This window comes from Methylobacterium sp. D54C (assembly GCF_053345595.1).
Map to the genome: position 1 here is coordinate 222711 of NZ_JBKFAK010000004.1, position 227019 is coordinate 449729.

Below are 227019 nucleotides of genomic sequence, written 5' to 3' on the forward strand. Positions count from 1 at the left end.
CTGGTCTACTACCCGACCGTGACCCGCGAGCCGTTCCGCAACCGCGGCCGGATCACCGACCTGATGGTCTCGGGCAAGCTGTTCGAGGATATCGGCCTGCCGCCGATGGCGATCGAGAACGACCGCTTCATGCTCTGCGGCAGCCCCGACATGATCCGCGACACCCGCGAGCTCCTGTCCTCGCGCGGCTACGAGGAGGGCAACCACGGCGAGGCCGCCCACTACGTCATCGAGAAGGCCTTCGTCGAGAAATAGCGCACCCGCGCAGGCCGTTCGGCCTCAGCCCGGTGCGGTCCGGAATTCAGGCTGCGCGAACCCAGACCGCGGTGTCGTGGAAGGCGGCGCCGTCGTTGGGCGCGGCCGGTGCGGACCCGATCAGCGCGTTGATCCCGCTGCCCCCGCCGATGAAGGCCGCGCTCGGCCACAGGCTCTCGACCACGACGACGCCCGGCTGCTGCCCCTCGGCCAGCCGCGCGTGCAGCCGGACCCGGCCGCGGGCGTTGCCGACCTCGACGGCGTCGCCCGTGCCGATCCCGAGCCGGTCGCCGTCCGCGGGGTGGATCAGGCAGGTCGGCCGCCCCTCGCGGCGGAGCGACTCGGGCACGTTGGTGAAGGTCGCGTTGAGGAACTGGCGGGCCGGCGGGGCGATCATGCGGAACGGGTGCTCCGCGTCGGCGGGCTCGGCCTCCGGCCAGTGATCCGGCAGGGACGGCATCCCGGCCGCGCGCGGGCCCAGTGACGCCCAGTCGGGCGCGAAGCGGAAGCGCCCGTCGGGATGGCCGAACCCGTTCAGGAAGTGGCTCTCGGCAAAGTCCGGCTGCGCGTCGATCCAGCCCTCCGCCTCCAGCCTGTCGAGGCCGCCCCAGCCGGAGCGTGACAGGGTCGCGTCGGCGAGGTCCCGGGCGCTCAGGCGGAAGCCCGCGTGGTCCGCGCCGAGCCGGGCGGCGAGCGCCGAGAGGAGCGCGTGGTTCGACCGGCACGCGCCCGGCGCCTCCAGGATCGCCGGGCCGGCCTGGATGTGGCTGTGGCCGCCGGCCCCGTAGATGTCGTCGTGCTCCAGGAAGGTGGTGGCCGGCAGCACGAGGTCGGCGAGCGCGGCCGTCTCGGTCAGGAATTGCTCGTGCACGGCCACGAACACGTCCGGCCGCGCGAGCCCGGCGCGCACCCGGGCGCTGTCGGGCGCGGAGACCGCGGGATTGGCCGACTGGATCAGCATGGCGCGGACCGGGGGCCCGCCCTGCAGGGCGTCGGGATCGTCGGCGAGCACGGCGCCGATCCGGCTCATGTCGAGCTCGCGCACGCCCGGCGCCCGGGCGTCGAGACCCTCCGTCAGGGTCTTGTCCCAGTTGAAGATCGCGGCGTGCTGCCAGAGGGCGCCGCCGCCCGGGTGCTGCCACGCGCCGGTGACGGTCGGCAGGCAGGTCACCGCGTGCAGGTTCACCGCGCCGTTGCGGCTCCGGGTGAAGCCGAAACCGCAGCGGATGTAGCTGCGCGGCGTGTTGCCGTAGAGGGCCGCGAAGGCCTCGATCGCGGCGGGCTCCAGGCCGGTGATCGCCGCCGCCCATTCGGGCGTGCGCGACGCCAGATGCGCCTCCAGCGCGGCCGTGTCCTGTGCGTGCGCGGCGAGATAGGCCCGGTCCGCGTGGCCGTCGCGGAACAGGACGTGGAGCACCGCGCAGGCCAGCGCCCCGTCGGTCCCGGGCCGGGGCGCGAGGTGGAGGTCGGCCGCCGCCGCGGTCCCGGTGCGGTACGGATCGATCACCACCAGCTTGGCGCCGCGCGTCTTGCGGGCGCGGCTGATGTGGGTCATCGCGTTGACCTGCGTGCTGACCGGGTTGCCGCCCCAGACCACGATCAGGTCGGACAGCGCCATCTCGCGCGGATCCGGCCCGGCGATCCGGCCGACCCCGGCGCTCCAGCCCGCGATCGCCACCGCCGTGCAGATGGTGCGCTTGCGCCGCGAGTAGCCCATCACGTGGGTCAGCCGGTGGATGCCGTCGCGCTGGACGAGGCCCATGGTGCCGCCCGAGTTGTACGGCCAGACCGCCTCCGGCCCCCAACGGTCCGCCGTCTCGGAGAAGGCCGCGGCCAGCCGGTCGAGCGCCGCGTCCCAGGAGATCCGGCGCCACGCCCCGCCGCCCTTCGGCCCGACGCGCTCCATGGGGTGGAGGATCCGGTCCGGGTGGTGGACGCGCTCGCCGTAGCGGCTGACCTTCGCGCAGATCACCCCGGCCGTGTAGGGGTTGTCGCCGCCCCGGACCGAGACGACGCGCCCGTCCGCGACTTCAACGTCGAGGCTGCAGGCGGAGGGGCAATCGTGCGGGCAGACGGTCCGGACCAAGCGACGAACTCCCGTGGCGCCAGCATGGGGAAGCAAGGACCGTGCGGTTCTGGGCCTTCCGCCGGGGGATCGCAAGGCGTGTCGCCGCCGGTCGCTCGGCGCAGGGCGCGCGACATCACCGACACGGCATCGATCATCTGGACCGCCTCGGCCACGGGCGTCGCCGCGGAGGCGACCTCGCCGCCCTCCCCCGCGCAGGGTCTGCGCGCCCGCGGACCGCGCGCTCAGCTCACCGCGTCGAGGGACGTCTGCGCGATGCGGAACGCGAGCTGCTTGAGGGCGACCGCGCACGCGTTGGTGACGTGGAGGCGGGCCAGCTGCTCGGCCTTCGCGGCGTCCCGGGCCCGGAAGGCCGCGACGAGGGCGTCGATCTCGGCGAGGCTGTGCGGCAGCCGCTCGGGATGCATCAGCGATGTCGCGCGCAGCAGGTTGATCCGCGAGTAGAAGCCGCGAAGGGTCTCGCGGACCAGATCGTTCCCGCAATGGCTGAGCATCACGTCGTACAGGACGCCCTTGGCGCGCAGGACGCGGTCCGTGTCGCCGCTGCCGGCAGCCTCGCGCAGATCGCCGGCTGCGCGTCCGAACTCGGCGATCGCCGCGTCCGTGGCCTGGGTGGCGAATTCGTGCGCCGCGTAGCCCTCCAGCACGGCCCGCAGCGCGTAGAGCTGACGCGCCTCCTCCACCGAGATCGAGGCCACGACCGGGCCGCGATGCGGCACCGTGTGGACGAGCTTCTCGGCCTCGAGCCGGCGCAGGGCCTCGCGCACGGAGGCGCGGCTGACGCCGAGCCCCTCGCACAGCTCGCGCTCGATCAGCCGCTCGCCGGGGGCGTAGACGCCCGACGTGATCGCCTCGCGGACGGCGTCCTCGACCTTTTGCCGGAGCGTGTCCGGCTGGATGGCCCTGATCTTGTTCATCGCTGGGGATTCGGGGATCATTGGCGAGCCGAAGCGGTGGCATGGCGCAGCCTCGGGTGGCAAGGCGTGCCCCGGCGCGCGTCGGTCAGCCCCGGCCCCGCGCGGCCAGTTCGTCGCGCAGGATCGGCGCGGCCAGTTCCGCGCCGTGCATTCCGATCAGGCTGACAATCTCGAGGACTTCCATCAGCTCCTCCTTGGTCGCCCCGTAACCGAGGGCGTTCTTCATGTGCATCTTCAGGCCCGGCACGTAGAGGTGCGTCGCCGCCGCGTCGAAGGCGCAGTAGACAAACTCCTTCATCTTCGGCGTGAGCACGCCGTGGCGCCAGGGCCAGGCCGAGAAGTCGAGGTAGCCCTCGAACAGGTCGGGATCGAGTTCGAGGAGACCGTCCCAGAACGCGTGCCAGTAGCCCCGGTCGCGGGTGAAGTCGGATTTCAGCTGCTCCTGCCGCGGCGTCAGCGGCGCGGGGCCGCTCCGCTGCCCGGCCTCCTCCAGCACCTCCAGCAGCAGCGGCACGCCGATGTTGCAGGCGTGGATGCCGAGGGTCGCCGTGAGCGCGAGCACCTCCGTGATCTCCTCGGCCGTCGCGCCCGCATCGAGGGCGTTGCGGATCTGGCGGCGCGTCCCGGGCGCGTAGAGGTGGGTCGCGGCCGTCGCGGCCGAGAGCGCGATCAGGGCGCGGTCCTTGGCGCCGAGATGGTTCTTGCGCACGGGGACCATCGCCAGTCGGGCCCAGGCGTCGAGGAAGCCCGGGGCCAGCTCGGCGAGGGCCGCCTGCTCCGCGTCCCAGTAACCGAGCTCGCCCTGCACGGTGTGCCGGAGGCTCTCCGGGCTCGGCGCGGGCCCGGTCATGCCGTGGCTCCGGCGTAATCGGCCTCGACCACCTCGTCCTGCCAGTCGGTCTTGCCGAGCGAAATCGCCGTGTGGAGCAGGTAGCTGTCGGCGGCCGCGCCGTGCCAGTGCCGCTCGTCCGCGGGGATCCAGACGGTGTCGCCCGCGCGGATCGGCTGCGCCTGCTGGCCCGCGACGCAGATCCAGCCCTTGCCGGCGGTGACCTGCAGGATCTGGCCCTGCGCGTGCGCGTGCCAGAAGGTCCGCGCGCCGGGCGTGAAGAAGACGTTGTTGATCATCACGCCGCCCGTCGACGGCATCACCGGATCGGCCCAGACCTGCCCGGTGAAGGTCGGCCCGCGGCTCTCGGACTTCGCGCTGTTCTCGCGGCCGTGGAAGATCTGCATCGTATCCTCTCAGTTCTCGTGTCGGTTGCCGTGGAGCCGGACACCGCCGGAGACGTCGCCGATGGCGTCGACGACGCGGTTGGAGATGACGTCGCCGTAGCCGAGCGCCGTGGCGAGGCCGAAGCTCGCCATCGGGCCGGACGCGTTGAGGGAGGCGACGCCGAGTTCGTGCAGGAGATCGGTGTAGAGCACGACGTCCTTGGTCATCAGCTTGCCGGTCAGGCCGCCTTCCAGGTAGTCGCCGTCGACGATCTTCGGGAAACGGTTCAGCGTCGCGAAGTTGACGCCGCTGGAGGCGTTCAGCACCTCCAGGAGCCGGTGCAGGTCGAGCCCGGCCTTCCGGCCCGCGACCATGACCTCCGCGGTGGCGGCGAGGCTGACCGCGTTCAGGAAGTTGTTGAGCAGCTTGGTCGTGTGGCCGGCCCCCGATCCGCCCATCACGACGACCTTCTGGGCGATCGGCGCGAACACCCAGTCCAGCCGGTCGATGACGGCGGGATTACCGCCGACCATCAAGGTCAGCGTGCCTTTCTCGGCCGCGGCGGCGCCCCCGGAGATGCCCGCGTCGACGTAGGCGACGCCGCGCTCGGCCAGCGCCGCGGCGATGCGGCGCGTCGAGCTGGCCGAGGCCGTGCTGAGGTCGACGACGATCTGCCCGTCCCGGCAGCCCGCGAGGACCCCGCCCGCGCCGAGCACGACACGCTCGACCACCTTGCTGTCGGGCAGGGACATCAGGACCACGTCCGTCTCACCGACGACCGCGGCGATCGAGCCCGCATCCGTCGCGCCCCAGCGCGCGGCGGCCTCCCGGTCGGTGTCGAAGCCGACCACATCGATCCCCGCGCCGGTCAGGCGGCGCGTCATGCGGCCGCCCATGTTGCCGAGCCCGATGAAGCCGATCCGGTTCCCGTTCATGCTGCGTCCTCCGCGCGGCGTCCGGCTCAGTGGCCGGTGCCGAAATCGACGTCCTTGGTCTCCGGCCCGATGAGCGCGCCCACGGTGCCGATCAGGCCGCCGACGATGAGCAGGGCCACGGGCGTCAGCGCGAGCGGCATCAGCGCGCTCAGCCAGTCCATGTAGAAGGCGTAGAAGGACGGGATCACCACCGAGAGGCTGAAGCCGATGCCGAAGCCGGTGGCGCGGACATCCGTGGCGAAGCGCTCGTTGATGTAGGTGACGATGACGCCCCAGGGCGAGGTCACGATCACCGCCAGGAGGCTGACCAGCAGCACGCGGGTGCCGAACGCCATCTCGGGCGTGACGGTCAGCGTGTAGAGGATGTACGCGCCCACCGTCGCGATCAGCGGGCCGACGATCACGAAGAACCGCCGGCGGCCGATGAGCTGCCCGAGGAGGCCGGAGCCGATGTAGCTGAAGAACAGGATCGTGTAGCAGATCATCAGCGTCGCGGTCAGCGCGAAGCCGTTGAGGTGCAGGGTCTTCACCAGCAAACCGGTCGGCATGTAGATCGTGATGATGTTCTGCGTCGTCCAGAAGCCGGTCATCAGCAGCAGGACCTGCAGGAGGTCGCGCCCGCCCTTCCCGGAGAACAGGCCCGCCATGGGCGATGCCTCGGCCTGTTCTGCCCCGGCGGCGGCCTCCTTCTTCCAGACCTCCGATTCCGAGACCTTGTGGACGTAGTAGAGCGCGAGCAGGCCGGCGAGCGCCGCGCCGACGATGAAGGGGATGCGCCAGCCCCAGATTGTGTAGGGCGACCCGGGCCCGTCGAGCGGGAACAGGTAGAACATCAGCATCGTGATGAGGTTGATGCTGACATAGGCGGCCGGGAAGCCCGCGATGATCAGGCCGCCGACGAAGCCGCGCTTGTCCTTCTTGGAATACTCGATGGCGAGCGGCATCGCCCCGGTGTAGCCGCCGCCGAGGAAGATGCCGTCGAGGAAGCGCAGCAGCACCAGCAGGATGTACGAGGCGAGGCCGAGCGTCTCGTAGCCGGGCAGCAGGCCGATCAGCAGCGTGATCACGCCGAAGCCCGCCACCGAGTAGATCGAGGCGGCCCGGCGGCCGACCTTGTCGGCGATCAGGCCGAAGATGAGCGCGCCGATCGGGCGGCCGAGCAGGGTTGTGATGAACACCAGCGAGGCCAGCACCGTCTCCACCTGGGGAGACAGGTTCTTCGGCTGGAACATGAACATTACTGGCGCCAGCGCGACCACCGGCAGGTAGATGTCGAACATGTCGATGTATTCGGAGAAGAACGCGCCGCGGATGGCGCTCTTCCGCTTCTCCTCGATCGACTGGGACGCGGCCGGGCGCGCGCCCGCCGTCTCCGTTGTCAAGGCTGCCGACGTGACCGACATGGCGTCTCCCTCCCTGTTCGTCTGCCGCGCGAGTTTTCTGACTGCGTCGGACCTGGGCGCGGGTGCGGGCTCAGCGCCCGCTGGCGTGCTCTCTGTCCCAATCGGCGATCGCCGCGGAGGCGGTCCGGAAGGCGGCCAGGGCCGCCGGGGCGCCGCAATAGACGAGCGCCTGCATCAGCACCGCCTGGATCTCGTCCCGGCTCACGCCGTTGTTGAGCGCGCCTTTGACGTGGACGCCGAGCTCGTGGTGCTGGTTCATCGCGGTCAGCATCGCGATGTTGAGCATGCTGCGGGTCTTGAACGGCAGCGTCTCGTCGCCCCAGACCGCGCCCCAGCAGTACTCGGTCACGAGCCGCTGGACCGGACGGTTGAACGCGTCGGCATTGGCCCAGGACTTCTCGACATGGGCGGCGCCGAGGACGGTCTTGCGGTTCTCGAAACCCTGGCCGAACAGCTCGCTCTCGTCGGACATCTGGTTCTCCTGGTCGGGGCCGACGCGCGCGGGCGCCGGCCGCATCGCGCGGGACGGTTCAGTCGAGGCCGAAGCCGATCATCGCCTTGGTCTCAAGGTATTCCTGGAGACCGGCCTCGCCCCATTCCCGGCCGTTGCCGGACTGGCGGTAGCCGCCGAACGGCGCGTGGACGTCCGGGGGCGGGTAGTTGATGTGGACCTGCCCGCCGATGAGCCGCCGCGCCACGGCGCGCGCCCGGTCGCGGTCCCGTCCCTGCACGTAGGCGGCGAGCCCGTAGCGCGAGCCGTTGGCGATCACGATCGCCTCGTCCTCGCTGTCGTAGGCGAGGATCGACAGGACCGGGCCGAAGATCTCCTCCCGCGCGATGGTCATGTCGGGGGTCACGTCGGCGAAGATTGTCGGGCGGACGTAGAAGCCGCGGTCGAGGTGGTCCGGCCGCTCCGGGCCGCCGGCGACGAGCCGCGCGCCCTCCGCGATGCCGGTGCGGATCAGCCCGACGACGCGCTCGTACTGGGTGCGGTTGACCACCGGGCCGAGATCCGTCTCGGGGTCGGCGGTCGGGCCGAGCCGGAAGCCCGCCGCCGCCTCGGCCGCGATGGCGGCCGCCTCGTCCATCCGGGCCCGGGGCACGAGCATCCGCGTCGGGATCGAGCAGGACTGTCCCGAATTCGTGCAGCAGGCCGCGACGCCGCGCCGGACCGCCTGATCGAAGTCGACGTCCTCCAGCAGGATGTTGGCGGACTTGCCGCCGAGTTCCTGCGCGACGCGCTTGATGGTCGGGGCCGCCGCCCGGGCGATCTCGATCCCGGCGCGGGTCGACCCGGTGAACGAGACCATGTCGATCCCCGGATGCGCGGCGATCGCGGCGCCGACGCCGGGGCCGTCCCCGTTCACGAGGTTGAACACGCCCGGCGGCACGCCCGCGTCGTGCAGGACCTGCGCGAACAGCATCGCGCTGACGGCCGAGTACTCGCTGGGCTTCAGCACCATCGTGCAGCCGGCCGCGAGCGCCGGGGCGATCTTCACGACGATCTGGTTGATCGGCCAGTTCCAGGGGGTGATCAGGCCGCAGACGCCGATCGGCTCGCGCCGGATCCGGGTGGTGCCGCGATCCTCCTCGAACGCGAAGCGCTCCATCACCGCGATGAGCGCGTTGAGGTGCGCCGGGCCCCGCGCCGCCTGCCCCTTGCGCGCGAAGCCGATGGGCGAGCCCATCTCCTGCCGGATCGTCTCCGCGAAGATCTCGAACCGCTCCTCGAAGAGCGCGAGGATCCGGCGGAGGAGCGCGACGCGTTCGGCGGGCGCCTTCTCCGAGAAGGCCGGGAAGGCGGCGCGGGCCGCGCGCACGGCCCGGTCGACATCCGCGGCATCGCCGAGCGCGAGGGTGCCGAACGCCGTCTCGGTGGCGGGGTCGATCAGCGGGAACGGCCGGGCCGAAACCGGCTCGACCCAGGCGCCGTCGATGTAGAAGCGGCTGAGATCCGGGAGCGCCATCGTCTCAGGCTCCTTCGGCCAGCAGGCGGTACATCTCGGTGTGGTCGGCCGCGGGCCCGACCTCGCCGGCGATCGCGTGCCAGGTCTCGATGCAGTGCCGGCCGAACCCGAGCGGGTAGTCGACCGAGTCAGCCAAAGCCCCGGCGATGCCGAGATCCTTGTCCATCAGCTTCAGCGAGAAGCCCGAGGCGAAGCTGCCGCTGAGCATGAACTGCTTGACCTTGTTCTCGGAGGTGTTGCTGCGCCCGGACGAGGCGTTGAGCACGTCGGTCATGGCCTCCGGCGCGATGCCGAAGCGCTGCGCCACGTGGAGCGCCTCGACGGTGGCGAGCAGGCCAGCGGCGGAGACGAAGTTGTTCAGCGCCTTGGCTGCGTGGCCCGATCCCGCCGGGCCGATATGCAGGACGGATGAGCCCATCGCCTCCAGCACGGGCCGCCAGCGGGCGAGGAGATCCGCCGCGCCACCGACGAGGATCGCGAGCGTTCCGTCTACCGCCCGCCGCACGCCGCCCGAGACCGGCGCGTCGAGATAGCCGAGCCCCTTCCCGGCGAGCGTCTCGCCGAGCGCGCGGGAGCGCACCGGCTCCGACGAGCTCATGTCGATCACGGTGGCGCCGGCCGGGAGCGCGTCGGCCCAGCCCTCGTCGAGCAGCACCGCCTCGACGATGGCCGAGTTCGGCAGCATCGTGATCAGCAGGTCGAGTTCGGACGCGTTCTCCCGCGTGAGCGTCGCCGCGCCGAGATCCCGGGCGAGCGCGTCGGTCCGGCCTGCATCCGCGTCCAGCAGGCGGAGCGCGTGCCCCGCTCGGGCCAGGCACCGGCTCATGGGATCGCCCATCATGCCGAGGCCGATGACGCCGATGGTTCTCTGTTCCATGCCGTGAATATCCCTCTGAGCGACGGCCGGAGAGGCCCGGCGCCGCGTGTCCCCGTCAGCGCAGGGCGGAGAAGTCCGTGGGGGCGAGGAAGGTGTTCTCGATCCGGGCGACGATCGGCCGGTCCTTCTCGGTCTCGGCGCGGGCGGCGATCCAGTCCGGATCGGCCTGGAAGGCGTTCCAGCGCGCCTCGCGCTGGGCCATGTCCTCCCACTTGAGCAGGTAGGTGAGCGCGTGGTTGTCGGGACCGACGAGCGTGGTCCAGAAGCCGACCTGCTCGATGCCGTATTTCTGGAAGAAGCCGAGCGTGGTGGAGCGGAACCGCTCCAGCAGGGCCGGCAATCGGGTCGGGGCGCAGTAGTAAACGCGCATCTCGACGATCATGGAATCCTCCGGTCAGTAGGTCGGTGAAGCGGTCGGAGGCAGGTCGACGCGCGCGATCCAGCCGGCGACATCCGCGGACGCCGGCGGGTAGATCGCGAGAACCTGCGGATCGTGGCCCGGGACGATGTGATCCTCGGACTCGGCCAGATGCCGGACCGTCCGGTAACCCTCGAACATGTCGCCAACATTGTAGACGATGGGATAGGCGAGCCGGCGACCGATATTGGCGTAGAAGTGCGCGGCGTCGGAGGCCAGCACGACCCAGCCGCGCGCGGTCCGGACCCGGACGATCTGCAGGCCGTCCGAATGCCCGCCGACCCGGTGGAGGGTGATCCCCGGACATAGCGTGTCGGTCGTCTCGCGGAAGCGGACACGGTCCTCGAACAGGCGGTCCACCATCGCCTTCACGTCCTCGGCGGCGAAGGGGTGGCGGACCTCCGGGTGGCACATGCACCGGCCGGTGCAGAACGCCATCTCGCGTTCCTGGACGTGGAAGCGGGCGTTCGGGAACAGGTCGTGGTTGCCAGCATGGTCGTAGTGCAGATGGGTCAGGACGACGTCCTCGACCCGCAGCGGGTCGACGCCGATCCGCGCCAGGCCCTCCTCGACCGGCCGCACGATGCTGCGGCCCCGCTTCGTCGCCATCGCGCGGTCGAAGCCGGTATCGACGACGATCGTTCGGCCGCCGCCGACGACGACCCAGACGAAGTAGTCGATCGGCATCGGGCTGTCGTGGATGTCCCCGCCGATGAAGTTCTCGCGGGCCATACGGTGATGATGCGCGTACTTGATCGCGTAGATCTCGTAGATCTCTGCGTCCATGCGGGCGTTTCCTCTGGGCGGCCGGTTGACCCGGCTCATCCTCGCGGATGCCTCTCATCCGCGGGCCGAATGGAGCACATCGTCCGACAATCTGTCAATCTGGCAAAATCTGGTCCGCAACCGCCGGTCAGGCCGGCGCCCTCGGGCGACGCATCGCGAAGCCGAACACCCACAGGGACAGGCCGAGATTGATCGCCGCCACGGCCAGCATCACCTCCAGCAGGGGCAGCAGGCCGAGCCGTTCGGCGACGTAGCCGCAGGCCAGGGGCGTGATCGCCTGGCCGAGGAGCGGGAGGCGGGCGAGCCGGCCCATCGCCGCCGCGTACTGGCCCTGTCCGTAGAGCGCCAGCGGCAGCGTGCCCCGCACGACGGTGCGCATGCCGTTGCCAGCGCCGTAGAGCACCATCGCGAGCCACGCCAGGGACGGGATCGTCGCCAGCAGCAGGAGCCCCAGCCCGACGCTGGCGCTCGACAGGAGCAGGGACCAGGCCGGGTGGGCGCGGCGGCCGAGGGCCAGTTCGACGACGCGCACGCCGACCTGGGCGGGACCGATCAGGCCGGTCAGGGCCACCGCGGCGGTCGCGCCGACGCCCAGCGTCTGCAGCAGGTTGAGCAGTTGCACCGAAGTGGCGGTCATGATCATCGCCGCCATCGTGAAGGTCACGGCGAGCAGGCGCTCCGCCGGCAGGCGCGCCGCTTCGGTCGAGCCGGTCGGCTCGTAGGGCCGGGGCGCCGCGGCGGGCTCGACCGCGCCCCGGCTCCGGGCCGGCAGCGCCCAGGCGAAGAGTGGGACCACGAGGGCGACGGACAGGATCGCGTAGGTGAGGCAGGCGCCGCGCCAGCCGACATGATCGACCAAGAACCGCGTGGCGGGCCAGCAGAGCGAGACCGCGAAGCCCGACGAGATCGCGATCTGGGTCATCGCCCCGCGCGCGGCGGCGCCGTAGGCTTGGCCGATCGCCGCGAAGAGCGGGTCGTAGAGCGCGGCCGACATGCCGAGGCCGGCGACCATCCAGGCGAGCAGGAAGACCGGGAGGGACTGCGCGACCGCCATCAGCACGAGGCCCGCCGCGATGATCGTGGCGCCGGCTACGAGGACCGGCCGCCCGCCGTGACGCCGGATCATGCGGCCGACGAACGGCGCGGGCAGGCCCGACACGAAGATCGCGAGCGAGAGCGCGCCCACCACCATCGCCTGCGGCCAGCCGGTCTCGGCGACGATCGGGTCCGAGACGACGGCGGTGAGGAAGAACGTGCCGCCCCACAGGACGATCTGCGTGACGCCGAGGGCGACGTTGCCGGCGATGGTCGGACGCGGCAGCGTATCGGGCGGCTCTGAGCCGCGCGCGGTTGGGGCGCCGGGCACGATGATGATGTCTCCACGTGGTCGTCTTCGAGGCTGCAGGGCCTCGAGCCTCACTAGCGCGCTACCGGGCCGATCAGCCCCGCAATCCTCGATCTGCAGCCGTGCGCGGGGTTCGGAGGTGACGGCGGGGTCGACGGCGACCGGCCTCAGGGCCGCGACGGATCCTCCGGCAGGAACCGCGCCACCGCGTCGTGGATCGTCGCGGCGATCTCCATTTCCCGACGCTCGAACTCGTCGAGCAGGCCGGACACGGCGACCGCCAGCGGGCGGCCCTTGCCGTCGATGCGCCTGGGCAGCGGGACCGCGATCGAGCCTGCGCCCGTCGTGACGAGCCCGCGGGAGAAGAAGTGCCCGTCCCGACGCAGCCGCGCCAGATTGGCCAGGACGGCCGCGAGCGCGATGGGCGGCTGCTCGGCCGGCGCCTCCGCGTTCGTGCGGCGGACCAGCGGACCGATCTCGGCCTCCGGGCTGTCGGCGAGGAGCGCGGTCCCGGTCGCCGACCAGACGACGAGGCGGCGCGTCCCGGGCGGGACGTGGAAGCGCATGGCGGTGCGGGCCTGCAGGACGTGGAGGTACTGCGAGAAGATCGCGTTGCGCGCGGCGAGGATCACGGTCCCACCCGTGCGCTCCGAGAGGTGCTCGAGCATGCGCACGAGGCTGCCGTCTCGCACCGGTCCCTTGTCGAGCCACGCGCCGAGGAGCGCCACCCGGGGCGACGGCAGGAAGCTGCGGCTCGCCGGGTCGTAGTCGAGATAGCCGAGCCGGACGAGGCTCTTCAGGAGCACCGAAGTCGAGGATTGCGGGACGCTCAGCCGCTCGGCGATCTCGGAGACCCTGGCTTCCCGCTGGATCTCGTCGAACAGCTCCAGGATCTGAAGCACCCGTCCGGCGGACTTCACCAGGGCCACATCCGAACCGGCGGGATCGGCCCCCACCGTCAGGTCGGTGGACGCAGTGCCCCGCGGAGCGATGCGCTCAACCATGACGCGACGCGCGAAACGACAGTCCCGGAGGCCGCACAGCTCGAAACGGCCCTGGTCGCCCACGCCCGGATCCGTGGTGATCGCAGCGCATCGCAGGCACGTTCCCTCCTCCGCCGCGCCAACAGCCCGCGCCGCTCGCCGGCACTATAGATCCGGCATGCCCGGCGACTCCCATCATATACGTGATATTCTTCAGCATATGGGCGATGGCGGTTGATGCCGGGTTCGGGCTCTGCCCTACTCGTGCGCGGTGTCGGACCCGCCTGACTGACCGGCACCGGGAGACCGCGCGGCAAGCGCGGCCCTGCTCGGGAGGAATGCCGATGTCGCTCCGCCACGCGGCCGTCGCCGCGCGCCTCCTCGCCGCCGCGCTGATGCTCCCGGCCCTCGGCGGGGCGGCGCGGGCCGAGACGGCCTCTGTCCGCATCGGCCTGCAATACGGCCTCGTCTACCTGCCGGTGATGATCGCGCAGAGCGAGGGGCTGTTCGACAAACGCGCCAAGGCCGCGGGGCTCGACGGCTTGTCGGTCACGCTGACGCGTTTCAGCGGCTCGACCGCGATGAACGACGCGCTGCTCTCCGACAGCGTCGAGCTCGGCACCCTCGGCTCGGCCGGTGCCCTGATCGCCTGGGACAAGACCCGCGGGAGCCAGCAGATCAAGAGCCTCACCGCCCTGAGCTCGGTCGTCTACACGCTGTTCACCGGCAAGCCCGGCGTCGCCGCGCTGAAGGACTTCACCTTCGGCGACAAGATCGCGGTCCCGGCCTTCAACTCACCCCAGGCGATCCTGCTGCGGGTCGCGGCGGCCCAGCAGCTCGGCGGATCGGCCAAGGCCGACGCGCTGATGGTGAGCCTGCCCCATCCGGACGCCACCGCGGCGATGCGCGCCGGACAGGGGATCGCCGGCTACTTCGCGACGCCACCCTTCACGCAGGTCCTGCAGGCGGATCCCAAGATCCGGACGGTCATGACCTCGACCGGCCTGATCGGCAGCGGCGACATCACCGCCGCGACCCTGAACGCCAAGCAGGGCTTCGTCGACGCGAATCCGAAGGTGGCGCAGGCGATCCGCGCCGGGATGGAGGACGCAGTCGCGCTGATCCGCAGCGACCCCAAGCGCGCGGCGTCGATCTACCTCGCCTCCGAGCAGGTGCAGATCGATCGCGCGCAGGTCGAGACGATCCTGACCGACGGCTCCATCGTCTACGACGTGGCCCCGAAGGGCATGGTCGCCCTCGCCAAGGCCATGGCGACGCAGGGCTTCCTGCGGAAGGTGCCGGGCGACTGGCAGGAGATCTTCTTCCCCGGCCTCGAGGGCCGCGACGGCAGCTGAGCGCCGCGGATTCGGCGCCGCCAGCCCGTCCCGCCGCTCAGGGAGCCCCGATGCACAGTTTCCGCTTCAGCGCCGAGCCGCTCCCGCCCGAGGCCGAGGCCGCCCGCGCGTCCGTCCGCGCCTTCCTCGACGCGGAACGGGCGGCCGGGCATTTCGTCCCGCACCGGACCTCGTGGACGACCTTCGACGCCGCCTTCAGCCGGCGCGCGGGGGCCGCGGGCCTCATCGGCCTGACGATGCCGGAGGCCTATGGCGGCCACGGCCGCTCCGACCTCGTCCGCTTCGTCGTCACCGAGGAGATGCTGGCGGCCGGCGCCCCCTGCGGCGCGCACTGGATCGCCGACCGCCAGTCGGGCCCGCAGATCCTGCGGCACGGCACCGAGGCGGCCAAGCGGGCGATCCTGCCGCGGATCTGCCGGGGCGACTGCGCCTTCGGCATCGGCATGAGCGAGCCGAATTCCGGCTCGGACCTCGCCGCCGTCCGGACCCGCGCGGTCCGCGACGGCGACGATTGGGTGATCAACGGCTCCAAGATCTGGACGACGAACGCCCATCAGGTCGACTACCTGCTGGCCCTGGTCCGGACCGGCGAGCCGGGGCCGGACCGGCACGGCGGGCTGACCCAGTTCATCGTCGACATGGCGGCCCCCGGGGTGACGGTGCGGCCGATCCTCGACCTATCGGGCCATCACGAGTTCAACGAGGTGTTCTTCACCGATTACCGCGTCCCCGACGCGATGCGGGTCGGCGCCGAGGGCGCGGGCTGGGGTCTCGTCACCGAGGAGCTCGCCTTCGAGCGCTCGGGGCCCGACCGCTTCCTGTCGGATTACCGGCTGCTCGTCGAACTCGTCGACCGGATCGGGCCGGAGCCGGACCGGTTCCAGGCGGTCGAGACCGGGCGGATGGTGGCGCAGCTCACCGCGCTGCTGGGCATGTCGGCCTCGGTGGCCCGCCTCCTCGACCAGGGCGTCGTGCCGGGCGTCGAGGCGGCGCTCGTCAAGGATGTCGGCAACGGCTTCGAGCGCGCGGTGCCGGAGATCGCCCGGCGGCTGGTGCCGGTCGAGCCGAGCCTCACCGCGCAGGGCGACGCCTTCCGCGAGGCTCTGGGCGGCGTGACACTGCGGGCACCGTCCTTCACGCTGCGCGGCGGCACCCGCGAGGTCCTGCGCGGCGTCATCGCCCGGGGGCTGGGGCTGCGATGAGCCGGATGGAGCACGCCGAGGCCGGCGACGCGGTCGACGGGATCGTCCTCGATCAGGTCGAGCGGCTGCTCGCCCAGCACCTCACGCCGGCGCTGCTGGCCGCCTGCGACGGGGCCGCGGGCGCGGCCGCAAGGGCGGCGGATCTCTGGCCGGCGCATCTCTGGACGGCGCTCGCCGAGAGCGGCCTGCCGCTGGTGCTGGTGCCCGAGGCGGAGGGCGGGATCGGCCTCGCCGCCGCCACCGCCGCCCGGCTGATCCGGCGCTGCGGCCGGGCCGCCCTCCCCCTGCCCCTGCCGGAGACCGTCGCGGGCGCGGCGCTCTGGGTCGCCGCGGGGGGACAGGCGGGCGACGGCGCCCTGTCGCTGGCCCCGGGCGGTGGCCCCGTGCGGATCGCGCCGCACGCGGAGGGCTTCGTCCTGGACGGACGGGTCGCGCAGGTGCCCTGGGGCGGTTCGGCCGCGGCCCTCCTCCTCGACGCCGTCGACGCGGCCGGCATCCCGCACCTCGTGCGGATCGCCGCGCCCGGGACGCTCCGCGACACGCACCACAACCTCGCCGGCGAGCCGCGTGACACCCTCGATCTGACCGGCTGCACCGTCGCGGCCGCCGACGTCCGGGCCGCGCCGGGCTGGGCCGCCGGAGCGGACGCGCCGTCCGTCGAATCCGTCGGCGCCTGGGTCCGGGCGCAGCAGATGGTGGGCGCCCTGGAGACCTGCCTCGGCTTGGCCCTCGCTCACGCCCAGGAGCGGCAGCAATTCGGCCGGCCGCTCGCCAAGTTCCAGGCGATCCAGCACATGCTGGCCGAGGCCGCGGGCCATGTCGCCGCCGCGACCGCAGCCGCCGACCTTGCCGCCGCCTGCTGGGGCGACCCCCGCTTCGTCCTCGCCACCGCCATCGCCAAGGCGCGCTGCGGCGAGGCGGCGGGCCACGTCGCGGCGATCGGCCACCAGATTCATGGGGCCATGGGCTTCACCCAGGAGCACCCGCTTCACCGCGCGACGCGACGGCTGTGGTCCTGGCGCGACGAGTTCGGATCCGACGCCCTCTGGCAGGAGCGGATCGGGCGCGCGGTCTGCGCGGGCGGCGGCGCGGCCCTCTGGCCGATGCTGGTCCGCCTGCGCGGCGGCGCCGGCTGAGATGGGAGACCTGTTCGTGCCGGATCACTCCGCCGAGACTCATCCCGCAGAGACGAACACGGCCGGGCCGCTCGCGGGCGTGCGGGTGGTCGACCTGACCAGCGTGATCATGGGGCCCTCGGCGACGCATATCCTCGCCGATCTCGGCGCCGACGTGATCAAGATCGAGACGCCGGAGGGCGATTCCTTCCGGCATTACCGGCCGGCCCGGGGCGCCGGGATGGGCGGCAACTTCCTGCACCTCAACCGCAACAAGCGCAGCGTCCGCCTCGACCTGAAGCGGGCCGCGGCGCGGGCCGCCCTCGACCGGCTGATCGCCACGGCCGACGTCTTCGTCCACTCCATGCGGCCCGACGCGATCCTGCGCCTGGGCTACGGCTACGCGCGGGTGCGCACGCTTAACGCCGACATCGTCTACTGCGGCGCCTACGGGTTCGGGGCCGACGGTCCCTACGCCCACAAGGCGGCCTACGACGACCTGATCCAGGCGGGCTCGGGCCTCGCGGCGCTCCAGACCGCCGCCTATGGCCAGCCCGGGTACCTGCCCACGGTGCTGTGCGACAAGATCGCCGGGCAGGCCATCGCCTGCGCGATCCTCGCCGCCCTCTACGAGCGCCGGGCCGGCGGCGGCGGGCAGGCGGTCGAGGTGCCGATGTTCGAGACCATGGTGGAGTTCAACTTCGTCGAGCACATGGTCGGCTACGCCTTCGAGCCGCCGCTCGGTCCGCCGGGCTTCAACCGGGTCTTGAGCCCGCGGCGCAAGCCCTACCGGACCCGGGACGGCCACGCCTGCATCCTGCCCTATTCCGACCGGAACTGGCGCGACTTCTTCATCCACACCGGCCGGCTCGAGTTCGTGGACGATCCCCGCTTCGCGCCGCTCGCCGTGCGGGTGGAGAACATCGAGATCCTCTACGCCCTGGTCGAGGAGGAGGCGGCGCGCCGGACCACCGCCGAATGGGTGGCGTTCTGCGACTCGGTGAGCATCCCGTGCATGCCGGTCCTCGGCCTGGAGGACCTGCCGGAGGACGCGCACCTGAAGGCGGTCGGCTTCTTCGGCAGTGCCGAGCACCCGAGCGAGGGGCGCTACCGCACCATGCGCCGGCCGGTCTCGTTCAGCGGCAGCCGCTTCGCGATCCGCCACCACGCCCCGCGGCTCGGCGAGCACACCGCCGAGGTCCTGGCCGAGGCCGGGCTCGAACCGGCCGAGATCGCCGCCCTGATGGACGCGCCGGACAAGCCCGACACCGCGCCCCTGGAGGCCGCCCGATGAGTGCTGAAGCCGAGACCGAACCCCACGGCGCGGGCGAGGACCTGCTGTTCTCCGTCGCCGAGGGCGTAGCCACCATCACGCTGAACCGGCCCGAGCGGAAGAACGCCTTCACCTTCCCGATGATCGAAGCCTGGACGGCTGCCCTGCAGCGCTGCCGCGCCGACGCGGCGATCCGCGTCGTGGTGGTGACCGGCGCGGGCTCGGCCTTCTGCAGCGGCGGCGACATCGTCGAGATGGGCGAGCGCCTCGACCAGCCGCCGGCCCGGCGCAAGGAGGAGCTCTACGGGCGAATTCAGCGCATCCCGCTGACGCTGGAGGATCTCGACAAGCCGGTGATCGCCGCCCTGAACGGCGTGGCCACCGGCGCCGGCCTCGACCTCGCCCTGATGTGCGACCTGCGCTTCGCCGCCAGGAGCGCCCGCTTCGCCGAGACCTACGTGCGGGTCGGCCTCGTCCCCGGCGCGGGCGGCGCCCATTTCCTGCCCCGCCTCGTCGGGACCGCGAAGGCGCTGGAGCTGTTCTTCACCGGCGATTTCGTCGATGCCGACGAGGCCCTGCGGATAGGCCTCGTCAACGGCGTCCACGCCGACGCGGACCTGATGCCGGCCGTGGCGGCGCTGGCGCGGAAAATCGCCAAGGCGCCGCCGCTGACGCTGAGCCTGATCAAGCGCGCGGTCTACCAGGGCATGCGCAACGACCTGCGCACCAACCTAGACCTGATCTCCTCGCACTACGCCGTCGTCACCGCGACGCCCGAGCATCGGGAGGCCGTGCAGGCTTTCATCGGGGGGCGCGACAGGACCTGACGCGTCGGGCCCCGGTCCCATTGCCGCCCGCATCAAGACCAAAACGTTTGTGCGGGCGACATCTTCCCCCCGGCGTCGCACTTTCGCGCTTGTCGCCACCGCGCCCACCTGCAAGTCTATCCAAAATTCAATCCGCGCAACGACGCGGAGCTAACGTCTGGGAGGACGCGATGACGGCTCGGATACTCGGTGCGCTCGTGTGTGCGCTCGCCTTCGTCACGCCGGCCGCGGCGCAGAGCCCCATCGTCATCAAGTTCAGCCACGTCACCACCACCGACACGCCCAAGGGCCAGGGCGCCGAGCGGTTCAGGCAGCTCGCCGAGGAGCGCACCAAGGGCGCGGTCAAGGTCGAGATCTACCCCAACAGCACGCTCTACAAGGACAAGGAGGAGGTGGAGATGCTCCAGCTCGGCGCCGTGCAGATGCTGGCGCCGTCCACGAGCAAATTCGGACCCCTCGGCGTGAAGGAGTTCGAGGCCTTCGACCTGCCCTACATCTTCCCCAACGAGCAGGTGCTGCGGCGCGTCCAGGACGGACCGATCGGCCAGGGCCTGTTCAAGAAGCTCGAGACCAAGGGGATCAAGGGGCTCGGCTACTGGGACAACGGCTTCAAGATCCTCACCGCCAACAAGCCGATGCACGCCCCCGAGGACGTGAAGGGCCTGAAGTTCCGGATCCAGTCCTCGAAGGTTCTGGAGGCGCAGTTCAAGCAGCTCGGGGCGCTGCCGCAGGTGCTCGCCTTCTCCGAACTCTACCAGGCGCTGCAGACCGGCGTGGTCGACGGCCAGGAGAACCCGCCGTCGAACGTGACGACCCAGAAGCTCAACGAGGTGCAGAAGCACGCCACGCTGACCTATCACGGCTACATCGGCTACGCGGTCATCGTGAACAAGGGCTTCTGGGACGGGCTGCCGGCCGACATCCGCACCACGCTCGAGGGCGCCATCAAGGATGCGACCGCCTACGAGCACGAGATCGCCGACAAGCAGAATGAGAAGGCGCTCGCCGACATCCGCGCCACCGGCAAGACCGAGGTCTACACGCCGACTGATGCCGAGAACGCCGCGTGGCGCAAGGCCCTGGCGCCGGTCCAGCGCGAGATGGCCTCCCGCGTCGGCAAGGATCTGGTCGCGGCGCTGAACAAGGAAGCAGAGGCGGCGCCGAACAACTGATCCCGCCGCCGCGCCCGGACCGACCATGTTGCTGAAACTGCTCGATCGGCTCGAAGAGGTGCTGATCGGAACCCTGATGGCGGCCGCGACCGTCATCACCTTCGCCACGGTGGTGCACCGGTTCCTCTCCGGCATCCCGGCGCTGCAGGACTACACCGACCGGATCGACTTCGGCTGGTCGCAGGAACTGTGCATCTACATGTTCATCTGGGTCGCGAAGTTCGGCGCGGCCTACGGCGTGCGCACCGGCATCCACGTCGGCGTCGACGTGCTGGTCAACCGCCTGCCGCCGGGCGCGCGCCGGGTGATGGTCCTGATCAGCCTCGCGGCGGGCGCGCTGTTCACCGGGATCGTCGGCACGCTCGGCACGAACTTCGTCTGGCGCATCGGCCACACCGACCAGACGACGCCCGACATGGAGATCCCGGTCTGGATCGTCTACCTCGCGATCCCACTCGGCTCCTACCTGATGTGCTTCCGCTTCCTGCAGGTCGCGTGGAGCTACTGGAAGACCGGACACTTGCCCGCCCGCGACCACGCCCATGTCGACGGCGTCCCGACCGTCGAGGGTGTCGACCCGATCCAGCTCGGCCGCGAGGGAGGCCCCGCATGAGCGGCCTGATCATCTTCGGGCTACTCATCGCCCTCATGCTCACCGGCATGCCGATCTCGATCGCGCTCGGCCTGACGGTGCTGACCTTCCTGTTCACCCTCACGCAGGTGCCGATCGAGAGCGTCGCGCTCAAGCTGTTCACCGGGATCGAGAACTTCTCGATCATGGCGATCCCGTTCTTCATCCTCGCCGGCAACTTCCTGGCCCATGGCGGCGTGGCGCGGCGGATGATCGCCTTCACGACCTCCCTCGTCGGGCACTGGCCGGGCGGCCTCGGGCTCGCGGGCGTGGTCGCCTGCGCGCTGTTCGCCGCCGTGTCGGGATCGAGCGTGGCGACGGTCGTGGCGATCGGCTCGATCATCCTGCCCGCCATGGTCGCGGAGGGGTATCCGCGCCGCTTCGGCGCCGGGGTGATCACCACCTCGGGAGCGCTCGGCATCCTCGTGCCGCCCTCGATCATCCTCGTGCTCTACGGGGTGTCGACGAATTCCTCGATCGGCAACCTGTTCCTCGCCGGTGTGATGCCCGGCATCGTCCTGTCGGCCATGCTGGCGAGCGTCACCTTCGTCATCGCCAAGCGCCGCGGCTATCCGCGCATGCCGAAGGCGTCCTGGGCCGAGCGCCTGCGCGCCTTCCGCGAGAGCGCCTGGGGCCTGTTCCTCGTGGTGATGGTGATCGGCGGCATCTACGCCGGCATCTTCACCCCGACCGAGGCGGCCGCGACGGCGGCCGTCTACGCCTTCGTCATCGCGGTGTTCGTCTACCGGGACCTGAAGCTGTCGGACGTGCCCCGCGTGCTCCTCGCGTCCGCCAACATGAGCGCGATGCTGCTCTACATCATCACCAACGCGGTGCTGTTCTCGTTCCTGATGACGTCGGAGAACATCCCGCAGACGATGGCGGCGTGGCTGATCGCCATGAACTTCAGCCCGCTGGTCTTCCTGCTCGTCGTCAACATCATCCTGCTGATCGCCGGCAACGTGATGGAGCCGTCCTCGATTCTGCTGATCATGGCGCCGATCCTGTTCCCGATCGCGGTCAAGCTCGGGATCGACCCGATCCATTTCGGGATCATCATGGCGGTCAACATGGAGGTCGGCCTGTGCCACCCGCCGGTCGGGCTCAACCTCTACGTGGCGAGCGGGATCGCCCATATGGGCATCTCCGAGCTGACCGTCGCCGTACTGCCCTGGCTGCTGACGATGCTGGCCTTCCTGGTCCTAGTGACCTACTGGCCCGCCCTGTCCCTGTGGCTCCCGCGGGCGCTCGGGGCGATGTGACGGCCTGACGACCGGCGGAAGGACCTGACCGTCACGCTCGGCGCCGGGACGGCCGCTCCGGGCGCCCGTCCCGATCGCACCGGCACGGGCCGGCAGGAAGCCTGAGCATCCCTGCCGTGTCCGGAAACCGCCGCTCAGGCAGGCTGCGCGACCGCGGTGCTGCTGTGCCGCAGGGTCAGCGACAGGCAGACGATGGCGAGGACGCAGGCCGCCAGCAGGAGAATGAAGCAGCCGTTCCAGCCGTAATGGTCGGTCGTGTAGCCGACCAGCGCGCTCGCCGCGACGGAGCCGCCGAGATACCCGAACAGGCCCGTGAAGCCCGCCGCCGTCCCGGCCGCCTTCTTCGGCACGAGCTCGAGGGCCTGGAGGCCGATCAGCATCACCGGCCCGTAGATCAGGAAGCCGATGCAGATCAGGGCCGCGAGGTCGACGCCCGGATTACCCTCGGGATTGAGCCAGTAGACCAGCGTCGCCGCCATGACGCCGAACATGAACACCACGCCCGTCGCGCCCCGGTTGCCGCGGAACAGCTTGTCGGACAGCCAGCCGCAGAGAAGGGTACCGGGAATGCCGGCCCACTCGTAGAGGAAGTATGCCCAGGAGGTCTTGTCGACCGAGAAGTGCTTGGCCTCCTTCAGGTAGGTCGGCGCCCAGTCCAGCACGCCGTAGCGGAGCAGGTAGACGAAGACGTTGGCGAAGGCGATGTACCAGAGCATCCGGTTCTTCAGCACGTGCTCGACGAAGATCTCGCGCGTGGAGAACTCGCGCTCGTGGTTCGCGTCGTAGCCGTCCGGATAATCGTCCTTCCAGGCCTCCACGGAGGGCAGCCCGCAGGATTGCGGCGTGTCGCGCATGGTGATGAAGGCGAAGACCGCGACGCCGAGCGCCACGGCGGCGGGCACGTAGAACGCCGCGTGCCAGTCGTTGAACCAGGCCAGGCCGAGCAGGAAGAGCGGGCCGATCAGGCCACCGCCGACATTGTGCGCCACGTTCCAGACCGAGACGACGCCGCCGCGCTCCTTCTGGGACCACCAGTGCACCATCGTGCGGCCGCTCGGCGGCCAACCCATGCCCTGGAACCAGCCGTTGAGGAACAGCAGGACGAACATGATGCCGACGCTGGAGGTCGCCCAGGGCACGAAGCCGAACAGGAACATCACCAGCGCCGAGAGCACGAGGCCGATCGGCAGGAAGTAGCGCGGGTTGGAGCGGTCCGAGACCATGCCCATCAGGAACTTGGACAGGCCGTACGCGATCGCGACGGCGGAGAGCGCGGTGCCGAGCTCACCGCGGCTGTAGCCCTGCTCGACGAGGTAGGGCATCGCCAGCGAGAAGTTCTTGCGCAGCAGGTAATAGCCCGCATAGCCGAGAAAGATGCCCGCGAAGATCTGCCAGCGCAGCTTGCGGTAGGTCGGATCGACGCGATCCGTCTGGATGGGTGGCCTGTGGGCCGCGGGAGCGAGAAAGCCGATCATGGCGCGCCTTGGTGCTTGAGACCGCGGATGGACCCGGGCTCATCCCGGGCGCATCTCGGATTGGACGGGGTGCTGAGGTGCAGCGCTCAGCGTCGCGCCGTATCGGCGCGCCGACGCGCGATCCGCGCGTCCGGTCTCGACCTGTGGCGATGGTGGACGGCATGGTCCGGTCGCGGCATCGTTTCCTCCTGTGATGCGGCGCCTCTCCGGCTCGGCCGGGTCGCCGTCTCTCGGTCTCGCTGCGTCCTTGCCGGTCTCAGACGGCGGCGGCCATCGCGCCGTCGGTGCGGCCGGTCATGGACGCGATCCGCGCTCGGAGCGCCGCGACCTCGTCGGGCGAGAAGGCGAGACCGAGCTTCGACCGGCGCCAGAGAACGTCCTCGGCGGTGCGGGCCCATTCCCGGTCCATCATCCAGCGCAGCTCGCCCTCGTGGAGGCCGTGTCCCAGATCGGGTCCCAGATTCGAGGCGATGCGCAGCGCGTCCGTCCCGTAGGCGGCCACCATGCGCTGGACCGTGGCGGCGCCGAGCCGGGGCGCGGCGCGGGCGAGGCGCGCCTCGAGCTCGGCCACCCCGTCCACCGGGAAATCGCCACCCGGCAGTGCGGCGCCTCCGGTCCACGAGCGGCCGCGCGCCCCGAGGCGCTGACCGATCTCCTTCAGGGCATCCTCGGCCAGCTTGCGGTAGGTGGTGATCTTGCCGCCGAAGATGTTCAGCACCGCCGCCTCGCCGGCCGCGCCGTCCGTCTTCAGCACGTAGTCGCGCGTCGCCTCCTGCGCCGCGGAGGCGTGATCGTCGTAGAGGGGGCGCACCCCCGAGAAGGTCCAGACGATGTCGTCCCGGCGAAGCGGCGTCGCGAAGTACTCGCTGGCGGCGCTCAGGAGATACTCGATTTCCTCCTCGGTGATCGCCGCGTCGGCGGGATCGCCGGAGAAGTCACGGTCCGTCGTGCCGACGAGCGTCGTGTCGTTCGCGTAGGGGATCGCGAAGATGATGCGCCCGTCCGCGTTCTGGAAGATGAAGGCCCGGTCGTGGTCGTAGAGCTTGCGCAACACGATGTGCGAGCCCTGCACGAGGCGCACGTGCTTGGCCTCGCTCCGGCCAAGCGGGCCCTGGATCACCCGGTCGACCCAGGGGCCGGCCGCGTTGACAAGGAAGCGCGCGGCGATCTCCTCCTCGCGGCCGGTCCGAAGCTCGCGCCGGACGATGCGCCAGAGATCGCCCTCGCGCCGGACCGAGACGACGCGGGTCCCCACCGCGATCTCGGCGCCCCGCGCCTCGGCGTCGCGCGCGTTGAGCACCACAAGGCGCGTGTCGTCGACGCGCGCGTCCGAGTACTCGAAGCCGCGCCGGAACTCGGATTTGAGCGGGGCGCCGACCGGGCCGGAGAGGTCCACGGGGCGCGTGCCGGGCAGGCGCTTGCGGCCGCCGAGATGGTCGTAGAGGAACAGGCCGATCCGCAGCAGCCAGGCCGGACGCAGGCCCGCGTGGAGCGGCAGGACGAAGCGCAGCGGGCGCACGATGTGGGGCGCGATCCCCCAGAGCACCTCGCGCTCGGCCAGCGCCTCCCGCACGAGGCGGAACTCGTAGTGCTCCAGGTAGCGCAGGCCGCCGTGGATCAGCTTGGTCGACCATGACGAGGTGCCGCTGCCCAGGTCATTCTGCTCGGTCAGCGACACCGAGTATCCTCGGCCGGCCGCGTCCCGCGCGATGCCGCAGCCGTTGATCCCCCCGCCGATGACGGCAACGTCGAACGTCCGCATGATCCTCCCCCTCTCGTGCCGCGGCGTCGGACGCGCGGCTGCGAAAGCAGAGGAATTGAATACGAAACCAAAGGAAAGTCAATCGAAACCAATACGCTCAGCGACCGGTTTCGACGAGCCGCACTCCGGACGCGCGGCACAGGTCGCGCAGCGTGTCGCTCGGGCAGCGATCGGTCACGAAGGTGCCGACCTGGCTGAGTTGGGCGAGCCGGACCGGCGCGCTGCGCTCGAACTTGGTGGAATCGGCGACCAGCACGACGTGGCGCGCGTTGGCGATGATCGCCTGCGCGACCCGGACCTCGCGATAGTCGAAGTCGAGGAGGGCCCCGTCCTCGTCGATAGCCGAGGCCCCGATCACCGCGAAATCGACCTTGAACTGGCGGATGAAATCCACCGCCGCCTCCCCGACGATCCCCCCGTCCGAGCGGCGGATCAGGCCACCCGCCACGATGCACTCGATCTCCGGGCTGGGCCGCAGGGCGAGCGCGACGTTGAGGTTGTTGGTGATGACCATGAGGCCGGAATGGCTCAGCAGCGCCCGGGCGACGGCCTCGGTGGTGGTGCCGATATTGATGAACAGCGAGGAGCGGTCCGGGATCAGGTCGGCGGCCGCGCGCGCGATCGCCGCCTTCTCGGGCGCCGCGATCGCGTTGCGTGCCTCGTAGTCGAGGTTCTCGGCGCCCGCGCCGAGCACCGCCCCGCCGTGGATGCGCGAGAGGAGGCGCGCGTCGCACAGGTCATTCAGGTCCTTCCGGATGGTCTGCACGCTGACCGCGAACCGGCCGGACAGGGCATCGACCGAGACGCGCCCCTCGGTCCGGGCGACGTCCATGATCGCGTTCTGACGCTCCGAGAGCATGCCTTCAGACCTCCGCGCGGCGAAAACGAAACCGGTTTCGGTGCGAACGCGCGAACGATGCCGGAAAGCGAAGGCGCGCTCTGAACCGGCCTTCACGCCTAGCGGATTCACCTCCGGGAGGAAACGTCCGGACCCCGCGGCCCGGCCCGGCGGATGTTGACGATGCGCACCCGCGCGTCGACAAGCGCCGCGATGGAACGGTTTCGGTATTCGCATCGATGACGCGCGCGGCCGTCCCGCAGAACTGGTCTCCGGTCGGAGGCGGAGATCTCGGCGACCTGATCCGCGATCATGACTGGGCGGCGACGCCGCTCGGGGCCATCGCCTCCTGGCCCGCGCCCGTCCGGACCATCGTCCAGACCCTGCTGCTCTCGCCGGTCCCGACGGTGGCGATCTGGGGAAGCGACGGGATCCTGGTCTACAACCGGGGCTACGCGGAGGTCTGCGGCCCGCGCCATCCGGAGGCCCTCGGCGGGCGTCTCCTGGAACTCTGGCCGGAAGCCCGCACCTTCAACGCGCACGTGATCGCCAGCGGCCTGTCCGGTCGCCCGCTCAACTTCCGCGCCCAGGAACTGGAGCTCTGGCGACACGGGCATCCGGAGACGGTCTGGATGGACCTCGACTACACGCCCATCCTGGACGACGACGGGACGCCGATCGGCACGCTCGCCACGGTGCGCGACATCACCGAGCGCGTCCTCAGCGAGCGTCGGATCGCCGAGAACGAGAGCCGCCTCGGCTTCCTCGACCAGCTGGGCCAGGCAACCGCGAACGCCCACGACGCCGGCACGATCCTGGAGATCACCACGCGCTGCGTCGGCGCACACCTGAACCTGTCGAATTGCGCCTACGCCGACATGGATCCGGACGGCGACGGCTTCACCATCCGCGGCAACTGGCACGTGCCGACGGCGCCCTCGATCCTCGGGCACTACAGCCTCGCCGATTTCGGCGCCCTGGCCGTCCAGGAACTCAATGCCGGCCGGCCGCTCATCATCAACGACAACGCCGCCGAGCTCGCCCCGCACGAGGCCGAGGCCTTCCGGGCGATCGGGATCGCGGCCACCATCTGCATGCCGCTGGTGAAGGACGGACGGCTCGCCGCCCTGATGGCCGTCCACCACGCGCGGCCCCACCGCTGGTCGCGCGCCGAGCTCGCGCTCATCCGCGAAGCGACCGAGCGCTGCTGGGCGCATATCGAGCGTGTCGGCGCGGAGGCGAGCCTGCGGCTCAGCGAGGCGCGGCTCCGCGCCCTGGTCCACGCGACCTCCGACGTGGTCTACCGCATGAGCCCGGACTGGCAGGAGATGCGCCAGCTCCACGGCCGCGGCTTCCTGTCCGACATGGCGGAGCCGAGCGTGCGCTGGCTCGACCGCTACGTCGATCCGGCCGACAGGCCCGAGGTCATGGCCGCCGTCAACGACGCGGTCAGCCGCAAGGGCCTGTTCGAACTCGAGCACCGGGTTCGGCGCGCCGACGGCGGCGTCGGCTGGACGCTGTCGCGCGCGGTGCCGCTGATCGATTGGCACGGGACCGTCACCGAGTGGTTCGGGATGGCCAGCGACGTCACGTTCCGCCACGAGGCCGACGCGCGGCTCAGGGAGAGCGAGGCCCGCTTCCGCGCCATGGCGGACGACGCGCCGGTGATGACCTGGATCACCGACGAGACCGGGGCGTGCATCTACCTCAACCGGCGCTGGTACGAGTTTACCAGGCAGGCGGAGGCCGAGGCGCTCGGCCTCGGCTGGCTGGACGCGATCCATCCCGACGACCGCGCCCACTCCGAGCAGGTGTTCCTGGCGGCAAACGCCGACCGGGCGTCGTTCCGCCTCGAATACCGCCTCCGGGACGGGGACGGCCGGTACCGCTGGGCGCTCGACGCCGCGTCGCCGCGGTTCGCCTCCGACGGCGCGTTCCTCGGCTATTTCGGCTCGGTCATCGACATCGACGAGCGCCGCGAGGCCGAGGCGCGGCTGCGCACGCTGACCGACGTCGTGCCGGCCTTCGTCTGGTTCGCCTCGCCGGACGGCCGCCTGCATTACCTGAACGACCGCTGGTGCGCGTATACCGGCCTCGACACGCAGGCGTCGCTGCCCGATGGCTGGATCGAGGCGGTGCATCCGGACGATCGCGCGCGGACGGCGGCGGTCTGGGCGGACGCGCGCGAGCGGGGCGTCACCTACGAGATCGAGGTGCGCTATCGGCGGCACGACGGCGCGTATCGCTGGTACATGGCCCGGGCCGAACCGCTGCGCGATCCCGGGGGGACCATCACCGCCTGGTTCGGGACATCGACCGACATCCACGACCGCAAGCTGGCAGAAGACGGCCTGCGCGAGCTGAACGAGACCCTGGAGAGCCGTGTCGCCGAGCGCACCGGAGAGCTGCTCAAGACCGAGGAGGCGCTGCGCCAGTCGCAGAAGATGGAGGCCGTGGGCCAGCTCACCGGCGGCGTGGCGCACGACTTCAACAACCTGCTCACCATCATCCGCTCGTCCGTCGACTTCCTGCGCCGGCCCGAGCTGCCCGAGGCGCGCAAGGCCCGCTACCTCGACGCGGTGTCCGACACGGTCGATCGCGCCGCCAAGCTGACCGGCCAGCTTCTCGCCTTCGCCCGCCGCCAGACCCTGGACCCGCAGGTCTTCGACCTCGGCGACCGGTTGCGGGCCGTGGCCGAACTGCTCGACACGGTGACGGGCGCGCGGATCCGGGTCGTCACCGCGATCCCGGAAGTCTCCTGCGCCGTGCGCGCCGACCTGAGCCAGTTCGAGACGGCGCTGGTGAACATCGCCGTCAACGCGCGCGACGCGATGGACGGCGAGGGCACCCTCACGCTGCGATTGACCTGCACCTGCCCTCTGCCGGCGATCCGCGGGCACGCGGCGAGCGCGCGGCCGTTCGCGGCGATCGCGCTCACCGATACCGGCTCCGGCATCGCCCCGAACGTGCTGGACCGGATCTTCGAGCCGTTCTTCACCACCAAGGAGGTCGGCAAGGGGACGGGCCTGGGCCTGAGCCAGGTATTTGGCTTCGCGAAGCAGTCCGGCGGCGATGTCGCGGTCGAGAGCGTGCTCGACGCGGGGACGACCTTCACGCTCTACCTGCCCGAAGTCGCGGCCGAGTCCGCGCCGTACGCCGCCGTCGCCCCCGCGGAGCCGGCCTCCCCCATCGGTTCCGGCCAGCGCGTTCTGGTGGTGGAGGACAACGTCGAGGTCGGCACCTTCGCCACGCAGATTCTGGAAGATCTCGGTTACGAGACCACCTGGGCGGCGAATGCCGAGGAAGCCTTGGACCGGCTCGGACCCGAGGGAACGGAGTTCGACGTCGTGTTCTCGGACGTGGTGATGCCGGGGATGGGCGGGCTGGCCCTCGCGCAGGAACTCAGGCGCCGGATGCCGCGGCTTCCGGTGCTCCTGGCCTCAGGCTACAGCCACGTCCTCGCGCAGGACGGCGCGCACGGATTCTCGGTCCTGCACAAACCCTACTCGGCCGAGCAGCTCGGACGCCTGCTTCGGCAAGTCACCGCGCGGAAGCAGGGCGCGACGGCGACGCCGTGAGCTGCTGCGGCGCGCACGCGCGCCCTCCGGCTGTTTGCTGATGCAACCGGCGGTGTAAGACGGGCGCCGACGACCCGGAATGATGACGGTGCCGTCCCCCCGCGCGCGACTGACATGACGACGCCTGAACACCCATACGCGCCCGCCACCGGCGACGGCGGCCCGTTCGACGCCGAAGGCCTGCGGCTGACGCTCGACGAGGCCGGCATCTGCGGCTGGGCCCTCGACATCTCGACCGGGCGCGTCACGATCCTCCCGTCCTGCATCCGCCTGTTCGGCGTGCCGCCGGACCGTCTCACCACCCTGGACGAGATCCAGGCGCGCGTTCACCCGGACGACCGCGCCGCCCGGGCGGCGGCGATCGGGCGCGCGCTGACGGACGGCGAAAGCTACGAGATCGACTTCCGCGCCGTGCATCCCGATGGACGCGTTCACTGGTTACGCTCGCGCGGGCGCGTGCAGGTCGATGCCGGCGGCCGGCCGTGCCGGCACCGGGGCGTGGTCTTCAGCATCCACGCGCAGAAGCAGGCCGACGAGGAGTTGCGGGCGCGCGAGGCGCACCTGCGCTCGATCCTCGACACGGTGCCCGATGCGATGATCGTCATCGACGAGCAGGCGCAGATCAAGTCGTTCAGCGCGGCCGCCGTGCGCCAGTTCGGCTACGGCTCGGACGAGATGGTCGGGCGGAACGTCAGCGTGCTGATGCCGGAGCCGTACCGCAGCCAGCACGACGCCTACATGGCCCGCTACCTCCGGACGGGCGAGCGCCGGATCATCGGCATCGGCCGCGTCGTGGTCGGCCAGCGCAAGGACGGCTCGACCTTCCCCATGGAGCTGTCGGTCGGCGAGATGCGCTCGGGCGGCGAGCGCTACTTCACCGGCTTCATCCGCGACCTCACCGAGCGGAACGAGACCGAGACGCGCCTGCAGGAGCTGCAGTCCGAGCTGGTGCACATGTCGCGCTTCACCGCCCTCGGCGAGATGGCCTCGACCCTGGCCCACGAGATCAACCAGCCGCTGACGGCGATCGCGAGCTACCTGAAGGGCTGCCGCCGCCTCCTCGGGCGCATGGAAGGCCCCGAAGTGCCCCTGCTCGCCGACGCGGTGAATCAAGCGGCCGACCAGGCCCTGAGAGCCGGGCAGGTGATCCGGCACCTGCGGGATTTTGTGTCGCGCGGCGAGAGCGAGCGCCACATCGAGGGATTGCCGAAGCTGATCGAGGAAGCGAGCGCCCTGGCCCTCGTCGGCGCCAAGGAGAAGGGCGTGCGCGTCCGCTTCGATCTCGACCCGGACGCGCCCCTCGTGATGGCGGTCCGGATCCAGGTGCAGCAGGTCCTGCTCAACCTCATCCGCAACGCGATCGAGGCCATGCAGGACGTCGCCCGGCGCGACCTGACCGTCGCCACGCGGGCGCTGCCCGCCGAGGGCCTGGTCGAGGTGCGCGTGTCGGATACCGGGACCGGCATCGCGCCCGAGATCGCCGAGCAGCTCTTCCAGCCCTTCGTGACGACGAAGGCGAACGGCATGGGCGTCGGCCTGTCGATCTGCCGGACCATCGTCGAGGCCCACGGCGGCAAGATCCAGGCCGGACCCGGTCCGGACGGCGGGACGACCTTCCGCTTCACCCTGCGCACCTTCGACCGCGAGGAGATGGCTCATGTCGAGTGACGCGCCCGTGCACATCGTGGACGACGATCTCGCGGTGCGTCAGGCGCTGGCCTTCCTGCTAGCGACCGACGGGCTGACCGTCCGCGTCCATGATTCCGCGACCGCCTTCCTGGCGGCGGAGCCCGAGCGCGTCGGCTGCGTCGTCACCGACGTGCGCATGCCCGGCATCGACGGCGTCGAGCTCCTGCACCGCCTCCGTCAGCGGGGCAGCCTGCCGCCGGTCATCGTCATGACGGGCCACGCGGACGTCGCCCTCGCGGTCGCGGCCATGAAGGCCGGCGCGGTCGACTTCATCGAGAAGCCGTTCGACGACGAGGTGCTCCTCGCCAGCATCCGCTCGGCCCTGGCGCGCTCGGACCGGACGGCCAAGCGCGCGTCCGAGCGCGACGCGGTGCGGGCGCGCCTGGCCGAATTGACCGAGCGCGAGCGGCAGGTGCTGGAGGGACTGATCGCCGGCAAGGCCAACAAGGTGATCGGCCTCGATCTCGGCATCAGCCCGCGGACGGTGGAGATCTACCGGGCGAACGTCATGTCCAAGCTCCAGGCCGGCAGCCTTTCCGAACTCGTCCGCATGGCCCTGATCGCGGGGCAGACGGACGGCGACTGAGCGCGGGAGCGGTCCCGCGGGCGGCCGGTCTCTCGGGCACCCCGGGCGCAGCATCCGGGGGCGGTGGTCCGAGCCGGGATCCGCGTCGACGCCGTCTAGGTCGTGGCCAGCATGCCTTCCCCGAGGAAGGAGCCGGGCCCCGGCACGCCGGGCAGAGCGAAGAAATAGCCGCCGCCGATCGGGCGGATGTACTCTTCGAGCCCCTCGCCGGACAGACGGTTCTGCACGGTGATGAATCCGGCGGCGAGGTCGGCCTGGTAGCAGACGAACAGCAGGCCCATGTCGAGCTGGCCGGCGGCGGTCAGCCCGCGGGAATAGTTGTAGCTGCGGCGCAGGATCAGGCTGCCCTCGGTGCCCGGCAGGCGCGGATTGGCGAGACGGATATGGGCCGCGAGCGAGATCGCCTCGCCGTCCGGGTCGGCGGCGTAGTCGGGGACGTCGCGCTCGTGTCCCTGCCGGAGCGGCGCGCCGCTGCCCTTGTGCCGCCCGATGATGGCCTCCTGCTCGCCGAGCGGCGTGCGGTCCCAGCGCTCGACGAGGGTGCGGATGATCCGCACGACCTGGTAGCTTCCGCCCGTCGTCCAGGCCGGCTCGTCCTGCCCCGCTCCGACCCAGACGTAACGGTCCATCATCCGGAGGTCCCGCACGTCGAGGTTGGCGGTGCCGTCCTTGAAGCCGAGCATGTTGCGCACGGTGTCGGCCCCCATGGTCTTCACCACGTGGGGCGGGAGGAAGCCCTCCATCTTCCAGCGCGGCGTGAGGAGGCCGGGCGTCGCCTTGATGACGTCGCGCAGGGCGTGGATGTTGGTCTCGGCGGTGTTCGAGCAGAACTGGATCAGCAGGTCGCCGTGGCACTGCGCCGGGTCGAGGGCGTCGTTGGGGAAGCGCTCCATCGGCCCGAGATGGCGCGGGCGAGCGCGACCCAGGCCGAACCGGTAATCGAACAGGCTCGCGCCGACCGAGACGGTGGCGGTGAGATTGTCCGGGAGGATGGTCGGCCCGAGGATGCCGGAATTGCGCGGCGGGAGCTGCGGGTGAAGATCGGGCACGGCACCGCCGCGCGTCAGGAAAGCGAGGCGCTCGGTGAGCGTCCGGAACAGGTGGGGCAGCTCGCCGCGCCGCTCGGCCAGCACGTCGAAGGCGACGTACAGGGCGGCGGCCGGCTGCGGGGTGACGATCCCGGCCTGGTGGGGGCCGTAGAAGGGCTGAGCGAGGAGCGTCCCTTCCGTGGCGATGGTCGGCGTGGCGTCCTCGGCCCGGGCCGGGCCGAGGAGCGCGGCGGCTCCGAGTCCGCCGAGAAGCTGGCGGCGGGTGGTGACCGGTGACGGAAAACGCATCATCGCTCGGCAAGGTCTGTGTGTGTTGCCCCCTGTAGCCTCGAACAAAGGCCACAGGGCGGCACCTCGACAATGATATCAGTCTAGACCCAACCGGCCACGCAGCGTCGACAGATCTTCAGCCAGAAGGGTGATGGGCCCCTTCAGGGCGTTGCGGTCCCGGGCGGTGAGGTTGTCGTAGCTCTGGAAGCCGCCGTCCGGACTGCGGTAGCGCGCGAGCAGGTCCTCGACTCGCTTGTAGCTGCGCTCGACCCGGGCCACGAAGTCCCGGTCCGTCAGCAGCGGCCGCAGGAGCGTGAACACCACCTTCGAGCCCTCGATATTGGCCTGGAAGTCCCACAGGTCGGTGCGGCTGTAGCGCTCCTCCTCGCCGCTGATCTTGGTGGCGGCGATCCCCTCGATCAGGGCCGAGGCCGCCCCGACCGCCCGGGCGGGCGGGATGGCGAGCGCCGCGAGTCGGTCGCGCAGCGTCACGGTCTCGGCGGTGAGCCGCTCCGCGACCTCGCCGAGCCCCTCCGTGGTGCCGAGGGTGAACAGCGCCATCTCCAGCCGATGGAAGCCGACGAAGGCGGGATCGCGCTCGCGCAGCTCGAACTCGTCGCTGCGCACGTCGAGACGCTTGATCAGCTCGGGAAACAGGGCCGCCACCGGCTCGATGCGCTCGTAGGGCGCGCGCGCCGGGGCGTAGAGCCGGCGCGCCTCCGCGAGCTGCCCGGCCTGGATCGCCGCGACGAAGCGCGCGGTCTCGCGCACGAAGGCGTCGGCCTGGGCCACGACGTAGGTCCTGTACGCCGCGAGGGCCGCGGCCAGCTCTGGCGGCACCGGGCGGGACGGCCGGGCGGGACGCGGGCTGTCGGGCATGTCGAGGGACCAGCCCGGGCGGGGATCGCCGACGCCGATCAGCGTCGCCAGAGCGAGGGCCGCGATGCGGGATCGGTCCCGGGCGAGGCTTGGAGACGCGGGCATGGGCGGCGGCGCATCGTGACACGGGGCGCGGCCCGAGCCGGCCGCATCGACCGGCTAATCGAGGCCTCACCGGCGGGCAACTGCCGACCGCGGCGGCGGTTCGCGGCGGGCCCTGGTCGACCGGCCTTCCGGCGGCCTCGCGGAGCATGATCGCGGCGCGCTCAGACGAGGAGCGGGATCACGATCGCGAGCAGGACATTCCCGCCGACGAGCAGGATCAGAGGAAGCGTCTCCATGCCGGTCAGCCCAGGCAGGACCGGGCTCGGATCCCGGCCATCGCGGGCTTCGCCGGGCAGGCGGGCGCGTCGGCGGCGGAGATCCGGGTGCCGGCCGGCTGCCCGGTGACGGCCTGCGAGAGCGTCGGCAGGTAGGTCGTGCCGACCATGATGCCGGCCGAGAGCAGGAGGCGGGCGATGACGTCGAGCATGGTGTTTCCCCTCATTCGGCCTTCGAGGACCGTTGTGCGGAGCGGTATCTACGCAAGCGGTGCTGCGGGAATATTGCGTCCCGTGTTGCTTCAGCGCTCTCGGGAAGTCATCGCGCCGATGGCACAATAACGGACTGTGTCGTCGCGGAATCAGCGACGGATCGGGGAGCGGGACGGGTGACGGGGCGCGGGACACGGTGCGCGGCGCGATGATCCGCGGGTTGGGGAGGTCCGGGATCGCGCGCCGCGTCCTCGTGGTCGGCGCGATCCCGATTCTCGTCGCGGCCGCCATCGCGCTGGGCGCCTGGATCCTGCTCTACGAGGCCGAGCGGGCCCGAACCGGCGCCGTGGTGGCGACGGAGACCGCACAGACGCTGACGTCGATGAACCGGGCGCGGGCGGATGCCGTCAGCGGCGGCACCGCGCGGCGGGACGAGGCCGAGCGACGCTTCGACGAGCGGGCCGCCACGGCAGCCGGGCAGCTCGAACGTCTGGAGGGACTCGCGCGCACGCGCGGCCAGTCGGCTCTCGTGGCGACCGTCACGGGCGATCTGAACTCGCAGGTGACGCGCATGCGCTCGCTCCTGCTCTCCGAGCGGACGGCGAACGCGACGATCGCCGATATGGCCCGGCGGGCGGACGCCCTGGTGGCGCTGACCGACGTCGCGCGCCGGCGCCAGCAGCAGGACAACGCCCAGTTGATCGCCGTCCTGGCCGTCAAGGATGCCGAGCTGGAGCGGAACCAGGGCGTCGTCACGGCCCTCCGGGAGCTCCGGGAGGCGATCAGCACCGCGGAGCTGAACCGGGCGCGCATCGGCCGCCCGGTCTTCCCGATCGAGTTCGATGAGCTCGCCGCCGACCTGCGGCAGCTCGATGCGGTGGGCGACCGGCTGCGCCGCGTCCTGCGGGTCGACGGCGAGGCGGGGGCGGCGGACCGGGCGACGGAGCTCCTGAAAGCGTACCGCGACCGGAGCCGGACCGAGGACGGCCTCAACAGGGTGCTCTCCGAGGGCTTCGAGCTGACCCGCGCGACCCAGGCCGGCCGCGTCCTGGTCGAGTGGTGCGACCAGCTCGTCCACGTGAACGTCACCCGGCAGAACCGGCTGTACGAGGAGGTCGCGCTCCTGATCCGTCACTCGGTCCTCTCGAACGAGGCCGAGCTCTCCGCCCAGGACATCGCCCTCACGGCCCTGCGCCTCGCCCGAAGGACGGATGCGGCCCTGGCGCGCCGGGATACTGCGGAAGCGTCGCGGGTGCTGGAGGCGGGCGCGGAGCTGTCGGGCACGTCCCGGACGCTGCTCATCCCGGTGAGCATCCGGGACGAGATGGCGGAGGCGATCGACGGGTGGCGCACGCAGCTCGCCGCGACGATCGAGAAGATCGGCGAGCAGAACGAGACCATCGCCGACATGGACAGCCGCGCCGCCACGATGAGCGCCAACGCGCAGACCTTGAGCCGGGCCTTCATCGACGATGCCGACCAGTTCGGCAGCGTGATCCGGCAGTTGCTGGTCATGGGGGCGGTCGGCGCCCTGTGCCTGGGGATCGGCGCCGCCGCCGCGGTGGCGCGCTCGATCACCCGGCCGCTGCACGCGCTCCAGCACAGCATCGTCACCGCCGCCGCCGCGCCCGCCCCCGAGGATATCGGCCGCGACAGCCACTTGCTCACCCGACGCGACGAACTCGGCGACATCGCCAGGGCGACCAACGCGTTCCTGGAGCAGATCCGCCGCCGCGAGGCGGACCGGCGCAACGCCTCCCAGCGCGCCGACGACGCGCTCACGACCCTGCGGCAGGCCCAGGAGGACCTGATCCGCGCCGAGCGGCTCGCCTCGCTCGGGCAGCTCGTGGCGGGCGTCTCGCACGAGATCAGCACCCCGCTCGGCATCGCCCTGACCACGGCGACACAGGTCCAGTCCGACTCGGCCGCGTTCGCGCGCATGGTCGGGGACAACCAGCTCTCCCGGTCGCGGCTGACCCAGTATGCCGGGCGGATGCGGGAGGGCGCGCAGCTCCTGACCAGCAACCTGATGCGCGCGGCCGATCTCCTCTACAGCTTCAAGCAGGTGGCGGCCGATCAGGCCATCGAGGACCGCCGCCCGCTGAACCTCGCGGACTGGATCGACGAACTCCTGAAGAGCCTGCGCGCCCTGGCGCGGCCGGGCCGCCACGTCTTCGAGGTCGACTGCCCGCCCGATCTCGTCGTCGACACCCTGCCGGGGATCCTGGCGCAGGTCGTCTCGAACGCCGTCAAGAACGCGATCGAGCACGGCTTCCAGGATCGGGAGGGCGGCCGCATCACCATCACGGGGATCCGGTCCGGGGACGGCATCGGCCTCTCCATCGCCGATGACGGGCGCGGCATCGACGGGGCCGACCTCGGCCGCGTGTTCGACCCGTTCTTCACCACGGCCCGCGCCCGCGGCGGCACGGGCCTGGGCCTGCACATCGTCCACAACCTCGTGGTGAACCGCCTCCAGGGGCGGGTCGAACTGCAGAGCAGCGCGGGTGCCGGCACGGTGCTGCGGCTGTGGCTACCGGAGCGGCTGGCATGAGCGGCGCGACGCAACTCACCCGGCGCGGCGTCGGCCTCCCGAGGCTGCCGAGCGCCGGCCTGCTCATGACGCTGCTCGTCGGGCTACTCGTCGGGCTGCCCGCCGCGCTGCGCCCGCTGCCCGCCGCGGCCCTCACCGAGATCCAGTTCTGGCACGCCCTGGACGGGCCGAACGGCGAGTTGGTGACCCGCCTCGCCGAGACCTTCAACGCATCGCAGCCGGACTACCGGGTCGTGCCGGTCTACAAGGGCTCCTACGCCGAGACGATCAGCAGCGGCATCACGGCCTACCGCACCGGCGCGGCGCCGCACCTGCTGCAGGTCTTCGAGGTCGGCAACGGCACCATGGCGGCCGCCGTCGGCGCCGTCAGATCCGTCGCCACCGTGATGCGGGAGGCCGGGCTCTCGGTGACGCCCGAGGACTTCCTGCCGGTCGTCGCCACCAATTATCGGGATGCCGAGGGCGGGATGCTGTCGCTCCCCTTCAACGTCTCCTCGACGGTGATGTGGATCAACCGCGACCGGTTCCGTCTGGCGGGACTCGACGCCAAGCAGCCCCCGGCGACCTGGCCCGAGGTCTTCGAGGCCGCGCGGCGGCTCAAGGCGGCGGACGGCAAGCGGTGCGCCCTGTCCTCCGCCTGGCCGACCTGGGTGCATCTCGAGCAGCTGTCCGTCTGGCACGACCGGCCGCTCGCGACCCGCTCCAACGGCCTGGACGGCTACGATGCCGAACTCGTCTTCAACGGCCCGCTCCAGGTCCGCCACCTGCAGAACCTCGTCGACCTGAAGCGCGCGGGCGTGTTCGAGTACAACGACCGCGTCAATCGCGGCGAGAGCCGGTTCGTCTCGGGCGACTGCGCGATCTTCCTCACCTCGTCCAGCCTGTACGGCAAGGTCGCCACCGCCGCCCGGTTCGACTGGACGGTCGTGCCCATGCCCTTCTATCCCGACGTCGTGCCGGAGCCGCAGAACGCGATCCTGGGCGGCGGCTCGCTCTACGTGATGCAGGGCAAGACGCCGGACGAGTACCGCGGCGTCGCCCGGTTCCTGGCCTTCCTGATGGACGGGCGGCAGCAGGCCGCGATGTACCGGAACACCGGCTACATCCCCACCACGCGCGCCGCCTACGACGACGCGGTGGCGGAGGGCTTCTTCGAGCGGCACCCGCAGCTCCACGTCGCCGTGCAGGAACTCACCCGGCGGCCGCCGACACGCAACACCGCCGGTCTGCGCCTGGGCAACATGCTGCAGATCCGGGACATCTGGGCCGAGGAACTGGAGGCGGCGCTCGACGGCGCGAAGGCGCCGCAGCGGGCCCTCGACGACGCCGTGGCGCGGGGCAATCAGGTGCTGCGGGTCTTCCAGCAGCGGACCAAGAAGTGAGCGTGGCCGGTCGGTCGGCCCACGCCATCATCGCGAGCGCCGCGAAGCGACCCAGGGATGCGCGCCGTTAGTAGACGTGGCGCTGCTGGATTGCTTCGCTCCGCTCGCACGGACGGCGCTGTCGTTGCCGTCAGCGCGGGTCGCGGAACCGTACCGTCTCGAACAGGTGGCGGCCGAGGGGATCCATCGTCAGGCCGAGCACGTCGTCGCGGAGCGCCAGATGCACCTTGGTGTGGGCCAGGGGCACCCAGGGCATCGCGCGCCGGGCGATGGCCTGAGCCTGCCGGTACAGAGCCTGGCGCGCTTCCCGGTCGCCGGTTCGGCGGGCGGCCTCGACCAGCCGGTCGTAGGCCGGGTCGCACCAGCGGGCGAGGTTGGCGCCGCCGGTCTGGGCGGCCTTGCAGCCGAGCAGGACGTTCAGGAAGTTGTCCGGGTCGCCGTTGTCGCTCGTCCAGCCGTAGAGCATCAGCGTGGGCTCTCCGCCGTATAGGGCGGCGCGGTAAGCGTTCCAGGGATGCGTGACCGGGCGCGCGCGGATGCCAACTTGCGCGAGGTCGGCCTGGATCATGTCGGCGACGCGCCGGCCGTTCGGGTTGTAGGGTCGGCTGACTGGCGGATACCACAGGTCCACGTCGAAGCCATCGGCGAGCCCGGCCTCGGCCAGCAGGCGCAGCGCCTCGCCGCGGTCGAAGGGGGTGTCCGGCAGGTCCGCGTCGTGGGCCCAGATCCCGGGCGGCAGCGGCCCCTGCGCCAGGATCCCGGCATCGCCGTAGACGCCCGCCACGATCGCCCGCCGGTCGATGGCGAGGTTGACCGCGCGCCGCACCCGGACGTCGCCGAAGGGCGCACGGGTCGTGTTGAGGGCGAGATAGGCGACGTTCAGCTCGGCCAGCGCGAGCAGCGTCAGGCCCGGCTCCGCCCGGATCGCGTCGAGGTCGCCGGTCGCCGGGAAAGCCATGGCGTGGCACTCGCCGGCCCGCAGCTTGTTCAGCCGGACCGCCGCGTTCGGCGTGATCGCGAAGACGAGACCGTCGGGGCGCTCGCCCGGCTCGTTCCCGTCCGCGGCGCGGCGCCAGTAATCCGGGAAGGCGCGGTAGCGGAGGACCTGATCCGGCCGGTACCCCTCGAAGACGAACGGGCCCGTCCCGACGGGCGCCCGGGCGAGGTCGTCCGACGCGTTGCCGGCCGCGAGGGCGGCCGCGTACTCGGCGGACAGGATGGCGCCGAAGGCCTGCGCGATGTTGGCGAGGAAGGTGGTGTCGGCCTCGCGCAGCCGGAAGCGGACGTGGCGCGGATCCGGAGCGTCGACGGTCTCGATCAGGTCGGCGAGGCCGAGATCGTGGAAGTAGGTGAAGCCCTGCGCGGCGCCGTCGGGCCCGGAGCGCCGCTGCCGGGTGAACGAGAACACCACGTCGTCGGCGTTCAGGGCGCGCGTGGGGGTGAAGCGCGCGTTGGCGTGGAAGCGGACGCCGTCCCGCAGAGCGAAGACGTAGGTCCGGCCGTCCTCCGAGACCGTCCAGGATTCGGCGAGGGCCGGGCGGATCGTCGTGGTGCCGGGCACGAACTCCACGAGCGTATTGTAGACCTGCCACGCGGCGTTCATCGTGGTGGTGGTCGTGGCGCGGGCGGGATCGAAGGTTTCCGGGCTGCCTTCCGAGCAGAACACGAAGGTGCGCGCCGATGCCGGGCCGTGCCCCAGGAGCAGCGCCGAGATGAAGCCGGCCGCCAGGGCGCGCTGCCCGGCGCGGTATGCCGCGGCCGGCCTCACGGCGTCCGGATCGCGCCGGTCCGCGGCCGCGCGGCCGCTCCGGCACCCTGGGCGGGAAAGTCGACCTGCACGACGGTCCCCTGGCCGGGCTCGCTGCTGACCGCGATGCGGCCGCCGAGCTTGGCGGTCACGAGATTGTGGACGATGTGCATGCCGAGCCCCGTGCTGCCGGCGCTGCGGGCCGTCGTGAAGAACGGGTCGAAGATCCGGTCGAGGTGCTCCGGCGGGATGCCCTGACCGGTGTCGCGGACCTCCATCCGCACGAGGCCGCCCTCCCGTTCCGACACGTGCACGGTGATCCGTCCCGGCTCGCCCGCCCGGAACCCGTGCACGACCGCGTTGGCGATCAGGTTGGTCACGATCTGCGCGAGCACGCCGGGATTGGTGTCGATGACGAGATCCTCCGGGCAGGCGCGCTCCACCGTATGGCCGCCCTTGCGCAGCATCGGCCGCAGGCTCGTCAGCAGGTCGTCGAGCCAGGTCGCCAGCACGACGCTGCGGCTCTCGTCGCTGACGCGGTCCACCGCGACCTGCTTGAAGCCCTGGACGAGGTCGGCGGCCCGGGTGAGATTCGTGCAGAGCAGGGTGGCGCCCTCCTCGACCCGGTCGACGAAGTGGTTCAGCCGGGACCGCGACAGCGTGCCGGCGGACAGGCCGGTGCGGAAGGTCCGCGCCTCGTCGCTCATGAGCGTCCCGGTGGTGAGCGCGATGCCCAGCGGCGTGTTGATCTCGTGGGCGACCCCGGCCACGAGCTGCCCGAGGGAGGCGAGCTTCTCGGCGCGGACGAGGTTGTCCTGGGTCCGGCGCAGCTCGACCAGGGCGACGTCCGCCTGATCCTTGGCCCGGCGCAGCGCGCCTTCCCGGCGGGTGATCTCGGAGACGAACACCGCGGTGGCGCGGGCGATGTCGCCGAGCTCGTCCCGGCGTGCCGTGCCCCGCACGGCCGCCCCCGCCGGGTTACCGGTCAGCATGACCATGTCGCCCTGGAGGGCGCGCAGCGGCACCAGGATCGAGCGGGCGACGAGGATCACGACCAGCGCGCCGAACAGCAGGAGCCCGGCCGCGCCGGCGAGCAGGATCCGCTGGATGACGATGCCGGACCGGTCGGCGTCCTCCACGAAGGCGTCGTTGAGCGCCTTGGCGCTGTCGATCATCGTCGCGGCGAGCCCGTCCATCGCGACGATCATGGCGTTCTGCTGCCGCAGGCCCCCGATGGTGGTGGTGAGGCGCCCGCGCCACCCGTCGAGGGCCTGGACCATCTCGGCCTGGATCAGCGGCGAGATCGGCAGCGAGGCGGCGCTCCGGGCGAGGCGCTCGCCCTCGTCGCGCATCCGCTCGGCGAGGGCCGCGTCCCGGTGCAGGAGGGCGCCCGCGGTGCGCGGCCCCAGCTTGAGGGTGCCGATCGCGACGTTCTGGGTGGCGCGCTCGATCTCGTTGGCCTCCACGGAATAGGCCAGCAGCTGCGCCACCTCGTCGTGCAGGCTCTCCTGGCCGGACGTCTCGATCTTCAAGGTGCGCTCGATCCAGGCGTCGAGCTTCGCGCGGAGGTCCGGCTTCCACCCCGCCGCCTCGGCGGTGAGCGCGTCGAGGGCCTCCGCGTCGGCGTCCCGGCCGTCGGCCCGCAGCGCCGCCGCGAGGTCGCGGCTGGCGGCGCGGAAGAGGCCCTGCGCGTGCGGGCCGTCGCCCTCCGAGACCGCCGCTCCGGCGGGACCGGCCGCGGGCGCATCGCTCCGGGCCGCGGCCTGGGCGGCGAGCACGGCGCTCTCCGCGCTGCGGGCTCTCAGGGCGTTGAGGCGGGCGACGAGGCCCCGGGCGACCCGCAGCGCCTCGACCTTCTCGGCCGTCGAGCGCGCGAGGTCGGCGTTCGAGGCCTGCTGCCGCAGGCGCGCCCGGTCGGTGAGGTCGATCAGGGTGTCGGCCCGCTGCGTCATCTCGCGGATCAGGCCGTCATTCTCCCGGGTCTGGCGGACGAAGGCGTCCATCTCGCCCCGGTAGCGGGCCAGCGCCCGCTCCACCGAGGCGGTCCGCGCGCGCTGCTCGTCGATGCGGGCGTAGCCGGCGAGCCGGCCGAGTCCGGCCTCGGCCCGTGCCGTCAGGCTGGCGAAGCGCTCGGCGTAGGCGGGCCGGTCCTGCGCGTCCGCGGCGGCGTACTGGTCGCGGACCAAGCGGGCGGTGGCGATGTCGTGGTACACGTCGGCGGCCAGGACCGCGCCGCGCCGGGCGCGCTCCTCCTGCGCCAGGAGGAGCCAGCCGGCCATGGCGATCGCGCCGGCGGCGAGGATCGGCACGCCACCGACCAGGGCGATCTTGGGTCCAACCCGCATCCGCGTCCCGACATAGGGGTCCGGCAGCAACTTAAGGCCGTGCCGGAGAGCGGTGCAATCGGGCGGCGCTCCGGCGACCGGTTCATCCGGCTTCCGCGCGCAATCTTCGGTCGATGCCGCCCGTACCGTCATCGCGCGCGCAGCGAAGCGACCCAGGGCTGCGCGCGTCCGGCCGATGTAACACCGCCGGGTCGCTTCGCTGCGCGCGCAGAGACGGCGTCGAAGCCATCCGCCACGGGCGGTCTCAGCGATGTCGGGATCGGGGCGGCCGCGGGTCCGGGCCGGCCAGCACGGCATCCTGCGCGTCACGCGCGCGATCGCGCGGCGCCGGCACGCCGAACCGCTCGGCGCAGGTCGGCAGGCGCCGCGGAGCGCGTTCTCCGGCGCGCAGCATGCGGCGCAGCGCACCGAGCAGGTCGGGATCTTCGTCGGCACCGGGGTCGTCGCGGAAGTGCGGCATGGCGGTTCGCGCCCCTCACCGACGGCCGGGCGCGGCGTCGACCGCGATGAGCCGGACGCGACGGCCCGCCGGGTCGCCGACCGGGCCGGCACCCGCGCAGGCGCCGGGCGGGTACGGCCAGGCCGCCCCGCCACAGGCGGCGCCGTCACGGGCCGCCGCGGAGGCTTTTGCGCCCCCGCTGGCCTGCATCGGCACCGTGCTGGCCGCTTGGGTCCAGCCGACGAGCGCCAGGACGCAGAGCGTGCCGAAAGCCGCGGCCGACAAGGTACCGATCACGTGTCGCATGGCCCGTCCTCCGGGCACCTCCGGCCCTCGGTCCTGCCACGCTGATAGGGACGCTCCGTACCGCGGATATTGCTTCCAGCCAGATCTGGAGCGTGAATTGTTGCGTCACCCCACCACGACGCAACATTGATCCGGGTCGCATCAGTCTCCCTCGGGGCGGAATATGTATCCGAGGCCCCGCACGGTGCGGATGTAGCGCGGATTGCCGGGGTCCGGCTCGACCTTCTTGCGGATGCGGTTGATCCGCACGTCGATGGCGCGGTCGAACGCGTCCGGGTCGCGGGCGTCCGCGAGGTCGAGCAGGCGCTCGCGCGAGAGCGCCCGCCGCGGATTGTCGGCGAACGCCTTCAGCAGGTCGAATTCCGAGCGGGTGAGCGCCTGCTCCAGACCGGCATCGTCGCTGAGGCGCAGGGCGTCGAGCTCCAGCCATTTCGTGCCGAACCGGATGCGGCGGCCGCTCACGGGAACCGGGGACGGCGCGGCGGTCGGCGTCTGCACGCGGCGCAGGACCGAGCGCACGCGGGCGACCAGCTCGCGCAACTCGCAGGGCTTGGGCAAGTAATCGTCGGCCCCGAGCTCCAGCCCGACCACGCGGTCGATCGCGCTCGCCGTGGCGGTGAGCATGATGATCGGGATCGCGGTCCGGGCCTTGAGGTCGCGCACGATGGAGAGCCCGTCCTCCTCGGGCATGTTCAGGTCGAGCACGATCAGGTCCGGGCTGTGGCCGGCGAGGTGCTCCCGCAAGGAGCGCCCGCCATCGCACAGGACCACCGAGAACCCGTGGAGCTTCAGGTAATCCCCGACCATCTCGCGGGTCGCCGCCTCGTCGTCCACCACGGCGATCGACGGGATCGCCGCACCGCCGCGGGCGGCGCCGGGGGCGGGGCTGTCTGGTATGGTCATCGCAGCGGTGCGCACTTTCCGGGTTCGCTCTGGAACGAATGCAGGAATCGTATCGGCTCACGGTAGCGTGACAAGTTTTCAACACGATTTCTAGCGTAGTCGTCCGATTGCGAGCAGCATTTCAGGTCATAGCCATGGACGATGACACCCTCACGCTGATCCCTGACGACCTCGACGAGGCGCAGCCGACCGCGGGAGCCTGGGTGATCGCCGTGATCGACGACGATCCGGCCGTGCATGACGGCACGCGCTACGCGCTGGCGAGCTACACCCTCGACGGGCGCGGCCTGGAGATTCTCACCGCCCGTTCGGCCGCGGAGGCGCGGGTGCTGCTCGCCGAGCGCCGCGACGTGGCGGTGGTGCTGCTCGACGTGGTGATGGAGACCGACAATGCCGGGCTGGAGCTGGTGGACTACATCCGGCGCGAGCTCCGGCAGGAGACCGTGCGCATCATCCTGAGGACGGGCCAGCCCGGGCAGGCGCCGGAGCGGCGGATCATCGTCGACTACGACATCAACGACTACAAGGCGAAGACCGAGCTGACCGCCGACAAGCTGTTCACCAGCCTCACCGCGGCCCTGCGCGCCCATCAGCAGCTCAAGCGCCTCGACGAGACCCGGCGCGGGCTCGAGATCATCATCGACGCCGCGCCGATGCTCCTCGATCACAAGTCGATGCAGCGCTTGGCGGAGGGTGTCCTCACCCAGGTCGCCTCGCTCCTGAACGTCGCCTGCGCCGGCATCCTGGTCCTGCGCGAGACCGCCGCCCCGCAGGAGCGCTTCTGCGTCCTGGCCGGCTCCGGCTGTTACGGCCACTACGCCGGCCGCGAGCCGTGCTGGCCGCTGGAGGAGCGGGTGCAACCCCTCGTCGAACGCGCCTTCGCCGAGCGCCGGCACAGCTTCGGCGAGCACTGGTCGACCCTGTATCTGCACACGGCGAGCGGCAGCGAGATCGTCGCGCTGATCGAGGCCGACCGCCAGTTGTCCGAGACCGACCGGTCGCTCATCGCCCTGTTCACGAGCCGGCTGTCGATCGCCTTCGACAACGTCATCCTCTACGAGCGGCTGCAGCTGACCAACGCCGACCTCGAGCGGCGGGTCGTCGAGCGGACCGCCGAGCTGATCCGGGCGAATCGCCGGCTGGACCTGCAGCGCTCGGACCTGCGGCGTGCCAACAGCCTGAAGACCGAGATCCTCGGCACGATCGCGCACGATCTGAAGAACCCGCTGGCGGTCATTCTCGGCCGCGCCGAGATGCTGTCCGACCTGATCGACATGCAGGGCGACCGGGAGCAGATGCGGGCGCAGGTGCAGCACGTGCGCACCAGCGCCAAGGGGCTGACGACCATGATCGACAGCCTCATGGCCGACGCGATGAACGACGCCCTCGACATCAGCCTGCGCCGGGAACCGGTCGACCTCGCGGGCCTCGCCCGGGAGGTCTGCGAGGCCGACCGGCCGCTCGCCGACGCGAAGGACCAGACCCTGGTCTGCGAAGGCCCGGACGAGCTGTTCCTCTGCGGCGACGCCGAGCGCCTGCGCGAGGCCCTCGACAACCTCGTCTCGAACGCCATCAAGTACAGCCCGGTGGGCGGGGCGATCACGGTCCGGGTCAGCCGCGAGCCGGGCCCGCACGGCGCGGAACTGATCTGCGCCGTCGCCGACCACGGGCCCGGCCTCTCGCCGGAGGATTCGGCCCGCGTGTTCGGGCGGTTCCAGCGCCTGTCGGCCAAGCCCACCGGCGGCGAGAACTCGACCGGTCTCGGGCTCTCGATCGTCCGTCGGATCGCCGAGCTTCACGGCGGCCGCGCCACGGCGGAGAGCGCCGGTCCGGGGCTGGGGGCAGTCTTCGCGATCCGCTTCCCGGAAGAATCCGTCGGGCTGATCTGAGGGATCGCCGGGTCAGTCCGTGCCGCCACGCGAGACGTCGCGCAATCCGGCGGCAGAGGAGCTTGACCAGAACGCCGCTCCGAGGCAGCCGATCACCGGCCGCGACCGCGAGGGGACGGCCGATGGCGACGCGCAGGATGACGAAACCGCGTCCGGATCCGACCGGCTCGTCGCTTGGTCGATGATCGCGGGTCTCGCACCGGCTCTGATCGCGTCGCGAAGGACGCGCGATGCCGCCGGGGAGCCGCTCAAGGCCGCGACGGGCGCGCCTCTGCGTCACCGTCCCCCGGTGACCGGGTCCGGAGATAGGCGATGAGATCCCCCCGATCGAGGGGATCGGGAAGGCCGCGGAAGGTCATGCGCGTGCCGGGCGCCAGCTTCGCCGGGGCGGCGAGCCAGAGGTCCATCCGCTCCGGTGTCCAGACGCCGCCCAGCGCCCGGAGCGCCCCGGTATAGCCGTAGCGCCGGCTGTTGCTGGCGACCGGCTTGCCGAGCACGCCGTAGAGTTCGGGTCCGTTCCGATCGCCCGCCCCCGGGCTGATCGTGTGGCAGGCGGCGCACTGACCGAACAGCCGCCCGCCGCGCTCCGCGTCGGCCACCCGCATGACGTCGTCGAACGTCGGGGTCTCGCCCAGGGCGCGGCGGCGCTCCCGTCCGTCGTCCGAGCAGGCTGAGGCGAGCAGTGCCAGCGCCAGTGCCGAGACGCGCGAGGGACGACGCGGGATCCGCGGGCGCGTCCGCCTGAGACACCGGATCATCGCGTTCCCTTCGCGGTCAGAGGGTTCGGACCGGCATGGGCCGGTCGGCCGTTGGGGAGCGCGGCGCGCCGGGCACGATCCGGCCGACGACCGGGGCGGCGCGCGACCGGGCGGCGCAGCTTGGCCGAGCGCGCGAGGCTCGCGCCGCCTCGGCCGGCTCAGACAACGGTGGAGATCGCACCGGGCGGGTGCGCCAGCAGCGTCGCGAGCAGGCTGAGGCCGTACCGGAGCGTCTCGGCGTCCGGCGCCGCACCCAGGGAGACGCGGATCGCTTCCGGGGCGGCCCCGACCGCGAAGGCGTCGCTCGGGACGACCGACACGCCGAGCTGGCGCGCGTGGGCGCCGAACTCGCCGCGACGCCAGGGATCGGGCAGCCGGAGCCACAGATGGTGCCCGCACGGATGCGCCCAGACGTCCAGGTCCCGGAGCGTCTCGCGCGCGACCGCCTGCCTGAGCTCGTTCTCCTGCCGGATCGCCGCGACGATGCCGTCGAGCTCGCCTTCGGCGATCCAGTGCGAGGCGAGCGCGGCCGTGAGGGGCGAGGCCATCATGTTGATGGCGCGCAGTTCGGCCGCCAGCCGCACCGCCTCGTTCGTTCCCGGGACCGCGACGTAGGCGATGCGCAGGCCGGGACTCGCGCATTTGGACAGCGTCGCGATGTGCCACGTGATGTCGCTCGCCTGGGACGCGATGGGAGCCGGGGCGTCGTGGGGCAAGGCGCCGTACGCGTCGTCCTCGATGATGGCGACGCCGTGCGTGCGGGCGGTCTCGGCGATCCGCCGACGCCGGATTGCCGGCAGGGTCGCGGTGGTCGGGTTGTCGAGGGTCGGCACGAGGTACAGGGCCCGCGGCCGATCGGATCGGCACCGCTCGAGCAGGGCGTCCGGGTCGAGCCCCTCCGCGTCGCCGGCCACAGGCAGGAGGCGGACGCCGCGGCGCTCCGCGGCCATGCGCAGCCCGGGATAGGTGAGCGCCGGGACGCAGAGGGCGTCGCCCGGCTTCAGGACGGCGGCGAGCACGGCGGCGAGCACGACCTGGGCACCGCCGGCCACGAGGACGCGCTGCATCGGGAGCGCCCCGAGCCGTTGACCGAGCCAGTGCGCCGCCGCCGCCCGGTCGGCGAGGTTCCCGGCACTGTCCTGGTACTGCATCCGGGCCAGGAAGGCGGACGAACCGGCCAACCGCGACAGACCCGCGTCCAGGCGCTCCGCCAGCCGCGCCGCCTCCGGCTGGGGCGGCATGTTCATGCTGAAATCGACGCTGCCGGACGGATCGGGCCTGCGCATCTCCCCGGCCGGCGAACGGGACGCCCGGACGAAGCTGCCCCGGCCCGCGGTCGCGTCGATCAGGCCCGTTCGGCGCGCCTCGTTGAAGGCGCGCGTGACCGTCGTGAGATCGACGTTGAGGTGCTTCGCCAAGGCGCGCTGCGGCGGAAGGCGCGCTCCCGGCGAGAGCCGGCCGGCCCGGATGTCCTCGGCCAACGCCCGGACGATGGCGAGGTACTTGGGCCCCGTGTCGCCGGCGATTGTCGGGCTCCAGGATTCCATCATTGACCCCTGTAATCCCACCACTGTATGCATACATTGAGCGTGCGGCCAGATCGCTCAGTGTTCGTTACCGGCCGCGATCCGCCGGAAACCTGTCGGATGGCTCAGTCTCAACCGCGATTGTATGGCTTGATATGCCATACAATCGGCAGGCGCAAGGCCGGTCGATCAGGGATCGGCGCCGGCCTGTTGCTCAGGACCGTCGATGATGCAGAGGACCACCGACCAATCGCTCATGTCCGTCGGCCTGCGCTGCCGCTGCCCGCGCTGCGGGACAGGACGCCTGTTCGACGGCTTCATCACCCTGCGGCCGCGCTGCGAGGCGTGCGGGCTGGACTACGGCTTCGCCGATCCGGCGGACGGGCCCGCCTTCTTCATCATGATGACGATGGCGTTCCCCGTCACCGCTTTCGGGATCTGGCTGGAACTCACCTACGATCCGCCGCTCTGGGTCCACGCCGTGGTGACGCTGCCGCTGCTCCTCCTGGCCTGCGTGCCGATCATCCGGCCGCTGAAGGGGCTCTTCATCGCCAGCCAGTACATCAACAAGGCCGAGGAGGGACGCCTCGCGGTCCCGAAGGCGCCGGTCTCCGGTCCGACGTCGCGGGACTGACCGCGTCGCCGGTGCGTGCGCGTCGCCGCGATGATCAGGCGGCGGTCGCGGCACGTTGACCGGAAGTCGACCGCCGGGCTAGCCTCGAGGAATCAGAGTATTCCGGGAGATCTCGTGGGCAGAATGTTTCGCCTGATCGTCCCGGCGCCGGGGCTGCGCGACGATAGTGGGACGCGTACACGGGCAGATTTGGCGTCGCGGCGGATGCCGGTGATCGGCACGCGCGGCCGCGCTGGAAAGTCTTCGGTCCAGCCGCGCCTCACGTCACGGGACGGGCTCCGTAAGGCGCCCGCCGCCGGCTCGACGGCGCGGCGCGGGACGGCACCGCGACCGATCGCCCTGTCGCGGCGAGCGGGCCGAACCTGACGGGAGGGGGGTATCGATACCGCCATCGCACGCCTGGAGCGCGCCATCGGCCGCGCGGCCCGCGGCCTGGTCGGGCGTCGCCACGTGGTGGAGCTGGTGCACCTCGCGCTGGTGGCGCGCGAGCATCTCCTGCTGATCGGACCGCCCGGCACCGGCAAGTCGGCCGCGGTGCGGGCCTGCGCCGCCGGGACCGGGGCGCGCTGCTTCGAGTACCTGATCGGGCGCTTCACGGAACCGGCCGAACTGTTCGGCCCGCTGGACCTCGAAGCCCTGCGCGCGGGCAAGCTGCGGCCGGACATCTCCGGCATGCTGCCGGAGGCCGAGTTCGCCTTCCTCGATGAGGTCTTCCTCGGCTCCACCGCGATCCTGAACGCGCTTCTCGGCGTGCTGAACGAGCGCCGCTACCGCCGGGGGCATTTCGACACCGCCGTCCCGCTGCGCTGCTGCGTCGGCGCCAGCAACGCCCTGCCGGAGGATCCCGGTCTCGCGGCCTTCGCCGACCGCTTCCTCGTCACGGCCTTCGTCGATCCCCTGGCCGACACCGACCTGGAGGCCCTGCTCGCCGGCGACCCGGTCGCGTCCCTCGAACCCGGCGACGGGGAGGCGCCGCTGACGCTCGCGGAGATCGACGCCCTCGCCGAGGCCGCCGCGCGGATCGACCTCGCGCCGGTCCGGCCCGCCTACGCGCAGGTGGTGCGCAAGCTGCGCGCCCGCGGCGTGCGGCTGAGCGACCGGCGCGTGGTGCGGGGCCAGTCGCTCGTCGCGGCGGCGGCGCTCATCGCGGGCCGGACGGCCGCGGAGGAGGCCGACCTGTGGCCGGTGATCCACCTCGTCCAGGACCGGATCGCGCAGGACGAGGCCCGCGACCTGCTGCGCGTCGAGCTCGGCGCCGCGGCGAGCCCCGTCCTGCCCGCGGCCGCCAAGGCGGCGGGCTACGGTCCGGCCGCACGGGCCGCGGACCTCGCCAGGGAGGGGGAGGCTCTGGCCGCCTCCGCCCCGGACGACCGCACCGCCCCCGCCTTCGAGGCCTGGCTGGTCCGCGCCGAATCCTTCCTCGTGCAGATCGACGCCGCCTTCGGGGCGGAGGAGCGCCCGCCGGCCCTCGCCGCGGCGCGGGACGCGCTGCTGACGCGCTGCCGGGCACCGGTCGCGGGCGTGACTCCGGCGTGATCCAGGATCCGGCGCGTCTTCCCCTGCGATTGATGCCGGCGGACGGCGGCTCGCCGGTGGGTCTGCGCCTCACCCGCAGCGACGCGGCCGGTCTCTTGGCGCGGATCGCCCCGCGGATCGGCCGCTACGCCACCCTGCGCCTCGCGCTGGCGGGCGGCGAGGCCGTCCTGTTCGCCCCCGACACGGGCTCGGGCCGGCCGGCGCTGCCCTGGTGCGCGACGCCGCTCGGGTGGCTGGCGGCCGACGGGCCGCTGCTCCTGCCCTTCGGGTGCCGCCTCGCCGTGCCAGCGCCCTGGCGCGCCGAGGTCGCGCGCCGCCTGCTCGACCGGCACGGGATGGGCGGTCCGGCACTGCTCGTTCCCGACGGCGAAACCCTGCGCCTGCTCGACCTCGCCGGTTCGCGCGCCGTGCCGGACATCGATACCGGCCGCCTGGGAGAGGCGGCGTGAGCGCCGCGTCGACCGGTCCGCGGACGACCCTTCCGCCGGCGCTCGCACCGTGGACGGCGCTCTTCTCCGACATGGCGGAACCGGATCTGCGGATCCTCGCGGCGCTGGTCGAGGCGCTGCGGCCCCTCGTCGAGCGGGCCGACGGCGCGGGCGGGCAACCGCAGGGCGAGATCGACGGGCTGGGGGACCTCGGAACCCGCGGTGGGATCGAGCGCCTTGTCGCCTCGGAGTGGCTCTGGCGCGACCTCGATCCGGACGCCTTCCTGCAGCGCGCGGCCGAGCGCGACCTGCTGACCCTGGAGCCGGTCTACCGTCAGGCGGCGGATGCGGGCGCCGTGCTGGTCGTGGTCGATGCCGGGCCGGAACTCCTCGGCGCCCCCCGCCTCGTGGCCTTCGCGGCGCTGCTCTGCCTGGCCGGCCTCGCCCGGCGGCGCGGCGCGCGCCTGCTCTGGGCCTCGACCGCCACGCCGGAGCGGCGCTGGCTCGGCGCGTTGAAGCGGTCCGACGCCGCGATCCTTCTCCGCGAGAGCGCCGCCACATCCCTCGACGCGGTCGAACTCGAACGGGTCGTGGCCGAGCCGGTCGCGACCCGCGCGGCCGGGCGGCCCGGCGCCAGCCTCTGGCTCATCGGCGGGTCCGACCTGCCCGAAGCGGCGCGGCCGTGCCGGCGGATCACCATCGTGGAGCGGCCGCGTCTCGGGCCGGACGGCCTCGCCGTGGCCGCCGACGTCACCGTGCTGGACGCCACCGGCCAAGTCGCCGCCGCGCGCCTCGACCTCCCGCCGGAGCGCGAGGCGGTGGCGCTGTTGCGCGACCCGTTCCGGCCCCGTCCGGCTCCCGGACGCCCGCCGTCCCGGCGGTCCGCGACCGACCGGAGCGCGGCGCCTCCGGACTGGGCGCCCCGCGGGCTGGCCTTCGCGCCCTGCGGCGAGCACCTCCTGGTGGCGCGGCCCGACGGCATCCTCATCGTCCCCGTCACCGGCACTTCCGGCGCGCTGCGCCTGCCGGTCGCACCCCACGAGCGCCTCGTGGGGCTCGCCGTCGGCCGGTCGCGGATCCGGGCCGCGTGCCTCAACGTCTACGCCGACGACGCGCGCCTGACGCTCCGCAGCTGGACCTTCGACCGCTCGGGCGCCGCTGCGACGTTCGACCGGCGGATCCCGCGGGACCATCCCCTGGTGAGCCGGCGCCTGCCGAAGGCGGTTCTGCCGCCCCTCGGGACGCTGAAACGCCGCAACCGGTCCTGGCTCCTGGCGGCCGACGGCACGGCCTTCCTGGTCTAGGAGACGCGGCTGATCGAGTACGCGCCGCTCGCGGGCGAGCTTCCCCTCGCGGTTACGCCCGCCGGTCTGCTGATGCGCGATCGCGCGGACGGGGTGATCGCGCGGCGGCCTTCCGACGGGAAGGTCGTGGCGCGGTTCCCCGGCCGGGCCGGATCGCTGCGGCCGGGCGGCGGCCTCGCCCTCTGCGCGGTGCGCGGGCAGCCCACCCTGGGGATCGAGCAGGCGAGCGGGCACTGGCACGTGGTGAACGCCGCGGACGGAGCGGTCGCGCACCTCGGGCCGCAGGGCCGGATCATCGGCATCGTGCCCCCGTACGACGGCGTGCGCGCCCAGGCCGTCGGAAGCCTCCTCGCCCTCCATCTCGACCACGACGAGGCGGGATCGGCGCGCCTGACGTTCCGGACCCCGGACGGCGCGGCGGCGGGCGATCCCCTGACGCTTCCGGACGCGACCCTCGAGGCGGTGCGCGTCGCCGTCGATGCCGATGCCGTCCCGTGCATCGCGGCCGCGCGGTGCGACGCCGCGGGCTTCGTCGCCGCGCTCGCCTTCGGCCAGCTCGACCGCGGATGGTCCCACCTGAGAGATCTCGGCGCGTTCGCGGAAACCGTCCCGTGCCTGGGCGCCTGAGGCCGCCGCCGGTCCCCGATGCCCGGGAGCCGCTCGCGGCCCTGCGCCCGCGCGGCTGGGTGCATGCCGGCACGATCCCCCTCGACGGGATCCTGATGGCGCGCGGCCCCGCGGGGCCGGACTGGCGCGCCCGGCTCCTTCCCTGGCTCGAGCACGCCGCGGAGGTGCGGGCACGCGGCGATCGCGTGCTCGTGCTGTTCGCCGCGCCCGTCACGCGGGACTGCGCGGCCCTCGGACCGGTCCTGCCGGTCGTGCGCAGTGCCGGGATCCTGACCGCCGTGCCCCTCGCCGAGCCGGAGCCGCCCGTCGCCGCGGCCCTGCGGGACCATGTCGTCCACATGACGGGGGGACGCCTCGCCGCCGAGCCGCTGGCGGCCTTCGCCAGTCTCGACATCGCCGGTTGGTGGGATCTCGACGCGATCGCGGTGCATCCGGCCGAACGCCTGCCGGTCCTGCGACCGGCGCCGCCGGCGCGCCGCCTCGTCAGCGCCCCCGCCCTCGTCGCCGACGCGGACCCCCTCGCGCCGGTCCGCGACGCCGTGACCCGGCGGCCGCGGCGCCGGACGAAGCACGTCCTCGGCGATCTCGTCACCCGCGGCCGGCGCGTGATCGGCGGCGCGTTGGAGCTCCTCTGGACCGCCTACGTCGTCCTGCTGGCCTCCATCATGGTCGGCGCCATGGTGCTCGGCTTCGCCGAGAACGTCCGGACGACGGCGGAGCACGGGGCCGCCGCGGCCCACTGGGGCAGCCTCGCGCTGCCGGTGCTGGTCCTTCTCGTCCTCGCGTGGTTCGCGTTCTGGCGTCGCGGAGCGCGGGCCGGGCGTGAGGCGGCTGCGCCCTCGGCCAGCCCGCCCGCCGCGACCGGCACCGGGCGCACGCCCATCTGGCGCCGGGCGGCGGCGTGGCTCGCGTGGCGCTCGCCCTACGCGGCCCATCTTCGCCGCCTCTATGCCCGGCGGCTCACCGAGGTCGAGCGGCTGTTCGCGGCGGGGCGCGTCGACGAGGCCCTGTACCGGGCGATCGGTCTCGGCGGCGCGGCGCGGCGCGGGAGCGCCTTCGCCGACCTGCCCCTGACCGGGCCCGGGCTGCGCAGGAGCCTCGACCTCGATCTCGGGCCGCAGCGGGCGAGCGGACTGAGCCTCGCGCCCGCGGACGAGATCCGGCTCGCGGCGCTCTACCGCGCGCAGGCCGCGGCGATGGCCGGACGCGGCGACACGGAACGCGCGGCCTTCGTGCTCGACAGCCTGGTCGGGAACCCGCACGAGGCGGTGCGCCTCCTCGCGGAATCCGGGCGCCTCGAGACCGCAGCCCGTCTGGCCGAGGCGCGCCGCCTCCCGCCCGCGACGACCGTCCCGCTCTGGTTCCGGGCGGGGCAGACCGAGCGGGCCCTGGCACTCGCCGCCCGCCACGAGGCCCACGCGGAGCTCTGGAAGGAACTCGAGGCCGACGATCCGTTCCGACCGGTCCTGGCCGAGGCCTGGGTCGCGCGCCTCGTCGGGATCGGCGCCCTGGATCGCGCCGCCGCGGTCACCTTCGGCCTGCCGGCTCTGGCCGAGCGACGACTGGACTGGATCCGGCAAGCCCTCGACGCCGAGACGCCGGTGCCGGCCGCGCCGCTCGCCCGGGCCCTGCGCGCTCTGTCCTGGGAGGGACGGGACGGCGACCGGCTGCACGCCGCCTTCACGGACCTGGTGAGCGGGACCGGGGCCGAGGCGGCGGCGCGCCGGAGTGCGGTGGCCGCGCTCCTGCTCGACGCGCAGTTCGAGGGCGGTCCGGTGCGGCCGCCGACGCCCGCCTTCGCGCTCCTCTGCCGCGGCCTCGCGCGCCGCCTCGCCGCGGATGACGGCATCCTCGGCCACGATGCGGAGCGCGCCCGGCTCGCCGGGCGCCTCGCGGAAGCCGGCGGACAGGTCGCCCTGCGCCAGCATCTCCGGCAGCTCAGGACGCGCACCGCACCGTCCGCCTCCCGCCTGGCGGGCCCGCTCGTCGTCCCTGACGGCCCGGCGCTGGCCGAGATCGCCGATGCCGCGCTCCTGTCGGGCGGGCGGCTGCTCCTGGGCTACCGCTCCGGGCTCGTGCGCCTCCTCGGCCGCGCCGGCCGCGAGCGCTGGCGGGGACAGGTGGATGGCCTGACGGGCTTCGCGTGTCTCGGCGCGGGCGACCGGGCCCTCGTTCTGCGCGAGACGCTCGACGGCCCCGACGTCCAGCTCTTCGACGCCGGCACCGGACGGCTCCTGCCGCTCGGTCCCCTGCCGATCACGCACTGGCATGGTCAGGCGGACGAGACCGGCTGGCTCGTCTTCGACGGGGAGGCGCTCGTCCGGCTGGACACCGCCTCGCTCCTCGGTCGCGCGGGCGGCGCGCCCGGCTCCGACGGCGCCCTGGCGCACCATTGGCGCCTGCCCATGACCGAACCGGGCCGGCCGCTGCTGCTCGCTGCCTTCGCGGACGCGAGCGCCCTGATCTACGCCCGGCACGACGGCCTGATCGAGTGGTGGAGCCTGTCCTCCCGCACCCTTGCGGTGACGTGCCGGTTCTGGACGCCGCCCGATCGCGGCGTCGGCGTGCTCGGCCTGACCGAGGCCGTCGCCTGGTCCCTCGAGGGGACCGGCGTGCATCCGCACCTGCGGGCGCATCCCCACGCTTTCACGACGGCCTCCCGGGAGCAGGAGCGCGCGTTGATCGAGGCCGCCGCGCGCGCGGAGCCCGCGGATCCGCCGCGCCTAGTCGCGGCGGAGAACGGCCGCCTCTGGGCCGCGACCGCCACCGAGGAGGGGACGCTCTGGGCCGGCGTGCCCGGCGCGAACCGGATCCGCGGACCGGCCGTCCTGTGGCAGGGCAGCGGGAGCCTGCGCGCGCGCTTCGCTCTCGAGGGCGACGCCGCGGCCGTCTTCGACGAGCGCGGTCGCCTGATCGTGTTCGAGACCGTCACCGGACAGGTGACCCTGCGCCTGATCTGACCGGCCGGGCTCGCGCACAGCCTTGGGCACGCGACACCATCCGGGCTAGCTTCCCCGTCGGACGACGACGTCGCTGCCCCGGCGACCGGCAGGCTCACCCCGACGATCCCATGCGGCCCCGCACGCCTCCCCTCTCCACGCTCAGGCTCTTCGAAGCGGCCGGCCGCCATCTCAGCTTCGCCCGCGCGGCGTCCGAACTGAACCTGACGCCGAGCGCCGTGAGCCACGGGATCGTCGGCCTCGAGAAGGCGCTGGGCGTCAAGCTGTTCGTCCGGGAGCCGGGCCGGCTGGCGCTGACGCGCGAGGGGGCCGAGTACCTGACCTACGTGTCCGAGGCGCTGTCCCTCATCCTGATCGGCACGCGCCGCCTGCCCACGCCGCGATCGGGCATGACCCTGGCCATCAGCTGCGCACCGACCCTGGCGACGCGGTGGCTGCTGCCCCGGCTCCCGGCCTTTCGCAGCCGCCACCCGCAGATCGCGATCCGGATCGACACCTCCCACCGGCAGGTCGGCTTCCCGATCGACGGCTTCGACTTCGCCCTCCGTCTCGGCCGGATCCCAACTCCGCGCCACCGCAGCGTCCGCCTGTTCGAGGATTGGCTGCTCCCCGTCTGCAGCCCGGCCCAGCACGGGGCCGTCACCGGTCCGGACGGCGCCCTCGACCTCCGGCGCGCGACGACGATCCACGTCACTTCCGCGACCGAGGACTGGCAGGCCTGGAGCGACGCGTCGGGGGCGGCGGAGCTGGCCTCGGCCGACACCCTGCACGTCGACACGTTCGCGATGGCGCTCCAGGCCGCGGCCGCGGGCCTCGGCGTCGCCCTCGGCCGGGGGGCGCTCATGGACCGGGAGCTGCGCGAGGGTACGCTCGTCGGGGTCGGCCCCGCCGTCCCGGCGGCGACCTCCCACTGGCTCGTGAGCGCCGAGGGCGACGACCGGCAGGAGCCCGACCTGTTCCGGACCTGGCTGCTGGCAGAGGCGCGCCGGTTCGCGGCCGAGCAGAAGCGGCGCTTCCCGACCGGCGCCGCCTGAGAGCCCGACGGGACCGGGACGGCGCGCCCCGCCCGTGAGCGCCGTTCACTGCCCGTGGAAATCTTCTCGTTTGTCGCGCCGGCCACCGGCTGCGACCGTCTCCGAAGGCGACAGCCAACGGAGGCCGCGATGGCAACGATCGGGCGCGCGCGCGCAGGGCGACGGGGCGGGTTGCCGGTGGTGCCGGTGGCGGTCGCGGCCGGCCTGGTTCTGAGCGGCGCGATGGGCATCCGGCAGACCTTCGGGCTGTTTATCGGGCCCTTCTCCCTCGAGACCGGCATCCCGGTGGCGACGACCGCCCTCGCCATCGCCCTGCACAACCTCGTCTGGGGCTTCGCGCAGCCCTTCGCGGGCGCGGCGGCGGACCGCTACGGGGCCGCGCCGGTCGTCGCCCTCGGCGCACTGGTCTACGCGGGCGGCCTCGTCCTGACGGCGCTCGCGCCGACGGCGCCGACGCTGCTGCTCGGCCTGGGGCTGCTGGTCGGGATCGGGATCAGCTGCACCAGCTTCGGCGTCGTTCTGACCGCGGTCGGTCGCGCCTCCGCACCGGAGCGTCGCAGCGCGGCTCTGGGCCTCGCGAGCGCCGGCGGCTCGCTCGGCCAGGTGCTGCTCGTCCCGTTCGCGCAGTCCGTCACCGCGGTCGCGGGCGTGAGCGCGGGGCTCCTCGCGCTCGCGGCGATCATCGTCGCGCTCGCGCCGCTCGGTGTCGCGCTCGACCGCGCGCCCCGCGCCGGCGTGCCCGACGGCTCTTCGGCGGCCGTCAGCCTGTCCGAGGCGCTCCTGCGGGCGTGGCGGCACCCGGGCTACCGGCTGCTGACGCTCGGCTTCTTCACCTGCGGCTTCCAGCTCGCCTTCATCGCGACGCACCTTCCGGGGTACCTCGACCTCTGCCACATGCCGGCGGGCCTGGGCGCGACCGCGCTGGCGCTGATCGGCCTGTTCAACATGGCCGGGAGCTGGGGGTGCGGCTGGCTCGGAGGCCGGTACCGGCCGCAGCACGTCCTGGTCTGGCTCTACCTCATCCGCGCCGCCGCGATCGGCACCTTCCTCGTCGCGCCGAAATCCGAGGCTGTCGTCCTCGCATTCGCGGCCGTGATGGGCCTGACCTGGCTGGGCACGGTCCCGCTGACGAGCGGCTTGGTGGCGCGGGTCTTCGGGATCCGTCACCTCGGGACGCTGTTCGGGATCGTCTTCCTCAGCCACCAGATCGGCTCGTTCCTCGGGGCGTGGCTGGGGGGCGTAATTCTGGAGGTCTCCGGATCCTACGATGCGGTCTGGTTCGCCACGGCCCTCGCGGGCCTGATCGCCGCGCTCCTCCACCTCCCGATCGACGATCGTCCGGTCCCGGCGGCCACCGCCGAGGGGGTCCGATGACGCCCGTCCGCCACGCGCCGGCCGCGACCGCGGGTGTCGACGCGCGACCCGTGACGATCGCCTGCCGCGACGGCTACCGGCTCCGCGGCCACCTCTGGCGGCCCGAGGCGAGCCGACCGCCGGGCCGGGGCACGATCGTCGTCAATCCCGCGACCGGCGTCCGCGCGCGCTACTACCACGCCTACGCGCGGTTCCTGGCCGAGCGGGGCTTCGTCGTGCTCACCTACGATTACCGCGGGATCGGCGATTCGCGGCCCGCGCGCCTGAGGGGATCCGCCATCCGCTGGCGGGACTGGGGCGAGCTCGACTTCGACGCCGCCGTCCGATGGATTCGGCAGCGCGAGGCGGGGCCGCTCACGGTCGTCGGTCACAGCATCGGCGGCTTCCTCCCCGGCTTCGCCGAGGCCGCGGGCGCGGTGGACCGCATCCTCACCGTCGGCGCGCAATTCGCCTATCGCCGCGATTATCGCGCCCGCGAGAGGCTCAGCATGATCGCGAAGTGGCACCTGCTGATGCCGTGCGTGACCGCCGTCGTCGGCTACTTTCCCGGCCGTCGGCTCGGATGGCTCGAGGATCTGCCGGCCGGCGTGGCCTACGAGTGGGCATTCCGCGGGCGGCGCATGGAGGCGAGCTACCCGGCCGCCGAGCGCCCGGCCCTCCTCGCCCGCTTCGCCGTCGTCCGCGCCCCGATCCTGGCGGTCGGTACGCCGGACGACCCGTTCGGCACGCCGGCGGCGATCCGCCGGGGCCTCGGCTACTACGTGTCGAGCCCGCGCATCCAGGTACAGGTGACCGCGTCCGCGATCGGCGCGGAGGCGCCCGGCCATGTCAGCCTGTTCCACGCGCGCAGGAGCGGCGGATTCTGGGCCGACACGCTGCGCTGGCTGAGCGACGGACAGAATCCCTGGCCGGACTCCGTGATCGATCCGGGTCGCCCGATCCCCGCCTGACCGCGCGTATCGCGACGAACCGCTTCGGACGCGATTGAGAGGGCCTATCCCGCCCTGTGTCGCAGCTGCAGCGATCGCGCGATCTCCGAGCGCTTGGCGGCGTAACCCGGAGCCACCATCGGATAGTCGCGCGGCAGCCCGTACTTGGCGCGATATTCCTCCGGTGTCAGCCCGTAAGCCGTCAGGTGACGCTTGAGCGTCTTGTAGGACCTGCCGTCGATGAAGCTGATCAGGCCTTCGACCTGGATGGACGCGCGGATCTCCCGCGCGGTGGCGGCCTCGGGCGTCGCGACCGCGCGCGCCGGTCCCGCGCTGATCTGGCTCAGCATTTCGTACGTACTGGCTAAAATCTCACAGAGTTGAACAGGGGACACCGGATTCCGGATCACGTAGGCGCAGACGATCTTGATGGAATTTCTCAAGGACGAGTCAGAAATTTCTCCCGCACCGGCACCAACCTCAGGTAGCATACCTGCCATTCCCCCTCTAAATGCACCTTATGAGAGTTGTATATCAATTTTCGCATGTCAATCCGTCATCTTGATTGAGCTTCAAAAAAGAACATCGTGACCACTATTCTACTTATAGAAACAATGGCTACAAAATTTCTCAACCAGAAAGGGGCTTCATCCTCCCCGCGGATCTGGGTATCGGACAGGCTGCTGGACTGGATCTGCGACACGTCCGTGGCGGCGAGCCTGTCGGAAGCGGTCGCGCCGGTCCCGTACGGGACACCCACGGACGCGGATGGAGGCGCGATCGGCGGAATTCGCGCACGGCGGACGGTCGCCGACGACGCTGGCGCGACCGTTGCACCTCGGGTCCCAGGTCTGCGAAGAGCCCAGCCGGCACGGGACCGGATGCGGGGCGCCGGATCGCGTCGAGAGAGGATCATGACGGATCAATCCGCACGGACACGGGCGACAGAGTCCGGACGCCGTCCATGAAGGCGGGAGACGAGGGCGATCGCGTCGGGGCGATCTGCCAGGCCCTGAGGCGGGCCATCGTGGAACGGGCGCTCGCCCCCGGCGACCGGCTGCCGGAGGACGCCCTCGGCGAGCGGTTCGGGGTGAGCCGCACCATCGCCCGGCAGGCCCTGCTGCGGCTGGCCGGCGAGGGCTTGGTCGATCTGCGCCGCAACCGCATCGCCGTCGTGGCGACGCCCAGCTGGGAGGAGGCGCGCGACACCTTCGACGTGCGCCTCGGCCTGGAGCGGCTGGTGGTGCGCCGCCTCGCCGGGCGGCTCAGCGCGGAGCAGCGTCAGATCCTGCTGGACCAGATCGCGCGCGAGGAAGCCGCACGGGGCGGCCCCGAGGCGCTGTCGATCCGGCTCGCCACGGAGTTCCACCTGATGCTCGCCGAGATGACCGGCAGCGCCGTGCTGACCCGCTACGTCGCGGAACTCGGCTATCGCTGCGCCCTGATCCTGTCCCTCTACAGCCGCCCGCATTCCTCGGACTGCGCCGTGAGCGAGCACCGCGACATCGTCGCCGCCCTGGTCTCGGGCGACGCCGAGCGCGCCGCCGCGCTCATGGACCACCACCTCGACGCGGTCGCCGACCGGGCGCGGATCGTGCCCCCGGCCCCGCGCGAGCGCGATCTGGCACGCCTGCTGGCGCCCTACGTCGCGGGCGGCGGGGCCTGAGCCCGCCGCGTCAGGCCGTGAGGCCGTGCTTGGTCAGCAGGCGCTCGGCGCTGTCGTTCCAGACCTCCATGCCGACGATCAGCCCGTCGCGCACGGTGAAGCGGTCGACGTAGCGGTTGCCCTCGAACGGGGTGCCGTCCGGCCACGCGCCGTACAGGGTACCGAGGCTGTAGACCGTGGTGACGCCGTCGCCCGGCACCACGTCCAGCCGCTCCATCCGCTTCTTCACCCAGGCGTAGCGGCCGGCATTGAAGGCCGTGACCTCGGACGGATGGTTGAACACCCGGGCGCCGGTGAACACGATCCGCGTGCCCGGCGCCATGTAGCGCGCAGCCGTCTCGGGATCCGGCACCATCGAGGCCTCCAGATAGGCGGTCACGTTGGCGGCGTCGCGCGCGGTCGCCGCGCTTTGGGTCACGTCAGTCATGCAGGCCTCCTGTCGGCCCAACGTGCCGCAAAAGGCCGGCCCGTGCATGCAGGAAGTGTATGCACTTTGACGCCAGATTGAGCACAGATTGCCTCCGACGATACAGGCACCGGTCTGTGCAGCGGCCGAAGCGGCCAATTCCTGGTGGCATGGAGGTTGCGCAAAGCAGGCTGCGCCCCGCTCCCGGAGACACGCCATGGCCTCCTTCCTGCCCCCGACCCTGCGCCGCTTCGCGGTGACGACGAGCGCCCTGCTCGGCCTCGCCGTCTCGGCCGCGCAGGCGGCCGACACCGTCAAGATCGGCCTCGTGACCGCCCTGAGCGGCCAGTCCGCGAAATCCGGCGAGGCGATCTCCCGCGGGATCGGTCTCGCCATCGACGAGATCAACGCCAAGGGCGGCGTCCTCGGAAGTCCCCTCGAACTCGTGGCCCGCGACGACGAGGCCAACCCGTCCAAGGGCGTGCTGGCGACCCGCGAGCTGATCCAGCGGGTCGGCGTCGTCGCGGTGGTCGGCGGCCTCGACACGCCGGTCTCGATGGCGATCGTGCCGATCGCCAACCAGATGAAGGTGCCGTTCATCGGCCCCTGGGCGGCCGGCACCGGCATCACCCGCAACGGCGCCGCCGACAACTACGCCTTCCGCGTCTCCGCGGTCGACGCCCTCGTCGACGAGGCGCTCGTCGCCTACGCGGTGAAGACCTACGGGGCGAAGAAGCCCGGCATGATCCTCGTCAACAACGCCTGGGGCGAGTCGAACCAGAAGGGCCTCAAGGACGCCCTGCAGGCGGCCAACCTCCCGGCGGCGGGCATCGAGAAGTACGAGGCCAACGACGTCGACATGGTGCCCCAGCTGTCCCGGCTGAAGGAGGCCGGGGCCGACGCGCTGTTCCTCGTCGGCAATGTCGGCCCCTCGGCCCAGGTGGTGAAGTCGCTGGACCGGATGGGCTGGTCGGTGCCGGTCGTCTCGCACTGGGGCCCGGCGGGCGGCCGCTTCGACGAGCTCGCCGGCCCGAGCGCCGGCAAGGTCCATTTCATCCAGACCTTCACCTTCGCGGGCAACGCGTCGCCGAAGGCGAGCGCGGTGCTCGACGCGCTCAAGGCCAAGTACCCGGCGATCAAGTCGATGGCCGACGTCACCCCCGCCGTCGGCATCGCCAACGCCTACGACGCGACGCACCTGCTGGCGCTCGCCATCCAGGCCGCCGGCTCCACCGAGGGCCCGAAGGTCCGCGACGGCTTCTACAAGATCGGCACCTATCCGGGCCTGATCAAAACCTACGCCACGCCCTTCGCCCCCGGCCAGCACGACGCGCTCGGCCCGAACGACTACGTGTTCACCCGCTTCAAGGACGGTGAGATCGTCGCGGTGACCAACTGAGCCCGGCGATGCTGACCTCCATCCTCGTCAGCGGCCTCGGCCTCGGCAGCATGTACGGGCTCGTGGCCCTGGGCTTCCACGTGACCTACGCGGTGTCGGGGACCGTGAACTTCGCGCAGGGGAGCGTCGTCACCCTGGGCGCGGTCCTGGCCTACGCGCTCGGCGTCACCCTCGGCTGGCCGATGCCGGCCGCGATCGTCCTGGCGCTCGCCGGCTGCGCCCTGTTCGGCCTCTTGGTCGAGCGGGCGCTGGTCCGCCCATTCGTGGCGCGCGGCTCGGACGCGTGGCTGCTCGCGACAGTGGCGGGCGGCATCGTCCTCGACAACACCGTGCTGTTCACCTTCGGCAAGGAGCCGCGCAGCTTGCCGTCCCCGCTGGCGACGAAGCCGGTGGAGATCCTCGGGACCGGCATCTACCCGCTGCAGCTCGTGATCCCGGTGGTCGGGATCGCGCTGGCCTTCGCGATCCGCACGGTGTTCCGGAAGACCGATCTCGGCCGTGTCCTGCTCGCCGTGGCGCAGAACGCCGACGCCGCCCGGCTGATGGGGATCGACGTGCGCCGCACCGTGGCCTGCGCCTTCGCGCTCTCGGCGGTGCTCGCCGGCATCGCGGGCCTGCTGATCGCGCCGCTCTTCTCGGTCTCGGCCGAGCTCGGCACGCTGTTCGGCATCAAGGCCTTCGCGGTCGCGATCCTCGGCGGCATCGGCTCCGCCACCGGGGTGATCCTGGCGGGGCTGCTCTACGGCCTGGTCGAGGCCGGCGTCACCGCGACCCTCGGCTCGACCTACACGCAGCTCGTGGTGTTCTCGGTGATCATCCTGGCCCTCACCCTGCGCCCCGACGGCCTGCTCGGCCGCGCCGCGGTCAACAAGGTCTGACGCGATGCCGTACCTGCGCTCAGGCCCGGCGATGCGGCTCGGCATCGCCGGCCTCACCGCCGCCGCGCTCGGCCTCGTGGCGCTGACCGCCGGCTACAGCCACTTCGTCATCGCCCTCGTGGCGCTGACCACGGTGGCCGGCGTCGGCCTCAACGTGCTCCTCGGCCTGACGGGGCTGATCTCCTTCGGCCAGGCCGGCTTCTACGCGATCGGCGCCTACGCGAGCGCGATCCTGACGCTCCACGGCGTCAGCTTCTGGCTGGCGCTCCCGGCGGCGGCCCTGATCGCGGCGCTCGTCGGCGGCCTCGTGGCAGTGCCGGCGATGCGGGTGAAGGGCCCCTACCTCGCCATGCTGACGATCGCCTTCGGCTTCATCGTCGAGCACGGCCTGATCGAGGGCGGCGAGCTGACCGGCGGCCAGAACGGCCTCGTCGTGACCGACGCGCCGAGCCTCCTCGGCGAGCCGGTGAGTGCGGCCGGCCTCGCGGTGCTGGCGGTGCTCGCGGCCGGGGCGAGCCTCGCCGGGTTCGATCTCCTCGCCCGCAGCCGCCTCGGCCGGGCGATGCGCGCCGTGCGCGACGCCGACGTCGCCGCGGCGGCTCTGGGCTTCGACCCGGTCCGGGTGAAGACCCTGGCCTTCGCGATCTCCGCCGCCCTGACCGGCCTCGCGGGGGCTGTCCTGCCGCCGCTGATGCTGTTCATCGCGCCGAGCTCGTTCCCGTTCTCGCAGTCGATCCTGTTCGTCCTCTCGGTGATCGTCGGCGGCGCCGGCACGGTGCTCGGCCCACTCCTCGGGGCCCTCGTCACCGTGCTGCTGCCGGAGGCGCTGTCCGGCCTCGCCGAGTACCGCCTGCTGTTCTTCGGCATCGCGACCCTGGCGGTGCTGTGGCTGGTGCCCTCGGGGCTGGTCGGCAGCCTCGCCCGGCTGCTGCCCCGGGGCCGCGACGAGGCGGCCCCCCCGGAGAGCGGGGAGTTACCGCTGCCCGGCACGGCGGCGCGCGAGGCCCTCGTCCTGGAGGGCGTCGGCATCCGCTTCGGCGGCATCACGGCGGCGGACGGCGTCGACCTCACGGCGCGGCCGGCGGCGGTCACCAGCGTGATCGGCCCGAACGGGGCCGGCAAGACCACCGTGCTCAACATGGTCTCGGGCTTCTACCGCCCGAGCGCCGGGGCGATCCGGCGGGGCGGGCGCGACCTCGCCGGGCGGCCGGCCCACGTCGTCGCCCGCGCCGGCATCGCGCGCACCTACCAGACCACGCGCCTGTTCGGCTCGCTGCCGGTGGCCGACAACGTCGCCCTCGGTCTCGCGCCGGGCCGGCTCTGGCGCCGCGCGCGGGCGCGGGACCGCGCGACGGCCGCCGCGCTCCTCGCCTTCGTCGGCTACCGGGGTGCCCTCGACCGCCCGGCCGCCGAGCTGCCCCACGTCGACCGGCGGCTCGTGGAGATCGCCCGGGCGCTCGCCGGCAGCCCCGCGGTGCTACTCCTCGACGAGCCCGCCGCCGGCCTGTCGCGGGCCGACACCGACCGGCTGGCCCGGCTGATCCGCCGGATCGCCGACAGCGGCGTCGCGGTGGTGCTGGTCGAGCATGACATGCCGCTGGTGATGGGCATCTCCGACCACATCCTCGTCATGGATGCCGGCCGCCCGATCGCGCGCGGCACGCCCGCCGAGATCCGGCGCGACCCGGCGGTGCTGCGCGCCTATCTGGGCGGCGCCGACACCCCGGCCCGGCCGCGGAGCGCGCCGTGGCAGGGACCGGCGGACGCCGTCCTCTCGGTCCTCGACCTGACCGCCGGCTACGGCGCCGCGCCCGTCCTCGACGGCGTCCATCTCGACGTGCGTCCCGGCGAGACCGTCGCCCTGCTGGGCGCGAACGGCGCCGGCAAGTCCACGGCCATGCGGGCGCTGGCGGGGCTTCTGCGCCCGGTCGCGGGATCGGTCGTGTTCGACGACCGGCGCGTCGAGGCGCTGCCCGCGCACCGGATCGCCAGAAGCGGGCTCGTCCTGGTGCCGGAGGGCCGGCAGGTCTTCCCGGAGCTCACCGTCGTCGAGAACATCCGCCTCGGCGCCTTCGGGCGCGGGTCGCCGATCGACCCGGCCGAGGTCGAGCGCCTGCTCGACCGGTTCCCGCGGCTGCGCGACCGGGCGGCAAGCCGGGCGGGCCTGCTCTCCGGCGGCGAGCAGCAGATGCTGGCGATCGCCCGCGGGTTGATGGCGCACCCGCGCATCCTGCTCCTCGACGAGCCATCGCTGGGCCTCGCCCCGGCGATGATCAACGCCCTCTACGCCACCGTGGCCGAACTGCGCGACGAGGGCGTCACCATCCTGATCGTCGACCAGATGGCGGCGCTGGCCCTCACGGTCGCCGACCGCGGTTACGTGCTGGAGCAGGGCCGGGTCGTCGCGCGCGGAACCGCCGCGGAACTGTCGGCGGACAAGGGGCTGGAAGCGGCCTATCTCGGTGCGGCGTAAGGGGGGCCCTGATGGACACGAATGCCGGACACGGTCGCTACGGCTACAGCGCCCTCCCCGACCGGCCGGTCTACGACTGGCCGGAGGGCAAGCGGCTGGCCGTCTATGTCGGGCTCAACCTCGAGACCTTCGCGTTCGGCGAGGGCCTCGGCGCCGAGCTGGCGCCGGGCGGCCCGCAGCCGGACGTGCTCAACTACGCGTGGCGCGACTGGGGCAACCGGGTCGGCGCGTGGCGGATCGCCGAGATGCTGGACGCTCTGGCGATGCCGGCGAGCGTGCTCGTCAACAGCAACCTCTACCGGGACTGCCCCGGGCTGATCGAGGCGTTCCGGGCGCGGGGCGACGAGATCGTCGGCCACGGGCGAACCAACGCCGAGCGGCAGGGTACCCTCGACGAGGACGCGGAGCGGGCCCTGATCGCCGAGACGACCCGCGAGATCGCCGCGCGGGAGGGCCGCCCGCCGGCCGGCTGGCTCGGGCCCTGGATCTCGCAGTCGCGGGTGACGCCCGACCTGCTCGCCGAGGCCGGATACCGCTACCTGCTCGACTGGGACCACGACGACCAGCCGACCTGGTTCGCGACCCGCGGCGGCGGCCGGATCCTGACGGTGCCCTACCCGCAGGAACTCAACGACATCCCCGCCATCGTCGCCCGCAAGGAGACGGGCCGCCAGTTCGCCGAAGCCATCGTCGACGCCTTCGAAGAAATGTTGGAGCAGTCTCGGGGCGCGCCGCTGGTGATGGGCATCGCGCTCCATCCCTACATCGTCGGGCGCCCGCACCGGCTGCGGCCCCTGCGGCAGGCGCTCCGGCACATCGCAGACCGCCGCGACGCCATCTGGCTCACCACCGCCGGGGCGATCGCCGACCACATCGTGGCGCGGGAGGCCGCGCCGCGCTGACGCGGCCCTGACCCCGGCGGGCTCAGAGCACCTGCGACAGGAACCGGCGCGTGCGCTCGTCCTGGGCGGAGGCGAAGAAGGTCGCGGGCGGCCCGTGCTCGACGATCACGCCGCGGTCGGTGAAGTAGATGTGGTCGGCGACGTCGCGGGCGAAGTTCATCTCGTGCGTGACGAGCATGCAGGTCATGCCCTCCTCGGCGAGTTCCCGGATCGTCACCAGCACCTCCTTGACCGTCTCCGGATCGAGGGCGGCGGTGACCTCGTCGAACAGCATCACGTCCGGCCGCATCGCCAGCGAGCGGGCGATGGCCACGCGCTGCTGCTGGCCGCCGGACAGCTCGCCCGGATAGGCGTTCTCCTTGCCGGCCAGCCGGACCTTGGCGAGGAGCGCCCTTGCCCGGGCCTCGACCTCGCGCTTCTCCTGCCCGAGGACGTGGATGGGGGCCATCATCACGTTCTGCAGCGCCGTCTTGTGCGGGAACAGGTTGTACTGCTGGAACACCATGCCGACCTTGCGGCGCAGCGCCAGCTTGTCGAGCCGCGGATCGGTCACCTCGATCCCCTCGACCTGGATCGAGCCCGCGCTCACCGGCACCAGGGCGTTGACGCAGCGGATCAGCGTCGACTTGCCCGAGCCCGAGGGGCCGATGATGCAGACGACCTCGCCCTTGCGGACGTCGAAGCTGATCCCCTTCAGCACCTCGAACGTCCCGAAGGACTTGTGCACGTCGACGACGCGGACGATCGGCTGATCGGGGGTCCAGCTCGGGGACGGGGTGGCGGCCGGGGTCGCGCGCGTCATGGTCTCAGCGGGTCTCGAAGCGGCGTTCCAGGGCGGCGGTGAACCGGTCGATCGGGTAGCAGTAGAGGAAGAAGCAGAGCAGCGCGAAGCCGTAGAGCGGCGCGAACAGCTCGGGGCGGCCGCCCTCGGCGGCGTGCACCTGCGCGGTCAGCGTCAGCATCTCGGTGACACCGACGATGGAGGCCTGCACGGTCGCCATCGCGATGAGCGAGTAGACGTTCATCCAGGGCGGCAGCATGCGCTTCGCGCACTGGGGCAGGATGATGCGCCACATCGTCTGCCGCCGGGTGAAGGCCAGGGATTCGGCGGCCTCCCACTGGGTGTTGGGCACCGAGCGCACCGCGCCGCGGACGATCTCGGCGACGTTGGCCATGACCGGCAGGCTGAAGCCGAAGGTCGCCTTCACCCAGTCGGGCAGCGGCACGCGGACGCCGAACACCGTGACCTGGAACGGGACGAGGAACATCACGAAGAACAGCAGCACCAGCCAGGGCACGTTGCGGAAGACCTGCGTGGCGCACCACGCGAGTCGGGGCAGGATCCGCCCCTCGGCCAGCATGGCCAGCCCGAGCCCGATGCCCGCCACCGTGCCGATCGCCATCGCCATCAGCGAGATCGCCACGTTGAACGCGAAGCCCGTGAGCAGGAGGGGCGCCCACTTGATCACGACCTCCAGCGGCGACAGCGCGGGGGCCGCGCCCTGCGCCCAAGCCGGCAGGGCGACGAGGGCGAGCGCTGTCAGCAGCCAGAAATGGGCCGGGCGCAGGCGCGCCGCCGCGCGGTCCTTCGGGAGCGCGAAGGGCAGCAGCACCGGCAGGTCGCCCGGTCGCCCGCCCCGCGGATCGGCAGCTTTCATCGGCCGTATCCCGGGATCCGCAGGGCGCGTTCCCAGCGGTGCATGATCCAGACGAGCACGCCGACGAGGACCGCGTAGGTCGCGAGCAGCACCAGCATCATCTCCAGCACGTTCTGCGACTCGGACCAGATCTGCTTCACCGCGTACAGCGTCTCCGGGACCGCGATGGCGTAGGCCAGTGTGGTGGTCTTCAGGAGGTTGATCAGGTTGTTGTTGAGCGCCGGCAGGCAGACCCGCAGGGCCAGCGGCAGGACGACGTACCGGTAGGCCTTGAAGCGGGTGTAGCCCAGGGCCTCGGCGGCCTCGACCGTGGTCCGCGGCACCGCCTCGATGCCGGAGCGGAAGATCTCGACGTTGAACGCGCCCGCGAACAGCGACAGCGAGATGATCGCCCACTGGACATTGTTGAGGATCGGCGCGCGCAGGCCGTCGGCCGAGCGGATGTCCGGGAGCAGCGTCCCGAGGCCGAAATAGAAGAAGAAGATCTGCACGAGCGGCGGCGTGTTGCGAAAGACCACCACGAAGCCGTTGATCAGCGCCCGCAGGACGCGCGACGGCCCGCTCTGCAGGAGCGCGCCGACGGCGCCGATGACGAGGCTCGCCAGGATCGTGCTGATCCCGAGGAGCAGCGTCATCCGCAGGCCGGCCACGTACCGGTCCCAGTCGTAGGGATCGTAGAAGACCGTGAAGTTGAAGCCCGTGGTCTCGTAGAGCTGCTGGAACCACGCCTGGATCGTGGCGATCATCGCGGGCTAACGCTCGGTGTTGTCGCGCAGAACCGCATCAGTTGGTCGCGTTCTTGTACTTCTCGTGCATCGCCTTCGAGTAAGCGGTCGGCTCGATGCCCCACTTCTTCTCCTCGTTGACGATGAAGCCGGTCTTCATCCAGTCCTTGGTGGCGTCCTCGACCGCGGCCTGGAGCGTGGTGTTGCCCTGCGCCACCGCCATCATCCACGGGGCGTCGAGGATGCCCTTGAGCGGCAGCGCGTAGTTGGCCTTCCAGTCGTCGTCGAGCAGCTTACCCTGCAGCATGCTCTGGTCGTAGACGTAGCCGATGCAGTTGCCCTGCTTGAGCGCGAAGAGCGGCTTCTCGGATCCGTCGAAGGCGACGATCTCCGCACCGTAGGTCCGCGCGACGTCCTTGTTGTACCAGGCGCCCGAGGTGGCGCAGAGCGGCTTGCCCTTGAGCTGCGCCCAGTCGGTGATGCCGGACGACTTGGGCAGCAGGACGTTCACGAAGTCGGAATAGTAGTTCGGGTCGATCGCCTGCACCACGCGGCGTCGCTCCGGCTTGTCCGACAGGGTGGCGATCAGCAGATCGACCTTGCCCTGCTGCAGGAACTCGATCCGGTTGGCCGAGACGACCGGCACGAGCTCGAGCTTCACGCCGAGCCGCTTGGCGAGGTCGGCGGCGAGGTCGGGCTCCAGGCCGATGATGGTCCCGCTCGGGTCGCGGAAGCCGAACGGCTTGTAATCCGCCTTCACGCCGACGATCAGCGTTCCGCGCTTCTTGATCGCGTCGACGCCGTCGGCGGCCGTGGCCCGGCCGGGCAGCGCGACGGTCGAGAACGCCGCGAGCGCGGCCAGCGCACCGGTGGTCAGAAGGGTGCGGACGGTGAGACGCATCGGATCTTTCCTGCTCGGGTCGACGGATCTTGGCATGGTTTCAAGCAATCCACGAGCCATTGGCCGGCGCATCAACTGAAACGTGCCAGAGCGAAGGGCTTGAGATCGACGGTGCTACCGGTCCCGGCCAGCTCCGCGGCGACGGCCTCGCCGATGCCGGCCGAGTGCTTGAAGCCGTGCCCCGAACAGGCGGAGACGACCAGGACCCGCTCCATCGCGGGATGCCGGTCGATGATGAAGCCGCGGTCGGGGGTCACCGTGTAGACGCAGGCGGCGGCCTGGACGACCTCCGGGGTCGCGCCGGCCAGCCGGTTCGCGACGCGCAGCCGGTACATGTCGTCGGATTCCGACGGGTCGACGCGGCGCTCCACCCCGTCGGCGCTAGTGGTGGTGCTGTACTGCTCCGTGGCAACCTTGATGGACCCGTCCAGCGGCGGGAAGCCGTAGAGGTATTCCGTGTCGCTCGTCCCGTACATCCAGATGAAGACCGGCGCGTGTGGCCCGTAGGCGGTCTCGTCCGCGAGCGCGTACCAGTGCAGCAGTTGGCGACGGACGGTCAGGAGCCGGTCGAACGGGCTCCCGAGCAGGGGGGCCGTCCAGGCGCCCGCGGCCACGACGGCGCGGTCGGCCAAGATGGTCTCCTCCGCCGTCTCGATGCGGACGCCGCTCCCGTCCTGCTGCAGCCCGACCACCGTGCAGTTGGTGCGGATCTCGGCGCCCGCGGCGCCCGCGCGGCCGAGCTGCGCCGCGAGGCAGCGCTCCGGGAACACGTAGCCGCCGCCCGGCTCGTAATAGGCCTTCTCGTCGCCCGCGAGGTTCAGGAATTGCGGGAAGCGGCGGGCCACCTCCGCCCCTGTCAGCACCTCGTGGACGATGCCGGCGCCCTCCGCGGCGCTGATGGACCGGCCCACGAAGTCCGGTTTGCCGTGGTGCGAGGAGACGCCGTGGCCCGGGGCCATGACGAGCGCCCCGCAGGCGTTCAGCAGGGTCTCGCCCGTCTCGGCCTCCAGCTCGCGCCAGATGCGGTGCGAGGCGGTGACGAAGGGGACGTAGTCGGCGCCCTCACCGACCGCCTGACGGGTGATCCGCGTCTCGCCGTGGCTCGACCCGAGCGCGTGGGGCGGCGCGAAGCGGTCGAGCCCGATGACCGCGGCGCCCCGCTTCGCCAGCTGGTAGAGCGCGGCGCTGCCCATCGCGCCGAGACCCAGCACGGCGACGTCGTAGCGGCGGCTCACGGCCGACACTCCCGCTCGCTTCCGGGACGGGCCGCCGCGGCGGCGCGGAACGGAGGAAGATCGGCAGGTCGAGGCATCCGGAAGCGATCTCGCGCGGGACGGGGTAACGGCACACAGCATGATGGATGCCGACGCGGGCGTTTGACTGAAACGGACAGTTTCCTGCACGTTTGAGCCATCGAGGAGCGGAGGGGGCGTGCGAGATGGAGGCGGAGACCGGGGACCGCCCGCAGGAGATCGGCTTCATCCTCGTGCCCGGCTTCGCGCTGCTGTCCTTCGCTTCGGGGTGCGAGCCGTTCCGGGCGGCCAACGAACTCGCCGGGCGGCCGCTCTACCGCCTGCGCTACTTCGGCGAGTCGGAGGGCTCAGTGGCCGCTTCGTCGGGCGCCGAGGTCCCCACCGAGGCGCTGCCGCGCCAGCGCGGCTACCTCCACACCCTCTTCGTCTGCGCGGGCGGCGAGCCGACCGGGTGGTACAGGCCCGAGATCCACGCGACCCTGCGGCGGATGGCCCGACTCGGCGTCCGCATCGGCGGCATCTCGGGCGGTCCCTACCTGATGGCCGAAGCGGGCCTGCTGGCCGATCGCGCATTCACGCTCCACTGGGAATACGCCGGTGCCACGGTCGAGACCTTCCCGGAGGCGCGCCTGAGCCGGGCGCGCTACGTTGCCGACGGCGATCGCCTGACCTGCGGCGGCGGCGTCGCGCCCCTGGAGATGGCCCACGCCCTGATCGCCGAACGCATGGGCGAGGCCTTCGCCCGGCGCGTCTCCGACTGGTTCCTCCACACCGCGATCGGCGCCGCCGACGACCCGCAGCGGGCCTCCGCGGTCGAGCGCTACGGAATTCACCATCCGGCTCTGCTGGCGGTACTGGAGACGATGGAGAAGACCGTGGAGGCGCCGCTCGGCCGCCTCGCCATGGCGCGCCTCGCGGCGATAAGCCCGCGCCACCTCGACCGGCTGTTCCTCGACAAGCTCGGGCTCGGCTTCTCGGCCCAGTACAGGGCGATTCGCCTCGCCCACGGACGCCGCCTTCTGCGCCAGAGCCCGCTCAGGATCGGGGAGATCGCGACGGCCTGCGGCTTCACGAGCGCGGCCCATTTCGCCCGCTGCTACCGGTCCCAGTTCGGCTGCAGCCCGTCCGCGGAGCGCGCGTGACGTCCGCCCGGGTCGTCCGAGCGGTCAGTCCCGCGCGTCCGGCAGCGCCTTCGGGTCTGCGGGATCGTCCCGGCGCAGCGCGACGCCGCTGGTGCCCTGGGCCAGCATCGCCCGCAGCAGCGCCTCCATCTGCGCGGCGGCCGCCTCGACCGCCAGGCCGCCCTCCCGGATGTTCGAGATGCAGTTCCGCCGGGAATCGGGCAGCCCCGGCGCCGGGCCGAACGTGACATAGCAGCCCAGGCTGTCGGAGGCCGACAGGCCCGGCCGCTCCCCGATCAGAACCACGACGCAGCGCGCCCCGAGTCGCGCCCCGATCGGATCGCCGATCGCTACACGTCCCTGGCTCGCGACGACCACCGGCGCGAGGCGCCAGCCGGCCCGCCGCACCCGCGCTGCCAGCGCCGCCGCCGCCGGGACCGCGTTCAGCGCGACCGCCGTCGCCGACAGCCCGTCCGCGATCACGATCGCCACGTCGAAGCCCGGCCCGTGCCCGTCGAGCACCGACCCGGATTCCGGATCGAGGGTGCGGCCCCTGTCCGGCCGGCGCAGGTACTCCGCCCGGTCGGCCACGGCGGAGCGGACCTCCAACGCGTCGAGGCCCTGCGCCCGCAGCCCTTCGCGGATCGCGACCGCGTCGAGGGGCGTCCACACCGCCTCGCGGGCGCGGGCATGGTCGAGCCCGAAGGCGAGCGCCGCGGCGGTCGGCAGGCCAGCGCCGTGCGCGCCGAGCGCGATGCGCGCCTGGGTCAGCGCGCGCAGGTCGCGCAGCGTCGGGGGGCCCGGTCGGGCCGGCTCGCCGCTCACGCGGCCCGCCCGGGCAGGAGCCGGGACGCCTCCGCCAGGGCCGGGGGCAGCGCGCCCGTCGCGCTGGCCAGCCGACCCTGCCCGTCCGTGATGCCCACGGCCCGCAGCCACGCCTCGAATTCCGGGGCCGGACGGCGACCCAGGGTCTCGCGGGCGTAGACAGCGTCGTGGTGCGACAATGACTGGTAGTTCAGCATCACGTCGTCCGCCCCCGGCACCGTGATGACGAAGTTCACCCCGGCCGCGCACAGCAGGGTCAGGAGCGCGTCCATGTCTTCGCCGTCGGCATCGGCGTGGTTGGTGTAGCAGACGTCCACGCCCATCGGCAGGCCGAGCAGCTTGCCGCAGAAGTGGTCCTCCAGCCCGGCGCGGATGATCTGCTTGCCGTCGTAGAGGTACTCGGGACCGATGAAGCCCACGACCGTGTTGACCAGCAGCGGGTCGAACTCCCGCGCCACCGCGTAGGCGCGCGCCTCCATGGTCTGCTGGTCGACGCCCCAGTGGGCGTCGGCCGAGAGGGCCGAGCCCTGGCCGGTCTCGAAGTACATGAGCTGACCGCCCTCCGGGCAGCGGCCGAGCGCGCGGGCAGCGTCCGAGGCCTCGCGCAGGACGGCGAGGTCGACGCCGAAGCCGGCATTGGCCTTCTGCGAGCCCGCCACCGACTGGAACACGAGGTCGACGGGCGCGCCGCGGTCCATGGCCTCGATCGCCACGGTGACGTGGCCGAGGCAGCAGTGCTGGGTCGGCACGTCGAGGCGCAGGCGCAGGGTCTCGAGCAGCTCGACGATGCGGATGTAGTCCGGCAGGGAATCGGTGGCCGGGTTGACGCCGATGACCGCGTCGCCCGAGCCCATCAGCAGTCCGTCGAGGGCCGAGAGCAGGATGCCCTCGGACGAGTCGGTCGGGTGGTTGGGCTGGTTGCGGGTGGCGAGGCGCCCGGGCAGGCCGATGGTGGAGCGGAAGCGCGTCACCACCGGCCGCTTGGCGGCCACCGCGACGAGGTCCTGCAGCCGGCAGATCTTGGAGACCGCCGCGACCATCTCGGGCGTGAGGCCGGGCGCGAGGGCGGCAAGGGCGTCCGCGTCGGCGGCGGGCGCGAGCAGCCACTCGCGGAAGGCGCCGACCGTCAGGGATGAGACCGGCGCGAAGGCTTCCGGGTCGTGCTGGCGGGCGATGAGGTCGGAGACCTCGTCCTGGTCCGAGGGGATCAGTTCCTCGGCCAGGAAGGTCTTGAGCGGCAGGTCGGCGAGGGCGATCTGCGCGGCCAGGCGCTCGACCGGCCCGTCGGCGCAGAGCCCGGCGAGCTGGTCGCCCGAGCGCTCCGGCGTGGCCTTGGCGAGCAAGCTGCGCAGGTCGGGGAAGGTGAAGCGTGTGCCTTCGATCGTCGTCGCGTAGGCCATGCGGGCGCTCCCGGCGCGCTGTCGGAAGTCAGGGACGCCGATCCTGCAGGATGTCGGGGCCGCCGGGAAGCGGGGACGGCGCGGGCGCTGCCCGCCCTCAGGCCGGCAGCACGACCACCTTCGTCTTCACCGGCGTGCGCGCGTAGAGGTGGATCATGTCCTGGCTGAGCAGGCCGACGCAGCCGCTGGTGATGCCCGTGCCGATCGATTCGGCATCGCTGCTCGCGTAGATCGTGTAGAGCGTGTAGGCGCCGTTCTGGTAGAGGTGGAGCGTGCGGGCGCCGAGCGGGTTATCGAGGCCGCCGGGCATGCCGCGGGCGTATTTCGCGGACTCGGGCTGGCGCCGGATCATCTCCTTGGGTGGGGTCCAGGTCGCCCACTCGGACTTGCGGCCGACATAGGCGTTCCCGTTCCACAGGAAGCCCTGGCGGCCGACATTGGCGCCGTAGCGGGTGGCGGTGCCGTCACCCTCGATGCGGTAGACGTAGTAGTTGGCGGGATCGACCACGATCGTGCCGGGCGCTTCCGACGAGGCGTACTGGACGGTCCGCCGGTAGTATTTCGGGTTGACCTTGCTGACGTCGACCGCCGGGATCGGGAACTTCTCGTTCGGCATCGGCCCGTAGGTCTTCGTCGCCTCGGCCATGAGCAGGGTGTCGGTCGTCCCGCACCCGCCGAGCGAGAGCGCGCCGATCCCGAGGGCCGAGCCGGCCAGGAACGACCGGCGGCTGAGAACTCCCGCCTCGCATCCGAGGCGCCCGCGCCCGTCGAGCCCGCCGGCCTCGCGATCGTCCGTCATCATCGCCCTGGACTTCCCTGTCCTGCAGCCCGGCGCGACTGCGCGGCGTGCCACCGCCGCGCGAACGGCCAAGCTTGAGAGTGCCGCGTGCCAGCGCGCGTGGCAAGCTTGTCTTTACAGAGTCGAGAGCGGCCGAAATGCGTCGCAAGTGTGGTGAGTCCTCGCGATCTCCGGACTTCGTCGCTGAACGACCGTACTGAACGCGCCGGGTGTGCTTCGGACGTCGCAGGTGTCCCGGTGCGGGGCGAGGCCGGTCGGCGTCAAAACTGCACGCCGCGGGTCAGGCTGCCGTCGACCACGAGGTTGGTGCCGGTGATGAAGCTCGCGGCCGGGCTGGCCAGGAAGACGGCCGCGCGGGCCACTTCCTCCGGCCGCGCCATCCGGCCGGTCGGGTTCAGCCGGAGCGCCTCGGCGAACAGCGCCGGGTTGCCGGTCTCGATCTGGTGCCAGACGCCGCCCGCGAAGTAGGTGTTGCCGGGCGAGACCGAGTTCGCGCGGATGTTCCGCGGCGCGAGCTGGAAGGCCAGCCCCTGCGCGTAGTGGATCAGCGCCGCCTTGAAGGCGCCGTAGGGACCGGCCGCGAAGTCGATCTCCCGCCCGGAGACGCTGGAGATGACGACGATCGCGCCGGCCTCGGAGCGCTCGAGGTAAGGCATCGCCGCCTCGACCGCCGAGACGGTGCCCATCATGTCGACGGCGAAGCCGCTGCGCCACGCCGCCTCGTCGCTGCCGACCGCGAGGGCACTCACGTTGGGCACCACGATGTCGAGGCCGCCGAGTTCCTCCGCTGCCTCGGAGACCCAGCCGCGCAGCGCGGCGGAATCGGCGACGTCGACGGCGCGCCCGGTCGCCGCCACGCCCCGGGCGCGGAGGGCCGCCACCTTGCCGGCGACCTCCGCGGCGTTGCGGGCGCAGAGGGCGACCGCCGCCCCCTCGTCGGCCAGCAGGTCGACGATCGCCGCGCCGATGCCCTTGGTGCCGCCGGTCACCAGCGCGCGGCGGCCTCTGAGCCCGAGATCCATGCCGTCCTCCTCCGTCGCCGGTCAGGCGTGGGCGATCGCCTTCGTGATCGAGGCGCCGAGCGTGTATTTCGGATCGACCATGTTGCCGAGCCGCACGCGCCCGCACTGCGTGAGCAGCATGTAGGCGTCGATCTCGTCGAAGCCGAAATCGGCCGCGAGCCAGCGGATCAGCTCCCGGTAGGCGATGCGCGCCGCGTCCTCCATCGGCCGGGACGAGCCGATCGTCATGTAGAAGTCTTCGGTCTCGAGCCGCGGCCAGCGGAAGGTCCAGCCCTTGATCAGGTCGATCTGCACCGTCGTGTGGGTCGGGTGCTCCACCGCGACGCCGCAGAGTTCGCCGTCGCCCTGCGCGGCGTGGCAGTCGCCGAGGTAGAGGAGCGCGCCCTTCGCATTCACCGGCAGGTAGATCACCGCGCCGACGCCCACGTCCGGCAGGTCCATGTTGCCGCCGTAATAGTCCGGCTGCAGCGAGGAGATCGCCTCGATCTCCGGAGAGGTGCCGATCGTGCCGATGAACGGCTGGTAGGGCAGCGTGATCCGGTCGTTCCAGCGCACGCCGGTCTCGGCCGTGACCTCGAGCTTGCGCACCCGCTCGGGGAGCGGCGGATTGAGGAGCGCGGTGTCGCCGGTGGCGACGAGGCCGCCGAATTCCGGCATGATCAGCGTCGTGCCGCAGGGCTGCGGGCCGCGCGGCCGGATCGAGCGGATCGCCACCGCGAGGCAGTCGCCCTTCTCGGCGCCGTTGACGTAGATCGGCCCGTTCTGCGGGTTGAGGTAGGGGAAGTTCAGGATCTGCGTCGGGCTGTCGGTCTCGTGGCGGATCTTGCCCTCGAAGGCGTCGTGGGTCTCGACGGTGACGACCGCGCCGGGATCGACGGTCAGCACCGGCTCGGCGAAGGGCCCGTAGACGTAGTGGTAGCGGCCCTGCTCGGCCTCGGTGATCGTGTGCTCCCGGCCGGGCTTGCCGCCGGCGACGCCCTTGCGGGCCATGATGGACTGGTCGAGCCACTGCATGGTCGTCTCTCCCTTGGTTGTCTGCCGTGTCGTCAGACGGCGAGGTGGCGCCGCACGAGGTCGCGGTCGTCGAGGTCACCGGCCGTCAGCTCCGCGACGATCCGGCCCTTGTCCATGACGTAGCTGCGCTGGGCCATGGCGCGGATCAGGTCGAGGTTCTGCTCCACGAACACGATCGTCACCCCGGTGCGGCGGTTGAGATCGACGAGGGTGCGGCCGATCTGCTGCACCACCGAGGGTTGGATGCCCTCGGAGGGCTCGTCGAGGAGGATCAGCGCCGGCCCGCCGACGAGGACGCGGCCGATGGCGAGCTGCTGCTGCTGGCCGCCCGAGAGCGTCCCCGCCCGCTGCCCGCGCCGCTCCCGCAGGATCGGGAAAGGCCCGAAGGCGCGCTCGTAATCCGGCCGCTCCCCCTTCGGCAGCAGCGACGCGCCGACCGTCAGGTTGTCGACGACGCTCATGCGCGGGAAGACATCGCGGCCCTGCGGCACGTAGCCGATGCCGAGGCGGGCGCGCCGGTGGGCGGCGAGCCCCTCGACCGCCGCACCCCGGAACGCGATGCCGCCCGCGGAGGCGGGCAGGAGTCCGACGAGGCTGCGCATCAGCGTCGACTTGCCGACGCCGTTGCGGCCGATCACCGCCACGATCTCGCCGGGCCGGACCGCGAGGTCGACGCCCTGCAGCACGGGCTTGCCGCCGTAGCCGGCGCGGAGGCCGGTCGTCGCGAGGAGCGGCTCAGGCATCGGCGACGCTCCGCAGCGGCGGCGCGTCCGCCTCCCCGAGGTAGATCGCGGCGACCCGCTCGTCCGCGATGATCGCGTCGGTGGTGCCCTGGGCGAAGATGCGCCCGACGTGGAGCACGGTCACCCGCTGGGCGATCTGCCGGACGAAGGCCATGTCGTGCTCGATGGCCAGCACCGCGACGCCGTCGCGGTTGAGCGCCTGCACCATCGCGCCGGTGGCGAAGGTCTCGTCCGGCGACATCCCGGCGGTGGGCTCGTCGAGGAGGAGCAGGCGCGGCTTGAGGCTGATCGCCATGCCGATCTCCAGCCACTGCTTCTGCCCGTGGCTGAGGTTGCCGGCGCGGTCGGAGGCCGCCGCGGTGAGATTGAGGAAGGCGAGCAGTCGGCGGATCTCGGCACCGAGCGAGGCGCCCTCGAGATGGTGCTGCAGGGCTATCTCCAGGTTGTGCGCCACCGACAGGCTCGGGAAGATGCCCGGCACCTGGAACTTGACGCTCATGCCCCGCCGGATCCGCGCGAAGGGCTTGAGCGCGGTGATGTCCTCGCCGGCGTAGAGGATCTGCCCCCGCTCCGGCGTGTACTCGCCGAGCAGCAGGCGGAAGAAGGTGCTCTTGCCGGCGCCGTTCGGCCCGATCAGGCAGTGGATCTCCCCCGCCGCGAGGGCGAAGTTCACGTCGTTGGTGACGTGGAGCCCGCCGAAATGCTTGCTCAGATCGCGGGTCTCGAGCAGCGGGCTCATCGGCCCACCTCCCGGCGGCGGAGGCGCCCGAGCCCGCGCATGGCCGCCACCACGAGGCCGTCGGGCGCCGCCAGCACCACCACGACGAGGAGCAGGCCCATCACCACCAGGGCGTACTGGCTGCCGTAGATCGTCAGCGCCTGGAAGCCGCCGAGGACCACGAGCGTGCCGATGAGCGTGGCCGTCAGGTCGCCGCGGCCGCCGACCGCGACCCAGATCACCGGCAGCGCGGCGGCGGTGAGCCCCATGCTGGAGGGCGTGATGTACTGGCCCCAGGCGGTGTAGAGGGTGCCGCTCAGCCCCGCGAGGGCCGAGCCGATCACGAAGGCGGCGAGCTGGTAGCGCCGCACGTCGTAGCCGAGCATCTCGGCCCGTTCCGGGTTCTCGCGGATCGCCACCAGCACGTTGCCGAACCGGGCGTTCACCAGGATGCGCAGCGCGAGGTAGACGACGATCAGGAGGCCCAGGAGGCCGTAGTAGAGGGCGACGTCGGGAAACAGCACGACGTCGCCGTCGAGCCACGGCACGGTCAGGGGCGGCATGCCGCTCATGCCGTTGTAGCCGTTGAGGCGCGCCGCCCCGATCTTCCATTCCGGACCGGCGGTCTGCGCCATGAAGCGCTCCAGGGCGAGCGTCACCGACAGGGTGATGATGCCGAGGAACACCCCGCCGATCCGGCCGAAGAACAGGAAGTAGCCGAGGAGCGCCGCCATCACGGCCGAGAGCGCGACCGCCAGCACCAGGGCCGCCAGGGTGAAGCCGTAGGCCGCGCCGACATTGAGCGTGAGCACGCCGTAGGCGTAGCCGGAGAGGCCGAAGAAGGCGGTCTGGCCGAAGCTGAGCGCGCCGCCGTAGCCCCAGATCAGGCACAGGCCGAGCGCCATGAACACCCAGCAGAAGAAGTAGGCCGTGTTGCCGACCGTGTAGCCGTCCGCGAACCACGGGTAGGCCACGGCAGCCGCCACCGCGAGGGCGAAGGCGGTCCAGAAGGCCGGGCCGCGCCCCAGGGTCTGCGGGCCCTCGAGGCGCCGGAGCAGGGTCATCGCCGGAATCATCGCCACGGCTTCAGGCCCGCTCGCGCAGGATCAGGCCCGAGATGCCCCGCGGCAGCACCCGGATCACCAGGATCACCGCGACGAGGAGGCCGATCTGGCCGAAGAGCTGGCCCTGCCACGTCGTGAGCAGCGCCCGCACCATGCCCAGCACGAGCGCCGCCGGCGCCGTGCCGAGGAAGATGTCGGCGCCGCCGACCACCACGGTGACGAAGGCCTCCATGATGAAGGTCGTCCCCATGGTCGGCACGATGGTCATGGTCGGCGCGTAAAGCCCGCCCGCGAGGCCCGCCAGCGCCGCGCCGAGGCCGAAGGTCAGGGCGTAGACCGTGCGGGTGTCGACGCCGAGGGCCTCGGCCATGTGCGGCACCTGGATGGTGGCGCGGGCGAGCGTCCCGAAGCGGGTGGCGTTGAAGGCGAGGTAGAGCCCGGCCAGCACCGCCACGGCGGCGACCATCAGCACGACGCGGTAGGTCGAGTAGGAGTAGCCGCCGACCGTGAAGCTGCCGAGCGGCGTGCCGATCCCCGGCATGCTGGAGCCCAGCAGGATCAGCGTGCCCTGCGTCGCCGCGAGGCTGATGCCCCAGGTCGCCACGATCGTGTCGAGGGGCCGCCCGTAGAGATGGCGGATGACGAGGCGCTCCATCACCATGCCGACGGCCCCGGCGACGAGTGCGCCGGCCAGGATGCCCAGCGGAAGCGGCAGCCCCGCCCGCGTGGTCGCCGCCGTGACGTAGGCGCCGCACATGATCAGTTCGCCGTGCGCGAGGTTGATCACGCCCATCATGCCGAACACCACCGCGAGACCGCAGGCGGAGAGGACCAGGAACGAGAATGCGTCGCCGATCTGGTAGAGGAACGTGAAGGCGTGAGTCAGCAGATCCATCCGGAGGCCCGATCGTGATGGCTGTGGGCCGGGGCCTCGGCCCCGGCGATGTCGCGTCGTCTCCGGCCCGGGGCCGCGGCGCGCGGGAACCCGTCCCGGCGGCTCAGGGCTTCGGCGGGTTGCTCGGCGTGTACTGCGCCATCGGATCCTTCTTCGTCAGGTCGCAGCCGGCCTTCCCGAGCCAGTAGGGCTGGATGTTGTCCCAGGTCTTCGGGAAGGAGATCGCGTGCTTCTCGTCGACCTTCGCGAGGTAGATCGTGTGGGAGGCGTGCTGGCTCTTCGGGTCGATGCAGACCTTGCCCTCCGGCGCGTCCACGCAGACGTCGCCCGCCGCGATGACCTTGCGGAGGTCGGCGCGCTTGGTCGATCCGTTCGCCCGCTCGACCATCTGCTTGTAGAGGTAGACCGCGAGGTAGGAGTTCTCGGCCTCCTGGTTCACGTAGGGCTCGTTCGGGAACTTCGCCTTCCACTTGGCGAGGAACGCCTTGCTCGACGGGCTGTCGACCTCCTCGATGTAGTTCGTGGTCACGTACATGTTGGCGAGGCTGGGGGGCTGGAAGCGCTTGTGCTCGTAGCCCTGGCCGATATTGACCGAGGAGCCCATCGGCACCTTCAGGTTCGCGGCCGCCGCCTGCTCGTAGTAGGAGGCCTGCGCCGTCCCGACGAGCAGCGTCATCAGGATGTCGGGCTTGGCCTTCTGGATGTTCTGGATCGTCTGCGAGAACTGCGACACGCCGAGGGGGATGAACTCCTCCCCGACCATCTCGCCGCCGTTCTCCTTGACGATGTTGCGCACCCACTCCGCCGAAATCTGACCGAAATTGTAGTCGGCCGCGATCGTGTAGACCCGCTTGCCGAACTTCTCCATCATCCACGGGATCAGCGTCGAGAATTGCTGCTCCGGCACCGCGCCGGTGACGATCATGTGGCCGTCGCAGACGCCGCCCTCGTACTGGTTGTTGTAGAACGCGAAACCGTCGAGCTGGTCGACGATCGGCCGGTAGGCCTCGCGGGACGCGCTGGAGAAGCCCGCGAAGACGGCGTTGACCTTGTCGCGCTGGAGCACCCGGCGCATGAATTCCTGGTAGCGCGTGTTGTCGGACTGCGTGTCGTAGATCACGAGTTCGAGCTTGCGCCCGGCGATGCCGCCCGCGGCGTTGATCTCGTCCGCGGCGAGCTGGATGCCGTGGACCTTGCCGATGGTGGCGACCGCGAAGTCGCCGGACTGGTCCTCGAGGACGCCGAGCTTGATCGGGTCGGCGGCGCGCGCCGCCGGGGCGGCCAGGGATGCGCTCGCGAGCAGGGCGGCCGCGAGGGCGGACAGGCGGGATCCGCGGGGCGTTCTCGTCATCGGGGCGTCCTCGTCTACGGGGTGGAGTGCGTGCTTCAGGATCGGGCCAGCCGCGGCGAGAGAGCCGGCGCGGCGACGGACGGTCGGGCGCGGACCAGCGCCTCGCAGTAGGCCTCTAGGGGCTGCCGGGCGCGCATGGCGTCGCGGCGCAGAGTCTCGTAGGCCGCGTCGTCGTCGACGCCGTGCTCCTGCATCAGCCGCAGGATCGCCTTGACGACGTGGCGCCGGCCGCGCCTCCGCTCCTCGTGGCGGGCCAGGCGTTCTTCGAGGAGACGGCGCCGGTTGTGCTCGTTCACCGCCAGGAACAGGGCGGCGTAGACCGAGGCGCCGTGGATCGGCTTGCGCAGCAGGCCGGTCGCGCCGAGCTGGAGCAGCCCCTTGAGACGGCTCGGCGCCTCGACGCCCACGAGCCCGACCACCGGGACCGGCGGCAGGTCGGGCACGGCGCTCGCCGCGAGGCCCGGCAGCGGCAGGTCGCCGTCCACGATGACGATGTGGTGCTCGGGGTCGAGGATCTCGAAATCGAGCCACGGCGCCTCGCCGGCCGGGACGACCGAGGCCACGGTGAGTCCGAGCTTCATCAGGGTGCTCGCCAGGACGTCCGTGGCGGTGCTCGGCGGCGCGATCAGCAGGGCCTGCGCACCGCTGAAATTCTGGATCAGCCGGGGCGTCGTCATGGCACCACCTTCAGCCGCGGGCGCCGGCTCACCGGCACGACGCGCGGATCGCTGCGCACCAGGTAGGGGTCCGGCGCGACCGGCGCCTCGGCCTGCGCCACGATGGTGAAGCGGGCCGCCGCCGTCGAGAGACCGATCCGAGGGGTCAGGCAGGCGTGGAGGGTCGTCTCGTCGAGGCGCACCGGTCCCTGGGGCGCCTCGAACTCGTCGGCGCAGGCTGCCCGGCGCACCGTCGCGGCATCTTCGGTCCCGGCCCGCGCCAGCGCCCGCGCCAGGAGATGCACCGCGATGTACGAGGATTCCGCATCCGCCGAGGGGGTCGGGCCTTCGGGGAAACGCGCCGCGTAGGCCGCCATGAAGGCGCGGTTGCGGGGCGTGTCGATCGACGTGAAGTAGACGCTGGAGGACAGGTGGCCGTCGACCGCCGCCGGCCCGATCGCCTCCAGTTCCGGCTCGGCGAGGCTGCAGCTCGCCACCGGCATGGTCCGCGCCTGGTCGATGCCGCGCGCCGCGCAGGCGCTCCGGAAGTCGCGGAAGAACCGGTACGCCGAGATCCCGATCAGCGTGTTGAAGACGAAGTCCGGCTTCGCGGCCAGGATCGCCGCGATCACCTGATCGAAGGCAGTCTCGCCCACCGCGAGGTAGCGCTCGCCCGCGACGTCGCCGCCGGCGATCGCCAGCGTCTCCCGCAGGATCCGGTTGTTCTCCCAGGCCCAGATGTAGTTGGAGCCGACGCAGAAGGCCGTGCGGCCGCCCCGGGCGAGGAGGTGCCGCACCAGCGGGACGATGTGCTGATTCGGCGCCGCCCCGGTGTAGACCACGTTCGCCGAGGTCTCGAAGCCCTCGTAGTGCGACGGGTACCAGAGCAGGGCGTCCCGCTTCTCGAAGATCGGGATGATCTCCTTGCGGCTCGACGAGGTGTAGCAGCCGACGACGTGGCGGATCCCCGCGTCGAGGAGCCGCTCGGCGCCGGCGACGTAGCCCGCGAGGGCGCCCTGCGGATCGCGGATCACCGGCTCCAGGACGCAGTCGCCCCGCGCGTTCACCTCGTCGACCGCCAGGAGCGCGCCGTTCAGCATCGCCCTCCCGACGAGACCGTAGGGTCCGTCCGCGGAGAACAGGATTCCGATGCGGTGATGGCTGAGGCCCATGCAATCCTTCAGAACGCAAAAAGCCCGCCAGTGCGGAAGCACTGCGGGCGGCATCGCCGTGAAAGATGGTGACGTATTGGCGCGAAACTGGGCAGCTTTGCCCCGCGCCTGAAAACTAGGCTCCTCGGTAATGGCCTCGGTGTCAAGTCCCGCGCAGTCTTTTCGGAGCCGGCGTCTTGATGATTGCTTCCCGGGTCGCTGATCAGCGCCCGCGCCAGGCCCCTCCGCGGCGCCTGTACCCGCGGAGGCGAGGCGGATGACGGCCGCGCCAGCCCGGCGCAGGATCGCTCGGCACCGTTGGCCCGCGCAATTATTCCGATTTACGGAATGATGAACTGCGAAGAACGCCCATTCTGCTCGCCCGAACGCGGCGGCATTCTCCTCACACGGCCCGGGGCGATCCCGGCCCCCGACGGAGATCCACGGTCATGAAGCTCTACCACCATCCCCTCTCCGGCCACGCGCATCGGGCCCGCCTGTTCCTCTCCCTGGTCGAGGCCCCGCACGAGCTGATCGAGGTCGACCTGAAGGCGGGCGGACACAAGACGCCGGCCTTCCTGGCCATGAACCCGTTCGGTCAGGTGCCGGTGCTCGACGACGACGGCGTGATCGTCTCAGATTCCAACGCCATCCTCGTCTACGTGGCGAAGCGGCTCGGCCGATCCGACTGGCTGCCCGAGGATCCGCGCGCCGCGGCGGCGGTCCAGCGCTGGCTCTCGGTCGCGGCGGGCGAACTCGCCTACGGGCCGGCGGCGGCGCGGCTGATCACGGTGTTCGGCGCCCAGTTCCATCCGGAGGAGGTGATCGCCCGGGCGCACACGCTCCTGGGGCGGCTCGAGGCGCATCTCGACGGCCGGGACTGGCTCGCGGCCGAGCGGCCGACCGTCGCGGACGTGGCTGTCTACAGCTACCTCGCCCGCGCCCCGGAGGGGAACGTGGACCTGTCGGGCTACCCGCGGGTCGGGGCCTTCCTGCGCCGGATCGAGGGCCTGCCGGGCTTCGTCCCCTTCGCCCAGACCCCCGCAGGCCTCACGGCCGCGGCGTGACCGGAAGGCCCCGGGCGCACCCGCGCCCGGGGGCGGATGCAGATGGAGGGCGCGAAGATGGCTGACGGTCAGACCCTTGCGACGCTGCCGACATGGCATGCCGGCGAGACGTCCATCCAGGAAACCGTCGGCGCCGCCGACCGGATGGCGGTGATCGGCCAGCGGGTGGTGCGGGACTTCATGCCCGATCAGCACCGCGCCTTCTTCGCGGAGATCCCCTTCATCGTGCTGGGCAGCGTCGACCGGCAGGGCGACGCCTGGGCCACGCTCCTGGCCGGCCGTCCCGGCTTCATCACCTCGCCGACCGCCACGACCCTCGACATCGCCGCGCGGCCGGACCCGGCCGACCCCGCGTTCGACGGCACGGGCGACGGCGACGCAATCGGCCTCCTCGGGATCGCGCTGGACAGCCGCCGCCGCAACCGCGTCAACGGCCTCGTCCGCTCCACGGCCGGCGGAATCCTGCACTTCGCCGTCGACCAGAGCTTCGGGAACTGCCCGCAATATATCCAGCTGCGCGACATGACCTTCCTCGGCGAGCCGGGCGCCCCCGCTCCGGCCCCCGCCGAGGAGAGCGCGGAGCTCGACCCGGCAGCCCGCGGCCTGATCGCGGCGGCGGACACGTTCTTCGTGGCCTCCTACGCCGACCGGGAGGGCCGGCGCCAGGTCGACGTCTCGCATCGCGGCGGCAAGGCGGGGTTCGTCCGCGTCGCCGCGGACGGCACGCTGACCATCCCCGACTTCGCCGGCAACCTGTTCTTCGCCACGCTCGGGAACATCTTCCTGAACAGCAGGGCCGGCCTGGTCTTCACCGATTTCGAGACGGGCGATCTCCTGCAGCTGACCGGCGACGCCGCGGTGATCCTGGACTCGCCCGAGATCGCGGCCTTCCAGGGCGCCGAGCGGCTCTGGAGCTTCCGGCCGCGCCGGGTAATCCGCCGACGCGGTGCCCTGCCGCTGCGCTGGTCGTTCCGGCCGGACGGCTGGTCGCCGAACGCGCTGATGACCGGCGACTGGGCGGAGGCCGCCGATCGCGTCCGGGCGGCCGAGCGCGCGACGCAGTGGCGGCCGTTCCGGGTAGCCGAGATCGTCGACGAGAGCCGCACGATCCGGTCCTTCCACCTGACCCCGGACGACGGGGCCGGGCGGCTCCCGCACCGCGCGGGCCAGCACCTGCCGATCCGCGTCACGCTGCCGGGGGCAGACGCGCCGGTCATCCGGACCTACACGCTCTCGGTCGCGCCCTCGGACCCGACCTACCGGATCAGCGTCAAGCGCGACGGCACCGTCTCGCAGCACCTTTACGACCGAGTTCGGGTCGGCGACATCGTCGAGGCGCGCGCGCCCGGCGGCGGCTTCACCCTCGACGCGAGCGCGGTGCGCCCGGCCGTGCTGCTCGCAGCCGGCGTCGGGATCACGCCGCTCCTCGCGATGCTCCGGCACGTGGTCTACGAGGGCCTGCGCACCCGCAAGATCCGGCCGACCACGCTCGTCTACGCCGCCCGCACCCGCGCCGAGCGCGCCTTCGACCGGGAGCTGTCCGAACTCGCAGCGGCGGCGCAGGGAGCCGTGCGGGTCGCACGCGTCCTGAGCGATGTCTCCGATGCGACGGCCGGCGTCGATTACGATGCCGCGGGCCGGATCGACATGGCCCTGCTCACGCGGTTCCTGGCCTTCGCGGATTACGATTTCTACCTGTGCGGCCCGTCGGCCTTCACCCAGGCGCTCTATGACGGCCTGCGCGGCTACAACGTGGCGGACGACCGGATCCACGCGGAGGCGTTCGGTCCCTCGAGGCTCATCCGCGACACCGGAACGGCGGCGGCCATGCCCCCGCGGCCACCGGCCTCCACGGAGACTGTGCCGGTCGCCTTCCTCGACACAGGCAAGGAAGCGCGCTGGACGCCGGACTCGGGCAGCCTCCTCGACCTGGCCGAGGCGCGGGGTCTCGCACCGGAGTTCAGCTGCCGCGAAGGCAGCTGCGGGACCTGCCGCACCAAGCTGCTTGCCGGCGCGGTGACCTATCCGAGGGAACCGAGCGCACCGGTAGCTGAGGACGAGGTGCTGATCTGCTCCGCGGTGCCCGCGGAGGGCACGGACCGGGTGCAGCTCGCGCTGTGACGCGCGCGACGGCGCGGCCCGCGCCGTGTTCCGCCTTGCGGGACCGGCGCCGGCGGATCATCCTGCGCCGCTACCGGAGCCGGGCTGAACCTTCCCCGAGGACAAGGAGCCCATCCTGTCCCGTCCGCCGCTGCCGCCCTTCGACGCGCAGAGCGCGATCACGAAGGTCCGCCTCGCCGAGGGTGGGCTGATGCGCTATCGGCACAGCAGCATCAACGCGTTGCCGATCGCGGAATCGGACCGCGAGTTTCACTGGCCCCTCGGGCGCCGGCCGGACGACCATCCGGGCCTGAGCCATTTCGGCTTCTGACCGATCGGCCGGGACGCCGACGCGGCGGGCCGGATCGGGCGTGAGCGTCGCGACCCGGCGGCGAGAACCCGGAGCGAGGCTATGGATCGGTGGCAGGCCATGCGCATCTTCGCGAAGGTCGCCGAGACGGCGAGCTTCGCGCAGACCGCCCGCCTCCTGCACATGAGCCCGCCGGCCGTGACGCGCGCCGTGGCGGCGCTCGAGGAGACCATCGGCGCCCGCCTCCTGATCCGGACGACCCGCTCCGTGAAGCTCACGGAAGCGGGCAGCCGGTACTACGAGGATTGCCGGCGGATCCTGGCCGACATCGCCGAGGCGGAATCGGCGGCGGCCGGCTCCAACGCGACGCCGTCGGGCACGCTCGCGGTGACGGCCTCGGTCCTGTTCGGACGGATGCACGTGCTCCCGATCGTCACCGACTACCTCGACACCTACCCGACCATGGTGGCGCGGACCCTCTTCGTCGACCGGCCGGTCAGCATGGTGGAGGAGGGGATCGACGTGGCGATCCGCATCGGCCACCTGACCGATTCCGGGTTCACGGCCGCTCGAGTCGGGTCGGTGCGCCACGTCATCTGCGGCGCCCCGGACTACTTCGCGCGGCACGGTGTGCCGGCGACCCCGGCGGATCTCAAGCGCCACCGGATCGCCGTCTCCACCGGGGCCTTCGCGTCGCCGGAGTGGCGGTTCGGCCGGAACGAGCGGGTGGTCGTCCGCCCCACTCTGGAGGGCAACACCAACGAGGTCTCGATCGGCGCCGCACGGTCGGGCTGGGGGCTGGCGCGTGTCCTGAACTACCAGATCGGCCCGGACCTGCGGGACGGCCGGCTGCAGATCGTGCTCGCCGATTACGAGGAAGCGCCGCTGCCCGTCCACGTCCTGTACCCGGAAGGCCGGCACGCGCCCGCGAAGGTGCGGACGTTCGTCGACCTGGCCGTGGCGCGGCTGCGCGCCAACCGGACGCTGAACTGAGAGCAGCCCGGATCGACGACGGTCGCATTGGTCGCAGCCGCGGCCGGGGAAAGGATGGCTCAGTCTTAGGTTAGTTTTTTTAGGATCTTCCGCATCTTCTGCGGGCAATGGGGGCCCATACGTGACGAGACCCGAGCGCGCGACCGTGGGCAACCGCCCCTCAGCGGCCATTCGCCCGGATGTCGACGCGGTGGCGCTCTGAGAGGAGTCAGGCGCATGGATCAGTGGACCCGCCTGGATCCCGTCTACGATTCCGAGGCGGCCGCGCGCGCGATCGCCGCGTCGGCGCCCGCGCGCGCCGACGCCCAGGATCACGACGACGGCTTCCCACTGGATGACATCGCCGATCTCGCCCGCCTGGGGCTGCTCGCCGCGCCCGTGCCGGTGGATCACGGCGGCGCGGGCCTCGGGACGGAGCCGGGCGCCGGTGCCCTGGCGGAGGTTCTGCGGCTGGTCGGCTACGGAAGCCTCGCTCTCGGCCGGCTCTACGAGGGTCACGTCAACGCCCTCCAGCTCGTCGCCCGGTACGGCTCACCCGCCCAGCGCGTCCGCCTGTTCGCCGACGCGCGCGCCGGCCACCTGTTCGGTGTCTGGAACACCGAGCCGGGGGAAGGCGGCCTCACGATCGAGGCCTCGGACGTCGACGGCCATCTCCGCGGCGTGAAGACCTTCGCGTCGGGCGCCGGCTTCGTCACCCGCGCCCTCGTCACCGCCCGGCATCCGGGACAGGGCGGCACGGCGATGATGGTGGTGCCGCTCGACGCCGGCACGCGGTCCGATCTCTCGGCGTGGCGGGCGCAGGGCATGCGCGCCTCGGCGACCGGCACGATCGACTTCACTGGCCTCGCCTTCGCGGCCGACGATATCCTCGGTCAGCCCGACGATTACTTCCGGCAGCCGGCCTTCTCGGGCGGCGCGTGGCGCTTCGCGGCGGTGCAGCTCGGCGGCATCGAGGCCGTGTTCGATGCCTGGCGCGGCCATCTGCGCCGCCTCGGCCGGGGGAGCGATCCGCACCAGCTGGCGCGCCTCGGCGAGGGTGCCATCGCGGTCGAGGGCGCGCGTCTCTGGGTCGAGCGCGGGGCGCAGGTCGCGTCGGACGCGGCGATGCCGCCGGAGCGCGTCGTCGCCTACATCAACCTGGTCCGCCTCGCGGTCGAGCGCGCCGGCCTCGACATCCTCCAGCTGGCCCAGCGCTCGGTCGGCCTCCAGGGCTTCCTGCGCGGCCATCCGCTGGAGCGGCTGTCGCGCGATCTCGCCACCTACCTGCGCCAGCCCGGACCGGATCACGCGCTCACCAGCGCGGCCTCCGAGATCCTGCGCGGGGACGGCCTGGCCGGTGACCTCTGGACCGAGAACGCCGCGTGACGGGGCAGAGCGGCCACGCCACCGCATCGCGGACCGTCTGGCTGGACACGCCGGAGCGGTACGGCCGCGTCAGCCGCGGCTTCCACTGGGTGATGGCGGCCCTGTTCGCCTGGCAATTCACCGGGGCGCTGCTCTACGTCACGATCGGCGATGCGGCGCTCACCCGCCTCATCGGCGGCAGCCACTTCACCCTCGGCTTCACCCTGTTCGTGCTCGTGCTCCTGCGCGGAGTGTGGGGCCTCGCGAACCTTCACCGGCGCCCCGCCCATCCGGGCGCGCCGGGGCGCGCGGTCGCGGCCGGTCACGGCCTGATCTATCTCCTGATGGTCCTGGTCCCGAGCCTCGCGCTGCTGCGCCAGTACGGATCGGGCAAGCCCTTCGCGCCCTACGGCATCCCGGTGATGCCGGCCCGCGAGACGAAGATCGAGTGGATGATGCTGCCCGCCGACCTGTTCCACTACTGGCTGGGCTTCACGCTTCTCGTCGTCGTGCTCGGCCACGCCGCGATGGCGTTCCTGCACCGCAGGCTCTGGAACGAGACCGTCCTGACCCGCATGACCTGACCGGCGGCGGGCCCGCGGGACGCGATCCTCAGCCCGTCGCCTCCGCCGCGGCGGGCGCGCGGTCGGGCAGCGGCGCGTCCAGCGTGAAGACCACGCCGCGGGGTCGGTACTCGATCTCGGCCGAGCCGCCCATCTCGGCGGCCAGCGCCCGCTCGATGAGGCGCGTGCCGAACCCGCCGCGGGCCGGTGCCGTCACCGCGGGTCCGCCGACCTCCTCCCAGCGGAACCAGAGACGGGCCGGCGTCGCCCCGTCGACCACGTCCCAGTTCAGGACCACTCGCCCCCGGTCGTTCGACAGGGCGCCGTACTTCACGGCGTTGGTCGCCAGTTCGTGCAGCGCCATCGTGAAGGCGAGCGTCAGGCGCGGCGTCAGCCACACCTCCGGTCCGTTGATCAGGAAGCGCTGTCCCGCCCCGGAACGCCTGGAGGGTGCCCTCCACGATGACGTCGAGCGTGGCCCCGATCCAGCTCTGGCGGGTCAGGACGTCGTGGGCCGCCGAGAGCGAGTGCAGACGCGCGTCGAGGGTCCTATGCGCCTCCTCCAGGGAGGCGGCGTTGCGCAGGGTCTGGTGCGCGATCGACTGCATGGTCGCCATCGAGTTCTTCACCCGGTGATTCAACTCGTCAGCCAGGAGGGCGCGGTGCTCCTCCGCGCGCTTGCGCTCGGTCACGTCGATGGAGACGCCGGCCATGCTCAGCGGCTGCCCGACCGAGTCGTAGAAGGTCTGACCCCGGATCTGCAGCCAGCGCAGTTCGCCGCCGGGCGTGCGCGCCCGGTACTCGATGTCGTAGTCGCTGTGCTCGCGGATCGATGTCTGCACCGCCGCCTGCATGCGCGGCCGGTCCTCGGGCTCGATCGCGGCGATCAGGTCCTCGTAGCTGAACGCCTCGCCCGGCGCCCGCCCGAAATTCTCCTTGCAGGTCTCGGAGGCCACGAGCCGCATGTCGGCGAGATCGAGGGTCCACGAGCCGAAACGTCCGGCCTTCAGGATGAATCGCAGCCGCTCCTCGCTGCGGGTCAGGTCGCTGGTGCGGCGCTCGATCTCCTGCTCGAGCGCCTCCCGGTCGCGCTGCATCCGCGCGAGCTTCTCCCGCTCCAGCGTCACGTCGAACTGCGACGCGAAGAAGTAGGTGAGCTCCCCGTCGCGATCGAAGACCGGCGAGATCAGCAGCCGGTTCCAGAAGAGCTCGCCGTTCTTCTTGTGGTTCAGGAGCTCGATCTCGATCGGCACGCGGCGGGCGATCGCCGCCCTGATCTTCGCGATGTCGGCCTTGCTGGTCTCGGGCCCCTGAAGGAACCGGCAGTTCCGGCCGATGATCTCGTCGTGGCCGTACCCGGTCAACTTGGAGAAGGCGGCGTTGACGAAGACGATGGGGTTGTCCGGCTGATGGGGATCGGTGATCAGCATCGGCATCCGCGTCGCCCGGACGGCGGAGACGAAGGGGTCGGTGCTCGCGTCGGTGCGGGCGAATTCCGCCTCGAAACGCGTGCGTTCCTGCTGATCCGTCAATGCCCGGTCGCCCCTGTCACGACTCGCCGATGGCGGCCTTCGGCCCTCGTGGCGTGGCTGTACCACAGCGGGGATCGCTTGTGCGCAATCATGATGCGGTCCGAGACGCCGCAGGGGGTCGCGACGCCTTGCCCGATCGGACACGGGAAGAGGCCCGCCGCTACACCGCGGCCCGACCGGGGCCGAACCCGGCCGGCGGGCGCGAGCCGAGATGGTCCCGCAGCGTCCGGCCTTCGTACTCGGTGCGGAACAGGCCGCGCCGCCGCAGCTCCGGCAGGACCAGCGCGATGAAGTCGTCGAGGCCGCCGGGCAGCGTCGGCGGCATGATGTTGAAGCCGTCCGCCCCGCCGGCCCGGAACCGCGCCTCCATCTCGTCCACGATCTGGGCCGGCGTACCGACGATCTGCGAGTGGCCGCGCGCGCCGGCGATGCGCAGGTAGAGCTGGCGCAGGGTCAGGCCCTCGCGGCGGGCGAGGTCGAACATGAGCTGCTGGCGGGACTTGATGCCTTCGGTCTCGGGCAACTCCGGCACCGGCCCCTCGGGATCGTAGCCCGACAGATCGTGGCCGCCGATCATGCGACCGAGCAGCGCCAGCCCGACCACCGGGTCGATCAGGTCCTGCAGCGCCTCGAACTTCGCCCGCGCCTCGGCCTCGCTGCGCCCGACGACGGGGAACAGGCCGGGCATGATCTTGAGGTCATCCGGCGCACGACCGAAGCTGGGCATGCGCCCCTTGAGATCGCCGTAGAACTCGACCGCCTCCTCCAGCGTCTGGTTCGCGGTGAAGACGATCTCGGCGGTCCGCGCCGCGAGGTCCTTGCCGGGCCCGGAAGCGCCGGCCTGCACCAGCACGGGCTGGCCCTGCGGCGTCCGCGAGATGTTGAGCGGACCGCGGACCTCGAAATGCTTGCCCCGGTGATCCAGCGGGCGGAAGCCGTCCGGCTTCGAGAACTGGCCGCTCGCGCGGTCGATGATCACGGCGCCGTCGTCCCAGGTGTTCCAGAGGCCGAGGACCACGTCCGCGAATTCCTCGGCGCGCTCGTAGCGGTCGGCGTGACGGCCGATCCGGTCGCCGCCGAAATTCGCCGCCTCCGCGTCGGTCGCGGAGGTCACGAGGTTCCAGCCGGCGCGCCCGCCGCTGAGATGGTCGAGGGAGGCGAACCGGCGCGCGACGTTGAAGGGCTCGTTGAAGCTGGTGGAGGTGGTGGCGACGAGACCGATCCGGCGCGTCACCGCCGCGAGGGCCGACAGCAGCGTCAGCGGCTCGAAATGGGTCGAGCGCGCGGTGCGCTCGCTCGACCGCAGGTCGAGGTCGCGGATCCCGCTCCCGTCCTCCAGGAAGATGAGGTCGAACTTCGCGGCCTCGGCGCGCTGCGCCCAGCCGACATAGCGCTCCAGGACGAGCCCGCCGTCGGCCTCGCTGGAGGGATGGCGCCAGCCCGCGACGTGGTGGCCGGTCGCGTAGAAGAACGCGCCGAGGCGCAGGGTACCCTGTCTCATCGAACCGACCGTCATCGTGCCTGCTCCGCTCCGTGCCTTCCGCGCGGGCCGGTGTCCAGCCGAACCGTGCGCACGGGCGGACCCCGCGTCGCGCACGGCTCATCCGCCGCACCGGAACTCCGGCCGGGCGGCCGGAGCCTCAGCGCGGGACTGCGGCGTCCGGCGCGTTGTCGGCGGGGAGGTCGCGCAGGTCGGACGAGGCGTAACGCCCGTGCCGGGCCGCCAGCGAGCCCCTTGCCTCCTGCATCGGCATGAAGGCCGAGAATCCGACCGGCTCGGCCACGTCGTGGTAGATCGCCTCCATGCCGCCGCGCATGTGGTAGGTCTCGTGCCAGATGCCGACGCCGCGGGTGTCGCGCAGGAAATCCCGCCACCAGATCCGGTGCGGCTCGGACTTGGACCACGCGACCATGCTGTCCATGTCCCGCCAGTACCAGCGCATGCCGACATGGAGCGGGCGCAGGCTGAAGATGATGTTGTTCTCGTAGTGCAGGAGGCCCTCCGGCCGCGCCGCGCCGACCCTGTCGATCCGCGGCCCGAAGCCGAGCAGGGTCTTCACGCCGGCCAGGGTGCGGACCTTCATTCCGAGATAGATCACGACGAGGTCCGGGTAGCCCGAGAAGTCCGGGACCGCGTGTCGCCGGTTCGCGCCCATGATCGCGCCCTCATTCGCCGGTCGGTCCTGGCGGGCCTTCAGCGTCGAGAATAGGCGACGACGCGGTCGGCGAGCAATATTCGTGGACCGCGTTGCTTACGACCCGCGACGTCCGGCAGTATCGGACGAACTCGGTCGCCCTCCGTCACGGCCGCCGCGCGGCAGGCGCGATCCGGGCGGACGCTCCCGCGCGCGCCGCCGCGGAGATCCTCGAGGTTCGCGCCGACCGCCTCGGAGATCTCCGCGCCGTCGCCGGATCGTTCGGGGTAGCGCGCGGCTCAGCGCGTGCGCTCCCCACAATCCGGGCCATTCTGCCGGGAGCGCGGCCAGGCGCGGGTGCGGATGTACTGCTCGACCACGAGAGCCCCTCCTCCAAGAACAACCACAGCGAGAATGGCTTCGCGGAAAGTGCCAGGATCGATCATCGTCTCGACTCCCTGAAGTGAATCGCCCCTGCCGGGGCCTGAGAGCTCTTCAAGTCTGCTCCCCCTCGTCAATACCTGACCGCTTCTCGGGTTGCGCTGCCCAGCTGACAATTGCCCTTCGACGACGTGAACATTCTGTAAGACTGAGGATCGAGAGAGCGGCGCGTCGGCGCCGAGCGCGCGGCCGGACAATGGGCCCGTCCACCGCGTGCGCCGGCCGACTGGCATCGTGTCGACGGCGCAAGGCCTTCGACATTTCGCGCGACGCGCCCGTGTCGGATGCTAGGATCCGACGATGCAGCAGCAGATCTCGGTCATCACGCTCGGCGTCTCATCGCTCGGCCGGTCGCGCGCCTTCTACGGCGACGGCTTCGGCTGGGCTGCCGTGTTCGAGAACGACGAGATCGTCTTCTACCAGATGAACGGGTTCATGCTCGGAACTTGGCAGAACCCCAACCTCGACCAGGACATGCGGCGCGCGAGCGAACCGAGCCCGAGCGCGTTCTGCCTCGCCCACAACGTCCCGAACCGCGGCGACGTCGCGCCCACCATCGCGCGGCTCGTCGCGGCGGGCGGGACGCTCCTGCGCGCGGCCGACGAACCGCCCCACGGCGGATTCCGCGGATATCTGAGCGATCCGGACGGACATGCCTGGGAGATCGCCTGGAACCCGGCCTGGCGGATCGATGAAAGCGGTCGGGTGACGTTCGGACTCTGAGCGGGCGCGGAGGCCGCCGAGGAGATCGGCCGTGCCGGGAAGGCCGCGTCTCAGAGGCGGGTGAGCCGCAGGCGCCACCCGGACGAGTCCGCGACGATGGCCGGATCGCGGGCCGGATCGGGCGGCCGCGCCGCGGCCGGCGCGGCCGTCGGAGGCTCCGCCACGGCGATGTCGGCGGGCGGGGCGCGGCCGGAGACGCAGCCGCAGAGGGGCAGCGCCAGGGCGAGTGCCGCGACGGCGACAGACCGGATCGGTACGGCCCACCCGCGGATCGGCGAGCCGGCCTCGACCGGGCGGGAGACCGCGGCGCTCCGGCCTCGGCGCGGAGCGCGTCCGGAAACGGGTCCCGGCGGACGGCCTGAAGCGGCGCCGCGGACCGGGTGCCCGGCGCGGACATGGCCCGGCCCCGGCACTCGGCCTCAGGCGCCCGCAGGCCCGCGGCTCACATGGCCGCCCAGGAGGAGCGCCTTGGCGGCCGCGTCGATCCGGCCGAGCCACTTCTCCGCGGTCTCCGCGCGCAGGTCGGCGACGCGGACCTGCTCCTCGGCAGCCCGGACCCAGGCTTCGGCCTCTGCGCGGATCGTCCGGACGCGCGCCTCGGCCTCCGCGCGGATGTCCTGCACCTGGGCGTCCGCCTCGGCCTGGACGCGCTGCAGCCGGATATCGGCGCGGGCCTCGACCTCGCGGACGCGCATCTCGGACAGTTGCAGGCGGTGCCGGGTCTCCGCCAGCGCGCGCTGCGCGGCGGCCAGGGCAGCCTCGTGCGACATGCTCTGCTCCTGCAGGCGCTGCTTCTGCGCTTCGGCGCGGCCGGCCATGCCGGTGATGATGTCGAGCGTGCTCATCCAGTCCGACACCGCCTCGGACTCGCAGAGGACCGGCGCGGGACCCGCGTCGTTGACCGCGGGTTCCGGCAGGATCGGCGGGTGCGCGACGGGCTCGATGCGCGGCGCGGACAGCGCGGCCGGCCCCTCGACCGTGTCGAAGGACGGCTTGAGCTTCAGGATCTCGGCGGACGGTCCCTCGACGAAGCGGTCCAGGCTGTCGGCGACCTGCGAGAGGATGTGGGACCACGTGGCTGTGGGGGCCGCGACCATGATGGCTCTACCCTGGCGGGATTTTGGCAATAGCTAATACAATCTCCGGTATGGTTAATGGGTGGTTAATCCGCGGCGCGGCGGCGCGAATCCCGGACAGTTCGTGGCGGCCCGATCTGTCTCGGCAGGCCCGGACGGGAAGGCTCGACAATCTTCCGCCGGTTCGGTTCCAGTTTCCGAGGCGCTTCGAGCGGTTTCGGCAGGATATCGACCGCCGATGACCGGAATCCCGGACCGGCCGCGCTCGGGCCGGCGTCATCGCGCGGCCTGCGTCGCGGGCGCGGCCTGGATGATCGGCGCGGCCGCGGCCAGGATGGACGCGGCGTCGCGGTCGAGGGGCGGATAGATGCGCGTGCCGTTGATGATCCGCTTCGTCGCCTTCGCGGCGACGCCCGACGAGACCAGCGTGCCGCGATCCCAGCCGGCGGTGTAGACCGCCCCCCAGGCGCCCAGATCCAGCACGGTGACGTAGTCGGGCGCGGCGAAGCGCAGCCGCCGTTCCGGCCGGCCGGCGAGATCGCAGACGGCGTTGAAACCCGCGAACCGACCCATGGGCCGGGCGTGCTGGCACGACATCACCGTGCGATGACCGGCATCGTCCGCCGCAGCCGAGGCGATGTCGCCGGCCGCGTAGACGCCAGCGAGCCCTTGGACGGCCAGGAAGGCGTCGACGGGCAGGCGCCCGAGCGGGTCGAGGGGGAGGCCGAGCGTGCCGCCCAGCGGGCTCGCCCGCATGCCGGTGGCGCAGACACTCGTCCACGCCGGCAGGCGCGTCCCGTCCGCCAGCGTCACCCCGGCGCGATCGACGGCACCGACCCGCGCACCGCCGATGCAGGTCACGCCGGCATCGCGCAAGGCCTCGCGGATCCCCGGCAGGGCCGCCGCGCCCATGGCGCTCCCGACCTCGCGCGCGTGGTCGATCAGGATGGTCCGCACCGGACCCGTGGCCCAGGCCCGGTCCCTGGCAGCGGCGAGCCGGGCGGGCAGCTCGCAGGCGAGTTCCAGTCCCACCAGGCCGCCGCCGATGACGACGGCGGTCCAGCGGCCGGCCTCATCCGGCCCGCCCGCGTCACCGAGACGATCGAGATGCGCCGCGAGGGCCTGGGCCCCCGCGAAGGTGTCGACATCGAAGGCGCCCGCGATTCCCGGGATCTCGGGGCGCCACAGCAGGCTTCCGGCGGCGAGGATGAGGCGGTCGTACGCCAGCGTCTCGACGACGCCCGACGACGCGGCGGACGACGCCGCGGACGACACCGCGGACGACGCCGGGGACTCGACCGTGACCGTGCGCGCCGCGGGGTCGATGTCGATCGCGCGCGCCTCGCGGCGTTCCACGCCGATCGGCCCGAGCACGTCGTCGAGGGGTACGCGCAGGGCGCCGAGATCGGTCTCGTAGCAGCGGACCCGGATGACGTGGAACGGGTCCGGCGCGATCACCGTGACCGCGACGCGGTCGCCGAGGCCGAACTCGGTCCGGGCGCGCGCCGCGGCGGCGGCGGCCCACAGACCGGCGAAGCCGCCGCCGATCACGACGATTCTCGAGACCATGGCAGAGTTCCTCCCGTGCCGGAGACATCGAACTCTGCACGTCGCTCGGCGATGCGGCAACGGTTACAGTCCTGGCGCGGGCGCGGATCGCTTCCGACAGTCGAGCGCCGGCGGTTCAACCGTCGTGGCAGCCGCCACCCTGGCGCGCCTTCGGGCGCCGGAAGGACCCGTCAGCCCGCAGCCGCGGTCTCACGTGAGTGCGGGCCGCGGGGCTCCAGCGTGGCCGCGGCGCGGCTGGGGAGGACAGACGCCGCTCCCCGCGCGCGCGGACGCGTAATTTCTTCTCGTCCTGGGTCGGCCGACCGAAAATTCTTGCTTCGACGCCGCGAAGTAGAGAAAGCCCTTTTGTTGACTCCGCGACCGGCCGACAGGATCTTGTATTCACAGTCACGCCGAGGGCCGCGCAGGTACGATGAAGACGCAGGGGCGGACCGGGCGTGATCCCGCAGCCGGGGGATGTGTCGGCGCGGATCGCGCGATCGGGGCGTTCCCGGGTCTCGGACGCGCCGGATGCGCCCGGCCGATCGTCTCGCCGACGGCGCCGCGCCCCTGAACCCAGCCGCCCGGACGAGACCGCTCGGGACCGCGCCGCGGCGCGGATCCCCTGCCCCGCGCCGGCCCCGCACCCCGCCCTCCGTTTCGCCACGACATCAGGCCCGACCATGCGCTCCACCCGCCGATCCCTCCTGGCCGCCGGCCTCGCCCTGGCCTGCCTCGGCGCGCTCGCGCCGCGCGAGGCCCGCGCCGACGACCCGAAGGAGATCCGCCTGGACTGGGCGACCTACAACCCGGTCGGCCTGCTCCTGAAGGAGAAGGGCTTCCTGGAGGAGGCGCTGGCGCCGCGGGGCATCAAGGTCCGCTGGGTCCAGTCGCTCGGCTCCAACAAGGCCCTGGAGTTCCTGAACGCCGGCGCCATCGATTTCGGGTCGGCGGCCGGCGCGGCGGCCCTCGTGGCGCGCATCAACGGCAACCCGATCAAGGCGATCTACGCCTACTCGCGCCCCGAATGGACGGCGCTCGTGACCCGCAAGGACAGCGGCATCACCAAGCCCGCCGACCTGAAGGGCAAGCGCGTCGCCGTCACCCGGGGCACCGATCCGCACATCTTCCTGATCCGCGCGCTCCAGGGCGCCGGCCTCACCGAGCGCGACGCCAAGCTCGTGCTGCTGCAGCACGCGGACGGGCGGACCGCCCTCGACCGCGGCGACGTCGATGCCTGGGCCGGCCTCGACCCGATGATGGCGGCGGCCGAGATCGAGAACGGCGACGTGCTGGTCTACCGCGACGCCGCGGCGAACACCTGGGGCCTGCTCGACGTCCGGGAGGACTTCGCCACCGCCCATCCCGACCTCGTCCGGACGGTGATCGCGGCCTACGAGCGGGCGCGCGCCTACGCGCTGGCCAACCCGCAGGCGCTCGCGGCGGCCCTCGTGGCGGCCACCAAGCTGCCCGAGCCGGTGATCGCCCGGCAGCTCGAGCGGACCGACCTCTCCCAGCCGGCGATCGGCCCGGCACAGGCGCAGTCGATCAAGGCGGCCGGCACCGCCCTGCAGCAGGCCGGGATCATCCCGGCGGGCACCGACGTGTCCGCCGCCGTCGACGGGCTGCTCGACACGCGCTTCAATCCCGTCGCCGGGCAGTGAGCGGCCGCGTGCCGCTTCTGCGGCGGGGCGGTCGCGCCGGCCTGGGTCTGCTGCTGCCGCTCGTCCTGGCGATCAGCTGGGAGATCGCGGTCGCGAGCAGCGCGGCGTCGGGGCGGCTGCTCCCGCCGCCGAGCCGGATCGCCGCGACCCTCTGGGCCCTGGCCGTCTCGGGCGATCTCTGGATGCATGTCGAGGCGACCCTCGTGCGGGTCGGCCTCGGCTTCCTCTGCGGCGCGGCGGCCGGGATCCTGGCCGGCGCCCTCGTCGCCACGGTCCCGCCGCTGCGCTGGCTCCTCGACCCGAGCCTGCAGGCGCTGCGGGCCGTCCCGTCGCTCGCCTGGGTGCCGCTCTTCATCCTGTGGTTCGGCATCCTGGAGACGCCGAAGGTCCTCTTGATCGCGGTCGGGGTGTTCTTTCCGGTCTATGTCGGCGTCTCGGGCGCGATCGCCTCGGTCGACCGCAAGCTGGTCGAGGTCGGCCGGATCTTCCGCCTGTCCCGCCTCGCCCTCGCCCGCCGGATCCTGCTGCCGGCCGTGCTGCCGGCGACCCTGGTGGGCCTGCGCACGGGGCTCGGCCTCGGCTTCCTGTTCGTCGTGGCGGCGGAGCTGATAGGCGCCTCGGAGGGGCTCGGCTACCTGCTGGTGGACGGCCAGCAGTTCAGCAAGCCCGATCAGATCGTGGCGGCGATCATCGCCTTCGCCCTCGTCGGCAAGGCGGCCGACATGGCCCTGGTCACGCTGACAGCCCCCCTGACCCGGTGGCAGGATACCGTGCGGGACAGCCTGTGACCGCGGCGCCGGCCCGGACGCGCGCCGCGGACCGGGACGCCGCCCCGCGCCGCGATCCCCACGCCACGCCCGCCGAGAGACGCCCGTGCTGACCGTCGACGACCTCTCCAAGACCTACGCGGACGGCACGCAGGCGCTCGCGGGCATCGACCTGTCGGTCGAGCAGGGCGAGATCGTCGCGCTGATCGGCGGCTCGGGCTGCGGGAAGACGACCCTGCTCCGGCTGATCGCGGGGCTCGACCACGCGAGCGCGGGCGCCGTCGCGGTCGACGGCGAGACGATCCGCGCGCCCCATCCGAGCGTGGGCGTCGTCTTCCAGGAGCCGCGCTTGCTGCCCTGGCTCGACGTGGCCGGCAATGTCGGCTTCGGCCTCGCCGACCTGTCCCGGTCCGAGCGCCGCGCCCGCGTCGCCCACGCCCTGGAGCGCGTCGGGCTCGCCGAGCACGGCGGTCGCTGGCCGCGGGAGCTGTCCGGTGGCCAGCAGCAGCGCGTGGCGATCGCCCGCGCCTTCGTGGCGCGGCCGCGGGTGCTGCTCCTCGACGAGCCGTTCTCGGCCCTCGACGCCTTCACCCGCAAGGGGTTGCACGACCAGCTCCTCGGTCTCTGGGCCGAGTCGAAGCCGACGATCCTGATCGTCACGCACGATGTCGGGGAGGCCGTCACCCTGGCCGACCGGGTGGTGGTGATGCGCCCGCGGCCCGGGCGCCTCGACGAGACCGTCCCGGTCGCGCTCGCCCGGCCGCGCGAACCGGTGGCGGCGACCTACGAGGAGGCCGTGCGCCGCGTGCTCGCCGCCCTCGACCACTCCCTGCGCCCGGCGACGAGCAGCCGGCCGCCCGCCCCCGAGACCCGCGCGAGCTGGTGGTAGGGCCGCCGGCGATCCGCGACCTCAGGACCCGACCGCGGTCAGTTCGAGATCCGCGGGGTCCGCGCGCCGGAACCGGGCGTAGCGCAGCGCCATCACCGGCAGGACCAGCAGGTTCAGCACCGTCGAGGTGATCAGGCCGCCGAGGATCACGAGGGCCATCGGGCCCTCGATCTCGCGGCCGGGTTCCCCGGCCCCGAGCGCCAGCGGCAGCAGGCCGAGGCCCGTCACCAGGGACGTCATCAGGATCGGCACCATCCGGTCCGCGGCGCCCGCCGCCGCCGTGGCGGCGTCCCAGGCGCGCCCGTCCCGGGTGACCATCTGCTCGTAATGGGCGATCAGCATCACGCTGTTGCGCAGCGAGATGCCCGACAGGGTCACGAAGCCGACGATCGAGCCCAGCGACAGCACCCCGCCGGTGAGCGCCACGGCCGCGACGCCGCCCACGAACGCGAAGGGCAGGTTGACGAGGACGAGGAGCAGGTTCGCCGCGGAGCCGGTGACGATCGCCAGCAGGACCACGATGCCGAAGCCGGCCATCCCGGCATGGACCAGCAGGTCGCGGCGGGCGGCCGCCTGCGCCTCGGCGGCCCCCGAGAAGGTCACGTAGACCCCCTCCGGCAGCCGCACCTCGCGGGCGATCTTGCGCTTGGCCGCCGCCACGAAGCCCGCCACGTCGCGGTCGGCGACGTTGGCGGTCACCGCCTGCACCCGCTGCGCGCCGAGATGCTGGACTTGGTAGCGGCCGGCGCTCTCGTAGACGTCGGCCACCTGCGACAGCCGGACGTAGCGCCCGCCCGGCGTTCGCAGGGGCAGGTCGCCCACCGCGCTGAGGCGGTCCCGCACGCGGGCGTCGAGGATCACCAGCACGTTGAACACGGCGTTGCCGCGATAGGTCTGGCCGACCGTGTCGCCCTGGTAGGCGGTGCGCACGGCCTCCAGCACCTCCACGGGGTCGAGCCCCCAGTGCCGCAGATCCACCGGACGCAGCGCCACCGTGACCTGCGGCAGCCCGGCCGGCGAGGCCTGCTGGACGTCCCGGGCGCCCTTCACCTCCGAGAGTTCCTGCGCCACCGAGCGGGCGGCCGCCTCGATCCGGTCGAGGTCGCTGCCGACCACGTTGACCACGACCGGCGCGGTGAAGCCCGAGACCGTCTCCTCGATGCGCTCGGTGAGGAAGGTCTTGAGCGAGAAGGCGGCCCCCGGGAAGCCGGCGATCAGCTGCCGGATGGCGCCCTCGACCCGGCGCTGGGCGGCGCCGTCGAGCCCGGGCTCGAGGTCGATGTGGATCTCGCTGTAGTGCGGCCCGGCGGTGTCCTCGGCGGCCTCGGCCCGGCCGATCTGCGCCGCCACGGCGCGCACCCCGGGGATCCCCTTCAGGTCGCCGGTGATCAGCGTCCCGAGCCGCTCCGATTCCTGCAGCGCGGTGCCGGGGATGGCGACCATGTGCAGGATCATGTGCCCCTCCTTCAGGTCGGGGAGGAACACCGCGCCGAGGGTCGGCAGGACGGCGGCGCCCGCGAGGGTGACCAGCAGGGCGCCCGCCATGGCGACCCGCGGCACCCGCCCGATCCCGGCGAGCAGCCGCAGGTAGGCGGCGCGGCTCCAGCGCACCACGGGCGGATCGCGCGGCGCGGCGCCGGCGTCGCGCCCGATCCGGCCCCCGAGGAGCAGGAGCGCCAGGGCCGGCGTGACCGTGAGCGCCACGAGGAGCGAGGCGACGACGGCCGCGATGTAGGCGAGCGCCAGCGGCCCGAACAGGCGGCCGGCGACGCCGGTCAGCGCCAGGACCGGCAGGAACATCAGGATCACCGCGAGGGTCGCGTAGGCGACCGAGGTCCGCACCTCCAGCATCGCGGCGAGCACGACGCGCGGCAGGCCGCGGCGTCCGCCCCGCGACTCCCGCAGCCGGCGCGCGACGTTCTCGACGCCGATCACCGCGTCGTCGACGACCTCGCCGATGGCGAGGGCGAGGCCGCCGAGGGTCATCGTGTTGAGGCTCTCGCCCCAGGCCTGGAGGGCGAGGGCGGCGGCGATCAGCGACAGCGGGATCGCCGTGGCGCTGATCAGGGCCGCCCGCCAGTCCGCGAGGAAGACGAGGAGCACGACCACCACCAGCACACCGCCGAGCGCCAGCGCCTCGATCACGTTGCCGGTGGCCACGTCCACGAAGTTCGCCGGCCGGAACAGGTCGGCCCGCAGGCTCACGCCGTCGCGCTTCAGGACCGGGCGCAGCTCGTCGAGGGCCGCCTCCAGGCGGGCGGTCACGGCGCGGGTGTCGACGCCCACCTGCGCGCCGATCATCAGCAGCACGCCGGGCCTGCCGTCCACGAGGGCCGCGCTGATCGCCGGCTCGGGCGCGGCCGTGACGGTCGCCACGTCGGAGAGCACCACGCTCGCCCCGCCGTCGTTGTGGAGCACGATCTGCCCGAGCGCCTCCGGGGTGAGCGACTGCCCCTCGGTCCGGAGCAGGACGCGCTGGTTCGGCGTGTCGACGAAGCCCGCCCCGCGCACGCCGGTCCCCTTCCGGGCGGCCGTCAGGACGTCGTTGAGGCCGATCTGGAAGCGAATCAGGTCGTCGGGGCGGACCTGGATCTGCAGGGCGCGCACGCCGCCGCCGTAGATCGAGACCTGGGCGATGCCGGGCACCGCCTGGAGCCGCCGCCGCACGGTCCACTCCGCGACCTGGCGCAGGTCCATGGCGTCGCGGGTCTCGGAGGTGAGACCCACGAGGAGCACGGTCAGCGTCGAGGAGGTCAACGGGGTCATGGCGGGCGCCGCCACGCCGGCCGGCATGCGGCCGGCGAGCGCCGCCAGGCGCTCGTTGACCCGCTGGCGGATGCGGTCGACGTCGCTGCCGGACCGGAACGCGGCGGTGATCACCGACAGGCCCTGGATCGAGGTGGAGCGCAGGGTCTCCAGGCCCGGCAGGCCGCCGACCGACACCTCCACGGGCTGCGTGACCAGCACCTCGACCTGCTCCGAATCGAGGCCCGGCGCCTCGGTCTGGATGGTCACGGTCGGCGGCGCGAATTCCGGGAACACGTCGTAGCGCGCCCCCGAGAGGGCGTAGAGCCCGAAGACGAGGACGGCGCAGGCGAGGGCCAGGACCACCCTGGGCAGCCGGACGGCGAAGCCGACGAGGGCTGCCTGCGGACCGCCGCGACCGGCGGCAGCGGGCGGCTCAATCATCGTCGTCGCCCACGACGCGGATGCGGCTCTTCATCTCCTCGGACAGGAGCGCCTGCGCGCCCCGCAGCACGATCTCGCTGCCGTCCGGCAGATCCTCGACCACGAAGGCGTCGGCCGACATCGGCGCGTCCGGCCGGACCGGGTGGCGCACGAAGGCGCCGTCGCCGGTCCCGCGATACACCCAGGTGCCGCCCTCGCCGTGGACGACGGCGTCCTCCGGCACGAGGACGCCCTTCACCGCGCGCGGCGCCGGCAGGAACGCCATCGTGCTGGTCCCGGGCAGGAGACCGCTGTCGCCGGAGACGAGATAGAAGAAGCTCTGCCCCTGGATCCGCGGATCGGTCCGCGTCGCCGGCGAGACCAGCCGGAGAGCGACCCGCTCGCTCTGCGGCGGCACCTCGGCGAAAGCGGCCTTGGGCGCCTCCGGCAGGGTCTCCCCCGGCGGCAAGGTCACCTGCATGAGGAAATCGGCCCGCTCGATCAGGCGCGTCACCAGCGGCGACCGCTCGATGATCGCCTTTCCGAGCACCGGCCCCCATTCCTGGCGCGCCGTCGCCGCGAAGGTGCGCAACTGCGATTCCGCCACCGTGACCGACGCCTGATCGGTCAGGAGCGTGCCCTCGGCGGTCTCGATCTGCGCCACCGCCACCACGCCGGCGCCGAGGGTCCGCGCCCGGCGGGCGGCGCTGGCCGAGACCTCGACCCGGGCGCGGGCCGTCTGGAGCGCCGCCACGGCGCCGGCGTAGCTGTTGGTCAGCTCGGTGATGCGGGCGAGGTCGAGGACGCTGCCGTAGGCGGTCAATTCCTGGCGGTGCAGGACGGCGGGACGCGCCTCGGCGACGAGACCGATCCGGGCGCGCTCGGCCGGCGTCAGCCGGACCAGGGTCCGGCCGTCCTCGATGGCGGTGCGCGGCGCGGGAAGCTGCGCCGCCGCCGACAGGTTCTCTCGCCGCTCAGGAATCAGCGCCGCGACGCGCGCCCGTACCTCGGCGACGATCGGGCCGGCATCGGCCCGGAGGCGCTCGCCCGTCGGCGTGACCGCGAGACCGGCCGCCGCGAGCAGGACCCCTCCGATGAGCAGCAGCGCCCGGCGACCACGCACGTCGCTCTCCTCCCCTGGACCGATTGCCGAATCTACCCGGTTTCGGTGCCAAATACACCCGAACTCGGCCAGCTCAAACTGCCACGCTCGGTTCCGGTCGTGGGTCGGGCCTCGCGGGTGGTCGGGAACGCGAAAGCCCGCCTCGACGGTGCGAGGCGGGCTTCCGGTCTGCTGGGATTATGTCGGTCCGGATCAGCAATCGTTGCCGGAGACCGGGGCGGTCTGCCGATCGGCGGCGGCCTTGTTCATGGCGCCGACCGTGCCGGGCGACGCGGGCTGGTTGCCGCCGGCCAGGTTCGCGGCGGCCGGATCGGTCGAGTTCGACTTGGAGCCGGCATCCGTCTGGGCCTGACGGTCGGCGGTCTGGTTGGCGCCCACGTTGTTCATGGCACCGACCGTGCCGGGCGACGCGGGCTGGTTGCCGCCAGCGAGATTCTTGCTCGACTTGTCGACGTCGGAGCTCTTGGGATTCGATGCCTGCTGATCGGGGCTGTTCGACTTCGTGGTTCCGGTGTTGCACGGGGCCGCGAGGGCGGGCCCGGCAGCGAGGGCCAGAAGCGCAACCGCGCCGGCCAGGTGAGAGACCTTCATCAAACGCTCCTCCAGGATTTATCGATCTCCCAAGTGCCTAATCGTCCCGTGAGTTCCGTCGCGACTGCCCAGATCTTCGATGGAGAGCGGGCCGCACACCGGATTTCGGTGCCTTCGACGTGGATCAATGTATGAATTCAGACATTGGCACCGAAGATACCGGGCCGCTCACGTCGCGGCGGCCGATCTTCGGTGCGGCATCTTATCCCACGGGGCCCGGTCGAGCTGTTTCATCCGGCCCGGCGGGACCGCGCATCGATCCGGTCGTCCCCGAGCGCCGCGCCGCCGCTACCTCGTTTGGTCGAGTTCTTGAGCCGGGATGCCCGGGATAGCGTCGACTCGCGAGGGGGCGTGTCCGCGGCAGCCTCGAGCGGTGTCAGGCCGCGGGGCGGATGGGACACCGCCTCACCCGGGGCGTCTGAGATCGAGCGATGGCGTTTCCACGACACTTGACGGGCCTCGGACACGGTCCTGCCGGCGATCTCGCTTGGTCGCCGGGCGGGCCGTACGGAACGGATCACCGCTGGGCCCATTCGGGCGCACCGGGCGATGGCGCGGCCGAGGCCATGCCGCGGCTCGGCGTGGCCGCCGCCGCGTGGATCGTGCTGTTCCTCTTCGCCCCGGTGGTCGGCGAGCAGATCAAGCTGCCGGGCGTCGACAAGGCGATCTGGATCGGCAGCGACCTGATCGCCTTCGCGTTCCTGGTCATGCGCCGCGACCTCGCCGCCACCCTGTTCGGCAGCCGTCTGCTGCTGCTCAGCTGGCCGCTCCTGGCGATCGCGTCCGCCCTGTGGTCCCTCACGCCCGGCCTCTCGGCCTATCACGGGCTCCAGCTGCTCGCGACGATCGTGGCCGGCATCACCCTGCGGACGACGATGGGCCTGTCCCGCCTGGTCAGGATCGTCTTCCTGGGCCTCCTGGCGGGACAGCTCCTGTCGGCCTTTCTCACGGTGGCGGCGCCCGCCCTGACGCGCGGGACGGACGGCAACTGGGCCGGGATCTACTCGCACAAGAACGTCCTCGGATCCCTGTCGAGCCTCCAGATCCTCTGCGCGGCCTGCCTGTTCCTGCAGGGCTGGAACCGTCTCCTGACCGCGTTCGGATTCTGCCTGGCCCTGGCGCTCCTCGTGTCGACGCACTCGGCCACCGCCCTGGTGGCGGCCGCCGCGGGGCTGTTGCCGCTCGCCGCGATCTTCGCGTGGCGCCAGGGCAAGCACGTGACGGGCTTCTGCCTCGGCATCGCCATCGCCCTGGCGGGCGTCGGCATCCTCGTCGTCGCCGCGCGGGGCGCCGACATCTCGGCGAGCGTGCTGTCGGATCTCGGCAAGGACACCACGCTGACCGGCCGCACCATCCTCTGGCAGTTCGGCCTCGACCAGTTCTGGCGGGAGCCGCTCATCGGCATCGGCTACAAGGCCTACTGGGAGAGCCCGCTCACCACGGCCGCCTACCTGCACTTCGTCACGAAGCAGAAGCTGTGGTTCTTCCACAACAACTTCATCGACACGGCCGTGGCGTTCGGGATCGTCGGCCTGGTCCTCTTCACGGCTGCGCTGCTCGACACCGCGCGCCGGGTGATCGCCCATTTCGCGCGCTCCTCCGGCTACGTCGAGGCGTGGCCGATCCTGTTCATGAGCCAGCTCTTCGTCCTGGTCTGTTTCGAGTGCCCGCTCTTCGTCAATCACGGTCTCCACCAGCTCCTGCTGGCGGCGATCCTGCCGGTGGTGCGGTCGCCGACCGTCGACGGGAGCGACCCGGCCGCCCGCGATTGAGCTCGCAGGCCCGAGCGCCGTCCGGACCCCGGCGCAGATCCGGACGGCCGGAGCCGTGGACGCGGTCGGGAAGGATCACGGCCGCCGAACGCGGCCGGCCCGACGGGCCCCATCAGAGGTGACTACGATGTACTGCTTCGGCATCTCCCTGCCCCGGTTCCGCGAACGGCACGCCTACCTATCCCGGCACCTCGCCGAGGTGTGGGGGCCGCGCTGCGAGATCACCGGCTATGAAGGCCCGGTCCCGGATCCGAACGCCCCGTTCCAACCCGACCTGACGGCCGGTCAGATCGGGTGCGCGCTGTCCCACATGAGCGCTTACGAGCGGATGATCGCGCTCGACCTGCCCCACGCGCTCATCGTCGAGGATGACGTCGTTCTGCCGCCGCAGATCCATCAGATCGTGGCCGGCATCGAGGCCGCCTTGCGGCCCGGCGACGTCGTCCTGCTCTTCAATTGGGCCGAGACGGTCGGGCCGTTCAGCTCGGTCGACACCGTCACCATCGGCGAATACCGGTTGTGCCTGCCCATGGACATGAGCAGCCTCGGCACGGCCGCAGCCTACGTGATCACCCGGTCGGCGGCCGAGGGGATCCTGCGGGCCAACCGCCCGGTCGCGGTGACGTCGGACAACTGGGCCTACTTCTTCGAGCGCGGCGCCCTGACATGCGGTCGCGCGCTCGTCCCGAACGCCGTCTCGCGGAAACCTTTCGAGTCGACCATCTTCACGTCCCGCTCCAGGATCGCGGCCTTCCTGAAAAGCAACCCGATCCTCAAGCCCCTCTTCGCCGCGCGCCGCCGGGTCCTGGCGGAGCGGGTCGCCGCCAAGCTGACGTTCGTCGACGAGACCTCACCGCTGGCGGGACAGGCGCCGCGCTGACGCCCGTCCCACCGCGCGCAGCGGCGGGTAGAGCCCGGGGGCCGGGACGGTCGGGGTAACCGAAAGGCGTAGGGGCGATCGCCCTCTTTGCAGCCTCTCACACCCCCGTGAAGTGCCAAGCTCTCCGGCGAGGCAGGAACCCGGGGCGGCAGGACAGGTCCGCGGCGGGTCCTCCTCGAGACGCCCGCATGACGGCGGACCCCGTTCGGCCGCTGGCCGCCCCGTCGTCGCGGGCCCTTGAGGATGAGAGGTCGTCGCTGCGCGCAGCGGCGGTCGCACCAGCGCGGCGGAAGACAGACGATGAGCAGCACGCTCCCGATCACCGGCCCGGACAAGGCCCTCGACACCGCCCTGCGACGCCTCGTCCGACCGGTGGCGGAGCGGGCGCGCTACTACCTGATCCTGCTCGCGCAGATCGGCGCCCTGCTGGTCCTGCTGAAGATCTCGCACGGCGTCACGGCGATCAACAACTACTACGGCGTGGTGCTGCCCGTGGCGCCGGCCCTCGCGATGACGCGGGTGCGCTTCGCCGCCGCCGATCTCGCGTCGGTCCGGCTGCTGCAGATGATCGGCGTGATCGCGGGCGGCTACGCGCTGATCCACTACCCGCTCTTCCCCGTCATTCTGCCCGGGGCGAAGGCGACCGTCGCCGTCACGGCCATCGCGGTGCTGTGGGTCGCGGCCGTGGCCGGCGGCGTGCTCTGCCTGCGCTGGCCCTCGCTCGCCCTGATCAGCGCCACCTACCTCGTCTGGAGCAAGCAGGCGGTCATCCGGGTGACCGGCCTCTGGCACGGGCACATCATCGACGTGGTGCCGCTCGCGGAGGTGAGCTTCTGCCTCGTCGCGGGCCTGCTGGTCGCCCACGGGACGGCGCGTCTGCGCGACTGGCGCGGGCTCGGCGCCGCGGCACGGTCGGACGTCGCGTCGGCCAGCGCGATGTTCTCGAAAGTGCTGATAGCGGCGGCGATCAGCATCCACCTCGGCAACTACTATTCGTCATTCCTGGCCAAGGTAACGCTCGACGACGGGCCGTTCTCCTGGCTGCTGAACAACGATCCCGGCAAGATCTTCATCGTCGGCCTCGACAACAACCACGTCCCCTACGCCGGCTGGCCCGTGCTGGTGGAGGCGATGCGCACGATCCTGAGCCATTCGAGCGCGCTGACCAACACCCTCATCCTGGTCGGCCAGGGCATCGCCCTGGTGGGGATCCTCATGCCGCGCCGCTGGCTGCTGCTGCTGCTCCTCGGCTTCGACGTGATGCACCTGTCGATCATCGTGCTCATGGGCGCCAACTTCGCCCCCTGGATCATGCTGAACCTCGCCATCGCGGCCGTCGTCGTGAGCCGGCACTACGAGCGGCCCCCGGTCTCGGTCGGGATCCTGTCGGTGCTGTTCATCCTGACCGGCAACACGTTCATGACCCAGGCCTGGCTCGGCTGGTACGACACCCTGGCCAACAACAAGATGTACTTCGAGGCGGTCGACCGGACCGGCCGGCGGCACTACGTGCCGACCAACTTCTTCACCTTCTACTCCTACCCGTTCGCCCACATGGCCTACGGCGCGCCCGACGCGGCGAACGCCTTCGCCCTCGACAACCCGAACGGCGGCACGCAGGTCTTCCGCAAGGTCACGGCCTCGACGACCTGCGACGTTCCCGTCCTGACCGCACCGGACGGCCTGGGTCAGGAATACTCGAAGTCGGAGATCGACGGGCCGGCGCTGGACGCCTACGTCCGGGGCTACCACCGCCTCGTCAGCGCGATCCGCGACAGGACGGGCCTGTTCCCCTACGCGGTCTATCCGCACCACTTCTTCGTCCCGCTCCAGTACGCCGCCGGCTTCGACACCCTCGCCATGGCCGACATCGTCGCCTACGTGTACCGGCGCGAATCCGTCTGCTTCAGCCTGCAGGACGGCGTCCCCGTCCGCCGCGTGGTGTCCGAAGCCGAGCACAGGATCGACCTGACGCCATGACCGCCCCCTCGACCGAGGCCGCCCTGACGGTGGTCTACGACGGCGAATGCCCGTTCTGCTCCAACTACGTGCACCTCATGGCCCTGCGCCGGTCGGTCGGCACCGTCGCCCTGGTGGACGCCCGGAGCGGGGGTCCCCTGGTCGACGAGATCGCGCGGCGCGGGTACGACCTCGACGAGGGCATGGTCGTCCGGCATGGCCCGGACCTCTATTACGGCGCGGACGCCCTCGTCCTGCTGTCGCGCCTCAGCGACGACCGGGGCGCGGCGAGCCGGCTCCTGGCGCGGCTGCTGCGCAGCCCCGGACGCGCGCGGCTTCTCTACCCGGCGATGAAGCTCGGGCGGCGCGTCACGCTCCGGATGCTCGGCCGGACGCGCCTCGCGCGGCCCGGCGGCGCGCCGGCCCGCTGAGCGGGCCGCGCTCCCGCGCCTCCCGCCGGCCCGGAGCGCCCTAGGCCCGGGCGGGCACGCGCGTCAGCAGCGTCCGCGCGCTGTGCCAGGCGAAGGCCAGGACGCCGCTCAGATTGGCGGTCACGATGGCGCGCCACGTCAGGCCGAGCTGCGCGTCGAAGCGCGGGCCCCCGACCAGTTCGCGGGCGGCGTTGCGGGCGGACCAGTACAGGTGCTTGATCAGCCACGGGCTGCGGCCGATGTGCTTGGCGTAGAGCGCGCCGTTGCCGAACTGGTAGTTCCAGTGCAGCCGGTCGATCGTGCGCGGGTCCCGGCGCCCGTGGAAGTGCTTGACGCTCATGTCGGGCACGTACTAGACCGCCACGCCGGCCGCCCAGCCGCGGTAGATGAAGTCCGTGTCCTCGGCCGCGCGGAACGTCGCCCCGGGGCCGAACGCCGCGTCGAACCCGCCGATCCGCTCGATGACGGCCCGGCTGCAGGTCATGTTGCAGCCGTGGACGAAGCCGCCGGGATGGGCCGGGTACGTCAGCCGGCTGGCCAGGGCCTCGGTCTTCGTGGTGAAGTCGATGTCCTGGGTCGATCCCAGTTCGACACGGCCACCGCGGATGACGCTTTCCGTGTCGCCGGCATAGTGCGCGATCAGATCTCGCAGATACTGGTCCGACACGACGCAATCGTCGTCGATGAACGCGATGATGTCTCCGGACGCGCGCGCGATCGCGGCGTTCCGAGACCCGGCGACACCTGGGCGCGCCTGCGTGAGGAGCAGAACGTCGCGTCGATCGATCGAGACGGACGCGGACCAGCGCTTCAACGCCGCGTCCGTGCCGTCCTCGGACCCGTTATCGACGACGATGATCTCGGCCTCAGCTTCGGGCGCGGCCTCGATCGCGCGGACCACCGAGTCGAGCGTCTGCAGAAGGGACGCTACACGGTTGCGAGTACATACGATGAAGCTGATTTTCATTTGGCATTATTCCATAAATACTGCCAGAATTGCGACCTTCTAAAACGAGTCACAGACAATGTATAGTAATATCATTGCACTTCCTCGGTCCGTGCGCCGTAGGGGCGGCTACGCCTTTTGGATGCGGAACCGAATGTCATGCAGTTGTGGCGGCGCAATATCCGGCGTCCCCGACGCAAAGCGACGGCCACTTGGATCCTCCGCCGCGCTATAGAAAAGTCCAGATTCGCGCCGGCATCTGACGATGATCTCGGGTATTCGATCCCACCGGCCCGTCAATCCGGGAACATCTTGCGGAGATTTATTGTTCCATCGGCGATAACGCGGAATAGGGCACGCGCGCGCCGTGACGGAATGGGACCCGCCGGGCCTTTCGACCGGACCTTCAAGTTGTTTCGCGAGGTCTTCGGCCGAAACATCGGATCATCCCGGCCATGCCGCACGTCGCTTGCACATTCGGAAATCTTCGTTCGGCTTCGGCATACGGTGCTGCCAGCGTGAACGGGGCTCAAAGTGCGTTCGGCAAGATGAATATATCACGTGTCGGTTCATGACGCGGGCAGATCACGGACATGTGCGTCCGATACAATCAAATCGGCTTCCCGGACTCGGGAGCGGGCGAGTTCTCGGGCCTCTCTGCAGCGCCTGATCTGCACGGCGGCCCGACCTGACCTCGGCCATCGGGCGTGGGCACGGTCCTCCGATTGGCCAGCTGCCGCGGTCCACCGAGCACTGTTAAGCCGTCCCGACCGATCGCGCCCTGGCCGCCGCCAGCGCCGCCGCCACCCTGTCGCGTCCGAAGGATCCCATGGCAGAACTCCGAGAGGGGCCGGAAGCGACGGCGCCGCCCGCGTTCTCGAAGCGCCGGAGCCTGGCCTGGATGGGATTCTGCCAGGGCGGGTTGTTCCTGGCACAGTTCGGCACCTCGCTGGCCCTCGCGCGGCTGCTGACGCCCCACGAGACCGGCATCTTCAGCCTCGCCGCCGCGATCGCGGGCCTGCTGTCCACGCTGCGCTCCTGCGGCCTGTCGAGCTACATCGTCCGGGCGGACCGGGTGGACGGGGCCCTGCTGGCGAGCGTGTTCACGGTGAACCTGATCCTGTCGGGCGCGGCGGCGATCCTGATCCTGGCCTTCAGCGTGTTCGGCAGCGTCCTCCTGGGCGAGCCGGAGGTCCAGCGCGCCCTGGCCATCCTCGCCGTCGTGCCGCTGGTCGGCGCGCTGGAATTCCGCCCGGCCGCCATGATCGAGCGGCACGGCAATTTCCGCGGCGTGGCCCTCGTCAACATGCTGCGCGGTCTCGTCGCCAGCGGCGCGATGCTGGCGCTGGCGCTCCTCGGCTTCAGCTACATGAGCCAGGCCTACGGGCAGGCCGCGGGCGCCGTCGCGGCGGCGCTGGCGGCGAACGGCCTCGGCCTGCGCTACGTGTCGCTGCGCATGGGCCTCGCGGGCTGGCGCGAGATCCTGACCTACGGCGGCCGGCTCTTCGCCATCGCGGGGGTCGCGGGAATCGCCGGCCGGATGGGCGACCTCGTCCTCGGGCGGATGCTCGGGCTCAGCGCCCTCGGCCTCTACTCCCGCGCGGCGAGCCTCAACACCCTGATGTGGGACCACCTGCACGTGGTGATCACGCGCATCACCTTCGTGGACCTCGCCAACCAGCAGCGGAACGGGCAGTCCCTGCGCACCTGCTACCTCCACACGCTGCGGATGATCACCGTGCTGCTCTGGCCGGCCTTCGCGGGCGCGGCCGTCCTGGCTGGTCCCATCGTGCGCGTCCTGCTCGGGCCGGGCTGGGAGGGCGCGGCGCTGCCCTTCTGCCTGCTGTCCCTGGCGGCGATCGTCCTGACCTCGCTCAGCATGACCTGGGAGGTGTTCCTGATCCGGGACCAGACCGCCCTGCAGGCGCGGTTCGAGTTCCTGCGCCACGGCGCCGGCCTCGTGATGTTCAGCATCGGCTGCCTGTTCGGCCTCGGCGGCGCGGGCGCGGCCCGGATCGGCGAGGCGTTCCTGGCCGTCGGCCTCTACCGGCCGCATCTCGAGCGGATGACCGACACGTTCCGGCGCGACTACGCCCCCATCTACCTCCACGCCGCCGTCCTGACCGGCATCGCCGTCGCGCCCGCCGTCCTGGTGATGTCGGCCTGGGGATGGTCGGCCGAGACGCCGCTCCCGAGCCTCGCGGCCGCGATCGCCGCGGGCATCGCGGGCTGGGTGTGCGGCCTCTGGTACCTGGACCATCCCCTCGTCGCGGAAGCGCGCCTGCTGCTCGCGCACATGCGCCCGGCCCGCCCGGCCACGACCGTGTCGGATCTCTAGAGCCGTTCCCGATCACCCCGAGACGGGGGCGATAGCCGGGCGCATGCGCGCGAGGGGCGGGTACCCTCTCCCGTACGGAGGGGACCGCCGCGCGCTTGCGCTCGCGCGCATCGGGGCGCGATATGACCAAGCACGACGGCGAGGCGGGACGATCGCGGGATGGCGGATTTCCGCAGCTTGGAGGTGTTCTACTGGGTCGCGAAACTCTCGAGCTTTCGCCGCGCCAGTGAGAAGGTGAACACCACGCAGCCGGCGGTCTCCCAGCGCATCGCGGCCCTGGAGCACGAGTACGGGACGCTGTTCGAGCGCCGCAGCCGGGACGTCGCGCTGACGGAGCGGGGACGCCTGCTCCTCGGATTCGCGGAGCGGTTCCTGGCGCTCCAGTCCGAGATGAGCGCGGCCCTGCACGAGACCGGCCGGACGCGGGGCACCCTGCGGCTCGGCGTGTCCGAGACCATCGTCCACCTCTGGCTGTCGCGCTTCATCGAGCGCATGCGCGCCACCCATCCCGGCATCGGCGTCGACATCACGGTCGACATCTCGCCGAACATGCAGGCCGCCCTCGTCGCCGACGAGATCGACCTCGCCCTCCTCGTCGGCCCGATCACCCTGCCGAGCTTCGCCAACCGGCCCCTGTTCAGCACCCCCGTGGCCTGGATCGCCGCGCCCGGCCTGCTGCCGGGCGACGAGCCCCTGAGCCTCGGCGCGCTGCTGCACCACCCGCTCATCACCTACCCGCGCAACACCAGCCCCTACGTCGAGCTGCGCGACCTCGTCCTCCAGGAGAACCTCCTGCCGAGCCAGATCCACACGAGCGCCTCCCTGGCCACCATCGTGAAGATGGGCGTCGAGGGCCTCGGGATCTGCGTGATCCCCCCGGCCGTGGTCGAGGCCGAACTGCGTGCCGGCACCCTGCGCGTCCTGCCGGCCGAGCCGCAGCTCTCGGACCTGACCTTCACGGCGATGCACACCAAGCGGCCGGCCCACCACTTCGTGGCGGACGCGGCCCGCCTCGCCCAGGACGTCGCCGAGACCTGGGCCGCCGAGACCTGGGCCGCCGAGACCTGGGCCGCCGGCCGATAAGTCCGGTTTATCGCGCCCCATTCGCAATCACGATTGGCGTGCCCCGCGGCGCGATGGGATCGTTGCCGCAGGAAATGAATCGCTGAAGCGATCGGGATCTCGCGGAATACGGACGGCCGACGCGGCCGCTCCGGCGCGCGACGACCAGCCAGGGAGATCAACGCGGTGAGCCAGCACGCGGGCGCCGACGGCGCGCCACCTGTCTTCGCCGACGCGGCGGACGCGCGGCGCGCGATCCGCGCGGGTCGGTTCCGGGGCCACACCTCGGGTCTCGTCCCAGCCCACGCGCAGGGCAACCTGATGATCCTGCCGCGGGCCATGGCGGAGGATTTCCACCGCTTCTGCCAGCAGAACCCGAAGCCCTGCCCGATCCTCGGCGTCTCGCAGCCCGGCGACCGCGCACTGCCGACGCTGGGGACCGATCTCGATCTCGCCACCGACGTCCCCGGCTACCGCGTCTACGAGGGCGGCGCGCTCGTGGCCGAGCTGCCCGACCTGACCGGCGTGTGGCGGGACGACCTCGTCACCTTCGTCCTCGGCTGCTCCTTCTCGTTCGAGGCCGGCCTGATCGAGGCGGGCATCCCGCTCCGGCACGTCGCCCTCGGCCGCAACGTCGCGATGTACCGGACCTCCATCGCCACCCAACCGTCGGGCCCGTTCCACGGCCCGCTCGTCGTCTCCATGCGGCCGATGAAGGCGGCGGACGCCATCAAGGCCGTGCAGGTGACGGCCCGGATGCCGGCGGTCCACGGGGCGCCGATCCATCTCGGCGACCCGGGCCTGATCGGCATCCGCGACCTCGCGCGGCCGGATTTCGGCGACCCCGTGCCGATCGAGCCGGACGAGATCCCGGTCTTCTGGGCCTGCGGGGTCACCCCCCAGGCGGTGGCGATGGCGGCGCGGCTGCCGCTCTGCATCACCCACGCGCCCGGTCACATGCTGATCACCGACCTCCTCAACCGCGACCTGCCGTTCCTGTGACCCTCCCGGCCGCGCGGCGGCCCGTCCGCAAAGGAGTTGCGCCATGTGGGTGAAAGACACGAGTCCGGCGGAGCGCCGGGTCCTGGGCGCGGCCTTCGCGGGCTACGGCGTCGATGCGTTCGACTACATGATCTACACGTTCCTGATCCCGACCCTCGTCGTGGTCTGGGGCCTGACCAAGGTCGAGGCCGGCAATATCGCGACCGCCGCGCTGGTGACCTCGGCGATCGGCGGCTGGGCGGCCGGGATCCTGGCCGACCGCTACGGCCGGGTCGTCGTCCTGCAGGGCACTGTCGCCTGGTTCACCCTGTTCACGGTGCTCAGCGGCTTCACCCATTCCTACGAGCAGCTGCTCGTGACCCGCGCACTGCAGGGCTTCGGCTTCGGCGGCGAGTGGTCGGTGGGGTCGGTGCTGATCGCCGAGACGATCCAGGCCCGCTACCGCGGCAAGGCGGTGGGGCTCGTCCAGTCGAGCTGGGCGGTCGGCTGGGCCTGCGCGGCGATCGCCTTCTGGGCCGTGTTCGCCCTGGCGGAGCCGGCGGTGGCGTGGCGGATCCTGTTCTGGCTCGGCGCCCTGCCCTCGGTGCTGATCTTCTGGATCCGCCGCAACATCGAGGACCCCGAGGTCTACCGGCAGACCCGCGCCGCCATGCGGGACGTCGGCGACACCGGCAGCTTCCTCGACATCTTCTCCCGGCCGCTGATCGGCCGGACCGTGCTGGCGAGCCTGCTGGCGACCGGCATGCAGGGCGGCTACTACGCGGTGACGACGTGGCTCCCGACCTACCTGAAGACCGAGCGCAACCTCTCGGTCCTGAACACCAGCGGCTACCTGCTGATGCTGATCTTCGGGTCGTTCGTCGGGTACCTGACCAGCGCCTGGCTCTCCGACCGGATCGGGCGCCGCCTGGGCTTCGTCCTGTTCGGCTTCTGCGCGGGTATCCTCGTCCTGGCCTACACACTGATCCCGATCACCGACCCGGTGATGCTGGTGCTGGGCTTCCCCCTCGGCTTCTTCCTCTCCGGCGTCTTCTCCGGGATGGGCGCCTTCCTCAGCGAGCTGTTCCCGAGCCGGATCCGCGGCTCCGCGCAGGGCTTCTGCTACAATTTCGGCCGCGCCACGGGTGCGATCTGCCCCGCCGTGGTCGGCCACCTCAGCGGCTCGCTGACACTCGGCATCGCCATCGGCGTCGTGGCGGCGGGCGCCTATTGCCTCGTGATCGTCGCGGCGCTTCTCTTGCCGGAGACGGCGGGCCGCGCGCTCGATTCTCGCAGCGCGGATCCGGCCGAGCCGGAACCCGTTGCGGCCCTATGAGACCCGATCGGCACGCGGAGCGGCGGCGATGACCAGCGTGGACCTGAATTCCGACCTCGGCGAGGGCTACGGCGCCTACGCCTGCGGCGACGACGCGGCGATCCTCGGGATCGTCACCTCGGCCAACGTCGCCTGCGGCCTCCACGCCGGCGACCCCGAGATCATGGCCCGGACCTTCGCACTGGCGAAGGAGCGCGGCGTGGCGGTCGGCGCCCATCCGGGCTTCCCGGACCTCTGGGGCTTCGGGCGGCGGCGGATGCCCTACAGCCCCGCCGAGATCGAGCGGCTCGTCGCCTACCAGATCGGCGCCGCGCAGGCGCTCGCCGCGTATGCCGGCCACCGCATCACCTACGTGAAGGCGCACGGGGCGCTGGCCAACGTCGCCGCCGAGGAGCGGCCGGTGGCCGACGCCATCGCCCGCGCGGTCCGCGCGGTGGACCGGGAGCTCGCGCTGCTCGCCATCGCGCTGACCGCCCAGGTGCCGGCGGGCGAGGCCTGCGGCCTCGAGGTTCACCAGGAGATCTTCGCCGATCGCGGTTACACGCCGAGCGGCCTCTTGATCCCCCGCAGCCAGCCCGGCGCGATGATCACCGATGCCGGCGAGGCGGCCGACCGCGTCCTGCGCATGGTCGAGGCGGGCGCGATCCTCACGGCCGACGGTCAAACGCTGCCGACGCCGATCCGCTCGATCTGCGTCCACGGCGATTCGGACCACGCCGTCGCCACGGCGCGGGCGGTGCGGACCCGGCTGGAGGGCGCGGGCGTCACGCTGGCGCCGTTCCGGCCGTGAGCGCGGCGCTGGACGAGCCCCGCCTCCTCGACGCCGGCGAGGCGGCCCTCGTGGTCGAGTTCGGCAGCACCGTCGATCCGGCGATCAGCGACCGGGTCCTGGCCCTCGACGACGCCCTCGGGGCGGACCCGCCGGAGGGGCTGCGCGAGCGCGTGCCGACCTACCGCTCCCTGATGCTGCACTACGACCCGCTGGTGCTCGACCGCGAGACGCTCGCCGAGCGGGTCCGGGCGCTGGTGGCCGGCGCGACCGCGCGCGCGGCGAGCCCGATACTCTGGACCCTGCCCTGCTGCTACGACGCCCCCCACGGTGAGGACGTCGCGCAGGTCGCCGAGCGGAGCGGCCTGAGCCCGGAGACTGTGGTGTCGACCCACGCGGCCACGACGTTCCGGGTCTACATGTACGGCTTCGCGCCGGGCTTCGCCTATCTCGGCGGCCTGCCGCAGCCCCTGGCGGTGCCCCGGCGGGCGAGCCCGCGGCCGCCGCACCCGCGCAACGCCATCATGATCGGCGGCGGCCTCGCCGCGGTGGCGACCGTGCCGATGCCGACCGGCTGGTACGTGATCGGCGCGACGCCGTCCCGCCTCTACGCGCCGGAGCGCGACCCGAGCTTCTTCGTCGGCGCCGGCGACCTGATCCGCTTCGAGCCCGTCGATGCCGCGACCTTCGACGCCCTGACGGCGCGCGAGGCGGCCGGCGAGCCGGTGGCCCGCCGCGGGGAGGCGCGCTGATGCCCGCCCTCGTCATCGACTCCGCCGGGCCCGGCATCACCCTGCAGGACGGGGGCCGGCACGGCTACCTGCGCTACGGCATCACGGCCGCGGGCCCGATGGACCCGCTGATGCACGCCGCCGCCAACCGGGCGGCGTCGAACCCCCTCGACGCCACCGCCATCGAGATCTCCACCGGCGGCGTCACCGTCTCGGCGGAGGATGGCGCCGTCGGGATCGCCCTGCTGGCGCCGGGCTTCCGCATCGCGCTGGACGGCGTGCCCCTGCCCGACACGGTCGCGCTCGCCCTGGAGCCCGGCCAGACCCTCGTCGTGCGGGCCGGCGATGCCGGCGCCTGGGGCTACCTCGCGGTCGCCGGGCGGCTCGACGTGGCGCCGGTCCTGGGATCGGCGGCGACCCATACCCGCTCGGGGCTCGGCGGCCTCGACGGGCGCGGCCTCGCCGCGGGCGACCGCCTCCCCGTCGCCGAGGGCCGGACGGCGGACGGAGCGCCGCAGCGGCTCGTCGCGCCCTGGCTCGCCCGGGACGGCCGGGAGATCCGGGTCGTGCTGGGCCCGCAGGACGACTACTTCGCGCCCGACCAGATCGCGGCGTTCCTGGCCGGTCCCTGGACGGTCTCGCCGCGGGGCGACCGGATGGCCTGCTTCGTCGACGGCACGCCGCTGAGGCACGCCAAGGGGCACGACATCGTCTCGGACGGCGTCGCCATGGGGGCGATCCAGGTCCCCGGCAACGGCCTGCCGATCATCCTGATGGCCGACCGGCAATCCACCGGCGGCTACCCGAAGATCGCCACGGTCATCGGGCCGGATCTCGGGCGGCTGGCGCAGGTCCGGGGCGGGGCGAGCCTGTCGTTCCGGCGCGTCTCGGTGGCGGAGGCGGTCGCGGCGCGCCGCGCCGAGCGCGATCTCCTGCGCGAGGCGGTCCCGCGCGAGCCGGTCATCCGCACGGATTTCGCGTCGGACTTCCTGCTCGGCCTCAATCTCGTCGGCGGCGTCACGGACGGCCGCGCCTGAGCGCGGAGCGGCTGCGCAGGGGCGAGCGAGCGTCTAGAGTGGCGGGACCGGTCGAGTCCCCGGCCCGAACCCCGACACAGGAAAGCCCGCACGCATGGCGCACGCCGTTACCGCCCCGGGAACCCCGCCCGCCCGCAGCAACGAGCCCCTGAACGCCGACAGCGTGCGCCGCGCCCGGGTCGACCTCGCCGCCTGCCTGCGCTGGGCCGCGCGCAACGGTCTGGAAGAGGGCATCTGCAACCACTTCTCGGCGGTGCTGCCGGAGCGGCCCGACCTGTTCCTGGTCAATCCCTACGGCCTCGCCTTCGCGGAGGTCACCGCGTCGAGCCTTCTCCTCTGCGACTTCCACGGCAACGTCCTCGAGGGCGACGGCCAGCCCGAGGCCACCGCCTTCCACATCCACGCCGAGCTGCACCGGCTGAAGCCCCGCGCCCGGGCCGCGTTCCACACCCACATGCCCTATTCCACGGCCCTGGCCATGCTGGAGGGCGAGCCCCTGGTGTGGGCGGGCCAGACGGCGCTGCGCTTCTACGGCCGGATCGCGGTGGACGAGGATTACAACGGTCTCGCGCTCGATTCGTCCGAGGGCCGGCGGATCGCCGAGAGCGCCGGCGAGGCGGACGTCGTGTTCCTGAAGAACCACGGCGTGATGGTGCTGGGCGAGACGATCGCGGAGGCCTGGGACGACCTCTACTACCTGGAGCGCGCCGCACAGGCGCAGGTCCTGGCCATGAGCACGGGGCAGGCGCTCAAGGCCGTGCCCGAGGCGATCGTACAGCGCGTGGCGGCCCAGGAGGCGGCCGGGCGCGCCGAGAGCGCCCGCCTCCATCTGGAGAGCGTCAAGCGGGTTCTGGCCCGGGACGAGCCCGCCTTCCTGGCGTGAGCGCCCGTCAGGGCGCGGCCCGGACCCGGTCCAGCAGCGCGGCGTCGGCGTAACCGTCCGGCGGCAGGCCGACCGACCCCTGGAAGGCGCGCAGCGCCGCCCGCGTCTTCGGGCCGATCTTGCCGTCGACCCCGCCGGTGGCGAAGCCGCGCTCCGTCAGGCGGGTCTGCAGGTCGCGCCGCTCGTCGCCGGTGAGGGGCCGGTCGCCCCGCGGCCAGTCGTGCACCAGGCCCGGGTCGCCGCGCAGGCGGTCCGACAGGAGCGCGACGGTCAGCGCGTAGGACAGGGCCGTGTTGTAGCGGAGGATCACCGCGAAGTTCGGCTGCAGCAGGAAGGCGGGGCCGCGGATCCCGGCGGGCAGGATCAGGGTCGCCTCGGCCGTGTCCGGCAGGGCGCGGTCGCGGGCGGGCCTCACGCCGAGCGCCCGCCACGCCGCGACGGTGCGGACCGTCGTCTCGTCGGCGAGCGCCGCGTCGAAGGTCTCGGGCAGCACCGCCTCGCTGCCCCATCCCGCGCCGTGCTTCCAGCCGTGGCTGCGAAGATAGTTCGCCGTCGACGCGAGGGCGTCCGGCACCGAGGTCCAGATGTCGCGCCGGCCGTCGCCGTCGAAATCGACCGCCTCGCGCTGGTAGACGCTGGGCATGAACTGCGTGTGCCCCATGGCGCCGGCCCAGGACCCGGTCAGCCCCGCCGGCATCCGGTCCAGGGGCGCCTGGTTCCAGGCCAGGATCTGGAGCGCCGCCGCCAGCTCGTCGCGCCAGTAGGTCGCCCGGGCGGGATCGCTGCAGCCGAGCGTCGCGAGCGAGCGGACGACCGGCTTCACCACCGCCGGGTTGTCGAGCACGGCGCCGTAGCTCGATTCGACCCCCCAGAACGCCACCAGGACGTGGCGGTCGACCCCGTACTTGGCCTCGATGGCGGCGAGCGTGTCGGCGTGCTCGGTGAGCTTGCGCAGACCGGCCTCGACGCGGGCCGGCGTGACGCTGGCCTCGATGTAGTCCCAGATCGGACGGACGAACTCGCCCTGGCTCTGGGTCGCGGCGATCACGTCCGGGTCGGGGTTGAGCGCGGCGAGCTGCGCCTCGGCGAGGCCCTGCGGCACGGCGCGGGCCGTGACCCAGGCGATCAGGTCGGCCCGGCAGGCCTCGAAAGCCTGCGGCGCGGCCGGCGGCGACGGGTCCGACCCCGCGGCGAGCGCCGGCATGGCCGTGCCGATGACGAGCGCGGCGCCGGTCGTCAGGGCCGCGCGCGCGGCGCCGCTCCGGGTCGCGGGCCGCTTCGGCGCAGCGCGATCGTCCATGGGCATGTCCGGTGATCCTGACGGGCGCGGCGTAGCATACCGCGCCGGCAGCGACACCTTCGAGACGCGGTCCGTCGCGGCCCCGGGGCTCGCCGCGGCCGGGCGGCGCTCCAAGTCGCGTCACATCAGCCCGGCGGACCGGAGACCGACCCGTGATGCATCCCGCTTCCCTGACGGCGATCGGCGCGGCCGTCCTAGCCGCCGGACCGGCCAGCGCCCTGGAGGTCACCCGCAGCCGCGACATCCCGGCCCCGCCCGCCGCGGTCTGGGCGCTGGTCGGCGATTTCTGCGCGATCCAGCACTGGCACCCGCAGGTCCAGCGCTGCATCCTGTCGGGCGAGGACGAGGATGACGGCATCCGCGCGCAGATCCGCGGCCTCGTGGTGAAGGGCGGCAAGGGCACGATCGCCGAGGTCGAGACCGCGCGCGACGAGACCGGCATGAGCTACAGCTACAGCTTCATCCAGGGGCCCCTGCCGGTGCGCGCCTACAACGCGACGCTGGCGGTCCGTCGCGACGGCGCGGGCTCCACGGTGATCTGGAGCGCGACCTTCGACGCCGAGGGCATGAGCGACGCCGACGCCGTCGCCGACATCACGGGCGTGTTCGACGCCGGGCTTGCCGGAATCGCCCGCGAGGCGGCCAGATAGCCTCCCGCCGAATCGGCCCGCCGCGCGAAAAATCGCCCGCCGGGCGCCGCGAGGCCTCGCCGCGGGGCCGTCGCGGACCGATGTGAGCGCCGTCGGCGCGACCGAGCGCCCGGCTCGATTCCCAGAGGCAGCCTCAGGAGGCCGAGACCCGCATGCGCCGTCACCGCCACGCCAAGATCGTCGCCACCGTCGGTCCCGCCAGTTCCGCCCCGGACCAGCTCCGCGCCCTGTTCCTCGCCGGCGTCGACACGTTCCGGCTCAATTTCAGCCACGGCGTCCAGGCGGATCACGCCAAGGTCCACGCGGCCATCCGCGCCCTCGAGAAGGAGGTCGGCCGGCCGATCGGCATCCTGCAGGATCTCCAGGGGCCGAAGATCCGCATCGGCACGCTCCAGGGCGGCCGGCTCGATCTCCAGGCCGGCGAGACGGTGCGCTTCGTCCTCGACGGCGCGGACGGCGACAAGCAGGCGATCCCGCTGCACCACCCGGAGATCTTCGACGCCGTCGTGCCGGGCCAGGAGCTCCTCATCGACGACGGGCGGGTTCGGGTGCGGGTCACCGGGCCCGAGCGGACCTCCATCACCGCCGAGGTCGTCACCGGCGGGCCGATCTCGAACCGCAAGGGCGTGAACCTGCCGGGCACGCTGCTGGACCTGTCGCCGCTGACCGAGAAGGACCGGGCGGACCTCGCCTTCGGGCTCGACCTCGGCGTCGACTGGGTCGCCCTGTCGTTCGTCCAGAAGCCGTCCGACGTCATCGAGGCGCGGGGGATCATCGGCGACCGCGCCGGCATCATGTCGAAGATCGAGAAGCCGCAGGCGCTGGAGCGGATCGACGACATCATCCGGCTCTCCGACGCCGTGATGGTCGCCCGCGGCGATCTCGGCGTCGAGATCCCGCACGAGGACGTGCCGGGGCGGCAGAAGGAGCTGATCCGGGCCTGCCGGCTCGCCGTGAAGCCCGTCGTGGTGGCGACCCAGATGCTCGACTCGATGGTCAATGCCCCGGCGCCCACCCGGGCGGAGGCGTCGGACGTCGCCACCGCCATCTACGACGGCGCCGACGCCGTGATGCTCTCGGCGGAATCCGCGACCGGCCGCTACCCGGTCGAAGCGGTGGCGATGATGGACCGGATCATCCGGAGCGTGGAGGGCCACAAGCTCTACCATTCGATCGTCGCGGCCTCGGAGCCGGGCGAGGAGGAGACGCCGCCCCACGCCGTGGCGACCGCCACTGCCGACCTCGCCGAGGCGGTGCGCGCCGCGGCCATCGTCGCCTACACGGCGAGCGGGACGACGGCCGCCCGGGTCGCGCGCAAGCGGCCCGCGGCCTCGATCCTGGCCCTGACCCCCAACGTCGCGACCTCGCGGCGGCTGAGCCTGCTCTGGGGGGCGCACAGCGTCCTGACGGAGGACGTCGACAGCTACGAGGAGATGACCTCGAAGGCCTGCCACCACGCCCGGGACGAAGGCTTCGCGCGGCCGAACGACGTCATCGTGGTCACCGCCGGCATCCCGTTCCACACGGCGGGCAACACCAACAACATCCGCCTGATGCAGGTCTGAGGCGCCCGATCGGGCGCCGGGCTGGAACGCGGCCCGCGCCTGACCCGTTGTTGGGGAAGCTGCGCCATTTGGGCGCGATACCGGAGGGCCGACCCATGAACCTGATCGGACGCATCGTCACAAAGATCCTCGGCAACGAGAACCGCCCCGTCGACCGGGACGACCGGAACGCCAGCACGGCGACGCCGCTCGGCCGCCTCGTGACGAAGATCCTGGGCAAGTAGCGGCCCCGTCCGCCGCGCGCCCGGACGGGGCGCGCGGCAGCACCGTCCGGCGATCAGTTCGCCACGGCGCTGGCGGTCTCCCTGAGCACCGGCGCGGCGGGGATCGAGTGCTGCCAGAAGGTGCCGGTCCGGCCCTTCTCGTAACCGGCCTCGTACAGGGCCCGCATGTAGGCGGTGTCGAAGCCCTTCGCGGCGGACGCCTTGGGGCCGTTCTCGTCGATGTAGGTGAGATTGAAGCCGATGCCGTTGGTGCGGGCCAGCGCGTAGGTCGCCGTCAGCGTCGCGCGGGAGCGGGCGCGGCTCGCGGTGGTGAAGGAGCGCTCGACGATCGAGAGCGTGTTGTCCTTCGTCACCTCGAATTCCGGCTCCAGGCGGCCGTTGATCACCACGTAGATCTCGGCCTTGCCGCCGGTGCGGATCCGCCCGTCGCGCAGCAGCAGGGTCTGCGGCAGGGTGAAGACGGGGGTCACCACCGAGCCGTCGACATGCATCTCCTGGAAGCGCGCGTCGCCGGCCGAGACGTCGATGAACTGGGGCGGGAACACCGCCGGGATGCTGGCCGAGGCCGCCAGCACGTCGCGGAACAGCTGGCGGGCGTTGGGCACCCCGCTCGCCGCGATGGCGCCCATGTTCCAGATCACCGCGCGCTGGGAATCGAGGTTCGTCGTGACGACCAGCAGGCGCCGGCCCTTCGCGTGCTCCTCGGCCACGGCCTTGAGGAGGTCGTCCGTGACGTAGCGGTCGATGAGGTTGCGCAGGCGCCCGTCGCCGAACAGGCCCGAGCCGAACAGCACGTTGGCCAGGTTCGGCGAGGCCACCAGCTCGCTGGCGACGCCGCTCGTGTAGAACTCGGTCAGGTAGGGGTCGTAGGCCGAACCCAGGAAGGCGAAGGGCGCGATCAGCGCGCCCGTCGAGACGCCGGAGACCAGGGTGAATTCGGGCCGCTTGCCGGACGCCGTCCAGCCGTTGAGCACGCCCGCCCCGTAGGCGCCGTCGCCGCCGCCGCCCGACAGGGCCAGGTAGGTGAAGCCCTTGAGGCGCCGCTCCGGATTGGCGGCGAGCGCCGCGATCGTGTCCACCGACGCGTCCGCGAAGACGCGCGCGCCGGGGATGCCCGGCACGGTGGCGAAGGCCGCCTGCTCGGCACTGTAGGGGGTCCGCGGAACGCTGCCGCAGGCCGCGACCTGACCCGCCAGCCCGAACGCCACCGCCATGCGCAGGCTGACCTGACGAACACCCATCGTCACTTCCTCGAACCGCGAAACGCGCCCACTCTGCCACACGGAACGAGCTTGGCCGTATCGCCTGTTCCGTCTTAGCCGGCTTCGGAGGAACGATAAGGCCGCGCTGTTGCGGTGGGGTCACGATCCCACGCGATCGGGGCGCAAGCGTGGCCGCTGCGGCCGGCGGCCCGGACGGTGCGGCGCCGTACCGGACACCGGCGGGACCGCGCCGGGGCCGCGCAGGATCGCGCCGGACCCGGCCGACCCGGGCCGGCCCGGGTCATTGCCGGTGGACAGGCGTCGCGGCGGCCCGTGCCCGGCGACCGCCCGCCCTTGCAACGTTCGCGAGCGCCGCGCTAGGGTTCCCCCGTGGCCTGGCGAGACAGGGTGTCGCACGCGATGCGGCAGCCGGTGCGCGGGGGCGCGGTCTGCGCGGCGACACGGTCGGCCGGGATAACGGCTCCTGTCGGCCTGGAAGACGCGGACTGGCCTTCGGGAACGCGGCCGAGCCGCAGGGGGCGGAGGGGATGATGGAAGCGGGTCTCGGCTGGACGGACGATCGCGTGGCGCTGCTGCGCCGCCTGTGGGAAGACGGGCAGAGCGCCAGCAAGATCGCGGCGCAACTCGGCGGCGTCACCCGCAACGCGGTGATCGGCAAGGTCCACCGCCTGGGTCTGGCCGGTCGCGCCCGCGGCGGCGAGGAAGCCGCCACCGCCGTCCCGCCGTCGAAGACGGTCGAGATCGAGACCGCTATCGCGGTGGTCGAGACGCAGGCGCCCGAGCCGGTCGCGATCCTGGCCCACCGTCCGGCCCCGGACTTCCCGGCGCCCGCGCCGGCCGCGGCGCCCGCGCCCGTGGCCCTCGCGGTGTCGGAGCGCGTCACCATCATGGACCTCCGGGAATCCATGTGCCGCTGGCCCCTCGGCGACCCGACGACGCCGGAATTCCGCTTCTGCGGCGCCCGCTCCATCACCGGCTTGCCGTACTGCACCCACCACGCCGAGATCGCCTACCAGCCCGCCGCCGAGCGGAAGCGCGATCGCCGCGTCGCCTCGTTCCGCTGAGCCGCCGCGCCGTCAGCGCAGCGTGACGCCGGCTTCGCGGAGGACGCGGGCGGTCCCGGGATTGACCTGGTCCGCCGGGACCAGGCCGACGAGGTTCCTCGGCTGCGCTTCGGTGAGCTCCGTCCGCGCCAGCGCCCGGACGATCCGGTAGGCCGTCTCCTCGTCGAGGCCGGGCCGCGCGATCACGAAGCTCCAGGACCCTACCGTCGCGATCGGCTCCGCCTGCCCGGCGAAGCTGCCGGCCGGAACCGTGAGGCGCCGTGTCGCTGCGCCGACCTGCGCGAGGCGCGCGATGGCCGCCTCGGACGGTCCGAAGAAGCGGGCCCCGCCCGGATCCGCGGCCAGGGCGTGGAAGCCCGGCCAATCGAGGCCGCCGCCCCAGAGCGCGTCGGCGCGGCCCTCCCGCACCAGGCCCGGGCCGTCGCCGGCCCGGTCGAGGAGGATCGGGCTGATGTCGCGCTCGGGATCGAGGCCCGAGGCGCCGAGGACGCTGCGGCCCATGACGGTCAGCCCGGACTTGTGCGTGCCGAGCACGACCCTGCGCCCGCGCAGGTCCGCCACCGAGCGGATCGCGCTGGTCGCCGGCACCACGAACAGGCCCGGCGTCGGGTACATCGGCGCCAGGACGGTCAGGCCGCCGCCCTCGGCGAGGGCCGGGTAGGCGTACTCGCCCTGCACGAGGCCGAGATCGACGCGGCCGGCGCGGAGGAGGCCGACATTCTCGGACGACCCGCCGGTGGCGCGCCGCTCGACGGTCAGGGCCGGGTCCGCGGCCGCGACCGCGCCGGCGAAGGCCTCCCCGAAGGCCGGGAAGCCGCCGCCCGGCGTCGCGGTGGCGAGCACGACGCGGAGCGCCTCGGCGGCCCGCGCCGGCCGCGCCAGGACCAGCCCGAGGCCCGCCAGCAGAGCGGCCCGACGAGTCGGCCGAAGGGGGAGGCCCCGTCCGCCCGTCGGGCAGGATGGTCGGGCAGCGCCGGCCGCGGCCGGACGGGCTGGAGAATAGAATTCCATCAGGAACGGGCCGCTCAATAAAGGTCTTCCACCCCGCCGCGAAAGTTCGCCCAATTCCGGAAAGAACTTTCGGCAACGGCACTTAGCCCGATTGCTCCGGCCGCGGCAACGCGATATCGCAGCCTCCCGTCCGGGCCGGTCAAGCCTCCCCACGCGAGGGCGATCCCTTGGCGGGGCCTCTCCCGGATACGACATCTGTCCGATCCGTCACCACGAGCAGGAGTTCCGCGATGGCCGATACCCTCAACGCACCGGCGAAGGTCGGCCACGGCCGTGTCTACGGCTCGATCACCGAGACGATCGGCAACACCCCTCTGGTGCGCCTGAACCGGCTGCCCAAGGAGCACGGCGTCGACGCCGAGATCCTGCTGAAGCTCGAGTTCTTCAACCCGATCGCCAGCGTGAAGGACCGCATCGGCGTCAACATGATCGACGCCCTGGAGGCCTCCGGGAAGCTCCAGCCCGGCGGCACGCTGGTCGAGCCGACCTCGGGCAACACCGGCATCGCCCTCGCCTTCACGGCGGCGGCCCGCGGCTACCGGCTCATCCTGGTGATGCCCGAGACGATGTCGCTGGAGCGGCGCAAGATGCTCGCCTTCCTGGGTGCGGAGCTGGCGCTCACGCCGGGCGCGCAGGGCATGAAGGGCGCGATCGCCAAGGCCGAGGAGCTCCTGAAGGAGATCCCGGGCTCGGTCATGCCGCAGCAATTCTCCAACCCGGCCAACCCGGAGATCCACCGGAAGACCACCGCCGAGGAGATCTGGAGCGACACGGGCGGCCAGCTCGACGCGTTCGTGGCCGGCGTCGGCACCGGTGGCACCGTGACGGGCGTCGGCGAGGTGCTGAAGCCGCGCCTGCCGAACCTGAAGGTCTTCGCGGTGGAGCCGGAGGACAGCCCGGTGATCTCCGGCGGCCAGCCCGGCCCGCACAAGATCCAGGGCATCGGCGCCGGGTTCATCCCCGACAACCTGCACACCAACATCCTCGACGGCGTCCTGAAGGTCACCAACCAGGCGGCGTTCGAGACCTCCCGGGCGCTCGCCCGGCTGGAGGGCATCCCCGGCGGCATCTCCACCGGCGGCAACGTCGCCGCCGCGCTGGAGCTGGCCAAGCGCCCCGAGTTCCAGGGCAAGCGGATCGTGACGGTCGCCTGCTCGTTCGCCGAGCGCTACATCTCCTCGGCGCTGTTCGACGGGATCGGCTGAACCGGCCATCGGAGCGGCCTTCGGGCCGCTCCCCTACGGAGCGCTGATCGAATCGCACCGGCGCGGATCGCGGCGATGTGGATCCGCGCGCGCTTCCGGTCCGCCGGGGACGGACACGATCGTCGCGACCCACGAAATTTTTCATTTGATCACAGTCATAAAATCATTTTTCTTTGATCAGTATCTGTCTCTCTCAGAACTTATTCGCAGCACAATACTGAGTTTTGGGCGAAAATTTCGGATCAACACTGCGATCTGCCGTGCCTGGACGCCGGAAAAACTCTCCGCTAACGCCGGCCGACGAACGGACAGTGACGATCTCATGCGCGGCCTCCTGCTTCTCGTGTTCGGCCTCTGGGCTCAAGCGGCGATGGCCCAGGGCTTCGCGGTCCACGACCTGACCGGCCTGGCCGAAGCCGCCCGATCGGCGCTCGGACCGGCGGCCACGGCGCGGGCGGAGGCCGGGCAGCTCGGCCTGCACTGCGCCGCCTGCGCGGGCGCCCCGACGATCGCGTTGCGGCTCGGCCGACTGACGGACGGGACCGAGGCCCGGGTCCGCTCAGGCAGGACGACCCTCGCGGCGCTCGAGGCGCTCTGCGTGCGGCGCAATCCGGATTGCCGGCTCTCGGCCCTGCCCGCCGGCCCGGCGATCGGCTGGTTGAGCGTGTACGCGCTGGACGGCGGCGCGGGTGCCACCGCGGTCATCCTCCGGGACGGCGATCTGCTGACGATCGAGGCGCGGGCATCGGATCGCGGGGCCGCGGAGGATGCGGCGCGGCGCCTCATGCAGGCCGTCCTGCCCCGGATCGTCGGGCCGGAGACCTGAACCGACCGCCTCCGGTCGCCCAGTTCGCGCAACCCTCCCCGGCCGCCTCCGTTGTCTCCCGAAGAGGCAGAGAGGCGAGCCATGACAGACCAGACCGGACGACCCGCGCGGGAGGGTGCCGAGGCCGCGGTGGCCAACGAGACCGAGACGCCGCGCGAGAAGCTCGGCCAGATGGAGGACAAGGCGCGGTCCGACACGGATCTCGGCGAGGCGATCGACCGCGCCACCGCCGCCGTCGGCCAGGACGACGGGAAGCGCTGATGGTCAGGCCGACGAGCGAATCCGGCACGGTCACCCGCAAGCCCGACGACAAGGTCGGTTCGCGCGGGAGCCCGCCCGCCGGGGGCGGCCATCAGACGGCCGATCAGGCGGCGATCACCGACATGGGCTCCGGCGAGGCGCCGCGGACCGAACCGAAGGCGGAATGGGGCGCGGCCGGAGAGCCCGGGCGCGCGCCGCCGGCGGTCGGCGGCTCCTCGGGCGGCCACTCGGACCAGAAGGCCTCGCGGGGTCCGGCCGCCGACACGAAGGTCGCGGGCGGGCACTACCGGGCGGAGCGGGAGAATCGGGAATGACCGAGCGTCGCGAGACCGGCGCGCAGCCGGACAAGCCGAAGAACGTCGCCCCCGACGCGGTCAAGGACCCGAATGAGAAGACGGAGGGCAAGCCCGGCCAGGGGACGCCCGCCGGCGGAACGCAGAACGACGAGACCGATCCCGGAGGCAGCTGACGCGACCGGGATGCCGCCGCGGCGGCATCCCCCGCGCGGCGGCGCGCGGCTCAGGAGAGACGGAAGGGGATCGGCCCGGAAGCCAGCGGGACGTCGCCGGGACGGCAGCCGGTCTCGACGCAGGCGTAGCGGATCGCGTCCTGGCGGCTGCGGAAGATGCCTCCGGCACGCCCACCGGTCTCGACGGCGACCCAGTGACCCTCGCCGTCCTGGCCGACGAGGTATGAGGGCGGCGCGGCGGCGGCCTGCGCGAGCGACGGAAGCGGGTTCAGCGCGACGGGCATCGGTGTCACGGGGTTCACGCGGGCCTCTCGAGTCCGCCCCATCGAAGTATTGCCCCCGGCATAAGGGTTCGATGGGTCCGAGAGCGGCCAGGACTAAGGGCCACATCAGCAACCGGGCCTGAGCGCCCGGTTGCCGGTCGTTCACGATCGGTGACGGTCGCGCGCCTCAGGCGGCGTTCTCCTTCGACCGCTCGGCCCGCTTGCGGTCGTTCGGGTCGAGGATGGCCTTGCGCAGGCGGATCGACTTCGGCGTCACCTCGACGAGCTCGTCGTCCTGGATCCAGGCCAGCGAGCGCTCCAGGGTCATCCGGATCGGCGGGGTGAGGCGCACGGCCTCGTCCTTCGAGGTGGTGCGGATGTTGGTGAGCTTCTTGCCCTTGAGCACGTTCACCTCGAGGTCGTTCTCGCGGTTGTGCTCGCCGACGATCATGCCCTGGTACACCTTCCAGCCCGGCTCGATCATCATCGGGCCGCGGTCCTCCAGGTTCCACATGGCGTAGGCCACGGCCTCACCCTGGTCGTTGGAGATCAGCACGCCGTTGCGCCGGCCCGGCATCTCGCCCTTGTAGGGCTCGTACGCCTTGAACAGCCGGTTCATGATCGCGGTGCCGCGGGTGTCGGTGAGCAGCTCGCCCTGGTAGCCGATCAGGCCGCGGGTCGGGGCGTGGAACACGAGGCGCAGGCGGTTGCCGCCGGAGGGCCGCATCTCCAGCATCTCGGCCTTCCGCTCGGACATCTTCTGGACGACGACGCCGGAATGCTCCTCGTCGACGTCGATCACGACCTCCTCGATCGGCTCCAGCAGGCCGCCGGCCTCGTCGCGCTCGTACACGACCCGCGGCCGCGACACGGCGATCTCGAAGCCCTCGCGGCGCATGGTCTCGATCAGGATCGAGAGCTGCAGCTCGCCGCGGCCCGAGACGTAGAAGCTGTCCTTGTCGGCCGCCTCCTCGATCTTGAGCGTGACGTTGCCCTCGGCCTCCTTGAACAGGCGGTCGCGGATCATGCGGCTCGTGACCTTGTCGCCCTCGGTGCCGGCGAGCGGGCTGTCGTTGACGATGAACGACATCGTCACGGTCGGCGGATCGATCGGCTGCGCCTGGATCGGGGTCTCGACCTGCGGGTCGCAGAAGGTGTCGGCGACGGTGCCCTTGATCAGACCGGCGATCGACACGATGTCGCCCGCCTCGCCGATGTCGATCGGCGCGCGCTCCAGGCCGCGGAAGGCGAGGATCTTCGACACGCGGCCGGTCTCGACGACCTTGCCGTGACGGTCGAGCACCTTGATCTGCTGGTTCGGCTTTACCGAGCCCGCGGCGATCCGGCCGGTGATGATGCGGCCGAGGAACGGGTTGGCCTCGAGCAGGGTGCCGAGCATCCGGAACGGCCCCTCCTCGGTCCGGGCCGGCGGCACGTGCTTGAGCACGAGGTCGAACAGCGGCTCGAGGCCGACCGACGGGTCCGCGTCCGGGCTGTCGGCCATCCAGCCGTTGCGGCCCGACCCGTAGAGGATCGGAAAGTCGAGCTGCTCGTCGGTGGCGTCGAGGGCGGCGAACAGGTCGAACACCTCGTTCACGACCTCGTTGATCCGCGCGTCCGGACGGTCGACCTTGTTGATCGCCACGATCGGGCGCAGGCCGATCTTGAGCGCCTTGCCGACCACGAACTTGGTCTGGGGCATCGGCCCCTCGGCGGCGTCCACCAGCACGATCACGCCGTCGACCATCGACAGGATGCGCTCGACCTCACCGCCGAAATCGGCGTGGCCGGGGGTGTCGACGATGTTGACGCGGGTGTCCTTCCAGACGACCGAGGTTGCCTTGGCGAGGATCGTGATGCCACGCTCCTTCTCGAGGTCGTTGGAGTCCATCGCCCGCTCCTCGACCCGCTGATTCTCGCGGAAGGTGCCGGACTGGGCCAGCAGCTTGTCGACGAGGGTCGTCTTGCCGTGGTCGACGTGAGCGATGATGGCGATGTTGCGCAGTTTCATGGCGGCCCGAAACGGGTTGTGCCGGCTCCCTGGCGGCCGCGCGGCGCGGCCGTCCGCGCCGGTTCAGGTACGGAGTCGTGGTGGTTGCGTCGCAATATAAGGACGCGCGCGCTTGGGCAAGGCCGCTGAGGTCATGGGGGCCTCGCGTGGCCGGGATTGCTGGGGGAAGACCGGCGTCGGGATCCGGCGCCGCACGCCTCCTGGCCGCGGGCGCAGGGCTGCTCCGCGCGCGCGCTCCGGCGCCGGTTGCCCTATATGACGGCGCGACGACACCGCGACCGGCGGAAAGCCGCGTTTATCGGGCTGTATTGGATGAAACCGGATCCCTCGGGTAGCGTATCGACCAGGATCAGGCGTCCGGCTGCGGCGATTCGGCCGTCGGGCCGCCAGGGCGGGCTTTCGTCGGAAGGACACGATGCGCGCGCTTGAGCCGCGGCTGTTCCCGTATATCTGGCGCTACTCCAAGGTCGCGCAGCTCCGGATCTGCGCCGTCGTGCTGGCGTCGCTCCCGTTCTATTTCGCCTCGCTCGACCTGCCGAAGCGCATCGTCAACGACGCGATCACGGGGAAGGCCTACGCGCACGGCGAGGCGACCGCGCCGTTCCTCGAGCTCACCGTCGAGTGGCCCGCCTTCCTGGGCGGCGGCAAGACGCACCTGTTCGAGGGGTTCCAGCTCGACCGGTTCGAGCTGCTGCTCAGCCTGTCGACGCTGTTCCTCAGCCTCGTCCTGATCAACGGCGCGTTCAAGTTCTGGATCAACCTCCAGAAGGGCATTCTCGGCGAGCGGATGCTGCGCCGCCTGCGGTTCCAGCTGTTCTCGCTGATGCTGCGCTTCTCCCCGGAGACGCAGCGGGAGGTGAAATCCTCCGAGACCGCGACGATCATCCGGGACGAGGTCGAGCCGATCGGCTCCTTCATCGGCGACGCGATCGTGGTGCCGGTGTTCCTGGGCACGCAGGCCGCGACGGCGCTGGCCTTCATCATGATGCAGAACATCTGGCTCGGCATCGCGGCCGGCGGCATGGTCGCCGTGCAGATGACCGTGATCCCGCGGCTGCGGCGGGAGATCATCCGTCTCAGCCGCCAGCGCCAGATCGCGTCCCGCGCCCTGGCCGGGCGCGTCGCCGAGGTGCTCGACGGCCTGCAGGCGGTGACGCTGAATGACACCGGCCGCTGGGAACGCGCGGAGATCGGCGGCCGCCTCTACCGGCTCTACGACCTGCGCCTGCGGATCTACCGCCGCAAGTTCGCGGTCAAATACCTCAACAACCTGCTCGCGCAGGTGACGCCGTTCCTGTTCTACGCGATCGGCGGCTACTTCGCCCTGAAGGGCCAGCTCGACATCGGCCAGCTCGTGGCGGTCCTGGCCGCCTACCGGGACCTGCCGCCGCCCCTCAAGGAGCTGATCGACTGGGACCAGCAGCGCCTCGACGTCGAGGTCAAGTACGAGACCGTGGCGGCGCATTTCGGCCCGCAGCGCCTCCTGCCGGCCGAGCACGAATCCGAGCGCGCGGCGCCCCGGCTCGGCGGGCCGCTGCGGCTCGAGGGCCTGCAGCTGCGCGATCCGCAGGGCGGGTCCCTGATCGAGGTCGGCGACGCGGAGGTGCGCCTCCCCGGGCAGGTCGCCCTGGTCCCGCCCGGGGCGATCGCGCAGGAATTCATCCGCGTGCTCGCCGGGCTCCAGGCGCCGCCCGGGGGCACGGTCCGGATCGGCGAGCACGACCTCTCGACGCTGCCGCGCCGCGACCACGCGCGGCGCATCGCCTACGCGGGCGTCCAGCCCGTGCTGTTCCCCGGGACGCTGCGCGACAACGTCCTCTACGGGCTGCGCGTGCACCCGCTGCGCACCAAGAGCCTCGACCTCAGCAAGGCGCGGATCAACGAGGCGGTGAAGACCGGCAACCCCTGCGACAGCGTCGAGGACCCCTGGATCGACTTCAAGCGCCTCGGCGTCCGGGATGCCGACGAGCTCGACGAGCGCCTGCTCGACCTGCTAGGCCGGCTCGACCTCGGCGACGAGCTCTACCGGTTCGGGCTCGGCGCCCTGAGTTCGGTCGCCCACGACACGCCGGTGGGCCAGCGCATGATCGCGGCGCGGGAGCACCTGCGCGAGCATTTCGCCCAGAAGGGTCTCGCCGACCTCGTGATCCCCTTCGCCCGGGGCCACTACAACGAGCAGGCCACCGTCGGGGAGAACCTGCTGTTCGGCGTCCCCCGCGACCCGACGCTGACGGATCCGCGCCGCCTCGCCGGCGTCCCCCTGTTCCGCGACGCGCTGGACAAGGTGAAGCTCCTCGACGAGCTCGACCGGATGGGCGTCGCCATCGCCAGCAACCTCAAGGACATCTTCGCCGACGTGCCGCCAGGCCACCCGCTGTTCCGGCGGTTCTCGCTGATCACCCCGGACGCGCTGCCCGACTACCTGCGCCGGCTCGCGCGCCTGCCCGAGGACGGGCGGCTGAGCGAGACCGACAGCGTGGCCTTCCTGGCGCTGGCCCTCGCCTATGTCGAGCCGCGGATGCGCTTCGGGCTGCTCGACGAGACCCTGGCCAAGCGCATGGTCGGCGCGCGGGCGGTCGTGCAGGGCTTCATGCACGGCGACGACGGCTGCGACGTCGAATCCTACGACCCGAACCGGATCAACCCGCGCAGCACCGTCCTCGACAACCTGCTCTTCGGCCGCATCGACACGGCGCGGATGCACGGCGAGGCGCTGATCCAGAAGGAGGCCCGCGCGGTGTTCCGGGAGTTCGACCTGGAGCGGCCGATCCAGCGGCGCGGCCTCGAGAAGGAGGTCGGCAACCGAGGGCAGGCGCTCGCCGAGCGCGTGCGGGTGCGGGTCGGCCTCGCGCGGGCGATCCTGCGCGAGCCGGAGATCCTCGTGGTCGACCGGGTGGACGAGCACCTGGAGCGGGGCGTCGACACGCTGCTCGACGTGACCGAGACCGCCCTGCCCCGGGCGAGCCTCGTGGCGAGCCTGTCGCCGGAATCCGACCCGGCCCGGTTCCCCGCGCGCCTGCCGATCCAGAGTGCCGACCGGAGTGCCGAAGCGCGCCTGCGCGCGGCGGCGGAATGACGTAAGCGTGACCGGTCCGCGCGGGGCGCGGCCGGCGGTTTACAGGGCTGCCCGTCTCCGGCACAGGATGGCACCCCATGCCAACATTCTCGGACGCCACCGCGACCCCGGACCGGACGATCCCGAGCCTCGCCGGGACGCCGCGCGTGGTGCCGCCGCACCGCGCCCCGCCCGAGCGCGAGCTGCCGCTGCCCGCCTACCTGCGGTCGATCCGCGACAACGCGCTCGCGGGCTTCCCCCGGCGCGCCTTCGAGGAGCCGGTCACCCGCCGGGGCCTGCTCGGGCGGTCGAGCTTCGTGCTGAACGACCCCGAGGCGATCCGCCGGGTGCTCGTCGAGAATCAGGCGAACTACGCGCGCACCACCGGGACGACCCGCATCCTGCGCCCGATCCTCGGCGACGGGCTCCTGATCAGCGAGGGCTCGGCGTGGCGGCATCAGCGGCGCACCCTGGCGCCGGCCTTCACGCCGCGGGCGATCGACGGCCTCGTGCCCCACATCGCCGCCGCCGTGACCGACGGGATGGAGCGCATCGCCGCCGAGGCCGCGGCGGGGCCGGTCGACCTGTTCACGTCCTTCTACCGGCTCGCCCTCGAGATCGCCGGGCGCGCCATGTTCTCGGTGGGGATGGACCAGCACGGCGCCGAGCTGCGCCAGTTCATCGCCGAGTACGCCGAGCGGATGGGGCGGCCGCACCTCCTCGACATCGTCACCCCCCCGGGCTGGCCGGTGCCCCTCGACTGGTCGCGCCGCCGGTTCCGGCGCCGGTGGATCCCCTTCCTCGACCGGATCATCGCGGCGCGCCGGGCGGTCGAGGGGGACAGGACCCGCTCGGGCGATTTGCTCGACCTGCTCGCGGCCGCGCGCAATCCCGATACCGGCGCCGCCTTCACGCCCGACGAGCTGCGCGACCAGGTCGCCACCATGATCCTGGCGGGCCACGAGACCACGGCCGGCACGCTGTTCTGGGCGGCCTACCTGCTGGCCCTCGCGCCGGAGGTGCAGGAGCGGGTCGCCGCCGAGGCGCGGGCCGCCGACCTCACCGACCCCACCGGCTGCCAGAGCGACGGGCGGCTGCCGCTCACCCGCGCGGTGATCGACGAGACTTTGCGCCTGTACCCGGCGGCCTTCGTGGTCGTCCGGCGGGCGCTGGGCCCGGACAACGTGGCGGGCCACGCGGTGAAGGCGAGCGACATCGTCATGGTGAGCCCCTGGGTGCTCCACCGCCACCGGTCGCTCTGGCCGGACCCGGACGCGTTCGATCCGGGCCGCTTCCTGCCCGGCGCCCCCGCCCCGCGGCGCTTCGCCTACCTGCCCTTCGGGGCCGGCCCGCGGGTCTGCATCGGCGCGCAGTTCGCCCTGAGCGAGGCCGTCCTCTCCCTGGCGCGGGTGCTCCAGCGGTTCCGGCTGGTGCTCGACGAGCGCGAGCCGGTGCTGCCCCAGGCGGTCGTGACGACCCAGCCCGATCGCCCCAAGCGCTTCCGGCTGATCCCCCGCGCGCCGGTCAGCCCCTGATCCCGGTGATCGTCGCCGAGATCGCCCGCGGGTCGCGCATCGGCCAGCGGCCGCTCTCCGCCTGCGCCAGGAAGTCGTCCAGCAGGCGGTTGTAGGCGTCGGGCTCCTCGACCGAGAGGGCGTGGCCGGTATTGGGCAGCACGGCGAGGGCGGCGGAGGGGATGACCCGCTTGAGCATCAGGCTCGGGGTGAGGCAGGGCCAGTCCTCGTCGCCGGCGACGATCAGGGTCGGGACGGTCATGAGCCCCAGCTCGTCCGTGAGATCGTAGAGCGACGGCCGCCCCTTCTGCACGCCGGCCTGGGTGTTGGCCGAGCCGAGGGCCGAGTGCTCGGCGAGCATCCGCCTGAACTCGGCGTGGCCGCGCGGGTCCTTGGTCTCGAACTGGACCCGCGTCGGCCCGACGGCGTAGCGCTCCGCGAAGGCCGCCATGCCGTCGCTGAGCAGCATCGCGGCGGTGGCGTCCGCCTCGGCGCGGAACAGCGCCTGCCGCTCCGGCTCCGCGCCGTAGCCGCAGCCGCCGAGGCACAGCGACAGCGCCCGGTCGGGGTGCCGCAGGCCGAAATGCAGGGTCGCGAAGGCGCCCATGGAGATGCCGGCGACGTGGGCTTTCGGCGCGCCGAGATGGTCAAGGACGGCCAGGATGTCGTCGGCGGCGCGCGCCTGCGCGTAGGCCGTGACGGACTCCGGCACGTCGGAGGGCGGGTAGCCCCGGGCGTTGAACGCGACCGCGCGGTAGCGCCGGCCGAAATGGCGCAGCTGCGCCTCGTAGCTGCGGTGATCGCCGGCGAACTCGTGGACGAAGATCAGCGGCGTCCCCTGGCCGCTCTCCTCGTAGTGGAGCCGTATCCCGTCGTCCGTCGTGGCACTCGGCATGGCGATCCTCTCATCGGCCTCCCCCGGGTTTCCGAGATGGCGCGACGGGGCGCCCGGTCGAGAGTCGGGACCGGAGTTCGTGAAAGGAACGACGAAGCCGCACCCGGCGGACCGGGCGCGGCGCGTGGATCTCCGTGCCGGCGGGGACGCTCCCCGCCCGGCTCAAGCGGCCTTCTTGGAGGAGGCCGGCTTGGCGGCCCCCTTCTTGGCGGCGACCTCGGCGAGCTTCGCGGCCAGTTTGGCGTCGAGCTTGCCCGAGGCACCGAGCGGCAGCTCGATGTCGAGGCCGAGGGTGGAGACACCCTCGCCGCGCTCCAGGGTGACCTTCACCTTGTCGGGCTCGACCGCGACGTGGTTGGCGATCACCGCTAGGATCTCCTCCCGGAGCTGGATCACGAGGTCGGGGCGACCCGACTCCGCGCGCTCGTGGGCGAGGATCAGCTGCAGGCGGTCGCGGGCGACCGCGCCGGAGCTGCGCTTCTGGAACAGTCCCAGGATGCTCACGCCGCCCTCCGCATGAACAGCTTGTCGAGGAAGGACTTGCGCTCGACCGGCAGGCTCATCGGCACGGACTCGCCCTTGAGCCGGCGGGCCGCGTCGGCATAGGCCCGCGCCGGGGCGCAGAGCGGGTTGTTCAGCGTCACCGGGCAGCCGAGGTTCGAGGCGCGCAGCACCTCCTGGCTCTCCGGGATGATCGCGAGCAGCGGGATCGACAGGATGTCGAGCACGTCCTCGGTCTTGAGCATGTCGCCGCGGTCGGCCCGCATCGGGTCGTAGCGGGTGAGGATCAGGTGCTTCTCGATGTCCTCGCCCTTTTCCGCCTTGGCGGTCTTGGAATCGAGGAGGCCGATGATCCGGTCGGAGTCGCGCACCGAGGAGACCTCGGGGTTGGTCACGACCACCGCCACGTCGGCGTGGTGCATGGCGAGCTGGGCGCCGCGCTCGATGCCGGCGGGGGAATCGCAGATCACCCAGTCAAACTTCGCGCGCAGCTCGTCCATCACCCGGGCCACGCCCTCATCGGTGAGCGCGTCCTTGTCGCGGGTCTGCGAGGCCGGCAGCAGGTGCAAGGTCTCAAGCCGCTTGTCCTTGATCAGCGCCTGCGGGAGCTTGGCGTCGCCGTTGACCACGTTGATGAGGTCATAGACGACCCGGCGCTCGGCGCCCATGACGAGGTCGAGGTTGCGCAGGCCGACGTCGAAGTCGACGACGCACACGCTCTGACCACCCTGGGCCAGGGCCGCTCCGAGGGCCGCGGTCGTCGTCGTCTTGCCGACGCCGCCCTTGCCCGATGTGACGACGAGAACCTTTGCCACGCGTCGATCTCCCTTAATCCAGGCTTGCCATTCGGATGTTGCCGCCATCGAGCCAGACCTGGGCGGCCTTGCCGCGCAGGGCCGTGCCCATGTCCTCCGCCGTCCGCACGAGGCGGTCGATCCCCAGCAACTCGGGTTCGAATTTGCGGCAGTAGATTCGTGCGCGCGGGTTACGCGCGGCTCCGGCGATCGCGCGACCGCGCAGGGCGCCGTAGACGTGGATGGAGCCGCCGGCCAGGATCTCGGCCCCCGAGGAGACGGACCCCATGACGGTCACGTCGCCGGTCGGGTTGATGACGCTCTGGCCGGAGCGGACCGAGCCCTCGACAGTGATCGAGGTGACCACCTGCGGCTCCGGCTCGGCCGGGACGCTCGGGATCTCGATCGTCTCGGACGGGTGCCCCTTGACCAGCAGCGGCGGCAGGCCGTCCACCACCGCGTCGGCCCCCTCGATGCCCAGGACCGCGATGCCGCGGGCCTTGAGCTCGTTCATGAGCGTCTCGAGCGCGTCCGGCTCGGGCTTGAGCTGGGCGCAGTCCAGGATGACGGCCCGGCCTTTCAGCAGGGTCGGCGAGCGCTTGAGCGTCGCGTCGAGGCCCGCGAGCCACTCGGGGAGCGGCGGCTCGGGGGAGAGGGCCAGGGCCTTGAAGGCCCGCCCGCGCAGGCTGAGCGGCCGGGGCGCGGAAGGAGCCGCCGCTGTGGCGGTCTCCGGGTCGATCGGCTCGGGGAGGGTGTCGCTCATGTCCGCCCGTTAAGAGTCCTTACCGGACCATTGACGGCGGGTATGGTTACCGAAGGGTTAAGTTTCTGATCCGGTCGGCAAATTCTGCCGGGATCCTTGTATCGGGGCAGCGGAGGATGGTCTCACGCCCTCGGGCGCGCGTCGCGGGGGGCTCGGCCCCGGTCTCCGTGGGTTCTCCGCGGGCTGAAAGGCCGTTAACCGACGGCCTGAACGCCGGAGCTGCGAAGCCTCTCAACCTCGCTCGAACAGGTTCAGCTTGATCGCGTCCTCCAGCAGCCGCACCTCCACGGCCTGCCCCCGGAAGGCCGGGTCGAGGTCGTCGGCGGCGCGGTAGAGACCGTCGATCGCGACCAGCTCCGGCTCGAACCGCCGGCACCAGATCCGCGCCGTCGGGTTGCCGGCGGCGCCGGCGATCGCGCGGCCGCGCAGGGCGCCGTAGACGTGGATCGAGCCGCCCGCGATGACCTCGGCGCCCGACGCCACGGCGCCCAGCACCGTGACGTCGCCCTCGAGGTGCAGGACGGTCTGGCCGGAGCGCACGGGCGCGTCGAGGATCAGCGAGCGGGCCGTCTCCCGGGCCTGCGGCTCGGCCGGCGCGGGCGCGTCCGCGGCCGACTCGTCCGGGGCGGCGACCTCCCCCGCGGGTCGTCCGCCCGACAGGGCCGGCGGGGTTCCGGAACCCAGGAGCGACGGCGACGCGCCCTCGATCCCCAGGATCGGGATGTTGCGGGCGGCCAGCTCGGCGAGCAGCCCGTCGAGATCCTCGCGGTTGAGCCGCAATCCGGCCAGGTCGAGGATCACCGGCCGGCCCGCGAAGAAGTTCGGGGCGCGGCGGTTAAGGGCGTCGAGGTCGCCGAACCAGTCGGCCACCGGGGGTATCGGCGCCAGGACGGTGGCCATGAAGGAGCGGCCGCGGAAGCGGATCGGCGGGCGCGCCGGCTCGGATGTCGGCTGGGTCACGGGCGTGTTCGGTGTGCGCGGAAGGGATCGTCTGCATCCATGGGACGGCGCCGCGCCCGGGGCAATCCCGCGAGGGCCGGTGTGACGCCTTGGCGGGCCCGCGGGCGCGTTTCTGTTGTAGAGAGAGCCGGCAGCCGAGCCGGACCGGACCGTTGAGCAGCGTCACCCCGCACGCCCCCGCCCCCTTCGTCGTCGACGACCTGACCCGCGCCAACCAGCGTCGGGCGGCCGACCCGCGCGCCTCGGCCTGGGTCTCGGCCAATGCCGGCGCGGGCAAGACCAAGGTCCTCACCGACCGGGTCGTGCGGCTGCTCCTCGACGAGGCGCCGCCCGGCCGGATCCTCTGCCTGACCTTCACCAAGGCCGCCGCGGCCAACATGGCGATCCGCGTCTTCCGGCTGCTCGGCCGCTGGGTCACGCTGGACGACGAGACCCTCGCCGCCGAACTCGCCGAACTCACCGGCGAGCGCGCCGGGCCCGAGCGCCTGCGCCTGGCGCGCCGCCTCTTCGCCCGGGCGGTCGAGACGCCGGGCGGCCTCAAGATCGAGACGCTGCACGCCCTGTGCGAGCGGCTGCTCCACATGTTCCCCTTCGAGGCGAACGTGCCGGCCCGCTTCGTGGTGCTCGACGAGGCCAAGGCCCGGGAACTGTTCGACATCGAGATGGCCAACGTCCTGGCCGACGCCGTCGCGAACGGCGACACGCCGCTCAGCGCGGCCCTCGCGCGGGTCACGCCGGAAGCCACGGGCGACACCCTGCGGGCGGCGATCCGGGCGGCCATGCGGGCGCGGAGCTTCATCGGCGACGCCGCCGGCCTGGAGCGGGCCTTCGGGCGGCTGCACGGGGCGCTGGGGCTGGCGGCCGAGGAATCCGCCGAGCGGATCGAGGCCGGGATCCTCGAGGGCGGTCCCGATTGCCGCCCGGAGGAGCGCGCCGCGCTGGTCGCGGCGCTGCGCACCGGCAAGGCCAACGACGAGAAGCTCGCCGACGCGCTCGAAGCCGCCGAGGCCGAGCGGCTCCGCTCCGCGGACCTTCCCGACCGGGCCGAGGCGCTCGCGCTCTACCGCGCGGTCTTCTTCACCCAGAAGGACGAGCCCAAGGCCGACAGCAGCCTCGGGACCAAGGGCGTGCCGGCCGGCGCCAAGGCGGCGCTGCTCGCCGAGCGGGACCGGCTGGAGCCGCTGTTCGACCGCCTGCGCGCCGCCCGGGCCCACGCCCGCACCCAGGCGCTGTTCCAGATCGCCGCCGAGATCCACCGCCGCGTCGAGGCGCAGAAGGCGCGCCTCGGCGCCCTCGACTTCGACGACCTGATCCACAAGGCGCTGGACCTGCTCGGCCGCGTCGGCGCCGGCTGGGTCCTGTACAAGCTCGACCGCGGCATCGACCACGTCCTCGTCGACGAGGCGCAGGACACGAACCCGGAGCAGTGGGCGATCCTGCGGGCAATCACGCAGGAATTCGCCGCCGGCGAGGGCGCGCGCTCCGGCAGCCGCACGCGCTTCGCGGTGGGCGACCCCAAGCAGTCGATCTACGGCTTCCAGGGCGCGGAGCCGCGGGAATTCGCCCTGACCCGCGCGTCCTGGATCGCGGAATCGCGCTCGGCCGGACTGACCTTCGAGGACGTGCCGCTCACCCTGTCGTTCCGCTCGACCGATCTCGTCCTGCGCGCCGTCGACGCGGTCTTCGCCCTCGACGCGCACAACGAGGGCCTGTCGTTCGAGGACACAGTGCGCACGACCGTCCACGCCAGCGCCCGCCCGGGCGCGCCCGGCGCCGTCGAGCTGTGGCCGATCGCCGAGCCTGAGCCGGCCGCGGAGCCCGATGCCTGGACCGCCCCCGTGGACGCGCCCGAGACCAGCGCTCCCGCGATCGTCACCGCCCGGCGGGTGGCGCAGGCGGTGCGCGCCTGGACCACCGCGGGGGACGCGACCGGCCGGATCTGGCGCCCCGGGGACGTCCTGATCCTGGTCCGGAAGCGCGGGCCGGCCTTCGAGGAGGTGATCCGCGCCCTGAAGGGGCTCGGCGTCCCGGTCGCCGGGCAGGACCGGCTCGAGGTCTCCGCCCACATCGCGGTGGCCGACCTCGTCGCCGCCGGCCGGGCGGGCCTCCTGCCGGCCGACGACCTGACCCTCGCCACCGCCCTCAAGACGCCGCTCGTCGGCCTCACCGACGAGGACCTCGTGCGGATCGCCGCCCGCCGCGACCTCGCCGAGACCCTGGAGGATGCCCTGCACCGCCACGCCGCGGCGGGCGACGCGGCCGCGCGGCGCGGGCTCGAGGCCCTGTCGGGCTGGATCGCCCTGGCGGGGCTCCACGGCCCGTTCGGCTTCTACGCCCGGCTCCTGGGGCCGCAGGGCGGCCGGGCCAAGCTGGTCGCCCGCCTCGGCGGCGAGGCCGGGGACGCGATCGACGTATTCCTCGCCGCCGCCGCCCAGGCCGAGACCGGCGAGGACGCCCCGTCGCTGGGCGGCTTCCTCGCCCGCTACGTTGGGGCCGAGGCCGGCCACACGGTCAAGCGCGACCTCGAATCGGGCCGCGATGAGGTCCGGGTCATGACGGTCCACGGCGCCAAGGGCCTGGAGGCGCCGGTCGTGGTGATCCTCGACGGGTGCGAGCCCCTCGGCCGCAACGATCCGCCCCTCCTGCCGCTCCCGGCGACGGAGATCGCGCTCCCGCCGGTCTGGTCGGGCGGGCGGACGCAGGACTGCGCCGCCACCGACGCGGCGAGGGCGGCCCTGCTCGCCAAGGCCCGGCAGGAGCACAACCGCCTGCTCTACGTCGCCATGACCCGCGCGGCCGACCGGCTGATCGTGGCGCCCTTCCGCGGCCACGAGCGCGAGACCGAGGCGGCGTGGTGCCGGATGATCCAGGCCGGCCTGGAGGCGGCACTCGGCGCCGGCCGGGCGCTGGAACTCCCCTACGGGCCCGCGACCCTCTGGCAGGACGGCGCCCCGCCGGATCCCGCCCCCGCCGCGGGTGCCGCGTCGGCCAGAGCGGAGGCCGGGCCGGAGCCCGACTGGCTGCGCGGCCCGGTGCCGCCGGAACCGACCTCCGAGGCCCTGAACCCGTCCGGCGCCCTGCAGGCGGCGGACGGAACGCGCGTGCCGCCGCCGCGCCTCGCCGACGCGCAGGCCCGGCGCCGCGGGATCCTGACCCACGCCCTGCTGCAGCACCTGCCCCGGGTCGAGCCGGACCGCCGGGAGACGGCCGGGCGCGCCTTCGTGCAGGCCCGGGCGCCCGGTCTGCCGCGCGCGGCCGCTCCCGCGATCGTCCGGTCAGTCCTGCGGATCATCGACGCCCCCGACCTCGCGCCGCTCTTCGCCCGGGACGCCCGCGCGGAGGTGGCGCTGTCGGGGCGTGTCCGTGCCGGCGGGACAGAGAGGGTGGTCCAGGGGCGCGTCGACCGCCTCGCCGTGACGGCGGACACGGTGCACCTCGCCGACTTCAAGACCGGGCGCCCGCCCGAGCCCGGCGCGCCGCTGCCCGCCGCGGAGGCCGGCCAGATCGCCCTCTACGCGCGCCTCCTCGCGCAGATCTACCCGGGCCGGACGATCCGGCCGATTCTCGTCTGGACCTCGGGGCCGGTGATCCGCGCCCTCGATTCCGACGACGTCGCGACGGCCCTGGACCGGATCGGGATCGAGGCGTGAGCCGTGCCCTAGGGCGCGTGCCCGGAAGCGGTCCGCATGCGCCAGCGCACGTCGCGGCGCGGCGATTGACCGAGAGAGCCGTGCGTCCCGGGCACCCCCGCCCTCCCCCGGCGACCGGACTTCTTGACCGGGCGCCGGGCCGTCGCCAATTCTGACCGGACCGCGCGGGCCTCTGCCCGTTCGACGCCGCCCGACGGGCGGCGGATTCCGAAAGGTGACGTTATGGCGACGGTGAAAGTAACCGACGCGAGCTTCGAGCAGGACGTTCTCAAGTCCGCCGAGCCCGTCGTGGTGGATTTCTGGGCGGAGTGGTGCGGCCCCTGCCGTCAGATCGGCCCGGCCCTCGAGGAGATCGCGACCGACCTGCAGGGCAAGGTGAAGATCGCCAAGGTCAACGTCGACGAGAACCCGCAGATCGCCGCCCAGTACGGCATCCGCTCGATCCCGACGCTGCTGCTTTTCAAGAACGGCGAGCGCGTGGACCAGAAGGTCGGCGCCGCACCGAAGGGCGACCTGTCGCGCTGGATCGGCGCCCAGACCGCCTGACCCGCCGTCGCGGCTCCGAACGACAAAAAGAAAGCCCGGCCGCGAGGCCGGGCTTTCTCGGTTTCGAGCCCAAGTTTTTTATTTCGGGATCCCGGTGCTTGGCCCGGGATCCCGTATTCCGTCTCAGTACGAGCCGAACTTGTAGTTCAGGCCGGCGCGGACGACGGCGAAGGCGTTCTCGTTCCGGCTGGCGCCGGCGAGCGAGTACACCGGCACGAGGCCGACCGGGGAGATCGCAGCACCAACCAGCGGCGCCTGGGCGCGGCCGTTGTTGTTGTCGAGGTTCACGTACAGACCTTCGACCTTCAGCGTGACGGCCGAAGAGCGGAAGAAGTTCAGGAACGAGTCGGTGGGCAGGGCGTACTCGACACCGCCGCCGACCGTCCAGCCGGTCTTGAAGTCGTTCCGGCGGCCGGCGAAGTTCTGCAGGCCGACGCGAGCGCCGTCATCCGTGCCGGTGGCGTAGGCGAAACCGCCGGTGGCGTACACGAGGGTCCGGTCGAAGGCCCAGCCGAGACGACCGCGGACGGTGCCGAAGAAGTCGATGGTGTTGAGCGTGCCGTTGACCGGGATGAAGCCCGGGTTGATCGCCACGGCGTTGGTGGCGAAGCGGGCGCGACGGCCGAAGTCGAGGTACTGGGCGTCAGCCTCGAAGCCGATCACGGCGCCGGAGCCCGGGGTCAGCTGCCAGTTGTAGCCGATCTGGCCACCGCCCGAGAAACCCTCGCGGCTGTCGTTGCTGTAGACCAGCGACGAGCCGTTCGGCAGCAGGGCCTGGTAGGGGACGAGACCGCCCGGAACCAGAGCGACCGGGTTGCCGGGCGTCTGGACGAAGCCGCGGGTGGAGTTGCTGCTGGCGTCGAACGCGTAGCCGGCGTTGATACCGAAGTAGGCGCCGGTCCAGGTGAACACCGGAACGGGGGTGAACACCGGCGGCGGCGCGGCGCGGCGCGGCAAGTCGGCGGCCGAAGCGGCGGCCGTGAGCGCGGTGAACGCCGCGAGAGAGGTGAGAAGCTTCTTCATTACTGTGATCCCCAGCATAAGCCCGATCGCCGGTGAAACTATGCGATCGGGCCCCGCGAGGATGTAGCTTAGCTGCCACAGCGGGAGGAAAGCGTGGCCGTGGACGGGTGTCCGTCCGGGCGATTGCGGCGATTCGACGGATTTTCGAATGCAGAATCCGGATTTCACAGGTCTCCGGTTCCCGGCCACTTGATACAGCGGCCGCGCGCGGCGCTCCCAGACTGGAGACGACTCAGACCGGCGGCGTGTCGTTGGCGGCGAGAACCATGCCGGCCAAGTAGAGCGATCCGCAGATCAAGATTCGCGGCGGGCGCTCGAAGGCGATGTCCCGCACGAGGGCGAGGGCCGCCTCGATGCTCGGCGCCGCGTAGGTCTTGAGGCCGACATCCTCGCCGATCCGGGCCACCTCCTCGGCCGGGCGCGCGGCCATGGTCCCGGTGATCGGGACGGCCACCAGGGCCCGGGCCAGGCCCACGAAGTTGCGCAGGAACCCGTCGGCGTCCTTCGTGCCGAGCAGGCCGACCACGAGGACGAGCGGCACGTCGCTCTTCTCGCCGAGATCCGCCATGGCGGCCGCGAGGATCCGGCCGCCGTCGATGTTGTGGCCGCCGTCGAGCCAGAGCTCGGTGCCGGCATCGAGCTGGGCGGCCAGCCGGCCGCGGCCGAGGCGCTGCAGCCGTCCCGGCCACTCGACCTCGGTCAGGCCCCGCTCCAGGGCCGCGATCCCGATGTCGCCGAACCCGGCGGCGCGCAGCGCGGTGATCGCGGTTCCGGCGTTGACCAGCTGGTGACGCCCGGCGAGGCGCGGCCGCGGGAGGTCGAACAGGTCGGTCTCGTCCTGGTAGACGAGCCGGCCGCGCTCCTCGTGCACGGAGAAGTCCTGGTTGCCCACCAGCACGGGCCCGGCCCCGAGGGCTTCCGCGCGCCGGCAGAGGACGGCGTCGGCCTCGGCGTAGTCCTGGGCGGCGATCACCGCCGGGCAGCCGCGCTTGAAGATCCCGGCCTTCTCGGTCGCGACCGACTCGACCGTGTCGCCGAGATACTCGGCATGGTCGCGGCCGATCGGCGTCACCACCGCGCAGGCCGGCCGGTCGATGACGTTGGTGGCGTCGAGCCGGCCCCCGAGGCCGACCTCCAGGAGCAGCACGTCAGCCGGGCTCTCCGAGAAGAGCAGGAACGCCGCGGCCGTGGTGATCTCGAACATCGTGATCGGCTCGCCGGCATTGGCGCTCTCGCAGCGCGCGAAGGCGTCGGCCAGCCGGTCCTCGTCCACGAAGTGCCCGCCGCCGATCCCGCCGATGCGCATCCGCTCGTGGAAGCGGACGAGGTGCGGGGAGGTGTAGACGTGGGCGGCCAGGCCCCCGGCCTCCAGGATCGACCGCATGAACGCGATGGTCGAGCCCTTGCCGTTGGTGCCGGCCACGTGGATCACGGGCGGCAGGCGGCGCTCGGGATGGTTGAGCCGCGCGAGCAACCGCTCGATGCGCCCGAGCGACAGGTCGATGGTGCGGGGGTGGAGCGCCAGGAAGCGCGCCATCAGGGCGTCGGACGAGGCCATCGCCGGGCTCAGGCCGCCTCGGAGGCCGCGGCCGGCGCGCCGGCCTGGGCCGCGTTGGTGAGGAGGCTGCAGAGACGCGTGATCGTCTCCTTGAGCTGGTGCCGGTGGACCACCTGATCGACCATGCCGTGCTCGCGCAGGTACTCCGCCCGCTGGAAGCCGTCCGGCAGCTTCTCGCGGATCGTCTGCTCGATCACCCGCGGTCCCGCGAAGCAGATCAGCGCGCCGGGCTCGGCGAGGTGGACGTCGCCCAGCATCGCGTAGGAGGCGGTGACGCCGCCCGTGGTCGGGTTCGTCAGCACCACGATGTAGGGGAGCCGGGCCGCGTTGAGCCGGCGCACCGCCACGGTGGTCCGCGGCATCTGCATCAGCGACAGGATCCCCTCCTGCATGCGCGCGCCGCCGGAGGCCGCGAACAGCACGTAGGGCGTGCGCTTCTCCAGCGCCGTCTCGGCGCCGCGCACGAAGGCCTCGCCCGCCGCCATGCCGAGCGACCCGGCCATGAAGCCGAATTCCTGCGCGGCCAGCGTCATCGGCAGGCCGCCGACCCGGCCGAAGCCGATCTTGAACGCGTCCTGCAGGCCGGTCTTGGCCCGGGCCTCCTTGAGCCGGTCGACGTAGCGCTTCTCGTCGCGGAACTTCAGCGGGTCGGGCGTGACCTCGGGCAGGGCCACGTCGATCCACGTGCCCTCGTCGAACATCATCTTCAGGCGCGCCTGGGCGCCCATCTTCAGGTGATGCTCGGATCCGGGAATGACCCAGTGATTGGCCTCCACCTCCTTGTGGAACACCATCTGCCCCGTGTCCGGGCACTTGACCCAGAGATTCTCGGGCGTCTCGCGCTTGAACAAGGTCTTGATCCGGGGGCGCACCACCTCCGAGATCCAGTTCATCGGTTCGACCATCGACTTGCGTCCGTCCGCTTCAAGCCCGCGCAGATATCAGGTGCGGCGCGCTCCGCCGCCAGGGGTGCCCGGTCCGCCCGTCAGGCGGCCCGCCCGACGCCCGCCGACCGCACGCCCGCGGCGAGTTCGCGCACCAGCTCCGTCACGGCCTCGACGCTTCCGGCCTGCGCCCGGCCCTCGCCGTCGAGGGAGCGCACCAGGGCGTCCACGAGCGCGGAGCCGACCACGACGCCGTCGGCACCCTCGGCGATCGCCGCCGCGTGGGCGCCGGTCTTGACGCCGAACCCCACGACGACGGGCAGCTCGGTGTGGCGGCGGATGCGGGCGACCGCCTCGGAGACCTTGCCGAAATCCGGGGTCGCCGTCCCGGTGATGCCGGTGATCGACACGTAGTAGACGAAGCCCGCCGTGTTCGCGAGGACGGCCGGCAGGCGCCGCTCGTCGGTGGTGGGCGTGGCGAGGCGGATGAAGGCGAGGCCCTTGCCGAGGGCCGGAAGGCACAGCTCGGAATCCTCCTCGGGCGGGAGATCGACGACGATCAGCCCGTCGACGCCGGCCGCCAGCGCGTCGTCGAGGAAGCGGTCGACGCCGTAGGTGTGGATCGGGTTGTAGTACCCCATCAGCACGATTGGCGTGGTGTCGTTGCCGGCGCGGAAGCGGCGCACGAGGTCGAGGGTGCCCGACACCGTCTGGCCCGCCTTGAGCGCCCGCAGGCCGGCCGCCTGGATCGCCGGGCCGTCCGCCATCGGGTCGGTGAACGGCAGGCCGAATTCCAGGATGTCGGCGCCGGCGCCCGGCAGCGCCTTCAGGACCTCGAGCGAGGTCGCTGGATCGGGATCGCCGGACATCACGTAGGTGACGAGGACGGACCGGTTCTCCGCGCGGGCGCGGGCGAAGGTGGCGTCGATGCGGCTCGGCATGGTCGGTCGATATTCGCTTCTGCAGGGCCGCCGACGGCCCGGGATTGCCCCCGCGCTACACCAAAGGCACCGGCCCGTGAAGCGGGCGGGCCCGCGGCGACCGCGGGCGAAGGCGTCCCGGAGGCCCGGCCACGCGCGAGACGCGGCCATGCGCGCGGGCCGGTTGCCGGGACGGCGGCGCCGGCCTAGCCCTCGCCCATGCCCGAGTCAGCCCTCCCGTCGCGCCCCCTGGCGGCGCTCCTGTTCGACATGGACGGGACGATCATCAGCTCGATCGCCTCCGCGGAGCGGATCTGGTCGCGCTGGGCCGAGGCGCACGGCCTCGACGCGGCGTCCTTCCTGCCGACGATCCACGGCGTGCAGTCGGTCGAGACCATCCGGCGGCTGAACCTGCCGGGCGTCGATCCCGTGGCCGAGGCCGCCGCGATCACCGAGGCCGAGATGGCGGATGTCGACGACATCGTGGCGATCCCGGGGGCGCAGGCCTTCCTGGAGGCGCTGCCGCGCCACCGCTGGGCGATCGTCACCTCGGCGCCCCGGCGGCTGGCGGAGCGCCGCCTCGCGGCGGCCGGCATGCCGGTCCCCGACCTTCTGGTGGCCGCCGAGGACGTGGCGCGGGGCAAGCCCGCGCCGGACTGCTTCCTCCTGGCGGCCGGGCGCCTCGGCGTCTCGGCGCCGGACTGCCTCGTGTTCGAGGACGCCCCGGCCGGCATCCGGGCGGCCGAGGCCGCGAATGCGGCCGTCGTGGTCGTCACCGCGACCCATCACGAGCCGGTGAGGACCGGTCATCCGACGATCGCCGACTACACCGGGCTGCGCGTCGCGGCGGCCCCGGACGGGATCTGGGTGACACGGACCGCCTGAGCCTCTCCATCCCGGCCGCGGATCCGCTGGCAGCCGGCCCCGCCCGGTCGTATCGCCCGCTTGCGCCGCGCGGATCGCGGTGAAGGGACACGGCCATGGTGACGATCAGTCGACGCCGCGCGCTCGGGGTGGTCGCCGCCGGCGCCACCGCGGGCCTCGGCCCCGCCGCGGCCGCCGAGGCGCAGCCGGCCCCGCTGTTCCCGCTGCCGCAGGCCACCATCCCGATCCAGGGCGAGGCGCAGGTCTTCCCGGTCCGCCGGATCTACTGCATCGGCCGGAACTACGCGGCCCACGCCCGCGAGATGGGCTCCGACCCGTCGCGCGAGCCGCCCTTCTTCTTCCAGAAGCCGGCGGACGCCGTGCAGGTCGTCGCGGGCGGCGTCGCCGACCACCCCTACCCGTCGCTGACCCAGAACTACCACCACGAGATCGAACTCGTCGCCGTGCTGAAGTCGGGCGGTCGCGACATCGCGGCCGCGCAGGCGCTCGACCACGTCTACGGATACGCCACCGGCCTCGACATGACCCGCCGGGACCTCCAGCGCGGCATGGGCAACCAGAAGAAGCCCTGGGAGATCGGCAAGAGCTTCGACCAGTCCGCGCCGATCACGCCGATCCTGCCGGTTGCCCGGGTCGGGCATCCGGCGCGCGGCCGCATCCGGCTCGCCGTGAACGGCACCGTGCGGCAGGACGCCGACCTGTCGGACATGATCTGGTCGGTCGCCGAGCAGATCGCCGAGCTGTCGCGGGCCTTCGAGCTGAAGGCGGGCGACATCGTCTTCTCGGGAACGCCCGAGAATGTCGGGCCGGTCGTCCGCGGGGACGTGCTCGCCGGCTCGATCGAGGGCCTGCCGGACCTGTCGATCCGCATCGTGTGATCGCGCGTCGCGCGATCCCCCGCGGAGATCCGGTCGCGGCGGGGCGTTGACTTTCCCCGCCGGCGTCGCGGCTTTATCCGGTACGGATCCGCGGGGGCAGGAGCAGCGCGCGTATGACCAAGCCCGACGGCGTGCCGCCGCACCTCTTCGAGACCGCCGAGGGCCGCCGTCTCGTGGAGGCCCGCTCCGATCCGGCGTGGCGCCGCTGGGGGCCCTACCTCAGCGACCGGCAATGGGGCACGGTGCGGGAGGATTACAGCCCGAAGGGCGACGCCTGGGACTACCTGCCCCACGACCACGCCCGGTCCCGCGCCTATCGCTGGGGCGAGGACGGGATCGGCGGCTTCGGCGACCGCCACCTGAACTGGTGCCTGTCCCTGGCGCTGTGGAACGGGCGCGACCCGATCCTGAAGGAGCGGCTGTTCGGCCTGACCAACCAGGAGGGCAACCACGGCGAGGACGTCAAGGAACTCTACTACTACCTCGACGGGATCCCGACCCACGCCTTCATGCGGATGCTCTACAAGTACCCGCAGGCCGCCTTCCCGTACGGGCGCCTGGTCGAGGAGAACGCGCGGCGCGGCCTCGACGACCCGGAATTCGAGCTCCTTGACACGGGCCTGTTCGACGAGGGCCGCTACTTCGACGTCGAGATCGCCTACGCCAAGGCCGCCCCCGACGACATCCTGATGCGGGTGACCGCGACCAACCGCGGCCCGGACCCGGCCGCCCTGACGCTGCTGCCGCAGCTCTGGGCCCGCAACACGTGGTCGTGGAAGCAGGGCACGCCGAAGCCGGAGCTGATGGCCGGGTCGGAGGGCTCGGTCTGGGCGCGCCACCCCGAGATGCCGACCTTCCGGTTCTTCGCCGAGGGCGCGGGCGACCTGCTGTTCACCGAGAACGAGACCAACACGCACCGGCTGTTCGGCAGCGGCCCCGCCGAGGGCTTCTACAAGGATGGGATCGACCGGTGCGTCGTGGGCGGCGACCGGGCCGCCGTCAACGCCCTGTCCGGCACCAAGTGCGCCGCCCGCTACGACCTGCATCTTGGCCCCGGCGAGACTCGGACCGTGCGCCTGCGCCTGCGCGCCGAGACCGCGCCGGGCGCGCCCTTCGCGGATTTCGACGCCGTCTTCGCCGCCCGCGAGGGGGAGGCCGACGACTTCTACGGGGCGCTCCAGGCGCCGATCGCCGATCCCGAGATGCGGCTCGTGCAGCGGCAGGCGCTCGCCGGCATGCTCTGGTCGAAGCAGCTCTACCATTACGACGTGCGCGAGTGGCTCGCCGGCGACCCGGCCCAGCCCGCGCCGGCGCCGGAGCGGCGACACGGCCGCAACAGCGACTGGTCGCACCTGCGCGCCAACGACATCATCTCGATGCCGGATGCCTGGGAGTATCCCTGGTTCGCCTCCTGGGACCTCGCCCTGCAGGCGATCGTGTTCGGGCTCATCGACCCGGACTTCGCCAAGAACCAGCTCCTGCTGCTGGTCGACGAGGCCTACACCCACCCGAACGCCGCGCTGCCGGCCTACGAGTGGGGCTTCGGGGACGCCAACCCGCCGGTCCACGCGCTGGCCGCCTGGCGGGTGTTCGAGCTGGACCGGGCGCTCACCGGCCAGCCGGACCACGCCTTCCTCAAGCGGATCTTCAACAAGCTCACCCTGAACTTCACGTGGTGGGTGAACCGGAAGGATTCCGACGACCGCAACTTGTTCCAGGGCGGCTTCCTCGGCCTCGACAATATCGGGATCTTCGACCGGTCGAAGCCGGTAGGCGACGGCGCCACGCTGACCCAGTCCGACGCGACGGCGTGGATGGCGACCTACGCGCTGAACCTGATGCGGATCGCCATCGAGCTGGCGCTCGACGACCCGACCTTCGAGGACATGGCGGAGAAGTTCTTCGAGCACTTCCTCCTCATCGCCGGCGCCACGGGCGCGGGCGTGTGGGACGAGCCGGACGGCTTCTTCTACGACGTCATCGAGACGCGCGACGGGCAGCGCCTCCCGATCCGCGCCCGGACCATGGTCGGCCTGATCCCGATCTTCGCGGTGGCGGTGATCAACGAGTGCGACCTCGCGCGGCTGCCGTCCCTGCGCAGCCGGATGGTGTTCTTCCTCAAGAACCGCCCGGACCTCGCGACCCTGGTCTCGCGCTGGAACGAGCCCGGCGAGGGCCAGACGGCGCTGCTGTCGCTGCTGCGCGGGCACCGGCTGAAGGCGCTGCTCCACCGCGCCCTCGACCCGAACGAGTTCCTCTCGGATTACGGGCTGCGCGCCGTGTCCCGCGTCTACGCGGACGAGCCGTTCTGCTTCGCCTGGGACGGGCGGGACCTGGGGCTCGCCTACGAGCCGGCCGAGTCGCGCTCGCGGCTGTTCGGCGGCAACTCGAACTGGCGGGGACCGGTGTGGATGCCGGTCAACTACCTGCTCATCGCCGGGCTGAACCGCTTCCACGACTATTACGGCCCGGATTTCAGGGTCGAAGCGCCGACCGGGTCGGGCCGGACCTACGCGCTCCGAGAGATCGCCGCCCACCTGTCACGGCGGCTGATCAGCCTCTCGACCCGCCGCCCGGACGGGCGCAGGCCGGTCTACGGCGACAGCCGGATCGAGCAGGAGGATCCGCATTTCCGCGACCACGTCCTGTTCTACGAGTACTACCACGGTGACAGCGGCCGCGGGGTCGGCGCGTCGCACCAGACCGGATGGTCCGGGCTCGTGGCCCTGCTGATCCAGGAAGTGGCGACCGCCGCCGCCGAGGCGCAGAACCCGGGCTGGCCGTGAGGACCGGTCGCCGGGCTCGCGCGCCGGCGACCGACGCCCATTTACTCCGCGGCCTGCTGCATCCGCAGGCGCTGGCCTTCGCCGATCTGGCGGGAGATCGTCGAGCGGCGGGCGCTGTAGACCGCCGAGACCAGCGGGTAATCGACGGGCAGGCCCCACTTGGCCTTGTAGGCCTCGGGCGTGAGGCCGCGCATCGTCAGGTGACGCCGCAGGGCCTTGTAGGGCTTGCCGTCCTCGAAGCTGATGAGCGTGTCCGGCCGGATCGAGGCCCGGATCTGCGCCTCGGTCGGCCGCCGGACCTGCGGCTCCGCGGGCTGGTCCAGGGCGGTGATCGAGCGGTGTACCTCGGAGAGCAGGTCCGGCAGCGTTCCCGCCGGGACACTGTTGCGCGTGACGTAGGCGCTCAGGATCTTTGCGGCGAGTTCGACGCTCGGCGATGTCATCTGCATGGTCGTCACCTCGATTCTACGTGTTTCGGATGTGGCTCTCGTCGGTTTCCGTCGGGCTCTTCGCCGCCGACGGCCGGTGCATGTCCCTGAGACGTTCTCGGCCTCGGCCGGAGGCGGCGGATGGCCTCATTATGGGCCAGTCCGCCGCCGCTACAACCGAGCCGCGCATTTATCGCGCCGATATTTCTACTTAGGATTGAGATTTAGGGTCAACGACGAATCAACGGGCGCGTCGTTGTTCCGGCTCAAGTGCGGTATTGAGGACTCACCTGCCCAACCGGGCGCGTTGGAGAACGCGAAGACATGGAGGCCCTGGTCGTCGGAGCCGGCGTCGTCGGACTCGCCATCGGGCGGGCACTCGCGCTGCGCGGGCATGCCGTCATCGTGGCGGAAGCCGAGGACGCCTTCGGAACGGGGGTCTCGTCCCGCAGCTCGGAAGTGATCCACGCCGGCATGTACTACCCGGGCGGATCCGAGCGCGCGCACCACTGCGTCGAGGGCGCCCGCCGCCTATACAACTTTTGCGCGAGTCACGGCGTCCCGCATCGCGCGTGCGGCAAGCTGATCGTCGCCTCCGACGACGCGGAGGCCGAGAAGATCGCGGCGATCCGACGCCAGGGCGAGGCCAACGGCGTCCCGGGCCTCGAGCTCCTCGACGGACGCGCCGCCCGGCAGCTGGAGCCGAATCTCGCCTGCACGGTGGCGCTGCACTCGCCGCACACCGGCGTCGTCGACAGCCACGCGCTGATGCTCGCCCTGCTCGGGGCGATCGAGGATCACGGCGGCGCGCTCGCCCTGCGCACCCCGGTCGAGGGCCTGACGCGGCGGGACGGGCAGTGGCAGGCCGCGTTCGGCGGCGCCGAGCCCGGCACGATGGCCTTCGACGCGGTGGTCAACGCCGCGAGCTTCGGCGCCCCGGCCCTGGCCGCCGGCACGGAGGGCTACCCGGCCGAGCGCGTCCCGACGCTGCGCCTCGCCCGCGGCAACTACTTCGGCTGCACCGGCAAGCCGGCCTTCTCGCGGCTGATCTACCCGGCGCCGCGGATCGACGGCGGCCTCGGAATCCATCTCACCCTCGACCTCGCCGGCCGCACCCGCTTCGGGCCCGACGTGGAGTGGGTCGACGGGTTCGACTACCGGGTCGATCCCGCGCGCGCCGAGGCCTTCTACGGCGCGATCCGGCGCTACTGGCCCGGCCTGCCCGACGGGGCGCTGTACCCGGACTACGCGGGCCTGCGGCCGAAGCTGACCGGGCCCGGCGAGGCGGCGGCCGACTTCCGGATCGACGGGCCGGCCGAGCACGGCCTGCCGGGGATCGTGCACCTGTTCGGGATCGAGAGCCCCGGCCTGACCTCCAGCCTGTCGCTCGCCGAGGCGGTGGCCGACCGGCTGGACGCCTGAGGCCACAGAACAGCAGGTGCTCAGAACAGCAGGTGCAGCGCCAGGGGCGCGAGGATCGCCGTCAGGAAGGCGTTGAGCCCCATGGCGATGCCCGCGAAGGTGCCGGCGACCTCGCTGACCTGGAAGGCGCGGGCCGTCCCGATGCCGTGGGCCGCGAGCCCGGCCGCGAAGCCGCGGGCGCGCATGTCGCGGATCCGCAGGAGGTTCATCATCGGCGTCACGAGGATCGCCCCGATGATGCCGGTGAGGATCACCAGGATGGCGGTGAGCGTCGGGTCGCCGCCGAGCGCCTCCGCGATGCCCATCGCGACGCCCGAGGTCACGGATTTCGGGGCCAGCGAGACGAGGATCGGCTGTGGGATGTCGAGGAGGCGCGCGAGGCCGATCACCACGGCGAGGGTGGTGGCCGACCCGGCGGCGAGGGCCGCCAGCATCGGCGCGAGGGCGCGCAGGACGGTCGCCCGCCGCTCGTAGAGCGGCATCGCCAGCACTACGGTGGCGGGCCCGAGCAGGAAGTGGACGAACTGCGCGCCCTCGAAATACGCCCCGTAGGGCGTGCCGGTGACGGCCAGGACCGCCCCCACCAGGACGACGGTGATGAGGACGGGGTTGGCGATCGGGTGCCGGCCGGTCACGGCGGCGATCCGGTCCGCCAGGACGTAGGCGGTCAGCGTCACCGTCAGCCACAGGAGCGGCGTCTTGGCGAGGTAGACCCAGAGCGAGAAGTCGCTGCCCACCCGTCACGAATCCCCGTCGGTCCCGCGCCGCTCGACCAGCGCGGCGACGGCGCGGAACACCAGGACGGTGACCAGCAGAGACAGGGCGGTCGAGACGACCAGCACGAGGGCCAGCTTGGCGCCCTGAGCCCGCAGCAGGTCGAGGCGGCCGACGACGCCGACGCCCGCGGGGACGAACAGGAGCGACAGGTTCATCAGCAGCCCGCGCGCGGTTGTCTCGAGCGTCCCGTCGGTCAGCGGCTTCGGCAGCACGCGCGGCAGGCCGAGGCGGGCATTGTCGCGCAGCAGCAGGAACGCGAACATCAGGCCCATGCCGATCACCGGCCCCGGGATCGGGACGCCCGCGCCGCGCGCGAGGGCTTCGCCCAGCAGCTGCGCGAGCAGGATCAGGGCCAGGCTGGCGATCATCGCGGGCGGCCGGGACTACGCGGCCGCGACGCCCTGCTGTCCGCTGCGGCGGGCCGCCGCGATGGCGGCCTCGTCGAAGCCGAGCAGGCGGCCGAGGCGCTCGACCAGCGCCTCCTCGAACTCGTCGACGTTGCCGTCCGCCGCCGCGACCGACCACGCCATGGTCAGCAGCTCCTCGCGCTCGGACCGGTCGGCCTCGTGCGGGATCATCTCCACGAGGCTCGCCACGTCGCGCACCTCCGAATCCATCGCGGCGGCGCGCTCGATCAGCGCCCGCGCGGCGTCCGGACCGTCGGCGTAGTGGCCCTGCACGAGGCGCGAGAGGCGCTCGCTCTCGGCCGGCGCCAGGATGCCGTCGACGCGGGCGACGTGGACGAGGAGCGCGGTGGCCGCGAGATGCGTCTCGTCCACGGTCTCCTGCGTGCCGACGCCGAGAGCCTCGGCCGCGTAGGCGCGCAGGCGTGCGATCAGGGACATGGCGGCTCCGGGGGATCGTGCACCGCAACAGTTCGGGCCCCGGCGGCGCGTCGTCAAGCACGCCGCCGCACGTCGCGCCGGACCGTGGCCCGGTTGCATCGCCGGCGCGGCGCTCACCGGCGCGCTGCGGCCTCCGCCCCCGTCACCAGCGGCGCGAGGATCGCCTCGGCCGCCCGCACGGTCGCGGGACCGGCCTCGGCGGGCGTGCCGGCGCGGAAGGGCGGCGCCGGGGCGTACTCGGCGACGAGCTGCGCGGTGCGGGCGTAGGAATGCCCGCGCAGGCGCGCGGCGAGCGCCAGCCCGAGATCGAGCCCCGCCGAGACCCCAGCCGCGGTGACGCGGTCGCGGTCGAAGACGACGCGCTCGGCCACCGGCCGGGCGCCCAGGAGCGGCAGCACCGCGTCGCGCACGCTCCAGTGGGACGTCGCGCGGTAGCCGCGCAGCAGGCCCGCCGCCCCAAGGATCAGCGACCCGGTGCAGACGCTGGCGATCCAGCCGGCCCGCGCGGCGCGGTCGCGCAGGAAGGCGAGGAGCGCGGCGTCGCCCATCTGGGCGGGGGTGCCGTCGCCCCCGGGGACGAACAGGACGTCGAGATCCGCCGGGCAGGTCGCGAAGCCGTGGGTCGCCACCAGGACGAGGCCGGTGTCGCTCGTCACCGGCCCGGGCTCCGCGCCGACGAGGTGGAGGTTGCCGGGCGCGAGGCCGGCGAGGAAGGTCTGCGGCCCCACGAGATCGAGCGCGGTCAGGCCCGGATAGACCAGCATGGCGATCCGGACGGGACGATCCGGCGGGATCGGCGCCGGATCGCCGGCGGCGGCCAGGGCCGGACGGAGCGGCGCGACCAGGGCTGCGGCGAGCGCGGCGGCGACGAGATCGCGGCGGCTGGCGTCCGGCGCGGTCACGGGCGCGCCGGGCGGGTCACAGGGCCCAGGCCGCGTCGCGGTAGGCGCTGTCCCAGAACTGCCACTCGAGCCGGGTGGCCTGCGTGAACGCCCGGTGCATCCGCGCGCGCTCGGCCTCCGACGCGCCCCGCGCCGCCCGGTCCGTGGCGGCGATCATGGCCGCGACCGCGGCGGCGAAATCGTCGCCCGCGTAGGTGTCGATCCAGGCGCGATACGGGTTGTCGGGCGCCGCGCGGGCGAAGATGTCGTCGCCGACCGCCTTGTAGATCCAGAAGCAGGGCAGCAGGGCCGCGCAGACCACCGCGTAGGGCTCGGCGTAGGCGGTGGCCGTGAGGTAGCTGACGTAGTGGTCGCAGGCCGGCGTCAGGGGCGTGGCCGCGAAGGTGTCCGGCCCGATGCCGTAGTCGCGGAAGAAGCCGCCGTGGAGGGCGCGCTCGACCACGATCGCCTCCTGCGCGGCGCGGGAGAACTGCACGATCGTGTCCGGATCCGGCGCCTTCGCGGCGGCGAGGCTCAGCGCCCGGCCGAAGCCGATCAGGTAGTGCGCGTCCTGCACGATGTAGTGCCGGAACCGGTCTTGCGGCAGCGTGCCGGCGGCGAGCTCGGCGTTGAACGGCATCGACCGGATGGTCTCGTAGGCGGCGGCGTTGCGCGCCCAGGCCTCCCGGGAGAAGGCGTCGCCAGGTCCGGGGGATGCCACGGCCTAGCCCTGCCGCTGCGCGTGGGTGACGGCGACGTGGATCAGCTCGGCGAGGGTGCGCACGCCGAGCTTCTGGCGCATCTGCGAGCAGGCGTTCGTCACGGTCTTGTAGCTCACCGACAGGTCGGCCGCGATGGCTCCGTAGGAGCGGCCCTGCGCGAGGCGCGCCAGGATCTGCTGCTCGCGGGGGGTCAGCTGCGATTCCGGCGCGCGGCGGGCGTCGGCGCGCAGCATCGCCACCTCGGTGGCGAGGCGCCGGTCGAGGTAGACCTCGCCGACGCGGACCTTGGCGAAGGCCTCGAACAGCTCGGCCGAGGCGTGGTCCTTGAGGACGTAGCCCAGGGCCCCCGCCTCGAGGGCGCGGGCGACGATCACCGGGTCGTTGTGCATGCTGAAGACCAGGATGCGCGTCTCGGGCGCGACCGCCCGGATCCGCCGGATCAGGCCGAGCCCGGCCATGCCGCTGCCCTGGAAGGTCAGGTCGCAGATCACGACCGGCGGGCGGAGCCGGTGGAAGATCCGGTAGCCGCCGACGACGGTCGTCGCCTCCGCGATGGTCTCGACGCCGGAATCCTCCAGCACGCGTCGACAGCCCTGCAGGACGATGGGGTGATCATCGATGACGAGAACCGGCAGGCGCGTGGCGGCGGCGTCGATCTGGGATGCGATGGCGTTCATGCGCTCGGCGCGGTGTTGTTCTCGTCGCCCCGGTCAGGCGGAACGGGGATCGTGATCCGGACGATCGCCCCGGGGCCGGCATTGTCAAGGGCGAAGGTGCCGTCGAGGGCCTCCACGCGCTCGCGCATCCCCGACAGACCGAGCCCGGTGCCGTGTTCCGGCGGGATTCCGGTGCCGTTGTCGCGGATGGTGAGGTCGATCCGGCCGCCGGTCTCGGCCGCCTCGGCCTCCACCCGGGTCGCGGCGCCGTGCCGCACGGCGTTGGTGGCGCTCTCCTGCACGCAGCGGAACACCGTGAGGTCAACGAGGTCGCCGTAGCCCCGGGCCAGCCCGTCGAACCGGCCCGCGAAGGCGATGCCGGGATGGCGCTGCCCGAAGCCGCGCAGGAGCAGGTCGAGGCAGGTCGCCAGGGGCGCCTGTCCGAGGCCGTGCGGCCGCAAGCGGTTCAGGAGCTCCCGGTTGACGGTCTGGACCTGCCCGACGATGGCGCTGATCTCGGCCGCCCGGGCGGCGAGCTTCTCGCGGCTCGGCTCGGCCGCGCCAGAGGCGATGCGGCCGATCGAGGCGGCGTTGGCCTCCAGCGCGAACAGGCACGGACCGAACTCGTCGTGCAGCTCCAGGGCCGTCCGGCGGCGCTCGTCGTCCTGCGCGGTCAGGAGCTGGCGGTTGAGGCGGCCGTTGGCGGCCCGGACCTCGCCCAGGGCCTCGGCGACCTTGTTGAACCGCTCGGCGATCACCGCCAGCTCCCGGGCGCCGGGCGGCGCCAGGCGGGCGGTGTAGTCGTGGTGCTCCAGCTGGGTCAGGCCGGCGCCGAGCCGCCGCAGCGGCGCGAGGATCCGGCCCAGCGCGATGTAGAGCGCGATCAGCATCGCGGCGTTGATCGCCAGGGTGGTCAGCGAGAGCGCCCGCGCGTAGCCCCAGATCTCGTCGATCTCGTCCATCGGCTGCGTGGTGATCTGCGCCGTGCCGAGCCGCCGCCCGTTGACGACGATCGGAAGGGCGTGGCGCTCGATCGGCGGCATGATCAGGTCGGCGAACCAGCGCGGCGCCTCCCGGTCGGCGCGCGGCGGCGGCAGCGGCCGGCCGACCTCGTCGCCGTCCGCGTCGAGCACCGCGACCCGGACGTGCCGGAGGACCTTGAAGCGCAGGTCGAGGGTCTGGAGCAGCGTGTCGGGCGCGGCCGTGTCGGACAGGCGGATCGTGTCGGCCACCAGCGACTCGACGGTCGCGAGCGACGCGCGGGTCTCGACGCGCACGGCCGACCGGGCGTTCAGGACGATGACGGCGCAGGAGATCACGGCCGCGAAGGCGTCGATCAGCAGGACCACCGCGACGAGCCGCGCGCGGGTGGACCACGCCGACCAGGGCCAGCGGCGGAGCCGGGGAGCGTCCGGCGCTTCGGCCGTCTCGGTACGCGGGGACAGGTTCGGGCGGGTATCCACGCGCTGACGCATAGCGACCGCGCCGGCGAAGTCCATGCCGCCCGCCGCGGACGGCCGGCAGAGTGGCGACCCGGACGTGCTCAGGCCGCCCCGCCCCCAGTGCCGCGGACGGGGCGAACACCGATTCTTAAGCGGCGCGGCGTAATCTTGTGGATAGCCGTGCCAGGACTGGCTGGGCAGGCAATTCGGACCGACATCATTGCGCCGTATTGCAGCTCCTCTATCGCCACCAGAGTCGAACCACCTTCGAATCCTCGGAGTGTGGCGGCCGGTGAAGGGGAGCCCGGTCGCGCGCGGCGTGTATCGTGTCAGAGATCCCGGCCTATGATCGATCTCAACCTCGACCCGTCCGAGACCCGGCCTGACCGGACGCCGTCGGCCAAGCCCGGGCCGTCGCTGAACCTCAAGGTCGCGCTGTTCAGCGTGGCCGGCGCGAGCGCGCTGGTCGGCTTCGGCGTCGCCGCCTCGACGGTGATGGCCGGCCTCGCGGCGCCAACCCCCGTGAAGATCGTCGCGTCCCGGCAGGCCGCGGACTGGCCGGAGCTGAAGGACGGGCTGCCCGCCATCAAGGGCTCCGTCCAGGCGGCCGCCCCGGCGCAGCCCGCCAAGCCGGAGACACCGGCGCTCAGGATGGTGTCGCTGCCGGAGGCGTTCGCGGCGATCACGCCGACGCCGCCCGCGCCGGACACCCCGCGGCCGGCGGCCCCGCACCCCGCGAAGGTCGCCGCCGCCCCCGTCGCGCCGACGCAGCGCATCCCGGTTCCGACGCCCGTCACGCCGGTCGCGGCCGCGCGGGAAGTCGCGCCTCTGGCGCCGGTCCGCACGGCCGCGCTTCAGACGCCCCGCGCCTCCGAGACGGTCCGGGCCCGCGTGCTCGTCGAGCCGGCCGCGCCGAAGCCGGTGGCGGAGAGCACGGAGCGCGCGGAGAAGGCCGAGCGTCCCGAGAAGAAGGAGCGGGCCGAGAAGACGGAGCGCTCCGGGAAATCGGAGAGGACGGAGCGCGCCGAGAAGATCGAGCGCCCCGAGAAGCCCGCGCCCAAGGCGGCGACCCGCCAAACGCCCGCGCCGACGCGGACCGCCGACAAGGCGAAGGGCGCCGCCGCGACCGTTGCCCAGGCGGAGCCCGCCGAGGCGGAGGACACCGAGGTGCTCGGCATCAAGCTCCCGTCCCTGGCGCCGGCCGGGCGGAAGCTCAAGGAGAGCGTCGACGCCCTCGGCGACGCCGTCAAGAACGTCTTCTGATCCGCCGCGCCGGCCCCGATCACGGGGCCGGACGTCTGCCGAGGCCGGCGCTCAGGCCCGGCCCGTCTGGCGCCCGGCCTTGTCGCCCTTCGGCGCGGTGCGCTCGGCCTTGCGCTGGTGCTTGCCGGCCCGCGGGCTCGCGAATCCCTTCGGTCCGGCGGGCGGGCCCCGGCGCTCGGCCGGCGCCCCATCGCCCGCGAGCGCCTCGACCTGGATCTCCGGCGAGCCGTTGCGGGCGAAGGATTCGGCGAAGCGAGCCGCCGCATTGCCCCGCACCTCGAACTTGGTCTCGCGGTCGAAGATCCGGATGGCGCCGATCTCCTGGCGCCCGATCCCGCCCCGACGGGTCAGCATCGGCAGCAGCCGGCGCGGGTCGGCGTTGTCGCGGCGGCCGAGGTTCAGCCGGAACCACACCGCCGGGCCCATGGCGGCGATCCGCTCCGGGTCCATCGGGTCGTAGGGCGGACGCTCGCCGCGGGGGGCGCGGCCCTCGCCCGGATCGCTAACCTCCTCGGGGGCCGGCAGGCGGGTGCGGTACACGCGGGCCAGGAGCGCGGCGAGTTCCTCCGGGCTCTTGCCGGCGAGCAGCGTCTCGGCCAGCGCGACGTCCTCCTCGGCCGGCGGCTCGGCGAAGAGCGGGTCGGAGAGCATGCGCTCGCCGTCGAGCCGGCGGATCTCGTCGGCCGAGGGCGGCCCCGACCATTCGGGGCTCACCTTGGCGATGGCGAACATCTGCTCGGCCCGGCGCCGCCGGGAATTGGGGATCAGCAGCACCGAGGTGCCCTTGCGGCCGGCACGGCCGGTGCGGCCGCTGCGGTGCTGCATGACCTCGGCGTCGTGCGGGAGATCCGCGTGGATGACCAGGCTGAGCGACGGCAGGTCGATGCCGCGGGCGGCCACGTCGGTGGCGACGCAGACGCGGGCGCGGCCGTCGCGCAGGGCCTGGAGGGCGGCGTTGCGCTCGCCCTGCCCCAGCTCGCCCGAGAGCGCCACCACCGAGAAGCCCCGCTCGGTCAGGCTGGCCTGGAGGTGCCGGACGGCGTTGCGGGTGTTGCAGAAGACGATCGCGGTCTTGGCGTCTGCCTCGCGCAGGAGGTTGAGCACCACGTGCTCGGTCTCCCGCGGCATGATCCGCACCGCCCGGTAGGCGATGTCGGCGTGGCCCTTGGTCTCGCCCTTGATCGCGAGCCGGAGGGCCCCGCGCTGGTAGCGCTCGGCCAGCGTCTCGATCGCCTTCGGCAGGGTCGCGGAGAAAAGGTAGGTGGCCCGCTCCGCGGGCGTCGCCGAGAGGATGAACTCGATGTCCTCGCGGAAGCCGAGATCGAGCATCTCGTCCGCCTCGTCGAGGACCACGGCGCGCAGCGCCGTCGGGTCGAGGTTGCGGCGCTCGAGGTGGTCGCGCAGGCGGCCCGGCGTCCCGACCACGATGTGGGTGCCGTCCGCGAGCATCCGGCTCTCCCGGCGCGGATCCATGCCGCCGACGCAGGCCGCGACACGGCCTCCGGCCGGCCCATAGAGCCAGGACAGCTCCCGCTGGACCTGCAGGGCGAGTTCCCGGGTCGGGGCGATCACGAGGGCGAGGGGCGCCGCCGGGGGCGGCAGATGCTCGGCCTCCCCGATCAGCATGCTGGCCATGGCGAGGCCGTAGGCCACGGTCTTGCCGGACCCGGTCTGGGCCGACACGAGGAGGTCGCGGGAGCCGGCGGCGGCTTCCAGCACGGCGGCCTGGACCGGCGTCGGGTCGGCGTAGCCGCGGTCGCTCAGGGCCCGCGCGAGGGGGGCGGGCAGGGTCGGGAAAGGCAAGCTTCGGGAACTCTCAACGGCCGTGCCGCGCCCGGCAGCGCGCCATCGCGCGGCGGGGGAATCAGGCGCCGGACTTTATTCGGGTGCCCGGAAGGTAACGCCAACCGGGCCGACTGACCACTCCCGTCGCAGCATGGGGCGGTTGCGCGCGCTCGATCCGGGATCCGGCCCGCCTCATCGGCGCGCGAATGGACCCGCGGCCGATCGGCCGTCGACGCCGACACTGGTCCGACGACCTGCTAAGGCTCCCGTGAATCGCGCACGTCGAGGCCCGACGCGAACCGAGCGGAGTACACGTTCATCATGATGGCAGCCCTGCGGGTGGCGGTAGCCTGGGCGACGGTTCTCGCCTTCACGTGGTTCGGCAAGGACTGGCTCGGAGACCTGTCGCAGCCCCTGTTCGCGGGGGGCCTGTTCGCGTGGCTGCTCGCCGTGATCGTCTGGGCCGCCTTCGGCGTGGTGCACGAGGCCGAAGAACTGGCACACCGCCTCGGCGAGCCCCTCGGGACGCTGGTCCTGACGCTGGCGATCGTCATCATCGAGGTGGCGCTGATCTCCGCCGTGATGCTGTCGGCCAAGGACGCGCCGACCCTCGGCCGCGACACGATGTTCGCGGTGCTGATGATCGTGCTGAACGGCGTGGTCGGGCTGGGTCTCCTGGTCGGCGGCCTGCGCCACCACCAGCAGCGGTACAACCTCCAGGGTGCCTCAGCCTTCATGGCGGTGATCATCCCGCTCACCACGATCGCGCTGATCATCCCGAACTTCACCAGTTCCACCAGCGACGGGACCCTGACGACGCTTCAGGCGGTCACGTTCTCAGTGTTCACCCTCGCCCTCTACGGCGTGTTCCTGCTCATTGAGACCGGGCGCCACAGCGAGTTCTTCATCGACGCGGAGATCCCCGAGGCGACGGAGCCGCCGCACGGCGCGGATCCGGTCTCGGGCGGCAGCGTCGCCAAGCATGTCGGCCTGCTGCTCGCCAACGTCCTGCCGATCGTGATCCTGGCCAAGAGCCTCGCGGTGATCCTCGACCACGGCATCGCGGCGCTCGGCGCGCCGACGGCGCTGGGCGGCGTGCTGATCGCCGCCATCGTGTTCACGCCGGAGGGGATCTCGGCGCTCAAGGCGGTGGCCCGCAACGAGCTCCAGCGGGCGATCAACCTGTGCCTGGGGGCGGCCACCTCGACGGTCGGCCTCACCGTGCCGGCGATCCTGACCATCGGGCTGCTCACCGGCCAGACCGTGGTGCTCGGCCTCAAGCCGACCGAGATGACCCTGCTGGCCGTGACGCTGATCCTCAGCGCCCAGACCTTCTCGGGCTCACGCACCACCGTGCTGGAGGGCGCGGTGCACCTCGTGCTGTTCTTCGTCTACCTCGTGCTGATCTTCAGCCCCTGATTCGGCTTCCGGCGGAACGCTTCGGCCGATGCAACCCGCTCCGTCGTCGCGAGCGCAGCGAAGCGACCCGGGGCGGCGCGACGTTGGAGAACGTGGCGCACTCCGGATTGCGTCGCTCCGCTGGCAACGACGACAGAGCCGAGATCCTCGACCGGAAAGCGCCAGGCCTCGTTCAGGCGCCGAAGCGCTCGGTGCGGATCAGGCCCGGCGCGACGCCCTGCGCCAGGATCAGGTCCGAGGCCGCGGCCACGAACCGGTTCGAGCCGCAGAGGAACACCTTCCCGGGCGCCCCGATCCGCGCCAGCGCGTCGGCGACGAGGTGCGCGTCGATCCGCTTGCCGCCGGGCTCGCGCGTCGTGGCGAGATGCAGGGAGAAGTTGGGATCCGTCTCGGCGAGCCGCTCCAGCTCGGCGACCGCGATCGCCTCCGCGCGGGTGCGGGCCGAGTAGATCAGCGCCGCCGGGATCGCCCGCCAGTTCTGCGCCCGCCGCCGCAGCATCGCCAGGAGCGGCACCACGCCGGACCCGCCGCCGCCGAGGAGCAGGGGCCCGCCGTCGGTCCCGTCCCAGGAGAACGAGCCGCCGATTGGCCCGCGCAGCTCGACCCGGTCGCCGACCTCGGCGCACTGCGAGAACCAGCCGGACACCTCGCCGTCCGGCAGGGCCTCGATCATCAGCTCCAGGGTGCCGCTGCCGTCCTGCGCCGAGGCGACGGAGTAGCTGCGCTGCGCCTGGTAGCCGTCCTCGGCGGTGAGCCGGACATCGACGTGCTGCCCGGCCCGGTAGGACTCGGCGAGGCCGCAGCGCAGCCGGACGCTCTTCACGTGCGGCGTGACCGGCGCGATCGCGGTGATCTCCGCCTCGTGCCAGCGGAAGACGATGGGCTCGATCGCCGAGTCAGTCACCGTCTCAGTCACCGATGTAGCGCTGCTCACGCCAGGGATCCCCGTACATGTGGTAGCCGCGCAGCTCCCAGAAGCCGGCCGTGTCGGTCTGGGTGAACCGGAGACCCTTCACCCATTTGGCGCTCTTCCAGAAGTAGAGATGCGGCACGAACAGCCGCGCCGGGCCGCCGTGATCCGGATGGATCGGCTGGCCCTCGTAGCGCGTCGCCACCAGGGCGCGGCCGCCCACGAGGTCGGCCACCGGCACGTTCGTGGTGTAGTCGTCGTGGGATTCCGCCAGGAGGTAGCCGGTCGGCGCCGCGATCCCGGCATCGGCCAGGATGTCGTCGAAGCTGACGCCCTCCCAGGTCGTGTCGAACTTCGACCACTTGGTGACGCAGTGGATGTCGCCGCGCCAGGTCGTGCGGGGCAGCGCCTCGAACTCCGCCCAGCTCCACGCCTTGATCGGCCGGGCCCCCTCGCGCAGCGTGAAGCGCCACGTGGCCATGTCGACGGTCGGGTTGGGGCCGATCTGGAGGATCGGGAAATCGTCGGTGAGATATTGACCCGGCGGCAGGCGCGCGCCGGTCTCGGGCGGCTGCCTGCGTCCGACGAAGCCCCGTGTCACCATGACGGTCGCCGCTCCTCTCGCTCGCCCTCCGGCTCGCCCCCGGGTTTGGTGCGGCGGAGCACCTCACGTCAAGCCGGCACGTGCGGCCGAACAAACGCCCCAAAGCTCGGGTGTGCTAGCAGCTCTGTGCCGATCGATCGGCACGAATCGCCTGCTTTCAGGGAGATGTCATGAAGTACCTTCTCGCGACGAGCCTTGTCGTCGGGAGCCTCGCCACGCTCGCGCCGGCCGCCCAGGCCCGCGACGGCATCGGCGCCGGCGGCGCGGCCGCCCTCGGCGTGCTCGGCGGCCTGGCCGTCGGCGGCGCCATCGCGTCGGCCAACAACGGCTACTACCCGGGCCGCCCGGTCTACCGCGCCCCGCCGCCGGTCTACGTCGAGGAGGATTACGGCCCGGTCTGCCACTTCGAGCGCCGCCGGACCTACGATGCCTACGGCGACGTCTACATCCGCCGCGTCCGCGTCTGCGAGTAGGCGGCTTCCGGAGTGGCCTCTGCGGCGGGCGCCGGTTTCAGGCGCTCGGCGCACGCAATCCCGGCCAGCACCAGGGCCAGGGCGACCCCTTCCGTCGCGCCGAACGGCTCGCCGACCAGCAGGACGGCGAGGATCGCGCCGAAGATCGGCACGAGGTTGACGAACAGGCCGGCGCGGTTCGGTCCGATGATCTCGACGCCGCGCATGAAGAAGAGCTGCGCCAGCAGCGACGGCCCGAGGCCGACGAAGGCGACCATCAGCCAGCCCTCGCGGTTTGGCCAGACGGCGTGGCCCGTCGCCCACTCGACGGCGAGCGGCGGCAGCGAGGTGACGAAGGCCGCGACCGCCATCGCGGCGAAGAACACCAGGGCCGGCACCTTCGGGCGCGTCGGCAGGAAGATCGTGTAGCCCGCGTAGAGCAGGCAGGCGCCGAAGACGAGCACGTCGCCGCGGTTGAACGCGAGGGTCGTGAGCACGGACAGGTCGCCGTGCGTCGCCGCGAGGCCGGCGCCGACCAGGGTCAGCGCCACGCCCAGGACCTGCCCCGGCGTGACCGGCACCCGGTAGGCGAGCCGGTTCAGGACGATCACCAGCACGGGGATCGCCCCCTGGAACAGGGCGAGGTTGATCGCGCCGGTATGCACGCCGGCCGCGTAGAACAGGCAGTTGAAGGCCGTGTAGCCGAGGCCGCCCATCAGCAGGATGCGCAGCCAGTGCGGCCGCAGGAGCGGCCACGCGGCGGCGAGCCGGCGCGCGGCGAAGGGCATGAGCACCAGGCAGGCGACCGCCCATCGGAGCGTCGTGATGACCTGGGGCGACACGTGACCGGGCGCCCAGCGGCTGGTAACGGCGTTGCCAGCCCAGAGCAGCGCCGTGACGGTCAAGAGCAGGTAGGCGGGCGCCGCCGGGGAAGCCCGGCGCGCGCGCCCGGTCGTCAACGGCGGCGGAACTGACCGCCGCGCACCGGCGGGCGGGGTCCGGACGAGCGCTCGTCCTTGTGGCGGAACACGAGGCGGCCCTTCTCGAGGTCGTAGGGCGACATTTCGACCGTCACCCGGTCGCCCGCCAGCGTCTTGATGCGGTTCTTCTTCATCTTGCCGGCCGTGTAGGCCACGATCTCGTGGCCCTGGTCGAGCTGCACGCGGTAGCGCGCATCCGGCAGGATCTCGATCACGAGACCATCGAACTGCATCAATTCTTCTTTCGCCATGCACCTTCTCCAGTCGGACCGTCCGGCAGCAGGCGTTCCGGCAATGCGTGTTCGGCTGTCATCGAGCTCGGGAAACGCCGCAGGGCGCGGATCCGATCCGGGGGACCGCCCGCGCCAGCTCAGCAGCACCGCTCGCATGTAGTCCCCGCGGGAACCGGCCGCAAGTCACGGACACCGAACACGTTCCGTCATCGACACGATTTGCCGGCTCTCAGGGCTCGGCGTCGTTGCCGGCGTAGTCGAGGCGACCGTCCGGCGTCCGGCGCCAGATCCGCAGGGCGATCGGTGCTGCGGCGCGGTCGCCCCGCGCGTCGAAGGCCACCGATCCGAGCAGCGTCCGGGACGGCCCCGTCCGCACGGCCTCGGCCACCTTGTGGCCGTCCGCGATGCGGCCGGTCCTCGGGTCGGCGGCGCGGGTGCGCTCGGTCGCCTGCGCCAGGAGCTCCACGGCCACGTAGGCGTTGGCCGCGACGCTCTCCGCCTCGGGCGGGCGCGGCACCGGGCGAGCGCCGCGGATCTCGGGCAGGCGCGGCGGATCGGGAACCAGGGTCATGACCGTCCCCTCCCCGTCCCCGTCGACCGCGGCGAAGGCGGGGTCGAGGATGCCGTCGCTCGCCACCAGGGTCGCGCCGAGGCCGGCCTCGCGCATGGCGCGGAGCAGGGTCACGGCCTCGGGCGCGAGGCCGCCGAAATACACCGCGTCGAGGCGCGCCGCCTTCAGCCGCGCGACGAGGTCCGCGAGGTCGCGGGCGCCCCGGGGGAAGCCGTCGAACAGCACCTCCGGCATGCCGGCCTCCTTCAGCCGCGCCGCCACCGCGTCGGCGAGGCCGCGGCCGAAGGTCGAGCGGTCGCTGAGGATCCCGACCCGGCGTCCCGCGAAGGCCTTCGCCAGGTAGGCCCCGGCCGCCCGACCCTGCTGGGCGTCGCTCGGTCCGAGGCGAAACAGGTTCCACAGCCCCCGGCCGGTCAGCGGCCCGTAGGATGCCGCGGGCGCGACCATGACCGCGCCCGCCTCCTCGTAGACGGGCGCCGCGGCCGCGACCGCTCCGGATTCGAGCGGCCCGACGACGAGGCGCACGCCGTCGGCGGCGAACTTCTTCGCGACGGCGACGGCCTGCCGGGCCTCACCGCCGTCGTCGGCCGGGACCAGGACCCAGCGCGGGCGGCCGCCCGCGACGCGGTTGAGATCGGCCACCGCCTGCTCGGCGCCCTGCCGGAGCCCCTGGCCGAAGGCGGAATCCGGACCGGTCAGGGGCGCCGACAGCCCGATCCGCACCGGTGCCTGCGCGACGGCCGGGGCGGCCGCGAGGAGAAGGGCGAGGAACGGGAGGAGGCGACGGATCATGGCGGCACTCTAGGACCGTCTCCGCCCCGACCGGAAGGGCGCCGCTCCCGGATAGCCCGGACTATCGTCGGGCGCAGCGTCGCGCAGATCGTTGAGCGGATCGGGACGCTGATGCGCGCGGAAGCGCTGGCGGGCGAGCGCGATGTGCGGAATAAGGGCGTCGGCCCGGCCCGTCGCCGGGCGTGCCGGCGCCCTTCCACGCGTCGCCGGCCGAGACCCTCTGGGACGATTGACGATCATGACCTCGCTGTTCGCCGGCATCCAGGACGCGCCGCTCGACCCGATCATGCGCCTGTTCGAGGCCTTCAACGCCGACCCGAGCCCCAAGAAGCTCAACCTCGTGGTCGGCGTGTACACGGACGCGGACGGCAAGGTGCCGCGCCTGCGCGCCGTGCAGACCGCCGAGAAGCGCTGGATCGAGAAGGGCCTGCCGAAGACCTACCGGCCGATCGAGGGCACCAAGCCGTTCCGCGACGCGGTCCAGGAACTCCTGTTCGGCAAGGGCGCGCCGATCCTGTCCCAGAACAGGGCCGCGACGCTCCAGAGCATCGGCGGCACCGGCGCGCTGAAGACCGGCGCCGACCTGCTGGCCAAGCTCTACCCGAACGCCACCGTGGCGGTGAGCAACCCGAGCTGGGAGAATCACAAGGCGCTGTTCAGCCAGGCCGGCTTCACCGTGGTCGACTATCCCTACTTCTCGGCCGAGACCGGCGGCGCCGACTACCCGGCCATGAAGGCCTATCTCCAGGATCTGCCGAAGGGCTCGATCGTGGTGCTGCACGCCTGCTGCCACAACCCGACCGGCGCCGATCTCGGCCTCGACGAGTGGCGGGACCTCGTGCCCCTGATGGCCGAGCGCGGCCTGATCCCGTTCCTCGACATCGCCTACCAGGGCTTCGGCAACGGGCTCGACGCCGACGCCGAGCCGGTGCGCCTGTTCGCCGAGTCCGGCCAGGAATTCCTGGTCGCCTCCTCGTTCTCGAAGTCGTTCTCGCTCTACGGCGAGCGCGTCGGCGCGCTCACCATCGTGGCCGAGAACCCGGCCGCGAAGGCCAAGGTCGAGGCCTTCGCCAAGCGCCTCGTCCGGGCGAGCTACTCCAACCCGCACACCCACGGCGCGGCGATCGTCGAGATCGTGCTCACCGATCCGGAGCTGCGCGCCGACTGGGAGCGGGAACTCGGCGAGATGCGCGACCGGATCCGCGCCATGCGCGAGCGGATGGCCGACAGCCTGCAGCAGCGCCACCCCGAGCGCGGCTTCGACGCCATCAAGGCGCAGAAGGGCATGTTCTCCTACACGGGCCTGAGCCCCGCCGAGGCCACCCGCCTGCGCGAGGACCACGAGGTCTACGCCCTGGAGACGGGCCGGATCTGCGTCGCCGCCGTCAACACCCACAACATCGACCACGTCATCGACGCGATCGACGCGGTGGTGAAGGGCTGAACCGGGTGTCGGCCCCCAAGCGCGTCTGCCGATTCAACGTCTGGATCAATCCGGTCTTCGACGCGCGCCTGGGGGCCGAGCCCGACATCGACCTGCAGGTCGGCGACCTGCAGGGACCGGAGGACGCGCTATCGGCGCTGCTGGCGCGGGCCCACGTCCTCCACGTCTCGCCGGCGCGGGACGAGCTGCCGCGCCGCTGGCACGTGACCGACGCGCTGCTGGCCGAATGCCCGAACCTGCTCGCGGTCTCGTCGGCCGGCGCGGGCTTCGACACGGTGGACGCCGCCGCCTGCACCCGGGCCGGCGTCGCGGTGGTGAACCAAGTGGGCGGCAATGCCCGCTCGGTGGCGGAACTGGCGATCGGCCTGATGCTCGCCGTCTCGCGCAAGATCTGCGTCTCCGACCGCCTGCTCCGGACCGCGCGCGGCTTCACCCGCGAATCGCTGATGGGCCACGAGATCGGCGGCGCGACCCTGGGCCTCATCGGGATCGGTCATACCGGCCGGGAGGTCGCCAAGCTGGCCCGCGGCTTCGACATGCGGGTTCTCGCTCACGATCCCCTCCTCCCGGACGCGGAGATCCGGGCCCGCGGCGCGGAGCCGGTGGACAGGGCGCGGCTGCTCGCCGAGTCCGACATCGTGTCCCTGCACTGCCCCCTCGACGACACCACCCGGGGCAGCTTCGACGCCGCGTCCTTCGTGGCGATGAAGCCGGGGGCGCTGTTCATCACCACCGCCCGGGGCGGGGTCCACGACGAGGCGGCGCTCGCCGCCGCGCTCACCGCCGGCCATCTCGCCGGGGCTGGCCTCGATGTCTGGTCGCCGGAACCGCCGTCCCTCGACGCGGCCCTGCTGCAGCTCGACACCGTGGTGGCGACCTACCACACCGCCGGCGTCACCCACGAGGCGCGGCGCAACGTGGCCGCCTGGGGGGCCGAGCAGATCGTCGGCCTGCTCCGGGGCGAGACGCCGCCGCGGCTCGTCAATCCCGAGGTCTGGCCCACGGTCCTCGAGCGCCGGGCGCGGCTGCTCGGCGGCGCCTGAGCGGGAACAGGTCCCGCTTCGCCCTGTCTGGGCGGCGCGCGAACCGGTCACGATCGCTCGGACGGTGCGAGAGGCGTCGTCTGTGCAGATGCCCCGCGACCCGGCGTGTTGAGAGCGCGTGCGCCGGAGCGACCCTCCCCTTCCCTCAGCGGTCGAACGGGCAACGACGGGGTCTTCGCGCGCTTCGTGCGGGCGCACCGTCGATCCCGCCCAGATTATAGTTATTCAAAATCTAGCCTGGAGGCTCCGCCGGCGATCAAGCTTGACCGTGAATGTTCTCGCACCGTATCTGGCGCCTCTCGAAACAGAATGGTCGACATCGTGGTACGGCGTAACTGTGCAAGGTCTTGCACGCGGGCTTCGCGCGGCATTTCCGGGCGCGCAGCCAGAATCTCCCTCTTCTTCGCTCCGGTATTGCTCCCGTCTCCAGGCTGGGCTCAACTTGCCGTTGACAGTTCCCAGGAAGTCCAGCTGGAGGAGCTGTCGGTGGCGGGGACCGGCGACGGGACGTCCCGCGTCGACGGTTACCGGGCCACGCGGGCGGTGAGCGCCACGCGGACCGACACGCCCGTCCGCGAGGTGCCGCAGACCATCGTGGCGGTGCCGCAGGAGGTGCTAGAGGACGCGGCGGCCACGCGGATCGACAGCGCCCTCGACCTCGCGGGCGTCGGCCGCGGCAACAATTTCGGCGGTCTCGGCCTGACCGAGTTCACGATCCGCGGCGTGGCGACCGGCGAGTATTACCGCAACGGGTTCCCGATCAACCGCGGCTACCCCAACAGCCCCGACATCGTCTCCATCGAGCGCATCGAGGTCCTCAAGGGCCCCTCGGCCTTCCTGTACGGCCGCGGCGATCCCGGCGGCACCTTCAACATCGTGACCAAGCAGCCGCTGGCGGCGCGCTCCCTCACGGTCGGCACGCAGTACGGCAGCTTCGGCGCCAAGCGGAGCACCTTCGACGCCACCGGCGCCCTCGACGAGAGCGGCCAGGTGCTGGCCCGCGTCACCGGCGCTGTCGAGGACAACGGCAGCTTCCGGGACTTCGTCACCAGCGACCGCTACGCCCTCGCCCCGGTCATCGCCTGGAAGCCGACGACGGACACGACCGTCACCCTGGAGGGCGACTTCGTCAGCACGGCGCAGACCTTCGACCGCGGCATCGTCCCGCTGGGGGGCAACGTGCGCGCCCTGCCGCGCAGCCGCTTCATCGGCGAGCCGGGCCTGCCGCCGGCCCATGTCGACAACGCCCTCGGCCAGCTGCGCGTCGAGCACCGGTTCGACCAGGACTGGGTGCTGAACGTCGGTGCCCAGGTTCTCGGCGGGAACCTGTCGGGCTACGGGGTCGGCGCCATCGGCCTGCTGCCGGATGGCCGGACCCAGCGGCGGACCCTGGAATGGCGGGACCTGACGTGGTCCGACCTCGACCTGCAGGCGAATCTCGCGGGGAAGTTCGAGACCGGCCCGTTCCGCCACACGCTCCTGCTCGGGCTGGAATACGACAGCTACCGCTACCGGGAGGTGTTCAACCGCTCGAACGTCGCGACGAACCCGTTCCTCCTCGACCTGCTGGCGCCGCGCTACGGCCAGCCACTGCCGCCGATCACCGCGCGGGTCACGAACTTCCTGCAGAAGACCGAGAGCTACGCCGGCTACGTGCAGGACCAGATCGACCTCACGCCCCGCCTCCACGCCCTCCTGGGCGTCCGGGTCGAGGACCTCGGGCTGGTCTCGACGAACAACCTCACGAAGAGCACCACCAGCCTGCAGGGTCTGGTGGCGACGCCGCGCTTCGGCCTGCTCTACGACCTGACCGACACGGTCGCGCTCTACGGCAACTACGCGCGCTCGTTCCGGCCCAATATCGGCACGGATCGCAGCGGCCGGCCCTTCGCGTTCGAGGAGGGTGAGGGCTACGAGGCCGGCGCGAAGGTCAGCCTGCTCGACGGGCGCCTCGACGCCACCGCCGCCCTGTTCGAGATCCGGCGCTCCAATGTCCTGAGCACCGATCCGGTCGACCCGAACTTCAGCGTGGCCACCGGCACGGTGCGCAGCCGCGGCTTCGACCTGACCGCCGCCGGCTACCTGGCCCCGGGCTGGCGCGTGATCGGGACCTACACGCGCGTCGACGCGGCCGTCGCCCGCGACAACACCCTGCCGGTCGGCACGCGCATCGCCAACGTGCCCGCCAACAGCCTCGCGTTCCAGACCGTCTACGAGTTTCAGAGCGGCGACCTGAAGGGGCTCGGCCTGGGCGGCGGCCTCGACTTCGTCGGCCGGCGCGCCGCCGGGACGGCGCTCGCGACCTTCAACCTGCCGCAATACACGCTGGTCAACCTGATCTCGTACTACCAGATCGCGCCGGGCGTGCGGATCTACCTCAACGTCGACAACGTGTTCGACGCGACGTTCTACGACCGCGCGTTCCAGAACCGCTACGCGACGCCGGGGCAGCCCCGCACGATCATCGGCGGCGTCGCCGCCCGGTTCTGAGGCCCCGGCGCTACGCCGCTGCCGACCGCATCCAGCCGAGCCCCGCCTCGGTACCGGCCGCGGGATGGTACTCGCAGCCGACGAAACCGGAATAGCCGACCTCCTCCAGGGCGGCGAAGATCGGGTCGAAGGCGATCGTGCCGGTCCCCGGCTCGTGCCGCCCGGGATCGTCGGCGATCTGGACATGGGCGATGAGCGGCGCGTGCGCGCGGATCAGCGCCGCCGGGTCATGGCCGAGACACACGCAGTGATAGGCGTCGAACAGCAGCTTGACGTTGTCGCGGCCGATCGTCCGGATCGCCTCGACCGCCAGCAGCGGGTCGTCGATCGCGTAGTCGGCGATCGAGCCGGGACCGATCGGCTCGACGATCACCGTCATGCCGCGCGCGCCGGCGGCGTCGGCCGCGAAGGCGAGGTTGTCGAGATAGGTGTCCCAGAGCCGCGCCCGCTCGACTCCCGCGGGCCGGACGCCCGCCATCGGGTGGACCATCCGGCAGCCGAGCTGCGCGACGTAGTCCAGGGTCGGCTCGATCGTGGAGCGGAAGTAATCGATCCGGTCGGGCAGCGCCGCGAAGCCTTTCTCGCCCTTGGCGGCGTCCCCCGCCGGGAAGCCGGTCTGGACCAGCGGTACGCCCGCCCGCTCCAGCCAGCCCGCGACCTCCCGGGCCGGCGTCGCGAACAGGTTGGGATGCTCGACCGCGCGGAACCCGGCACGGGCCGCCGCCGCGAAGCGCTCGGCCAGCGGCAGCTCCGTGAACAGGAAACCGCAATGGCCGCTGAGACGATCCTTGTAGGCACCGAGCTTCATGGGTCAGGCGCTCCTGCCGGTCTCGATCATCGCCCGCATCCGATCCACCGCCGCGTGGGGCGCGGTCAGCACCGGGACGTCGACGGCCTTCCGCACGGCCTCGGCCGCGCGCGAGGTGGAGAAATGCGCGAGCATGATCGCGTCGCAGTCGCGCAGGTCCGGCGCCCGCTCGGCGATCAGCCGGTTGTGGGTCTCGGCGTCGCCGGCGCGCAGCCGCGCTATCGCGTCGTCCACCAGGACCGTCCGGAGGCTCGCCGGGCGCCCGGACTCGGCGACGAACTCCTCGAACTCGTCCGTCATCGTGCCGACCGAGGGCCCGAAGGTCGCCAGCATGCCGATGCGCGCGCCCTGCGCGATCGCCGCGCGGAACATCGCCTCGTTGGGCTTGAGCACCGGCACCGGCACGGTCTCGATCAGCCGGTCGATCGCCGGCCCGAAGGCCGAGCAGGTGATCAGGATGCCGTCGGCGCCCATGTCGTGGCCGTAGCGGCCGAACCGCACGAAGCGCTCGATCATCGCCTCCGAGATCGCGCCCGGCTCCTTCGCCCGATCGAGGGACAGGCCGTCGTCGAGCAGGTTGACGGTCTCCGCCTCCGGCCAGCGCTCGGCGAAGGCGGTCTGGATCGGCGCCATGGCGACCGGCGTCGCGTGCAGGAGGACGATGCGGGGAGCCATGCTGTGTTCCGGAGAGTCTACGGAGCCGGACGGGGCCGGTCCACATGTTGTAAGCGATTTCAACTGGGTGGCAAGATAGCGCAGGTCAGGCGTCGGCACGCCGCGGCGGGGCCGTGCTGGCGCGCAGGATCAGCTCGGCGTCGATCTCGGTGAGGCGGACCATCGGCCGCCCCTGGATCCGGGCGATCAGGTGGTCGCCGGCGGCGTGGCCGATCTCGGCGGAGTGGATGCGGATCGTCGTCAGCGCCGGGTCGAGGAAGGGCGCGAAGTCGGAATCGTTGTGGCCGATCACCGACAGGTCGCCGGGAATGGAGAGCCCCCTTGCCCGCGCCTCGATCATCGCCCCGAAGGCGATCTGGTCGGTGCCGCAGATGATCGCGGTCGGCGGCGGGCCGCCGGCCAGCATCTGGCGGAACCCGTCGCGGCCGCCGCCGATCCCGTAGGAGATCTCCACGTCGTGCTCCGGGGCGAGCCGCAGGCCGCGGGCCGCGAGCGCCGCCGCGATGCCCGTCACCCGGGCGCCGCCGCGGTCGTTGTCCTTGCGCAGGCCCGAGATCACCCCGATCCGGCGATGGCCGAGATCCATCAGGTAGTTGGCCGCCCGGGCCGCCGAGGCAGCGTTGTCGAAGCCCACGCAGGGGCGCTCGCGGGACAGACTGAAGGTCTGCACCATCGGGATGCCGGCGCGGGCGATCCGAGCGTGGAGGTCCGGGTGGTGGATGTCGCCGACCAGCATCAGTCCGTCGACGCCGCGCTCCAGCAGGAAGGTCGCCTCGCGGAGCTCGTCCTCCAGGTCGTAGCCGGCATTGGCCGCCACCAGGGTGTAGCCCGCCTGCCGCAGCCGGTCCTGGAAGCTCGACAGGACGCGCACGAAGGCCTCGTTCTCGATGTTCGGCACGACGGCGCCGACGGCCATGAAGCGGCGCGTCGAGAGCGCCCGGGCCGCCCCGTTGGCGACGAAGCCGAGATCCTGCGCGGCCCGCATCACCGCCGCGCGCTTGTCGGCCCGGACGCCGGCGGAGCCGTTCAGCACCCGGGACACCGTCGCGGTCGAGACGCCGGCGCGGCGGGCGACGTCCCGGGCCACCGGGCTGCGCGTCGGCGGCTCGAGGATCTCCTCCGGCAGGTCCAGCACTGAGATCGATCCCCCATCCCGAACGGCCCCGCGGGGCAGCGCGTCGGCCCCGGATACGCGACGCGGCGATGCCCGGCCAGCAGAAGCGGGCCGAACCGGCAGTATATTGACACCCCACCCGACCGCTGGCTATCTGAAAGCGCTTTCAAGAGGCTGCTCGATTGGGCGGCCCACAGGAGGATCCGATGGCGACGCTCGACCGGCCGGCCTCCGGACTGGGAGCCCCAGAGCGCGCCGCGCCGACCGTCGGCGGCGCGGACGCCGCGGCGCCGGGCATCGCGGCCCCGCAGGCCATCGTCACCAGCCTGAAGCGCAGCGACGCGGTCACGCCCTACCGGTTGCGCGACTTGCTGGCCCTCGACGATTTCGAGCGGCACGCCCGCAAGCTCCTGCCGCCGATGATCTTCCAGTACGTGGCCGGCGGGGTCGAGACCGGCTCGGCCCTGGCGCAGAGCCGCGGCGCCTACGCCGACTACGCCCTCGTCCCCCGCCTGATGCGGGACACCTCGGCGCGGGACACCGCCACCACGCTGTTCGGCCAGACCTACGCGGCGCCGTTCGGGATCGGGCCGCTGGGCGGGGCCGCCTTCATCGCCTACCGGGGCGACCTCGTGCTCGCCGAGGCGGCCCGGCGGATGAACCTGCCGATGTGCCTGAGCGCCTCCTCGCTGATCAGGCTGGAGGACGTCCACGCCCAGAACCCGCAGGCCTGGTTCCAGGGCTACCTGCCGGGCGACCAGAACCGGATCGACCGCCTCCTCGACCGGGTCGAGGCCACCGGCTACCGGACCTTCGTGGTGACCGCCGACACGCCGACCCTCGGCAACCGCGAGCACAACATCCGCAGCGGCTTCTCCATGCCGATCAAGGTCACGCCGAAGGTGGCGTGGCAGAGCGCCACCCACCCGCGCTGGCTGCTCGGAACCGTCGCCCGGACCTTCCTCAAGCACGGGGCCCCGCACTTCGAGAACACCGAGGCCGAGCGCGGGCCGCCGATGATGTCCCAGGGCGCGGTGCGCAACACCATCGCCCGCGACCAGCTCTCGTGGAAGAACCTGGAGGCGATCCGCAAGCGCTGGTCCGGCAACCTGCTGGTGAAGGGCTTGCTGGCGCCGGAGGACGTCGACATCGCGCGGGATTGCGGCGCCGATGGCGTGATCCTCTCGACCCACGGCGGCCGCCAGCTCGACTACGCCGTCGCCCCCCTCGACGTGCTGCCGGAGATCGCCGCCCGGAAGGGCGGGCTGAAGATCATCGTCGACAGCGGCATCCGCCGGGGCACCGACGTGATGAAGGCGCTGGCGCTGGGCGCCGACTTCGTCCTGCTCGGACGGCCCTTCATGTTCGCCGCGGCGCTCGGCGGCGCCGCGGGGGTCGAGCACGCGATGCGGATCCTCAAGGAGGAACTCAACCGCGACATGGCGCTGATCGGGGTGAACCGCCTGTCCGAACTCAATCCCGACTTCCTGCGCCGCACCCCGCGGCGGGCCTGAGCCGATGGCGGGAGGATCGACCGTGATCGGCTTCCCGGACACACGCGGCGCGCCGGCGAGCGGCAGCGGGACAGCCGCCCGGGGCGCCGGGGCCGCCGCGCCCGGGCGACCGGCATCCCCGCACCGTCGATCCCGCCGGCTGCCCCCGCAGCCCCGTCCTCGATCCGGATGCTCCGCATGACCGACCCCGCCCCCCGCGGCCTCGCCTTCGTGGGCTGCTTCACCACCGAGCGGCGCCGGGCGCGCGGCCGGGGCATTGACATCTATCGGACCGGTCGCGACCTCGGCGACTGGACGCATCTCGGCCGGGTCGAGAACCTGACGAACCCGTCCTTCCTGGTGACCGACCCGGCGCGCGCGGTCCTCTACACGGTCCAGGGCGACGGCGAGGCGGCGAGCGCCTTCGCGCTGGAGCCCGACGGCACCCTGCGCGGCCTCGGTAGCGCCGCCACCGGCGGCACCAACAGCGTGCACCAGGCCCTCGACCCCGGGGGTCGGTTCCTGATCGTGGCCAACTACGCCAGCGGATCGGTCGCCCTCATGCCGGTGCGCGCCGATGGCGGCCTGGAGCCCGCGTGCCAAGTGCTGCCGCTCCCGGGCGAGCCGGGCCCGCACCGAACCGAGCAGGCCTGCGCCCACCCGCACCACGTGGTCCTGTCGCCCGACGGTCGCCACGTCATCGTCCCCGACAAGGGCCTCGACCGCGTCTTCGTCCTGAAGCTCGCGGGTGAGCGGCTCGCCATCGTCTCGGAAACCGCGATGCGTCCCGGCGCCGGCCCACGCCACATCGCATTCCACCCGCACGAGCCCCTCGCCTTCCTGGTCAACGAGCTCGACTCGAGCGTCGCCACCTGCCGGTGGGACGCGGACGCCGGAGCGCTGACGCCCCTGCACCTCGTCTCGACCCTGCCGCCGGACTTCTTCGGCGCGAGCACCGCCGCGGCCATCGCGGTCACGCCCGACGGACGATTCGTCTACGCGTCGAACCGCGGGCAGGACGGGATCGCGCGGTTCCGGGCGGACCCGGCCGGGCGCCTCGAGCCGGCGGGCTGGACGTCCTCCGGCGGCCGCGACCCGCGCTTCATGGTCCTGGCACCGGACGGAGGCCACCTGCTCGTCGCCAACGAGCAGGGCGACTGCCTCGTCGCCTTCGCCATCGATCCCGAGAGCGGAGACCTCACTCGGACCGGTTCGCGCCCGAGCCTCAGTCCCTGCACGATCGCGTTCCTGTAGGAGGCGCCGACGCGTTCAGGCCCGCGCCGCGCGCGGGCCCGACCATGCCCCTCGAAGGGGCAAGAGAGGCGGAACCGGCGGCGGTCGAGCCGTGACCTCTGACCGCCGGGCCGCACCAAGCAAACAAGAAAAGAAAATCATAAATATTCTGGAGGATGCCCATGTTCGCCAAGCGTTACAGGTTCCTGATCGCGTTCCTGCTGTTCATCGCCGGTATCATCAACTACATGGACCGAGCGGCGCTCGGCGTCGCCGCGCCCTTCGTCAAGCAGGACCTGAACCTTTCGCCCTCGGAGCTGGGGGTGATCTTCAGCACGTTCTTCTTCGGCTACGCGCTGTTCGCCTTCGTGGGCGGGCAGCTCGCCGACCGCTACGGGCCGCGCAGCGTCTACAGCTGGGCGGCGGCCTCGTGGTCGGTCCTGTGCATGCTCACAGGGGCGGTGACCGGCTTCGCCCAGATGTTCATCGTCCGCGCCCTGTTCGGCTTCGCCGAGGGGCCGATGAACTCCACCACGAACCGCACCATCACCACGTGGTTCCCCCGCGAGGAGACCGCCCGGACCATCGGCTTCACCTTCTCGGGCCAGACGGTGGGCAGCGCCATCGCGGCGCCGGTCGTCGGCCTGCTGGCGATCCAGTACGGCTGGCGCGTGGCGTTCGTGGCCATCGGCGCGGTCGGCCTGCTGTGGGTCGTGGCGTGGCGGATGCTCATGACCGACCGGCCGCAGGACAACCCGCGGGTCGATCCGGAGGAGATCGCCCTCGTGGAGCGCAGCCGGGCGGTCACGCACCTCGCGCCCTCCGACCATGCCCGCTCGCTGAAGGAGTACCTGTTCCTGCCGAGCACCCTGTCGCTCGGGCTCGGCATGTTCGCGGTGAACTACACCCTCTACATCTTCCTCTCGTGGCTCCCGAGCTACCTCACCGACGCGCTGCACATGCCGGTGAAGGAGATGGCGCTGGTCGCGTCGATCCCCTGGGCCTGCGGCTTCGTCGGCTATGTCGGCGGGGGCGTGGTGGCGGACTTCGTCTACACGCGCATGGGCGACAAGCTCGCCGCGCGGAAGATCACCACGATCGTGCCGCTCGCCATCGCGGGGGTGGCCCTGATCATGGTCAACGCCGCGACCAGTACCGCCATGGCGGTCGCGCTGATCGCGCTCGCCGTGCTGATGCTGACCAGCTCGGTGCAATCCTGCTGGGCGACGATCCACGAGCTGGTGCCCGAGGCCCGGGTCGGCGGCGTCAGCGGCTTCATCCACCTCCTGAGCAACATCTCGGGCATCATCGGGCCGACTGCCACGGGACTGGCCGTGCAGTATCTCGGGGGCTACGCCAGCGCCTTCGTGATCGCCGCCCTGATCGCGGCGGCCGGCGTCGTCGCGATGGCGATCTTCGTGCGGCGGCCGCGCAACCCTGCGGAAGCCGGCCCCCTCGCCGCGGCCAAGCCCGTCTGACCGAGGCTGTCCGATCAAGTCCGCCGGAATCTGGAGCAGCGTCCCATGAGCGCCGAGACCGTCCCGCCCAAACCCGTCCTCCTGACCGGAGCCTCCGGCGCCCTCGGGCGCGTCCTGACCCGCGCGCTCGGCGCGCAGGGCTGGACGCTCCGGCTCACGGACCGCGTCCCCTTCCCCGACCCGTTGCCGGAGGGGGCGCGGTTCCAGGTCGCCGACCTGGAGGACGGGCCGGCGATCCTCCGGCTGGCGGAGGGCTGCGGCACGATCCTCCATTTCGGGGGGATCTCCGTGGAGCACCCGTTCGAGACCGTGATCGGCCCGAACATTCGCGGCCTCTACCACGCCTACGAGGCGGCCCGGCGCGAGGGCGCCCGGATGATCTTCGCCTCGTCGAACCACGCGATCGGCTTCCACCCGCGGTCCGAGGTGCTGGACGACGATTGCGGCCTCGCGCCCGACGGCTATTACGGCCTGTCCAAGGCCTACGGCGAGCTGATGGGCGGCCTCTACCGCGACAAGCACGGGGTCGAGAGCGTCTTCCTGCGGATCGGCTCGTGCTTCCCGGAGCCGACCGACGCGCGGATGCTGGCCACGTGGCTGTCCTACGCCGACCTGACCCGGCTGATCACCCGCGCCACCCTGGCCCCGGACCTCGGCCCGACGGGCTCGGTGGTGATCTGGGGCGCCTCGAACAACAGCCGCATGACCTGGTGGCGGAAGGACGGTCGCGCCGTCATCGGCTGGACGCCGCAGGACAGCGCCGATGCCCACGCGGCGGCGCTGGAGGGGAAGACCAGCGGCAACCCCGTGGTGGAGCGCTACCAGGGCGGCGGGTTCACGGCGATCGACTATTCCCGCGCCGCGCCGCCGCGGTGACGGACCGCTTCTTCGGCGCGCGGCCGCCCGACCGCTCCTCCCGAGACGAGAGACTGGACACACCATGCCGAGCGAGCGACCCGAGACACGCCTCAAATGCGCCCTGGTGGTGCGCGGCGCCTTCGACGCCCACGTCGTCCCGGCCTTCGAGGCCGCGGGGGGCCGGACGGCGATCCACTGGGCGCCGACCACGGTCATCATGAAGACCCTCGCCGAGGGCGAGACCGCCGACGCGGTGCTCGTCCTGTCGGACGCCATGGATCGGCTCGTCGCCGAAGACCGCGTCGAGCCCGAGAGCCGGGTCGACGTGGTGCGCTCGCGCTACGGCATCGCCGTCAAGGCCGGGGCTCCGCATCCGGACATCGCGACCGTCGAGGCGCTGAAGCGCACCCTGGTGGAGGCGCGGTCGGTGGCCTACTCGCGGACCGGCGCCAGCGGGATCTACTTCGCCGGCCTGCTGCCGCGGCTCGGCCTCGCCGACGCGGTGAACGCCCGGGCGACGATCATCCCGCAGGGCTTCACGGCCGAGAAGCTGGTCTCCGGGGAGGCCGACATCGCCGTCCAGCAGATCAGCGAGCTGATGGTCGTGCCCGGCATCGAGGTGGTCGGCCCCCTCCCCGACCCGGTGCAGGAGATGACGACCTTCGCGGCGGCGATCCTGCGCGGCGCGGCGGACCGGGACGGCGCGGCCCGGTTCCTCGCCGGGCTGACGACGCCGCAGGCGGCCGAGGCCTACCGGACCAGCGGGCTGGAGCCGGCCTACTGACGGCCCAGTCGTCCGGCCGTACCGTCGCGCTTGCACGGAGCCCGCCGATCTTTGACAATCTCTGCCAAAGATCGTTATCCAGCGGGCGGAGGTGCCCCGTGGCCAGCATGAACGTCTCGCTGCCCGAAGCCATGAAGGCCTGGGTCGAGGCGCAGGCCGATACCGGCCGCTACGCCAATGCCAGCGACTACGTGCGCGACCTGATTCGGCGCGACCAGGAGCGCTTGGCCAAGCTCGGCGATCTGCAGCGGCTGATCGACGAGGGGCTGGCGAGCGGCGTCAGCGACCGGTCGGAGCAGGATATCCGCCAGCTCGGGCGGACGCGATTGGCGGCCCGTCCGGAACCATGACCTTCCGGACGACGCCTCAGGCCGATGAGGACATCGCCGAGGCCTATGTGACGGGGGCGCTACGCTTCGGTGTGACCCAGGCCGAGCGTTACCAGGACGGCCTGTTCGACGCCTTCCGCATGCTGGCCGCAACGCCGCAGATGGCGCGCGAGCGGCGCGAATTCACGCCGCCCGTGCGGCTACATCCCTATCGAGCCCACGTGATCGTCTACGTCGTGGACGGGTCCGCCGTCCTCATCCTGCGCGTGCTGCACGGGCGACAGGACTGGGAACGGGCACTGACGTAGGAGTCGAGCCCGCCTCGATACTGGTGGCCGAACGGGTCTGCGGCGGTCTTGTTGCCACCGCCTCCGCGAAACCGGGGTTCGCGACCGCAAAAAAGTCCTTATGCTCGTGCTGTCCGGACGCCCAATCCCGTCCGACCGGATCGCTCCATTCATGCTGAAGACAGCCTTCGTTGCCGCCCGCGACCGCCAGCGGCTGTCGGAGATCGCGACGATCCTCATCGGCTTCGGCGTCACCCGCGTCGTGGACCGGCTCGGCCTGCGCTACCTGCCGCTCCTGCCGCGCCGCCAGCCCCGGGTCGACGTCACGCGCCTGTCCGAGCCGGAGCGGTTGCGCCGGGCGATCGAGGCGCTCGGGCCGACCTTCATCAAGTTCGGGCAGGTGCTGGCGAGCCGGCCGGACCTCCTGTCGCCGGCCTGGACCGAGGAGCTGCAGAAGCTCCACAGCCAGGTCGTGCCGGTGACGTGGGAGCAGATCGGCCCGCAGCTCGAGCTCGATCTCGGCGCCTCGCCCATGGAGGTGTTCGCCGAGTTCGACACCAACCCGATCGCCTCGGCGTCGATCGCCCAGGTCTACCGGGCGCGACTGCACTCGGGCGAGGACGTCATCGTCAAGGTGCTGCGGCCGAATCTGCGCAAGATCATCGAGGCGGATCTGCGCCTCATGGCGCACGGTGCCCGCATCGTCGAGAACGAGTGGCCCGACATGGCCCGCTACCAGCCGCGGGAGCAGATGCGCCACCTCGCGGAGGGCCTCAACGGCGAGCTCGACCTGCTCAACGAGGCGCGCAACTGCGAGCTGCTGGCCCAGATCTTCGAGGACCGCGACGATATCGTCTTCCCGAAGATCCACTGGGAGTACTGCTCCGAGCGGGTGCTGGTGCAGGACTTCATCCACGGCATCCCGCCCAACGACGAGGCGGCCCTGCGCGCGGCGGGCATCGACAAGAAGCTGCTCGCCCAGAAGGGAACCGACGCGTTCCTGCAGATGGCGCTGATCGAGGGCGTGTTCCACGCCGACCCGCATCCCGGCAACATGCTGGCGCTGCCCGGCAACAAGATCGGCTTCATCGATTTCGGGATCATCGGGCGGCTGTCGCAGCGGCGGCGCTCGCAGCTGCTCGTGCTGATCGGCGCCATGCTCAAGCAGGACGCCGACGGCCTCATGGCCGTGCTCCTCGACTGGACCGGCACCAGCAACCCGGACCTCACCCGTCTCCAGGTCTCGGCCCAGTCTTTCGTGGAGAGCCACTCGTCGATCCCGCTGAATCTCGGACTGGTGCTGACCGACTTCATGAACATGGCCCGCGAGAACGACCTCGCGATGCCGACCGACCTGGCCATCCTGTTCAAGGGGCTGGTCACCGCCGACGGCGTGATGCGCCACCTCGACCCGAATTTCGACCTGTTCGCCGCCGCGGGCCCCACGGTCCGGGCGAGCATGCAGACGCAGTTCTCGCTCTCCGCCCTCAAGCAGAAGGCCGAGGCCCTGGGCGTCGGCCTCTACGGCGCCGCCTCGGAGCTGCCGACCCTGATCCACCTGATGCTGGTGCGGCTGAAGCAGGGCCGCGTCACTGTCGAGATCGAGGTGAAGGGCCTCGACAAGGTCACCCGCGGCATCGAGCGCGCGGCCGCGCGGGTCGCCGTGGCCCTGGTGGTGGCGGCCTTCGCCACGCAGCTCGCGCCCCGCCTCATCGATCTCGGCACGCCCGTCTTCGTCTCGATCGGATTGATAATTTTTATCCTCGGGATCGGCTGGCTCGTGCTGCTGATGCGAAACAAGTAACCGTCTTCGCACCCGCACAGGGCTCCAACATAAGTTTTCATCTGCAGGCGAATACCGAGCTGATTTGATAATCCTGCGCGCCATGCTAGCGTGAGACATCCAACGATTCGCTCGGCTGCGGGCGGGGAACCGGCACCAGAAGCGGTCTGAACCGCCGGTGCGGCCCTGCCATCGACATCCGTTGCCGCACCGCGCGGTCGGGGAGCTCCGACGGCGCGCCGCGCACGGGCGCCCCGTCGGGATGACGAGGGGGGCGGGCGATGGAAGTGGACATCGTACGGCCGCGGATCGACGGGGCGGAGCGCCGCGTCGAGACGCTCGAGGCGGAGAACATCCGCCTGCGCAGCCTGCTCAGCCAGGCGACCGCCCAGGCCGACTGGGAGCGGCAGCGGAGCCGGCGGCTCGGCCGAATCATCGAGACGGCGAGCCGCGTCGAGGCCGGTCGCATGGCGGCCGAGCGGGTCGAGGCGCCCCGCGGGCCGTCGCCCCGCGAACCGGCCGGACTCGGGCTCGAGGCGAGGCCGCGCCCCTCCGGCCGCGCGCGCGCGATCGGCCTGCCGCAGGCCCCGAACGATTACCTGGAACTGCTGGACCGCGACGGGCGCCTGATCACCGCCAGCGAGGACGGTCCGGCCCTGTCCGCCGCCGGGGACGAGGCTGACGCGATCGGCCGGCCCTGGATCGACGCCTGGACGCGCCCCGAGGACCGGGAGGCGGTGGCCGAGGCGCTCGATCGGGCCCGGATCGGCCGCCCGAGCCGGTTCCAGGCCCAGTCGGAATCCGGCGGCGCGCTCCGCTGGTGGGACGTGGCCGTCACGCCGATCGGCGCGGCGCCGGACCGGCCCGAGCGGATCCTGGCGGTGTCGCGCGACATCACCGACCAGAAGCTGTCCGAGGCGCGCCAGACGCTGCTGATGCAGGAACTCGCCCATCGGATGAAGAACACCATGGCCATGGTTCAGGCCGTCGCGACGCAGACCATGCGCAACGCGCCGTCGCTGGAGGCAGCCGGCGAGGCGCTGGCCGCGCGGCTCCTGGCGCTCGCGAAGGCGCACGACGTGCTGCTCCAGGGCTCGTTCACCCGGGCCTCCCTGAGCGGCCTGGTCGAGGGCGCCGTGTCGCTCCACGGGGACGGCGTCGCGGGCCGGTTCCGCATCGCCGGTCCCGAGCTGACGCTCGGACCGCGCCACGGCATGACCCTGGCGCTGATGCTGCACGAGCTCGGAACCAACGCGGCCAAGTACGGCGCGCTGTCGGTGGCCGCCGGCTGGGTCTGCATCACGTGGAACGTGGCCGAGGCAGAGGGCGGCCAGACCCTCCGGTTCCGCTGGGAGGAGAGCGGCGGACCACCGGTCACGCCGCCGACCCGCACGGGGTTCGGCACGCGGCTCATCGCCCGCAGCCTCGCCCACAGCTTCGGCGGGACCGCCCACATGAGCTACCCGCGCGAGGGGGCGGTGCTGACCTTCGAGGCGCCCCTCGACGCGGTGATGGTCGCCTGATCCCGACGCGGCCGCGCGGCCCTAGGCGCTCAGCCGGGTCTCCGCCTGCAGGTCCCGCAGGGCCGCGACGGTCCGGTCGCGCAGGGTCCTGAGGTCGACCAGCGAGCGGGTCAGATCGTCGCCCGCCATGGCCGATTCCTCGAGGCCGCGGCAGGCCCGGGACAGCTCGGCGCAGCCGAGCATGCCGGACATCGAGACCAGCGTGTGCGCCTCGCGGCCGTAATCGTCGCTCGCGCGATCCGGTCCCTCGAAGGCGGTGGTGAGGCTGACGACGAACCGGTCGAGGATGCGGACGAGCTTTTCCGTGCCGATCACGGCCGTCAGTTCCTCGAGCGCGTCCCGGTTCACCAGGGAGTGCGACACCGTCGGTCTCCAAGTACGGATCCGCGACAGCGATCCGAGAGAGGCGCGCAACCGAGGCGCCGCACAACGGCCCAGTTTGCAGCGAAGTGTTTACACCGCGTTGCGTCAGCTTTTCAACGAAGCGTGACCGTTCCCCCGGCTCCGCAGGGTTGACCCGGGTGCATGGATCGGCCGTCGCGACTGGCCGAGGCTTCGCGATGGTTGTTGCGAATCAGTTCGGGCTCTCCTAGCCTCGTGCTCCTGTCGCGCTCGCACCAGGGAGGGAGCTGCATGATCGCTGTGTTTGCCACCCTCCGAGCAGGACTCGTCGGCGCCCCCGCGCGGGTCGGCTAGCCGCTTCCCGCTCTCGCCCGGCCCTGCCGCCCGGCGTCTCTGAACCCGATCCTGCCTGATCTCGCCGGCGCGCATCGTTCGCGATGGGAAGCGGCGTCACCCGGAGCCGACGCTCGCCCGCGTCGGGCACTCGCATGTCTCTGTCGTCTCCCCGGAAGGCGGACACGGTCCGTCGCGTCCTGGCCTTCGTCGTCCGCAGCTGGCGCAGGCGCTGGCTCCTCGTCGCCGGTCTCACCGGCGCGATCACGCTCGCCACCCTGGCGGAGGTGCTGCTGCCGCTCTTCGCGGGCCGCTTGGTCGACGCGCTCTCCGGGAGCGACCGACGCGCGGCGCTGGACGCGGCCTGGCCGGCCTTCCTGGCGATGACCGGGCTCGGCCTCGCCACCGCGCTGCTGCGGCACGTCGCCTGGAGCCTCGTGGTGCCGCTCTCCCTGCGCACCATGAGCGACATCGTCGGCAACGGCTTCGCCCGGGTCCAGCGCTTCTCGACCGAGTGGCACGCCAACACCTTCTCGGGCTCCACCGTCCGGAAGATCTCCCGCGGCATGTGGGCGATCGACGGGCTCAACGACACGCTGCTGCTGTCGCTCCTGCCCGCGCTCGTCGTCCTCGTGGGCACGGCCCTGGTCCTCGGCCTGCACTGGCCGGCCCTCGGCGCGACGGTCGCGATCGGCGCGGGCGCCTATGTCGGCGCGACCGCGCTGCTCGCGACCCGCGTCATCGCGCCCGCGGCCGCGCTCTCGAACGCCCTCGACACCCGCCTCGGCGGCGCGCTGAGCGACGCGATCGGCAACAACGCCGTCGTCAAGGCCTTCGGCGCCGAGGCGCGGGAGGAGGCGCGGCTCGGCCGCCTGCTGGCGAAGTGGCAGCGGCGGACCCGGCGCACGTGGATGATCGTCACCTGGGGCGGCACCGGCCAGCTCGGGCTGCTGCTCGTCCTGCGCACCGCCATCGTCGCCATCGCCCTGTGGCTGTGGTGGCGGGAGCGGGCGAGCCCGGGTGACGTCGCCTACGTCCTGACCGCGACCTTCGTGGTGCACGGCTACCTCCGCGACATCGGCGGCCACATCAACCACCTGCAGCGGGCCATCAACGAGATGGAGGAGCTGGTCGCCCTGGAGGCCGAACCCGTCGGCGTCGCCGACCGGCCCGGCGCGGTCCCGCTCGCGGTCGCGGGCGGGGCGATCCGGTTCGAGACCGTGCGCTTCCACTACGGCGACCACACGCGGCCCCTCTACAACGGGCTGACCGTGACGATTCCGGCCGGCCAGCGCGTCGGGCTGGTGGGGCGCTCGGGCTCCGGCAAGACGACCTTCGTCAAGCTGATCCAGCGGCTCTACGACGTGTCGGGCGGGCGCGTGACGATCGACGGGCAGGACGTGGCGTCGGCGAGCCAGGCGAGCCTGCGCGCGCAGGTCGCCATCGTGCCCCAGGAGCCGGTGCTGTTCCACCGCTCCCTGGCCGAGAACATCGCCTACGCCCGGCCCGGCGCCTCGGCGCAGGAGATCGAGCGGGCGGCGCGCCTCGCCAACGCGCACGACTTCATCGCGCGGCTGCCGAAGGGCTACGCGACGCTGGTGGGCGAGCGCGGGGTCAAGCTGTCGGGCGGCGAGCGCCAGCGGGTGGCGCTCGCCCGCGCCTTCCTGGCGGACGCGCCGATCCTGATCCTCGACGAGGCGACCTCGAGCCTGGATTCCGAGTCCGAAGCTCTGGTGCAGGAGGCCATGGCGCGGCTGATGCGCGGGCGAACCGCCATCGTCATCGCCCACCGCCTGTCCACGGTGCGGGCCCTCGACCGGATCCTCGTCTTCGACCGCGGTCGCATCGTCGAGGACGGGCCTCACGCCGCCCTGCTGCGCCGCCCGAACGGGGCGTACCGCGCCCTGTTCGAGCGGCAAGCCGACCTCGCGGAGAGCGCGTGAGGATCCTGTTCGTCTGCGGCCGGGCGCGCGCCCGCAGCCCGACCGCGGAACAGATCTTCGCGCGGCTGCCCGGCATCGAGACCGCCAGCGCGGGGGTGTCGCCCGACGCCGACGAGCCGGTGGACGCCGATCATCTCGCCTGGGCGGAGATCGTCGTCGTCATGGAGCGCGCGCACCGGCGCAAGCTGATGCGCCGCTTCGGGGCCGCCCTGCGCGGGACCCGCCTCGTCTGCCTCGACATCCCCGACGTGCACGACTTCATGGCGCCGGCGCTGGTGGCGCTGCTCGACGCGCGCGCCGGCCGCTTCCTGCCGCGCTGAGACCCGCCACGCCCGGCGGCGCATTGCCGTTCTTTAATCTTCCGGTCATGCGACCAAATGGTGGCTGATCTATTATCTAAACACGGAATGAATGAGGCCAATGCAGACGAAGGCCTTATCTCCGGCACTAGAGGGAGATATTACTATGTCCTATCGCAAATCTATGGCTGCGGCTCTCGTGCTCACCACAATCCTCGGTGGAACCGCCTACGCGGCGGAGCAGGCCGCCCAGACCAACGGCACGCAGATCAGCGCGAGCCAGGCGGCGGTCGACAAGGATGTCGGCAAGCTCTCGAAGGACGGCGCACAGGGCTTCAGAGATCTCCAGCTCACCCGCCTCGCGATCTTCGAGGCCAATCCCGGCCAGGCCAAGGACATGATCGCCAAGGCGCAGGCCGCCTTCGCCAAGGCCAAGACCGACGACGCGGTCTTCACCAAGGCCGAGGCCGACCTCAAGTCGCCGGCCGACATGGCCGCCCACAAGGCGACTGCGCCGAGCGACAAGGCCGACACCAAGGCCGATACCAAGACGGCCTCCAAGGAGCAGGTGGCCTGGGTCCCGGTCGACGCGCAGCTGACCCTCGGCGACGACTTCGTGGCCACGCCCGCCAAGGCCTCCGCGGTGACCGAGGCGAACAAGAACCTCGCTCAGGGCGACCAGAAGGGGGCCCTGGAGAAGCTCAAGCTCGCCCATGTCGACGTCAACTTCACCATGGCGGTCCTGCCCCTGAACAAGACCATCGCCGACGTCGATCAGGCCGCGACGCTGATCAATCAGGGCAAGTATTACGAGGCCAACGCCGCCCTGAAGTCGGCCCAGGACAACATGCGCTTCGACGTGATCGACGCGATCGCGGTGCCCCAGAAGGCGGCCGCCGCGACGGCCGACAAGGGCGCGCCGCAGGCCACCGGCACGACGGCGGGTGCCAAGACCAGCAAGTGACCGACCGCCGACGACGGCCGCGCCTGACGGATCTAAGGCGCGGCCCGGTCGGCGCACCGGAGGGAGGGTCGCGTGCGGCGATTCTGGATCTCGACCATCCTGGGACTCGAACTGCTCCTCGGCGGGACCCTGGCGGCCTCCGCCCGGACGGCGGGGGTTCCGGACTTCAACATCCGGGCGATCTGCGCGCCGGAGCACCGGGCGGGATCCACCGCCGTCGACCGGGCGGGCTACCGCGGCTGCCTCTCCGACGAGGCCGCCGCGCGGCGCACCCTGATCAAGCGCTGGGCGACGTTCGACGTGGCGGAGCGCCGAACCTGCGCGACGGAGAGCCAGATCGGCGGCACCCCGTCCTACGTGGCGATGCTGACCTGCGTGCAGCTCGGAAGCGACGCCCTGCCGATCAACCCGTCGGGCCAGCCCTGAGATGAGATCATCCGCGCGACGGATCGCACGCACGTGATCCGCGCATGAGGAACCGGCGGCATCGCCAAGACGTCCTGCAATGTCGATTGAGTGGAGGAGGCATCATGTTCAAGACTACGGCGCGCGCTGCTCTTTGCCTGGCCTGTCTCTGGTCGGTCACGCCGGCCCTGGCGGCCCCGAAGGAGATGCCCCAGGGCAAGCGTGACGAGATGTCGATGAATGACACCAAGCACGAAGTGGTGATGCAGCGGAAGGAGAATAAGGAAGCCAACAAGAACGTCGACAGCCTCATCACGAACCGCAAGTGAGCGCGCGCGCCGACGACTGATCGATCGTACGTCCGAGCGGGGTGCCGGACGCGGCGCCCCGCTCCCGGCGGTCCCGGGCCCGGCCCGGGGCCGTAAGCGCGCGTCGGCCCGTCACCGTGGGACCCGCGCAGTCTTCGCGTGGTCGGGGACCGGACAATGGCTTAGGAACGGGGTCCGGGCGCGCGACGCCGCCGCAGGAGCCACCGCCATGCCGGGTCGGACACCGCCGTGACGGCCTACAGCGTGCGCGCCCGGCTGCTCGCGCTCTGGGTCCTGCTGGTCGCCTCCGCGGCCGCCACCGCCTACCTGATGCTCGGCGTCTACGACCAGTCGACGGGCGTCCAGGTGGCGCAGGCCGATCTCGCGGTCGGGCGGGCCTGCCGCGAGATCATCGACCGGTACGCCGCTCTGGTCCGAGCCCGCGGCCCGAGGATCGCGGAGGCCGATCTCGTCGGCACCGTGTCGGCCGCGCTGACGCGCTTCCCGGGGATCGAGGGCGGGATCTGGAGCACCGCGCGCGGGTCGGTGGCTTACGCCTATCCGACCTACGAGGGATCCGGGCCGAAGACCGACTTTCCGGCGGCCGAGCGCGACGCCATCGCGGCGCTGAACGCGCAGGCCCTGCGGGTCGACCACGCGGCCTCGGAGCGGCGGCCGAGCCGGACCCAGGTTCTCATGCTCCAGGCCTGCCCGCTGCACGGGCCGGAGGCCGGCCTGACCGCGTGGTCGATGACGCGCGCGCACGTGAACGACGGCCCCACCTACACGCGCTTGCTCGCGGGCCTCGGCTTCCTCGCCGCCACGGTGCTCGGATCGGCCGCGTTCCTGAGCTGGTTCCTGTACGGGTTCTCGGGGCGGATCGCCCGGCTCGAGGCCGCGCTCGCCGCGCCGCGCCCGGACGGCCAGGACCTGCCCCATCTCGACCGCACCGGCGAGCGCGAGCTCGACCGGCTGGTCGACGCCCTCAACGCCGCCGGCGGGCGGCTGCGGGAGGCGCAGGCCCGGATCGTGGCGACCGAGCGCCTCGCCGCCGTCGGCCGTCTGGCGGCGAGCATCGCCCACGAGATCCGCAATCCCATCGCGGCGATGCGGCTGAAGGCCGAGAACGCCCTGGTCAGCGGCGATCCGCACCGCGCCGCCGTCGCCCTCGAGACCGTTCTCGGCCAGATCGCCCGGGTCGACACGCTGCTGCGCGACCTCCTCAACCTGACGCAGGCGCGGCCGCTCAACCGGATGCCCACACCCGTGGCACCACTCCTGGCCGAGTGCGCGGGCCTGCACGAGGACCTGGCGCGCGCGCGCGCGGTCCGGATCGCGGTCGAGGCCGACGGGCTGCCCGCCGCGGACCACCCGCATCTCGACCGGGCACAGGTCGCCCGCGCCGTCGACAACCTGCTGCTGAACGCCCTGCAGCACGCGCCGCCGGGCGGGCGGGTCCGCCTCGGCGCCGAGCGGGTGACGGTCGACGGCGCGCTGCGGCTGCGCCTCAGCGTCGCCGACACCGGCGCCGGGGTCGACCCGGCGATCCGCACCAGCCTGTTCGAGCCCTTCGTCACCGGCCGGCCCGACGGGACCGGCCTGGGGCTCGCGATCGTGCGCGAGATCGCCCTGGCGCATCGGGGCGAGGCGAGGCTGGTCGAGGGCGCGCCGGAGACCACCTTTGTCCTGGATCTGCCATGGCAACCATCCTGATCGTCGACGACGACAGAGCCCTGCGCGACGGGCTCGCCGAGACGGTGACCGATCTCGGGCACACCGCGCTCCCGGTCGCCTCCGGCTCGGAGGCGCTGGCGCGGCTGGGCGAGGGTCCGGTGGCGGCGGTGCTCCTCGACCTGCGCATGCCCGGAGACCTCGACGGCATGGCCACGCTGGAGCGGATCCGGGCCCTGCCGGAACCGCCGCCCGTCACGGTCCTGACGGCCTTCGCGAGTCCGGCCAACACGATCGAGGCGATGCGCCTCGGGGCGCACGACCACCTGACCAAGCCGATCGGCCGGGCCGACCTCGCCGCCGTCCTCGACGCGATGCTGCGCGACGCCCGCTCCGATCCCGTCGGCGCCGCGCCGCCGCCGGACCATCCGGTCCTGATCGGGTCGAGCGCGGGCATGCGGAAGGTCCAGAAGACCATCGGTCTCGTCGCCGACAACGCGTCCACGATTCTGGTCCAGGGCGAGACCGGCACCGGCAAGGAGGAGGTCGCCCGGGCCCTGCACGCCTTCTCGCGGCGGCGCGCGCGGCCGTTCGTTCCGGTGAACTGCGCGGCGATCCCGGCCGAGGCTCTGGAGAGCGAGCTGTTCGGCCACGTGCGGGGCGCCTTCGCGGCCGCGACCGCCGACCGCGCGGGCGCCTTCCACGAGGCCCAGGGCGGCACCCTGTTCCTGGACGAGATCGGCGACATGCCGGCGGCGATGCAGGCGAAGATCCTGCGGGTGATCCAGGACGGCGTCGTGACCCCGCTGGGGGGCCGCCCTGCCCGGGTCGATGTCCGCCTCGTGGCGGCGACGCATCGCGACCTGCCGGCGCTCGTCGCCGCGGGCGGGTTCCGCGCCGACCTGTACTACCGTCTGAACGTCGTTCCGATCACCCTGCCGCCCCTGCGCGAGCGCCTGGCCGACATCGTGCCGCTCGCCGAGCACTTCCTGGTCCCTTCGGGCAAGCGCCTGAGCGGCGGGGCTGCCTCGCGCCTGCTCGCCTACGAGTGGCCCGGCAATGTCCGCGAGCTGCGCAACGTCGTGGAGCGCGCCGCCATGCTGGTGCGCGGCGGCGTGATCGCGGCCGAGGCCATCGATCTGCCGACCGCGCGACCCGACCGCCGCGGCGAGGACGGCGCGGCCGACTGGCTCGCCGGCGACCTGCCCGGGGCCGTGGCCCGCCTGGAGCGCACCATGATCGCGGCCGCGCTCCGCGAGGCCGACGGCAACCGTGCCCGGGCCGCCCGCCGGCTCGGCATCCAGCGGCAGCTCCTCTACGCCAAGATCGAGCGCTACGGCCTCGGCGCGCCGGGCACCGACCTGTCGGAAGAGACGACAGACACTGTCGGGAATCCCGACGCTTCGGCGGGCACCGACACGGCCTGAGGCCCGTGCGGGCCGGAGAACCGTTCACATCCCGCGTGAGGCCCGCGCCGCGCGGGAACCGATGGCGCGCGCGGGCGTCGAGCCCCGCGTGCGACGGCGCGGCCCGGATCGGGGCAGCGCCGTCCGTCGGTCGGGGGATCGCGGCAGGATGAACAGCATCGAGACGGGCGCCCGCGGCGCCGGCGGCCGGACACCCTCGGCCAAGGCCCTGCGCGGCCTCGACGCGCTCAACTTCTTCCTCGCCGACGTGCGCGACGGCCTCGGCCCCTACCTCGCCATCTACCTGATCGCCGTGCGCGGCCCGGACCAGGGCTGGAACGAGGCCACGACCGGCCTCGTGATGACCATCGCGGGCATCCTCGGCCTCGTGGCGCAGACGCCCGCCGGCGCGCTGATCGACGCCACCAACCACAAGCGCGCGGTGGTGATCGGCGGCGCCATCGCGGTGACGGCCAGCTGCCTCGTCCTGCCGTTCATCACGAACTTCTACCTCGTCACCGCCACCCAATCGATCGCCCACGTCGCCGGGACGATCTTCCCGCCGGCGCTGGCCGCGATCACGCTCGGCCTCGTCGGGCCGAAGATGTTCGCCAAGCGGATCGGCCGGAACGAGGGCTTCAACCACGCCGGCAACGCGGTCTCCGCCGCCCTGGCGGGCGGGCTCGCCTACTTCTTCGGGCCGGTGGTCGTGTTCTGGCTGATGGGCATCCTGGCGGCGCTGTCGATCGGCGCCATGCTGATGGTGCCGGCCGACGCCATCGACAACGACCTCGCCCGCGGCATGACCGAGGCGGAGGAGCAGGCGCAGGAGAAGCCCTCCGGCCTCGCCACGCTCCTGCAGAACCGGGCGCTGCTGATCTTCGCGGTGCTCTGCGCGATCTTCCACCTCGCCAACGCGGCGATGCTGACCTCGGTGGGCCAGCTCCTGACGCACGTCTCGGGCAAGGACCACGCGACCTCGCTGATCGCGGTCTGCATCGTGGCGGCGCAGTGCGTGATGGTGCCGGTGGCGATCTTCGTGGGCGCGAAGGCCGACGTGATCGGGCGCAAGCCGATCTTCCTCACCGCCTTCGGCATCCTGGCGCTGCGCGGCGTCCTCTACACGCTGTCGGACAACCCGTTCTGGCTGGTGGGCGTCCAGCTCCTCGACGGAATCGGCGCCGGCGTCTACGGCGCGCTGTTCCCGATCGTGGTCGCGGACCTGACCCGCGGCGGCGGCCGGTTCAACGCCGCCCAGGGCGCCGTGGCGACGGCCCAGGGCATCGGCGCCTCCCTGAGCGCGACGCTGGCCGGCGTGATCATCGTGTCGGCGGGCTACGCCACCGCCTTCCTGGCGCTGGCGGCCATCGCGGCGCTCGGCTTCGTCCTCTACTTCGCGCTGATGCCCGAGACCCGCGACGCGGTGGGCGCGGGCAGCGAGCCCGAGAGCGGCGCCGGCATGCCGCCGGCCGTGCCGGCGAGCGCCTGAGCGCCGCGATCGGATCCGGAGGCCGGGCTCAGGACGCGGCGGCCAGCTCCGGCGCGGCCTGGCTCGCCACGGATTCGCCTGACCCGCGTTGGCCCGGCAGGGTCGCCTCCGGCGGGGCCTTCCGCGAGACGTAGTAGATGTCGACGGCGCGCCAGAACGCGCCCTGCTCCTCCGTCGAGCGGCGCGCGAGGGAGGTCTCGAGGATCGACATCGCGGCCCGCGCGGGCTCGCTCCGCTCGAGTTCCTCGAGCAGGCCGGCGAGATGCAGCATGGGATCTATCTCCGAGCGGACAGCAACCCCCATCAACGCCCGAGCTTGCGTAACGATCCGTCGCGCCCTGCACGTCGGCGCCCTGCATGATCCTTGCCTCGGGCCGGGGCGCGGCTACCATCCCCGCGTCGAGTCCGACTCGCTCTCCCGTCAACCGTCGAGGATCTCCGATGTTCTCCTGCCGAAGCGGCGCGGCTCTTCCCCTGCGCGGAGCGGTCTTCGCCCTGGCCCTGGCCAGCGGATTCGGGGCGGCGCCCCTCGTCGCCCGCGAGATGCCCGAGGCCGGCACGGCCGCCGCGGCGAAGAAGCCGAACGTCGTGATCCTCGCCACCGGCGGGACGATCGCGGGCGCCGGCGCCGACGCCGCGAACAGCGCCACCTACACGGCCGCCAAGGTGCCGGTCGACAAGCTGATCGCCGCCGTGCCGCAGGTGAACACCATCGCCAACGTCCGCGGCGAGCAGGTCTTCCAGATCGCCTCCGAGAGCTTCACCGACGCCCAGCTGGTCCAGCTCGGCAAGCGTGTGTCCCAGCTCCTGAAGCAGGACGACGTCGACGGGATCGTCGTCACGCACGGGACCGACACGCTGGAGGAGACCGCGTTCTTCCTCGACCTCGTGGTGAAAAGCGACAAGCCGATCGTGGTGGTCGGCTCGATGCGGCCGGGCACGGCGATCTCGGCCGACGGCGCCCTCAACCTGCTCGACGCCGTCACGGTCGCCGCCAGCAAGGAGGCGATCGGCCAGGGCGTCACCGTGACGATGAACGACTACATCCAGTGCGGCCGCGACGTGAACAAGCGGACCAACATCGTGCCCAGCGCCTTCTACAGCCAGTGGGGACCGCTCGGCATGGTGGTCGAGGGCAAGACCTACTTCTTCCGCTCGCTGACGAAGCGGCACAACATGAGCTCCGAGTTCGACATCGACCAGATCGACAGCCTGCCGCTGGTCGGCATCGTCTACGGCTCGGGCAACATGATCCCGGGCGTCTACGACGCCGAGCTCCAGGCCGGCGCCAAGGCGATCGTCAACGCCGGCACCGGCAACGGCTCGGTCCCCGGCTACCTCGTCGACAAGCTGAAGGAGATCCGCTCCAAGGGCGCCATCGTGATCCGCTCGTCGCGGGTGCCGGACGGCTTCGTCCTGCGCAACGCCGAGCAGCCCGACGACAAGTACGATTGGGTGGTCGCCCACGACCTGAACCCCGCCAAGGCCAAGATCCTGGCGGCCGTGGCGCTCACCAAGACCAGCGACACCAAGGAGCTGCAGCGCATCTTCTGGGAGTATTGAGGCCAGGGACGTGCTGGGTCTCTGAGGTTCGACCTCATCCCGCAGCATGCCTCGAACGAGCGCTTCGAGGCGTGGCGACGTCGGGCGTCCGGGCAAAGGCGGGCGGTCACCGTCTTTGCGGGCGCGGCGAAGCACTCCAGGGTCGCGCTGCCCTGGGTCACTTCGCTCCGCTCGTGATGACGATGCGGGCGGCATCGGTCGAACGTGACAGCGACCGCGGCCTCGGACTTGGGGTTTCCTGAGCCGGCGGGCAGACCTCATGTCAGCGTCGGCGCCCGCCCCGGGTTACATCCCGCGGCGCACCCCTTAGATACCGGCCACCGACGCGGGCGCGCGGCCGATCCCGACTCGCGGCCTCGGCCGCGCGCCCGTCGGCACCGAGCCTGGAGGAACGAGCATGACCGAGCTTCATTCCGAGGTCGCGGCGGTCACCGAGCGCGTCGTGGCGCGCTCCCGCGAGACCCGGCGCGCCTATCTCGACCTGATCGCCCGCGAGCGCGAGGCGGGGGTCCGGCGCGGGAAGCTCGCCTGCGGCAACCTCGCCCACGGCTTCGCGGCCTCCGGCGAGGACAAGGCGGCGATCCGCGACGAGCGGACGGTGATGAACATCGGCATCGTCACCGCCTACAACGACATGCTCTCGGCCCATCAGCCGTACGGGCGCTACCCGGAGCAGATCAAGCTGTTCGCCCGGGAGCGCGGCGCCACCGCGCAGGTCGCGGGCGGCACGCCGGCCATGTGCGACGGCGTCACGCAGGGGCAGAGCGGCATGGAGCTGTCGCTGTTCTCCCGGGACACGATCGCGCTCTCCACCGCGGTCGCGCTGAGCCACGGCATGTTCGACGGCGCGGCGCTGCTCGGCATCTGCGACAAGATCGTGCCGGGCCTGCTGATCGGGGCGCTCCGCTTCGGCCACCTGCCGACGATCCTGATCCCGGCCGGGCCCATGCCGTCGGGCCTCGCCAACAAGGAGAAGCAGCGGATCCGCCAGCTCTACGCCGAGGGCAAGGTCGGCCGGGCGGAGCTGCTCGAATCCGAGTCCGCCTCCTACCACGCGGCCGGGACCTGCACGTTCTACGGCACGGCCAACTCCAACCAGATGATGATGGACATGATGGGCCTGCACATGCCGGGCGCGTCCTTCATCAACCCCGGCACCAAGCTGCGCCAGGCCGTGACCCGGGCGGCGATCCACCGGCTCACCGAGATCGGCGGCGCCGGCAACGACTACCGGCCGCTCGGCCTCTGCGTCGACGAGAAGGCGATCGTCAACGCCGCGGTCGGCCTGCTCGCAACGGGCGGATCCACCAACCACGCGATCCACCTGCCGGCCATCGCGCGCGCGGCCGGCATCGTCATCGACTGGGAAGATATCGACCGGCTCTCCAGCGCCGTGCCGCTGATCGCCCGCGTCTACCCGAACGGCGCCGGCGACGTGAACCACTTCCACGCCGCGGGCGGCATGAGCTTCGTGATGGCGGCCCTGCTCGACGCGGGCCTCCTGCACGACGACATCCTGACCGTGTCGGGCCAGACGCTGCGCGACCACGCCCGCGACCCGAAGCTCGACGGCGAGGAGCTGGTCTTCGAGGACGCCGTGCCGGAGAGCCTGGACGACACGATGCTGCGCCGGCCCGGCAACCCGTTCCAGCCCGACGGCGGCATGCGGCTCGTGAAGGGCAATCTCGGCCGGGCGACGTTCAAGACCAGCGCCGTCGAGGAGCATCGCCGCACCATCGAGGCCCCGGCCCGGGTCTTCTCCGATCAGGACGAGGTGCTGAAGGCGTTCAAGGCCGGTGAGCTGGAGCGCGACGTCGTGGTCGTGGTCCGGTTCCAGGGCCCGAAGGCGAACGGCATGCCGGAGCTCCACAAGCTCACGCCGCCGCTCGGCGTGCTGCAGGACCGCGGCCACAAGGTCGCCCTGGTGACGGACGGGCGGATGTCGGGCGCGTCCGGCAAGGTGCCGGCCGCCATCCACCTGAGCCCCGAGGCGCTCGGCGGCGGCCCGATCGGGCGGATCCGCGACGGCGACATCGTCCGCCTCAGCGCGGCCGACGGGCTGCTGGAGGTGCTGGTCGACGAGGCGGAACTCGCGGGCCGCCCCGAGGCCGAGGCGCCGGAGCCGGCGCAGGGCACCGGGCGGGAGCTGTTCGCGTTCATGCGCCAGGGGGCCGACACGGCGGAGCGGGGCGCCTCGGCGATGCTCGCCGCCGCCGGCCTCTGAAACCGAGAGGGAGTTGCCGACCATGAACGATCTGACCAGCATCGACGCGCTGATGCGCTCCGTGCCCGTCATTCCGGTCCTGGTGATCGACGACGCGGCGCAGGCGCGGCCCATCGCCGAGGCCCTGGTGAAGGGCGGCCTGACCGCCCTGGAGGTCACCCTGCGGACCCCGGCCGCCCTCGATGTCATCCGGGAGATGACCCGGGTCGAGGGCGCGGTGGTGGGCGCCGGGACGGTGCTCAACCCGCGCGATCTCGAGAAGGCCCTGGCGGCGGGGGCCGAGTTCATCGTCTCGCCGGGCCTCACCGAGCCGCTGACCGACGCCGCCAAGGCCAACGGCGTGCCCTACCTGCCCGGCGTCGCGACGGCGGCCGACATCATGCGCGGCCTCGACCACGGGCTCGACCGGTTCAAGTTCTTCCCGGCGGAGGCCGCGGGCGGGATCAAGGCGCTGAAGGCGCACGCGGCGGTGTTCGGCGTGGTGCGGTTCTGCCCGACGGGCGGGATCACCGAGCTGAGCGCCCCGGACTGGTTGTCGATCCCGTCCGTGCTCTGCGTCGGCGGCAGCTGGGTGGTGAAGCCCGGCACGCCGGATCCGGCGGCGATCGAGCGGGCGGCCCGGGCCGCCGCGGGGTTGCGCAAGGCGTAAGCCCCGCAACCGACGTCCTTGCGAGCGAAGCGAAGCAATCCAGGGTCGCGCCACATCTCTAGGATGTCGCGCTGCCCTGGGTCACTTCGCTGCGCTCGTGATGACGGAGAGGGCGCGGCCCCGCCCCGCAGAGCGGTGGGAGCTGTTGCAGCCCCTCACTCCGCCGGCAGCGGCTGCCTCTGCACCCGCGGGACGAAGACACCGCTCTCCGGCTCGAGCGCGATGCGCCGGTCGTGGAAGGCGTCCAGCGTCGAGCGGTGACCGATCGACACGATCGTCGTGCCGGGGAGCTGCTCGCGCAGCATCCGGTAGAGGGCGGCCTCGGAGGGCTCGTCGAGGGAGGCCGTCGCCTCGTCGAGGAACAGCCATTCGGGCTTGGCCAGCAGCGCGCGGGCGATGGCCAGCCGCTGCTGCTCGCCGCCCGACAGGCGCCGCTCCCAGGTGTCGCTCTCGTCGAGATGGTCGACGAGGTGGGGGAGCTGGGCGGCCGTCAGGGCGTCCCGGATCGCCGCGTCCGAGAACTGGTCGGTGGTGTTCGGGTAGACAACGGCGCCGCGCAGGGTCCCCTGCGGAATGTAGGGCCGCTGCGGCAGAAGCAGGGCCGACTGCCCGGCGGGCACGTCGACCCGGCCCTTGCCGAACGGCCAGATCCCCGCGATCGCCCGGAACAGGGTCGACTTGCCCGAGCCGGAGGGGCCCGTGACCAGGGTCGCGCCGCCGCGCGGCAGGGTCAGCGCGTCGGCGGTGACGATCGGCTTCCCGTTCGGCAGGGCGAGGACGAGGCCGCGCGCGGTGACGTCGCCGGTGCTCTCGTTCCCCTGGACGAGGCCGTAGCCCGCCGCCTCCAGCGCCTCGGCCTTCGTCATGGCCCTTCGGAACGAGCCGAGACGGATGGTATTGGCCTTGTAGGCCGCCAGCGTCGTGTACGAGTCCACGAAGAACGACAGCGAGCTCTGCACCTGGCTGAAGGCCTGGGACGTCTGCTGGAGCGCGCCCAGCGTGATCTTCTTGGCGAAGAAGGACGGGGCCGCCAGCACCATCGGGAAGATGACGCTCGCCTGCCGGTAGCTGAACGTGAAGGCGATCAGCTTGATGCGGCGGAAGATGATCCCGACGTAGTTGTCGATCACGCTGTGGAACAGGCTCGAGAGCCGCGAGGCCTCCGCCCGCTCGCCGCGCAGCAGGGCGATCTGCTCGGAGTAGATGCGGTTCCGGGCCAGCGCGAAGCGGAAATTCGCCTCGACCTGCTCCTGCCGGAAGTCCAGCCCGATGAGCGGCCGGCCGATCAGGTGGGTGAGCCACGTGCCGACCACCGCGTAGGCGATCACCAGCCAGACCAGGAAGCCCGGGATCACCGTGTCGGTGAACGGCACGACGAAGTCGCGCGACAGGGTCCAGAGGATCACGATGAACGAGACGAGCTGCGCGGCCTGGCTGAGGAGCCGGATCGACAGCGTCGTGGTCTGCACGATGAAGCTGTTGACGTCGGCCTGGATGCGCTGGTCCGGGTTGTCCGCCTCCTCGTCGGTGAACGGGATCCGGTAATGCGTGCCGTTGCCGAGCCAGCGCTCGTACAGGCTGTGGGTCAGCCACGTGCGCCAGCGGATGAGCAGCGAGGAATCGACGAACAGGTCGAACATGCCGATGGCGATGTTCAGCGTGGCCAGCGGCACGAACACCCAGAGCAGCTGGTACCAGAACGCGTTCGCGTCGTATTCCTGGAGCGAGTTGTAGATGTCGCGGTAGAAGAAGTTGAACCGCAGCGTCAGCGCCACGTCGGCGAAGTTCACGAAGATCGACAGCGCCACGAGGTTGCGGCCGATCCGGCCCTCGGTGGTGCCGAACCAGCGGAACAGGCCGATCTCCTTGGTCGGCTTGTCGCGATTGGCGAAGTACGGGTCGGCGATGTTGGTGATCGCGCGGATCGGCTCGAGATGCGAGATGCCGAGTACGATGGCAGCGAAGACCACCGCGCCGGTGGCGGCGAAGGCCGGCGGGAGCAGCGCGGCGATCACCGGCGGCAGCAGCCCCATGGCGGCGATCGTCTTCGATCCGGCGAGCAGCAGGTAACCGACGCCGTAGACCGAGACGAAGACTTTCAGGTAGGCCGAGATGCCGTTCGAGGCGATCAGGATGCCCGCCATGGCGAAGCCGGCGAGGGAGACGTAGAGCGGCGGGCTCGGGATTCCGGGAAACGCCAGCAGGATCAGCGCGGCCAGGGCCGTGAGCACGGCCTGGATGCCCAGTCCGGTCCTGAGTGCTGCCACCGTCGATCCCCCATCCGTGCGCGCCCGCCCGGGGCGCCGCCGGCGGCCTTGGCCCCGGCAGATGGCCAGATAGTGGCACTCGGCCCGCGCTGTCGCGTGAAACTTTGGTCACGTTCCGGCGGTGCGGCGATTTACGCGGGCGCCGCGGCTACCAGTTCCACTCCTCGAAGCCGGGCTCGCGGCAATGGTAGCCGATCGGGCATTGCGGGTTGTCGCGCGTCGGGGCGAAGCGCAGCTCGGCGATCTCCGCGCCGCTGCACTGGCCGGGATTGCTGACGAACCGCTCCGGCGCCGCCCCGGCGGCGATGATCACGTCGCCCTCGTTCTTCACCAGGGCCATCGCCTCGGAGCAGGTCATGCGGGCCGTCATCGAGCCGCGCGGCGGCCGCGACTGCGCACGGGCCTCGACCCCGGCCGCGACGGCGGCGAGGTGGGCGAACAGCAGAGCGAGGGCCAACGGCCTCATCGGGCACGGGTTCCGGTACGCACCCGGGAAGAAAGCCCGCGGGTCTGGCGCCATCCTGCACAAGCGGGCCGCCCCAGACTGTCACCGGAATGCGCCACCGGGCCGCTTTCGCCGTCGGACCGCCGCAATCGGCGGATTAGGAGATTCCGGGATCGCCGGAAGCAGCAGTAGATTTGTGGTCGTGGACGCCTGCGCGGGCGGCCCCGGCACGACGGCTGGACCGGCCCCCCGGCACGCGTCTCCGGCGCCCCGCGTGCCGGCCGACCGGCGCCGGAGCCAAGGGACCCAGCGATGTCCGCTCTCTCGATCCTCGACATCTCCGCCGTGCGCGCCGCGCCCGTCTCCCGCGAGCCCTACGCTTACACGCTCGGCAGCAACGTCCTGAATCCCGACGCGATCGACGACATCCGGCGCGACTTCCCGGACATCGCCAAGCCCGGCTACCTCACGGTCGACGAGGTCACCCTGAAGGGCCGGTTCAAGGCGCTGATCGACGAGCTGGAGAGCGACGCCTTCTCGAAGATCCTCGGCGAGAAGTTCGGCATCGACCTCGTCTCCTGCCCGCGCCTGACGACCATCATGCGCCGCAGCCAGCTGAAATACGGCTCGATCCACACTGACGGCCCGTCGAAGGTGCTCACCCTGCTCGTCTACATGAACGACGCCTGGGACGCCCCGGCGGCCGGCCGCCTGCGGGTGCTCTACGACGGCCGCAACTATGAGCCCTTCGCGGTGGAGGTCCCGCCGACCATGGGCACGATGTTCGCGTTCCTGCGGGCGGACAATTCCTGGCACGGCCACGAGCCCTTCGAGGGCGAGCGGCGCGTGGTCCAGGTGGCGTGGCTCAGGGACGCGTCGGAGCTGGAGCGCAAGCGCAAGCGCAACCGCACGGCGCAGTTCCTGAAGGGCATCTTCGGCCGCTGAGCGGACGAGAGGGGGGCGGACCATGGGGGCGGTCGTTCTGGCGGATCCGGGCGACGGGGCGCGTTCCGGCTCCTGGCGTCGCTTCGCCTTGCCGACCCTCCTCATCCTCGGCTGGGTGGGCCTGTTCGCCTACAGCGCCGCCTACCTGACCGAGGACCTGCCGTTCCGCCCGTCCCCGCCGGAAGCGAGCCCGTCCGCGGCGGGGTCCGCCGCGCCGCGCCCTGCGCGCCGCGTCGTGATGCTCGACGAGCCCGACCCGCTCACCGCCCCGGCCGAGCCGCCCGGCCAGACCGCCATGGCGGCCTCGCCGGCGCCCGCGGCCCCGCAGAGTGCCGCGGCGCCGCCCGCGACCACGGCGAATGCCCGCCCGGCCCCGGGCGCCGCTCCGGCCGCCGCCGTGCCCACCGCGGTGCCCGCCGCCGAGTATGTCGGTGTCTGGGGCCCGACGCCGGAGGCCTGCGGAGCGCGCTCGCGCCGCCGCGGCTACATCCCGGCCACGATCACGCAGGACCGCGCCCGCGCGGGCCGCACGCTGTGCCTGTTCCACGACGTGCGGCGGAGCGGTGGCGCCTGGGTCACGGCCGCCGAGTGCAGCGATCGCGGCCGCCACTGGTCGTCGCAGGTCCGCCTGCAGGTCGACGGCGAGCACCTGACTTGGTCGAGCAGCCGCGGGACCTCGACCTATATCCGCTGCGGCCGCCGCGCCGGCTAAGCGGCGCCGTCACGCCGCCGGATCCGCGCCCTGCCCCCCGGCCGCGCGCAGGACGATCCGCGCCGCGGCCCGGCTCGGCGTGTCCGCCGCGGCGAGCCGCATCCGCCCGTCGATGCGGCCGAGGGCGGCGAGCTGGACGTCGCGCTCGTGACCGCCGGCCAGGAGCGGCCGCAGGGCGCCGGCGAGACGCTCCGGGGTGCAGTCGGCCTGGACGAATTCCGGCATCGCGTTCTCGGCGAGGATCAGGTTCGGCAGCACGATGCTCGGGACCTGGATCAGCCGGCGGGCGATGAACTCCTCCGCCCGCGAGACCTTGTAGGCGACGACCATCGGGACGCCCGCGAGCGCCAGCTCCAGCGTGACCGTGCCGGAGGCGGCGAGCGCCGCCCGGGCCTCCCGGAAGGCCGCGTATTTCGGCGCCTCGCCGGTGACGATGCGGACCGGCACCGGCCACTCGGCCGACAGCCGCTCGATCAGGGCCCTGTGCCGAGTCACGGCGGGCAGCACCGCCTCGACCGCCAGGCCCTCGGCGACGCGGGCTAGCGCCGCACCGAAGACCGGCATCAGCCGCTCGATCTCGGACCGGCGGGAGCCCGGCAGGACCACGAGGCTGTAGGGAACGGCCTCGCGCCGCCCCCGCTCGGCCGCGCCGGGCCGCAGTTCCGGGAGGCGCTCGATCAGCGGGTGCCCGACATAGGTGCAGGGGGGGCCGCCGAGCCGCAGATGCGCGTCGGGCTCGAAGGGGAGCAAAGCCAGCACGTGGTCGATGAACGGCCGCATGCCCTTCGCCCGCCACGGCCGCCACGCCCAGACGCTCGGGGACACGTAGTCGATGATCGGGATGCCGGGGGCCGCCCTGCGCACGCGTCGCGCCACCGCGTGCGTGAAGCCCGGGCTGTCGATGATCACCAGCACGTCGGGCCGCGCGCGGATCGTCGCCTCGACGGTCTGGCGGATGCGGCGGAGCAGGGTCCTGGCCCGGGCGAGGACCGGCAGGTAGCCCATCACCGCGACGTCATCGAGGGGGAACAGGGACGCGAACCCCGCCTCCGCCATGGCCTCGCCGCCGACGCCGCCGAAGACGGTGTCGGGCGCGGCCTCGCGCAGGGCGCGCATCAGCTTGGCGCCGAGCTGGTCGCCGGAATCCTCGCCGGCCACGAGCCAGATCGTGCGGGGTCGGCCGGTCACGGCGCGCCCCCGTACCCGACCACGAACAGGCCGAGGCGGTCGGCCTCCGCGGCCGTCGCCGCCTGGTCGATGACCAGAGTCCCGCCCGCCTCCAGGGCGAGCCCGGCGCAGCCCGCCCGGGCCGCGTTGCGCACGGTGCGGGCACCGACGGCCGGGAGATCGATGCGGCGGTCCTGGCCGACCTTCGGGGCCTTCACCAGCACGGTCGCGGGCATCGCCCGGCCGAACCCGAAGGGGCGCCGCCCCAGGGCCCGAGCCCGGGCCAGCATGCGGTCCGTGCCCTCCGGCCCCTCCACGGCGAGGATCCGGTCGCCGGCCAGGACGACCGCCTGCCCCAGATCGTAGGGCGAGAGGGCGTCCAGGACGCCGCGCCCGGTGCGGATCGAGGCGGCCGCCTCCGCGTCCGGAGCCCGGCGCCCGAGCGGGCCGTTCGGGCAGAGCAGGTCCGGCGCGGCCTCGTGGACGCCGACAACCCGGTGGCCCGCCTCCTCGACCAGCGCGACCGCCGCCCGCAGCAGGCGGTCGTCCCCGCCGCCGGCGATCGCCCGCAGGGCCTCGCGGTTGCGCAGGGCGGCGCCCGCGTTGAGGATCGCGGCCGGGCTCGGGCGGGAGACGCCGCCCGCCGGCACCACGGTCGCCGGTCCCCAGAGCCGCAGCAGCTTCAGGGTGGCCGCGAGATCGAGGAGGTCGACCGTGGCGTCGGCGCCGGCGCGCAGGGCCGGGCCGGTGAAGCCGCGCAGCGCGATCACCCGGAAGGGCCGGCGCGCCCGGCGGAGCGACTCGGCGACGAGCTCCGGCAGGCGCCCCGCCCCCGCGATCAGGACCAGGGCCCCCTCGGGGGCGGGATCGGCCTCGGTCACGGCCCGGCCGCTCAGGCGGCGCTGATCGGGGTCGGGACCTCGCGCGGCGTGCAGATCGAGCGCTTGCCGCCGAGGCGGATGAAGTCGAGGATCTCGGCGACCGCCGCGTGGGACTCGAAGGTCGCGGCCACGTCCTCCACCCGCTCCATCAGCGTGCCCTCGGGGGCGAAGAGCAGGCGGTAGGCGCGCCGCAGCGCGTGGATGTCCTCGCGGGCGAAGCCGCGGCGCTGCAGCCCGATGATGTTGAGCCCCGACAGGTAGGCCCGGTTGCCGAGCACCATGCCGTAGGGGATGCAGTCGTTCTCCAGGCCCGACAGGCCGCCCACGAAGGCGTGCGCGCCGACCCGCGCGAACTGGATCACGGCGGCGCCGCCGCCCAGGATCGCGTAGTCGCCGACGCTGCAATGGCCCGCCAGCATGACGTTGTTGGAGAAGATCACGTGGGCGCCGACCCGGCAATCGTGGCCGACATGCGAGTTGGCCAGGAAGGTGCAGTGGTCGCCGACCACGGTCTCCAGGCCGCCGCCGCTGGTGCCCGGGTTCATGGTGACGCCCTCGCGGATCAGGCAGTCGGCGCCGATCGTCAGGGTCGAGGCCTCGCCCCGGTACTTCAGGTCCTGCGGCTGGTGGCCGATCGACGCGAAGGGGAAGATCCGGGTGCGGGGGCCGATCGCGGTGCGGCCCGCCAGGACCACGTGGCTGATGAGTTCGCAGTCCGCGCCGAGCACGACCTCGGGCCCGACATGGCAGAAGGGGCCGATCCGCGCCCCGTCGCCGATCCGGGCGCCGGACTCGATCACGGCGCTCGGGTGGATGACGGGGGCGGTCACTCCGTCACCAGCATAGCGCTGATCTCGGCCTCCGCGACCAGCGTGCCGTCGACCCGGGCCTCGCCGCGGAACCACCACATGGTCCGGCGCTGGTTCAGCTTCGTCATGTGGAAGCGCACCTGGTCGCCGGGGGTGACGGGCTTGCGGAACTTGCACTTGTCGATGGTCATGAAGAACACCTGCTTGGTGTTCCGCCCGTCCGCCCGGATGTGGCGGCAGCAGATCGCCCCCGCCGTCTGCGCCATGCCCTCGATCAGGAGCACGCCCGGGAAGACCGGCATGTCGGGGAAGTGGCCCATGAACTGCGGCTCGTTGGCCGTGACGTTCTTGATGCCAACGCAGGATTCGTCCCGGTCGATCTCGACGATGCGGTCGACCATCAGGAACGGGTAGCGGTGCGGCAGCAGCTCCAGCAGCGTCTGGATATCGGCTATGCCCAGCTCGCTGCCGGTCTCGCGCGCCGCCTCACTCATCGATATCCGCACCTCGACTTGCCGCCATCGGCGGCCCGCAATCCGGCCGCCACCGGCGCGCCGACCGCCCTCTTCGGAAGAAATCGCCGGAAGCGCAAGGCCTTCCCGGTCAGGCGTCGTCTCCCGCGGGCTCCTTGCCCGAGCGTTCCGCGAGCCGCGCGAGCGTCGTCAGCTCGCGGAACCAAGCCCGCACCGGCTTGGCGGGCGTCCCGCCCCAGCGGCTGCCCGGGGGCACGTCGCGGTTGACGTTGGACGAGCCGGCGATCTGCGCGCCGCGACCGATGCGCAGGTGGCCGACGACACCGACCTGACCGCCGAGGACGACGTAATCCTCCAGCGTGGTCGAGCCCGAGATGCCGACCCCCGACACGATGACGCAGTGGCGGCCGATCACGACGTTGTGGGCGATCTGCACGAGGTTGTCGATCTTGGTGCCCTCCCCGATCACCGTGTCGCGCGAGGCGCCCCGGTCGACCGTGGTGTTGGCGCCGATCTCGACGTCGTCCTGCACGATGACCCGCCCGACTTGCGGCACCTTGAGGTGGGTGGCGCCCATGGCGAAGCCGAACCCGTCCTGCCCGAGCCGGGCGCCCGGATGCAGGATCACCCGGTTGCCCAGGAGGGCGTGGCTGAGGGTCGTGCCCGCGCCGATCGCGCAGTCGCGCCCGATCCGGACGCCCGGCCCGATAACGGCGTTCGGCCCGACCACCGTGCCGGCGCCGATCTCGGCCCCCGGCCCGATCACCGCGCCGGGATCGACCGTGACCCCGTCCTCGAGCCGGGCCTCGGGATGGACGTGGGCGCCGGAGGCGACGCCGCGGACCGCGAACTGGGAACCGGGACGCAGCGCGTCCGGGTGCAGGCGGCCGAGCAGGGCCGCGTAGGCGCGGTAGGGATCGCGGCTGACGAGGGCGACGGTTCCGGCGGGGCAGCGCGCCGCGAAGCGGGGCGAGATGAGGCACACGCCCGCACGCGTCGCCGCGAGGGCGTCGCCGTAGCGGGCATTGTCCATGTAGGCGAGGTGGTCCGGACCGGCACTCTCCAGGGAGGCCGCGCCGCTGAACCGGCGATCCGGATCCGCTCCCTCGGGGAGGCCGAGGCCGGCGGCGGCCGCGATCTCGGCCAGGGTGAGGCCGGTGGCGGCGGTGAAGAAGACGGGATCTGTCATGTCCGACAACGCGCCGACCGGGAGAATCCGGCCGGCGCGCGTGTTTTTTTATCAGAAGCGCGAGCCGCCGGAGAAGCGGAAGGCCTGGACCTGATCCGCGCCGATATGGCCGAACTTGCCGAGGATCGGGACGAACACCTTCTGACCCTCGTCCTTGGACAGAGCGTAGGCGTAGTCGAACCGGATCGGGCCGAGCGGCGAGTTCCACAGGATGGACGCGCCGATCGAGGAGCGGATCGCCGCCGTGTCGCGGACGTTCACGCATTCCGGCTCCACGCCGATCGTGAAGGCGTTGAAGTTGCACTTCCCGGTCGTCGGCGAGATGCCGTTGATGAAGGCGTCGCCGTTCACGTTGAAGTTCCGCTGGCCGTGATAGCCGAACAGCGTGCCGGCATCGGCGAAGAGCGCGCCCTTCAGGCCCAGATCCCGCGGAACGAGGGGCAGCGGGAACTGCACTTCGAGGGTGCCGCCGACGTAGGTCGAGCCACCGATGGCGTTCGAGCGGGCGTCGGCGATGCCGACGTCGCGCGGACCGATGCCGTTCGGCGCGAAGCCGCGGACCAGCGACGGGCCGAGGAAGAACTGGTCGGTCACCCGCAGCGGGTCGTTGTTGAGCGACGAGATGTGGCCGCCCTGGAAGCGGATGAAGCCGACCACGTCCTCGAAGATCTCCTTGTAGTACCGCGCGTCGGCGGTCACGCGGAAGAACTTGGAGTCGCCGCCCAGGCCCGCGACGTCGGGCTTCAGCTCGGCGTAGAGACCGTTGCGGGGCGCGCCGATCACGTCGAGGGTCGAGTAGGCGAGCGTCAGGCCGGCCAGCGAGGTCAGCGTGTTGCCTTGCGAGCCCTTGATGGCGATCGAGGCCTCGCCGTCATACGCGCAGTTCGGGTAGATCGACTGGCCGCCGATGTTGCGGCCGGTGTTCGGGTCGATCGTGCCCGCCGCGTAGGTGGCGGTGTAGCCCGGGATCGGGATCGAGCAGTCGTTGTACGGCCGCTTGAGGGTGTTCGGCACCTTCAGCTCGGTGTTGTACAGCGAGTAGCGCAGCGTGATGCCGAACTCCTCGGTGATCGGCAGGCCGAGGCGCAGCTGACCGCCGTACACCGTGGTCTCGTAGCGCGAGTACCGGGTCAGGTCGGAGTACTTGTAGAAGGCATCGAAGCCCGCCGCGAGGCGGTAGCCGAGGAAGTACGGCTCGGTGAACGAGAAGTCGACGCCGCGCGAGTACTGGCCGCCCGTACCGGCGAGGCGGACGTACTGGCCGCGGCCGAGGAAGTTCGACTCGGAGACCGAGACCTCGCCGATGATGCCGTCCTGGGTGGAGTAGCCGCCCGCCACCGAGAACGAACCCGTGGGCTGATCCTCGACGTCGATGTTGATGACCACGCGGTCCGGGGCCGAGCCCGGCTCGTTCGAGAAGCGGACCTTCTTGAAGAAGCCCAGGCCGTTCAGGCGCCGCTCGGCGCGGTCGGTCAGCACGCGGTTGTAGGCATCGCCCTCCGCGATATCGAGCTCGCGGCGGATGACGTAGTCGCGGGTGCGGGTGTTGCCGCGGATGTTGATGCGCTCGACGTAGACGTGCGGGCCGTCCTCGACCACGAAGCCGAGGGAGACCTGGTGGCTCGCCGGGTCGCGCTGGCCGGTCGGGCGGACCTGCGCGAACGGGTAGCCGGCGCGGTTGACCTGGCGGGTGACGTTGTTGAGCGTCTTCTCGACGTCGTCGGCGTTGTAGACGTCGCCCACGGAGGTGGCGATGTCGCTGTCGAGCTTCGCGGTGTCGAGGCCCGGCAGGCGGGAATCCACCTGGACGGCGCCGACCCGGTACTGCTCGCCCTCGCTCACCGTGATGGTGATGACGTAGCCGGACTTGTCGCCCTCGACGTAGCGCGCGTCGGCGCTGACCACCTGGAAGTCGGCGTAGCCGTTCTTCAGGTAGTAGCGGCGGACCTGGTCGAGGTCGTTGGTGATGCGGTCGGGATCGTAGACATCGGAGGTCTTGATGAACGACAGGAAGTTCATCTCCGAGGAGCTCATCAGCCCCTTCAGCGTCCGCTCCGAGTAGGCGTTGTTGCCGACGAAGTTGATCGAGAGGATGCCGGTCTTGTCGCCCTCGTCGATCTGGTAGATCACGTCGACGCGGCCGTTGGGCAGGTCCACGGTCCGGTAGGTCACCTTGGCGGTGCCGCGGCCGAAGCGCTTGTAGACGTCGCGGATGCGCGCGAGGTCGGCGTTGATGATCGCCTCGCTGTACGGCCCGCGGGACTTGGCCTCGACCACCCCTTCCAGGGTGGCCTTCTCGATCTTCTTGTTGCCCTCGAAGACCACGCGGTTGATCAGGTTGTTCTCGCGGACGGTCACCACCGTGCGGCCGCCCGACTGGGCGACCTTCACGTCGGAGAACATCCCGCTAGCGAGCAGGTTGCGGCGGGCCTCCTCGGCGGAGCCGGACGCCGTCCCGGTCACGTAGGACCGGATCGTGTCGGCATCGACGCGGTGGTTGCCCTGGACGACGATCTGCTGCGCCTGGGCAGCCCCGCTCAGGACGACACCCAGACCGGCAGTGACTAGGACGATGGTTTTCCGCACCGACTTACGTCGGGGCTTCCCCGTCAACGACATCATGCAATCGCCCGTTTCTGTTCTGGTCGCGGGGGTTAGCCCGTCACAGGCGACCGTTGATCGGCCGTCCCGTCACCTGGTCCAAGCGTGGCTTCGGTCCAAGCGTAGCTCTTAGCGGGATTCCCCTGCCAAGCAAACGCGCGGGAGGCCATCGTCAGGGGATTTTGGGGGGTCGTGGCCTTCGCGCCACTTAACGGTGCGGTCAGCTTACGGGCAAACCGCGGATCATGGTGAACGCGCCGTAAACGCCTGAGCGGTCGGCCCTTTTTCGCGACGCTCGCGGTCCCGTGAACGCCCCGTTAACCCCGTTTCGACGCGCCGGCGCGGCGTCATCCGGGCGGTGTCCGGGCGAGATCGCGGCGGGATTGGGGCAGCGTTTCCGGTGGAGATCCGGCGGGGATCCCGGGATCCCCGCCGGCCCCGGATCAGGTGTTCCGCCAGGAGGCGCCGAGGTTGAGGATGTCGTTCCAGGCGGCGAACAGCATCAGCATCAGCACCAGGGCGAGGCCGATGCGGAAGCCGATCTCCTGGGCCCGCTCGCTCAGCGGGCGGCCGCGCACCACCTCGAAGGCGTAGAACAGCAGGTGGCCGCCATCGAGCAGCGGCACCGGGAACAGGTTGAGCAGGCCGATCGAGACGGAGAGCAGGGCGATCAGCCCGACCAGGCCGCCGACGCCGCCGGTCTTGGCGACCTCGCCGGAGACGCGGGCGATGCCGATCGGACCCGAGAGCTGGTCGGCGGATTCCCGCCCGGTCACGAGCTTGCCGAGATACGAGAAGGTGCGCTCGACGACGAAGTAGGTCTCCTTCACGCCGAGATTGAGCGAGTCGAGCGCCCCGTACTGCACCAGTCGCGCCTCGGAGCCCGCGGGCGAGCGGATGCCGAGCCGGCCGATCCGGTGGCGGCCGAACGGCGTCTTCTCCTCGAAGGTGGCCGGCGTCGCCTGGATGGTGATGGGCTGGTCGTTGCGCTCCACCGTGAAGGTCAGCGGCGTCCCGGCGCTGCCGGTCACCGTGCGGTACATGGCGTTGAAGTCGCCGATCTTCTCGCCGTCGATGGCGGTGATCACGTCGCCGGGCTGGAAGCCGGCCTGGGCGGCGACGCTGTTCGGCTCCACCGACGAGACCCGGGCGGGCAGCTCGTAGCGGCCGCCGAGCCAGATGGCACCCGCGAAGAGCAGGATCGCCAGGATGAAGTTGGCCACCGGGCCCGCGGCGACGATCGCGGCGCGCTTGGACACGGGCTGGGTCGGGAAGCTGATCGCCCGCTCGTGCGGGCTCATCCGGGCGACCGCCTCGGGATCGGGCATGCTGGCGCCGTTCACGTCGCCGTGGAACTTCACGTAGCCGCCGAGCGGGATCGCGCAGACCTTCCAGCGGGTGCCGCGCCGGTCGTTGAACCCGAACAGCTCGGGACCGAAGCCGAGCGAGAAGGCGTGCACGCCGACCCCGCACCAGCGCCCGACCAGGAAGTGGCCCATCTCGTGCACGAACACCACGACGGTGAGCACGAACAGGAACGGGATCACGGCGCCGAAGAAACCGCCGGCGGTTCCGCCCATCGCGTTGAGGAAGTCCATAAGCCGTATCCTGGCCGTCTCGGCGCCGGCTTCTCGGGCCGGCCATCCGCCCTGTCTAGCAGATCGGCGGTGCCGACCGCCAACGCAATCCTGCGGCCCGGCCGCGGAAGGTCGCACGCGCCGTCCGATTCCGCACCGGCCGATCGCGCGGGGTCGGTCCCGCCCGTCGGGGACCGCCCGTCAGTGGCCGCCGCCCCCGCCCGCGCCGGCCTTCGGCCGCCGGATCATGGGGACCGCGCAGGCCATCGCGAGGAACAGGACGGTGAGGGACAGGAACACGTCCTCGAAGGCCATGACGAGGCCCTGGATCCGCACCGTGTTGGTCATCGCCTTCAGCGCCATGTCGGAGGCGGCGCTGCCGTAGGCGTCGAAGCCGCGCTGCATCGCGTCGAGCCGCTCCAGCGCGGCCGTGTTCGCCCAGGTGAAGCGCTCGTGCAGCCGGGCGAGGTGCAGGTCCCAGCGGTCGTTGAGGATCGTGTTGATCAGCGCGAGCCCGACCGCGCCGCCGAGGTTGCGGGTCAGGTTGAACAGCCCCGACGCGTTCTTCATCCGCGCCGGCGGCAGCGTGCCCAGCGCGATGTTGTTGATCGGGATCATGCACAGCATCAGCGAGCAGCCGCGCAGGATCTGCGGCACGAGCAGCTCGTAGAAGTCCCAGTCCTTGGTGAGGCCCGTGACGATCCACGTGCCGCAGGCGAAGCCGACGAAGCCGATCCCCATCATGATCCGGGGATCGACCTTGCCCGAGAGCCGGCCGGCGATCGGCGCGGTGGCGAACATGCACAGGCCGGAGACGAACATCGTCTCGCCGATCATCAGCGCCGAGTAGCCGCGCACCCGGGCGAGGTAGACCGGGTAGATGTAGGTCAGCCCGTAGAGGCCGATGCCCAGCACGAAGCTCGCCACGCAGCCGCTGGCGAAGTTCCGGTCCGAGAAGGCCCTGAGATCGACGATCGGCTGCTTCGCCGTGAAGACCCGCCAGAAGAACAGCAGCGCCGACGTCCCGCAGACGATTGCGCAGGCGAAGACCGCCTCGTCCTGCAGCCAGTCGTGGTTGGGCCCCTCCTCCAGCACGTATTCGAGGCAGCCGAGGAAGCCGGCCATGAAGGCGAGTCCGGCCCAGTCGAACGACCGGATCAGGCCGTAATTGGGCTCGTCGAAATCGACCAGGATCCAGGTCGAGACCGTCACGAAGATGCCCGGCACGACGTTGATCAGGAACAGCCAGTGCCACGACATCAGGTCGGTCAGGTAGCCGCCCACCGTCGGCCCGATCGTCGGTGCCAGCGTCGCCACGAGGCCGATCATCGGCGAGACGATGGTCCGCTTCGAGGGCGGGAAGATCGTGAAGGCCGCGGCAAAGACGGTCGGGATCATGCCGCCGCCGATGAAGCCCTGGAGCGCCCGCCAGACGATCATCTCGCCGATCGACGAGGAGGTGGCGCACATCAGGCTCATCAGGGTGAAGCCGCCCGCCGAGATGGCGAACATCCAGCGCGTCGAGAGCACCCGCGACAGGGTGCCGGAGAGCGGGATCGAGATGACCTCGGCGATCAGGTAGCTGGTCTGGACCCAGGGGATCTCGTCGCCGGAGGCCGAGAGCCCGGCCTGGATCTCGTTCAGGGAGGCCGAGACGATCTGGATGTCCAGGATCGCCATGAACATGCCGAAGACCATGCAGACGAACGCCACCATGCGGCGGCGGTCGAGGGGCGGATCGGCGGCGCGGATCGGCGCGCCGGGCGCGAGGGCGGCACTGGCGGCCATCGCCGGTCTCAGCGGCTCGCGGTGCTGACCGGCCGCGGCGCGGAGGCGCGGTCGAGGACGGAGCGGTCCGCGCCGGTGCGGGTATCGACCCGGACCACCGCCGACAGGCCCGGCCGCAGCAGGCCCTCGCGGGCGACCTCCTCGGGCACGCGCACCCGCACGGGCAGGCGCTGGACGATCTTGGTGAAGTTGCCGGTGGCATTGTCGGGCGGCAGCAGGCTGAACACCGAGCCGGAGGCCGGCGAGAACGATTCCACCACGGCGTGGATCTCGCGGTCCGGATAGGCGTCGACCGTCACGGTCACCGGCTGGCCGGGACGCATGCGCTCGACCTGGGTCTCCTTGAAGTTCGCGTCGATCCGGACGCTCTGGAGCGGGACCAGCGCGGCGATCCGCGTGCCGGGCCCGACATAGGCGCCGGCCTCGACGGCCTTGTTGCCGACCACCCCGTCGAAGGGCGCGCGGATCGCCGTGAAGTCGAGGTCGCGCCGGGCCCGGTCGACGGCGGTGCGGAGTTCCGCCGCGAGGCTCTCCGCCTCGCGCTTCTGCGCCTGGAGCACGTCCACGTTGGCGCGGGCCGCGAGGAGGCCGGCCTCCATGGCCTTCACGGAGGCCTCGGTGCGGTCGCGGTCGGCGCGGGTCTGGTCGATGCGCGACTTGGCGACGTAATCCGCCTGCATCTGCGTCGACCGGGCGAAGTCGGCCTGGGCGCGGACGGCGTCGGCGCGGGTCGCGTCGAGCTGCGCGGCGGCCTGGGCGACCTGGGCCTGCGCCGCCTCGGCCTGCCGGCCGATCCGCGCGATCGTGCTCTCCTGGGTGGCGAGCTTGTCCTGCGCCGCCTGCAGCGCGAGGCGGTAGTCGCCGTCGTCGAGCTTGGCGATGACGTCGCCCTTCTTCACCGCGAGGCCGTTCACGACCGGGACCGACTGGAGATAGCCCGGGATCTTGGCCGCCAGGACCGAGATGTCGGCCTGGACGTAGGCGTCGTCGGTCGAGACGAAGAACCGCCCGACGGTCCACCACTGCCATCCCTGATACGCGCCGCCGCCCAGGGCGGCCGTCAGCAGTCCGAGCAGGACGAGCCGCTTCACGGAGCGCTTGCGGGCGGGCGGCGCCTCGACCGGCACGGGCGTCGGCAGGGACGCCGCGGCGGGGGCCGGCGCGGCCGGAGCCGTGCGCTCGGCGCGCGCCTCGTCCCCGGCCTCGATTCGGGACTCAATAGCGGCATCGAGACCGGAACTCGGCCGATCGGCGTCCTCGCGAAGGGACATATCAGCGCCTCGACATCAATGACCGAACCGTTCGGTCAATAACGAGGCACGGCTTGACGCGCCCCCGAAGAAGCCGCAGGTTATTTTGACCGAACGGTTCGGTCAAGCGTGACGGTGTCACGGTGCGGAGCGGGATCATGGCTCAGGGTGCGGCGTTGGAGCGGGGTCAGGCCCAGCACGAGGGCGACAAGCGGCAGCAGATCCTCGAGGGCGCACGGACGGTGTTCCTGGCGGCGGGGTTCGACGGCGCCAGCATGGGCGAGATCGCGCGGGCGGCCGGGGTCTCGAAGGGCACGCTCTACGTCTACTTCGAGAACAAGGAGGACCTGTTCGAGGCGCTGACCATTCAGGAGAAGGCCAGCCTCGCGGAGGCCCTGTTCACCCTGGACGCGGACGATCCCGACGTGCCGGGCGTCCTGACCCGGCTCGGAAGCAGCTTCCTGACCGAGATGTGCCGGCCGGCGCACGTCTCGCTGGTCCGCATGGTCATCGGCGCGAGCGAGAAGTTTCCGCGCTTCGGGCAGGTCTACTACCAGGCCGGTCCGGCCTGCGGCGTCGAGCGCCTCTCGCGCTACCTCGACGCGCAGGTCCAGGCGGGACGCCTGACGATCGCCGACACCGAGCTCGCGGCCCGGCACTTTCTGCATCTCTGCCAGGCGGGTCTGCTGACCCGCCTGCTGTTCGCGGCGGGCGGCATCGCCGGCGAGGCCGAGATGCGCCATCAGGTCGACGAGGCGGTGCGCGTGTTCCTGGCCGGGTACGGCCCCGGGCGCTGAGGCGCGGCTCAGGCGGGAAACGTCGTTGCGAGCGCAGCGAAGCAATCCAGGGCGGCGCGACATTCTGCGAGCGTGGCGTCGCTGGATTGCTTCGCTGCGCTCGCAATGACCGGGTTCAGCCGGCGGCGCGCAGCTCCGGCAGGGCCTCGGCGCTCCAGATCCGCACGTGGGCGTCGATGGCGAGCGCCTCGTCGACGTCGGCGGGCGCGGCCCGGTACTGGCCGGCGAAGTGGGTGCAGGCGCGCTCGACCAGATCGCTGATCCCGTAGAAGCCGATCCGGCCGGCGATGAAGGCCGCCACCGCGATCTCGTTGGCGGCGTTCATCACGGTGGGCGCCGCGCCGCCGGCGGCCAGGGCCGCGCGGGCGATCCGCAGGCACGGGAAACGCGCCTCGTCCGCGGCCTCGAAGGTCAGCGAACCGAGCTTCACGAGGTCGAGGGGCCGGCCGCGCTCGATCGTCAGCCGGTCGCCGAGGCCGAGGCAGTGCGAGATCGGCACGCGCATGTCGGGCAGCGCCAGCTCGGCGGTCACCGCCCCGTCGAGCCAGTAGACCATGCCGTGGATCACCGATTGCGGGTGCACGACCACGTCGAGGCGCTCGGGCTCGATGCCGAACAGGTGGTGCGCCTCGATCAGCTCGAGGCCCTTGTTCATCAGGCTCGCCGAATCGATGTTGATCTTCATGCCCATCGACCAGGTCGGATGGGCGGCGGCCTCGGCCGCGGAGGCGGCGGCGATCCGCTCGCGGGTCCAGGTCCGGAACGGGCCGCCCGAGGCCGTGATCATCATGGTGCGGACGTCGGCGAGCGGCCGGCCGGCCAGCGCCTGGCTCAGCGCGTCGTGCTCGGAATCCATCGGCAGGATCGTGGCGCCGTAGCGGGCGGCGTCGCGCATGAAGGCGTCGCCGGCGCAGACGAGGCTCTCCTTGTTGGCGAGCGCGACCTTGCGGCCGAGCCGGAGGGCGGCGTGGGTCGATTTCAGCCCGGCCGCCCCGCTCACGGCGGCGACGACGATGTCGGCGTCGCGGGCGGCGGCCTCCATGACGGCCGCCTCCCCCGCCCCGCTCGGGATGCCGGAGCCCGACAGGGCCTCGGCCAGCGCCGGGCCGGCGGCCTCGTCGGCGAGCGCCGCGAAGGAGGCGTTGAGCTCGCGGGCGACCTTGGCCAGGGCGACGGGATCCTTGCCGCCGACCAGGGCGCCGACGCGGAACCGGTCGGCGTGCTGCGCCAGGAGGTCGGCGGTGGAGCGGCCGATCGAGCCGGTGGCGCCGAAGACGGTGACGACCTGGGTCACGGGTTCAACTCCCTCATCGTCACGGGATCAGACCGCCGCCGCGCAGGGCGAGATAGACGGCCGCCAGCACGGCCACCGCGAAGAATCCGTCGAGCCGGTCCATGACGCCGCCATGGCCGGGGATGATCTTGCCCGAATCCTTGACGCCGTAATGGCGCTTCAGGCCGGACTCGATCAGGTCGCCGGCCTGGCTCAGGACCGAGGCGAGCGCGCTCACGCCCGCCACGACCGGGAGAGAGGCGGCGCTGGGCAGGGTCATGCCGGCGAGGTCGGCGACCACCGGCACCAGCGTCCCGGCCGCGACCGCGCCGGCGAGGCCGCCGAGGGCGCCCGACCACGTCTTGTTGGGCGAGACCCGGGGCATCAGCTTGGGGCCGCCGATCTTCCGGCCGGCGAAGTAGGCGGCGATGTCGGTGGACCAGACCACCGCGAACATCCAGGCCGGCCCGACGAGGCCGATGGCGGGGTCGTCGCGCAGGGCCACCGGCACCGCCGCGATCGCCGCCGCGCCGAGCACGCCGAGGAAGGCGCGGAGCCGGCCCCGTCCGGTCCGCGCCACCGTGGCGCAGGCCGCGGCGCCGAGCAGCAGGACCGCGAGGCAGGCCGGCGTCGGGGCGCCGCCGCGCTGGCAGAGCAGCAGGGCGCCGAGCGTCGCCGCGCCCAGCGCGATCAGCACCTCGCGGGGCTCGGTGCGGCTCATCACCATCCACTCGGCGAAGCCGACGATGCCGGCGGCGAGCCAGATCCCCGCGAAGGGCCAGCCGCCATAGACCAGAGCGGCCAGCACGCCGGCGCCGAGCACGAGGCCCGAGGCGACGCGCAGCCACAGCTCGCGCCGTCCCGAGGGACGCGCGGCCGGTGCGGCGGCGGAGGTCACGCGCGTCCTGCCCTTCGCCTCAGACCTGCATGATCTCCTTCTCCTTGGACGCCAGCACGCCGTCGATCTCGGCGATGTACTGGTCGGTCGCCTTCTGCACGTCGGTGGCCTGACGCTTCTCGTCATCCTCCGAGATGGCGCTGTCCTTCAGGAGCTTCTTGAGATGGTCGAGGCCGTCCCGGCGCACGTGGCGCACGGCGACGCGGGCCTCCTCGGTGTACTTGTGGGCGACCTTGACCATCTCCTTGCGGCGCTGCTCGTTCATCTCGGGGATGCGGAGCCGGATGGTCTGTCCCTCGGTCTGCGGGTTGAGGCCGAGGTCGGATTCGCGGATCGCCTTCTCGACGGCCGTGACCATGCTGCGGTCCCAGACCGAGATCGACAGGAGCCGCGGCTCCGGCACGCTGACGGTGGCGACCTGGGCCATCGGCATCATCGAGCCGTAGGCGTCGACCTGGATCGGGTCGAGGAGCGACGGCGTGGCGCGCCCGGTGCGCAGCGAGCCGAGATCCTTCGAGAGCGAGGACACAGCGCCCTGCATGCGGCGCTTGATGTCGTTGAGATCGAATTCCGGTGTGGCCATGAGGGTCGTCCCGAGACGTCTGACGTGGTCTTGAGCCCGGCGCGGGCAGTCGCGGCCTCAATGGACGAATTTTTTCAGGGCCGCAAACGGTCGCGGCCCGGTCGTGCCGCGCGTCAGGGCGCCACGAGGGTCGAGGGCGCGTCGCCCGACAGGATTGCGGCGATCGAGCTCGGCGGGTGGAGCGAGCCGACCACGATCGACAGGCGGCTCTCCCGGGCCAGCGCGAAGGCGGCGGTGTCCATCACCTTGAGGTCGCGGGCGATCGCCTCGTCGTGGGTGATGCGGTCGTAGCGCGTGGCGCTCGGATCCTTCTTCGGATCCGCCGAGTAGACGCCGTCCACCTGCGTCGCCTTGAGGACCGCGTCGCAGCGCAGCTCGGCGGCGCGCAGCACCGCGGCGGTGTCGGTGGTGAAGAACGGGTTGCCGGTGCCGCCGGCGAGGACGACGACCTGGCCCTTGTCCAGGTGGTGCAGGGCCGGCTGGCGGGCATAGGTCTCGCAGATGGTCGGCATCGACACCGCCGACATGGTCCGCGCCTGCACGCCCGCGGCGTTGAGCGCCGTCTCGATCGCCAGCGAGTTCATCACCGTGGCCATCATGCCGAGCGAATCCCCGGTCGCCCGGTCGATCCAGCCGGCCGCGGAGATCCGCGCGCCGCGGATCATGTTGCCGCCGCCCACCACGATGGCGATCTCGGCGCCCGACTCGATCGTGCGGGCGATGTCCTCGGCGAGCGCCGCCAGCGTCGGCGGATGCAACCAGTAGCCGTCGGGAGCGGCGAGCGCCTCCCCCGACAGCTTCACGAGGATACGGCGAAACGGCGTCGTCTCCGGCATCTGGGCCCCCGGCTCCATCCCGCATCGCGTGAGCGGGGAGGCTTCTACGTCAACCGCCCGAGCGCCGTCGAGGGGCCCGCCACCGATACGGCGGGGATCGTGGACCGAAATGCTACCGGCGCGCGAGCGACGTGCGAGAGACGTGCGCCCTGGGAGGACGTCTGCGCCGCCGTCGCGGTCCGGGTCCGAGCGCCGGCGCCTGTTCTCAGCTGCCGGCGAGGACGCCGACGGCGCCGAAGACGGTCATGGCGAGGCCGGAGGCGAACACGCCGATCATGAGGTAGGAGAAGGGCTTCAGAGGCATGACCGGACCGTAGCGCGGCGCCGCACGGCGGAGTGTGCGGCGCAACACGACCCCGCGCGGATCGATCGGGCGGCTCCGGAAACGCGAAGCCCCGCCCGGCTCGTGCCGGACGGGGCTGATCTCACGATGGAGGCCCGGCAAACCGGGCGCTCGCGGTCTGTCTCAGGCGCGGCCGGCCTGCTGGGCGACCTCGGTGGCGAAGTCCGGACCCTCTTCCTTCTCGATGCCGTCGCCCAGCGCGTAGCGGACGAAGCCCGTCAGGGTCACGGGGCCGCCGACCTTGGAGCCGGCCTCCTTGAGGACCTGGCTCACGGTCTTGGAACCGTCGTGCACGAAGGGCTGCTCCAGGAGGGTGACCTCCTTGTAGTAGCTCTTCAGGCCGCTCTCGACGATCTTGGCCATCACGTGGTCCGGCTTGCCGGCGTTCTTCTCGCGCAGGATGTTCGACTCGCGCTCCACCGTGGCGGCGTCGACGCCCGAGGCGTCCAGCGCCACCGGGTTGGTCGCCGCGATGTGCATGGCGATCTGGCGGCCCAGCGCCGAGAGCGCGTCGACGTCGCCCTCGGACTCGAGCGCCACGAGCACGCCGATCTTGCCGAGGCCCTCGGAGATCTGGTTGTGCACGTAGGAGGCGATGACGCCCTTCTTGACCTCGAGCTTGGTGACCCGGCGCAGGTTCATGTTCTCGCCGATGGTGGCGATCAGGGCCTGCAGCTTCTCCGAGACGGTCTCGGTGGCGCCCGGGAAATGGGCGGCCTGGAGGCCCTCGAGCGTGCCGTCGGTGTTGAGCGCGATCTTGGCGGCCTCGCGGGCGAAGGCCTGGAAGGCGTCGTTGCGGGCGACGAAGTCGGTCTCGGAGTTCACCTCGACCACGGCGGCGTGGCGGCCGGCGGACTCGACGGCGACGAGGCCCTCGGCGGCGACGCGGCCGGCCTTCTTGGCGGCCTTGGCGAGACCCTTCTTGCGCAGCCAGTCGACGGCGGCCTCGATGTCGCCCTGCGTCTCGTTGAGCGCGCCCTTGCAGTCCATCATGCCGGCGCCGGTCTTCTCCCGGAGCTCCTTCACCATCGCGGCGGTGATGTTGGCCATGGCGGTCCCTTTCGTGTGGTCTGGATGCGAGAGGCCCGGCGCGCGGGTGAGCGGCCGGGCCCGGTATGCCTGGATCCGCGACGGCCCGATGACGGTGCCGCCGCGAAGCCCCGTTGGATCAGGCCGCGGCGGCGGCCTCGACGAAGCCGCGGGCCTGCGAGACCCACGAGTCGCGGTCGATGCGGCCGTTGAGCTTCAGGTCGGCATCGACCTTGGCGACGTCCTCGGGGGTCATCGCGGCGAGCTGCCAGTAGTGGTAGATGCCGGCGTCGTTGAGCTTCTGCACGATCTGCGGGCCGGCGCCGTTGAGCTTGGTCAGGTCGTCCGGCGCGCCGCGCGGGGCGGCGAGCAGCTCGAAGTGCTCGGTCGACTCGGCGAGCATCGCCACGTCGGCCGGGTCGAGGGCGTCGGACTCGACCGTGACGGCCGCGTCGTCGTTCGCCGGCAGCTCCTCGGCCATCGGCTCCTCGGAGGCGCCGATATCCATGCCCGACGAGCCCTGGGCCCGCGAGATGCCGTCGATGGCGGCCTTGGCGATCAGGTCGCAGTACAGCGCGATCGCGCGGCCGGCGTCGTCGTTGGCCGGGACGATGTAGCTGATGCCGTCCGGGTTGCAGTTGGTGTCGACGATGGCGGCCACCGGGATGCCGAGGCGGTTCGCCTCCTTGATCGCCAGCTGCTCCTTGTTGGTGTCGATCACGAACAGCAGGTCCGGCACGCCGCCCATGTCCTTGATGCCGCCGAGCGCCTTCTCAAGCTTCTCCTTCTCACGGGAGAGCATCAGGCGCTCCTTCTTGGTCAGGCCCGGGCCGCCAGTCTCCAGCGTCTCGGTGACCTTGCGCAGGCGCGAGATCGAGCCCGAGATGGTCTTCCAGTTGGTGAGCATGCCGCCCAGCCAGCGGGAGTTGACGTAGTACTGGGCCGAGCGCTTGGCCGCCTCGGCGATCGTGTCGGCCGCCTGGCGCTTGGTGCCGACGAACAGCACGCGGCCGCCCTTGGCGACGGTGTCGCTAACCGCCTGCAGCGCCTGGTGCAGCGCCGGCACGGTCTGGGCGAGGTCGATGATGTGGATGTTGTTGCGGGTGCCGAAGATGTACGGCTGCATCTTCGGGTTCCAGCGGTGGGACTGGTGACCGAAATGGGCGCCCGCCTCGAGGAGCTGACGCATAGAGAAATCGACGGCCATGGCTCTTGTGCTCTCCGGTTATATCCGCCGCGGAGGGATGCGGTCGGCCGAGAGTTCGGACGACCACCGGAAACGCCTCATTCAGGCATGAGGCCGGCTCCGCGTGTGGGATGGGCGGGCGCTTAGCAGAGGGCGGGTCCGAAGGCAAGAAGCGGCGGGGCGGCGCGGGCCAGCCCTCAATCCCAGCCTGTGTTCAGACCGCTTGCAACACGCGGGCTCGCCTCGCGAGAGTTCGAACCATGGCGGCGGTCGCATTCGACGCCCTGAAATTCGCCCGGACGCTCCGGGAGAAGGCCAAGCTCTCCCCGGAACAGGCGGAAGGCTTGACCGATGCCATGGCGGAAGCGTTGCAGGGCGATCTCGTCACGAAGGCGGATCTGCGCGCCGAGCTCGCGGATACGCGGTCCGAAATCGTGCGCTGGGTGGCGGGCCTGATCGGCTTCCAGACACTCGCTGTGATCGGCGCGGTCGTCGCCCTCGCCCGGGCGCCGCACTGACAGGCGCGCAGCCCGGATCACCCGCCCGCGAACACCGCCGCCACGTCGTCGGCCGTCATCACCCGGTACGCCCCCGCCGGCAGGTCCGCCGGCAGAGCGAGACCGCCGACCCGGTCCCGGTGCAGCGCCGCGACGTGGTTGCCGACGGCGGCGAACATCCGGCGGACCTGGTGGTAGCGGCCCTCCGTCAGCGTCACCGCGCAGCGCGTGGCATCCTCGACGTCGAGCCGCACCGGCAGGAGCGGGCGCTCCTCGCCCTCCAGCACGAGCGTCCCCGCGGCGAACACCTCCGCCTCGCGGCCGGTCAGCGGCCGGTCGAGGGTCACGCGGTAGCGCTTCGCCACCCGGGCCTTCGGGCTGATGATCCGGTGCAGGAGCGCCCCGTCGTCGGTCAGCAGCAGCAGGCCCGACGTCTCCTTGTCGAGGCGCCCCACCGTGGAGAGCGGCGGGTCGCGGCGGCGCCAGCGCTCGGGGAGCAGCCCGTAGACCAACGGACCCGCCTCCTTGTGCGAGCAGGTGACGCCCAGCGGCTTGTGCAGCATCAGGCACAGGCCGGGGAGCGGGTCCAGGGCCTCGCCGTCGATCGTGAGGCGCTCCGGCAGGTCCGGCGCGAGGGCGATCCGGTCGCCGGCCTCCGCGAGCTCCGCGCCGTCGAGGCGGATCGCGCCGGCGCGGGCGAGCGCCTGGATCTCGCGGCGCGAGCCGTAGCCGAGATTGGCGAGGAGCTTGTCCAGGCGGACGGATCGCGCCGCGCTCATGGAAGCGGCGCGCTCACCGGCGGGCCTCGTAGACCCGGTAGCCGTTCGCCTGGACGGCCACCGCGACGTGCCGGAACGCCTCGCGCAGGCTCGCCTCGTAGGGCAGGTGCGCGTTGGCCACGAGCCACAGCGCCCCCCCGGGGCGCAGGGCCTCGGCGGCCCGCGCGATGAACGCCCGGCCGAGCGCCTGATCCTCGCTCCCGCCCTCGTGGAACGGCGGGTTCGTGACGACGAAATCGAGGTGATCCGGCACGGCGCCGGACGCCCGGATATCCGCCCAGAGAATCGTCGCCCGCGGGTCGGCGACGTTGCGGCGCGCCATCTCGACGGCGCGCCGGTCGATCTCCAGCAG

204 protein-coding genes and 2 pseudogenes (2 of these 206 running past the window's edge) are annotated in these 227019 nt (G+C 72.1%); 99 read left to right on the top strand and 107 right to left on the bottom strand.

The genetic code is table 11. The features are described 5' to 3' along the window. Positions 1-255: the final stretch of a ferredoxin--NADP reductase gene (locus ACLBYB_RS12355; protein WP_447692606.1), read on the top strand. It extends 519 nt beyond the left edge of the window; 255 of the gene's 774 nt are visible here — the last part of the coding sequence; its start codon lies off the left edge, out of view; the stop codon is at positions 253-255. Positions 256-301: 46 nt separating this feature from the next. Here ACLBYB_RS12355 and ACLBYB_RS12360 read toward each other — a convergent pair whose 3' ends face one another. From ACLBYB_RS12360 to ACLBYB_RS12420, 13 genes are all read right to left on the bottom strand, one after another. Beyond that, positions 302-2341, bottom strand: a complete 2040-nt coding sequence (locus ACLBYB_RS12360; protein WP_447698939.1) for a molybdopterin-containing oxidoreductase family protein — start codon at positions 2339-2341, stop codon at positions 302-304. 224 nt (positions 2342-2565) lie between these two features. Then, on the bottom strand, positions 2566-3258 hold the full coding sequence (locus ACLBYB_RS12365) for a GntR family transcriptional regulator (RefSeq protein ID WP_042672622.1): 693 nt from the start codon (positions 3256-3258) through the stop codon (positions 2566-2568). A gap of 85 nt (positions 3259-3343) precedes the next feature. Beyond that, positions 3344-4108, bottom strand: coding sequence for a carboxymuconolactone decarboxylase family protein (locus ACLBYB_RS12370; protein ID WP_020093167.1), 765 nt, complete (start codon positions 4106-4108; stop codon positions 3344-3346). Beyond that, positions 4105-4494: a cupin domain-containing protein gene (locus tag ACLBYB_RS12375; protein ID WP_020093166.1), complete on the bottom strand. Its 390-nt coding sequence runs from the start codon at positions 4492-4494 to the stop codon at positions 4105-4107. Before ACLBYB_RS12375 ends, ACLBYB_RS12370 begins: the two co-directional genes overlap by 4 nt. 9 nt (positions 4495-4503) lie before the next feature. Further along, positions 4504-5409, bottom strand: coding sequence for an NAD(P)-dependent oxidoreductase (locus ACLBYB_RS12380; RefSeq protein ID WP_447698940.1), 906 nt, complete (start codon positions 5407-5409; stop codon positions 4504-4506). Between the two features lie 26 nt (positions 5410-5435). Beyond that, entirely contained in the window at positions 5436-6791 is a 1356-nt protein-coding gene (locus ACLBYB_RS12385; RefSeq protein WP_447698941.1) for an MFS transporter, read from the bottom strand. Between the two features lie 91 nt (positions 6792-6882). Further along, entirely contained in the window at positions 6883-7284 is a 402-nt protein-coding gene (locus tag ACLBYB_RS12390; RefSeq protein ID WP_331298800.1) for a carboxymuconolactone decarboxylase family protein, read from the bottom strand. Between the two features lie 58 nt (positions 7285-7342). Then, complete coding sequence (locus ACLBYB_RS12395; RefSeq protein WP_447698942.1) at positions 7343-8779, bottom strand: aldehyde dehydrogenase family protein; 1437 nt, start codon at positions 8777-8779, stop codon at positions 7343-7345. 4 nt (positions 8780-8783) lie between these two features. Next, a complete protein-coding gene (locus ACLBYB_RS12400) occupies positions 8784-9656 on the bottom strand; it encodes an NAD(P)-dependent oxidoreductase (protein ID WP_447698943.1) in 873 nt (290 codons plus the stop codon). Positions 9657-9711: 55 nt separating this feature from the next. Next, positions 9712-10038, bottom strand: coding sequence for an NIPSNAP family protein (locus ACLBYB_RS12405; protein WP_020093160.1), 327 nt, complete (start codon positions 10036-10038; stop codon positions 9712-9714). A gap of 12 nt (positions 10039-10050) precedes the next feature. Beyond that, positions 10051-10860, bottom strand: coding sequence for an N-acyl homoserine lactonase family protein (locus tag ACLBYB_RS12410; RefSeq protein WP_447698944.1), 810 nt, complete (start codon positions 10858-10860; stop codon positions 10051-10053). A 127-nt stretch (positions 10861-10987) separates the two neighbouring features. Continuing rightward, positions 10988-12226 carry an MFS transporter gene (locus ACLBYB_RS12415; RefSeq protein WP_020093158.1) on the bottom strand — a complete coding sequence of 413 codons (1239 nt, stop codon included), beginning with the start codon at positions 12224-12226 and terminating at the stop codon, positions 10988-10990. A gap of 146 nt (positions 12227-12372) precedes the next feature. After that, the gene (locus ACLBYB_RS12420) at positions 12373-13125 is read right to left on the bottom strand and encodes an IclR family transcriptional regulator (protein ID WP_447698945.1); all 753 of its coding nucleotides are present in this window, start codon (positions 13123-13125) and stop codon (positions 12373-12375) included. A gap of 407 nt (positions 13126-13532) precedes the next feature. Between ACLBYB_RS12420 and ACLBYB_RS12425 the strand changes: the two genes are divergently transcribed. From ACLBYB_RS12425 to ACLBYB_RS12460, 8 genes are all read left to right on the top strand, one after another. Further along, positions 13533-14543, top strand: coding sequence for an ABC transporter substrate-binding protein (locus ACLBYB_RS12425; RefSeq protein ID WP_447698946.1), 1011 nt, complete (start codon positions 13533-13535; stop codon positions 14541-14543). A gap of 50 nt (positions 14544-14593) precedes the next feature. Continuing rightward, a complete protein-coding gene (locus ACLBYB_RS12430; RefSeq protein ID WP_447698947.1) occupies positions 14594-15745 on the top strand; it encodes an acyl-CoA dehydrogenase family protein in 1152 nt (383 codons plus the stop codon). A 5-nt stretch (positions 15746-15750) separates the two neighbouring features. After that, positions 15751-16881, top strand: a complete 1131-nt coding sequence (locus ACLBYB_RS12435) for an acyl-CoA dehydrogenase family protein (RefSeq protein ID WP_447698948.1) — start codon at positions 15751-15753, stop codon at positions 16879-16881. Between the two features lie 16 nt (positions 16882-16897). Further along, positions 16898-18154 carry a CaiB/BaiF CoA transferase family protein gene (locus ACLBYB_RS12440; RefSeq protein WP_447698949.1) on the top strand — a complete coding sequence of 419 codons (1257 nt, stop codon included), beginning with the start codon at positions 16898-16900 and terminating at the stop codon, positions 18152-18154. Then, entirely contained in the window at positions 18151-18960 is an 810-nt protein-coding gene (locus tag ACLBYB_RS12445; RefSeq protein ID WP_447698950.1) for an enoyl-CoA hydratase/isomerase family protein, read from the top strand. Before ACLBYB_RS12440 ends, ACLBYB_RS12445 begins: the two co-directional genes overlap by 4 nt. Before the next feature lie 170 nt (positions 18961-19130). After that, positions 19131-20132 carry a TRAP transporter substrate-binding protein gene (locus tag ACLBYB_RS12450; protein ID WP_447698951.1) on the top strand — a complete coding sequence of 334 codons (1002 nt, stop codon included), beginning with the start codon at positions 19131-19133 and terminating at the stop codon, positions 20130-20132. Between the two features lie 25 nt (positions 20133-20157). Next, positions 20158-20745 (top strand): TRAP transporter small permease, encoded by a 588-nt coding sequence (locus ACLBYB_RS12455; RefSeq protein ID WP_447698952.1) that lies wholly within the window; start codon positions 20158-20160, stop codon positions 20743-20745. Continuing rightward, the gene (locus ACLBYB_RS12460) at positions 20742-22025 is read left to right on the top strand and encodes a TRAP transporter large permease (protein ID WP_056533341.1); all 1284 of its coding nucleotides are present in this window, start codon (positions 20742-20744) and stop codon (positions 22023-22025) included. The genes ACLBYB_RS12455 and ACLBYB_RS12460 overlap by 4 nt, the downstream gene beginning before the upstream one ends. 134 nt (positions 22026-22159) lie before the next feature. On the opposite strand, the gene glpT is transcribed toward ACLBYB_RS12460, so the two are convergent. From glpT to ACLBYB_RS12475, 3 genes are all read right to left on the bottom strand, one after another. Next, positions 22160-23500 (bottom strand): glycerol-3-phosphate transporter, encoded by a 1341-nt coding sequence (glpT, locus tag ACLBYB_RS12465; RefSeq protein ID WP_020093148.1) that lies wholly within the window; start codon positions 23498-23500, stop codon positions 22160-22162. 256 nt (positions 23501-23756) lie between these two features. Then, entirely contained in the window at positions 23757-25262 is a 1506-nt protein-coding gene (gene glpD, locus ACLBYB_RS12470) for a glycerol-3-phosphate dehydrogenase (RefSeq protein ID WP_447681564.1), read from the bottom strand. 97 nt (positions 25263-25359) lie between these two features. Continuing rightward, positions 25360-26121, bottom strand: coding sequence for a DeoR/GlpR family DNA-binding transcription regulator (locus ACLBYB_RS12475; RefSeq protein WP_020093146.1), 762 nt, complete (start codon positions 26119-26121; stop codon positions 25360-25362). Positions 26122-26339: 218 nt separating this feature from the next. Between ACLBYB_RS12475 and ACLBYB_RS12480 the strand changes: the two genes are divergently transcribed. The 3 genes from ACLBYB_RS12480 to fixJ all read left to right on the top strand — a co-directional run bounded on the left by ACLBYB_RS12480 (position 26340) and on the right by fixJ (position 31953). Then, positions 26340-29678 carry a PAS domain S-box protein gene (locus ACLBYB_RS12480; RefSeq protein ID WP_447698953.1) on the top strand — a complete coding sequence of 1113 codons (3339 nt, stop codon included), beginning with the start codon at positions 26340-26342 and terminating at the stop codon, positions 29676-29678. Between the two features lie 114 nt (positions 29679-29792). Beyond that, positions 29793-31346, top strand: coding sequence for a PAS domain S-box protein (locus ACLBYB_RS12485; protein ID WP_447698954.1), 1554 nt, complete (start codon positions 29793-29795; stop codon positions 31344-31346). After that, entirely contained in the window at positions 31336-31953 is a 618-nt protein-coding gene (gene fixJ / locus ACLBYB_RS12490; RefSeq protein WP_091978125.1) for a response regulator FixJ, read from the top strand. The genes ACLBYB_RS12485 and fixJ overlap by 11 nt, the downstream gene beginning before the upstream one ends. A 95-nt stretch (positions 31954-32048) precedes the next feature. On the opposite strand, the gene efeB is transcribed toward fixJ, so the two are convergent. The 3 genes from efeB to ACLBYB_RS12505 all read right to left on the bottom strand — a co-directional run bounded on the left by efeB (position 32049) and on the right by ACLBYB_RS12505 (position 34683). After that, positions 32049-33290, bottom strand: coding sequence for an iron uptake transporter deferrochelatase/peroxidase subunit (efeB, locus tag ACLBYB_RS12495; RefSeq protein WP_447699059.1), 1242 nt, complete (start codon positions 33288-33290; stop codon positions 32049-32051). 78 nt (positions 33291-33368) lie between these two features. Further along, entirely contained in the window at positions 33369-34256 is an 888-nt protein-coding gene (efeO, locus tag ACLBYB_RS12500) for an iron uptake system protein EfeO (RefSeq protein WP_020093141.1), read from the bottom strand. Positions 34257-34497: 241 nt separating this feature from the next. After that, positions 34498-34683, bottom strand: a complete 186-nt coding sequence (locus ACLBYB_RS12505) for a hypothetical protein (protein WP_447698955.1) — start codon at positions 34681-34683, stop codon at positions 34498-34500. A 209-nt stretch (positions 34684-34892) separates the two neighbouring features. On the opposite strand from ACLBYB_RS12505, the gene ACLBYB_RS12510 reads away from it, so the two are divergent. Continuing rightward, a complete protein-coding gene (locus ACLBYB_RS12510) occupies positions 34893-37238 on the top strand; it encodes an ATP-binding protein (protein WP_447698956.1) in 2346 nt (781 codons plus the stop codon). Further along, entirely contained in the window at positions 37235-38620 is a 1386-nt protein-coding gene (gene ugpB / locus ACLBYB_RS12515) for a sn-glycerol-3-phosphate ABC transporter substrate-binding protein UgpB (protein WP_447681558.1), read from the top strand. Before ACLBYB_RS12510 ends, ugpB begins: the two co-directional genes overlap by 4 nt. Positions 38621-38750: 130 nt before the next feature. On the opposite strand, the gene ACLBYB_RS12520 is transcribed toward ugpB, so the two are convergent. The 5 genes from ACLBYB_RS12520 to ACLBYB_RS12540 all read right to left on the bottom strand — a co-directional run bounded on the left by ACLBYB_RS12520 (position 38751) and on the right by ACLBYB_RS12540 (position 44360). After that, the gene (locus tag ACLBYB_RS12520) at positions 38751-40388 is read right to left on the bottom strand and encodes an ABC transporter substrate-binding protein (protein ID WP_447698957.1); all 1638 of its coding nucleotides are present in this window, start codon (positions 40386-40388) and stop codon (positions 38751-38753) included. Then, positions 40385-42712, bottom strand: a complete 2328-nt coding sequence (locus ACLBYB_RS12525) for an ATP-binding protein (RefSeq protein WP_447698958.1) — start codon at positions 42710-42712, stop codon at positions 40385-40387. Before ACLBYB_RS12525 ends, ACLBYB_RS12520 begins: the two co-directional genes overlap by 4 nt. Positions 42713-42956: 244 nt before the next feature. Further along, complete coding sequence (locus ACLBYB_RS12530) at positions 42957-43172, bottom strand: hypothetical protein (protein ID WP_091928027.1); 216 nt, start codon at positions 43170-43172, stop codon at positions 42957-42959. Between the two features lie 15 nt (positions 43173-43187). Further along, on the bottom strand, positions 43188-43457 hold the full coding sequence (locus ACLBYB_RS12535; protein WP_447698959.1) for a hypothetical protein: 270 nt from the start codon (positions 43455-43457) through the stop codon (positions 43188-43190). Positions 43458-43598: 141 nt separating this feature from the next. After that, positions 43599-44360, bottom strand: coding sequence for a response regulator (locus tag ACLBYB_RS12540; protein ID WP_447698960.1), 762 nt, complete (start codon positions 44358-44360; stop codon positions 43599-43601). A 134-nt stretch (positions 44361-44494) separates the two neighbouring features. On the opposite strand from ACLBYB_RS12540, the gene ACLBYB_RS12545 reads away from it, so the two are divergent. After that, complete coding sequence (locus ACLBYB_RS12545; RefSeq protein WP_447698961.1) at positions 44495-46249, top strand: ATP-binding response regulator; 1755 nt, start codon at positions 44495-44497, stop codon at positions 46247-46249. Between the two features lie 248 nt (positions 46250-46497). Here the strand turns inward: ACLBYB_RS12545 and ACLBYB_RS12550 are convergent, their stop codons facing one another. Beyond that, positions 46498-47007: a c-type cytochrome gene (locus ACLBYB_RS12550; protein WP_447698962.1), complete on the bottom strand. Its 510-nt coding sequence runs from the start codon at positions 47005-47007 to the stop codon at positions 46498-46500. Positions 47008-47165: 158 nt separating this feature from the next. Next, on the bottom strand, positions 47166-48557 hold the full coding sequence (locus tag ACLBYB_RS12555; protein ID WP_447698963.1) for an aminotransferase-like domain-containing protein: 1392 nt from the start codon (positions 48555-48557) through the stop codon (positions 47166-47168). 205 nt (positions 48558-48762) lie between these two features. Here ACLBYB_RS12555 and ACLBYB_RS12560 point away from each other — a divergent pair, with 205 nt between their 5' ends. The 9 genes from ACLBYB_RS12560 (at position 48763) to ACLBYB_RS12600 (ending at position 59380) form a co-directional block, all read left to right on the top strand. Continuing rightward, a complete protein-coding gene (locus tag ACLBYB_RS12560; RefSeq protein WP_085986796.1) occupies positions 48763-49167 on the top strand; it encodes a DUF983 domain-containing protein in 405 nt (134 codons plus the stop codon). Positions 49168-49566: 399 nt separating this feature from the next. Beyond that, on the top strand, positions 49567-50703 hold the full coding sequence (locus ACLBYB_RS12565) for an AAA family ATPase (protein ID WP_447699060.1): 1137 nt from the start codon (positions 49567-49569) through the stop codon (positions 50701-50703). Continuing rightward, a complete protein-coding gene (locus ACLBYB_RS12570) occupies positions 50700-51152 on the top strand; it encodes a hypothetical protein (protein ID WP_447698964.1) in 453 nt (150 codons plus the stop codon). The genes ACLBYB_RS12565 and ACLBYB_RS12570 overlap by 4 nt, the downstream gene beginning before the upstream one ends. After that, positions 51149-52435 carry a hypothetical protein gene (locus ACLBYB_RS12575; protein ID WP_447698965.1) on the top strand — a complete coding sequence of 429 codons (1287 nt, stop codon included), beginning with the start codon at positions 51149-51151 and terminating at the stop codon, positions 52433-52435. The genes ACLBYB_RS12570 and ACLBYB_RS12575 overlap by 4 nt, the downstream gene beginning before the upstream one ends. A 72-nt stretch (positions 52436-52507) precedes the next feature. After that, positions 52508-53062 (top strand): hypothetical protein, encoded by a 555-nt coding sequence (locus tag ACLBYB_RS12580; protein ID WP_447698966.1) that lies wholly within the window; start codon positions 52508-52510, stop codon positions 53060-53062. Continuing rightward, positions 53047-56022 (top strand): hypothetical protein, encoded by a 2976-nt coding sequence (locus ACLBYB_RS12585; RefSeq protein ID WP_447698967.1) that lies wholly within the window; start codon positions 53047-53049, stop codon positions 56020-56022. Before ACLBYB_RS12580 ends, ACLBYB_RS12585 begins: the two co-directional genes overlap by 16 nt. 110 nt (positions 56023-56132) lie before the next feature. Beyond that, positions 56133-57056 carry a LysR substrate-binding domain-containing protein gene (locus tag ACLBYB_RS12590; protein WP_447698968.1) on the top strand — a complete coding sequence of 308 codons (924 nt, stop codon included), beginning with the start codon at positions 56133-56135 and terminating at the stop codon, positions 57054-57056. A 129-nt stretch (positions 57057-57185) separates the two neighbouring features. After that, entirely contained in the window at positions 57186-58430 is a 1245-nt protein-coding gene (locus ACLBYB_RS12595) for an MFS transporter (protein ID WP_447698969.1), read from the top strand. Next, positions 58427-59380: an alpha/beta hydrolase family protein gene (locus ACLBYB_RS12600; RefSeq protein WP_447698970.1), complete on the top strand. Its 954-nt coding sequence runs from the start codon at positions 58427-58429 to the stop codon at positions 59378-59380. The genes ACLBYB_RS12595 and ACLBYB_RS12600 overlap by 4 nt, the downstream gene beginning before the upstream one ends. Before the next feature lie 44 nt (positions 59381-59424). On the opposite strand, the gene ACLBYB_RS12605 is transcribed toward ACLBYB_RS12600, so the two are convergent. Then, on the bottom strand, positions 59425-59850 hold the full coding sequence (locus ACLBYB_RS12605) for a MucR family transcriptional regulator (RefSeq protein ID WP_447698971.1): 426 nt from the start codon (positions 59848-59850) through the stop codon (positions 59425-59427). A 473-nt stretch (positions 59851-60323) separates the two neighbouring features. Between ACLBYB_RS12605 and ACLBYB_RS12610 the strand changes: the two genes are divergently transcribed. Continuing rightward, the gene (locus tag ACLBYB_RS12610; protein WP_447698972.1) at positions 60324-61025 is read left to right on the top strand and encodes a GntR family transcriptional regulator; all 702 of its coding nucleotides are present in this window, start codon (positions 60324-60326) and stop codon (positions 61023-61025) included. Positions 61026-61035: 10 nt separating this feature from the next. On the opposite strand, the gene ACLBYB_RS12615 is transcribed toward ACLBYB_RS12610, so the two are convergent. Beyond that, complete coding sequence (locus ACLBYB_RS12615) at positions 61036-61452, bottom strand: nuclear transport factor 2 family protein (RefSeq protein ID WP_273559235.1); 417 nt, start codon at positions 61450-61452, stop codon at positions 61036-61038. Positions 61453-61648: 196 nt separating this feature from the next. On the opposite strand from ACLBYB_RS12615, the gene ACLBYB_RS12620 reads away from it, so the two are divergent. From ACLBYB_RS12620 to ACLBYB_RS12635, 4 genes are read left to right on the top strand one after another with little or no spacing between them, the layout of a single operon-like run. After that, entirely contained in the window at positions 61649-62830 is a 1182-nt protein-coding gene (locus tag ACLBYB_RS12620) for an ABC transporter substrate-binding protein (protein ID WP_447698973.1), read from the top strand. 8 nt (positions 62831-62838) lie between these two features. Next, positions 62839-63708: a branched-chain amino acid ABC transporter permease gene (locus tag ACLBYB_RS12625; RefSeq protein WP_447698974.1), complete on the top strand. Its 870-nt coding sequence runs from the start codon at positions 62839-62841 to the stop codon at positions 63706-63708. Between the two features lie 4 nt (positions 63709-63712). Then, positions 63713-66181: a branched-chain amino acid ABC transporter ATP-binding protein/permease gene (locus ACLBYB_RS12630; RefSeq protein ID WP_447698975.1), complete on the top strand. Its 2469-nt coding sequence runs from the start codon at positions 63713-63715 to the stop codon at positions 66179-66181. A gap of 11 nt (positions 66182-66192) precedes the next feature. Further along, positions 66193-67083, top strand: a complete 891-nt coding sequence (locus ACLBYB_RS12635; RefSeq protein WP_447698976.1) for a polysaccharide deacetylase family protein — start codon at positions 66193-66195, stop codon at positions 67081-67083. A gap of 22 nt (positions 67084-67105) precedes the next feature. Here the strand turns inward: ACLBYB_RS12635 and ACLBYB_RS12640 are convergent, their stop codons facing one another. The 5 genes from ACLBYB_RS12640 to solA form a co-directional block, all read right to left on the bottom strand. Further along, positions 67106-67885 carry an amino acid ABC transporter ATP-binding protein gene (locus ACLBYB_RS12640; protein ID WP_447698977.1) on the bottom strand — a complete coding sequence of 260 codons (780 nt, stop codon included), beginning with the start codon at positions 67883-67885 and terminating at the stop codon, positions 67106-67108. Between the two features lie 4 nt (positions 67886-67889). Next, positions 67890-68741: an amino acid ABC transporter permease gene (locus ACLBYB_RS12645; RefSeq protein ID WP_447698978.1), complete on the bottom strand. Its 852-nt coding sequence runs from the start codon at positions 68739-68741 to the stop codon at positions 67890-67892. Beyond that, entirely contained in the window at positions 68738-69487 is a 750-nt protein-coding gene (locus ACLBYB_RS12650; RefSeq protein ID WP_447698979.1) for an amino acid ABC transporter permease, read from the bottom strand. Before ACLBYB_RS12650 ends, ACLBYB_RS12645 begins: the two co-directional genes overlap by 4 nt. A 37-nt stretch (positions 69488-69524) precedes the next feature. Then, the gene (locus ACLBYB_RS12655) at positions 69525-70367 is read right to left on the bottom strand and encodes a transporter substrate-binding domain-containing protein (RefSeq protein ID WP_020093110.1); all 843 of its coding nucleotides are present in this window, start codon (positions 70365-70367) and stop codon (positions 69525-69527) included. Positions 70368-70438: 71 nt separating this feature from the next. After that, positions 70439-71611, bottom strand: a complete 1173-nt coding sequence (solA, locus tag ACLBYB_RS12660; RefSeq protein WP_447698980.1) for an N-methyl-L-tryptophan oxidase — start codon at positions 71609-71611, stop codon at positions 70439-70441. A 194-nt stretch (positions 71612-71805) separates the two neighbouring features. On the opposite strand from solA, the gene ACLBYB_RS12665 reads away from it, so the two are divergent. Further along, entirely contained in the window at positions 71806-72762 is a 957-nt protein-coding gene (locus ACLBYB_RS12665; RefSeq protein ID WP_447698981.1) for a GlxA family transcriptional regulator, read from the top strand. A 24-nt stretch (positions 72763-72786) separates the two neighbouring features. On the opposite strand, the gene eutC is transcribed toward ACLBYB_RS12665, so the two are convergent. From eutC to ACLBYB_RS12725, 12 genes are all read right to left on the bottom strand, one after another. Then, on the bottom strand, positions 72787-73566 hold the full coding sequence (eutC, locus tag ACLBYB_RS12670) for an ethanolamine ammonia-lyase subunit EutC (RefSeq protein WP_447698982.1): 780 nt from the start codon (positions 73564-73566) through the stop codon (positions 72787-72789). Next, complete coding sequence (locus ACLBYB_RS12675; RefSeq protein WP_447698983.1) at positions 73563-74966, bottom strand: ethanolamine ammonia-lyase subunit EutB; 1404 nt, start codon at positions 74964-74966, stop codon at positions 73563-73565. Before ACLBYB_RS12675 ends, eutC begins: the two co-directional genes overlap by 4 nt. A gap of 97 nt (positions 74967-75063) precedes the next feature. Next, entirely contained in the window at positions 75064-75768 is a 705-nt protein-coding gene (locus tag ACLBYB_RS12680; protein ID WP_447698984.1) for a L,D-transpeptidase, read from the bottom strand. A 257-nt stretch (positions 75769-76025) separates the two neighbouring features. Further along, positions 76026-76787, bottom strand: a complete 762-nt coding sequence (locus ACLBYB_RS12685) for an SDR family NAD(P)-dependent oxidoreductase (protein WP_447698985.1) — start codon at positions 76785-76787, stop codon at positions 76026-76028. Between the two features lie 21 nt (positions 76788-76808). Beyond that, positions 76809-77801, bottom strand: coding sequence for an acetamidase/formamidase family protein (locus ACLBYB_RS12690; protein WP_050731620.1), 993 nt, complete (start codon positions 77799-77801; stop codon positions 76809-76811). Positions 77802-77833: 32 nt separating this feature from the next. Continuing rightward, positions 77834-78544: an ABC transporter ATP-binding protein gene (locus ACLBYB_RS12695; RefSeq protein ID WP_056533271.1), complete on the bottom strand. Its 711-nt coding sequence runs from the start codon at positions 78542-78544 to the stop codon at positions 77834-77836. After that, complete coding sequence (locus tag ACLBYB_RS12700) at positions 78537-79283, bottom strand: ABC transporter ATP-binding protein (protein WP_447681533.1); 747 nt, start codon at positions 79281-79283, stop codon at positions 78537-78539. Before ACLBYB_RS12700 ends, ACLBYB_RS12695 begins: the two co-directional genes overlap by 8 nt. After that, a complete protein-coding gene (locus ACLBYB_RS12705; RefSeq protein WP_447698986.1) occupies positions 79280-80326 on the bottom strand; it encodes a branched-chain amino acid ABC transporter permease in 1047 nt (348 codons plus the stop codon). Before ACLBYB_RS12705 ends, ACLBYB_RS12700 begins: the two co-directional genes overlap by 4 nt. Positions 80327-80348: 22 nt before the next feature. Next, positions 80349-81221, bottom strand: coding sequence for an ABC transporter permease subunit (locus ACLBYB_RS12710; RefSeq protein ID WP_447698987.1), 873 nt, complete (start codon positions 81219-81221; stop codon positions 80349-80351). Between the two features lie 103 nt (positions 81222-81324). Then, positions 81325-82572 carry an urea ABC transporter substrate-binding protein gene (locus ACLBYB_RS12715; protein ID WP_447698988.1) on the bottom strand — a complete coding sequence of 416 codons (1248 nt, stop codon included), beginning with the start codon at positions 82570-82572 and terminating at the stop codon, positions 81325-81327. Positions 82573-82607: 35 nt separating this feature from the next. After that, the gene (locus ACLBYB_RS12720) at positions 82608-83249 is read right to left on the bottom strand and encodes an ANTAR domain-containing response regulator (RefSeq protein ID WP_447698989.1); all 642 of its coding nucleotides are present in this window, start codon (positions 83247-83249) and stop codon (positions 82608-82610) included. Then, entirely contained in the window at positions 83246-84400 is a 1155-nt protein-coding gene (locus ACLBYB_RS12725; protein ID WP_447698990.1) for a transporter substrate-binding domain-containing protein, read from the bottom strand. Before ACLBYB_RS12725 ends, ACLBYB_RS12720 begins: the two co-directional genes overlap by 4 nt. Before the next feature lie 428 nt (positions 84401-84828). On the opposite strand from ACLBYB_RS12725, the gene ACLBYB_RS12730 reads away from it, so the two are divergent. From ACLBYB_RS12730 to ACLBYB_RS12755, 6 genes and pseudogenes are all read left to right on the top strand, one after another. After that, on the top strand, positions 84829-85446 hold the full coding sequence (locus ACLBYB_RS12730) for a glutathione S-transferase family protein (RefSeq protein WP_447698991.1): 618 nt from the start codon (positions 84829-84831) through the stop codon (positions 85444-85446). A 57-nt stretch (positions 85447-85503) separates the two neighbouring features. Further along, positions 85504-87567, top strand: coding sequence for a 2Fe-2S iron-sulfur cluster-binding protein (locus ACLBYB_RS12735; protein ID WP_447698992.1), 2064 nt, complete (start codon positions 85504-85506; stop codon positions 87565-87567). A 175-nt stretch (positions 87568-87742) separates the two neighbouring features. Further along, positions 87743-87877: pseudogene (locus ACLBYB_RS12740) on the top strand (DUF1348 domain-containing protein); the annotation flags it as partial. An 81-nt stretch (positions 87878-87958) separates the two neighbouring features. Further along, entirely contained in the window at positions 87959-88849 is an 891-nt protein-coding gene (locus ACLBYB_RS12745) for a LysR family transcriptional regulator (RefSeq protein ID WP_020093092.1), read from the top strand. A gap of 216 nt (positions 88850-89065) precedes the next feature. Then, positions 89066-90214, top strand: a complete 1149-nt coding sequence (locus tag ACLBYB_RS12750; protein WP_447698993.1) for an acyl-CoA dehydrogenase family protein — start codon at positions 89066-89068, stop codon at positions 90212-90214. Then, positions 90211-90777, top strand: a complete 567-nt coding sequence (locus ACLBYB_RS12755) for a cytochrome b (RefSeq protein ID WP_082558090.1) — start codon at positions 90211-90213, stop codon at positions 90775-90777. Before ACLBYB_RS12750 ends, ACLBYB_RS12755 begins: the two co-directional genes overlap by 4 nt. Before the next feature lie 28 nt (positions 90778-90805). On the opposite strand, the pseudogene ACLBYB_RS12760 reads toward ACLBYB_RS12755, so the two are convergent. The 3 genes and pseudogenes from ACLBYB_RS12760 to ACLBYB_RS12770 all read right to left on the bottom strand — a co-directional run bounded on the left by ACLBYB_RS12760 (position 90806) and on the right by ACLBYB_RS12770 (position 94444). Then, a pseudogene (locus ACLBYB_RS12760) lies at positions 90806-92288 on the bottom strand (PAS domain-containing protein). A gap of 160 nt (positions 92289-92448) precedes the next feature. Further along, a complete protein-coding gene (locus tag ACLBYB_RS12765) occupies positions 92449-93789 on the bottom strand; it encodes an LLM class flavin-dependent oxidoreductase (protein ID WP_447698994.1) in 1341 nt (446 codons plus the stop codon). 139 nt (positions 93790-93928) lie between these two features. Beyond that, positions 93929-94444, bottom strand: a complete 516-nt coding sequence (locus ACLBYB_RS12770) for a DUF4188 domain-containing protein (protein WP_447698995.1) — start codon at positions 94442-94444, stop codon at positions 93929-93931. Positions 94445-95164: 720 nt separating this feature from the next. Here ACLBYB_RS12770 and ACLBYB_RS12775 point away from each other — a divergent pair. Further along, entirely contained in the window at positions 95165-95587 is a 423-nt protein-coding gene (locus ACLBYB_RS12775) for a VOC family protein (protein ID WP_447698996.1), read from the top strand. Positions 95588-96006: 419 nt separating this feature from the next. Here the strand turns inward: ACLBYB_RS12775 and ACLBYB_RS12780 are convergent, their stop codons facing one another. Continuing rightward, positions 96007-96684: a cell division protein DivIVA gene (locus ACLBYB_RS12780; RefSeq protein ID WP_042674765.1), complete on the bottom strand. Its 678-nt coding sequence runs from the start codon at positions 96682-96684 to the stop codon at positions 96007-96009. A 255-nt stretch (positions 96685-96939) separates the two neighbouring features. Then, a complete protein-coding gene (locus ACLBYB_RS12785) occupies positions 96940-98232 on the bottom strand; it encodes an NAD(P)/FAD-dependent oxidoreductase (protein WP_447698997.1) in 1293 nt (430 codons plus the stop codon). Between the two features lie 662 nt (positions 98233-98894). Between ACLBYB_RS12785 and ACLBYB_RS12790 the strand changes: the two genes are divergently transcribed. From ACLBYB_RS12790 to ACLBYB_RS12800, 3 genes are all read left to right on the top strand, one after another. Further along, positions 98895-99875, top strand: coding sequence for an aliphatic sulfonate ABC transporter substrate-binding protein (locus tag ACLBYB_RS12790; protein ID WP_020093082.1), 981 nt, complete (start codon positions 98895-98897; stop codon positions 99873-99875). A gap of 8 nt (positions 99876-99883) precedes the next feature. Next, on the top strand, positions 99884-100663 hold the full coding sequence (locus ACLBYB_RS12795; RefSeq protein ID WP_447698998.1) for an ABC transporter permease: 780 nt from the start codon (positions 99884-99886) through the stop codon (positions 100661-100663). An 85-nt stretch (positions 100664-100748) separates the two neighbouring features. Continuing rightward, entirely contained in the window at positions 100749-101531 is a 783-nt protein-coding gene (locus tag ACLBYB_RS12800) for an ABC transporter ATP-binding protein (protein WP_020093080.1), read from the top strand. Between the two features lie 21 nt (positions 101532-101552). Here the strand turns inward: ACLBYB_RS12800 and ACLBYB_RS12805 are convergent, their stop codons facing one another. The 3 genes from ACLBYB_RS12805 to ACLBYB_RS12815 form a co-directional block, all read right to left on the bottom strand. Further along, positions 101553-104720, bottom strand: a complete 3168-nt coding sequence (locus ACLBYB_RS12805; RefSeq protein ID WP_447698999.1) for an efflux RND transporter permease subunit — start codon at positions 104718-104720, stop codon at positions 101553-101555. After that, a complete protein-coding gene (locus tag ACLBYB_RS12810) occupies positions 104713-105822 on the bottom strand; it encodes an efflux RND transporter periplasmic adaptor subunit (protein ID WP_447699000.1) in 1110 nt (369 codons plus the stop codon). Before ACLBYB_RS12810 ends, ACLBYB_RS12805 begins: the two co-directional genes overlap by 8 nt. A 192-nt stretch (positions 105823-106014) precedes the next feature. Beyond that, complete coding sequence (locus ACLBYB_RS12815; protein WP_020093077.1) at positions 106015-106413, bottom strand: hypothetical protein; 399 nt, start codon at positions 106411-106413, stop codon at positions 106015-106017. 566 nt (positions 106414-106979) lie between these two features. On the opposite strand from ACLBYB_RS12815, the gene ACLBYB_RS12820 reads away from it, so the two are divergent. The 4 genes from ACLBYB_RS12820 (at position 106980) to ACLBYB_RS12835 (ending at position 111455) form a co-directional block, all read left to right on the top strand. Further along, on the top strand, positions 106980-108185 hold the full coding sequence (locus ACLBYB_RS12820; RefSeq protein ID WP_020093076.1) for an O-antigen ligase family protein: 1206 nt from the start codon (positions 106980-106982) through the stop codon (positions 108183-108185). A 127-nt stretch (positions 108186-108312) separates the two neighbouring features. Continuing rightward, positions 108313-109065, top strand: coding sequence for a glycosyltransferase family 25 protein (locus ACLBYB_RS12825; protein ID WP_447699001.1), 753 nt, complete (start codon positions 108313-108315; stop codon positions 109063-109065). 300 nt (positions 109066-109365) lie between these two features. After that, positions 109366-111045: a hypothetical protein gene (locus ACLBYB_RS12830; protein WP_447699002.1), complete on the top strand. Its 1680-nt coding sequence runs from the start codon at positions 109366-109368 to the stop codon at positions 111043-111045. After that, a complete protein-coding gene (locus ACLBYB_RS12835) occupies positions 111042-111455 on the top strand; it encodes a DCC1-like thiol-disulfide oxidoreductase family protein (RefSeq protein ID WP_020093073.1) in 414 nt (137 codons plus the stop codon). Before ACLBYB_RS12830 ends, ACLBYB_RS12835 begins: the two co-directional genes overlap by 4 nt. Before the next feature lie 40 nt (positions 111456-111495). Here the strand turns inward: ACLBYB_RS12835 and ACLBYB_RS12840 are convergent, their stop codons facing one another. Both ACLBYB_RS12840 and ACLBYB_RS12845 read right to left on the bottom strand, forming a co-directional pair. Further along, complete coding sequence (locus tag ACLBYB_RS12840) at positions 111496-111795, bottom strand: hypothetical protein (RefSeq protein WP_447699003.1); 300 nt, start codon at positions 111793-111795, stop codon at positions 111496-111498. A 12-nt stretch (positions 111796-111807) separates the two neighbouring features. After that, the gene (locus tag ACLBYB_RS12845) at positions 111808-112422 is read right to left on the bottom strand and encodes a glycosyltransferase family 2 protein (RefSeq protein ID WP_447699004.1); all 615 of its coding nucleotides are present in this window, start codon (positions 112420-112422) and stop codon (positions 111808-111810) included. Positions 112423-113230: 808 nt separating this feature from the next. On the opposite strand from ACLBYB_RS12845, the gene ACLBYB_RS12850 reads away from it, so the two are divergent. From ACLBYB_RS12850 to ACLBYB_RS12885, 8 genes are all read left to right on the top strand, one after another. After that, a complete protein-coding gene (locus tag ACLBYB_RS12850; RefSeq protein ID WP_447699005.1) occupies positions 113231-114739 on the top strand; it encodes an oligosaccharide flippase family protein in 1509 nt (502 codons plus the stop codon). Positions 114740-114898: 159 nt separating this feature from the next. Further along, complete coding sequence (locus ACLBYB_RS12855) at positions 114899-115822, top strand: LysR family transcriptional regulator (protein ID WP_447699006.1); 924 nt, start codon at positions 114899-114901, stop codon at positions 115820-115822. A 165-nt stretch (positions 115823-115987) separates the two neighbouring features. After that, a complete protein-coding gene (locus ACLBYB_RS12860; protein ID WP_132368385.1) occupies positions 115988-116803 on the top strand; it encodes a putative hydro-lyase in 816 nt (271 codons plus the stop codon). A 43-nt stretch (positions 116804-116846) separates the two neighbouring features. Continuing rightward, positions 116847-118118, top strand: coding sequence for an MFS transporter (locus ACLBYB_RS12865; RefSeq protein WP_056533220.1), 1272 nt, complete (start codon positions 116847-116849; stop codon positions 118116-118118). A gap of 28 nt (positions 118119-118146) precedes the next feature. Continuing rightward, the gene (locus ACLBYB_RS12870; protein WP_100251877.1) at positions 118147-118908 is read left to right on the top strand and encodes a 5-oxoprolinase subunit PxpA; all 762 of its coding nucleotides are present in this window, start codon (positions 118147-118149) and stop codon (positions 118906-118908) included. Next, positions 118905-119639, top strand: coding sequence for a 5-oxoprolinase subunit B family protein (locus ACLBYB_RS12875; RefSeq protein WP_103985238.1), 735 nt, complete (start codon positions 118905-118907; stop codon positions 119637-119639). Before ACLBYB_RS12870 ends, ACLBYB_RS12875 begins: the two co-directional genes overlap by 4 nt. Further along, a complete protein-coding gene (locus ACLBYB_RS12880; protein WP_447699007.1) occupies positions 119639-120655 on the top strand; it encodes a 5-oxoprolinase subunit C family protein in 1017 nt (338 codons plus the stop codon). Before ACLBYB_RS12875 ends, ACLBYB_RS12880 begins: the two co-directional genes overlap by 1 nt. A 94-nt stretch (positions 120656-120749) precedes the next feature. Next, complete coding sequence (locus tag ACLBYB_RS12885) at positions 120750-121538, top strand: aldolase (protein ID WP_447699008.1); 789 nt, start codon at positions 120750-120752, stop codon at positions 121536-121538. A 7-nt stretch (positions 121539-121545) separates the two neighbouring features. On the opposite strand, the gene ACLBYB_RS12890 is transcribed toward ACLBYB_RS12885, so the two are convergent. After that, on the bottom strand, positions 121546-122838 hold the full coding sequence (locus tag ACLBYB_RS12890) for a lytic murein transglycosylase (RefSeq protein ID WP_447699009.1): 1293 nt from the start codon (positions 122836-122838) through the stop codon (positions 121546-121548). Between the two features lie 155 nt (positions 122839-122993). On the opposite strand from ACLBYB_RS12890, the gene ACLBYB_RS12895 reads away from it, so the two are divergent. The 3 genes from ACLBYB_RS12895 to ACLBYB_RS12905 all read left to right on the top strand — a co-directional run bounded on the left by ACLBYB_RS12895 (position 122994) and on the right by ACLBYB_RS12905 (position 125277). Beyond that, complete coding sequence (locus ACLBYB_RS12895) at positions 122994-123488, top strand: SRPBCC family protein (protein WP_100251872.1); 495 nt, start codon at positions 122994-122996, stop codon at positions 123486-123488. 152 nt (positions 123489-123640) lie between these two features. Next, positions 123641-125053, top strand: coding sequence for a pyruvate kinase (gene pyk, locus ACLBYB_RS12900; RefSeq protein ID WP_447699010.1), 1413 nt, complete (start codon positions 123641-123643; stop codon positions 125051-125053). A gap of 95 nt (positions 125054-125148) precedes the next feature. Next, complete coding sequence (locus tag ACLBYB_RS12905; protein ID WP_012320301.1) at positions 125149-125277, top strand: hypothetical protein; 129 nt, start codon at positions 125149-125151, stop codon at positions 125275-125277. A gap of 53 nt (positions 125278-125330) precedes the next feature. On the opposite strand, the gene ACLBYB_RS12910 is transcribed toward ACLBYB_RS12905, so the two are convergent. Next, positions 125331-126518 (bottom strand): patatin-like phospholipase family protein, encoded by a 1188-nt coding sequence (locus ACLBYB_RS12910; protein WP_447699011.1) that lies wholly within the window; start codon positions 126516-126518, stop codon positions 125331-125333. Between the two features lie 509 nt (positions 126519-127027). On the opposite strand from ACLBYB_RS12910, the gene ACLBYB_RS12915 reads away from it, so the two are divergent. Beyond that, entirely contained in the window at positions 127028-127564 is a 537-nt protein-coding gene (locus ACLBYB_RS12915; RefSeq protein ID WP_026604914.1) for a GcrA family cell cycle regulator, read from the top strand. 12 nt (positions 127565-127576) lie between these two features. Here ACLBYB_RS12915 and ACLBYB_RS12920 read toward each other — a convergent pair whose 3' ends face one another. Then, complete coding sequence (locus ACLBYB_RS12920) at positions 127577-128575, bottom strand: TAXI family TRAP transporter solute-binding subunit (RefSeq protein ID WP_447699061.1); 999 nt, start codon at positions 128573-128575, stop codon at positions 127577-127579. Positions 128576-128805: 230 nt separating this feature from the next. Between ACLBYB_RS12920 and cysK the strand changes: the two genes are divergently transcribed. The 5 genes from cysK to ACLBYB_RS12945 all read left to right on the top strand — a co-directional run bounded on the left by cysK (position 128806) and on the right by ACLBYB_RS12945 (position 131336). Then, a complete protein-coding gene (gene cysK, locus ACLBYB_RS12925; RefSeq protein ID WP_070999936.1) occupies positions 128806-129780 on the top strand; it encodes a cysteine synthase A in 975 nt (324 codons plus the stop codon). A gap of 322 nt (positions 129781-130102) precedes the next feature. Next, complete coding sequence (locus ACLBYB_RS12930; RefSeq protein ID WP_091680527.1) at positions 130103-130606, top strand: hypothetical protein; 504 nt, start codon at positions 130103-130105, stop codon at positions 130604-130606. A gap of 81 nt (positions 130607-130687) precedes the next feature. Beyond that, complete coding sequence (locus ACLBYB_RS12935) at positions 130688-130867, top strand: hypothetical protein (RefSeq protein ID WP_331297759.1); 180 nt, start codon at positions 130688-130690, stop codon at positions 130865-130867. Then, positions 130867-131181 carry a hypothetical protein gene (locus ACLBYB_RS12940; RefSeq protein WP_447699012.1) on the top strand — a complete coding sequence of 105 codons (315 nt, stop codon included), beginning with the start codon at positions 130867-130869 and terminating at the stop codon, positions 131179-131181. The genes ACLBYB_RS12935 and ACLBYB_RS12940 overlap by 1 nt, the downstream gene beginning before the upstream one ends. After that, complete coding sequence (locus ACLBYB_RS12945; protein WP_020093053.1) at positions 131178-131336, top strand: hypothetical protein; 159 nt, start codon at positions 131178-131180, stop codon at positions 131334-131336. The genes ACLBYB_RS12940 and ACLBYB_RS12945 overlap by 4 nt, the downstream gene beginning before the upstream one ends. 50 nt (positions 131337-131386) lie before the next feature. On the opposite strand, the gene ACLBYB_RS12950 is transcribed toward ACLBYB_RS12945, so the two are convergent. Next, positions 131387-131638 carry an RAG2 PHD domain containing protein gene (locus ACLBYB_RS12950; protein ID WP_419544807.1) on the bottom strand — a complete coding sequence of 84 codons (252 nt, stop codon included), beginning with the start codon at positions 131636-131638 and terminating at the stop codon, positions 131387-131389. Between the two features lie 148 nt (positions 131639-131786). Continuing rightward, entirely contained in the window at positions 131787-133610 is a 1824-nt protein-coding gene (gene typA, locus ACLBYB_RS12955; RefSeq protein ID WP_020093051.1) for a translational GTPase TypA, read from the bottom strand. Positions 133611-134025: 415 nt separating this feature from the next. Between typA and ACLBYB_RS12960 the strand changes: the two genes are divergently transcribed. Beyond that, positions 134026-136686, top strand: coding sequence for an ABC transporter transmembrane domain-containing protein (locus tag ACLBYB_RS12960; protein ID WP_447699013.1), 2661 nt, complete (start codon positions 134026-134028; stop codon positions 136684-136686). Positions 136687-136763: 77 nt separating this feature from the next. Beyond that, the gene (locus tag ACLBYB_RS12965; RefSeq protein ID WP_447699014.1) at positions 136764-138200 is read left to right on the top strand and encodes a cytochrome P450; all 1437 of its coding nucleotides are present in this window, start codon (positions 136764-136766) and stop codon (positions 138198-138200) included. Here ACLBYB_RS12965 and ACLBYB_RS12970 read toward each other — a convergent pair. From ACLBYB_RS12970 to minC (ACLBYB_RS12990), 5 genes are all read right to left on the bottom strand, one after another. Continuing rightward, positions 138190-139074, bottom strand: coding sequence for an alpha/beta fold hydrolase (locus ACLBYB_RS12970; RefSeq protein ID WP_447699015.1), 885 nt, complete (start codon positions 139072-139074; stop codon positions 138190-138192). The genes ACLBYB_RS12965 and ACLBYB_RS12970 overlap by 11 nt on opposite strands. A gap of 162 nt (positions 139075-139236) precedes the next feature. After that, positions 139237-139578, bottom strand: a complete 342-nt coding sequence (minE, locus tag ACLBYB_RS12975) for a cell division topological specificity factor MinE (RefSeq protein WP_042672278.1) — start codon at positions 139576-139578, stop codon at positions 139237-139239. Next, positions 139575-140390: a septum site-determining protein MinD gene (gene minD, locus ACLBYB_RS12980; protein ID WP_020093046.1), complete on the bottom strand. Its 816-nt coding sequence runs from the start codon at positions 140388-140390 to the stop codon at positions 139575-139577. The genes minE and minD overlap by 4 nt, the downstream gene beginning before the upstream one ends. A gap of 13 nt (positions 140391-140403) precedes the next feature. Beyond that, on the bottom strand, positions 140404-141132 hold the full coding sequence (gene minC, locus ACLBYB_RS12985; protein WP_447699016.1) for a septum site-determining protein MinC: 729 nt from the start codon (positions 141130-141132) through the stop codon (positions 140404-140406). A 231-nt stretch (positions 141133-141363) separates the two neighbouring features. Then, positions 141364-142032 (bottom strand): septum site-determining protein MinC, encoded by a 669-nt coding sequence (gene minC, locus ACLBYB_RS12990; protein ID WP_447699062.1) that lies wholly within the window; start codon positions 142030-142032, stop codon positions 141364-141366. Between the two features lie 212 nt (positions 142033-142244). Between minC (ACLBYB_RS12990) and addA the strand changes: the two genes are divergently transcribed. Then, positions 142245-145742: a double-strand break repair helicase AddA gene (addA, locus tag ACLBYB_RS12995; RefSeq protein WP_447699017.1), complete on the top strand. Its 3498-nt coding sequence runs from the start codon at positions 142245-142247 to the stop codon at positions 145740-145742. A gap of 222 nt (positions 145743-145964) precedes the next feature. Next, entirely contained in the window at positions 145965-146288 is a 324-nt protein-coding gene (gene trxA, locus ACLBYB_RS13000; RefSeq protein ID WP_010682902.1) for a thioredoxin, read from the top strand. A 123-nt stretch (positions 146289-146411) separates the two neighbouring features. On the opposite strand, the gene ACLBYB_RS13005 is transcribed toward trxA, so the two are convergent. The 4 genes from ACLBYB_RS13005 to trpA all read right to left on the bottom strand — a co-directional run bounded on the left by ACLBYB_RS13005 (position 146412) and on the right by trpA (position 150694). Then, positions 146412-147311 (bottom strand): outer membrane protein, encoded by a 900-nt coding sequence (locus ACLBYB_RS13005; RefSeq protein WP_020093042.1) that lies wholly within the window; start codon positions 147309-147311, stop codon positions 146412-146414. 232 nt (positions 147312-147543) lie between these two features. Beyond that, the gene (locus tag ACLBYB_RS13010) at positions 147544-148869 is read right to left on the bottom strand and encodes a bifunctional folylpolyglutamate synthase/dihydrofolate synthase (protein ID WP_100251862.1); all 1326 of its coding nucleotides are present in this window, start codon (positions 148867-148869) and stop codon (positions 147544-147546) included. 8 nt (positions 148870-148877) lie between these two features. Then, positions 148878-149774 carry an acetyl-CoA carboxylase, carboxyltransferase subunit beta gene (accD, locus tag ACLBYB_RS13015; protein ID WP_091680513.1) on the bottom strand — a complete coding sequence of 299 codons (897 nt, stop codon included), beginning with the start codon at positions 149772-149774 and terminating at the stop codon, positions 148878-148880. A gap of 80 nt (positions 149775-149854) precedes the next feature. Beyond that, positions 149855-150694, bottom strand: a complete 840-nt coding sequence (trpA, locus tag ACLBYB_RS13020; protein ID WP_091927169.1) for a tryptophan synthase subunit alpha — start codon at positions 150692-150694, stop codon at positions 149855-149857. A 198-nt stretch (positions 150695-150892) separates the two neighbouring features. Between trpA and ACLBYB_RS13025 the strand changes: the two genes are divergently transcribed. From ACLBYB_RS13025 to ACLBYB_RS13035, 3 genes are all read left to right on the top strand, one after another. After that, on the top strand, positions 150893-151558 hold the full coding sequence (locus ACLBYB_RS13025) for an HAD-IA family hydrolase (protein ID WP_447699018.1): 666 nt from the start codon (positions 150893-150895) through the stop codon (positions 151556-151558). A 95-nt stretch (positions 151559-151653) separates the two neighbouring features. Further along, entirely contained in the window at positions 151654-152436 is a 783-nt protein-coding gene (locus ACLBYB_RS13030; protein WP_447699019.1) for a fumarylacetoacetate hydrolase family protein, read from the top strand. Between the two features lie 113 nt (positions 152437-152549). Then, positions 152550-155222 (top strand): MGH1-like glycoside hydrolase domain-containing protein, encoded by a 2673-nt coding sequence (locus ACLBYB_RS13035; protein ID WP_447699020.1) that lies wholly within the window; start codon positions 152550-152552, stop codon positions 155220-155222. 41 nt (positions 155223-155263) lie between these two features. Here ACLBYB_RS13035 and ACLBYB_RS13040 read toward each other — a convergent pair whose 3' ends face one another. Further along, positions 155264-155671 (bottom strand): MucR family transcriptional regulator, encoded by a 408-nt coding sequence (locus tag ACLBYB_RS13040; protein WP_026604910.1) that lies wholly within the window; start codon positions 155669-155671, stop codon positions 155264-155266. Between the two features lie 303 nt (positions 155672-155974). Between ACLBYB_RS13040 and ACLBYB_RS13045 the strand changes: the two genes are divergently transcribed. Continuing rightward, entirely contained in the window at positions 155975-157072 is a 1098-nt protein-coding gene (locus ACLBYB_RS13045; RefSeq protein ID WP_447699021.1) for an NAD(P)/FAD-dependent oxidoreductase, read from the top strand. A gap of 20 nt (positions 157073-157092) precedes the next feature. On the opposite strand, the gene ACLBYB_RS13050 is transcribed toward ACLBYB_RS13045, so the two are convergent. The 7 genes from ACLBYB_RS13050 to ACLBYB_RS13080 all read right to left on the bottom strand — a co-directional run bounded on the left by ACLBYB_RS13050 (position 157093) and on the right by ACLBYB_RS13080 (position 162452). Then, positions 157093-157809, bottom strand: a complete 717-nt coding sequence (locus ACLBYB_RS13050; RefSeq protein ID WP_447699022.1) for an LrgB family protein — start codon at positions 157807-157809, stop codon at positions 157093-157095. Between the two features lie 3 nt (positions 157810-157812). Beyond that, positions 157813-158217, bottom strand: a complete 405-nt coding sequence (locus ACLBYB_RS13055; RefSeq protein WP_447699023.1) for a CidA/LrgA family protein — start codon at positions 158215-158217, stop codon at positions 157813-157815. 15 nt (positions 158218-158232) lie between these two features. Continuing rightward, entirely contained in the window at positions 158233-158694 is a 462-nt protein-coding gene (locus ACLBYB_RS13060; RefSeq protein WP_020093031.1) for a tellurite resistance TerB family protein, read from the bottom strand. A gap of 113 nt (positions 158695-158807) precedes the next feature. Beyond that, the gene (locus ACLBYB_RS13065) at positions 158808-159596 is read right to left on the bottom strand and encodes a DJ-1/PfpI family protein (RefSeq protein WP_447699024.1); all 789 of its coding nucleotides are present in this window, start codon (positions 159594-159596) and stop codon (positions 158808-158810) included. 16 nt (positions 159597-159612) lie between these two features. Further along, positions 159613-160296 (bottom strand): thiaminase II, encoded by a 684-nt coding sequence (gene tenA, locus ACLBYB_RS13070; RefSeq protein WP_447699025.1) that lies wholly within the window; start codon positions 160294-160296, stop codon positions 159613-159615. Positions 160297-160299: 3 nt separating this feature from the next. Next, positions 160300-160974: a response regulator gene (locus tag ACLBYB_RS13075; RefSeq protein ID WP_012320334.1), complete on the bottom strand. Its 675-nt coding sequence runs from the start codon at positions 160972-160974 to the stop codon at positions 160300-160302. Then, complete coding sequence (locus ACLBYB_RS13080; protein ID WP_447699026.1) at positions 160971-162452, bottom strand: ATP-binding protein; 1482 nt, start codon at positions 162450-162452, stop codon at positions 160971-160973. Before ACLBYB_RS13080 ends, ACLBYB_RS13075 begins: the two co-directional genes overlap by 4 nt. A gap of 288 nt (positions 162453-162740) precedes the next feature. On the opposite strand from ACLBYB_RS13080, the gene ACLBYB_RS13085 reads away from it, so the two are divergent. Continuing rightward, positions 162741-163658: a hypothetical protein gene (locus ACLBYB_RS13085; RefSeq protein WP_447699027.1), complete on the top strand. Its 918-nt coding sequence runs from the start codon at positions 162741-162743 to the stop codon at positions 163656-163658. Positions 163659-163709: 51 nt separating this feature from the next. Here the strand turns inward: ACLBYB_RS13085 and ACLBYB_RS13090 are convergent, their stop codons facing one another. After that, positions 163710-165461, bottom strand: coding sequence for a DEAD/DEAH box helicase (locus ACLBYB_RS13090; protein ID WP_447699028.1), 1752 nt, complete (start codon positions 165459-165461; stop codon positions 163710-163712). A 303-nt stretch (positions 165462-165764) separates the two neighbouring features. Here ACLBYB_RS13090 and ACLBYB_RS13095 point away from each other — a divergent pair, with 303 nt between their 5' ends. Next, complete coding sequence (locus tag ACLBYB_RS13095) at positions 165765-166862, top strand: calcium:proton antiporter (protein ID WP_447699029.1); 1098 nt, start codon at positions 165765-165767, stop codon at positions 166860-166862. A 172-nt stretch (positions 166863-167034) separates the two neighbouring features. Here the strand turns inward: ACLBYB_RS13095 and ACLBYB_RS13100 are convergent, their stop codons facing one another. Together ACLBYB_RS13100 and ACLBYB_RS13105 are read right to left on the bottom strand one after the other, a co-directional pair. Continuing rightward, positions 167035-167766 (bottom strand): FAD-binding oxidoreductase, encoded by a 732-nt coding sequence (locus ACLBYB_RS13100; RefSeq protein WP_447699063.1) that lies wholly within the window; start codon positions 167764-167766, stop codon positions 167035-167037. Positions 167767-167770: 4 nt separating this feature from the next. Beyond that, a complete protein-coding gene (locus ACLBYB_RS13105; protein WP_056533142.1) occupies positions 167771-168376 on the bottom strand; it encodes a sulfite oxidase-like oxidoreductase in 606 nt (201 codons plus the stop codon). Between the two features lie 170 nt (positions 168377-168546). Between ACLBYB_RS13105 and ACLBYB_RS13110 the strand changes: the two genes are divergently transcribed. Further along, complete coding sequence (locus tag ACLBYB_RS13110) at positions 168547-168849, top strand: hypothetical protein (RefSeq protein ID WP_012320341.1); 303 nt, start codon at positions 168547-168549, stop codon at positions 168847-168849. On the opposite strand, the gene ACLBYB_RS13115 is transcribed toward ACLBYB_RS13110, so the two are convergent. The 3 genes from ACLBYB_RS13115 to ACLBYB_RS13125 form a co-directional block, all read right to left on the bottom strand. After that, on the bottom strand, positions 168819-169787 hold the full coding sequence (locus ACLBYB_RS13115; RefSeq protein WP_020093022.1) for a DMT family transporter: 969 nt from the start codon (positions 169785-169787) through the stop codon (positions 168819-168821). The two genes, ACLBYB_RS13110 and ACLBYB_RS13115, sit on opposite strands and share 31 nt — an antisense overlap. Next, positions 169784-170059 (bottom strand): translation initiation factor IF-1, encoded by a 276-nt coding sequence (infA, locus tag ACLBYB_RS13120; protein ID WP_012320343.1) that lies wholly within the window; start codon positions 170057-170059, stop codon positions 169784-169786. Before infA ends, ACLBYB_RS13115 begins: the two co-directional genes overlap by 4 nt. A gap of 211 nt (positions 170060-170270) precedes the next feature. Then, on the bottom strand, positions 170271-171404 hold the full coding sequence (locus ACLBYB_RS13125; RefSeq protein WP_447699030.1) for a branched-chain amino acid ABC transporter substrate-binding protein: 1134 nt from the start codon (positions 171402-171404) through the stop codon (positions 170271-170273). Positions 171405-171642: 238 nt separating this feature from the next. On the opposite strand from ACLBYB_RS13125, the gene ACLBYB_RS13130 reads away from it, so the two are divergent. The 3 genes from ACLBYB_RS13130 to ACLBYB_RS13140 all read left to right on the top strand — a co-directional run bounded on the left by ACLBYB_RS13130 (position 171643) and on the right by ACLBYB_RS13140 (position 176381). Next, positions 171643-172848 carry an amino acid aminotransferase gene (locus tag ACLBYB_RS13130; RefSeq protein ID WP_020093019.1) on the top strand — a complete coding sequence of 402 codons (1206 nt, stop codon included), beginning with the start codon at positions 171643-171645 and terminating at the stop codon, positions 172846-172848. A gap of 5 nt (positions 172849-172853) precedes the next feature. Beyond that, entirely contained in the window at positions 172854-173891 is a 1038-nt protein-coding gene (locus tag ACLBYB_RS13135) for a hydroxyacid dehydrogenase (RefSeq protein ID WP_447699031.1), read from the top strand. A 486-nt stretch (positions 173892-174377) separates the two neighbouring features. Further along, positions 174378-176381 carry a TonB-dependent siderophore receptor gene (locus tag ACLBYB_RS13140; RefSeq protein ID WP_447681477.1) on the top strand — a complete coding sequence of 668 codons (2004 nt, stop codon included), beginning with the start codon at positions 174378-174380 and terminating at the stop codon, positions 176379-176381. Positions 176382-176391: 10 nt separating this feature from the next. On the opposite strand, the gene ACLBYB_RS13145 is transcribed toward ACLBYB_RS13140, so the two are convergent. The 3 genes from ACLBYB_RS13145 to ACLBYB_RS13155 form a co-directional block, all read right to left on the bottom strand. Beyond that, positions 176392-177189 (bottom strand): hydroxypyruvate isomerase family protein, encoded by a 798-nt coding sequence (locus tag ACLBYB_RS13145; RefSeq protein ID WP_447699032.1) that lies wholly within the window; start codon positions 177187-177189, stop codon positions 176392-176394. Positions 177190-177192: 3 nt separating this feature from the next. Further along, positions 177193-177864, bottom strand: coding sequence for an aspartate/glutamate racemase family protein (locus tag ACLBYB_RS13150; protein WP_447699033.1), 672 nt, complete (start codon positions 177862-177864; stop codon positions 177193-177195). A gap of 85 nt (positions 177865-177949) precedes the next feature. Beyond that, a complete protein-coding gene (locus ACLBYB_RS13155; protein ID WP_091978202.1) occupies positions 177950-178999 on the bottom strand; it encodes a LacI family DNA-binding transcriptional regulator in 1050 nt (349 codons plus the stop codon). A 185-nt stretch (positions 179000-179184) separates the two neighbouring features. Between ACLBYB_RS13155 and ACLBYB_RS13160 the strand changes: the two genes are divergently transcribed. The 9 genes from ACLBYB_RS13160 to ACLBYB_RS13200 all read left to right on the top strand — a co-directional run bounded on the left by ACLBYB_RS13160 (position 179185) and on the right by ACLBYB_RS13200 (position 188746). Next, positions 179185-180492, top strand: coding sequence for an alpha-hydroxy acid oxidase (locus tag ACLBYB_RS13160; RefSeq protein WP_447699034.1), 1308 nt, complete (start codon positions 179185-179187; stop codon positions 180490-180492). A gap of 177 nt (positions 180493-180669) precedes the next feature. Next, positions 180670-181725: a lactonase family protein gene (locus ACLBYB_RS13165; RefSeq protein ID WP_447699035.1), complete on the top strand. Its 1056-nt coding sequence runs from the start codon at positions 180670-180672 to the stop codon at positions 181723-181725. Between the two features lie 161 nt (positions 181726-181886). Further along, positions 181887-183182, top strand: coding sequence for an MFS transporter (locus ACLBYB_RS13170; protein WP_447699036.1), 1296 nt, complete (start codon positions 181887-181889; stop codon positions 183180-183182). Positions 183183-183227: 45 nt separating this feature from the next. Beyond that, positions 183228-184058: an NAD-dependent epimerase/dehydratase family protein gene (locus tag ACLBYB_RS13175; protein ID WP_427509623.1), complete on the top strand. Its 831-nt coding sequence runs from the start codon at positions 183228-183230 to the stop codon at positions 184056-184058. A gap of 64 nt (positions 184059-184122) precedes the next feature. Continuing rightward, positions 184123-184824 (top strand): molybdate ABC transporter substrate-binding protein, encoded by a 702-nt coding sequence (locus ACLBYB_RS13180; RefSeq protein WP_091927189.1) that lies wholly within the window; start codon positions 184123-184125, stop codon positions 184822-184824. Positions 184825-184922: 98 nt separating this feature from the next. Continuing rightward, positions 184923-185174: a type II toxin-antitoxin system ParD family antitoxin gene (locus ACLBYB_RS13185; protein WP_210186920.1), complete on the top strand. Its 252-nt coding sequence runs from the start codon at positions 184923-184925 to the stop codon at positions 185172-185174. Next, positions 185171-185461 (top strand): type II toxin-antitoxin system RelE/ParE family toxin, encoded by a 291-nt coding sequence (locus tag ACLBYB_RS13190; RefSeq protein WP_447699037.1) that lies wholly within the window; start codon positions 185171-185173, stop codon positions 185459-185461. The genes ACLBYB_RS13185 and ACLBYB_RS13190 overlap by 4 nt, the downstream gene beginning before the upstream one ends. Before the next feature lie 151 nt (positions 185462-185612). After that, positions 185613-187244 carry an ABC1 kinase family protein gene (locus tag ACLBYB_RS13195; RefSeq protein ID WP_020093008.1) on the top strand — a complete coding sequence of 544 codons (1632 nt, stop codon included), beginning with the start codon at positions 185613-185615 and terminating at the stop codon, positions 187242-187244. A gap of 260 nt (positions 187245-187504) precedes the next feature. Next, the gene (locus ACLBYB_RS13200; protein WP_091680470.1) at positions 187505-188746 is read left to right on the top strand and encodes a sensor histidine kinase; all 1242 of its coding nucleotides are present in this window, start codon (positions 187505-187507) and stop codon (positions 188744-188746) included. Between the two features lie 21 nt (positions 188747-188767). Here the strand turns inward: ACLBYB_RS13200 and ACLBYB_RS13205 are convergent, their stop codons facing one another. Continuing rightward, complete coding sequence (locus ACLBYB_RS13205; RefSeq protein ID WP_091927191.1) at positions 188768-189109, bottom strand: Hpt domain-containing protein; 342 nt, start codon at positions 189107-189109, stop codon at positions 188768-188770. 467 nt (positions 189110-189576) lie between these two features. On the opposite strand from ACLBYB_RS13205, the gene ACLBYB_RS13210 reads away from it, so the two are divergent. The 8 genes from ACLBYB_RS13210 to ACLBYB_RS13245 all read left to right on the top strand — a co-directional run bounded on the left by ACLBYB_RS13210 (position 189577) and on the right by ACLBYB_RS13245 (position 197906). Continuing rightward, complete coding sequence (locus ACLBYB_RS13210; protein ID WP_447699038.1) at positions 189577-191364, top strand: ABC transporter ATP-binding protein; 1788 nt, start codon at positions 189577-189579, stop codon at positions 191362-191364. Next, positions 191361-191684: a low molecular weight protein tyrosine phosphatase family protein gene (locus ACLBYB_RS13215; RefSeq protein WP_020093004.1), complete on the top strand. Its 324-nt coding sequence runs from the start codon at positions 191361-191363 to the stop codon at positions 191682-191684. The genes ACLBYB_RS13210 and ACLBYB_RS13215 overlap by 4 nt, the downstream gene beginning before the upstream one ends. A gap of 145 nt (positions 191685-191829) precedes the next feature. Then, entirely contained in the window at positions 191830-192627 is a 798-nt protein-coding gene (locus tag ACLBYB_RS13220) for a YfdX family protein (protein WP_447699039.1), read from the top strand. A gap of 72 nt (positions 192628-192699) precedes the next feature. After that, a complete protein-coding gene (locus tag ACLBYB_RS13225) occupies positions 192700-193053 on the top strand; it encodes a hypothetical protein (RefSeq protein ID WP_447699040.1) in 354 nt (117 codons plus the stop codon). A 104-nt stretch (positions 193054-193157) separates the two neighbouring features. Then, a complete protein-coding gene (locus tag ACLBYB_RS13230) occupies positions 193158-193361 on the top strand; it encodes a hypothetical protein (protein WP_182178376.1) in 204 nt (67 codons plus the stop codon). 228 nt (positions 193362-193589) lie between these two features. After that, positions 193590-195053 (top strand): sensor histidine kinase, encoded by a 1464-nt coding sequence (locus tag ACLBYB_RS13235; RefSeq protein ID WP_447699041.1) that lies wholly within the window; start codon positions 193590-193592, stop codon positions 195051-195053. After that, positions 195038-196438 (top strand): sigma-54-dependent transcriptional regulator, encoded by a 1401-nt coding sequence (locus ACLBYB_RS13240; RefSeq protein ID WP_103985217.1) that lies wholly within the window; start codon positions 195038-195040, stop codon positions 196436-196438. Before ACLBYB_RS13235 ends, ACLBYB_RS13240 begins: the two co-directional genes overlap by 16 nt. A 148-nt stretch (positions 196439-196586) precedes the next feature. Next, the gene (locus ACLBYB_RS13245; RefSeq protein WP_447699042.1) at positions 196587-197906 is read left to right on the top strand and encodes an MFS transporter; all 1320 of its coding nucleotides are present in this window, start codon (positions 196587-196589) and stop codon (positions 197904-197906) included. 28 nt (positions 197907-197934) lie between these two features. Here ACLBYB_RS13245 and ACLBYB_RS13250 read toward each other — a convergent pair whose 3' ends face one another. Then, positions 197935-198177 carry a hypothetical protein gene (locus ACLBYB_RS13250; protein WP_447699043.1) on the bottom strand — a complete coding sequence of 81 codons (243 nt, stop codon included), beginning with the start codon at positions 198175-198177 and terminating at the stop codon, positions 197935-197937. Positions 198178-198347: 170 nt separating this feature from the next. Here ACLBYB_RS13250 and ACLBYB_RS13255 point away from each other — a divergent pair, with 170 nt between their 5' ends. From ACLBYB_RS13255 to eda, 3 genes are all read left to right on the top strand, one after another. Then, complete coding sequence (locus ACLBYB_RS13255) at positions 198348-199469, top strand: asparaginase (RefSeq protein ID WP_056533064.1); 1122 nt, start codon at positions 198348-198350, stop codon at positions 199467-199469. A 397-nt stretch (positions 199470-199866) separates the two neighbouring features. Further along, positions 199867-201693: a phosphogluconate dehydratase gene (edd, locus tag ACLBYB_RS13260; protein WP_447699044.1), complete on the top strand. Its 1827-nt coding sequence runs from the start codon at positions 199867-199869 to the stop codon at positions 201691-201693. A 22-nt stretch (positions 201694-201715) separates the two neighbouring features. Then, positions 201716-202342, top strand: a complete 627-nt coding sequence (gene eda, locus ACLBYB_RS13265; protein WP_447699045.1) for a bifunctional 4-hydroxy-2-oxoglutarate aldolase/2-dehydro-3-deoxy-phosphogluconate aldolase — start codon at positions 201716-201718, stop codon at positions 202340-202342. Between the two features lie 155 nt (positions 202343-202497). On the opposite strand, the gene ACLBYB_RS13270 is transcribed toward eda, so the two are convergent. Together ACLBYB_RS13270 and ACLBYB_RS13275 are read right to left on the bottom strand one after the other, a co-directional pair. Further along, on the bottom strand, positions 202498-204609 hold the full coding sequence (locus tag ACLBYB_RS13270) for an ABC transporter ATP-binding protein/permease (RefSeq protein WP_091680454.1): 2112 nt from the start codon (positions 204607-204609) through the stop codon (positions 202498-202500). A gap of 148 nt (positions 204610-204757) precedes the next feature. Further along, on the bottom strand, positions 204758-205075 hold the full coding sequence (locus ACLBYB_RS13275; protein ID WP_026604902.1) for a hypothetical protein: 318 nt from the start codon (positions 205073-205075) through the stop codon (positions 204758-204760). Between the two features lie 291 nt (positions 205076-205366). Here ACLBYB_RS13275 and ACLBYB_RS13280 point away from each other — a divergent pair, with 291 nt between their 5' ends. Further along, complete coding sequence (locus ACLBYB_RS13280; RefSeq protein ID WP_056533055.1) at positions 205367-205999, top strand: 2OG-Fe(II) oxygenase; 633 nt, start codon at positions 205367-205369, stop codon at positions 205997-205999. A 22-nt stretch (positions 206000-206021) separates the two neighbouring features. After that, the gene (locus ACLBYB_RS13285; RefSeq protein WP_091978215.1) at positions 206022-206711 is read left to right on the top strand and encodes a peptidase inhibitor family I36 protein; all 690 of its coding nucleotides are present in this window, start codon (positions 206022-206024) and stop codon (positions 206709-206711) included. A 9-nt stretch (positions 206712-206720) separates the two neighbouring features. Here the strand turns inward: ACLBYB_RS13285 and lpxB are convergent, their stop codons facing one another. From lpxB to ACLBYB_RS13330, 9 genes are all read right to left on the bottom strand, one after another. Continuing rightward, positions 206721-207899, bottom strand: a complete 1179-nt coding sequence (lpxB, locus tag ACLBYB_RS13290) for a lipid-A-disaccharide synthase (RefSeq protein ID WP_447699046.1) — start codon at positions 207897-207899, stop codon at positions 206721-206723. Further along, positions 207896-208759, bottom strand: a complete 864-nt coding sequence (locus ACLBYB_RS13295; RefSeq protein ID WP_447699047.1) for an LpxI family protein — start codon at positions 208757-208759, stop codon at positions 207896-207898. Before ACLBYB_RS13295 ends, lpxB begins: the two co-directional genes overlap by 4 nt. An 11-nt stretch (positions 208760-208770) precedes the next feature. Further along, positions 208771-209589, bottom strand: coding sequence for an acyl-ACP--UDP-N-acetylglucosamine O-acyltransferase (lpxA, locus tag ACLBYB_RS13300; RefSeq protein ID WP_056533043.1), 819 nt, complete (start codon positions 209587-209589; stop codon positions 208771-208773). Continuing rightward, on the bottom strand, positions 209586-210062 hold the full coding sequence (gene fabZ, locus ACLBYB_RS13305) for a 3-hydroxyacyl-ACP dehydratase FabZ (protein ID WP_020092987.1): 477 nt from the start codon (positions 210060-210062) through the stop codon (positions 209586-209588). Before fabZ ends, lpxA begins: the two co-directional genes overlap by 4 nt. A 109-nt stretch (positions 210063-210171) precedes the next feature. Continuing rightward, complete coding sequence (lpxD, locus tag ACLBYB_RS13310; RefSeq protein WP_447699048.1) at positions 210172-211230, bottom strand: UDP-3-O-(3-hydroxymyristoyl)glucosamine N-acyltransferase; 1059 nt, start codon at positions 211228-211230, stop codon at positions 210172-210174. Positions 211231-211281: 51 nt separating this feature from the next. Further along, positions 211282-213852: an outer membrane protein assembly factor BamA gene (gene bamA / locus ACLBYB_RS13315; RefSeq protein ID WP_447699049.1), complete on the bottom strand. Its 2571-nt coding sequence runs from the start codon at positions 213850-213852 to the stop codon at positions 211282-211284. 422 nt (positions 213853-214274) lie between these two features. Continuing rightward, positions 214275-215429 (bottom strand): M50 family metallopeptidase, encoded by a 1155-nt coding sequence (locus ACLBYB_RS13320; protein ID WP_020092984.1) that lies wholly within the window; start codon positions 215427-215429, stop codon positions 214275-214277. 180 nt (positions 215430-215609) lie between these two features. Next, positions 215610-217196, bottom strand: a complete 1587-nt coding sequence (locus tag ACLBYB_RS13325) for a DHA2 family efflux MFS transporter permease subunit (RefSeq protein ID WP_447699050.1) — start codon at positions 217194-217196, stop codon at positions 215610-215612. Between the two features lie 8 nt (positions 217197-217204). Next, positions 217205-218467: an HlyD family secretion protein gene (locus tag ACLBYB_RS13330; protein ID WP_447699051.1), complete on the bottom strand. Its 1263-nt coding sequence runs from the start codon at positions 218465-218467 to the stop codon at positions 217205-217207. A 137-nt stretch (positions 218468-218604) separates the two neighbouring features. On the opposite strand from ACLBYB_RS13330, the gene ACLBYB_RS13335 reads away from it, so the two are divergent. Further along, positions 218605-219243 (top strand): TetR/AcrR family transcriptional regulator, encoded by a 639-nt coding sequence (locus ACLBYB_RS13335; RefSeq protein ID WP_447699052.1) that lies wholly within the window; start codon positions 218605-218607, stop codon positions 219241-219243. A 115-nt stretch (positions 219244-219358) separates the two neighbouring features. On the opposite strand, the gene dxr is transcribed toward ACLBYB_RS13335, so the two are convergent. The 6 genes from dxr to ACLBYB_RS13365 all read right to left on the bottom strand — a co-directional run bounded on the left by dxr (position 219359) and on the right by ACLBYB_RS13365 (position 225412). Next, entirely contained in the window at positions 219359-220537 is a 1179-nt protein-coding gene (gene dxr / locus ACLBYB_RS13340) for a 1-deoxy-D-xylulose-5-phosphate reductoisomerase (protein WP_091680444.1), read from the bottom strand. Positions 220538-220556: 19 nt separating this feature from the next. Continuing rightward, positions 220557-221414 (bottom strand): phosphatidate cytidylyltransferase, encoded by an 858-nt coding sequence (locus ACLBYB_RS13345; protein WP_447681455.1) that lies wholly within the window; start codon positions 221412-221414, stop codon positions 220557-220559. A 19-nt stretch (positions 221415-221433) separates the two neighbouring features. Further along, positions 221434-221997, bottom strand: a complete 564-nt coding sequence (gene frr / locus ACLBYB_RS13350) for a ribosome recycling factor (protein WP_020092978.1) — start codon at positions 221995-221997, stop codon at positions 221434-221436. Between the two features lie 113 nt (positions 221998-222110). Continuing rightward, positions 222111-222833, bottom strand: coding sequence for a UMP kinase (gene pyrH / locus ACLBYB_RS13355; protein WP_026604897.1), 723 nt, complete (start codon positions 222831-222833; stop codon positions 222111-222113). A gap of 466 nt (positions 222834-223299) precedes the next feature. After that, positions 223300-224226, bottom strand: coding sequence for a translation elongation factor Ts (gene tsf, locus ACLBYB_RS13360; RefSeq protein WP_042676079.1), 927 nt, complete (start codon positions 224224-224226; stop codon positions 223300-223302). Positions 224227-224344: 118 nt separating this feature from the next. Continuing rightward, positions 224345-225412 (bottom strand): 30S ribosomal protein S2, encoded by a 1068-nt coding sequence (locus ACLBYB_RS13365; RefSeq protein ID WP_020092974.1) that lies wholly within the window; start codon positions 225410-225412, stop codon positions 224345-224347. Between the two features lie 239 nt (positions 225413-225651). Between ACLBYB_RS13365 and ACLBYB_RS13370 the strand changes: the two genes are divergently transcribed. Next, the gene (locus tag ACLBYB_RS13370; RefSeq protein ID WP_447699053.1) at positions 225652-225909 is read left to right on the top strand and encodes a hypothetical protein; all 258 of its coding nucleotides are present in this window, start codon (positions 225652-225654) and stop codon (positions 225907-225909) included. Between the two features lie 17 nt (positions 225910-225926). Here ACLBYB_RS13370 and ACLBYB_RS13375 read toward each other — a convergent pair whose 3' ends face one another. Together ACLBYB_RS13375 and ACLBYB_RS13380 are read right to left on the bottom strand one after the other, a co-directional pair. Next, on the bottom strand, positions 225927-226667 hold the full coding sequence (locus tag ACLBYB_RS13375; RefSeq protein ID WP_447699054.1) for a pseudouridine synthase: 741 nt from the start codon (positions 226665-226667) through the stop codon (positions 225927-225929). 13 nt (positions 226668-226680) lie between these two features. Then, a protein-coding gene (locus ACLBYB_RS13380; RefSeq protein WP_447699055.1) for a class I SAM-dependent methyltransferase crosses the window boundary here: on the bottom strand, positions 226681-227019 show its 3' portion. The gene runs 567 nt beyond the window's last position; 339 of the gene's 906 nt are visible here — the last part of the coding sequence; the start codon falls outside the window, past its right edge; its stop codon occupies positions 226681-226683.

Coding starts and splice junctions, on each gene's coding strand:
- ACLBYB_RS13105 (WP_056533142.1), bottom strand. CDS start 168,376: ATGGTGACACGGGGCTTCGTCGGACGCAGGCAGCCGCCCGAGACCGGC.
- ACLBYB_RS12780 (WP_042674765.1), bottom strand. CDS start 96,684: ATGGTCGCGGCCCCCACAGCCACGTGGTCCCACATCCTCTCGCAGGTC.
- ACLBYB_RS12600 (WP_447698970.1), top strand. CDS start 58,427: ATGACGCCCGTCCGCCACGCGCCGGCCGCGACCGCGGGTGTCGACGCG.
- ACLBYB_RS12505 (WP_447698955.1), bottom strand. CDS start 34,683: ATGCTCGACGTCATCGCCCGCCTCCTGCTCTCGGCCGGCATCATGGTC.
- ACLBYB_RS12865 (WP_056533220.1), top strand. CDS start 116,847: ATGTGGGTGAAAGACACGAGTCCGGCGGAGCGCCGGGTCCTGGGCGCG.
- ACLBYB_RS13285 (WP_091978215.1), top strand. CDS start 206,022: ATGGGGGCGGTCGTTCTGGCGGATCCGGGCGACGGGGCGCGTTCCGGC.
- ACLBYB_RS12645 (WP_447698978.1), bottom strand. CDS start 68,741: ATGAAAGCTGCCGATCCGCGGGGCGGGCGACCGGGCGACCTGCCGGTG.
- ACLBYB_RS13005 (WP_020093042.1), bottom strand. CDS start 147,311: ATGAAGAAGCTTCTCACCTCTCTCGCGGCGTTCACCGCGCTCACGGCC.
- ACLBYB_RS12890 (WP_447699009.1), bottom strand. CDS start 122,838: ATGGACGATCGCGCTGCGCCGAAGCGGCCCGCGACCCGGAGCGGCGCC.
- ACLBYB_RS13200 (WP_091680470.1), top strand. CDS start 187,505: ATGGAAGTGGACATCGTACGGCCGCGGATCGACGGGGCGGAGCGCCGC.
- ACLBYB_RS13075 (WP_012320334.1), bottom strand. CDS start 160,974: ATGAACGCCATCGCATCCCAGATCGACGCCGCCGCCACGCGCCTGCCG.
- ACLBYB_RS12850 (WP_447699005.1), top strand. CDS start 113,231: ATGGCAGAACTCCGAGAGGGGCCGGAAGCGACGGCGCCGCCCGCGTTC.
- ACLBYB_RS13035 (WP_447699020.1), top strand. CDS start 152,550: ATGACCAAGCCCGACGGCGTGCCGCCGCACCTCTTCGAGACCGCCGAG.
- edd (WP_447699044.1), top strand. CDS start 199,867: ATGACCGAGCTTCATTCCGAGGTCGCGGCGGTCACCGAGCGCGTCGTG.
- ACLBYB_RS12880 (WP_447699007.1), top strand. CDS start 119,639: ATGCCCGCCCTCGTCATCGACTCCGCCGGGCCCGGCATCACCCTGCAG.
- ACLBYB_RS12375 (WP_020093166.1), bottom strand. CDS start 4,494: ATGCAGATCTTCCACGGCCGCGAGAACAGCGCGAAGTCCGAGAGCCGC.
- ACLBYB_RS13275 (WP_026604902.1), bottom strand. CDS start 205,075: ATGAGGCCGTTGGCCCTCGCTCTGCTGTTCGCCCACCTCGCCGCCGTC.
- ACLBYB_RS12690 (WP_050731620.1), bottom strand. CDS start 77,801: ATGCAGTGGCTCGACCAGTCCATCATGGCCCGCAAGGGCGTCGCCGGC.
- ACLBYB_RS12905 (WP_012320301.1), top strand. CDS start 125,149: ATGAACCTGATCGGACGCATCGTCACAAAGATCCTCGGCAACGAGAAC.
- ACLBYB_RS12835 (WP_020093073.1), top strand. CDS start 111,042: ATGACCGCCCCCTCGACCGAGGCCGCCCTGACGGTGGTCTACGACGGC.
- ACLBYB_RS12655 (WP_020093110.1), bottom strand. CDS start 70,367: ATGCGTCTCACCGTCCGCACCCTTCTGACCACCGGTGCGCTGGCCGCG.
- ACLBYB_RS12725 (WP_447698990.1), bottom strand. CDS start 84,400: ATGGGCCTCAGCCATCACCGCATCGGAATCCTGTTCTCCGCGGACGGA.
- ACLBYB_RS12650 (WP_447698979.1), bottom strand. CDS start 69,487: ATGATCGCCACGATCCAGGCGTGGTTCCAGCAGCTCTACGAGACCACG.
- ACLBYB_RS12365 (WP_042672622.1), bottom strand. CDS start 3,258: ATGAACAAGATCAGGGCCATCCAGCCGGACACGCTCCGGCAAAAGGTC.
- ACLBYB_RS12695 (WP_056533271.1), bottom strand. CDS start 78,544: ATGCCTGAGCCGCTCCTCGCGACGACCGGCCTCCGCGCCGGCTACGGC.
- ACLBYB_RS13320 (WP_020092984.1), bottom strand. CDS start 215,429: ATGGACTTCCTCAACGCGATGGGCGGAACCGCCGGCGGTTTCTTCGGC.
- ACLBYB_RS12750 (WP_447698993.1), top strand. CDS start 89,066: ATGGATCAGTGGACCCGCCTGGATCCCGTCTACGATTCCGAGGCGGCC.
- ACLBYB_RS12815 (WP_020093077.1), bottom strand. CDS start 106,413: ATGAAGGTCTCTCACCTGGCCGGCGCGGTTGCGCTTCTGGCCCTCGCT.
- ACLBYB_RS12530 (WP_091928027.1), bottom strand. CDS start 43,172: ATGCCGCACTTCCGCGACGACCCCGGTGCCGACGAAGATCCCGACCTG.
- ACLBYB_RS12710 (WP_447698987.1), bottom strand. CDS start 81,221: ATGGATCTGCTGACTCACGCCTTCACGTTCCTCTACCAGATCGGCGAC.
- ACLBYB_RS12550 (WP_447698962.1), bottom strand. CDS start 47,007: ATGATCCGGTGTCTCAGGCGGACGCGCCCGCGGATCCCGCGTCGTCCC.
- ACLBYB_RS12630 (WP_447698975.1), top strand. CDS start 63,713: ATGCCGTACCTGCGCTCAGGCCCGGCGATGCGGCTCGGCATCGCCGGC.
- ACLBYB_RS12675 (WP_447698983.1), bottom strand. CDS start 74,966: ATGGCCTACGCGACGACGATCGAAGGCACACGCTTCACCTTCCCCGAC.
- ACLBYB_RS12895 (WP_100251872.1), top strand. CDS start 122,994: ATGCATCCCGCTTCCCTGACGGCGATCGGCGCGGCCGTCCTAGCCGCC.
- ACLBYB_RS13085 (WP_447699027.1), top strand. CDS start 162,741: ATGATCGATCTCAACCTCGACCCGTCCGAGACCCGGCCTGACCGGACG.
- ACLBYB_RS12930 (WP_091680527.1), top strand. CDS start 130,103: ATGCGCGGCCTCCTGCTTCTCGTGTTCGGCCTCTGGGCTCAAGCGGCG.
- ACLBYB_RS13010 (WP_100251862.1), bottom strand. CDS start 148,869: ATGGCCTCGTCCGACGCCCTGATGGCGCGCTTCCTGGCGCTCCACCCC.
- typA (WP_020093051.1), bottom strand. CDS start 133,610: ATGAAACTGCGCAACATCGCCATCATCGCTCACGTCGACCACGGCAAG.
- ACLBYB_RS13145 (WP_447699032.1), bottom strand. CDS start 177,189: ATGAAGCTCGGTGCCTACAAGGATCGTCTCAGCGGCCATTGCGGTTTC.
- ACLBYB_RS12540 (WP_447698960.1), bottom strand. CDS start 44,360: ATGACCATACCAGACAGCCCCGCCCCCGGCGCCGCCCGCGGCGGTGCG.
- ACLBYB_RS12785 (WP_447698997.1), bottom strand. CDS start 98,232: ATGGTCTCGAGAATCGTCGTGATCGGCGGCGGCTTCGCCGGTCTGTGG.
- glpD (WP_447681564.1), bottom strand. CDS start 25,262: ATGCGGACGTTCGACGTTGCCGTCATCGGCGGGGGGATCAACGGCTGC.
- pyrH (WP_026604897.1), bottom strand. CDS start 222,833: ATGCCGGAGACGACGCCGTTTCGCCGTATCCTCGTGAAGCTGTCGGGG.
- minC (WP_447699016.1), bottom strand. CDS start 141,132: ATGAGCGACACCCTCCCCGAGCCGATCGACCCGGAGACCGCCACAGCG.
- ACLBYB_RS12730 (WP_447698991.1), top strand. CDS start 84,829: ATGAAGCTCTACCACCATCCCCTCTCCGGCCACGCGCATCGGGCCCGC.
- ACLBYB_RS13330 (WP_447699051.1), bottom strand. CDS start 218,467: ATGTCCCTTCGCGAGGACGCCGATCGGCCGAGTTCCGGTCTCGATGCC.
- trxA (WP_010682902.1), top strand. CDS start 145,965: ATGGCGACGGTGAAAGTAACCGACGCGAGCTTCGAGCAGGACGTTCTC.
- ACLBYB_RS12825 (WP_447699001.1), top strand. CDS start 108,313: ATGTACTGCTTCGGCATCTCCCTGCCCCGGTTCCGCGAACGGCACGCC.
- ACLBYB_RS12845 (WP_447699004.1), bottom strand. CDS start 112,422: ATGAAAATCAGCTTCATCGTATGTACTCGCAACCGTGTAGCGTCCCTT.
- ACLBYB_RS12475 (WP_020093146.1), bottom strand. CDS start 26,121: ATGCTCTCGGAGCGTCAGAACGCGATCATGGACGTCGCCCGGACCGAG.
- ACLBYB_RS12525 (WP_447698958.1), bottom strand. CDS start 42,712: ATGCGGGTTGGACCCAAGATCGCCCTGGTCGGTGGCGTGCCGATCCTC.
- ACLBYB_RS13150 (WP_447699033.1), bottom strand. CDS start 177,864: ATGGCTCCCCGCATCGTCCTCCTGCACGCGACGCCGGTCGCCATGGCG.
- ACLBYB_RS12430 (WP_447698947.1), top strand. CDS start 14,594: ATGCACAGTTTCCGCTTCAGCGCCGAGCCGCTCCCGCCCGAGGCCGAG.
- ACLBYB_RS12405 (WP_020093160.1), bottom strand. CDS start 10,038: ATGATCGTCGAGATGCGCGTTTACTACTGCGCCCCGACCCGATTGCCG.
- ACLBYB_RS12965 (WP_447699014.1), top strand. CDS start 136,764: ATGCCAACATTCTCGGACGCCACCGCGACCCCGGACCGGACGATCCCG.
- pyk (WP_447699010.1), top strand. CDS start 123,641: ATGCGCCGTCACCGCCACGCCAAGATCGTCGCCACCGTCGGTCCCGCC.
- ACLBYB_RS13025 (WP_447699018.1), top strand. CDS start 150,893: ATGCCCGAGTCAGCCCTCCCGTCGCGCCCCCTGGCGGCGCTCCTGTTC.
- ACLBYB_RS13095 (WP_447699029.1), top strand. CDS start 165,765: ATGATGGCAGCCCTGCGGGTGGCGGTAGCCTGGGCGACGGTTCTCGCC.
- ACLBYB_RS12960 (WP_447699013.1), top strand. CDS start 134,026: ATGCGCGCGCTTGAGCCGCGGCTGTTCCCGTATATCTGGCGCTACTCC.
- ACLBYB_RS12775 (WP_447698996.1), top strand. CDS start 95,165: ATGCAGCAGCAGATCTCGGTCATCACGCTCGGCGTCTCATCGCTCGGC.
- ACLBYB_RS12390 (WP_331298800.1), bottom strand. CDS start 7,284: ATGTCCGACGAGAGCGAGCTGTTCGGCCAGGGTTTCGAGAACCGCAAG.
- tsf (WP_042676079.1), bottom strand. CDS start 224,226: ATGGCCAACATCACCGCCGCGATGGTGAAGGAGCTCCGGGAGAAGACC.
- ACLBYB_RS12455 (WP_447698952.1), top strand. CDS start 20,158: ATGTTGCTGAAACTGCTCGATCGGCTCGAAGAGGTGCTGATCGGAACC.
- ACLBYB_RS12870 (WP_100251877.1), top strand. CDS start 118,147: ATGACCAGCGTGGACCTGAATTCCGACCTCGGCGAGGGCTACGGCGCC.
- lpxD (WP_447699048.1), bottom strand. CDS start 211,230: ATGACAGATCCCGTCTTCTTCACCGCCGCCACCGGCCTCACCCTGGCC.
- cysK (WP_070999936.1), top strand. CDS start 128,806: ATGGCCGATACCCTCAACGCACCGGCGAAGGTCGGCCACGGCCGTGTC.
- ACLBYB_RS13180 (WP_091927189.1), top strand. CDS start 184,123: ATGCCGAGCGAGCGACCCGAGACACGCCTCAAATGCGCCCTGGTGGTG.
- ACLBYB_RS12700 (WP_447681533.1), bottom strand. CDS start 79,283: ATGAGCCCGCTGCTCGAGACCCGCGATCTGAGCAAGCATTTCGGCGGG.
- ACLBYB_RS12510 (WP_447698956.1), top strand. CDS start 34,893: ATGATCCGCGGGTTGGGGAGGTCCGGGATCGCGCGCCGCGTCCTCGTG.
- accD (WP_091680513.1), bottom strand. CDS start 149,774: ATGGTCGAACCGATGAACTGGATCTCGGAGGTGGTGCGCCCCCGGATC.
- ACLBYB_RS13250 (WP_447699043.1), bottom strand. CDS start 198,177: ATGCTGCATCTCGCCGGCCTGCTCGAGGAACTCGAGCGGAGCGAGCCC.
- ACLBYB_RS12765 (WP_447698994.1), bottom strand. CDS start 93,789: ATGAGACAGGGTACCCTGCGCCTCGGCGCGTTCTTCTACGCGACCGGC.
- fabZ (WP_020092987.1), bottom strand. CDS start 210,062: ATGAGTGAGGCGGCGCGCGAGACCGGCAGCGAGCTGGGCATAGCCGAT.
- ACLBYB_RS12425 (WP_447698946.1), top strand. CDS start 13,533: ATGTCGCTCCGCCACGCGGCCGTCGCCGCGCGCCTCCTCGCCGCCGCG.
- ACLBYB_RS13230 (WP_182178376.1), top strand. CDS start 193,158: ATGTTCAAGACTACGGCGCGCGCTGCTCTTTGCCTGGCCTGTCTCTGG.
- ACLBYB_RS12605 (WP_447698971.1), bottom strand. CDS start 59,850: ATGCTACCTGAGGTTGGTGCCGGTGCGGGAGAAATTTCTGACTCGTCC.
- ACLBYB_RS12545 (WP_447698961.1), top strand. CDS start 44,495: ATGGACGATGACACCCTCACGCTGATCCCTGACGACCTCGACGAGGCG.
- ACLBYB_RS13370 (WP_447699053.1), top strand. CDS start 225,652: ATGGCGGCGGTCGCATTCGACGCCCTGAAATTCGCCCGGACGCTCCGG.
- ACLBYB_RS13030 (WP_447699019.1), top strand. CDS start 151,654: ATGGTGACGATCAGTCGACGCCGCGCGCTCGGGGTGGTCGCCGCCGGC.
- ACLBYB_RS13280 (WP_056533055.1), top strand. CDS start 205,367: ATGTCCGCTCTCTCGATCCTCGACATCTCCGCCGTGCGCGCCGCGCCC.
- ACLBYB_RS13220 (WP_447699039.1), top strand. CDS start 191,830: ATGTCCTATCGCAAATCTATGGCTGCGGCTCTCGTGCTCACCACAATC.
- infA (WP_012320343.1), bottom strand. CDS start 170,059: ATGGCGAAAGAAGAATTGATGCAGTTCGATGGTCTCGTGATCGAGATC.
- ACLBYB_RS13375 (WP_447699054.1), bottom strand. CDS start 226,667: ATGAGCGCGGCGCGATCCGTCCGCCTGGACAAGCTCCTCGCCAATCTC.
- ACLBYB_RS13190 (WP_447699037.1), top strand. CDS start 185,171: ATGACCTTCCGGACGACGCCTCAGGCCGATGAGGACATCGCCGAGGCC.
- ACLBYB_RS12970 (WP_447699015.1), bottom strand. CDS start 139,074: ATGCCGAGTGCCACGACGGACGACGGGATACGGCTCCACTACGAGGAG.
- ACLBYB_RS13170 (WP_447699036.1), top strand. CDS start 181,887: ATGTTCGCCAAGCGTTACAGGTTCCTGATCGCGTTCCTGCTGTTCATC.
- ACLBYB_RS12685 (WP_447698985.1), bottom strand. CDS start 76,787: ATGGATCTCGGGCTCAGAGGCCGCCGCGCGCTGGTGACCGGCGGCACC.
- ACLBYB_RS12840 (WP_447699003.1), bottom strand. CDS start 111,795: ATGAGCGTCAAGCACTTCCACGGGCGCCGGGACCCGCGCACGATCGAC.
- efeO (WP_020093141.1), bottom strand. CDS start 34,256: ATGCCCGCGTCTCCAAGCCTCGCCCGGGACCGATCCCGCATCGCGGCC.
- ACLBYB_RS12625 (WP_447698974.1), top strand. CDS start 62,839: ATGCTGACCTCCATCCTCGTCAGCGGCCTCGGCCTCGGCAGCATGTAC.
- ACLBYB_RS12945 (WP_020093053.1), top strand. CDS start 131,178: ATGACCGAGCGTCGCGAGACCGGCGCGCAGCCGGACAAGCCGAAGAAC.
- ACLBYB_RS12460 (WP_056533341.1), top strand. CDS start 20,742: ATGAGCGGCCTGATCATCTTCGGGCTACTCATCGCCCTCATGCTCACC.
- ACLBYB_RS13175 (WP_427509623.1), top strand. CDS start 183,228: ATGAGCGCCGAGACCGTCCCGCCCAAACCCGTCCTCCTGACCGGAGCC.
- fixJ (WP_091978125.1), top strand. CDS start 31,336: ATGTCGAGTGACGCGCCCGTGCACATCGTGGACGACGATCTCGCGGTG.
- ACLBYB_RS12380 (WP_447698940.1), bottom strand. CDS start 5,409: ATGAACGGGAACCGGATCGGCTTCATCGGGCTCGGCAACATGGGCGGC.
- ACLBYB_RS12485 (WP_447698954.1), top strand. CDS start 29,793: ATGACGACGCCTGAACACCCATACGCGCCCGCCACCGGCGACGGCGGC.
- ACLBYB_RS13245 (WP_447699042.1), top strand. CDS start 196,587: ATGAACAGCATCGAGACGGGCGCCCGCGGCGCCGGCGGCCGGACACCC.
- ACLBYB_RS13240 (WP_103985217.1), top strand. CDS start 195,038: ATGGCAACCATCCTGATCGTCGACGACGACAGAGCCCTGCGCGACGGG.
- ACLBYB_RS13045 (WP_447699021.1), top strand. CDS start 155,975: ATGGAGGCCCTGGTCGTCGGAGCCGGCGTCGTCGGACTCGCCATCGGG.
- ACLBYB_RS12745 (WP_020093092.1), top strand. CDS start 87,959: ATGGATCGGTGGCAGGCCATGCGCATCTTCGCGAAGGTCGCCGAGACG.
- ACLBYB_RS13130 (WP_020093019.1), top strand. CDS start 171,643: ATGACCTCGCTGTTCGCCGGCATCCAGGACGCGCCGCTCGACCCGATC.
- ACLBYB_RS13210 (WP_447699038.1), top strand. CDS start 189,577: ATGTCTCTGTCGTCTCCCCGGAAGGCGGACACGGTCCGTCGCGTCCTG.
- trpA (WP_091927169.1), bottom strand. CDS start 150,694: ATGCCGAGCCGCATCGACGCCACCTTCGCCCGCGCCCGCGCGGAGAAC.
- ACLBYB_RS13335 (WP_447699052.1), top strand. CDS start 218,605: ATGGCTCAGGGTGCGGCGTTGGAGCGGGGTCAGGCCCAGCACGAGGGC.
- ACLBYB_RS13165 (WP_447699035.1), top strand. CDS start 180,670: ATGACCGACCCCGCCCCCCGCGGCCTCGCCTTCGTGGGCTGCTTCACC.
- ACLBYB_RS12830 (WP_447699002.1), top strand. CDS start 109,366: ATGAGCAGCACGCTCCCGATCACCGGCCCGGACAAGGCCCTCGACACC.
- ACLBYB_RS12635 (WP_447698976.1), top strand. CDS start 66,193: ATGGACACGAATGCCGGACACGGTCGCTACGGCTACAGCGCCCTCCCC.
- ACLBYB_RS12610 (WP_447698972.1), top strand. CDS start 60,324: ATGAAGGCGGGAGACGAGGGCGATCGCGTCGGGGCGATCTGCCAGGCC.
- bamA (WP_447699049.1), bottom strand. CDS start 213,852: ATGATGTCGTTGACGGGGAAGCCCCGACGTAAGTCGGTGCGGAAAACC.
- ACLBYB_RS12560 (WP_085986796.1), top strand. CDS start 48,763: ATGCAGAGGACCACCGACCAATCGCTCATGTCCGTCGGCCTGCGCTGC.
- ACLBYB_RS12680 (WP_447698984.1), bottom strand. CDS start 75,768: ATGATGACGGACGATCGCGAGGCCGGCGGGCTCGACGGGCGCGGGCGC.
- ACLBYB_RS12640 (WP_447698977.1), bottom strand. CDS start 67,885: ATGACGCGCGCGACCCCGGCCGCCACCCCGTCCCCGAGCTGGACCCCC.
- ACLBYB_RS13365 (WP_020092974.1), bottom strand. CDS start 225,412: ATGGCCGTCGATTTCTCTATGCGTCAGCTCCTCGAGGCGGGCGCCCAT.
- ACLBYB_RS13160 (WP_447699034.1), top strand. CDS start 179,185: ATGGCGACGCTCGACCGGCCGGCCTCCGGACTGGGAGCCCCAGAGCGC.
- ACLBYB_RS12555 (WP_447698963.1), bottom strand. CDS start 48,557: ATGATGGAATCCTGGAGCCCGACAATCGCCGGCGACACGGGGCCCAAG.
- ACLBYB_RS12805 (WP_447698999.1), bottom strand. CDS start 104,720: ATGATTGAGCCGCCCGCTGCCGCCGGTCGCGGCGGTCCGCAGGCAGCC.
- ACLBYB_RS12395 (WP_447698942.1), bottom strand. CDS start 8,779: ATGGCGCTCCCGGATCTCAGCCGCTTCTACATCGACGGCGCCTGGGTC.
- ACLBYB_RS12820 (WP_020093076.1), top strand. CDS start 106,980: ATGCCGCGGCTCGGCGTGGCCGCCGCCGCGTGGATCGTGCTGTTCCTC.
- eda (WP_447699045.1), top strand. CDS start 201,716: ATGAACGATCTGACCAGCATCGACGCGCTGATGCGCTCCGTGCCCGTC.
- ACLBYB_RS12370 (WP_020093167.1), bottom strand. CDS start 4,108: ATGACCGGGCCCGCGCCGAGCCCGGAGAGCCTCCGGCACACCGTGCAG.
- ACLBYB_RS12615 (WP_273559235.1), bottom strand. CDS start 61,452: ATGACTGACGTGACCCAAAGCGCGGCGACCGCGCGCGACGCCGCCAAC.
- minC (WP_447699062.1), bottom strand. CDS start 142,032: ATGGCCACCGTCCTGGCGCCGATACCCCCGGTGGCCGACTGGTTCGGC.
- ACLBYB_RS12595 (WP_447698969.1), top strand. CDS start 57,186: ATGGCAACGATCGGGCGCGCGCGCGCAGGGCGACGGGGCGGGTTGCCG.
- ACLBYB_RS13040 (WP_026604910.1), bottom strand. CDS start 155,671: ATGCAGATGACATCGCCGAGCGTCGAACTCGCCGCAAAGATCCTGAGC.
- ACLBYB_RS12590 (WP_447698968.1), top strand. CDS start 56,133: ATGCGGCCCCGCACGCCTCCCCTCTCCACGCTCAGGCTCTTCGAAGCG.
- ACLBYB_RS12910 (WP_447699011.1), bottom strand. CDS start 126,518: ATGGGTGTTCGTCAGGTCAGCCTGCGCATGGCGGTGGCGTTCGGGCTG.
- ACLBYB_RS12580 (WP_447698966.1), top strand. CDS start 52,508: ATGCGCGATCGCGCGGACGGGGTGATCGCGCGGCGGCCTTCCGACGGG.
- ACLBYB_RS13125 (WP_447699030.1), bottom strand. CDS start 171,404: ATGATCCGTCGCCTCCTCCCGTTCCTCGCCCTTCTCCTCGCGGCCGCC.
- ACLBYB_RS12770 (WP_447698995.1), bottom strand. CDS start 94,444: ATGGGCGCGAACCGGCGACACGCGGTCCCGGACTTCTCGGGCTACCCG.
- ACLBYB_RS13255 (WP_056533064.1), top strand. CDS start 198,348: ATGTTCTCCTGCCGAAGCGGCGCGGCTCTTCCCCTGCGCGGAGCGGTC.
- ACLBYB_RS12935 (WP_331297759.1), top strand. CDS start 130,688: ATGACAGACCAGACCGGACGACCCGCGCGGGAGGGTGCCGAGGCCGCG.
- ACLBYB_RS13055 (WP_447699023.1), bottom strand. CDS start 158,217: ATGATCGCCAGCCTGGCCCTGATCCTGCTCGCGCAGCTGCTGGGCGAA.
- ACLBYB_RS12790 (WP_020093082.1), top strand. CDS start 98,895: ATGCGCTCCACCCGCCGATCCCTCCTGGCCGCCGGCCTCGCCCTGGCC.
- ACLBYB_RS12410 (WP_447698944.1), bottom strand. CDS start 10,860: ATGGACGCAGAGATCTACGAGATCTACGCGATCAAGTACGCGCATCAT.
- ACLBYB_RS13060 (WP_020093031.1), bottom strand. CDS start 158,694: ATGTCCCTGATCGCACGCCTGCGCGCCTACGCGGCCGAGGCTCTCGGC.
- ACLBYB_RS12715 (WP_447698988.1), bottom strand. CDS start 82,572: ATGACGAGAACGCCCCGCGGATCCCGCCTGTCCGCCCTCGCGGCCGCC.
- ugpB (WP_447681558.1), top strand. CDS start 37,235: ATGAGCGGCGCGACGCAACTCACCCGGCGCGGCGTCGGCCTCCCGAGG.
- ACLBYB_RS12535 (WP_447698959.1), bottom strand. CDS start 43,457: ATGCGACACGTGATCGGTACCTTGTCGGCCGCGGCTTTCGGCACGCTC.
- frr (WP_020092978.1), bottom strand. CDS start 221,997: ATGGCCACACCGGAATTCGATCTCAACGACATCAAGCGCCGCATGCAG.
- ACLBYB_RS13325 (WP_447699050.1), bottom strand. CDS start 217,196: ATGGCCGCCAGTGCCGCCCTCGCGCCCGGCGCGCCGATCCGCGCCGCC.
- ACLBYB_RS12720 (WP_447698989.1), bottom strand. CDS start 83,249: ATGACGACGCCCCGGCTGATCCAGAATTTCAGCGGTGCGCAGGCCCTG.
- ACLBYB_RS12435 (WP_447698948.1), top strand. CDS start 15,751: ATGGAGCACGCCGAGGCCGGCGACGCGGTCGACGGGATCGTCCTCGAT.
- ACLBYB_RS13080 (WP_447699026.1), bottom strand. CDS start 162,452: ATGGACTTCGCCGGCGCGGTCGCTATGCGTCAGCGCGTGGATACCCGC.
- ACLBYB_RS12885 (WP_447699008.1), top strand. CDS start 120,750: ATGGCGCACGCCGTTACCGCCCCGGGAACCCCGCCCGCCCGCAGCAAC.
- ACLBYB_RS12855 (WP_447699006.1), top strand. CDS start 114,899: ATGGCGGATTTCCGCAGCTTGGAGGTGTTCTACTGGGTCGCGAAACTC.
- ACLBYB_RS12735 (WP_447698992.1), top strand. CDS start 85,504: ATGGCTGACGGTCAGACCCTTGCGACGCTGCCGACATGGCATGCCGGC.
- ACLBYB_RS12940 (WP_447699012.1), top strand. CDS start 130,867: ATGGTCAGGCCGACGAGCGAATCCGGCACGGTCACCCGCAAGCCCGAC.
- ACLBYB_RS12480 (WP_447698953.1), top strand. CDS start 26,340: ATGACGCGCGCGGCCGTCCCGCAGAACTGGTCTCCGGTCGGAGGCGGA.
- ACLBYB_RS12915 (WP_026604914.1), top strand. CDS start 127,028: ATGATGGAAGCGGGTCTCGGCTGGACGGACGATCGCGTGGCGCTGCTG.
- ACLBYB_RS12445 (WP_447698950.1), top strand. CDS start 18,151: ATGAGTGCTGAAGCCGAGACCGAACCCCACGGCGCGGGCGAGGACCTG.
- ACLBYB_RS13110 (WP_012320341.1), top strand. CDS start 168,547: ATGAAGTACCTTCTCGCGACGAGCCTTGTCGTCGGGAGCCTCGCCACG.
- ACLBYB_RS12665 (WP_447698981.1), top strand. CDS start 71,806: ATGGAGGCGGAGACCGGGGACCGCCCGCAGGAGATCGGCTTCATCCTC.
- glpT (WP_020093148.1), bottom strand. CDS start 23,500: ATGATCGGCTTTCTCGCTCCCGCGGCCCACAGGCCACCCATCCAGACG.
- ACLBYB_RS12400 (WP_447698943.1), bottom strand. CDS start 9,656: ATGGAACAGAGAACCATCGGCGTCATCGGCCTCGGCATGATGGGCGAT.
- ACLBYB_RS12620 (WP_447698973.1), top strand. CDS start 61,649: ATGGCCTCCTTCCTGCCCCCGACCCTGCGCCGCTTCGCGGTGACGACG.
- ACLBYB_RS12920 (WP_447699061.1), bottom strand. CDS start 128,575: ATGGAATTCTATTCTCCAGCCCGTCCGGCCGCGGCCGGCGCTGCCCGA.
- ACLBYB_RS12450 (WP_447698951.1), top strand. CDS start 19,131: ATGACGGCTCGGATACTCGGTGCGCTCGTGTGTGCGCTCGCCTTCGTC.
- efeB (WP_447699059.1), bottom strand. CDS start 33,290: ATGCGTTTTCCGTCACCGGTCACCACCCGCCGCCAGCTTCTCGGCGGA.
- ACLBYB_RS13195 (WP_020093008.1), top strand. CDS start 185,613: ATGCTGAAGACAGCCTTCGTTGCCGCCCGCGACCGCCAGCGGCTGTCG.
- ACLBYB_RS12705 (WP_447698986.1), bottom strand. CDS start 80,326: ATGACCCTGCTCCGGCGCCTCGAGGGCCCGCAGACCCTGGGGCGCGGC.